The sequence below is a fragment of the Taibaiella chishuiensis genome, from assembly GCF_003014535.1.
Lineage (GTDB): Bacteria > Bacteroidota > Bacteroidia > Chitinophagales > Chitinophagaceae > Taibaiella > Taibaiella chishuiensis.
This window is the reverse complement of the sequence record NZ_PYGD01000004.1, coordinates 173,015-400,323: the sequence shown is the minus strand read 5'-3', so window position 1 is coordinate 400,323 and position 227,309 is coordinate 173,015. Positions and strand designations below refer to the sequence as shown.

Below are 227,309 nucleotides of genomic sequence, written 5' to 3'. Positions count from 1 at the left end.
GTATATATCTCCCTCGAACAGGAACTCAACTACCTTAAAGCCTATATCGACCTCGAACGGCTGAAACAAGCCGAAAGCTTCGACTACGGGATCAGCGTAGATCCGCAGATCGACCCGCAAGCCACCCAGATACCCAATATGGTACTGCAACCCTATATCGAAAACGCCATCAAACACGGTATCAAACAAGCTACCGGCAGGGGCAGGCTGACCATTACCTTTAACCACTACCCCGGCAAAAGGCTGCTGGAATGCATTATAGAAGACAACGGGCCCGGTATAGAATATACCAGGCAGCATCGCGCCGCCACCGCTATGTCGCTGTCGCAAAGCATGAGCATTACCGACAAACGCATCCAGACCCTTAACCAGCTTAGCCCAGGAACAGAACCCATAAGGCTGCAGGTGGTAGACAAAAGCCACGAAAACCGGGAAACCGGCGAAACCGGGACAAAAATCATCATTCACTTCCCGGTATAGGTACAGGAACAGGCTATACCCCGCCGGGCGCAACCGTTACAGGAGTTGCGTTAAATGATGTTCCAGGTGTACGACATAATCCTGTATCAAAAACGCGAGCGTTCGTATGGCGCCATCTTTCATGGTACAGGTCTTTTGCAGGTTACCGGGAGGTATATGCCGGATAATATGGAGCAGGTGCCGGTTATAGGTATACCAGAAATCGATAAGCGTCTCCTTATCGGCAAGGTTGTAGTAGCTGTTGGCTACCCACTGGTCCTGGTCGTACCCAATCACAGGCGCCTCTTCAAACTGGGCCCTTACGAATCGCTGATGATTATGCGTAGCGCTGTCTGCCAGGTGCCCCAGGATTTCCTTCTTGCTCCATTTGCCGGGTGCGGGCCGGGCATCAAAGCTTTGCCCGGTTATCGCTTTTAACCGGGGCGGTACCGTTTCCAATAAATGGCTCAACCGTTCGATCGCCTGTGCTACCATAAGTGTTTTATTTAAACAGGCTACAAAAGTATTGTATATGCGTTATTTGCGTACCGGGCTTACACTGGAACAGACGGAACAGGCGGTCCGGGCTACAGTGCCCAAAATAAAAAAGCAGGGCCGCCCCATGGGCGCAACCCTGCTGCGGTAAGGGATGAAATCTTATCCTATTTTCCCCGCAAATTTCCGGATGGCCTCGGGGTTGGCCGGGGTAAAGAAATTGACCAGGTTGCCGTCCGGATCACGGAACAGGAGCGATTTATTGCCCCAGGGCATCACCGTTGGTGCCTGTACAAGGCCGGCCTGTATTGCGCCGGCGATGCGCTGGTATACGGCATCTACGTCGTCGACGATAAACTCGATAATGACCGACTGGTTGTGTGCAGCTTTCGCGACAGTATCGCCGCCAAAAAATTGTAAGGTCCGGGTACTGCCAATGGCCAGTGTCGCCGATTCCGTTTGCAGTTCTGCAAAATCATCGGTATACTGTATGGCCTCCCGGCCGGTTACCGCTTCATAAAATTTAACCAGCTGCTGTACGTCAGCGGTAATAATGCGGGTGGAAACGAATTGCATGATCTTTGCTTTAGCGCATTTAAAAAAAATTGTCCCTGCAAAGATGACGCCTGCTTATGACAGCGGTATGTCAGGGGTGTTGAAAATTTTTTCGTTTTTCTGCAAGGTATTCCGCCAGCGTCATTTTATGAGGCTCGAAAACGGCCTCCAGCATATTGATCTTCGAAATCCGGTCGAGGCGGAACATCCTGAAATCCTTGCGCAACCGGCAATAGGCAATCAATAGCCAGCTTTCTTCCTGGCTGTAATAAAAAGCAAAAGGTTCTACCTGCCGTACGGTAGACTGCTGCCGTTGTGCAGCCTGGTAAGTAATTTCCAGCACTTGGAAGGAAGTAAGAGCGCTTTGAACCAGGGCCAGGGAATCGCTGGACGAGACCGGGACTATGGCCGGGCTAACGGCTATTCTCTGCGACAACAGTTCCGTTTTTTCTTTGGTGGTATACCGCAAAACAGACCTGATCTTGGCAACCGCCGCCGTATAGGCCTCCCGGAGCGAACTGTCGCTGCCTTTAAGCATCAATTGCTCGGCGGTGACCAGCGCATTGGCCTCCGCTTCCGTAAACATTACCGGCGGCACGCGGTAGTCTTCCATCAGCATATAGCCTTTGCCCTCCTCGGTTAATACGGGCACCCCGGACTGTTCCAGGGCCCGTATATCCCGGTAAATCGTTCTTATGCTTACCTGGAACTTTTCGGCCAGCTGGGCTGCCGTCACCAGCCGCCTGGTTTGCAGTTGCGTGATGATCGCCGTAAGCCTGGAAACTCTTTTGATATCTGTATTGTCCATGGTCTGCAGGCCCCTGTCTTGAAACCGGAAAAAGTAAAGATACCTTACCCGGGACCTGTTGCAATATTAGCAATTGTTTCGATCAGGAAAAACCCTGGGCTATAGTCCCTGCAAAACAAGCTCAAACAGCCTCCCGGCTTGTTTGAGCTTGCAGACCGGATGTATTAAATCCGGCAGGTATACCGTATTGTTACCGGCGTCTTAGCAGGACGGGCTGCCGTATGCACCGCAGGTCTGGCTGGTACCGCCATTGAAATATACCCGTACCCTGATCCTGTTCTTGTCTTTAATGCAATAGTTATCATTAGTACCCGGTACCAGGGTTGTATTACCCCAGCTGGACCATGTACTTAACCAGTTCTTTTTGTATTCACGTACCACGTAGATATTCTGAGGACCGTGATTGAACGTAACAAGACCATTAGCTAAGGTCATGTAATAGACACCGTATTGATAACCATGGTTCGGGTTGATAGGACCTTCTTCCGGTGGCGCATAATTGGTCAAAGCCGCCGGCGCGTCGAAGGAAAAAGAAAAACCGGCCGCGTCTTTGGGCAGGTTGGTCGCCGTTACGATACAGGTAATATTCTTGCTGGCAGTAACGGTTTCAGGTATACCCGTTGCCACAGGCTCTTCCCTGTTGTCGGCAGCCTTTTCGATTTTTGAATATAAAACTTCGATACGCAGGTGCTGCCTGATATTACGGATCTCTTCGTCAAAGACCTTTTTATCATCGCTGCTTACCGACAGGCTCACGGAGTATTTATTTGACGCGTCAAATAAAGTGACATAGGTTTTATACTTGCCTTCGTCGTTCAGCAGGGTGGAATCCTCTTTACAGGACATGGTAAATAATTTGTTGACATCATAACCGCTGTTGTCCTCCTTCTTTACAGCAAGCGGAGCATCCGCCTGTTTGGTACAGGAGGAAATGGCGACGAGTACAACGGGCAATAACAGTAATTTTTTCATAACGAGTAGCAAATGCATTCTTTTTAATATGCGCGGCAAATGTATGCCGTCACCGGTCTATCCTTTTGTCCTACTGAGCAGGCTGGTCATCCGGCTGCGCAGCCGAGCCGGTCAGGAGGTAATTGCACAGCGCTCAGGGCATAAAAAGATGGCCCGTAAATGATTACAGCACTAGGTGCCGCAAACCCGGAAATGCATCACAGCCGTGCCGGTATGCCAGCTAACCCCGGATAACATTTATCCTGCAGGCGGTATCTATTGCTAAACCAATGCAGATAACAGGAAGCAGCCACCTGGGCGGGTGGCTGCTTACTGCTTTTAAAAAGGGCTATACGGCCTGTGCGGTAAGGTATCAGTTTAAGAAGGATAACAGGGCATGGGCCACAGCTCCCGGTTTTTCGGCCAGTAAAAAATGTCCGCTATCCGCGACCAGCTCCATATTGAAACCGGTAGCGAACTGTGTAAGCGAGGCCTGTAACATGTCGTAACCGGCGGCCGAGGCGATACACAATACGGGCGCCGTTACCTTGTTATAGGTTGCTATATCCTGTATATCCCGGGTAAAGGCCTGGTACCAGGCGTTCGAAGCGCGTATGCCTGCTTCGCTGTCGTAAGCACGGCTGTACACAGCCTTATCGAAATCGCTGATGCTGCGGTCATCCTGCAGCAAGGCCTTAAAAACCCAGTCGATAACAAGACGCATCCTGCCGGCCAGCAGCGCTTCCGGCAAGGCCTTTACCTGGTTAAACGCGAGCCACCAGGGGTAGGTATAGTCCAGGCCGGGTACAGGCAGCATGGGGAGCTGGTACATCGAAGCATCGGGATGCGGCGTATCCAGCATCACCAGTTTGGCCGTAGCGTCGGGGTAGTTGGCGGCAAAGCTAAAGGCCACATGGGCGCCTATATCGTGGCCACAGATATGTACCTGCCCGCAATTCAGTTGCCGGGTAAGCTCGTAAATATCTTTCGCCATATTCTTTTTATCATAACCCTCCAGAGGCTTGCCCGAACTACCCATGCCCCGGAGATCGACGGCTATGACCCGGTATGTTGCAGCTAGCAGGGGCATTACCTTATGATAGGCCCACCAGGTTTCCGGCCAGCCCGGAATAAGGACCAGGGGCTGTCCTGAGCCGCCTTCCACATAATGTAAGTTTACCCCGTTCACTTCCGTTTCCTTATTGACGAACCCGGTAAGGTGATGCTGCACTAACTCCTGGTCTGTATACATAACTTTATTATTTATCTTGTTTCATCAAAATTAAATAATAGTTTTGAATGCCTGAACCATACAGTATACTTCATAGTTTACATATATTTTTTCAACATGAAACTAATCAGCCAGCTATCCAAAGAAACCGGCGTCCCCCCTGGCACCATCCGGTTTTATGAAAAATCGGGTCTTATTACCGGGACCAGGAAAGCGGGGGTAACCACTAATGATTACCGCTACTACGGCGACGATGTTATCGATAAGCTCCGCTTTATACAAATGGCCAAGGACGTGGGTTTCACCCTGAACGAGATCAAAGAGGTGATCGATGCCTGGTACCGGAAGAACCTTACCAAAAAAGCGCAGATAGCCGTACTGAACAGGAAGGTGCAGGAGATCGATGAAAAAATGCAGGAGCTGAAAGCCATGAAACGACAGCTGGCCATTTGTATAGAGAACGTCAAAAACCGGTAGTAGTAAGGCAACACAGCCTCAGTTCCTAGAGCCCGTCTTGCCTTTCGGTTATACCCCTGTCCCGATAACCGCTGTAAACCGGTTTATAGTGGTTATCGGGCAATGGAGTAATGTCCATCCTTTAGTCGATCGCTTTATCCGTTTCAGGGCGCTGCCAGAAATAGACCGGGTTATGCGTAATCGTATTGCCTTTAAGATAGGGGTTCTGTTCGTCGTACCCGGTAGGGGTCAGCGCTATATACCTGAGGTCTTTATCTGCTGGCCTGTACCGGCTTTCCGTATTAAAGCGGCTTTGATTGGTACATTGTATCCAATAGAGATTTTTGGCCATATAGTAATCCAGGTACCAGTCCTTTGTCCTTCCGGTTTCTTTATTCAGTTGCAGGGGCTGGTTATTCCTCAGGCGTGTTCTTACCTCTTCGATGCTCAGCATATTGTTATGCTCATCCATTACGTAAATACCGTGTGACGCATCCATCCAAAGCCATTTGTTCAGCGTTTCGGAATATACGCAGTTGATCACATGACAATCCGGATCATTCCGGTCTTTGGGCATACAGGTCACAAAGCGCGATTTGAAGCCCATAGCCAGGTACATTTCATTCAGGGTCATCGCCATGTGCCGGCAATTAATGCCCTTGCCGGTAGTCTTATAATAGTTATAAAAATCGATGGCGTCAAACTCACACAGGGCCCAGTTGCTGCCATCGTATTTAATGCTGCGGGTTACAAAAAGCATAATGTTGACCAGCTTCGATACTTCGTCGCCCTTACCGGCTACAGAATCCAGGTTGAAGTAGGCTTTTACCGCTTTAAGATTGTGATGGCCGGCAACCTGGTAGTTGAACCCGGGCAGGGAATCTTTGTGATCGTCCTGGTAACTGCCCGATTGCTGTAATACCACAAGCATATCGTATTGCTTCAATTGATCCAGCAAAGCGATAAATTTTTTCTCTTTACGGATAGGATCCAGGTCGGTATCTGTTTTGATATGCTGGTATTCGGTATAGCCCCAGTATATGGCCTTTTCGAAACTCGCCAGGGCCGGCTTTTTATGTTGCTGTAAAGATTGTACACAGGAAAGGTTGTAATAGATATTGGCCTTGAGCGTCCTGATCCTGGGGGAAAGTTCCGCCTTTTCTTTTTCCGGCAGGGTCAAATGATCCAGCATACGGACCATATCGTTCAGTACCGCTTCTGCCTGCGGGTACGCTTTAGCCGGGTAATGGGTATTGTACTTCAGTTCCAGGGCTTCCAGCTGTACCAGGAATTGGCTCCAGGTGTGCGAATCCGTTTGCGCGCGTGCAGGGAATGCCAGGAGTAAAATTGCAAAGAAAGAGACCAGTGATTTCATCGTATCATTTTTCCGTTAATCGTAAAAGATAAGATAAAGTTACAGCGCATGTACAAAAAATTATGAGGGCAAACCGGATAGGTGTTGCGTAACCCTGTCCATTTATTGATCCGTACCTTTGGCCGCTGCAGGTATCGCCGCCAATGGCAATAACAGATCAGGTCAATCATCAAAAGAGAAATGCCTGGGGTATAAACGGCAATGGCTGCATGCTCCCGCATGCAGCCATTGCTGTGCTATTTACCTGTTGACGCGGTCTTTTAACCGGGCGCCGTAATTACTGTTTTACAAATTTAGCCGAGGTGCTATTGGCGCCATCGGTATAGTTCAGGAAATAGATGCCGGCAGCCAGGTCGCTTACCGGTACAATAACTTCAGCATCGGTTATAACAAGCGATTTCAACACCTGTCCGTTGACATTGCGGATGATTACTTTGGCATTACCGCCTGCAGTGCCGCTTAATTTTAAAGTAAGCGCATCTTTAACGGGGTTGGGTTGCATCAACATGGTGATATTGCTGCTGCCGTTCCCATTCAGATCGATGGTATTGGACAAGGTAGTTTTGCCGTCAATATCGGTTTGCGCCAGGCGATAATATTGCCTGCCGGTGACTTTTTCCTGGTCAGTATAGGCATACCGGAGCACGGAACTGCTATTGCCCTGGGCGCCGGAGCTGCTTACCCAGCCAATATTTTCGAATGTTTTGCCATCGCGGGAACGCTGCACAGCAAAACCTTTGTTGTTCTTTTCGCTGTAGGTCTGCCATTTGAGGTTGGCCAACCCTGCCGCGGTAATACTTCCGGACAGTTTATCCATCGTTACCGGGAGCGCTGTACCCGCAACCGAAATCGTAAATTCGGCATTGCCGCCATCATAGTCATAAACCCTGATATAATAAGCCTGGCCCGCAGTAGCACCGGTAATGGTATACTCTTCGGTTCCGAAACTGTTATCGATACAATCCAGGGGAGTAGAACCACAGCCACCCGAAAACACTTGCATAACGATATCATAACCGTTAGGATCTGCGGTGATATCGATATCGCCGGCATTATCTGCTGTTACCTTGTACCAGGTGTCCAGCGCGGCATTGTCGGTAGAGGCGCAATCGGGTTCGCTTTCTGTTGCCCCGAGGGAAGTAGTGGTTACCGGGCCTCCCACGATACTCAGTGCAATTGCATTGGCACATTCATCGTTAGTCACGGGTGGCGGCGCGTCAGAGACACAAATGTCGAATGTGCCCACAGTGGTCGTCGAATAAGTCCATACCCTGCAATAGTAGGTAGCGCCTGCGGTGAGATTGGTAAGGTCGATGCGCTCGGGATCATCCGCACAGTCAAGCTCCGTTAAACTGCCACAGGTGCCACTATAAACGGCCAGTACCATATCCTCAGTTATATTACTCAGGGCTACCCGGTGGCTGGTTCCTGTTGCTACGAAACTATACCATACATCATCGTCTAAATTGACAGCGCTGCCACAAGCGGGTGCTACTTCGGGAGAAGCCGTGGCCTGGTCGGTAGTGCCCGATACCGGCGAACTGCAGGCAATACCGGCTACAGGAACGATAGCTATAGCCCCGCTACAGTTATCATTGGCAGGTTGTGCAAAGGCCGCCAGGGAGGTGAGGCCGGAAATACAACTTAAGGCAAACGTTTTTTTAAAAGAAGAGAGTTTACTCATAGGTGGTGTTTTATAAAGGGTGATTAAATACACAGTATCGAGGCTGTGGTAAAGCCTGTATGGAGGGTATAATGTGGTGGCTGCAGGCCACCCGACCCTATCTTGGTTACGTCCACCGGAATAGCATAAAAACTACCGGGAAATAGTGCGAAAAAGCAATATAAAAATTCCTTTTGCTGCATATTTATGCGCGACCAAGCACTAAAATATATAAAAAATAATGATAACTATAGGCCACCCCATTACAATTAACGAAATTTTAAGTCTTCTTCCGATCCCCGGATAGGAACTGTTTTCATTCCCGGCAACATGCATACGCCAATCCAATCCAGGCCCCTGTTGCCAGGTTAGCGCTACAGGCGTATATTTCAAGAACTTTCTTTTTATTTTTGCACCTTCATTCAAGGGACTATCATGTTTTTCTATTTAAAAATTAGCTAACGAATCCTGCCGTCATTTTTCTGACGATTTACATCAAGTAAAACGGAATCCTGTTTTTGGGACTTCCGACGGGGATTTATTATCTAAATTTTTATAAATGAAAAGTCAAAAGAAGTCATTTACCTGGCTCATTATATTTCTTGTAGGTTTCCCGCAAATCAGCGAAACCATTTACACACCTTCCCTCTCGGATCTTGCATTACATTTCAAAGTAAGCGGTAGCCAGATCCAGCATACATTGAGCATTTATTTCTGCGGGTTCGCGATCGGGGTATTCCTGTGGGGCATACTTTCTGACTATACCGGGCGGAAACCCGCTATGCTTACCGGGATTGCGTTGTATAGCATAGGCTCTTTGCTCTGCCTGCGGGCGCCGGGATTTGAGGACCTGTTATGGGCGCGGTTTATACAGGCGCTGGGTGCGGCGGCAGGGTCCAATGTGAGTCAAACCATTTTGCGCGATACATACAACGACCGGGAACGCGTTGCTGTGTTCAGCAAAATATCAGCAGTGCTGGCCTTTTCGCCGGCCATCGGCCCTTTGGCGGGTAGTATTATCGCTTCGGTATGGGATGTTTCCATGGTCTTCGGAGCACTGGTTTTAATGGGCACAGTGGCTTTTACCTGGTCTGTAATAAGATTGCAGGAAACGCGGATCCAGGGGGCAACAACGTACAACCTGAAAGCCATCGGCCGGAACATCGTTACCGATAAATCGTTCTGGATATGGGGCGGGCTCATCGGTATTATCAATGGTATTATATTCAGCTATTACGGGGAGGCGCCGTTTATTTTCATCGACCACCTGCATTTTTCTATGGTTGCGTACGGTTGCATTGGCCTTGTAGTAGCCCTTGCCAGCTTTTGCGGAGCCTGGTGCTGTAAGCAGCTCAGTCAAAGCAGATCAAAACAACAGGTTTTATATTTCGGGAACTTCGCTTTTTTAACCGGGATAGGGATTTACCTCATCGCTGTTCTTTGCCTATCCCCCTTTCACACCTTAATGATTGCCGCGCTTTTGCTGGCAATTTTTGTGGTTATGTTTGGGATTACATGTATGTTGCCCGTTTGCCTGAGCAATGCATTAGTCCGGCACAAAGGATACCTGGGTATTGCCGGGGCTGTTTTGGGTTTGTATTACTATGCCCTTGTAGGTGGCATTACCTGGCTGATGAGTGCTTTTCATAATGCAACGTTGCTGGCATTCCCCTTATTTCTTTTGTTGTGGTTTGTGATCAATACCGGTCTGATCCTTGTAAACAGGGAATAAAACCAATGCCTTCATTCTTCAGACGCCAACCCGGGCCGGGTTGGCGTCTTTTTTTGAGCAGGTTGTTCCGGGGCAAGCAGCGCCGTTGGGCGCCAGGTCAGCAGGCCTGTTATTTCATCTTGTTGTAAAGGCCCACCTATTCGTAGCGAGACGCTACGGGGTGGCTAAAAGGGTGCGAAACGATTGCGCTAAAGACCCGCTGCCGTCGTTCTCCGTAAGCAGTGTGATTTTATAATTGTTACCGGGTATAAAATAGCCGGAGGGGACAATGGCATCGAAAACAGGGCGCAGGTTAATACCGCCGCCTACAAAGCCGGAGAAATAGGACGTAGTATAAGTAGGCGCACTCATGGCCGTGGTATTGACAATCTGCCAGCGGTATTTGCTCTCCGCTACCGAAGCCATACCATCTACAAAAATATTACCGGCGCCGATAGAAAAAGTGGCCGGGGCCGTAAAGGCCGAAACCGTCCATGATTTGGGAAATACATTATCGATATAGGCATAACCGAAATGACCGCTTGCCTGGCAATCGGCCGTAGCGAAGTACAGGGTTACCGGCGCCCCCACCGAAGTAACCAGGGAAGGGAAGGCCGTAAGCAGGTTGATCCGGGTCCATTCGCGGAATACAACATCTCCTCCTGCATGCCTGAAATAGGTACTCCCGTTGGCCGGGACCTGTTGCACCCCCAGCAGGTTACCGGCATCCATACTACTTGCCAGTACATCGCTCCTGCTCACCCAGTAACTGACAAAGGGGTTCTCGGCCGTAGCTGTCGGATGCCCGTTCTGCATCACCATAGCGATCGAAAAACCGTCGAGGGCACTTAATGCACTGATCCGGTAGGATACAATTTCGGCTTGTCTCCCGGTGCCGTTGTTGCCTAAACGGATCGAAAAAGAATCGTGAAATACAGGGTTGGGTGTGTTACCAAATACCTGGTAGGGAAAGGTACGGTCCAGGTAAGGAGATCCGACTACGGGGTCGGGCCCCGGCCGCATAAGGGTATGCCTGCCGGGAACTATACCGGGGACGAAAGTACTGAGGTTGAGCGTACCGGTGGTATTCATACCGGTATAACATTTCCAGTTTGTAAAGTCTTCCAGCTCTACGTTACCGTTTATATAAGCCTGCCCCCAACTGATAGCGGGCAGGAGTGCAAGTAATGTGATCAATATTTTTTTCATAGCTTTTACTATTTTACTCGATGATTAGTTTTTGGAATGAGGGTTTGGACTTACTGCCTTTCAGCATCAGGAGGTAGTGCCCCGGCGCCAGGTTTACCGGTACCGTATACTTATGGTTGCCCGGCTGGATATTTTTCTTCAGCAGCAGCGCTACCGGCTTTTGCTGTATATCCAACACGCGCACTTCATAATCATCGCCTGTATTAATCTGTAAACCCAGCGTAAAAGACCGGCGGACCGGGTTGGGCGCAATGCTGATTACCGGCTCGTTATTGCCAGCCGCATGCAGCAGCACCAGTTTCTGCTCGTTGCCCAGGTTGCCCGTTTTCTTCCTGATATAGATCACCGATGCGATAAGCTTCCCTTCAGGATCTTCATAAAAGAAACTCGTATTGTCATACTGATAGGTTATCCCGGTAGGTTGGTAAACCGCCTGGTACTTGTCTTCTACCTGGTAGCAGGTTAATTGTTCAAAATGCCTGCCGTCTATTTCAAGATTAACATGGACATGGTTTTCCCTGCTGGTTTCATGCTGTATCCCTTGCTCTGCAACGCTTCCGGCATTCCGGTAATAATCGAATGGAAAATAGTCGAAGTGTGCGATCGCAGTTTGCGCGGCATTTTCCTTACCGGTCGTGAGTTGAGTACGGCCGGGGGTAACCGCGCCTTTCAGCCCGGCAACGGTTTGGGCAATTTCCGCTTCATATGGGGTGGCAACTGCCGGAGGCGCTTGCTCCGCCCCGGCGTCCTGCGCCCAGATCTTGCCGAAGGGCAACAGCAGCAGCAATAGTGTTTGTCGGTACATAGTTTGGATGTTTTGGTAATTGTGATTGTTAGGGGTATATCAAATATTATCCGTTAAAGATGACAACCCACAGGGGCTATCGTTCGATGCTAACCCTGGTAAACAGATTGCCTACCAGCGCAGGCCCGTCAGGTTCTGGACATCCATATTCTTGACCCGGGATAGGCCCCAATAGCCGTCGGTAGGATAAGTAGACAGGTCTATGATCGCCTTGAACACAGTTTTCTGTACGCCCCAATGGTTATTCTGCCGGAAGATGCGGTCGCCATAAAACGTGGTATAATCCACATAGGTACCGGTCTTCCCGGTACAGCCTTGCGTAGCGGAAGTGTTATAATTATAGATCTGCATACCAGCCTTTAATTTCGTAATGGCGGGAACCCAAAGCCTGACGGAGAATATCCTGATCCTGGCCTGGGCCTTGCATTCATGGGTATAGGAGGTCTTCAGAAAGTCGTAATAGGTACCCAGTTCCGAAGTATAGCGCGTTTTGTCATCTACGCTCAACCAGGTATAATTGCTTTTATTGGTACGGCAGATATTAGGTTCGTACGGCACGCGATCGTAGTTGGTTATTTCGATATGTTCCCGGAACTGCAACAACTTCGTAAATAAATTGTCGATACCGATAAAGGTGAGGTTATTGCGTATACTATCTATAATATCGAGGTTAGTATCGACTGCCGGGCATTTCAGGGTAATGATATTGCCTGCGCGTTCGCACATAACATACAGGTTGCTGCCTATAATAAAAGCGCCGTCCCTGTTGATGAGGCTTTGCTGTACCGCCCCCACCCCCATACGATGCGGATAGCTGGCAGTATCCAGGGTGTTGCCCTGTGTGCTGAGCCATTGCCGGTAAAGGCTGTCCGATACCTTGCGGTAAGAGGGGAACTGGTATTGCTGTTCGAAATCCAGCAACGGTTCGTTGCCATAGGCCCATACCGTCCAGCCTGCTGTTGCCATAACGGTATCGGGAATGGAATCCGGTTGCGGATACATATTCTGAATTGAAGCGAGCCTGGCCCCGTAAGCATTCGTCAATGCATTATAAGCAGCCTGGAATACCTGTACCGATGCATATTTAGGGATGCCGTGGTAGGTAGAGATCCCGCTGAGATTATACGTGATCGTCTCCGTTTCAAATTTTTGTTGTTCCACTGCAGGGCTTGCTTTTTTACAGGAATACAATGCAGCTATGCCCAGGGATAACAAGAGCAATTGTTTCATGGTATGGAGTTTTAGGTAAGTGTGTAAATCGGATGATACCGGACGCTTTACAGGGAAAGCTTCCAGTAAACGATCCAACTGGATATGGATACATAGAGCTCGGCCATATCGTCATTCATCTGCATTTTCTCGGCCTCTCCCGATGCCACGTAATCGGCAATAGCTGTTTTAATCGCCCGCTCGATTTTCCGGAAAAAACCCATGGAAGTAACCTGGACCGGCCCGTTACAGCAAAGCACATCGTCGTGGTGATAGCGGTTAGCCCAGAACTTCATGGCATAACGGGCCACAGCAGCGCTTCGCAATACCAGCTTCCGTTCCCCGGCCGGCAGCGTGCCATTCGTCAATACCGTATTTTCAATAGCGATAACACTGTTTTTATAGGCCAGGTAAGTTGTGGGCGTATCTATTGCGTAGGCAATGTTTTTGATCTGGCGCAGGTAGTGTTTGGCTCCCTGGGAAAAGGGAAGGCTGTCTACGATATTGTTATAGTCATTTGCGGTATCGGCAAGCAACCTGTTTACACCATTGGCTATCGATGTACGCTGGGCCTGGCTAAGGGTAATACCTGCCTGTGCGGCAAACACATCGATTATGGTATAGACCGAGGACGCGGACCCCAGCTGGGGCGATGCCAGGCTGATCAGCGTGTTGTGATCAAGGCCGAAATGATCGTAGGGATTAGCAGGATTTGCAGGTGTATCGGTAACAATCGGCAAGATGGTTATCGTTTCAACCGATTGCTGTTGCTGCAGGGGCAAAGCGGTATCGCCGGTATTTTTGGTACAGGCATTAAGCCAGAGTACAAAAGCAGGCAACAGGATAAGGCATACGCGGGGCATTGTTTTCATGTACAAAGCGGGAGTTAGGGAGTAAACGATAGCCTGGGCATAATACGCCTTCCATAAAAACTGCCGGTGGGCCTGGGTAGGCTACAGCAGCGCATTACGTTCAGGGAGTACAGGTTTGTTTCTTGCAATTTATACCATAACCCCTATCGTACAGCATCCACTTTTTACTTGGTACACCCGGCCGGATAACCCCGCTGTTTTCGGCAATAACCCTGTAAACTGCCCTGCGATCCGGGCAGCACGAGCGGCAGGTATAAAGTAGCTGTGCCGCTACCGGCCCTGCCCTGTACTTTACAACCTCATCTCCATAGATCGCATAACGCTTCCGCTCCCAACATGAAGAAACATGCCTTTATCAATGACCGATTAGTTTCAGGAATTCATCTTTCCGGGAAATAGAGACGTCGATATGGGTACCTTCATCCAGGACCAGGTAGCCTCCCCTGCCCTTTACATATTTATCGATATGCCCCAGGTTGACGATAAAGGAATGATGGACCCGAAAAAAAACGGGAGCAGCCAGGAGCTGTTCGCACAGCCCTATCCCGGTGCTCACCAGTTCCCGCTGACCGCCGGTAAAGAAAAAATAAGTATAGCTGCCGGCAGCTTTACAGTAGACGATGTCTTTCTGATCGACAAACTTATATCCCTGCAGGGTTGGCAGGGCAATTTTCTCCTGCTGGCTTTTACTCTTTTCATCCAACAGTTTAAGCAGTTGGTTACTGGCCTGCTTGAGGGTTATTTTTTGTTCGGCCTTTTGTAGTGCCGCCTGCAGCTCGGCTATACCGATTGGTTTTAAAAGATAGTCGACGGCCTGTATTTTAAAGGCATCGAGCGCATATTGGCTATACGCCGTAGTAAAAATGATTTCAAAAAACGGCGATCCGAACTTGCGGACGAGCTCAAAGCCGCTTTCATGGATCAGTTCGATATCCAGGAAAACCACATCCGGCCTGTGTTGCAGGATACACTGGTAACCGGTATCCACACCAGTTGCCGAAGCGAGTACGGTTACATCCGGGCAATAGTCTTTCAGCAATACTTCTAAGGTCTTGACATTTGTGCCCTTGTCATCTATAATTACAACTTTTATCATGGCGCCTGTTGTTTTATGCCAGTTTGCTGGCGGTAAAGAAGCGGTATCGTTAATAGGATCTTTGTACCATACGCGTGGGTCGCATCAGCAAAGCCGCTTTGTATACCAAGCGTGATGGAGCCGGTTTCCAAAACCTGGTTCAGGATCTCGATTCGTTCCCGGCTTATCGCAATGCCCCGGGAATGATGCGCTTTGTGGTTACTACCGCCTGTTGCCGGTATACCGGGTCCGTTGTCTGTTATCACACAACACATCGTATGCGCATCGGTGTGCCTGCTGAAAGTAACGGTAATGATGCCCTCGCCTGCCATCCGGGATACGCCATGTTTAATCGCATTCTCTACAAAAGGTTGCACCAGCATATTCGGAATCATTACCGAGCCGGCATCAATACCCGGCTCTACGGTTATCGAATACCGGAAGGCCGGCGCGGCCTGCATCTGCTCCAGGTCAAGGTAAGCGGACAGGTACTCCAATTCGGAAGACAACAGGATATACATGTCTGAAGCATGTTCGAGCGTACTTCGTACCAGGCCGGCAAACCTGACGAGGTAAAAGTTGGCCCCTTTGGCATCATGGGTAACGATAAAATGCTGTATCGAATTCAGGCAATTGAAGATAAAGTGAGGATTCATCTGCGCTCTTAATGCCTTCTGCTCCAGGGTGGCCATTCTTTTTTGCAACTCCTGCTGTTCCTTGTTCTTCTTGCGTAAAGCACGAAATTTCAATTGAAAAAACAAACCGGTAATGCCCATCAGGACGCCGCCGATAAGCAATTGTATCCCTTTCCGTTCCCAAAGTAAAGGCGCGATCGTAAAGCTTTTTTCCAATAAGGCGCTTTCGTCTCCCAATTTATTGATCGCCCGGATTTGGAACGTGTACTTACCGGAGGGCAATGAAGGATAATCGATATACATTTGCCCCGTAGTACGCCACCGGTCGCTTAAGCCCAACAGGCGATAGCGGTACGTGACCGTGCCGGCAGACACGAAGGACAGTCCCGCATACTCAAAACGGATACTGTTGCTATGGTGTTCTATGGGCCGGATAAGACCCGTATCGATATCCACCTGCCTGTTAGCGACCAGGATATCTGTAAACAGTACTTTGCAGCTTCCATGCACAGGCGTCTTATCTTCGTCGAAACAGGTAATGCCCTCCGGCGAACCGATATAGACGATCGAGCCCTCTGTATATATTGCGTTGATGTTATTGGATTGTAAGCCGTCGGTCATATCATACTTTTTGACGACCGCGGGCCTCGCTCCGCCCACATCTACTTTGTTGACCCCATATTCCGTTCCGACCCAGAGATACCTGCCGTCCAGGAAGAGGCTCCGGCAAACATTATTGGACAGGCCGCAGCTCTTTTCGTCCAGCACTTTCACTATTTTTCCGCGTCTCAGCCCGATGACGCCCGATTCGTAGGTACCAATCCAGGTTACATCGTCGCTCCCGGCTTTAATGGTGCTGATCCTTGAACGCAACCGGGGCAATTGATCGCCCATATAATGCAATTGGCCGCCGCTATGAATATAAAGTCCTTCCAGGCTGCCGATATAAATCGTATCCCTCGCTTTTAAGGCACAGGTAGACCGGGAATACAAGAGGGTGTCGACGAGCTTCCAATGCTTTACCGTGTAGAGAAAAACGCCGTTTGCCGCCGCAATGAGCAGGGAATCATGAAAATAAAATGCCGTCTTAACTGTTGGTGCAGGCAGGGGAACCTTTAGGGGCGCCACCACGTAAGGCAACTGTACATCAAAAAAATGAAGGAGCTTGCCTGCTCTCGCTTTCAGCCTGTGCAAACCGGCATTGTCCCGTAAGGGGCGCGAAAAGGACAAGGGTTCATTCGCACGCGACTTATCTAAACGGGCAAAACTCCAGTAGGTGCCCTTTTCCGAAACCGCACAGATCCGGTTATGCTCGGCATAGATCTGGTATACCGAAAAAGGCCGTTCGCGGCTTCCAAAAGTGTAGGCAACAAAGGGCTGCCGGTTCAGCCGGAAAACGCCGGACCCCTTGGTAGAGAACCACAGGTTTTTATCCTTGTCTTCAAACACGGCCTGGACCCTTCGTTCCGGTAAATAGGTACGCGTATATTTCCTGTTTTTAAAATCGTAGAACCGGACACCCTTCTGACTATCGCCGAGTATAAATATGCTATCGTTGTAAAACCGGCGCACAATGGCGTCACGGATAGGAATAGCATGGTGAATGCGTTTGTCGGCAGTAGTGATCCAGATCGTGTCGCGTGTTGCGACCGCGTAATAAACAGCAGGTGTTCCCGTTCGGAATGGGTCTGCAAGCCGGTTGGCTATTTCCGCGTGAGCCCCCATCGCTGCATGCCTCGTGACGGGAGGTAACTCGCCCTCGCCGGGCTTCAGGTTTAAAAAAGGATAACAGGTTTGCTGCAACGGGTCTGCCGCAAAGAAAACGGGCGCTGCATCCGGCGAGCGGGGAAGCAGGTAGATCCCGTTTGAGGCATGTAACAGTATCCGGCCATCGTTCATTTCCGTTATTCCCCTTATATAACCGATCTCCCTTATTCTGCCGAGCTGCGGGTCATTGTCGTGATTGTAAATTTTCCCCTTATAATAGTAACACAGGGCATTCTTAAAAGAAGCGATCCAGATCCGGTTCCTGGAATCGCAATAGGTAAAAAAAACCTCGTTGCTGGGCAGGCCGTCGGCGATGGTAAAATTGCGGAAGGCTTTACCGTCAAACCGGCTTAAACCCGCTTCTGTAGCAAACCACAGGAACCCGTCGTTGTCCTGTGAAATGCCATGTACGGTAGAGCCGGGCAGTCCGTCCTTGGTACCGTACTGGATATACGAATACTCCTGTCCATACAGGGGCAACCTCAATTGGACCATAAGGCATACCAGCAGGACTCCGGAATAGTTGGCTATATGCCTGGTCAGACACTTTGGGCTCAAAAGAACAAGTCAGTTTTTTGTTTAAAAAAAATTCAATATACAGAATATAATTTTTTTTAGCATATCGACTGTTAGATGTGAGGTATTAGATGTGAGGTATTAGATGTTAGATGTTAGATGTTAGATGGTAGATGGTAGATGGTAGATGGTAGATGGTAGATGGTAGATGGAAGCTATGAGCTACGAGATGGGAGATGTCATCCTGAGCGCAGCCAAGGATCTCATCGTTTAGCTGGCTTTAAAACGGGATGCACTGGGTTAACTGTAATCGGGAACGCAGCGAAAATTCTTAACAGAGGAGAACCGGCGCAAAGGCCGTGCCGGTACTTGCAGCCTATGTGCCCGCCCGGCAATGTTCCAGCATAACATATCCCGGCACTGCATTACTTATTCACTAAATAATATTTCATTAATAACTATAAATAATGCAAAAGTGTATCTTTATAAAAAATATTACTAAAAAATAAAGAATGGCCTTCCTGCATTTATATGGGTAAAATCTTATAACGTATGTACTTTTTTTTACAATATGAAAATGCCACAGAAAAGCCCCTGCCATTGATTTATAATTTTACTATTTAAGAAATTTCCTAACACTTCTAAACGCAAATGCCTATGCAAAAACAACCATCATCTGAAAGCTGAAACAACAGGGAAGCGCTGAACACCCTCAGAAAAAAGTAAGCACAACCATTCCATTACCGGTAAAAGCGATTACATACCGGACCAATCACAAACACACTCATGAACACACTCTTTAAAGTACGGCTCCTGATCGTATATTTATGCGGCATCGCCCTCTTCTCTCAACCCGTATTTGCCGGGCAAAATCAACCTTCGACTACCGGCGCAGCGCTCTGGCTTACCAATGGAGACGGTTCCGGCAATGCCTGTTACCCGACTACAGTTCCTCTTTCCGCAGGATTCCAATTTGCCAGCTACAGCGTTTCCGGCGCCTCATTCAGGGTCAGGCTGGAGTACAAGCGCTTTGATCTTCAATTAGTCGGGTTGGGCATGGTCATTCTTAACGAGAGCATCACGCAAACCATCTACACACCGGTAAAAGTGCCGACAGCAGGCGGTACGGCATTGTTCAATACCAGTTATTTTTATGGCGCCAGTTACCCGATGCATTTTGCTTCGGCCACCGGGTATTACCGGGTTACCACAACCCTGCAACAGTTTGCAGGCAGCGCCTGGACGGATATCGAAACACTGACCTCTCCGCACTACTATGTTGCTCCCAATGACAACAACAGGATATTGGCGCCCTATGTTTCCGTAGGTAAGGCAAATACCCTTGCTGTCGATTTCAAAGTGAACAATACTGCAGGCTGGGTAAGCGGTATCGGTCTTCCTCCTGTTCTTTACACCTGCAACCCGCTTTCCGTAATCATGGATCATATTTCCGGCACAACCGAAAGCATGACCATTACGCTGACCAAAGGAAACTGGTCCTCCGGAGGTTTTGCGGCATTGCCCGGAAGTTCCAATACCACATCGCAGTATATTGTTCAGACCCCGGGCGCTATCCCCGACCAGGCCCTGCATAGCATGTTCAGTACATTCCTGACGGGTTATGAAGGCTATCTACAGGTATCATTAACGATCGATCAGAATGGCTGCGACAACATTAACGATATCCCCACGAAGTCGCAGGTATTTAAACTGGGTAACCCGGTTCAATTTAAATTGCATACCAGCGCTACCGGCTGTAATAATGGCCAGGTAGACCGGGTAACCACCCTACCTATTTCCACGGTTAACTTCAGCGGACCGCCTTGCCAAAACGGCTGGGTAGGTGCATTTACCGGCGGCGTGGAAAGCGCCACTTTTGCGGGTGTTGGTACCGTGACCTCCTGTACGCAAACAGTACAGGAAGTTAACCCGAATACCGGCGCTGTAATCGGCGCCAACCTGGGATCTATTTCCAGCTCTTCGGTGCCCAATAGCCTTACCCAATTTGTGAGCATTGTAGGGCTTTATTTTGTAACCAACTTCCCCGGCGTTGCCAGCAACAACCGGACCTTCAAATACACCCTGTCAGTAACGGCAAACGGTTGTTCGGCCTCGAATTTCACCTATTTCAGGATTGCACAGGACGGCTCCGGCGGCGGGCAAACCTGGGATGCCAAAGTTCCGGTAGCCAAGGCAGACGGCGCCCCGCTGGTATACCCTAACCCGGCAAACGACCAGGTAAATATCAAATACGCCGGGTTTGATGAAAAGGCGTACATCACCATTTACGATCAGACCGGGCGTAAAGTCTTAAGCCAGTCCTCACTCCGCAATAACACAGAGATCAATATAAGCAGTCTTTCTAAAGGGATATACTTATATACCATCGTTTCCGGAGCGGAAGCTTTTCATGGAAAGTTTGGCAAAAATTAATAAGATAGCGATGTGAAAGATGGCTTTATGCAAGTCAGGAGGGAAGCTTGAGGAGAGCTGATTCCGTAGACAAAGAAAGGCCATCGGAATATTGTCTGTAATTAAATACCAACAGGCCGGCCCGGACTCCTAACCGGGCCGGCTATTTATATGCCCTTACCATTATGTACAAGTGGCTGCACCGCTGCCGTGTTCTACCAGGCAAAAGCCCGGCTTTAACCGTAATCGTTTTTTGATGAATGAAAGGGATCAAGCGGAGTTCCTGGGGGGATTAAAAATCAAGCCTACAGATGTATTCCTAAATACCAGGTTTTGGCGGGCGAATCCGGTCCCGTTAAAAATCATTTTTGCTCGCTGCGCTGCAGCGAGAATAAAATAGGGACAGATTAAACGAATGCTTTGTCGGGCCCACTATGCTTTTTTGTCCTTTTCGTCTGACCCCAACTTTTACGCTTGATCCGGCACTTCCCGTTTTTTACGTTGATCCGTAATCCGGCCACAGTACCTACGCCGCGCGCAAACGCAGAAAATAAAGCCATAAAAAAAGCCTGCAAATTGAATTTGCAGGCTTTTTACTTTGTACCACGTACGGGAAATTCTTTGAACACCTTTTGCGGTTTTTGAGTATTTTAGACGGCATAAAGGACAATGAAATTGACATTACGCAAATTCCCAGTACCACATCTAAAACCAACAAACGAAGGTTAAAACCCTAGAAAAAACAACTGCGAGAACGAAATGAATTCGCCTCTCTCCTACTCTTGGGACGAACGGAATATCCAATCGAACACTTTAAGTTACTCTTGACATTTAGCAATGATCTTAGTCTTAAGCAACATCTTAATATACGAATGATAAAAACTACACGGATTGTCAAAGCACTCTATTTAGAGAGAATTTCTTTTTTCCAATTGATTCAGTTTTGTGATTAATTTTTGAAATGAATTACCTGGTTGGTTTTTAAATCCAAACATAAAAAAAACTTCGATCTCCAACTCTTTACATTTTTCAATAATCGTTGGACTGGGCATATATCGACTGACCAATATAGATTTTGAAATAAGGCCACCATAGGTTTGCTTAATAACCTTCATTTTATTGATGTCTTCCTGTTTCACATTGCCCGATTTGCATTCCACAAAGATTAATTTGTTGTTCAAATTAATCAAGATATCAATTTCGTTTTTCTTTGTCAGTTGACTATGTTTAAATGGCAATTCAAATTTCACCAATATTTCTTTAGCCTTTGCCCATTTGGATATTGCCTCTGCAACAAGTAGCTCCCACCATCCTGCATAAAAAAAGAGGTCCCGAACATTGGTTGACTTAAAAGATTGTGTTCTTCTCGTTTTAACAAAGATTTCAACCTTAGTAGCATCCCAGATACAACTGACATCATTACTAATATTCTTATTTCCCGATACTGGTATTGCTTGATCTTGATAGTGTTTTCTGAAGTAACTCGTAACAGCCGAATAATTTTTTCCGTTACTCGCATAGCGCTCTATCTCCCTTGCTATTTTCAAGTCTTGCTGGTCGAAGTCCTGTAAGGTTTTCGCCAAGTAATGCGAATGACCAGTAATTTCTAGAAATTCTTTAGTTGTTACGTGGTACGAAACGGCTTTTTTGGTATAGTTAGGTAGTTCCCAAAAGGTATTATCTTGGTTAATATAAAATCCTGGGAGGCTTCTGTCATGGATAATTGATTGAATAGCAAGAACCATAACCTTGGTGCCTCCTGTTAGATTGAAAGATACCTCTTCATTAGGATCGATTTTGTCCAAAATTTTTTCACAGGTGTTTTTTACCGATGTGAAATCGTATGCGTTACAGCTATGTTCTGAAAATGAAATTCCTTTGATGACTGATTTTAGTTGGGGCAAGCCGCCTTTAGATTCATTTGAGACAATGAAATATACTCTGTCAGGATTAAATTCCTTTATACCGATAAATACTGGGAGCAACTGCCCTCCAACAAGTGTAATCTGGTGCTTCATTTTATAAAAAGTTCAGGTTGGTCTTTAAATGGATCATAAACAATATTCAGCACTTCCGACCCAGGAAGTGGTTTTCTCAGGTCTTTGATATATTCCTTGAAATCGACATAAACAATTTTGCACCCATAGTCTTTCCCGAAAATTGCTGCCGAAGCTACCATTGACTTTTTTCCACCAGTAATGTCCAAGGTGACATGTGAGGTAGGATGCAATAGCAATTGTTCTTTAAGGGCCTTGTAAATAATTTCAAACGTATCTTCCTGGAGGTAAATGGTCTCGTAATCAGATCCAAGATATTTTTCCATATAACTGCTACCCTCACTTTTGTTATTCGTCGTGAATATGATATGCACATCCGGTTCAATAGTATTGGCAGTTAATATGATCGGTTCAGGAGAATAACCCAATATTGAGAATAGTACGCCTCCTTTTGGTAACAGGTTCGCATTGGATTCCTTGAAAACATCTATTACAGACGCGAATAGTTTTTCAAAATAGATTTCCTGTGCCTTATCGAACTTGCCTGATCGTGAGAGTTCAAGCCATTCATTTAAATATGGTATTGTAGGTCCCATCAATTGAATTGAATTTTAAGATTAAAATATTTTAGTATGTATTTTTCAATATCATACTTCATTATTTCTTTACTGATCAGGTGAAATGTCCCATCGTGATAATTGCATTTATAAAGGGAAGCTCCAGCCTGCAAGAACTTCTGATCTTTGGTTTGCGCATAAAACACTGGACGTTCTAATAATTCAGCATGATTGACGCTTAGGCCAGACCTCATAGTAATACTAATCTGCTGGGGGAAGACCGGCGCACTAATCCCTTTTGTTTTTTCATAACTGCTATAGGTGTCAAAGAAATGCTGGCGTATTGGATTTGCTGTAAATATATACACACTTGATGATATTAAATATTTATGCAATTCAAACATCATCATGCGCTGTTGCTCGTTAAGTATATATCCTACTTCAAATCCGTTGATCAGGCCGTGATTGCCATCGATGTTTGCCGTAAATATCATTCCTTTGGATTCACTTATGATCCCTTTGGAATGATTATACAAATCCGCATAAATATGACATCCAGCCCTATTCAACCATTCGCATGCTTTCAAGTGATCGTTTCTATAGTTCATACCTCTGCAAAAAACATATATCCTAATGTTACGTGCGATTGCATTAGTGATCGCGTCCTGGAATTCTGGCAAATTTTCAAGACCAACGATACTATAGGTGGACAAATAAATATATTTTTCTGCCAAGCATATCATTCCAACTATTTCCTCATATAAATTATGAGTCAGCTGTTCATAGGTATATCTGATAAGCGCATGCTCAGTATTGGGCAGTTGCTCTTTTGAAATATTAAGATCCGATTGGCCTATAAAATTCTTTTTCTTTGTCGCTGTGATGTATTGCCGGTATCTTGTTCCACGCTGAAAAATAACATCAAACAATTTATCCAGATCCATGGCATCTGTCTGATTTAAATAAACACCAGTTTCAGTATTCAGCACTAGAGAAGGCGTAGTTAGGTTTGCACTGGTTAAAAAACCGATCGACCTATCCGAAACGATAAACTTGGCGTGTGCGGTAGTGGCCGCCCTAACATGTACACCATTATCGTATAAAGTTTTTATACAATACAAATGTGCTTGAACTGTATTTTCTTTTAACTCCTCTTCTGTGAGGTAATTTGATAATTCTGAGGTGTTCTTTAACTTTGAGTCATCCAACTGAGTTAGAATAAAGATGGCTGTCCGGTGTTGTTTGGCTTTATTCAATATTGCATTAAACACCTCCTTGTCAGTTATGATGAAACTACATATCTTTAAAACAAATTGGCTTTCATCAATTAACTTTAAGATCTGTCTCTTTAGTCCCTCGTTATTTTCTTGGGTAAGATAGATCAATGAATTATCCTTAAATGGAACATACCCTTCCTGATTTGGATTTAAAATAAATGCTCCACTGCAAAAGGGATCTTGATGTTGTATGATTTTTTCCATCTAATTTAATTGGCCATGTAGTTTTCTATATCCACCTTTTCTAAGATTTCTAGTTCACCAGCTGCTGCAAGCAACTCTCGATAGTCTCCTGCAAATTCAGGGTGTAGTTTCGTAAACCATTTATAGTTCAAAATCGCAGTTCTCTTCTCTTTTTTTAACAGGGATTTGAATTGTATGACTTTTCGAACAAAATCGTCCTCAGTTTTATAATACAGATAAATGAGAAAAACATTCTTTTCTGCATTAGCGACATAATAATAATCACGCTCACGGATCAAACTTTCAACAAGTCGGTGTCTGTCAGAAGAATTCATAAGCATCTGCTTGTTTAAACTGATCTCTATCGTTGTTTCTTCATTCACGACACTTTCTGGCGCAACATTTTTGATCTCAAAAATCTCTTCGATAACTTTAAGAAGATCCTCACTGCTAAAAGAAAAGCACCTATTCCTTGAATCCCTATAACAATCTAATTCCCCCCAATTTGATGTAATAATAGGTTTAGGCTGTCTTTGGGAATCTTCTCTTAGCCTTGGAATAGTAATTTTAAATTCTAGGTTTTGGATTTTTTCCTTTAGCGTCGACTCAAAAACCTTAATGTGTTTTTTTACTGTTTCATAATAGCTGATGCCCTCGGATAACGAGTGGGCGGCAAAGCCGTCAATGACCTCTTTAACCAACCCAGTTTCAAACGAACTTACCGCAATGAGTAATTGAAATGTTTGTTTAGTAAAGGAAGTATCGTCAATGGTAACCAAGCCCGAAGGAATACCGTATTGCTCCCTCTCTTCAGCTAAAACACCAAAGATCTTTTCGATCAAAGCTGATTTATCAGGCGGGGTATGCACAATATCAGGGCCGAAAGGCTTGCTGGTTCTGGTTTCCCCTGTTGAGGTTGTAAAGAAACGCACGTCATATTCACTGATGAGTTTAGACCGATAAAATGTATAGAATACTTTTGGCAATGGCTGCAGGGTAATACCATCCAAATAAAAATCATAAGATCGGTTGTGTTGCCGCTCCCGGACCTTATCATGGAAAACAGCACGTCCTTCTATCGTAAGTTGATAACCGCCATCAGATTTCTCCAACAAGCCATCTCTTAATAGAACCTGGGTCCTCAACTCTACAAACATTTTTGATGTACCAATCAGGCTCCCGATCTGAAATGTGGTAAAATCGGGCTTTCTGCTGTAAAAATCACAAATTACCCGGTCTATATTATCCAGCGCATCCGGAGTGATATCACTGATAGTAGCATGTATGCAGTATACAGGATATTGAATGCAAAAAATACCCTTAAGCTGTCCGCCAGTTTCCCGGATGTGCTGATAGAATCTTTCAAAATCTAAACTAAATAAGCCCATATCTAAATTTTAAATCCGAGTTGTTCTTTTTCATAATCAATATTTGTGACCGTTGCATCTAACTTATCACGCTCTTTTGGAAACGGTTTACCCCGGAAGTATTTTTTATTCAAAAACCCTCTTAATCCACCGGGAATCTGCAGCTGAAATCCAAAGTCATTAATCCGAGAAACCTCTACCTGTAGGACATCACCTATTTTAATTTTGCCGACTCGATCCCGCCATATTTCCGGATCAACCCTAACAGTAATTTTCTTAAATTTCTCATCGATATCGATGATGGTTACAGTTACAGTTTGACCTTTTTGTAGACTGGATAAATTCCTGTTCAAAGGTTTCTTTAAATGATTGTAAGGTGCAAGACAGCGGTGATTTCCAACTTGGATGTAAAGGCCGTATTCAATTTTCGACAGATTAACAGCTAAACCGCTCACTATTCCACGCACTTTGTCTCCCGGCTTGATGGTACTAATGAAATTTGTAAACGATTTTTTGCCCCGGTAATCTGCAATACTAAAGAAGTTTCCGATATCTTCCTTTTTACTCAGTCTAATCAGCCTAGTAAATAACTGGGTATAATTGAATAATCCATCATAGTGGGATTTTGGGTCAGCGAGTGTGACGGAATTACCGATCAGGATCAGTTTTTTCTTTGCCCGACTAAAAGCTACGTTGAGTCGTCTGGCATCATCTAGAAAGCCAACCTTAATGAATTTCTTACGCCCATTAACCACTGGAGCTTTAGCGTGATTGGCCGATCGGGTAAAACTAAAGATAATTATATCATACTCTTTGCCCTGAAAGGAGTCCAGGGTAGAAACATCAATGTTCTTTAACTTGCAGGCAGAAGAATTTTGAATATATTTACTAATATTAGCAACCTGTGATTTGTAGGGGGCTATGATAGCAATATCTCGATAAGAAACATTATGGTTAAAAAGCACTGGTAGTATGATTTCTGAAATTGATTCAGCTTCCAGGTTGTTCTTTACTGAATTTCCGTCTTTTTGCTCATAAGGGTTTTCAGAATTTGATGTATCAAAAAAGACGATTTCTTTATTGAAGGGTGCTGGCAGGTCTAACCTGTTCAGATGTGTCCGGCTTCCCATCTGAACTCTACCTTCATAGAATGATTCAGAAATAAATTCACCGATATTTGGATGCATCCGATGCTGATAGTTTAGCAGCTCCAGATTTTCTTTAGGGAAATCTCCGGTATGGATTCGGTTAATAATGAATTCAAAAAATGAGGTCTTCAGTGCATGAACAATCTCCGGTTGAAGAAACTCGTGTCCGTATCTCGATTTCGGGAAGCTTTCAGGATCGCTCTCATCTATTAGTGAACTATCCATATAAGGCGGCAATTGCATTTGATCGCCAACGAGGATAACTTTCTTTCCAAGTTCCATTGCGACGAGACTCTCTGCTATATTTGCCTTGCCTGCCTCATCGATAATAACGGTATCAAATTTAAACGAAGTGTCTTTAAAGACCTGATCCGTTTTAATACCTATACAGGTAGCAAATACAATATCCACCGAGTTGTATAACATAGGTTTTAAAAGGATCTCATATTCATTCTGTATAGACGTAATCCAGTCTTCTAATGCTGTAATCGCCTCTTTGATCTCAGTAGGTGTTAAGTCCCTTAATCCATCCCGGAGAATATAATGCCTTTGGCTGTAAACATCTTTTAGCTTTCCATAGGCATCTACTATCTCTTTGACTTGCTTATTGAATTTTACAAATATTAATTCCAGGTCTTCGCCTTGGATCTTCGCATTTAGAAAGGTTTTGGCCAGAATTACTTGGTTATTTAAAAATTGCTTAAAATCAACCTTGTAGTCTTCAACTAAATTATCTATGTTATATTTCACCAAATCTTTGTCTACTCGGTCTGGATTTCCGACTCGCAATAAAGTCAGACTTGGCACTTTTGAGATCTTCTCCAGGACATTATCTACGGCTACGTGATTTTGCCCTGCGACAAGAATCTTTTCTTTTTTAGCCGTTAGTTGTTCAATAATTTCTGCAATAACCGTAGTTTTACCGGTTCCAGGAGGCCCTTGTATTAAAAATATATTTTGGTTTCCGACTGCTTTAATGACGGCCTTAACCTGGTTATTATCGGGTTGCTCTATCTCAGTTCTGGCCAGATCAGGATTTTTAAAAAGCAATTTGGAAATTTGCGGCGTACGAACTTTATCAGGCCTGACTAGTAAGGATTCGATATGGTCAATCTTAATCTTTTTTTCCAGAAAATCCTGTATGATGTCTCGCTGTAGCGTATACTGCTTCTTTGAAACTCTCTTATCTATGTAAAATCCATTCTTTAAAATATCTAGACGAATTTCTTTAAAGAAAGTGATCTTGTAGCCTTGTTCGTAAGCACTAAGCGTACCATCTCCAATTTTGACTAATTCTTCATCACTACTTTTCTTCAACGAAGCCTGTTTTATTCTGATGTTAACAACTGTGTCGCCCTCTAATTCAAGAGTGTCTCCTACCGTGGCTGAAATTTCAATAGTAATTCCACCCGAATCACTCGGTACCTGCCTATAGGTATCCACAAATGCATTGTATTCCTTTTTATCATCAAGCAGGCTAATTTGGTACTCCAGAAATTTGTCAATAATACCCAAGGTTCTTCCTTCGTGTCTTAATATCTCACCAGACTCCTTTTTTATCCTGTTAATGGTATGAAAACACTCTGTTTTCAGAATCATATAATCCAGAACATCCTTCTGGGATGTACCAAAAGGTAAATTTCCCAAGGGAGATAGAACAACTATTGGAGAGGTATATAAAAATGATCCCCATTTTGTGTTGGTTTTCTTTCTTTCGGAAGTATCGGTAAATGCCGTTCCAATACTAAAATTCCGAATTAGAAACCGAACATCCTTACCATTCCTTGAAATATCTATATGACCGTAAAAATTAATCTCCTCATTATAAAGTGAGAAATCGTGTGTGGTTTCTTCCTTATTTCGATCTTTTTTGAACTTGTTTAACCTAAACCAATAGTGTTGTTCGGACAAATTAAGCAAAAGCTTTTGTTCAATATCTTCACTATATGGTTCCTGTCCAAAAAAATAAGGGATTGCTTGCTGTTTAAAAGCAGTTCCATAAGCCGAGCTATTGCGTTCAAACTGGATATAAAGTGGGAAACCTGGAGCTATTTCTTTAGAAAAGATCTTAGGATCTAATTCAAATCCTTTTTTTATCAGTTCATGATCTTCATCGGTCGCATTATTCCCGAATATGGATTTGTTAAATGAATAGTAAGAAGTAAGGTCTTCCTCGATGAAGTTAAATGTTGGCTTGATGTCTATAAGCGTGTCAACAGGTACCTCTTCTGTAGAGGCATCGACAAATGACATCAGGTTGGCGTCATCCATTTTATCATTGACACGCACCCGGACTTCCTGTGCTACTTCATGCTCAGGGTCCCAGGGTAATAATCCATACAAGTCATCAGAGGTTTTGACAAGGCAGCTGCTATTAAGCTTATCAAGTATAAGTGCTGTATACTCATCCCCACGAACGATCCTTGCCCAAGATGTACTATCGGATAATGGAGTGGATAAATGTTTTTGACTTAGTTTAATTTGTTTGTTCTGAAAATCTATAGCTAAAACGACGCACTTAATTTCTTGTCCTACCTCAAATTGTTGAAGTGATCTTTCGCCGTCAGGTAGACACCAGGAAATATCCAATACCGATAACCGTCCAACAAATTCTTTATTAAAGGTGGTTACTACTTGCGAAGGTCTAATAATTGAGCTTATTTGAACCTCAACTACTGTTCCGACGCCATAAGTCTTTAGAAACTGTTTCTGTTCTGGTGATATGTCGATAGAATTGTTCAAAATTAAAAATTTTCAAATATTTACTGTCTAGTATTTTATAGTTGTGTAATTCACGAAATTAAAGGCATTTTTTTCAGGTCAATTAAAATATGATACAATAAAGTTTCCGTGTCTGTTCGTGTGTGCCCTGATTCTATTATTTTTATATCTGAGTAAGGATAATCGTCCTTTTCACAAACATGTGCTAAAGGATATTTGTAAGAATAACTTGAAACAAAAGTTAGATACTTCGAATAGAATGATACAAAATTTGTAGCATCCGAATAGATAAGCAGGAAGTTTGCCCTATTGCCGTTGGCGTCATAATTAAATAGCTTGTCTATATGTAGGGTTAGGTAATCCTGTTTCAAGGAATCGAGATTCAACGCTTCTATAATTGTAAAAGGCGCACCATTTGATTTACAAACCAAAAGGTCGATCTCACCAGCCGATTTTCCTTGTGCAGAAGTACTCCATCTTGCTTGATCTTTGACCAGGTAACCACTTGCTTCCAAGAGATTTGCAATAAAGGTATTACGGTCGTCTTCCGAATACCCATTCCAATATTTGCGATTTCCTTGCATTTTTACGCATGCCGAAACTAAATGATCTTTAAAGCTTTCCAAAGAAGGAGAATTAAGGGAGTCGAAAGCATTCATAATTGCTGTTGGATCACTGTAATCAGTGATCGCGGACAATGCGGCGTCAATATTTGCAGCACTTCGATCCGAGAACAGTTGTGCAAATCTAACTTTGAGACTTTCCTCTTCTACTTTTTTTTTTGCTTCATCGTCATTAAGAATATTCAAAAGCTCTTTTAAAAAATCGGCTTCGTCTCCATCACCAAGTTCCACTATTCTTGATTTAATCCGGCTAACTTCAGCAGAGAAATTCAGCATAAAATAAGGTCGCAATATTTTATGCTGAATCAGGTTTCTATAGCTGTCTGAAAATACACCCTCATTTAGTCTCTTAGAGAGATTTTCATTCTCTATCAATGCATATTGATAGTGCAAATTTCTGAGGCCTTCTCTGAAATCTAACCAATTGCCAGGATGGTTTGTAGTTATACGATTAAGGTGAATGAGGATTCGGTATAGGCCAAGGAAAAGAGAAATGGTGCTATCTCCAAATGAATTTGCCTGCATTTGAAAAACATAGTCTCCAATTTGTCGAGCGGCTAAATCAACACCTCCTGTCCTAGCACTTGTAAGATCAATTAATATTGAGCTTACAAGTGCATAAATCTTTGCATCTACTCTGTTTTCGATTGTTTGATCCGCTTTAATGAACAGCTGGTAGCTTATGCTAAAGTGACTTAATGCATTTTCCTTGTCAACAGAAAGCATTCCTTCCTGAAGTTGTATCATAGCAAGCCTGAGAGTACTTTCCGCCACGATCTCGGCTTCATCGCTTTGTATTTGTTTATTATAAATACCCTGGATAGAAGCAGAATCCAGTTCATGTAAAAGAAATATCGCTTTTAGCCGCTCCAGCTCAAGGAAAAGTTCACTGTCTTCTTTCCAGTCATCAACAAAAAGGCCCAATGCCTGTCTAGGCTTTATCTTATTTAAAAGCACAATATCTAGATAGCTGTTCAGCGCTTTCTTTTTAACATAGTCGTTCTCTTCGTCATCAAGTACGATATTTTTCAAAAAGCGATTTAGTTGAATATCATCTAACTCAAGAAAATTCAGGATGCCGGCATCATCGAAAAAATTAATCTTATGAGGCAAATCTAGTATTGCAAAATCTTCAAGAGCTTCCATCGATTAAAATACAAATTCATGTTGAGGTGTTACAATTTCTTGAGGAACGGCTCCCAGAAGAGACCTTTCTGCAGTACCTATCAAAATCTGTAGCTGGCTACCGAATCTTTGTTCTATAGTTTTTAGTAATAATGATAAACCTGCCATATAATTTGCATCAGCTTCTTCTTTTGCGGGGCTGTCAATAATTAAGAAGCGGGTATGACGACCAAAGTTGAATTCAATGTCCAATTGAATCAAGCTAAGATATAATGCTATCTTCGCTCTTAATTGTTCACCCTCTGCTATGTTTTCAAAGCCGATAAAATCACCGTCCTGTTTATATCTGATATCAAACTTTTCATTGATCTCAATTTCTGAAATCGAAGTGAGCCCCATGTCGTGTATTTCTGCAAGCATCAAGTCTGATAGCCTGTTTAATACTGATAAGCTAATTGCGTAACGCTGCTTATTCAATTCAGCAATCGCAGCGGTAAGCACCTCGATTTTGATATCAGTATCATCAAAATTATTCGCCCCGGATTCAGATGGTTTCTCGTCAAGTTGATATTGAATAACCGCCCTTTCAGATATGAGTTTTTCCAGTGTTGGATCTTCCAGAACCACCTTTCCATTTTCTGTTTCAAAAATTTTACTAATTTCTTCTAGACGGAAACTAATGGCCGACGTATCCGCGCCTTTTATCTTTTGCTGCTCAAGAGATATAATCTTGTTGTATTGTTCATCATATTCAATTTGATCGTCTTTGTGATCTAAACCCTCAAGATCGTGTTGAAAATTACTCAATATCAATTTTAAATTTTCAACTTTTTGTTGGTATTCCTCCTTGTTGACGTCGGTATCTTCCAGCTCTACATGGTCGTTACACAAAGCACAAACCTTTTCGACCGCCGCTTTCTTTTTTTTAATGTCTGTAACTGTATGACTGCAGCTAGGACATTGTTTAATGTCAAGATTAGAAAAGAATATACCTATTTCCAGATATTCTTCCAGATCTCCAATTTGCCGCTGAGTTTTTAGTAGTTCTTTGTTTATGCGCTGGGATTCTGCCATTTTTCTGTTGCGCTTTTCCTTCAACGCCTCTAAAGCAGTTCTTTCAGTAGAAATCTGACTCTCAAAGGTGAGAAGCCGCTGGCTTTCCGCTTGAAGAGTCTTAACCAAACGATCATGTTCCGCATAGAGTGAGTTGAGATTCATGCTTGACTTGGATTGCTCATTGCTGATCCTCAGTAATTCATTAATTTCTTTAAGCCTATTAACTAATCTGTCGACTTGTTCTTTTTTTGCAGTCGCATTTTGAACCGGAATCGATGACCGTTTAGCCTTTTCAAATACTAGTTTATCTTTTTCAACACTGAAATAATTGATAGGGTAAGTCAGTTCCAATCCTAAGAGCATTTGAAATACTTTTTTTCCCTGATCACCATACATAACTGAACTGTCACTAGATTCTAGGAAAATAGATTTGAAATATGTTTTCCAACTGGCACCCACCTCTAAAAGATCTGTACTATCCTTTTGGGGACTTTTCTGAGTCCATTTTAGTGAATAGTAAGCGAACTGTTTAAAGAAAAAATCCTGTATCTGATGTTGATAATCTGTCTCGCTGACAGTGCTAAAAATAATATCCGATTCGTGCTGACCGATATTTTCTTTCTTATCAATAGTCCCATTATATAGTGAAGCTTTCAACCTTGACTTCGTTTCCATATAAATCGTATACTCCCTATCACTAATAGTAAAATTTACCAAAATGTGATGAATCCATTTTTTAATGTTGGGCTTGATAGAGTTGGCTCCCGTGAGAGCATACTTTAATATTTTAAAAATACTTGATTTGCCCTTCAGATTATCTGCAATCCACATATTTATCCCTGTATTGACCGACTGATCATAATCGATAATATCGCCTGCATAACTATTCGTCTCCTCTGTTCTCTTCACTCCACTGAACGCAATTCTTGTTATTATGAGTCGCTTCCCCGTAGATATCGGTGTATCCCTGGTAAATTGATCGCCGATGTCGAGGATCTGCTTTGTCTGATCCAGTGATAGTTTTTCTACGAATTGGTTATGGATATTATTTACAAATTCCTTGAAGTCAAACGTCATAGTGCTTCATTATATAGTTTATTAAAATCGTCTTTTACCATTTGCTCGATAGTACCAATATATTGTCTATAGCTGGTGTCCCGATATTCATCTACTCTATATTGATTGACCTTTAATTGGCTTCCAGACAAATCACCAAAAAATCTGACTATGAGATTACACCTATCTTCATACCATTGAATACCAGGCATTCCAGTAAAGGCCATCTTCAATTTTTCTTCTGCGGCTTTCATAATGAAATATTGCTTGTCAATGGTCTTGAAATCACTGCTTTTTCTACTTGTAAAATCTATAAATTTTATCCCCTTTAAAAAAGCAACTACATCATCAATATCTTCATATGCGCCGAAAAAGAATTTTTCCATTTCAAGACGCTTGAGTGACGGCTCTTTATCGTTAAATATCTTTCTGACTATATTTTTGACTTCACTCCTTTTACTCTCATTGGCTTTTGCCTGTAGCAAAAGTTCATAAGCAAGATAGTCCGGGTTACGGAGTAGAAAATCTATCTTTTGTATCCGGGTTTCAGTACGAAAAATTTTTACCACATCTGGTCTTTCAGGATCGACAAAGGGTTCGCTAAAATAATAGAGAATAAAAAATATCCTTATTCTATCCTTATAAATCCGGACAGCATCAGTATAATCCATTATTAATGGTTTAAGTCTTTAGTTTACACATTAAATGTAAAAAGAATTTACACATAATAGATATTTAAAAGCAAATAAATGAAATTAACCTTAACATAAATTACATAAGGCTGTATATTTCTTCTGTAAGTGCCCCTAAATCGGAGACAGTTAAAATTAGACAAAACGTATATCGCGACCTACCATCTACAACTGGAAGTCGACGTACGGCGGACATCAAATCATCAGACGTAAAGCGGCTCAAAGAGCTGGAGGAAGCTCATAGCCGGCTGAAAAGAATCTATACGGTGCTGAGCATAGATCATAACATCCATAAAGATGTAATTGCAGCCGGCAAAGAGAGCTGACAGAGGAAATAGTAACAACGTATTAAATGTTAAATCAGTGCAATACGTGTTGACTAATAAGCCGCACATCAAAATGATTTTCTCCATTCTCCTATTTTCATATAAATTTCCCGTCTGTATAAACTAATTGTGGATGAAAAAGCTTTCTGACTAGCGAATGTTTATTGGCTAATGTAGCTATTTCAAAAACATCTCGCATTGTATTAGTCCTAAACAGGACTCTTTCCAACTCGAGCCACTTTTGGCTTATGTTTATTGATTCGTGATAGCTATTATCCAACACATGCATATCTTCATTGAGCCTTGCCTTAAGTCTTTCAAATGTGACGCCGTCAATTTGCTTCTCCAATAAAAGCTCATCTAGGTTATTGAGCTTTCGTTCTATGTCCGCTCGTTGTCTCAGCCTGGTCTCAATGATGGACTTCTAATCTTGCAGTGTTTTACTAAGCAAAAATTCTGCTTTAGCGGCGATCGCTTCTTTTTGATTATTGCCCAGCTTAAATGTGTACAACAATTCCTTGAATTCTGCGTGAAGCTTATCTGCTGGGATGTTTATTCCCGTATGTTCTATACAACGGTAATAAGGATAATGCTTCTTTTTCCCTTTTGAATAGCCGGCAGTCATGCTTTTGCCACACCAACACTTCAAAACTCCACGTAAAGGGAATTGCTCTCCTGGCTGTGATTTAGAAGGCTTGAGAGAGGCTCTCTTTTCTTGTACCAGCCAAAAATCAGATTCCCGGATTATAGGTTGATGGATTCCTCTTACATATTTTGCAGGCCCTGATTGGGAAGGTATTTTAATCAGGCCAGCATAAGTACAATTTGATAGTATCCTCTGGATCGTGCTATTCCCCGAATTCTTAAGACCTTTTTGCCTCGCACAGTATTGTATTTCCTTTATTGGCCAGCCTTCTAAAAACCATTTGTAAATAACACGGATTACTTCAGCTTTTTCCTCATCCACAATTAAAACGCCTTTATTGTGCCTATCCCGTCCATTTATATAGCCAAACGGAGCGTTGTTTACGTAACGCCCAGAAAGCTGCGCATAATGAATGCTTTCTTTTACCCTTTTCCTAATCTGCAAAAGTTCCTGATTTGCCATCAAGTAGGAAAAAGCCCGTTGCACAAAAACAAGAGGATCGTGAACATCAATGCTGATATCTTCGTTCGTAGCCAAAACCTTGATCTGGAAATTTTTTTGTAAATCTTCTATCTTCAATAAAGCTTCTGCAAGATTCCTACTAAACCGATCATGACTCATAACAATAAGATACTGCACCTTGCCAGAGTGCTTCTTCATAAAGCGCTCCAAAGCTTTATAATTAGGGCGATCAAAGGTGCCGCTGCTTTCCCCGTTGTCGGTAAAAATAGCTGATAACAGCAATCCATTTTGATTACAGTAGTTCCTGATTGCTTCTTCCTGGTGCGCTAAGGAATACTTAGATTGATCTTTTCGACTAATTCTGCGGTAACCAATAGCAGTGTTGACGAGGTTTTTCATACTTCTTCTTTTGAAGTTTATAATCCTTTGGGATCGGCGCCTCGAATGAAGAATAGAAGATGGATAAAAAAGGATGGGAGTTTATGGAAAATTAATACAGTAAGTACGTTCACCGTTAAATAAACATTTCTTGACCACCACATCATATCCCATTTATAATTTCCATCTTCAAAAAGTACAGTTGAAGATGGAAGAAGAGGTACAGGAAACCAGTAGGAGCGAAGAAGAATTATTGGCATTAATTGCCATCATTTTAGTAGAGTTTATTCTCAAAATAGATTCTAAAGATCAATAAAAATAAACGTAAAAAATAGATCGTAGGGTTCAAACTTAATCCCATACCTGGACCTCGGGAGTCGAACACCTAAAAGCCTAGAATACAATATATTATAAAATAAATAATTCGACAGTAGATTTTAAATTTAAGTAATTTTTAAAACGAAAAAAGCTAACAGTCAGACTGTTAGCTTCTATTTCTTATCATTTAGTACCACGTACGGGAATCGAACCCGTGATTCCTCCGTGAAAGGGAGGCGTCTTAACCCCTTGACCAACGCGGCGTTTCGTTTGGGATTGCAAAGGTAAGATACATTTTCATTTTTCCAAAAAAACTTGAAAAAAATTTCAAAAAATTCATTTTCAGGCCTTGCCGACCGCTCATTAATTGGAAAATCATTCCGATGCAAGTACCTTTGCAGCGATTTTTTTAACACAACAAAAATCCCACCCACAAAAATGAGTAAAGTTAAAGTTGCCATTAATGGTTTTGGGCGTATTGGCCGCCTTGCCTTCCGTCAGATCTACAACATGGAAGGAATTGAAGTAGTAGCGATCAATGATCTTACAGAACCTAAGGTGCTTGCCCATCTTTTAAAGTATGATACTGCACAAGGCCGTTTCGGACAGGAAGTAACTCATTCCGAAAATGCTATCAGCGTTAATGGTCATGAAATCAAAATATATGCTCAGCGGGATCCGGCTCAGATTCCCTGGGGTCAGCATGATGTGGATGTAGTGCTGGAATGTACCGGCTTCTTTACCGATGCTGAAAAAGCAAAAGCACACATCACTGCAGGCGCTAAGCGCGTAGTGATCTCCGCTCCTGCTACCGGTGATCTTAAAACTGTTGTATTCAACGTTAACCATAATATCCTCGACGGTTCTGAAACCATTATCAGCTGCGCTTCCTGCACCACCAACTGCCTGGCGCCTATGGCACAGGTACTGGAAGAAAAATATGGTATCCAGACCGGCCTGATGACTACCGTGCACGCTTATACCAACGACCAGAACACCCTGGATGCACCGCATGCCAAAGGTGACCTGCGCCGTGCCCGCGCTGCTGCCGAAAACATTGTACCGAACTCTACCGGCGCTGCAAAAGCGATCGGCCTGGTGCTGCCTAGCCTGAAAGGTAAACTGGACGGCGGCGCACAACGCGTGCCTACCGTTACCGGTTCCCTTACCGAACTGACCACGGTACTGGGTAAAAAAGTAACTGCAGAAGAGATCAACGCTGCTATGAAAGCTGCCGCCAACGAATCTTTCGGTTACAACGAAGATGAAATCGTTTCCAGCGATATCATCGGCACCACCTTCGGTTCCCTGTTCGATGCCACACAAACTAAAGTAGTTACTGTTGGCGACCACCAGATGGTAAAAACAGTAAGCTGGTACGATAACGAAATGAGCTATGTATCCCAGCTGGTACGTACCGTTAAATATTTCGCCGGTATCATCAAATAATTGATTTTAACCGCCTGCCCGAAAGCCCCCGGTAATTACTCCGGGGGCTTTCGTTGTTATTGCCCCTTTCAACCCAGCCAGCTATACATTGTACAAAATGCATTACAACGTAAATTAATCGTTATTTATGTCCGGGGTATTCCGAAACATGAAAATACAAATTACATTTGCGGCAATAATCCGGTATAAGCTCCGTTAGGAATACATCCATGCAGCTACTCAAGCTATTTCTTCAAAAATTCCTGCTAACTTTGTTAGCGATACAAATACTCAACCTGAGTATTTACAATTCGGTTTTTTATGAAGTGGAGGCATCCTATACGGCTAAAGATTTGCCCAAGGATGCCAATCCTGTGGACTCCTTTGCTGAATTAATTGTAGAAAGTGTGGACGGCTGCCAGGATGCGTTTCCCGAACCCACTAAAAGCAACGAGAAACAAACACCCGAGCTGAAGCACAACGTCGCGTTTAAAATGATTCATTTTAACCGTTTCCCCGGTATCCCGGAGAAAGAACATGTGCAATATGACCAACGCCCCGTTGATCTTGCCGTTTTCCAGAACAATTACAGCTACCTTTTCTGGAAAGAAATTAACCACCCCCCAGCCTAATTATCCTGTCCGTATAACGGACCTTCCCTCTTTTTGTCTCACCGCACGGAAGCGGTGTGCCCCTGTTTCTATTTTATCATTTAACCGAAAGATTATGTTGATCTCATCACATTCCCGGCGGGAATGTACCCTTGCTGTATCGATTACAGCGATCTTCTTCCTATGGTCGGCACTGATGCCCGCTACCCTCCTCGCCCAGCAAACCGAAAAAACAGACACCCTGAAGGTCAGTGTAGCCGAGGCTGAAAAGATCTTCCTCGAGCAAAACCTGCCCGTGCTGGCCGAACGGCTTAACATCGACCAGGGAGAAGCCCGGATCCTGCAGGCAAAGGCCTGGCCCAACCCGACCTTTCACCTGGATGGGGTCCAACTGTACAATACCCCCAATACCGATCCCTCCCCCGGCCTGCTGGGTACGAACTTCTGGCGCAACCGGACCTTCGAAGCCCAGTTGGAGCAAATGGTAAAACTGGCGGGCAAACGTAAAAAAGGCATCGCCTTCGAGACCCGCAGCAAAGAGCTGGCCGAAAGCTCGTTTACCGATTTCCTGCTGAACCTGAAAGCAGAATTCCGCCAGGACCTGGCCGAACTGCAATACCTGCAGTCGGTTGCCGGCGACCTGCTGTACCAGCGCCAGGTGGTAAACGACCTGATCCGCGGACAGTCGGCCCAGTACAAACAGGGCAATATCTCCCAATCGCAGCTGTACCGCATTAAGGCGCTGCAGATCGCGCTGGAGTCGGACCTGAACGACCTGAACGAAAAGATAACCGAGAAGCAGCAGTCGCTGAAAACGGCCATGGCCCTGGCTCCCACTACTTTTATACAGGTTACGGGCACCGACGGTGAGGTTGCGATGAAACAGCTGAAGCAATACACGCTGAGCCGGCTGATCGATATCAGCCTGCAACATAATGCCTCGCTGAAGTCAGCCGACCGGGAAAAGAAAGTAAACGAGGCCGCCCTGGCGGTAGAGAAAGCCAATGCCGTACCCGACCTTACTTTCAACGTGAACTACGACAGGAACGGCAATAACCAGCTGGACTTCGTAGGCGCCGGCGTGGCAATAGACCTCCCCGTGTTTAACCGCAACAAAGGCAATATACGCGTGGCCCGTTACGAACTGCAGAAAAGCGAACTGATGCAGAAAAACAAAACCAATGAAGTGAGCAATGCCGTAGTAAAAACCTGGAGCGACCTGAACAAGGCGATCGACCTGTATGAAGGCATCGATAAAGACTACCTGCAGAAGCTGAACGAAATGACGGCTTCGCTGAGCCTCAATTTCCAGCAGAAGAATGTGAGCCTGCTCGAGTTTCTCGATTTCTTTGAATCATTTAAGGAAAGCCGCCAGCGGTACTACGAAGCCGTTAAGAACATAACCCAGAAAAAAGAAGACCTTAACTACCTGGCCGGCCAGGACCTGTAAACCGCGTACGGCAAGCTATTTCAAAAAATAAAACACTCATTCAATGATAAAGAAATCCCTGCTTTTCCTCCTGCCCAGCATCCTGCTTTTTGCCTGCGGCAGCAAAAAAACCAAACCCGAGCAGCCCCAGAAAGACAATTGCATCATCTCCCCCGAACTGAAAAAACTGATCCGGACAGAAGCTGTGGGCACCTCGCAGGCAGCATTCGAGATCGAGCTGACGGGTAATGTAAGTTATAACCAGGACAACCTGTTCCGCTACCAATCGCTGGCCAGTGGCCTGGTTCAGAAGGTCTACTTCAACCTGGGCGATTATGTGCAGAAAGGCCAGCTGCTGGCCGAACTGCGCACCACGGAACTGAGCGAGCAGAAATCTTCGCTCAGCATCGCCCAATCGGCGCTGAAACTGGCACAGCGCAACCTGAAAGCCACCCAGAGTATGCATACCGACGGCCTGGCATCAGACAAGGAACTGCTGGAAGCACAGAACGAGGTCAATAATGCCCAGGCGGAGATCGGCAAGATCCGGGAATCGGCCAATATACAGGGCGGCAATATCGAACATGGCATACTGGCTATACGTGCGCCGATGAGCGGTTATATCGTTGAAAAGAAAATAACCAACGGCTTCCAGGTCAATGCCGGCGATGCCGACCTCTTCGTGATCTCCGACCTGAAAAAAGTATGGGTAATGGCCAATGTATACGCCGCCCAGCTCAGTAAAGTACAGCCCGGCGAACTGGTCGATATCAGTACCACGGCCTATCCCGACCAGGTGTTTAAAGGCAAGATCACCAGGCTTTCCAACATTTTCGATCCCGAAGAAAAGGTAATGAAAGCGATCGTAGAGATCGACAACAGCGACCTGAAACTGAAGCCCGATATGATGGTAAGTGTAACCGTGCACCAGCCGCTGCAACGCGAAGCGATAGCCCTGCCGGTTAAGAACGTCATCTTCGACAACGACGAATACTTCGTCGTGATCTATCATAACGACTGCGATGTACAAACCAAATCCATCAGGCCTTTTGCGCATGACCGGAAATATTATTACCTGGAAACAGACAACGGTGCTGTCAACAAGGGTGATACGATGATCAGCCAGAACCAGTTACTGATTTTCACCAAACAAAAGGGCCAGTAAGGCTTGCTCCAGGCCTGCCGGAAGCGGTATGCTTTGCCGGCGGCATATCCTTTTTTACGCTAACTAATTTAAAATACAAATGACGAAACTGGTTGAAAGCATAGTCAAATTTTCGCTGAAGAACTCGATCATTGTGATCTTCTTCACCGTATTGCTGGCCATCGCAGGGGTGATAGCGGTTAAAAACACGCTGATCGAAGCCTATCCCGATGTGACCAACTCCAGGGCCCGTATCATTACCCAATGGCCGGGCCGCAGCGCCGAAGAGATCGAAAAATTCGTGACGCTGCCTATTACCAAAGAGATGAATACCATACCCGGTAAAACCGATGTACGCTCGATCTCCCTCTTTGGCTTATCGGTCGTAACCGTCAACTTCCGGGACGACATTACCGACTTTTATGCCCAGCAATATGCCTCCAACAGGATGCGCAACGTAAACCTGCCCAGTGGCGCCGATGCGGAGATCGAACCGCCCTATGGCGCTACCGGCGAGATATTCCGTTATGTATTGCGCGCGCCAAAAGACAAACCCATACGCGAACTGGCGGCCCTGCAGGAGTGGACCATCGAAAGAGAACTGCTCTCGGTAGAAGGCGTGGCCAGTATTGTAAGCTTCGGTGGCGAGGAAAAAAGTTATGAAGTAAGGGTTAATCCCACGGAACTGACCAATTACGGTCTTACCGCACTCGACGTATATACCGCGCTCAGTAAGAGTAATATCAATGTAGGCGGCGATGTGATCGACAAAGGCAGCCAGGCCTATGTAGTACGTGGTGTGGGCCTCCTCGACAAGATATCGGATATTGAAAATATCCTGATCACCAACCTGAAAGGCACGCCGGTACTGATTAAGAACGTAGCCACGGTACAGGTTACCGGTAAACCGCGCCTGGGCCAGGTAGGCCTTAACGGCGACGACGACCTGGTGGAAGGTATCGTGATCATGCTGCGCGGACAAAACCCGGGCGAGGTGATCGGCCGGTTGAAAGATCGCATCGATGATCTCAATAAACGGATCCTGCCCAAGGACGTAAAGATCGAGCCATTCCTCGACCGGACAGAGCTGGTAGACAAAACCATTACCACGGTATCGCACAACCTTGTTGAAGGTATCCTGCTCGTATCGGTGATCGTACTGTTGTTCCTCTTCAACTGGCGCCCCACGCTGATCGTAGCGCTCATTATCCCGCTTGCCTTTTTATTTGCCCTCATTATGCTGCGGCTGCAGGGCCTGTCGGCCAACCTGATCTCGATCGGCGCAGTGGACTTTGGCCTGCTGCTGGAGGGCACGCTGGTTATCGTGGAGCACGTATACGCCGGGCTGGACCGGAAGGCCAGGGAGGTCGGCATGGAGAAATTCAATGCCATGCCCAAGGACGATTTTATCCTGGACAAAGCCAAGTCGGTAGCCAAGTCCATCCTCTTTGCACAGGTAATCCTGATCGTGGCCCTGGTCCCTATTTTCTCCTTCCAGAAAGTAGAAGGCAAAATGTTCTCTCCCCTCGCCTTCACCCTGGGTTACGCCCTGCTGGGTTCGCTGTTGTTAAGTCTCACTTTTGTACCGGTCATGTGTAAATTACTGCTCACGAAAAACATCGTGGAGAAACACAACAAGGTAACCGACTTCCTGATCAATGGCCTGGCGAAGCTGTTCGCATTTTGCGCCAGGCACCGCAAAGGCACGATGATCGGTTTCGGGTTGCTCCTGGTGGGTAGCATCTTCGGTTTCCGTACCCTGGGTACCGAGTTTATCCCGCAGCTGAACGAAGGCGCGATCTATATCCGTGCTACATTGCCCAACAGTGTAAACCTGAAGGAGTCGGTAAGGCTTACCCGCGAAATGAAGGAGAAGCTCCGGGCATTTGAACCGGTAAAATTCGTGCTGACCCAGACCGGGCGGCCCAACGATGGTACCGACCCTACCGGTTTCTTCAATATCGAGTTTCACGTACAGCTTAAAGATGCTAAGGAATGGGATAAAAAGATCAGTCACGAGGAACTGCTGAAAGAGATGGAGGCCTCGCTCAATGTCTACCCGGGTATCGTTTTCGGCTTTAGTCAGCCGATTATGGACAACGTATCGGAATACGTGGCGGGGGTAAAAAGCGCGCTGGTGGCCAAGATCTATGGTAACGACCTGGAAAAGCTGGAGCAAACGGCCGACAGTGTGGCCAACGTGATCAAAGATGTGCCCGGTGTAGAGGACCTGAACGTGTTCCGCAATATCGGTGCACCGGAGCTGCGTATACGCCTTAGCGAGGCCCGTATGGCCCGTTACGGCGTAAGTATGGACGATGCCCAGGCCGTGGTCGAAATGGCGATTGGCGGCAAGGCGGCCTCTACCTTTTACGAAGGCGACCGCATGTTCGATATCCGGTTGCGTTACGACGAGCCCTACCGTAAATCGGACCAGGAGATCCGTAACATCCTGGTACCCGCTGCCGGTGATGCAAAAGTACCTTTAAGCGAAATTGCCGATATCGGCTTCTTCAATGGTCCCGCCTTTATTTACCGCCAGGGCAATACCCGTTATATCGCAGTCGGCTTCTCGGTAAGAGGCCGCGACCTGGGCAGTACCATCGCCGATGCGCAGGACCGGGTCAATAAAAAAGTAAAACTGCCCGATTCGTATAAACTGGAATGGGCGGGTGAGTTTGAAAGCCAGCAAAGGGCTACCAAACAGCTTACGACCATTATCCCGGCGGTATTGTTGCTGATCATGTTCCTGTTGTACCTGAACTTCGGCAACCTGAAAGATACACTGCTGGCGGCCAGTACTATGCCTTATGCCTTTATCGGCGGCTTTATCTCGTTATGGGTTACCCAAACCCTGTTTGGTATATCGGCGGGTATCGGGTTTATCATCCTGCTCGGGGTAAATACGATCGACGGTATTATCCTGATTGCCGTGATGAAGGAAAACCTGCTGAACGGTATGCCGCTTAAAGACGGCATCTCGCAGGCGGTACGCACCCGTATACGGCCGATCCTGATGATCGCCCTGATGGGCTCGCTGGGTCTGCTGCCCGCCGCATTATCGCATGGCATGGGCTCCGAAATCCAGAAACCACTGGCGATTATGATCGTAGGCGGACTTATCGTTTGTATGCTGCTGAACCTGCTGGTATTACCCCAGGTGTTTTATTATGCTTATCGCAGGAAACAACGGTCTTACCCTGTAAAACCAGTTTAAAATTGCTTGTATGCCAACCAGAAGGGGCCGGGGAATTGATTCCCGGCCCCTTCTGGTTTAATGTTGAATTTTGAATGGTAGCAGGAATGTTAGACTGTTAGATTTTAGAGATTAGATATAAGCATTGTTTATGGGAAGACGGCGTATCGCTATGACGTGTTCCTGGGGCTTCCATCTTGCTACCTGATACACCGTAACAGTCCGGCTGGCACAGCAAAAACTCATCCGTTAGCTGGCTTTACTCAGAAGTTTTTACTTACGCCTGTCCCCCCTCTGGTAAGATCCTTCGCTGCGCTCAGGATGACATCTAACATCTAATACCTGTTATCTAATATCTTTCACCCCTTAGAACTTCCGGTTACGGATATACTCCCAGTCCTTAACTGGTTCAAAGAGGCGGTAGCTTTCGGCTACAGAAGGATGTGCCAATACCGATGCCACGCTCACCTCGGGGATAAGCGCATCGCCCAGCCCGTTCTTTACAAAGATGAAATTGGTGCCATAGTAGTTGGCGCCGACCAGGCGGTAGCCCTTATGCCGGGCCAGGTTGACCATAGCTACCGGGGAAGCGCCGTGATACACGAGATGTTTACCCGGGTAAAAATATTCCGGATCATAGGGCACGACAATATCCTCCATGCCGAATTCGTTGTGTGTTTCGATGATCACCACATTGGGACTTACCGCTTCCAGCGCATCCCAGATCCAGTAATCGTTACCATCGATATCGATAGACAACAGCGAGATTTCGCCCTGTAAACCCGCCTGTCCCACAAGCTGGTTAATATTTTCGCGGGTTACTTTACTGCATATAAATTTAGGTGGAAAATCCCAGGGCACCGGGTGGGTACGGTAAAACTTTTCGCCCCGGGCAATGCTTTTAGGATTGCCATCAAGAAAGAGCCCGGAAAACCCGAAATGAAAATACCAGTTAGCGCAATTGCTGTTCACCCCGTCGTCGGCCCCGATCTCGATAAAGGTCTTATTCCCCATACCGATAGCGGCAAAGATCGCCAGGATCTTCCCATCCTCCTCAAACTGCGAAAATACCCGGAAACCGCACTCCTCCAGCGGCGGCATACGGCCTTCAGTTGCGCATTGCCGGTAATGATGCCAGAGCTGGCGCTGGTTCATTTGTGCAGCCGGTGAAAAGCGGTCCCTTATGTATTGATAATAGAGTTTATCCTTGAGTATCTTCTTAAAGTATTTGACAATCATTGCAGGGGAGTAACCTTTTAAAAACCATAACCTTCGGAGCATGGCGTCGGCACGGCGCAAATCTATAACATTAGACGGGAAGTAGCAAGCGGGTGACAACAACCCATTCAAAACTCAAAATTCAAAATTTAAAACTAAAAAAGCTGGCACCATAGGTACCAGCTTCCTGTTTTGAAAAGCAAATATTATTTTCCTTTCTTTTCTTCTGTTTCGGCCTGGCGCAGGGCACGGGTCATTACTACAGAAGCGATAGGCTGACGTGCAGGATTCATGAATTCCATGTTTTCCTGTTTCACATCTTCAACACGGATATTGCCGTTCAGCTGCAGATCGGTGATATCTACTTCGATACCTTCGATCAGGTGCTCAGGCATAGTGCGTACTTTCAGGGTTTTCATTTTGATCACCAAACGACCACCGGCTTTAACACCAACAGACTGACCTACAAAACGCAGGGGCAGGTTAGCAACGACTTGCCTGCCTTCTACCAGTTCCAGGAAATCCACGTGGTTTAGCGCATCGGTAACCACATCAAATTGCTTGTCTTTTAAAATGCAACGGTAAGATTTACCATCCACTTTAATTTCAGCGATCTGGAATTCGGGAGTGTATACCAGGGAACGGAAAGAAAGAACGGGTGCAGTGAAATGCACTTCTTCTTTACCACCATAGATTACACCTAACACTTTTCCTTCTGAACGCAGGTCACGGGCTGCTTTTTTACCCGTACCGGTCCTGAGTTGTCCTTCGATAACAACTGTTTTCATTTTTGTATGCTTTTGTTACTTTTCAAAGCCAAACGGAAATGCCAACGAACATCTGTACTCTGAATTGCTGTTAAATTAATTTTAAAAGAACGAAACGGCTTTTGCCGGTTGGATTTTGATGTATAGACAGGTATTAAAAAACGCTTAATTATTTATTCTTCCGCTGGCTGTGGATGAACAGGGAGTTGATCGATTTATTTTCGAACGTGTTCCTGATGGCAATCGCAAATAATTCAGCCGTGGACAATACTTCAATCTTTTTACTTTCCTGTTTCAGGGGAATGGTATCGCAAACGACCAGGCTCTCCAATACAGAATTGTCAATGTTCTCATAAGCTTTGCCGCTCAATACCGGGTGGGTACAGAAGGCCCTTACGCTTAAGGCTCCCCTTTCTTTCAGGATGGCTGCCGACTTGGACAAAGTACCTGCTGTATCGCAGATATCGTCGATCAGTACCACGTTACGGCCGGCTACATCACCGATCACGGTCATGGAAGCGATCTCGTTGGCACGTTTGCGGTGCTTGTCGCAGATTACCATTTCGGCATTGAAATAGCTGGCTACTTCGCGCACACGGTTGGTGCTGCCTACGTCGGGGGACGCAAAGGTAAGGTTTTCTAAATTCAATTTTTCTATATACGGGATAAAAATTGCCGAACTATCGAGGTGATCCACCGGGATATCGAAGAATCCCTGGATCTGGGGGGCATGCAGGTCCATGGTCATTACACGGTCCGCACCTGCGGTAGTCAGCAGGTTGGCGACCAGTTTGGAGGCGATAGACACACGGGGCTTGTCTTTACGGTCCTGGCGGGCAAATCCGAAATAAGGAATTACCGCGGTGATGTAACCGGCAGATGCGCGTTTGGCGCCATCGATCATCATCAGCAGCTCCAGCAGGTTATCGCTGGGTGCAAAGGTCGACTGTACCAAAAAAACATAATCGCCACGGATAGACTCCTGGAATACGGGCTGAAATTCGCCATCGCTGAATTTCTGAATGGTAATATCGCCCAAGTCCTGGCCGAAAGAATGTGCAATTTTTTCCGCTAAATACGTTGAATTAGTGCCGGAAAATATTTTTACCGATGGTTGCATGAAGGAAATTGAATGAGGCCGCAAAGGTAGCAATAAAATTAAAAATCTGGTAATACTCTTAAAAATATAAATCCGGCCGCGAAGCCTTATCTTGATGCGGCCGCTAAAGCAAAAGCGCCGGGCATATGCCCGGCGCCCCGATTTTCTGTTTATTATTTTAGCTGAAAGCGTCTTTTATCTTTTCGAAAAAGCTACGCTCTTTCTTGGCTTCTTCGCCCGGTTCGAAATTGGACGAAACTTTCATTTTTTCCAGGGCCACACGCTCTTCCTCGCTCAGGTGCTGCGGTGTCCATACTTTTACCTGCACCAGCTGGTCGCCTTTACCGTAACTGTTGATCTCGGGGAAACCTTTGCCTTTAAGGCGGAAGATCTTACCACTCTGGGTACCGGCCGGGATCTTGATCTTGGCCTTGCCATCGATGGTAGGCACCTCCACCTGGGTACCAAATACCACTTCGGGGAACGAAAGCGGCAGGATATACTGCACATCGTTACCATCGCGGGTAAGGTCGGGGTGTTTTTCTTCCTCGATCAGGATCAGCAGGTCGCCCGGCGCACCGCCGCGCTCGCCCACATTGCCCTTACCGCTCATGCTCAGCTGCATGCCTTCCTGTACGCCGGCCGGCACATCGATACTGATAGTCTCTTCGCCGTATACACGGCCTTCGCCTTTACAGGAGGTACATTTGGAGGTAATGCTTACGCCTTCGCCGTTACAGGTAGGACAGGCCGTTACGGTCTGCATCTGTCCCAGGAAGGTGCTGGTTACCCGGCGTACCTGGCCGCTGCCGCCGCAGGTATTACAGGTCTGTACGGAACTGGCGTCTTTAGCGCCGCTGCCGTTACAGGTACTGCAATGGATATATTTTTTTACTTTGATCTTTTTGGTAGCGCCATTAGCGATTTCCGCATAGCTCATTTTCAGCTTTACACGCAGGTTGGAGCCACGCGATCCCCTGCTGCGGCCACCACCACCCTGACGACCGCCGCCAAAGAAGCTGCCGAACATGTCGTCGCCGAACACATCGCCGAAGTTGGAGAAGATATCTTCCATGCGCATACCGCTGCCACCGCCAAAACCGCCACCGCCGGCTGCTCCGCTCATACCCGCATGACCAAAGCGGTCGTACTGCGCTTTCTTATTGGTATCGCTCAGCACCTCGTAAGCCTCGGCTGCTTCCTTGAATTTCTCCTCGGCAGCCTTATCCCCTTCGTTACGGTCGGGGTGGTACTGCATAGCCACTTTACGGTAGGCCTTCTTAATCTCATCGGCACTTGCGCCCTTGCTCAGGCCCAGTATCTCGTAATAATCTCTTTTACTCATCTCGGTTTAATATAAAAATATGCGTCCGATGCGGCTCCGTCAGGCTTACAGCTACGGCATATTTATTAAGTTCAGATTTTATTTACCTACCACTACTTTTGCATGACGGATAATTTTGTCATTCAGGAAGTAGCCTTTTTGTACCTCGTCCAGCACTTTACCCTGCAGGGCCTCGGTCGGGGCCGGGATCTCCGTAATGGCTTCGTGCAGCTCCGGGTTAAACTCCTGCTCTTTGCTCTCCATCGCTTTCAGTCCCCTGCCCTGCAACACGTTTTTCAGTTTGTTAAACACCAGGAACACGCCTTCCTTATTGGTTTTGATATCATCGGACAGTTCCAGCTGCTGTGCAGCACGCTCCGAATCGTCGAGTATATCCAACAGGGATTTGATCACATCTTCACCGGCACTTTTTATCAGTTCGTTGCGCTCTTTTGCATTCCGCTTCCGGTAGTTATCAAATTCGGCAGCAAGACGTAAATATTTATCGTTCGCTTCTTTCAGTTCTTCTGTTAATTTTTGGATGCGATCATCTTCCTCAGAAGCCAATTCGTCATTTAAATGCGTAGTACCTGCCAAACTATCATCCGAATTGAAGTTTATGGCAGCATCGTCTATATTTTGTTGATTTTGCTCTTTATCCGCATGACCGTTGTCCTTCAGTTCGTTTTCCTTATTATTCATAGATCGTTTTTTATTGAATGGATTAAATAGGCTCATTGATTATATTAAGTTCAATTAGTTTGCCAGATTTTATTTTTGCCAAATTGACATTAATTCTGGCGGTTCAGTAAATAAGCCGCCAGGGCCATAAGGGGTTGTTTTTTTGCCGGTTCGATATCGAGTTGCTCCAGGTTACCAAAGGCCTTATCCGAAAATTCGTGGATCATCGAGCGGCTTATGGCATCGACCTCCAGGTCGCGCAACAGCCCTGTAACCTGTTCAACCTTCTCTTCGTCGTCGCGCAGCAACAGCTCGCCCAGCAATTGTGTTGCTGCTGCTCCAGCCAGTTCCCGGCATTTGATCATCAGGAAGGTCTTTTTGTTGGCCCGGATATCGCCGCCGGGTTGCTTACCGGTTTTAGCTTCTTCGCCAAAGGTATCCAGGTAATCGTCCTGCAACTGGAAGGCAATACCCAGGTTCTTGCCGAACTCGTACAAAAGCGCGGCCTGCGCTTCGGTAGCACCGCCCAGTATAGCGCCGATCTGCATGCTTGCAGCCAGCAATACGGAGGTCTTCAGGGTGATCATATGCAGGTATTGTTCGATACTCACGGTTTCCTGCACTTCAAAGTCCATATCCCATTGCTGGCCCTCGCATACTTCCACCGCCGTTTTGTTGTAAACGGACAGCACGCGGGGCAGGAAAACGGGGTTGACCCGGCTCAGGCAGTCGAACGAAAAAATGCTCATGACATCGCCGGAAAGAATACCTGCAGTAAGGCCGTATTTGGCATGAACGGTGGGCTTGCCCCTGCGCAGGGGCGCCTTGTCCATAATATCGTCGTGGATCAGGGTAAAATTGTGGAACAGCTCGATGGCCGCCGCCGCTTTAAAAGCGTCTTCTGTAATCGTGCCAAACAGTTCGTTGGCCATCAGGCAGAGTGCAGGACGTACCCGTTTGCCACCCGCCTCGAGCAGGTACCGGCAGGGATCGTAAAGATTAGCCGGCTGCTCCGGAAAAATACCGGGCTGCTTCAGGTAAGCTTCAAATCGGGTCGATATTTCCTGGAATTGGTGCATAGGAGGTTTTTATTCGGGCGCAAAGCTAAGCTTTAAATAACAAATCACCTATATAAATTATAAAATTATGACATATAACCGGACCGGGCCCCGGCAACCGCAAATACAAGCCCCGCGGCTGTTTGCCGGACTAAGCACCCGGCATGTTCCTATCCGATCACAGGCAGGGGAAATTTCCCCTGCCCGGGGCGCTTGGCTATAAAGAAATTCTATAGGCTTTAGTCTTAACAAAAAATGCATAATTTATAACCTTACAAAAGCCTGAAGATCCGTGTTATGTTAGTATGAACTCCGGCACAAGCGTAATTTATTTAACATTTCTGGCGGTACTTTGCGGTTTAATCGTGTTTTTAAACCTGTTGGCCCTGTTCATTTTTTAGCAAATTGTAAAAAAATAAAGGCCAGGTTTTTATCCCGGCATCAAGTTTTTCTATCCCCGGGATTGCATTTTTTAATTTTAATTTATTAACTTTGAAAGAATGCAATCATGCTATTTTTAAACCTGTCAATAAAAAAAGTTGATAAATATGCAAAAAATCAGAGTGGCTTTGTTGATGATCGGGATGTGTGCATCTTCATTTTTTGTAAAAGCAGTGAAAGCCGAAGAAGGACTGGTGATGAACGTTCGGCAGAAAGTAAACCAGAAAGCAGACGAAGTTTATAACCTTATTAATTTTGGTAAAGAAGAACCGCTTTCCCGCGATGTATTCCGTAAGGCGTACCTGGGATATCTTAATTTAAGGGATGCGGATAAACTGAACAAAGACGAGCAGATCATCAGCATCTGCGACTTCAGTCTTTCTGCAAACGTAAAAAGGCTTTGGGTTATCAACCTGGAATCGCACAAGGTATTGTTCCATACCCTGGTGGCGCATGGACAGGGCACGGGCGACGAGTTTGCCATGAACTTTTCCAACCGCGACAATTCGCACCAGAGCAGCCTTGGGTTTTATGTAACCCAGGAAACCTATAGCGGCGACAACGGGTATTCTTTAAAACTGAACGGCATGGACCGCGGTTATAATGACCGGGCTTATGACAGGGCTATCGTGATGCACGGCGCAGCCTACGTTTGCGACTCCTACATCAGGAGCAACCAGCGCCTGGGCCGCAGCTGGGGTTGCCCCGCAGTACCCGTGGCCCTGGCCGGTCCTATCATCAATACGATAAAAGACGGTACCTGCCTGTATATTTATTACCCCAGCAAAAGTTACCTGAATACTTCGGTATGGCTCAATAAAACGCCACAGGTATCTGCAGAAGACCTGATTAAAGAAGAGTTCCTGAAAAGTAACAAGGTACAGGGCGCTAAACCGGTAGCCGCCGCAGTAGCCGCTCCTGTTACCGCACAGCAGGCCGAGCCTTTAAAACCACAGCAGCCCCTTTACCAGGGTGTGCAACTGGCCCTTCCACAGTAAACGTTATCTTATTAAAACCAGCTATACGCTTTGATCTTAGCCAACAACAATAATAACCTGAATCTGAACCGCAACAATAATATTGTTGCCGGAGGAAGGCCTGTTGTTGTTACCAGCAAGCGTATGTAACCTTACATAAACTTATTGAATCACAAAAGCCTTCCCCAACGGGAGGGCTTTTTTTATGCCTGTATGATGCCACAGATCAAGACTTATTGCCATTTGCAAGCCGTTTTTAATCCCCCCTGGGGGAAGATAAAAACAGAGATGAAACAGCAAAGCGAATCAAATTTATATACAACAACAAACAAAAATCAATCATGCTTGCACCTGCCCATAAAATAGCCGACCTGCAAACGGAAATGCAGATTGGCTTTATCAAACAACAATTTCTCCGGCATCTCAGCGAAGCGCTCCACCTGCACCAGGTATTCGCCCCGCTCTTTGTATCGGCCGACAGTGGCATTAACGATGACCTGAATGGTACCGAACGCCCCGTAAGCTTTAGCAACAGCGGCAAAGACTTTACGGTGGTACACTCCCTCGCTAAATGGAAACGGCTGCGCCTGGCCGAATTGTCCATGCCCTGCCACCAGGGTATCGTGACGCATATGATCGCCCTGCGTCCCGACGAACAGTTGTCGCCCATGCACGCCGTACTCGTAGACCAGTGGGACTGGGAAGTAGTAATCCGGCCCGAAGACCGGCACCCGGCCTTCCTGCAGGCCACCGTACTGAAGATCTATAAAGCCCTGCGGCTTACCTGCGCCGCGCTGCAGGAAGCTTATCCCGGCATGCGCAGCCTGGACCTGCCGGAGCAGCCCGCGTTTATACACAGCGAAGCGTTGCGCGCCCGCTATCCCCAACAGGACGCCAAAGCACGGGAAGACCTGGTTACCCGCGAACATGGCGCAGTATTCCTGCAGGGTATAGGGCACCCGTTGTCGGACGGACAACTACATGACGACCGGGCGCCGGATTATGACGACTGGAGCACCGAAACAACGCCGGGCTACCATGGCCTGAACGGCGACCTGCTGGTATGGCACCCGGTATTGCAACGCAGCGTAGAACTATCGTCGATGGGCATTCGGGTAAATGCCCCTGCCCTGCGCGAACAATTACACCTGCGCGGACTGCAGCAACGGGAACAACTGCCCTTCCACCAGAAGCTGCTGGCGGGTGAGCTGCCCGATACCATAGGCGGCGGCATAGGCCAGTCGCGGCTTGCCCTGCTCTTGCTGCAGCTGCAGGATATTAAAGCCGTACAGTATACCTATAACTAGGCGCAGCTGTTCCGGATACTTTCATTTTAAAGGCGGCCCGGTAAATACCGGGCCGTCCTTACCAGGTAAGGAGCAACAAGTGTGGCCACTCCTGCAAACGGAGCCGCCCTATACCCTTCTTGCAAATGAGGAGACCAAAAAAGGGGGATAAATAGGGGTAAGTATCCGCCATGAGGACAGGCGTATCTTCAATTTAAGTATTTTTGATCTTAACCGGATAAACCTATTCCCGCACTACTCCCATGTCAAAACTGCTATTAGCCGCCTGCCTGCTGATGACAAGCCCCCTGATGGCCCAGGTCAATCACAAAAGCACCACCTTACCCCTTAACCAGGAAACAAGCGACCGGCTGATCCGCCGGGACGAAGAACAGGATTTCCGGGTGAACCTTAGGAAAGACCAGTATTATACCATTATCGCCGAACAGAAAGGCATAGACCTGGTACTGACCCTGAAGGATAAAAACGGGAAAACAATCAAAAAGATAGATAGTCCCAACGGGCGGTTTGGCCCGGAGAAAATGATCTTCTCCCCCGATACTACGGCGCCGTTTTCGCTTACGCTAAAACCCTTGGCCGACAGTTCGAATTCCAACGAAGGCAAGTACAGTATCGTGGTAAAAAGCCTGCCGGCAAAGCTACCCAGGTTCACGACCCAACAACTGTACCAGGATTTCGATATCCTGAAAAATGCGTTTATCGAAACCCGGGTTGGCCTGTGGTATAGCTCCTACGCCTTGTTCGACAGCTTATGTTCGGCACAAAGAAACAAGATACGCAACAATATGAATGCCCTGGAATTCTACCGGATCATGGCGCCCGTAGTGACCTATACCCACGAAGGCCATTGCAATATCAGGCCTTCGGACGAAACCGGTTCTTATATCCGCCAGAACTATGGCTACTTTCCCTTCCTGGTTAAAATACTGCAGGGTAAGATCTATATCCTGAACGACCTGGACGGCCTGAAAACCCGGGGACTGATGATCACGAAAATAAACGGGCAAAGCGCAGACAGCATTATGCAGGTTTTCCGCAACATAGAGCCGGGCGACGGTTACAGTACCACCAGCTTCGACCACTGGATCGGCAGCGCCTTTTCAAGATACTACGCCAGCTTTTTTAACCCGGTAACCACCTTCGACCTGGAACTGGAGCATCCGGGTACCCATCAGAAAACGGTATATAAAAACGTACCCGCCTGCAGCGTTAAAAGATTTGTGCGCCTGTCGGATTCCCTGGCCGCCGCCCTCCCCAATTACCGCAGCAAAGATGGCGCTACATTTGTACTCGACAGCAGTAACAGCACGGGCATACTTACGGTAACCAGCTTTAGCCTGGACGATTACGAAGGCCGCAGGAAAGGGTTCAAGCGCTTCCTTGCCGAAACCTTTAAGACCCTGAAAGAACAACAGGTAAAACACCTGGTTATCGATGTAAGGGACAATGGCGGCGGTGAACAAGGCATGGAAGATCATTTACTTTCCTACCTGATCAGTAAGCCGTACTCCAAGTATAAGTATGTAGAGATCCCTGCCTTTACCTTTTCCTTTCTCCGATATTCGGACCGGAAAAAGAATCCCGCAGGCCTGACCCAGGAATTACAGGAAGAGTTTTACCAGGCCGGCGATGGCCGGTACCTGAACAAGAAAGGCTATTATGAAGGCGACAGTGTCAAAGCCGATCACTTCGATGGCGATCTCTGTATCCTGATCAGCGGGTACACCTTTTCGGGCGGATCGGAGTTTGCAGCAATGGCTAAAAATTATACCCGGGCCCGGTTTATCGGGGAAGAGACCGGCGGCGGTTATTATGGCAATACCAGCGGCACCTTTATCCGGTACATCCTGCCGAATACCCAACTTACCGGCAGGATCCCTTTGTGTAAGTTTGTGCCGGAGACCCTGAACAACAGTATTCCCTTTGGCCATGGCGTTATCCCGGATCACTATATCCAACCCACCATCGACGACTACCTGAACGGCAGGGACGTGGAAATGGCATATGCAAAAGCACTTTTCGCGGGCAAAAGCAAGCCCTGATCCCTTTCTTTAATACGATGACTAGTCCTAAAAAAGCGGCCCGGTAAATACCGGGCCGCTGTCATTACGAAAAAATAAATCAATCGGTGTGTATTACGCTACGCCAAACTCTTTGCGGATCACGTTAAGGCAGCTGCCTGCTTTAAACCACTCGATCTGCTGGTCGTTGTAGGTATGGTTAACGGTGATCTCGTCTTTGCTGCCGTCTTTGTGGTGCGCTACTACAGTCAGCGGCACGCCCGGAGCAAAGGTAGTGAGACCCAGAACGTCGAAGGTATCATCTTCCTGGATTTTATCGTAGTCTTCGTTGTTGGCGAAGGTTACACCCAGCATACCTTGTTTTTTCAGGTTGGTTTCGTGGATACGGGCAAATGATTTTACCAGTACCACACGTACGCCCAGGTGACGGGGCTCCATGGCAGCGTGTTCGCGGCTGGAACCTTCACCGTAGTTTTCGTCTCCGACAACGATCGAACCGATGCCCTGCGCTTTGTAAGCACGCTGTACATCCGGTACGCCTGCATATTCGCCGGTCAGCTGGTTTTTAACGCTATTGGTTTTCTCGTTGAAGAAGTTGGTAGCGCCGATCAGCATGTTGTTAGAGATATTATCGAGGTGGCCACGGAACTTCAGCCATGGGCCAGCCATAGAGATATGGTCGGTCGTACATTTACCTTTTGCCTTGATCAGCAGTTTCAGGCCTTTCAGGTCGGTGCCTTCCCATGCTGGGAATGCCTCGAGCAATTGCAGGCGCTGGGAATCCGGAGATACCACAACTTCTACGCCGCTGCCATCTTCGGCAGGAGACTGGAAGCCTGCATCCTCTACATCGAAACCACGCGGAGGCAGTTCGAAACCGGATGGCGGATCCAGTTTTACCTGTTCGCCGGCTTCGTTCGTCAGGGTGTCGGTCAGCGGGTTGAAGGTAAGGTCGCCGGCAATGGCCAGTGCGGTTACGATTTCCGGAGAACCTACGAAGGCATAAGTATTGGGGTTACCATCCTGGCGTGCAGCAAAGTTCCTGTTGAACGAGTGGATGATAGTATTTTTTTCTTTTTTGTCGGCGCCTTCACGTGCCCACATACCGATACAGGGACCGCAGGCATTGGCGAATACGGTACCGCCGATCTTACCGAAGGTATCGATATAGCCGTCGCGTTCGATGGTATAACGTACCAGTTCGCTACCGGGAGTAATGGTATAGCTGGCTTTTGCTTTCAGGTTTTTAGCTACTGCCTGCTCGGCCAGGTTGGCGGCGCGGCTGATGTCTTCGTAAGAAGAGTTGGTGCAGGAACCGATCAGGCCTACTTCTACATTGGTAGGCCAGCCATTGGCTGCTGCTGCGGCTTTCATTTTAGAGATCGGCGTAGCCAGATCCGGGGTGAAAGGTCCGTTGATATAAGGTTCCAGGGTAGACAGGTCGAGCTCGATCACCTGGTCGAAATAAGCGGAAGGATTAGCATATACTTCAGCATCGCCGGTCAGGTGCTCTTTGATACCGTTGGCCAGGTCTGCGATGGCTTCGCGGCCGGTAGCCCTCAGGTAACGCTCCATAGATTCGTCGTAGCCAAAGGTAGAGGTAGTGGCGCCGATCTCTGCACCCATGTTACCAATGGTACCTTTACCGGTACAGCTGATGTTGGCCGCACCTTCGCCGAAGTATTCCACGATAGCACCGGTACCGCCTTTTACAGTCAGTTTGCCGGCAACCCACAGGATAATATCTTTAGGGGTAGCCCAGCCGTTCAGTTTACCGGTCAGGTGTACACCAATCAGTTTTGGCATTTTAAGCTCCCAGGGCAGACCCGCCATTACGTCGCAGGCATCTGCACCACCTACGCCGATAGCGATCATACCGAGACCACCTGCATTAGGCGTGTGCGAATCAGTGCCGATCATCATACCGCCGGGAAAGGCGTAGTTTTCCAGTACCACCTGGTGGATGATACCGGCGCCTGCCTTCCAGAAACCCAGACCGTAACGGTTGGAAACGGAAGAGAGGAAATCATAAACTTCTTTATTGGAATCGACAGCGATCTGCAGATCCTTACCGGCTTCAACTTTAGCCTGGATCAGGTGATCGCAGTGTACGGTAGAAGGTACCGCTACTTTATCCCTTCCGCAAGTCATAAACTGAAGCAACGCCATCTGCGCCGTCGCATCCTGCATCGCTACCCTGTCCGGACGGAAATCCACATAAGCCTTACCACGTTCGTAAGCGCTTGTAGCAGGTTTGTCGAGGTGGGAGTAAAGGATCTTTTCGGTCAGCGTGAGCGGGCGGCCAAGTAATTGACGGGCAACCTGTATTTTACCCGGCATTTCAGCGTAAACTTTTTGGATGAGATCTAAATCGAAAGCCATTATAAGATTGAAATTTTGAATTACGAATTAAGGAAAATATACCTTTAAATCACTGGATTGCAAATTTACTTCATAAAAAAGACAATAGAAAAAAAAGACAAGGTTATGACAATTGTTTTTTTTGATTTCGGTATTATGCGCATCCGGCATTTTATCATATGTTGATCTATATCAAGAACGAAGGCCGGCTATTGCCGGCCTTCGTGGTATTATTTTGCAGGAGCTGCAGTTGCTTTATTCTCTTTGTAGCGTTTATCGGGGGTACCGTCGCTCTTTACATGTTTGTTTTCCTTATAGCGTTTGTCCGGTGTGCCGTCTTTCTTTAAAGGACCAGCGGCTGTTGCGGGCTTGGCTTCAGGTGCTTTCTCTTTTGGTGCAGCCTGTGTGGTTTTGGCAGGCTTTGCTTTAGCAGCACCGGTGTTTTGTGCAAAGGTTACTCCGGATACTGCCATCATTAAGGCAAGGAGTACGGTTGAAAGCTTTTTCATTGTTATGAAATTTTAAATTTTGCATAAAGGTAATGCGGCTTTCAATTCACCGTATAAGGGTAATTGTTATTTGTTTGTGATTTTGTATTACGTTTTATCCTTCTACCTGCTTGCGGCTCAGCGGTATGGCGGGCGACTCCAGTCCTACCCTTATCGCCTTCAGCTCGATCAGCATTTTTTCTACAAATACCAATTGGTTTTCATTCGGGGTCAGGTTCACAAAACCCTCCTCCGGGAAGGTTTTCAGCGATTCATCGTCGATAAATTCGTTGCCCGACCGTTTTAATAACAAAGCGTTTTCGCGGAACAGGTCATCACATTCGTACAGCAATTGAATGTACTTTTCTTTTTCCTGTATCGGGATCTTTACTTCGGCCAGCTCCGTCTCGCTGTGAAAGTTATTGAGCTCGCGGGTAATGCGCACATTATGCGTAAGCAGGAAGTAATAGTTGGCATAACCTTTCCGGCGGCGTTTTACCCGTTCGGCCATAAACCGGGTAAAGGAATCGAATGCGTTGCTGTTCTTCGACTCTGCGGTACGCTTCAGTTTGGTCCAGGCCACGGGCTCCTCGTTGCGGTAAAAGGTTTTGCGGAAATAATGCAGGTTGGCCGTAATGGCCTCGGCCAGGAAACGCGGCAACATATCCTTATCCCAGGCCGGCAATAAGAGAAAGCCTGCCGTAATAGCCAACGCCGAACCGATCAGGGTGCAGATGATGCGGGTCTTCATAAGATCGGCGTCGAAATGCGGCTCGATAGCCAGCAGCCCCACCAGCATTAAGGTAATAAAGAAAGTAGCTACCGAATACTGCCTGCGGAGAAAATAGATAAGGAATACCGAGCTTACAAACACCAGCACCAGCCTGGCCAGGGTGGCAAAGGGCAGTTGCAGGAATATGGTACCAACCACGATGCCCGCTATGGTTCCGATACTGCGCTCCAGGCCTTTCTTAAAGGTGGCGCCGAAGTAAGGCTGCGAAACGATGATGGCCGTAAAAGGTATCCAGTAACCGTGGTTTTTAAGATGAATGAGGGTAAAGGTATTACCCCCGATCGTCAGCGCCCAGCCATGCTCGCCCGAGAGCAGGTTGCCGATAAGCGCACCGATAAACGCAGCTACGCCGATACGCAGAGCATACCGGGTGGTAATGCTGTCGAAATTCATCAGCTGCCGGATATTGTTGCGAAAATACCTCGGGTGCAGGATGTTGAGGGTTTGGGTAAACGAGTAGGCCCTGAAGATGCGCCGTTCCGAAGGCACGGCCAGCAGTTCCAGCGAACGCTCCACCAGTTTGGCCACACGTTCGGCCAGCAGCAGTATTTTCCCGATATGCGGGGCAATGGCCGGGGTTTGCGCCTCGGGTATTTCCTGGATCATACCGGATATCTTGCGCAGGCGTTCCACGCGGGAAGTAACCAGTACCCGCTCTTCCTGTTTCAGTGTAAGCAGGAAGATCTCCATACGTTCGCCGATCTGCTCCAATGCCCGGAACAGGCTATATACCTGTATCGTAAACTGGCGGTCGCGCGTCAGCTTATACAGCATCTCGGCCGTTTCGCTGATCTGGATAATGTGCAGGCTTACCAGCGAGGCGCAGCGCCGCGACTGGGTAAGCGCGTATTTGTTCTTTTGATTTTTATTGACCTGGTCGGCCGTTTCTTCGAAAAGGTTGAGCGAAGCATCGATGGCTGTACGCACATCTTTTTCTTTAAGATAGATATCGCGGATCGAACTGCGCGTGGAGCGGCCATCCCAGCCTTTACCGGTAACCAGTGCCAGCGAAGCTACCGATTTCCAGATGGCGGCTATAGTGCGCCGGTAAGGTGTGCCCACCCGGATAAACAGGAAGCTGCAAAGCCCTACCAGTACGGTCCACAGGGAGCCCAGGGCTACCCAGCCACAGCGGGCCCATAGGTCGTCGTCCGTATGTACCGGGTACGCGCAGGTAATGATGTAGAAGATATACACACTCAGGGCAAGACCCATACCCCGGTCGCCGAGGTTTTTAAACAACCCGCTCAGGAAACCGACCAGCAACATACCCGGCAGGCTGATCCACATATAATTGCCGGCTACACTGCCTACGATACAGAAGAGGACACTCAATAAGGAGGCGCTTAACAGCAGGCGGATGCGCTGACCGGCATTGCCCTTCAACTCGATAAAGGAAACACACTCACCGGCTATGGCCATCCACTCGGCGCCGTGCGACTCGCCCGTAATCACGCCCCATACCAGGGGGATCGTAACGGATAAAGCAACCCTCAAACCCCAGCCCCAGGCTGGTTCCCGGTACTCGGTCTGCAGGCGCTTGTTTATTATTTTATAGGAAGTTGCGAAATCCATGTATACGATGCAAGTTAATAACATTTGCTACATGGCGTTACTTAAAGGTTAAATAAAAAGCATAAAAGTAACCGCTGCTCTACCCTCTTGTTACAACCTCTTTCCAACATTCGGGCCGCTCGCCGCGAAAGCCTGCCGGCAGGCATTTTACCAGGTTACAACGAACCATGATCCGGCTTAGACTTATGCCGCTACCATAAATAAAAACGCCGGCCGGCCATGGCCGGCCGGCGTTTTTTTATAGAAGTCCAGGTCCTGTATTCCAGGTCCTGTATTATTGTACAGAAAATTTACCGGAGCCGGCAGTTTGCCCGGCCACGCTGAGCCGGTAAAAATACATACCGGGAGCATAGGCATTACGATCGATCAGCACGCTATTGCCGGGCTGACTATAGGACTGTACCCGCAAGCCCTGCGCATTAAAAATATCGATACGGTCCACTTTCGCTTCGCCCCCGATCAACAGGCGGCTGATGCCCGTTACCGGGTTGGGCGCCACAAGCAGACTGGCCTTGCCCACAGATTGCGGATCACGGATAGCAGTGACAGAAGCTACACAGGAGGTACTACTGAATTTAGGGTCATGGTATACCCAGTCGTTCCCCAGTTTAAAGCAGAGGTTATCGATCTGGCAATCGCAGGTAGGCTGCATTGCAAAAGACTGGACCAGGCCCCCGATACCGCCGTTGCCAATACCTTCGATCCAGTTGCCAAAGAAAGGGATGCCGCTGCCGCTACCCTGGATCAGGGTAAAGGAATAGCGCTTACGGTACTGGCCGGCAATCATCACGGAATCTATCTGTGTCACCTTGCCCTGCAGTATACCAGGCCAGGAACTGGTAGCCTTAAAGGTATCGTCTACCTGCAGGTTGAAATCATAAAGTACTATTTCTGTAGTATCTGTATAGAGATAAATACGTTTAGCCTCCTCCCGGATGCCGCCGTAGTACTCCGATTCAGACAGTACGGTATCGACTGACCGATATAATTTATGATAGGTCACCGATTTGATAACCGTATCGGCATTTTTAAGTCCGAAGCAATGATAAATGGGCGGTTTATCCTGGCCTGTACCTACGCGTTCTGTCCACAAGGCATCCGAAACTGGGAAGGGCACATAGGTCTGCGCGCCGGCAGACAGGCTCAGTAATAAAAGCAGGGATAGGTAAATAGCTTTCATAGTGTTATAGTTTTCCAAATAAAAACTAAAACTAATGCTAATTATCAGAAGTTCAAAGCGGCATTTCATAAACGTGGCGATACCGTTATAAGTGTGCGGGATTTGAAAACAAGTGAAAATGGAAGAGATAATATGCCGGATTTGATTAAGCCGGTACGACTGCCTAATTTTACACCCTTAACCCCGCTGTATCGCAGTAATCACCGACATGACCAGAAGATTAGCCGGAACGATATACCTTTTGTTTATCCTGTTGCTGCCCTTTAATACGGGCGCCCAGGTATTTACCGACCCGGACAAGGCATTTGCCGCGGCTGCCGGCAACAATCGCCGGGTATTGCTGGTGTTCCAGGGTTCCGACTGGTGCATACCCTGTATCCGGCTGGAGCGGCAGGTATTATCCAGCCCACGTTTCCTGCAGTTTGTACAGGACAGTCTCGTGGTTCTGAAAGCCGATTTTCCGCAGCGCAGTAAAATAGACCCGGCATTAGCCTCCCGGTATGATAAGCTGGCGGCAAGTTTCAACCCCGAGGGCGCCTTCCCGAAAATACTGCTGCTTAGCGCGCAACAACAAAACCTGGCGACACTGGCACAAACCGGCCTGGCTACCGAACCCTTTATCGCCCAAATAAAAGCCCTGCTCCGTAGCTATGCTGCAAAAATGTAACCTGCGTAAAAGAATGATGGGCTCCGACTTTGAGCTGATCGCCTGCTGCGACAGCGAAGCGGCTGCAGCGCCTTACCTGCAGGCCGGCGTGGCGGAGATCACGCGTTTAGAACGGTTACTGACCGAGTTTGACGAAGATTCGCAAACCAGCCTGATCAACCGCAATGCAGGTATAGCGCCCGTTACCGTAGACGGGGAGGTGTACCGACTAATCCAACGCTGTATCCGTCTTTCGGAGCTTAGCCAGGGCGCTTTTGATATTACTGCCGGCACGTTAAAATCGCTATACCGGTTCAATACCGGCAACCAGGCACTGCCCGGCAAGCACGCCCTCAAAGAGCAACTGCGCATTACCGGCTTCCGCAATATCGAACTGGGTAGCGATAACCAGGTGTTATTACGTAAAAAAGGCATGAGAATCGGTTTCGGCGCGATCGGCAAAGGTTATGCAGCCGACCGGGTTAAAGCGCTGTGGACCGCATCCGGCCTGGCCTCAGGGGTTATCAACGCCAGCGGCGACCTTACCGCATGGGGTTGCCAGCCCGACGGTAGCCCCTGGCGTATCGGTATTGCAGACCCGGGCAAGGAGGATACAATACTACGCTGGATACCGGTAGAAAAGGCCTCAGTAGCCACTTCCGGCAATTATATACAGTATTTTGAACATAAAGGCATACGCTATAGCCACAATATAGACCCCAGGACGGGCCTGCCCGCCCGCCTGCTGAAAAGTGTGACCATCGTGAGTCCCGGCGCCGAACTATCCGACGCCCTGGCTACCGCCGTTACCATTATGGGCGCCGATGCCGGCCTGTACCTGCTTGGCCAGTTACCTGGCGTGCACGGCATTATCGTGGATGAACACAACCATGTATTAACCTCCGAAAAAATAAGTACCCATGCTTCCATCTGAAAAGGGTAAGTGTACCACAGCGATCCTGCTCCTGCTGGCAGTACTGATACTGGGCAGCTGCACTGCTGTAAAGCCCTACCAGCGTGCCTATCTTAATGATGCGGCTATGCAGCCGGGCAAGTTACCGATCGAAAAGTTTGAAGAAAACGCGCAGGCTTACCGCGAAGGCGCCAGTGGCGGCGGTACCGGTAAAAGCAGCGGTGGCTGCGGCTGCAACTGATCGCTTTTACCAGTACAGGACGAACAATACAGGACTAAACGTTACACAGCTCCATTACCAGGATGAAAAAGAAATATCTACTGCTGGGTTTAATGACCGCTGCACTGCATACCACCGCGCAGCAGGCGCCGGCAGATTCGCTATACAAGAAACAACGCGTTGCGGAAACGGACATACAGATCCTGTTTTCCTATTATACACAGGATGGCAACCATTCTGCAGTAACCGGCGGCACAGGCACCGAGGAATTGATGGTTTATGCGCCCGAAGTGAACATTACCCATCGCCGCGATTCGGTACAGACTTTTACCCTCAATGCCGGGGCCGACATTATTACCTCCGCATCGACCGATAATATCGATTATGTCCTCTCCTCGGCATCGCGTGTGGATATGCGCAGCCATATCAACCTGGGTTACAACAGGCGACTGGGTAAAAGCGGCCTGCGGGCCGGCATCCAGGCGGGGCTTTCGGTAGAGTCGGATTATACCTCGTTGCCGGTGGGTATTAACCTGGGCCGTACAGCACGCGACGGGTCGCACGAGTGGACGGCATCGCTGCTCTGTTACTTCGACGATCTGCGCTGGGGGCGCATCGACGACGACTACTGGCGCCCGGTAAGCCTGGTCTACCCTACCGAACTGCGGTACAAGGAATGGTACGATACGTACCGGCGCACCTCCTACAACCTGTCCTTTTCCTGGTTCCAGGTGGTTAACCGCCGGGTACAGGTTGCCATCTTTCCCGAACTCGTATACCAGAAGGGCTTGCTGTCTACGCCCTTTCACCGCGTATATTTTACCGACGGTTCCTTAAAAGTAGAATACCTGCCCGAAGAGCGCTGGAAATTCCCGCTGGGCCTGCAAGCCAATATTTTCGCGGGTTCCAGGCTGGTTATACGCTCGTACTACCGCTTTTACCAGGATAATATCGGCATCCGCAGCCATACCTTCCAACTCGAGCTGCCGGTAAAGCTAAGCCCGCAGTTCAGTATAGCCCCGCATGCCCGGTTCTATACCCAAACGGCCTCCCGGTACTTCAGGCCTTATGCGGAACACCAGGTAACGGAACAGTACTATACCTCGGATTACGACCTCTCGGCATTCAATAGTTTTAAAACGGGGCTGAACCTGCGGTATACTCCACAGGCAAAGCTGATGCGGCATTACACCTTCCGGGAAATAGGTCTGCGTTATGCCTGGTACAAACGCACCGACGGCTTGCATGCCCATATGCTGTCGCTGCTGCTCGACTTTAACCATACCCGGAGATAATATTACAGCACCGGGTATATAAAAAAAGGGGACCGCATATGCAGTCCCCCTTTTATCCATATGATACCCGGATCAGATCGTCATGATCTCTTTATCCTTGTCTTTGCAGTGTTGTTCTACCAGGGCGATATTCTTATCGGTAATACCCTGGATGCGGCCTTCGGCTTCCTTAGCGGCATCTTCGCTCAGGCCGTCTTTTTGTAATTTTTTGATCTGCTCGATCATATCGCGGCGGATATTACGGATCGCGATCTTACCCTGCTCGCCTTCGCCGTTCACACGTTTTACCAGTTCTTTACGACGTTCCTCGGTCAGCGGCGGCATAAACAACCGGATCACCACACCATCATTCTGGGGGGTCACACCCAGGTTTGCCTGCATCAAAGCGCGTTCGATCGGGGCGATCATCGGCTTTTCCCAGGGTTGTAAGGTAATGGTACGCGCATCGGCAACCGTGATATTAGCAACCTGGTTGATGGGTGTAGGAGCGCCATAGTAGTCGACTACCAGGCCTTCCAGCATTTGAGGGTTGGCCTTGCCGGCGCGGATCTTTACCAGTTCCGATTCCAGGTGACCAATCGCCTTTTTCATCAGTTCTACGGTATTGGATACCACCTTGTCAACTTGCTCTGTCATAATATTTCTTTTTTCGAAAGGAAGGCAAATGTAGCAAACCGCTGTACAAATGCCAAATTTTAAACTATACCAATGTGCAACCGAGCATCCTGTCGTTGTCCTGCATGTCTTTGCGCAATACGGTATGCCAGCCGCTATCCTGGTAGTAGCGCGTGGTTTCGGCGGCGAAATCGCGATGCAATTCCAGGAAGAGTTGCCCGCCTGGCACCAGCTTTTTACGGGCCAGTAGCTCGATGGCTTTATAAAACTGCTGGGGATCGTTATTGCTCACAAATAGCGCCAGGTGCGGCTCGTAGTCGAGCACATGCGCCATCATACTGTCTTTTTCGGGCAGGGTAATATAAGGCGGGTTGCTCACGATCACGTCGAACCGGGGCAGGTCTTCCCATTGCGCCGGGTCCAGCACATCGCATTTTTGAAAACCTACCTCCAGCTCCAGGTCCCGGGCGTTCCTGCGGGCCACAGCCAGCGCCTGGTCAGAGATATCGAGCGCATGCACAACCGCCCCCGGCCTGTTTTTTTTGATCGCCAGCGGGATACAGCCGCTGCCGGTACCGATATCGAGCACCGCAGTTCCCGGTTGCTGCCCGATACCTTTCAGGGCCCAGTCGACCAGCTCTTCCGTTTCGGGCCGCGGTATCAGCACTGACTCATCTACCCATAATTTGAGCCCGTAGAAATAGCTTTCGCCGAGCACGTACTGCACCGGGCGGTGTTGCAGCAATTGCGCCGTATAGGTCGCCAATTGTGCGGCCTGGGCCTCCGACAGCAATTGGCCGGCATGCCGTACCCGCTCCGAAAGCCGGTGACCGGTAAGCGCTTCCACTACCCAGTCGGCTATATTGCCCGCCTCAGCCGGATCGTACGATGCGGTAAGTTGTGTTTTTAAAGATTGATAGGCGTCCTGGATATTCATAATTCGATCGTTAAACGGCGATACGGTAACCCGTAAAAGGCCGCAAAGCGGGCTAAGGTAAGGTAATTCACCGAAAGCACAGAGCGTGGTAAAGCCCTCGCGAAGCGAAGCTAAAAAGTAACAGGCGAAGCATCAATAAAAGGTATAAATTTGCCCTTTATCCCCAGAACAGCTATGCTGCAAAAAATATACATACGGAACTACGCCATTATCGATGAACTGAGCATTGCTTTTGACGAACAACTGAACGTGATCACTGGTGAAACCGGGGCAGGTAAGTCCATTATACTCGGCGCCCTGTCGCTTATACTCGGCGAGCGTGCGGATACTTCCGTACTGATCAACCGGGAAGAGAAAAGCGTGGTAGAAGCCTATTTCAAAACCGAACAGAATAAACAATTCAATGCCTTGCTGCAGCGCGAGGAGCTGGATCCGGAGCCGGTTACCATTATCCGGCGCGAGATCAGTCCCTCCGGCAAAAGCCGGGCTTTTGTAAACGATACCCCCGTTACCCTGGGTATCCTCAACGAACTCACCTCTACCCTGGTAGACCTGCACCGCCAGTTCGATAACCGGGCTATAGAGCAGGATCATTTCCTCTACGAGGTGATCGATGCCGTTGCCGAAAACCAGGTACAGCTCCAGGAGTACAGGACAGGATTCAGGCGGTATAAACAATTACAGCACGATTATAAAAAGCTGGCCGACGAACAGGCGCAATGGCAGAAAGAGGCCGACTATAAACAGTTTCTTTTTGATGAGCTGGAACAGGCCTCCTTTAAAGAGAACGAGATCGAAGATGCAGAACTGCTGGTAAAACAATTGAGTCATGCCGAACAGATAAAGACCGTACTGAATACGGTGTATACTGCGCTTGAAGAGGGCGAAACGCCGCTCAACAACGAGTTGAAACGCGTGATGCAGCAACTGCAATCGATAACTGCCGTAAAAGCGGAAGCCGCTACACTGGCCCAACGTATGGACAGTGCCCTGCTCGAGCTCCGCGATATAGCCGCCGAAGCCGACCGGCTGCAAAACTCGGTCGACCTGGATGCAGAACAATTACAAAACCTGCAGGAACGTATCGACCTCGGTTATCGCCTGCAAAAGAAACATGGCTTGTCCGATACGGCGGGCCTGATCGCACTGCACCGTGAGCTGTCCGAAGAGCTGCAACAGCAGGGCAATGCAGACGCCAACCTGCAGCAACTCAGCGAACAGATCGATGTGGCCGAACAGATGCTGGCACAGGCAGCCGACGCCCTCAGCGATAAACGGAAAGCAATAGCACCCGGCTTCGAAGAACAGATCAACGGCCTGCTGAAACTGGTGGGTATGCCCAATGCCCTGCTGAAGATCGAGATACGCGACTCCGGCCAGTTGCTGGAATGGGGGCGCGACGAAATCAGTTTCCTGCTGGATGCCAATAAGAGCGGCAAGTTTACACCGGTGCAAAAGGCAGCCTCGGGTGGTGAGATGAGCAGGATCATGCTTTGTATCAAAGCGCTTACCGCCAAAGCCCTGGCCCTCCCTACCCTGATCTTCGACGAAGTAGACGCCGCTATTTCCGGCGAAGCCGCCCGCCAGGTGGGCATCCTGCTGCGTTCGCTCAGCGACTACCACCAGGTGTTGTGCATTACGCATCAGCCCCAGGTAGCCGGTAAAGGCACACAGCATTTTTATGTGTACAAAACGACCGACCAGGAAAAAGTAAAAACCCGTATCAGGCTGCTGACTACCGACGAAAGGGTAAGGGCCATCGCACAGATGATCGGCGGCGAACAACCCTCCGAGGCCGCTATGAAAAATGCAAGAGAGCTGGTTAGTTAAGCCTGTTGCGCAATAGAGAAACAGTTGCCCGGCTACTCTTTTAAAACCCGGGATAATGATAAAATTACAAATGGCCGCCGGTAGGTACCGGCGGCCATTTTATAATATCGTCCTTCAGATCAGAAAGCCAGTTTGGCAAACGAAAGATTGTTTTTATGCAACACAGGTACGATCAGTTCTGTAGCATCGGTCTGCTTACCCGAGCGCGGCAGCCAGTCGCCATCGTTACCGCTGCCGGCATTCAGCTTCTTCAGCTGTAATTTACCGGAAACGTCCACCGCAGCAAGGCTCAGGTTCGATTTACTATTGGTAAAATCGTTGTACAGGAACACGAGGCTTGCCCCGGAATTGATCATGCCGAAAGAAGAGAAAAGGCCGCCATCGTCCTGTGAGTATTGTTCTTTACGGATAAAATTATGCCACTGGCGATTGCCTGCGCCATCGTAGTTCAGCACCAGGATATCGCCGTATACATATTCCCGTACCGAGGTATTCATACCGGGGTAATTGTAATTATAATAACTGGAGTAAAAACCGCCATAACCCGGTCCGTAGCTGGTACGGGTATTCATGTAGAAATTTTCGGCAACAAGGATAAAGCCGCCGTCATTTTTCACGATAATATTACGCACTTCGAATTCATTGAATGCTTTTTTCTTATTCCGCTCATCCGTTGCATTACGCATTTGTTCGTCGAAGGGAATAGCCTTAAAAATAGTCATTGAATCCTGGGCGGGGCTGTAGAGCCCGTAAAGCACGCCATCGATATTACCCGATTTTTTCAGCGAATAGAAAGCACTCAGGTAGATCTCGTTGGTATTATCGTCGAGCTTGATATACATACCGGAAATATACAGTTCCTTAAGCGGCAGCACGCCGGCCTGGAACACCGTAGCGCCCTGTGCCAGTTTCAGGATGCGGGCCTCTCCGCCATATCCTTTTGCACCACCTTCTGTATAACCCGACAGGTAAAGACTACCGTCATTGCCCAGTATCGCTTGTCCGAGTGTAAAATCAGAGATAGAAGCATCCAGTGCAGGCTGGCTGCGCGCAATTACATTCAGTTGCTTGTCGAGCAGTATCGTGCTTAAACCGCTCGATTTACCGGCCTTACCCAGGCCATAGATCATAATCCGGCCTTTGTCGCTGCTGACTACCGAGGAATAATAACTTTTCGAAGGGCCGAACCAGCCGGTTTTTACCGAATCGAGGGCTACAGGCCGTTGCAGCATACGGGCGCGGCCGTCGAGCCTTACCGCATATTGTACCACGTAGTTGCTTTGCAGTGCCTGGAATAATACGGTGATCTGGTCGTCGTAATTGATAAACTTGGTCTCGTATATCTTTTGCGGGAAAAAGTCGAGCGCAATCGTAGCCATCAGCCGCATGGAATCGTTGTAGGCATCCAGGAAAAAACCTTCCTTGGAGGCACGGTAGGTATACAACCGGTCGCCGCTCCAGCCCACTACTTCAAAGTCGCCGTTCTGAAAACTGAATTTCCTTTCTTTCGAATAATAGATATCCTGGGCATGCAGGTCATCGATAACGCCAAGGAAACAGACGAGGCCAGCCAACAGGAAATAGATTGTTTTTTTCATCATAGACAAAGTTAAGAAGCGAAAGCGCAATAAGCGTAGCTATCCGCAGAAAAAAAAGATAATTTACAAACGCTTAGTAAAGTAGTTCAGTATGTTAGCCGGCACATTTTACGGGAAGTATATAAAATATAAAACACACGAACCGGTTTTGTTCATTACAACAATAATTATTCTTTCTTATAGCGGCCGTACGGTCAACCTTATCGCTCTTTATCTGTATTAATGCGGACCGCAGTGATCAATGCACTAACTTTGTAAATAAATCGTCCATGTCCGCAACAGATAAACGGGTGATCATTCTTGGAGCAGGATTTGCAGGGCTGCAACTTGCCCGCCAGCTCAGCAGATCGGCTTACGACATTACCCTCATCGACCGTTATAACTACCACCAGTTCCAGCCGCTTTTTTACCAGGTTGCTACCGCCCGTCTCGAACCCAGCAGTATTTCGTTCCCACTGCGTAAAATTTTTCAGAAAAAGAAGAATATTCATATCCGCATCGGCGAAGTACAGGAAATCATCAGCGGCGAAAATAAAGTGCGTACCAATATCGGCGACTTCAGTTACGACCACCTCATTATCGCCACGGGCTGTACCACTAATTTTTTCGGCAACAAACAGATCGAAGCGCTGGCCTTCCCGATGAAGAGCACCACCGAAGCCATGGCCCTGCGCAACCGTATCCTGCTCAACTTTGAAGATGCCCTGCGCGCACCGGAATCGGAAATAGAACGCCTGTTGAATATCGTAGTGGTGGGCGGCGGTCCTACAGGCGTGGAACTGTCGGGCGCACTGGCCGAGATGAAAAGGAATGTATTGCCCAAAGACTATCCCGATATGGACTTTAGCAGGCTGAATGTATACCTGCTCGAAGGCGGACCGGTTACACTCGGACCGATGTCGGACGCCTCGCATAAAAAATCACAATTATACCTGGAGCAGATCGGGGTTAAAGTATGGACCAACTCCGTGGTGGAAAACTACGATGGCAAGACCGTACAACTTAAAGACGGCCGCCAGATACCCAGCAGCAACCTGATCTGGGCTGCGGGTGTTACGGGCAATGTGCCCGGGGGCTTCTCCAAAGACATTATCCAGCGTGGCAACCGGCTTAAAGTAGACCGGTATAATAAAGTAGAAGGCTTTAGCAATATCTATGCACTGGGCGATATCGCCTATATGGAAACGCCGAAATATCCTAAAGGCCATCCGCAGGTAGCCAATGTGGCCATCAACCAGGCCAAACTGCTGGGTAAGAATATGTGTGCCGCCCTGCGGGGTGGCAACTGGAAAGAGTTTGAATACAAAGACCCGGGCTCTATGGCTACGGTAGGTAAACGCAAAGCCGTGGTAGACCTGCCTAAATTCAGCTTCCAGGGGCGCCTGGCCTGGTTTACCTGGATGTTCCTGCACCTGATGCTGATCCTGAGCGTACGCAACAAACTCTTTATCTTTATCAACTGGGCATTCAGCTATTTCACCAACGACACAACCCTGCGCCTGATCCTGCTGCCTACCCGCAAACAGATCGAGCTGGCGGAAGCCAACGAAAACAGCCTGAACAACAGGAATGAACCAATAACCTGAAAAACCGTTACTTTATAGAAATTATCCTATAAAAAAAACGCTTATGTTCCTTCATATCCATCCCGACAACCCGCAGCCCCGTAATATCCGGACCGTGGTCGACTGCCTGCGTTCCGGGGGGGTGATCATTTATCCAACCGATACGATCTATGGTATCGGCTGCGATATTTATAACCAGCAGGCGATCGAACGCATTTGCCGCATCAAGAACATACAGGTCAAACAGGCCAATTTCTCCTTTATCTGCCGCGACCTGAGCCACCTCAGCGACTATGCCCGTAATATCGGCACGCCCATCTTCCGCATCCTGAAAACAGCGCTACCCGGTCCTTACACCTTTATCCTGGAAGCCAGCAGGGAAGTGCCCAAAGCTTTAAAGACCAAGAAAGACACCGTGGGTATCCGTATCCCGGACCATATCATTTGCCAGACTATTGTGCAGGAACTGGGCCACCCGATCATGAGCGCATCGCTGCCCATGGGCGACGAAGTGGAATACTATACCGACCCGGAAATGATCTACGAGGTATTCGGTAAACAGGTCGATATCGTGATCGACAGCGGCATCGGCAGTATGATCGCCTCTACAGTGATCGACTGTACCGACGGTACGCCGCAACTGGTGCGCGAAGGAGCCGGCAAGTGGGAAAGTATTATTTAATCTGGTATTGAGTAATGGGTATTGCGTATTGAGAAGGCGGGTGTCATCGGGAGCACAGCGAAGGACCTTATCGGTTAGCCGGCTTTGATGGAGTAATAAGACGCAGCGAAGGATTTCACCGGTTAGCTGGCGTTACGAGAGTTAGCACAACGGCACTCAATGCCCGAAACCGGACAGGTAAGGATCGACAGGTGGTTCCGCTACAATTGCATTGATACGCGGCTGGATATTCCAGATACCGACCGGGAAAAACCATAAAAGAAAAAACTCGATGGAAAATTCACTGAAAGCAAGCTCCCGCTGCTCTTCCACCGTTTTCAACATCTTCGCATTAAAGTAAAGCCCGTAAAACATACAGAACATCGCAAAAAGATGAAGCGGCACGATGATCGCCATAACCAGGAGTGGAGGATCATCCAACCCCTGTTCTGTAAGCTCCAGGCCACCGGCTACGATCCAAGCCGCAAGCGCCGTTGTGTAAACAGCGGCAAACAACACCCGTGCCCGGAACCGCCTGATCGGATATTCCATACCAGCCGGCAGGTAACGGCTTAACACATTACCGGTTTGATAAAACCAGCATAAAAAGGAGAACTGGGAAATGAGCAAAGCAAATACCATCAGCACCAGTGCGCCCGGGAATGCCGCATCTCCCATGGCATACAGCAGGAAGGTGAACACGGGCATAAGCACCGGTCCCAAAAGAAACAACGAAAAAAGCTGCCAATGTTTGAGTCGTAGTATTTGTTCCATAGTTTATAGAGGTTATTGCATCATTAATGAACCACATCCCGTTTAAAGATATCCATTTCCCCGCGCGTATCCAAAACAGGCAATTCAGGTAACAGGCCCCTGCTTGGTTGCCTGCATGTTTTTGTCAGCTTTACGCCGCAACGCCCGGTTTACCGGTTCTGAAAAACAAGTATAAGCCAGTTTACCGAGTAGATAGCAGGCGATAGTTGCCAGTAAGAGCACGAAGGGCAGATAGGTATCCGCTACCCCAAATCGCTGGTACAGCTGCGCCGCAGCGATGACCACGAACATATGACTGAGATAAATCTCGTAACTGTATTGCCCCATATCGGCTAGCCAGCGCAAGCCCGGAAACCCTTGCCCTGTAAGCGTTTCCGGGCGGTTATGCATCCGGAGCAGGATGCCGCATACCCCCAGGGAGAGTATACTCACATCGAGGCCCAATGCAGTAATACCCGATTTAAATAAGAGGTTGCGAAATACGATCACGAAAACGACCAAAGCCCAACCCAGCAGCGGGTACAGGCGCTTCCAGATCTTAACGGTCGCTAATTTGTCCGCGATCAAAGCCGTGATACAACCCAGCGACAGGGCATCGATACAGGCAAGATTGTTACGGTCGCCAAGTTCGTTATCGATAAACAGGTGGGTACGGGCCCAGGGCGCGATCAGCACACCACAGCTCAACAGGAGCAGGAGGGGTAGCCGTCGCCGCAAAAGCAGGCCCAGCAAAGGGAATACGAGGTAGAAGACTTCTTCGATCGATATGGTCCATAATACATCCCAGTTAGCGGGCAGGTAGCCTGCCCGCATCTCCAGCCAGTTGATATGGAAGGTGAGGGCTGCCACCAGGGCTTCGGCGAGGGATGTTTTAGAATTGTCGATCACGAAGCCGGTCACTCCGAAAATATGAAGCAAGGAAAGGATGAGTAACAGGGCCAGTAAGGGTGGTAAAATACGGGCAGCCCGGTAGCGGTAAAACACAGGCAGACGGATCTGCCCGGGCTCCCCCCAGCGCCGCAGTATCGATTGCGTAATCAGGTAACCCGACAGGGTGAAGAAGATGATCACACCGTAGTAGCCGCTCCAGAACAGTACCATAAACACTTTCTTGGGCAGTACCGTTTTCAGGAAGGTATCGGTAAGGTGGAAATGGATATTGAGATGCAGCAGCACGACCGATAAGATACTGAAGCCGCGCAGCATATCGATGCCTCGGTTCCTGGTTGGGGAAACGTTGGGTGCATTCATGGATCGGGTTGATGGGTTTCGGGTAACCGGTCGCAAACGCTTTCCGGACAAGGAAGGTACGGATTTATCGGGAGCGCAGCGCGTCTTCCTCCCAGTCCTCATCCTGAGCCCCCTTCCACTCTCCATCCTGCCCTTCCCTCGTCATCCTGCCCCCTCCCGTCATCCTGAGCGCAGCGAAGGATCTTAATAGCGGGAGCACAAGTGCAAACAAGCCCAGACCTATCCCGCATCCAGGAAACAAATCCCGGGATTGATGGTTTCAATCAGGGCCTTTTTCCTCGCTCTTGTCCAGCCCTTAATTTGTTTCTCCCGCTTTATTGCCTCAGGGATATACCGGTGCTCTTCGAAATAGACCAGGTAACAACAAGCATACCTGCCGGTGAATGTAGCACTGTTACGACTGTTTGCCTGGTAAACATGCTGGCTCATTCTCAAAACAAGATTATTGGTTACACCAGTATATAATACGGTCTTGTTTTTGTTCGTAGTTATGTAAACAAAGTAAGGTGGAGGCATAAGGACTATTTCCTGGCAATATCCGTGATGCCCTCAGCAACAGCCACTTTCAAGTACTTAATATTAGAACAGTAATGCCAATGGTCAGCATAACCTCCTGCCCGGTAAGATGCTTCGCTGCGCTCAGCATGACATTAGGCGGGAGCCATGCACGTAACCTGTCTCGCCTAACGCTACAAACAATAGCGACAAGGGGAAGCACAAGCCATCACTCACTCCTGCCATCCTAAGCCCCCTCCCCCGTCATCCTGAGCGCAGCGAAGGATCCGTCTCCCTCTGTCATCCTGAGCGCAGCGAAGGATCTTAACAGAGGGAGCACAAGTGCAAACAAGCCCAGACCTATCCCGCATCCAGGAAACAAATCCCGGGATTGATGGTTTCAATCAGGGCCTTTTTCCTCGCTCTTGTCCAGCCCTTAATTTGTTTCTCCCGCTTTATTGCCTCAGGGATATACCGGTGCTCTTCGAAATAGACCAGGTAACAACAAGCATACCTGCCGGTGAATGTAGCACTGTTACGACTGTTTGCCTGGTAAACATGCTGGCTCATTCTCAAAACAAGATTATTGGTTACACCAGTATATAATACGGTCTTGTTTTTGTTCGTAGTTATGTAAACAAAGTAAGGTGGAGGCATAAAGGACTATTTCCTGGCAATATCCGTAGATGCCCTCAGCAACAGCCACTTTCAAGTACTTAATATTAGAACAGTAACGCTAACGGTCAGCATGACCTCCTCTCCTGCCCGGTAAGATGCTTCGCTACGCTCAGCATGACATCAGGTGGGAGCCATGCACGTAACCTGTCTCGCCTAACGCTACAAACAATAGCGACAAGGGGAAGCACAAGCCACATCACTCACTCCCGCCATCCTAAGCCCCTCCCCGTCATCCTGAGCGTAGCGAAGGATCTTAACAGAGGGAGCGCAAGTACAAGCAAAGCATAACTATACTCCGCCACACCTTAGCGCACAGGTAATGCTAAGTGTCAGCGTAACCTCCTGCCCGGTAAGATGCTTCGCTACGCTCAGCATGGCATCAGGCGGGAGCCATGCACGTAACCTGTCTCCCCTAACGCTACAAACAATAGCGACAAGGGGAAGCACAAGCCACATCACTCACTCCCGCCATCCTAAGCCCCCTCCCCATCATCCTGAGCAAAGCGAAGGATCTTAATAAAGGGAGCACAAGTGCAAGCAAGCATAACTATACTCCGCCACACCTTAGCGCACAGGTAATGCTAACGGTCAGCATAACCGCCTGCCCGGTAAGATGCTTCGCTGCGCTCAGCATGACATCAGGCGGGAGCCATGCACGTAACCTGTCTCCCCCTAACGCTACAAACAATAGCGACAAGGGGAAGCACAAGCCACATCACTCACTCCTGCCATCCTGAGCCCGCTCCCCGTCATCCTGAGCGCAGTGAGGATTAACAACGGAAGTGCAAGCAAGCAAGCATAACCCCGAACGAACAAATGCGCCCATAAAAACAGCCCCCGCTATTGCGGGGGCCATAATTTATAAGGTAATACTATCGGTCAGCTCTTAAAGTTAAAGCCATTAATCGTGCCGCTCCAGCAGGTCCGGACGGCGCTGTTGCGTGCGCTCCAGGGCCTTGTCCTGCCGCCAGGCATCAACGATCTTAGGATCGCCGCTCAGCAATTCGTCGGGCACTTTCCAACCCCTGAAGTCGGCGGGGCGCGTATACACCGGCGGGGCCAGCAGGTCGTCCTGGAAGGAGTCGAACAGGGCCGAGGTTTCATCGTTAAGCACACCGGGTAATAAACGGCCTACCGCATCCACAACTACCGCCGCTGCCAGTTCGCCACCACTCAGTACATAATCACCGATAGAGATTTCCATGGTTATATAATGTTCGCGGATGCGTTCGTCGATACCTTTGTAATGCCCGCAAATGATCATCAGGTTGCCTTTCATCGACAAACGGTTGGCAATCTTTTGCTCAAACCTCTGCCCGTCGGGCGTCATATAAATAATCTCGTCGTAGGTTCTTTGCTGCTGGAAAGACTCGATACATAAGGCCAGGGGTTCGGGCATCATCACCATACCCGCACCACCGCCAAACTGGTAATCGTCTACCTGGGCATGTTTGTAGGGTGTAAAATCGCGCAGGTTGTGCACATGCACCTCCAGCAAACCTTTATCCTGCGCCCTTTTCATGATCGAATGGGCAAAAGGGCTTTCCAACAGCCCGGGCACTACGGTTATAATATCAATACGCATAATTCAATGTTGTACCGGCATACCGGTTTAAAATTCTTCGCCGCAATGGAAACAATGCCATTTGTCGGAACGGAACAGCAAGGGGAAACCCAGTAAGAGCCAGGACAGGAAAGTTGGTCCTTTTTTAAAATCGACCCTGCGGGTATTCTTACTGCCGCAATGGATACAGAGTTTATTGGAAGGGTCGAGCTGTTCGGTATCTTCATCCCAGAAGCCCGGCGTTTCGCGCTCCAGGCGTACCTCCTCTTCGGTTGTTTCCAGGATGTGCAGCGCCCGGCCCTCGTCCTGCTCCGCCACCTGCAGCTTAATGCCGCCTATGGCCTGCGACCATACCCACTGCATGGATACGGTATGCTCGTCCTGCAATACACATACAATACCTTCCGCTTCGAGCCTGGCTTTTACAATATTGGCAGTAATATAGTTGTCAAAACTTCGTAGGGTTACCAATTCGGCCATGGGCTTGGGTTTATTGCCTCCGGTCGCTTACAGGTCGGTCGGCAGGTTTTCGATCATCCAGTCGTTCAGGCTCCGGATCGCTTCTTTCATTTTCCATTTGCTTTTATCACGCGGCTCCACATAATTGGAGATGCTGCGCACCTGCAAAAAGGGCAGCTTCTTCATCAGGCAGGCATAGTGAAATGCTGCGCCTTCCATACTCTCCACATCACAACCGTATTTTTCTGTTCTTTTATGAATGGTGGCGCTGCTACCGCTTACCGTATTGACCGTCAGGCTGGTTACGAAGGGCAGGTTGAGCTTCAGCGGGAAATCCTGGAAACTGTTCACCAGTTGCCGGCCCGCAAAGGGTTGCCGGCCTTCCTGCATCAACCCGATATCGAACATGTCCTGGTAAGTGCCATGATCTTCCACGCCAAGGTCGCCCAGCAGTTCGGCCCGTACAATAACGAGGCTGCCCAATGCCAGGTCGCGGTTAAAGGCGCCGGCTACACCGGCCTGCAGGGCAAAATGAGGCCTGAACTCCCCGATGGCGGCAGCAAGGGCAAAAGCCGCCTGCATCATACCGATACCGGTTATGCATACATAGACCTCCAGGTTATCCTTACAGTAATGATGTTCTGCTGTTTTTGCAAATTTCTGATCCAGAAAGTGCTGAAAATGCTCCAGTTCAAATGTCGTGGCCGCCGCGATCAGTAAGCGCATACTCCTGTTTTAATCCGGCAAATTTAATTCCTTTATGGCTTTATACTGAATGTTTTTTGAGAAACCTTGCTAACATAGTACCTTTGCGGAAATTATTACGATATTATGGTATATCTGACCAGGGTCGAGCATTTTAATGCGGCCCACAAGTTATATAACCCCGAATGGAGTGATGCGGAAAATGCAGAAGTGTTTGGTAAGTGTTCCAATGCGAACTGGCACGGGCATAACTATGAATTACATGTTACTGTAAAAGGCGATCCCCATCCCGAAACCGGTTTTATCTTCAATGCCAAGACACTGGGCGTGCTGATCAAAGACGCCGTGATCGAAAAAATAGACCACCGCAACCTGAATATGGACGTGGAGTTTATGAAAGGCAAATTTACCAGCGCGGAAAACCTGGCCATCGGTATCTGGAACGAACTAAAGCCCCATATCGAAAAAGAAGGCGCTATCCTGCACGGCATACGCCTCTATGAAACCCCGAAGATCTACGTGGAATATTTCGGCTAAGACGGTTCTGTTTATTGACAACTTACATTATTACGAATGGCATATAAAAAAGAAGATCATTACGACGAGCACATTACCAACCCGCTTACTACGCATTACAAATCGGTGATCGAGCTGCTGGGTGAAGATGCGGATCGCGAAGGCCTGCAAAAAACCCCGGAACGCGTAGCTAAAGCCATGCAGTACCTGACACAGGGTTACCAGATGAATGCGGCGGATATCCTGAATTCTGCCAAGTTTAAAGAGCCCTACAGCGAAATGGTAATCGTAAAGGATATTGAACTGTATTCACTTTGCGAGCATCATATGCTGCCTTTTATCGGCAAAGCGCATATTGCCTATATTCCTAATGGTTATATTACCGGTTTAAGCAAAATCGCCCGCGTGGTGGATTGCTTTGCCCGTCGCCTGCAGGTACAGGAGCGTCTTACCCACCAGATCCTGGATGCCATACAGGAAGCCCTGGCGCCACTGGGCGTTGCGGTGGTGATCGAAGCCAAACATATGTGCATGATGATGCGTGGCGTACAGAAACAGAATAGTGTAACCACCACCTCCGCCTTTAGCGGACAGTTTGAACACAACGAAACACGGTCTGAATTCCTGAGGCTGATTGCCGCAGACCTGGTATAATACGATATACGAAGCGCCCTCCGGGGCGCTTTTTTTTATTCCGGCCTCCTGCCCCATGGAGCTGCTTTGCCATGCCTGTTGCCAGTACCTCAGCATCTCCTGCTGTGCTGCTTTCCTTATCGGTTATAAATGGTTAACGTGCGCCTGCTCCGCGCAATACCTAACTATGTGATGCATGCTACCCGCCAATCCTTCCGGATCTGTAAATACATCCCTGCTACCTGCTTTTATCCTGGTCCTGGGCAACCTGCCCTACCGGTTTCACTCCAGGATCTCAGGAGTAAAAAATACAAAAAACCAGGTATTCCCAGGCTTCCCGGGGCGGTTTACCTTTGTGCTACGGGCAGCAGCCGTGCACAGCTGCAGCCGGATGCTGAACAATCGTCCCGAGGCATTGCCCCGCAAAAGAAAGGGAAGAACCACCTATGCTTACCCACAACATCCATTATGAAAAAAAGTGCTAGCCTGAAGAAACTGGCTTTAAGAAAAGAAACCATTGCAGCCCTCGACCAGCACAACCAACAGCTGGTACAGGGCGGATTCAGCCTTGCATCGGCATGTCACTCCTGTATGTCGCAGTGTTTGTGTAATCCGCAGCCTACCGTTCCCGGCCGGCCCTGTTGCCCGCGCGAGATTCCAACCAGGCAAGAGTAAAGTATCCTCATCCTGCGGCCATTCCTCTTTGGGGAATGGCCGTTTTTCTACCGGAGCGTTATAGCACTTTAAGTTAATTGTAACAATATGCCGGGGGCGAAACCGGGAAAATACCGGAAAACCGGTAGAAGCCTCCTTGACCCGCATCATTATCTTTGTGTTACCTGCAAGGGTAAGCGCGCTACCGTTGCAATATGCTGAACAATCATCCCGAGGCATTGCCCCGGCAGAAGAAAGGGATGACCAAATCACATACACAAAAAGATCGATTATGAAAAAGAGCATAGGCCTTAAGAAACTGGCATTGAAAAAAGAGACCATCGCAGCATTAGACCAATTAAACCAAAGCCAGGTACAGGGCGGAGGATCAGTAGCATCAGCCTGCTACTCCTGTATGTCCCAGTGTTTATGCAATGGCGGCGGACAAACAGCCCCGGGACGGCCTTGTTGCCAACGTCCGGGTATTATGTAATTAAAACCGAAACACAACAGCGGCCGTTCCTCTTCCGGGGAACGGCCGCTTTCATTTATAACTAAATGTACAACAGGAAATGATCTTAATAACGCAGCTGTGTCAGCCGGGCTTCCAGTTCGCGGATATGATCCTGCATGCTTTTGATCTTTTGTAACAGGTTGCGTACCACATCTATTCCCTCCAGGTTCAGTTCCAGGTCGCGGTGCAACCTGCTGTACCATTCCAGTTCTTCCAGTTGGTCGTAAGGTATAAAACGCTCCTCCTCGACAAGGGTCAGGGTTATCAGTCCGTTCTGCTCCAGGGCATCGATAAAGGCCCTGTCGGTATGGTAATGGATACAGTATTCGGAAACCGTGATCAATTCTGCAGGCATAGTCGGTAAAGTTTAAGATTCGGATAATGTTTTGAACAATTCTTTTTGTTTATCAGTGAGGCCGGTAGGTATTTTTATAGAAAAAGTAAGATAGAGATCGCCAAAACTGTTGTCTTTACGGTATACCGGGAAACCTTTGCCCTTCAGCCGCACCTTAGTCCCGTTCTGTGTTTCCGGTTTTATCGTCAGCTTTACTTTACCATCGAGGGTATCGGCCATAATCGAGCCTCCCAGTACTGCGGTGTACAGATCCAGGGCGACCTCAGCATAGAGGTCGTCCTTAACCCGCTTAAACACCGGGTCTTCCGCAATACGGAAGGTAATGTACAGGTCACCGGCAGGACCGCCATTAGCGCCGGGCCCACCGTAGCCTTTCAGTTTTATCTTCTGCCCGTCGGCCACACCGGCATGGATGGTGATCCGTACCTGTTTGCCATTTACGGTAAACATATGCGGATGCGTGGTGTAAGCCTCTTTAAGGGTAAGCGGTAGCTCCGCATTCAGGTCCTGCCCGCGAAACATCGCCTGCCTGCCCCCACCCGACTGGTTGCCGAAAAGGGATTCGAAGAAATCCGAAAACCGGCCGTCGTCGAAACTACCGTTATACCCTTCGAAATCTTCGCCGTTATAGGCCTGTTGCTGCTGTTGCGATTGCCGGTGCTGTTCGTATTGCTCCCCTTCTTTCCAGCGCTCGCCGTATTGCTCGCCATACTTATCGTACTGCTTGCGTTTTTCGGGGTCGGTCAGTACTTCCTGCGCCTCGTTGATCTGCTGAAACTTCTGTTTCGCCTCCTGGTCGTCGGGGTTCAGATCGGGATGGTACTTGCGCGCCAGTTTCCGGTATGCTTTCTTAATATCATCGGTGCTTGCATTCTTGCCGAGGCCGAGCACGGTATAATAGTCTATAAAGGCCATAGTGAAGGGCGGATATCTTTTACCCTATGTTACAATCGAACGGCTTAAAAGTTGTTGGGCCGGCGGTATTTAACGCAGCGCCCCGGTAGCCCGGGCGGCGGTCTCTGCTTCGCTCAGCCTCCAGGGCGGGTTCAGGCGGTTTTCGCCGGCAAAATAAAAGATCAGCTGGTTGCCGTCAGGGTCTTTTAACCGGGCCTCGCGCCATAGCCAGGACTGGTCTTCGGGCCGGGTTTCCCAGGCCATACCCGCAGCTTCGAGCCGGGCTACTTCGGCATCCAGGTCATCACATTCAAAATAGATCCATATCCCATCGCCCTGCGGCAGGCGGTCTACGCGGTGCAGGGAAAAAGTACTGCCATCGGGACAGGCAAAACGGGCATAACCCGGCAGGGCATCTACGATCAGGGTCATGCCGAGGCGGGTATAAAAAGAAACGGAAACTTCAAGATCAAGCGCGGGAACGGTAACCTGGTTAAGTCGCATCAGAAAAGCTTTAAGAGGTCAATAAGGAATGCCAAAGGTAGCATTCCCCATTGCTCCGGGTTTTCACTTCTCTGTATATGCGGATAAAGAGGCACTATAATTTTTTCAGGATAAAATACATACCCAGGGTAACCAGGGCTATGGTAATACCGGTGATCCACCACAGGGTTTCGAAACCATAGGCCGCCGCGATACGGGTGCCCAGGAAGGGTGAGAACACATGTGCAATGGAAAAGCTAAGTGCGTTCAATCCCATATAAGCGCCCTTGGTCTGTTCGGAGGAGCGGCTTACGGCTACCGTAGCCATAAAAGGCATGGCCAGTATCTCCGATATGCTCATCACGAACATGGCGAAATACAACATCCAGTGGGCATCGCACAGGTTAAGCAACACATAGGAGAGCCCGCAGAGCAGGGTCCCGATCACGATGGCCCTGCGGGTACCCAGTTTACGTTCGGCAATATGCACCAGCAGCATCTCGAGCAAGACTACGGCCAGGCCGTTGGAGGCCAGTACCAGCCCGGCTCCCGACTCGCTCAGATGATGCACATCTCGGTAGTACAAGGGCAGCGTACTGAGCAGTTGAAAAAAGCAGATACTGTAAAAACAGCAAAGCAGGGAAAAGACCAGGAACGGACCGTCGCGGTAAGGCGAACGGCTGATTACCTTTTCCACCGGGGCATCCGGGGCTTCAGACTTGGGTGCGGTGACCACACGACCCTTACGGTTGCGGAAATAAAAATAAAAAAGCAAGGCAGCCAGGCCCGCCGATATACCATTGCCATAGAACAATAACTGGAAAGAAATAGCTGCCAGCAAACCACCGATTGCAGGACCGATAGAAAAGCCCAGGTTCAGCGCCATCCGGTTTAAGGAAAAAGCTTTGGTCAGGCTCTCCGGCCGGGAATGGTACATAATGGCTACAGAATTGGCCGGGCGCAGGGTTTCGGTAATCACACTCAATACAAAAATACCGGCGCCCAACAGCTCCGGTGTTTTAAACAGGGGCAATATAAAATACGGGGGCGTACACAGCACCAGGCTGGTGATCTGGGTATTGAAATGCCCCCATTTATCGGAAAGTAAACCACCCAAAAAGGAACCCGTAATAGCACCCAGGCCAAAACAACTCAGCACGACACCGGCCTTTTCCAGGCTCAGGCCCAGTTCCTGCGTCATATAGATACCCAGGAACGGCAATACCATAGCGCCACAACGGTTGATGAACATCACGAGCGCCAGCATCCAGGAAGCATGCGACAGCCCGGTATAAGATTCCAGGTAGGCACGTAAAAATTTTTTCATGAGAATATGCCGGCCGGAGACATGGGTTGGCCGGGATGTTGCAAATGTAGGTTTTTGCCTGGAAACGAACCAGCACCGGTTATCTTTCCTGCATACCGTATGCCCCTCAATGCCCGACCAGCTTATCTTTTGCCGCTGCGATACGGGCTACTTCGGCTTGCAACACCGCAGGCGTGGCGGCAGTAACATTGATCAGCGTAAAGGGTCGGGCGCCTTTCAGGGTTTGCCAGCGCCAGGCCCATTGGCTTACCGTACTGGTCGTACCATTCTCATACCACCAGGCAGTATACAAACGCTCTGTGCCCTTGGCCAGTACGCCGGTAAATAAGCTGATCCCCGACCAGTTGCAGGCTTGTACGCGCTCAAAGCTGTAACCGCTGCCATTCCAGCACAACAAAGGATTATGGTCGGTGTATACCGCGCCCTTCAGGGGTTTGAGGTATATGAGCACGGTATTGTTTTCCATTTTAACCACGTCGCTGTTGTAACGGGAAACAGTATACCCCGCTACTACCGGCAGGGCCTGCTGCCGGTGTACAGGCGGTACCTGCCGTTGCCGGATGTGTGCCAGGATCAAAAAAGACAGGATGAACAAAGGCAACCAGGCCGCGTATTCCGGGAGCGCGTTAGCCGCTGCTGCAGGCGCCTGGACACGACCCGCTTTGCGCAGCAATAAGCGGCATAATCCGGCCCCCGGCAACAATACATAAACCAGGAGGCAGATGATACCGCAAATACCGTGTAGTGGATTACCGGGCAGCAAATGGAAATACACCAGGAGCAGGATACGGCAGAGGTTAGCCACGATGTTCAGTACAACCAGTGCGGCCAGGAATAAAAGGATCCAGCCGGCTGCCAGCCGCCGCCGGTAACGGCGCTGGTAAAAGGCCACCATGATCAGTCCGCACAACAGCGATACCACCAGCATGCTTAAACCCATACAGGCCGGATCTACAGCAAACTCCGTGGCCCCGCTGCCGATAATATTACCGGCAACCGCAACCGGCACACCCGCGCCCTGTAACAAGGCGCCAGCCATGGCCGTAAGCTGCAAACGTACCGGGAAGCTGAATACCTCTGCGAAATAACTGCAAATCGGCGACATCAGGAGCAGGGTCAGCAAGGACAGTACAGAGCAACGGCCTTTATAATACTCATACAGGAACAATAAGGTACAGCAAAGGGTCATATAAACCACGGTCTTCACGGGCAGCAACAAACCCGTCAAGGCAAAAGCAACCGCCAGCCAGCCCATACGGGTACTTTTCCGGCCCGCGGGTTGTGTAAACATCAGCGGCAATGCGCCCAGGCCTACCAGGAAGCCGGCCGATTGCCAAAGCAGGTAATCGCCGAGCAGGATAAAACTGCTGATACTGCAGGCCAGTACCCCAAACAGGCACAACAGGTCATTACGGCTGTAGCAATGCGGCACGCGCCGGTATTTTAAGAAGATTTCCATAACACCTTAAGCTGTTTTTTACGATACAGGAATACTACCAATGCGGCTGCAATAGCGATCAGCGCCCATTCTTCGGGCTCGGGCACCGCGCCTTTCGATTTCATACTGGCGTTTTGCAGGCTGTTCTTACTCTGGCTGATGTCGAAGCGGTTATAGTCTGCAGCGGTTTCAAGTACCACAAGGCTCGACAAAGGACTTACAATACCTGCCTCCTGCGCTTCGGCCACCAGCGCGGTATCTACTTCATGATTGGTATAAAGCCCGGAGCGCAATTGTTGCATCAGGTGGTTATAGGTAAAAAGCCGCATCACATGATCCGGCGCATGCGTATCCGTTGTGCCGGCACCACTGGTTACCTGTATGCCCGCACGTTCCAGCACGATCTTATCCGCACGCTCGGCATCGGTAGCAAAACTGCTGCCTGTTACCAGCTGTTGCAGCAGTTCGGTATCGCCTTGTTCGTATACAAAAGCACGGTGCTCTTTCAGCGTACTCAGGTAAGGGTTAAGTGTGCGGCCCAGGTTAAACAGCCGCAGCTTCTGCCCTTGCTGCAACCAGGCATCCAGGCGCTGTCCGAACTCGGTATCCTTCAGATCGCCGATCGCGGGACCTTCGCTGCCGCCTTTGGTTACCAGCAGCGCCGTAGCCGGCTCGTCGATCTCCTGCAAGGGGAACAGGCTGAAATGATAGTCCTGCATACGCCTGAAGATCTTTTCGCGGTTCTTATCGCTGAGCTGTACCAGGCCATCATCATACACATAAACCGCTTTGCCGCTAAAGGTATGCCAGGCCGCATCAAACTCGCGCCGGGTCCAGCTTCCGTTGAGGTCGAGGTATATCTTATCAAAAAACGCAGCGTCACGTTGCGGTTCAAAAGCAGCCACCGTATAGGTTTTCCCGTTAAAGGCAAAACTCCCGTTGCTTACCGGCGGAGCCGCAACATCCAGTTGCCAGTGCTGTTGGTAATTACCCTCGCGCATAAACCGGCCCGGCGCACCCGGCTCGAAACCTTCGGGCTGTTCCGGCGCGGTTTTGCCCACCCAGTCGAGCCGTACCACTTCGCGGGCCGTAGCCGCATCGGGACCTTCGAAATAAATGTTGTCGTAAAACAGGCGGTCTTTTACCGTTGCAAGCGGTGCAGTTATGCCTATTTTGAACATCCTGCTGCCATCGGCCGGTACCGGGAATACGCGTACGCTCACCGTATTGCCCTCCTGCCAGTGCACGACCGAAGGATCCCTGCTTTCTACACCGACGATCTGCCGGTAGGCCTGTGCTGCCTTGCCTTTGGTGGTCAGTATGCCCGGGGCCTCCCTGCCATCGATCCAAAGCGACAATGCCGTTACCACACCGCCTTCCGGCAGGTGAAAGGTGTAAATTGCCTCCTGGCCGGACCAGCGGTTATCAGTACCTCCATGGCGCCGGCCCACGGTCAGGGTCTTTTCGGTATAGGCCATGCGCAGTTCGGGCCATAAGCGCACATGCGTTACCACATCGGTAGTCTGCAGGTCGTCGCCGCGCCACAGGCGTTCCAGGGTTTTATGTCTTGCACCAAAAGCCGACTCCAGCACCTTCAGCCTCTCCTCTTCATTCAAGGCCTGCCTGTTGTTAAAAAACGTTGCGATCACGATCAGCGGATCGTGCTTGCGGGTTTCTTCAAAATCGACCCGGGGCAGCGACCAGTCCAGCCAGTTATCATCCTGTTTGGCCACGGTATATACAAACCCGGCTTTCAGGTACTCCTCCGTAAGCCAGTTGCCGGACAACCTTTGCGCCACCTTCATCCAGGCGGGCAAATCGGTATTGTCGGCCACAAAACTGCGCTGGTAGCAATGGTGTACCAGGCGGTCGATACGGTTCCACTGTAAACAAAAAAGCAGGATGACCAGGAAGGAAAAGAGCAGGCCTGCGAAGAAACTGGCCGCAACATAACGATATTCCCGGCCTACCTCTACCATCCACTTGATGGTGAAGATCACGAAAAACAAGGGCACGAGCGCATGCAGCGATATGCCCAGGAATACGCTGCCTACCAGTGCAAAAGGGGCCAGCGGCAACAGGAAGATACTCAGGTACAGGAAGAGCAGGAGCCCTGTGCCCGTAACAAAGCCGGCCAGTATACGCTGCCAGGCCCGGAAGCGGTCCATATACCCCAGGCTGGTATAGGCGGCGGCTACCACCACCAGGCAACAACTGAGCCAGGGTACGGATGATTCGAATACGGGGATGAAGTGATTGAGGGCATAGGCGCTGATCAGGGCGAGCACAAGGCAGAGCAGGAAGCAATGCAGCCCTTTAGGGCCGCTGCGCCGTTTTCTCGAAAAAATGATCAGGCAACCATAGAGCAGCGATACGGCATAGTTGATCAAAAATATGCCGAAAAAAGTTTCGGCTTTAAGGCCGGCCAGGCTGGCGATGCCATATACGGCTGCGGAACATAATACCAGCAGCACGCCGATGCGCTGGTAATCTTTCTGGGTTTCAGGGAGGATGGTAGCGGGCATGTTTTAATTTTTTAAAAGCACTTTTAAAAACAAAGTGTTTGCATAAAAAAATAACGGGTTAAAAATAGGGCACTAAAAACAGGGGTTTGGCAGAAATCATAAAGTACTTTGAAATACAAAGTAATCGATAGTTTTTCATCCCGGCAAATTATTTTTTGTAAAAAATGAAACCGGCCGTAGCGGATGTCACGGCCAGTCAGGAGATAATACGGATATGCCAACAGGAAATACATTTCAGAATAGGGCTGCTAAGCCGCTCCTGGAAAGGATTACAGCCTGTGCCTTGCCCTGCCGCAACTGTTTTATTTTTGCAGTATGGCTTTGGCGCCGTCCCAGTGGTATACCTGGCGCTTTTTGCGGACTTTAAATACGGGCTCACCGTTCTTACCCGGTTTGTCCCTGGCCTCCCCTTCTTCGGTCAACCGGATGATCTTGCCGGGTTGACCACCAGGTTCTGAAGGAAACAACAGGGTTTCGACAAAGTAATATATACCGGCATCGCCTACCTCGGTCTTACCGGGCAGGGGCAATAACCCGGCACCGGTCCAGCCGTAGTAGTAGTAATCGGCAGGTATGGCACAGGCCCCGCCCCCAACGCTGATCCGCACTATATTGCGGAGCGGCGGCAGGCCCATATCGCCCAGCAGCTTCCCACTGGTCATCGATGTTTCGGGGCTTGCCGTTTTCCATTCCCGCTCATCGAGCAGCTGGCCGCCGGCATCCAGGGCCTTTAACCGGATCAGCCATTGCTCCGGTTCGTACTGGCCGGGCTTGGGCTCCCGCTTGGCCAGCACTTTTTCCATGCCGTATACAAACCGGGTATCCTGGTCGCGATAGCTACCCAGGGCCAGCAGGCCTTCCCAGATATAACCTTCTTTAAGGATAGCACCCGAATGATACTTTACCTTCATCCAGGGTGCATAGATATTTTTAAGGGCGTATAATTCCTTGCCCTGTTCCTGGATAATAACCGGGGCGCCACAAGGCAGCGAATCGATAACCGCCGCATCGGCGCCGGCCTGGCTGCGCACATTGGCCATGCGGCCATACACATAAAACGTATCGCCCGGGTTGGCCTCCCAGGCATTGTAGTCGCCCTGCCCGGCGCTTTGTGCATGCAACTGCGGCGCATACGACATCACCAACACGGCCAGGAGCGGTAACCAGTTTTTGCATTTCATGGTGTAAAGATAAGCGGGTATCCATAAGAAAAGGCGCACCCTGTTTAGTGTGCGCCTCTTCCCTATATTTTATCCGGTTTGCTTATTTACCGAATTTGAGTTTTTTACCGGGGTAATACGCCAGGCTGCCCAGTTCTTCTTCGATACGGATCAGCTGGTTGTATTTAGCCATACGGTCGCTGCGTGATGCAGAACCGGTTTTGATCTGGCCGCAGTTCAGCGCTACAGCGAGGTCGGCTATGGTTGCATCTTCTGTTTCGCCGCTCCTGTGGCTCATTACAGTGTTGTACTGGTTGATCTGGGCCATGGTTACGGCATCGATCGTTTCGGTAAGGGTACCAATCTGGTTTACTTTAACCAGCAAACCGTTGGCTACACCTTCTTTCAGGCCTTTCTCGATACGGTTTACATTGGTTACGAACAGGTCGTCGCCTACCAGCTGTACTTTTTTGCCCAGTGCATCGGTCAGCATTTTCCAGCCTTTCCAATCGTCTTCGGCCATACCGTCTTCGATACTTACGATGGGGTATTTCTTACACCATTTTACCCAATATTCTACCAGCTCTTCGCTGCTTAATTTTTTGCCGTCGGATTTGTGGAAGACATATTTTTTGCTCTTGGCATCGAACAGTTCGCTGTTTGCAGCGTCCATAGCGATTGCTACGTCGTCGCCGGGTTTGTAACCCGCTTTCTCGATCGCTTTCAGTACGATCTCGATCGCTTCTTCATTGCTCTGGATATTGGGAGCGAAGCCGCCTTCGTCGCCTACGTTAGTGCTGAAACCTTTATCTTTCAACACAGTTTTCAGGGTGTGGAAGATCTCCACGCCCCAGCGCAGCCCTTCGCTGAAGGTTGAAGCGCCGATCGGCATTACCATAAACTCCTGGAAGTCGATCTTATTATCGGCATGAGCGCCACCGTTCAGGATGTTCATCATCGGAACAGGCAGGGTCTTTGCATTGGTACCACCGATATAGCGGTACAGCGGCATACCGGACTCTTCGGCTGCGGCTTTGGCTACGGCCATACTTACGGCCAGCATAGCGTTAGCACCCAGTTTAGACTTGTTCTCGGTGCCGTCCATAGCGATCAGCAGTTTGTCGATACCCGCCTGGTCCAGTACATCGATACCGTACAGTTCTTCTGCAATAACGTCGTTCACATTCTTTACCGCCTTCAGCACGCCTTTACCCAGATATTTTTTCTTATCGCCATCGCGCAGCTCTACTGCCTCGTGTACGCCGGTAGAGGCGCCGGAGGGTACTGCAGCACGCCCGAAAGCGCCGTTATCAGTATAAATATCAACTTCTACAGTTGGGTTGCCGCGGGAGTCCAATACCTGGCGGGCGTGGATGTCGGAGATAAAGCTCATGAATGTTCGTTTTTATAATTTGGGTGCAAATATAACCCAAATGCATGAATAGCGCATTTCGCAGTATAAAAAATCCACCCGGGTCATAAACGGCGAAGGCCCGCTACGGTTGTAGTGGGCCTTTGTATAACCGGCGCCAGGGCGCTTATTTCGCTGTTACGGTACCTTTCAGGGTCAGTACATAACGCTCTTTGGACTTATCGGCCTGTACCGCGTTGGACTGGATGGTTACCTCTTTAATAGACGGACCGGCTTTGCCTTCCGTATTGAAGGTAACTTTGATGGTACCTGTTTTACCGGGCAATACCGGGGTTTTGGTCCACTCCGGTGTGGTGCAGCCGCAGCTGGCTTCTGCTCTCAGGATCTGCAAGGGCTGATCGCCTGCGTTTTTGAACTCGTATACGTGTACCACTTTCGCACCTTCTTTAACGGTTCCGAAATCGTAGGTATCATTTTTATCCTTAAACTCGAATTTGGCTCCTTTCTGTGCATAGGCGCCTGCAGCGGATGCAGCCACCAGCATAATACCTGCCATTATTTTTTTCATAAACGCATTCAATTTTCAGGGTTAAAAAAACTCAACACCATAGATGGAAAAATAAACGCGGGGTTTAATTTCTCTGTAGTGTTGAGTCGGATCCGTTTCCTTGCGGAAAGGCGTATGTCTTAGTTGGTTTTGATCATTGAAGTGTTAGCAGGAGCAGAACCTTCCGGAGCTTTTTCCACTACACCTTTGATATAGATCACGTTTGTACCGGCAGTAGAGGTAACGGTGATGCTCTTGTTGAAAGGAGCAACGCGGCCGGTAGTACCGTAAGAAGCTTTGATGATACCGGTTTTACCAGGAGCAACAGGATCTTTAGACCAGAACGGAGTAGTACAACCGCAAGACGGGTGAACATTCTGGATGATCAGGGGCTCTTTACCGGTGTTGGTAAATACGAATTCTGCTTCAGCAGCATCGCCTTCCTGTAAAGTACCGAAGTCGTGTGTTTCTGTTTTGAACTTAATGGTTGTGGTAGGCGCTGCCGGTGTGGCCTGAGCTGCTGCAGGGGTAGCGGCAGCAGGAGCTACAGTAGTCACCTTAGTTTCTGTCGCTGTTGCTTTTTGTACGGGTTTCAGTTTTTTTGTTTGTGCAAATACCGCAGAACCTGCAAAAGCAACCAGTGTTAAGGCAAGGAAAGTCTTTTTCATAACTGATTATATTTTTATTTTTTCGTTGAGTACAAAGTTATATCCTGCGTATATCTATACCTGTTAATTGCAGGTTAAGGTTCGGCCAAAAACGCGGTTTGTAAAGGGTTTTAACTAACGAATAAGATTAATTTGCATCTCTTTGGTTTTATGCCTCCTGATGCCTAAAATTGCCTAAATTCTACCCTTTTCATGATCCCGCTTATTGAACGCAGCCGCCAATTTACAGATAATATTGCAATTATCGATGACTCGGGCAACTATAATTACGGCAACCTGCTGGAAGCCGCCACGACCCTGGCCCGCAACATCCTGGACCAGGCCGGTAGCGCGCCCGGGCCGGTATTATACCTCATGCCATCGGGTTATCAATACGTGGTAACACAATGGGCGATATGGCTGTCGGGGGGTATAGCCGTGCCGGTACATACAGCACACACGGCCGAAGAGATCCGTTACCTGCTGGCCGATACCGGCGCCCGTTTACTGATCTACGACAGCAATTTTGAAACCCTGGCCCTGGAAAGCAACCGGCAGCAACCGGTAGCGGTAGCATACACGGCACTGGAAACAGCGGCAGCAGCAAGCCCCCTGCCCGATGTGGCTCCCCCGGCCGATGCCCTGATGATCTATACCAGCGGTACAACGGGCAAGCCTAAAGGCGTGGTGATGTCGCACGAACAGATCGCCACCCAGCTGGAGTCGCTGACACAGGCCTGGGGCTGGACCTCGGCCGACCGTATCCTGAATGTACTGCCCATGCACCATGTGCATGGCGTGATCAATATTACCTGCTGCGCCCTGTACAACGGTGCTGCCTGCGAGATGCGAAGCGGCTTTGATGCCGCCTATGTAGCCGGCCGCCTGGGCAGCGGCGCGCTGAGCCTGTTTATGGCCGTTCCGACGGTTTATCATAAACTGATCCAATACTTCGACCAGTTGCCGCAGCAGCAACAGCAATCCTGGCAACAGGGCATGCAGGCCATGCGGCTGATGGTAAGCGGTTCGGCGGCGCTGCCCCTTTCGGTGCTGGAACGCTGGCGGCAGATCAGCGGGCATACCCTCCTGGAACGTTATGGCATGACCGAAACCGGCATGATCCTCTCTAACCCGCTGCAGGGGCTGCGCAAACCGGGTTATGTAGGCCTTCCCCTGCCTTTTGTGCAGATAAGGATCGTAGATGAACAGGAAGCCGAGATACAGGCCCCGGGCATACCGGGCGAATTGCAGGTATGCGGTCCTACGGTGTTTCGCCGGTACTGGCAAAAGGAAGAGGCAACCCGCAAAGCCTTTTCCGGTAAGTGGTTCAGGACGGGCGATATCGTGGAGTTCGATGCAGACGGCGATTACCGCATCCTGGGGCGCAGTTCGAGCGACATTATCAAATCGGGCGGTTATAAGATCTCGGCACTCGAGATCGAGAACGAAATACTGGAATGCAACGGAGTAAAGGAATGCGCGGTAGTGGCCCTGCCCAGCGAAGAATGGGGCGAGGTAATTGCTGCGGCCTTTACCGGCACCGCAACGGTAGATACCGTAAAGGAATGGCTGAGCAACAGGCTTGCAGCCTATAAAACGCCAAGGCGCTGGATCGTAGCCGACAGCCTGCCCCGCAATGCTATGGGTAAGTTATTGAAATCGGAGATCCGCAACCTGTTCTGAGCTGCTCAGGACTGCGGCTTGCCGGAGAAGACATAACGGATAATATTGGCGCCCATCTGCAGCGCCTGTTGCCGTTTTTCGGCCGGGTCGTTATGCACTTCGGCGTCTTCCCAGCCGTCGCCCAGATCGCAATCGTAGGTGTAGAAGCAGACCAGGCGGCCTTTGTAGACCAGGCCATAACCATGCGGCTGTTTGCCGTCGTGTTCATGGATCTTGGGCAGACCATTCGGAAAATTAAACTGCTGGTGGTATACCGGGTGGCTGAACGGCAGTTCAACGAAGTCCAGTTCGGGGAATACTTTTTTCATTTCGGGCCGCACATACGGATCGATGCCATAGTTATCGTCGATATGCAGGAAGCCGCCGCCTTCGAGATAGATGCGCAGGTTTTGCGCTTCGGCATCGCTAAAGGTCATACGGCCATGCCCCGTGGCATGTACAAAAGGATAGTTGAACAGCTCGGCGCTGCCCGCCTCCACCTGGGCTTCCCGGGTATCGAAGCTGGTATGCATCTGCTGGTTGCAGAACTGGGCCAGGTTTTTAAGCGCCGTAGGATTGGCATACCAGTCGCCGCCGCCGCCATAGACAAGCAAGGCCAGCCTGGCCCGCTGTGCATGGGCCTGGCTATAGCAACCTAACAACAAAAGCAATCCGGCTACAACATTACGCATAGTTCAAAGCATTAAAAACAGTACAGGCATACAATCCGGCTGTTTCGGTACGCAGGCGGTTATCGCCGAGGCTTACCGGGACAAAGTCATGGGCCAGGCATAAAGATACTTCATCTGCCGTAAAGTCGCCCTCGGGGCCGATAAGCACCAGGGTATCCCTGCCGGGTTGCAGTTCGCGTACCAGCGACCTCTTCGTATCGCCGTCCATACAATGGGCCACGAACTTCTGCGCTTCGCCCACGCCGGCTACCAGCTTCTTCAGGGCTACCGGTTCGTGCAGTACAGGCAGGAAGGACTGTTGGGACTGGAGCATGGCAGACACCAGGATATTATTGAGCCGCTCGGCATTAAACTTATCTTTTTCCGTACGGGCCGAGATGATCGGGTAAATATGTTCGGCGCCCAGCTCCGTTACCTTTTCGAGCAGCCATTCGTTACGGCTGTTGTTTTTGGTAAAGGCGATACCCAACGAAAAGGCGCTGGGCCTGGGTTGCGCGGTATGCCGCTCTGTAATCCTGACCAGGCATCGCTTACGTTCGGCTACGGCAATCCGGGTAGTACATTTCAGCCCCTTGCCATCGGTAATGATAAGCGGTTCGCCTTCCTGCATACGCAATACCTGGATCACATGTTTGGAGGTAGCCTCGTCGAGCGTAAAGCTGTCGCCTGCGGGCACTGATGGCTGATAAAAAAATGGAAGCATGATCAAACGGGCCCCGGGGCCGGTAAAGGGTTAATATTTGTAACGGTATTCGACAGTACGGTGCCGGGCCGGCGCGCCCGCAGGTGTTTCAAAGTCCTGGATCTGTATTATGCGATCGGGAATATAGTTCAGTTTCTGGCTGTGGGTGTACCCTTCGCCTGTGGCGCGGGTTTCGATATATACCGATTGCACCCTGCGGGAAAACTGGTCGACGGTGATATACATCTTCTGCATGTAAAGCTCCGGCTTTTTGGCATCGAAATTCAGGTTGGAGGTCTGTGTGGCCTCATCGTCGAACATCTCGAAATTATATAAGCCGGCAAACTTTTTATCGCTGATATCGGCCCGGTCGAAAGGCCCGCGCAGTTCCTGCCACAACAAGCTGTCGAGGTCGGCAAATGCGCTGTCGGTCCTGCCATCGTTTTTCTCGACACGCAATAAGGTGTAAGGCATACCTTTACGGGTGGTCCACTGATCGTCGAAGAAGGCCCTGATCGAGAAATACGTCTCGCCCGAGGTCGTGTCCACAACTTGGCCTGTAGTATCGGCTACAGGTTCTTTTTTAGCAGATGTAGAATTTTGCTTTTCTTTGCAGGCGGAAAAAGAAAGCAGCAACGCTAAAACAACGACAAAAGAAATACGCATAACGGGCTGTTGAGCAATTTTAAGCTACAAATGTAATAAACCTGGCCCGCTCTTTTTCTATTATCCTTATCAATACAAATAAAAAACATATGGACGCAGAACGTACGGAAATAGGGACGCTTGGGGAGTTTGGCCTGATCGATCATTTAACCAAGAACAACGATACCCGCCAGGCGGGAACGATTTTAAGCATCGGCGACGATGCCGCAGTAATCGACCAGTTCGGGAAACAGAGTGTGATCTCGAGCGATATGCTGGTAGAAGGCATTCATTTCGACCTGATGTATACGCCGCTCAAGCACCTGGGCTACAAATCGGTGGTGGTGAACCTGAGCGATATCTGCGCCATGAATGCCACGCCAACCCATATCACCCTCAATATCGGCATCAGCAACCGCTTTTCGGTAGAAGCGCTCGAAGAGTTCTACGAAGGCGTATATGCAGCCTGCGAACAGTACAATGTGGACCTCGTGGGCGGCGATACCGTAAGCTCGCAGAAAGGCTTTATCATCAGCGTAACGGCTATAGGCGAGGTAACACCCAATAAATTCGTTACCCGTAAAGGCGCCGGCAAGGGCGACCTGCTCTGTGTGAGCGGCGACCTGGGCGCGGCTTACCTGGGCCTGCAATTGCTGGAACGCGAAAAGAAAATATTCCTCGAAAACTCCGGCATCCAGCCCGACCTGGACAACAGGGCCTATGTAGTGGGCCGCCTGCTGAAACCCGAAGCCCGTGTGGACATTGTAGAATGGCTGGCCGAACAGGATATTATGCCTACTTCGATGATGGATGTGAGCGATGGCCTGAGCTCGGAGATCCTGCACCTGTGCAAACAAAGCAAACTGGGCTGCGTACTCCATGAAGATAAAATACCCTTTCACGACGAAACCCGTGAAGTGGCTTATAAATTCGATATCGATCCTACAGCCTGCGCCCTGAGCGGCGGCGAAGACTACGAATTGCTCTTTACCGTAAAACAGGAGGACTATGATAAACTGCGTATCTCCGAAAAGATCAGCGTGATCGGTTATATGACCGAAGAGTCGGAAGGCGCGCAGCTGATTACCCGCAACGGCAATAAACATAAACTGATTGCGCAGGGCTGGACCGCTTTTGGTCAGTAAGAAGTTTTGTTTAAACTAAACTATATAAAAGCGGCGCCCCTGAAAGAGGCGCTGCTTTGGTATTACATAGAGCGGTAATGCTGTGCAAAACAGGAATTTTGCTATTCCCTGATTTTAGTCACTTTTACTTCCATATCTTTTTTAAGTTGCATAATACCCGTTGCGATTACGGTATCGCCGGGCTGTAAGCCATGCTGGATCTCTACTTCAGCTACCAGGCGCATACCGGTGGTCACCGTCACCAGGTCTACCTTGCCGTTACGCAGCACGGCTACTTTTTTATCTCTTGTAGTCGGGATGATACACTGCGAAGGAATCATAATGGCATTATTATTCCTGCCCAGGGTAATAAACACATTGGCAAAAGCACCGGGTATCAGTTTGCGATCGGCATTGGGTACCAGGGCGCGCATCGTGATAGTGCGGGTAGTGGCGTCGGCTAAGGGCTGCAACGCAGTGATATTGCCTTTCAGCGTATCGCGCAGGGCGGCCACGGTAAAATGTACCGGATCGCCGGTACGGATAGCGCCGTTATATTGTTCGGGAACGGGGAAGTCGAGTTTTAAGGGATTGACCTGTTGAATGGTGGTAATAAGCGTGGTCATAGACACAATGGCCCCCACACTTACATTACGCAGACCGATTACCCCATCGAAGGGGGCCCGTATCTGCAGGCGTCGCAGCTGCGCTTCGCCGGCCGCAATATCGGCATCGATAGCCGCGATTTGCGTAACGGTATTATCGTACTCCTGCCGGCTGATGCCATTGATCTGCAGGAGTTCGTCCTGGCGTCCTTTGGTAATGATCTGCAGTTCGCGTTGGGCATTCAGCTTACGGATCTGGGCCCGGATGTCGCTATCGAAAAGCTGGACCAGCAGATCGCCTTTTTTTATATTGGTGCCTTCTTTAAAATTGATGGCGGTGATCCTGCCGCTTACTTCGGGGTACACGCTGATCTCTTCGTTGGCCAGCAAAGTGCCACTGCTTTGATATACGGAAGAAAGGGGCGCTGCCTTTACCACTACGGCTTCGGCCTGCAATACCTTGGGACCGCCGCCTTTGCCTTCCTTCTCCTTGCCCTTACCCTTACATCCCGCCAGCAAAGCCAGGCAGCAGAGCCCGCCGGAAACCAGCACACGCCTCAACGGATCTGTAATTGCGCGGCGATGCAGCCGTATCGTAAAACCTGGAGATAAATTATAATTCATAAAAGGAACGGATATCTGAAGAAAATTCAGCTCGGGTTAGACCGGGAGAAAGCGCAAAGGTTAAAAACCCTGGTAAAGTATTTTTTGAAACCGGTCAGGGCTTGCGGTTACCGAACAGCAGGCTGCCTACCCGCACGTGGGTACTACCCTCTTCGATCGCCATTTTATAGTCGCCGCTCATACCCATCGAAAGGATATTGAACCTGCTATCGCCCAGGAAATAACTTTTCGCCGCCAGGTGGTGCAGGGCCTTCAGGCTACGGAATTCGGCACGTACCTGCGCCTCGTCTTCCGAAAAAGAAGCCATGCCCATCAGTCCGCGGATGGTTATATGCTGCAGTTTATCCTGCTGTGCCGTATAATACTCCAGGGCTTCCAGCAATTCTTTTTCATCCAGGCCAAACTTCGTCTCTTCGGTAGCAATATGTACCTGTAAGAGGCATTCGATGTTGCGGCCCAGCTTTTCGGCCTGTTTATTGATCTCGGTCAGCAGTTTAAAACTGTCGACGCCGTGAATGAGGGAGACGAAGGGCGCTATGTATTTTACCTTATTGGATTGCAGGTGCCCGATAAAATGCCAGCGGATATCGCCGGGCAACTGCGCCTGTTTTTCGACCAGTTCCTGTACGTAGTTCTCGCCGAAGTCGCGCTGTCCCAGGTCGTACAGGGCCTGGATATCACCCGCGGGTTTCATTTTAGATACGGCGATCAGGGTCGTATGGCTACGGCTCAGCTCTTCGCAAAGCGCGGTATAAGTGGCAGTCTGGATCATAATGTCTGGATATTCGTAGCGGCAAAACTATAGGATCGGGCGGGATTAACCAATACCGGCTATTTTTTACCGGCTTCGATCACGAGTAGGTTTACGGCTATTTTTTCGGAGAGCATCACCGGTTCTTTATTACCGATTGCGACCATAACGCTTTTATCGAAAGGCAGCTGTTCCTTCACCAGTAAGGCAATGCCGATATGCAGGCCAAAGCGCTCGAGATGCTGCAGGAAGGCGGAAGAAGTGTCTTTTACCGCCACCAGTTTTAACTTTTTACCTGGCTCCGACTCGGCCAACGTGGTGTTGGAGGCCGGCATAATTTCGCCCGCCGCATTGGGAATAGGATCGCCATGCGGATCGAAACGGGGAAACCCCAGGAACTCGTCGAGGCGTTCGATCAGTTGTGCCGACCGGATATGCTCCAGCTCTTCGGCCACTACATGCACCTCGTCCCAGGAGAACTTCAGTTTTTCATGCAGGAATACTTCCCAGAGGCGGTGTTTGCGGATGATCTGCAAAGCGCTGCCCGTGCCGGTTTTACTGAGTTTGGTCTTTTTGTATTTTTCGTAATGGATCAGTTTTTTGTCCGAGAGTTTGCGCAGCATGTCCGTTACCGTAGCGGGCCGGGTGCTCATGCGTTCTGCGATCTCATTTACAGACACATCCTGCGTCGCACTTTCCTGTTGCAGGTAGTAGATCGCTTTCAGGTAATTCTCTTCTGTAAAACTTAATTCGGACATGCCGCGAAAGTAAAGAGAATTATAGGTTTATCCAATTGCCCCGTTTTAAAGAGCTGTCTGACAATATTATGAATTCAAAAAATATTGCTAAAATACCGTCTGTCGCCGGCTTTTATTTAGATTTGCAACCGGCCCCCGGCTGGTATTTTCATTTTGTATAAAATAACAACCGTTATTGCTGCGGCAATCCGGCCCGCTTTCCGACCTATGAAAAAATACTACACCATCCTGTTTTTCTGCTTTGCCTGTTCCTGCTTCAGCACTACGCCCGTTCATGCGCAGTTCTGGAAAAAGATCTTTAAAAAAGAAGAAAAAAGCAAACCCAAGAAGAACAACAACAATAAAAAAACAACGAAAAAAGACGAGCCTAAACTGAAGCAGAAGAAGGAGCCGGAATACGACGAGCGCGACCTTAAAGAAGTGTACCGCATCGATGTATTACTACCCCTGCAACTGAACAGCCTGGTACAGAACGGTAAACCCGTATACAGCAAAGTGCCGGAGCACCTGCAGCAATCGCTCAGCTTTTATGAAGGCATCAGTATCGCTGCCGACTCGCTAAAGACCAAACGGTATAAGATAGAGCTGTACGTGCACGATATCAGCAACGCGACCAGCACCATCGCCCAACTGACCACCCGCCGCGTGCTCGACTCTTCTGACCTCATTATCGGATCCCTGCAATCGCCCGATATACCGGCCATTGCCACATTCGCAAAAAAACATAAGATCAATTTCATCTCCGCCTTATCGCCTTCGGATGCCGGGGTAAAAGACAATCCTTATTTCGTCCTGCTGCAACCTACACTGAAGACGCACCTCAGGCAGCTGATCAAATACGCAGACAAGAAATTTAACCGCAGCCCTAAATTTATTTTCCACAGCAGCGCTACAGCGGGTGAGAAAGAAGCCTACAACCAGCTTACCGATGCCCTCGCCGATGAGAAGCACCTGGATGCAGTCGATTGCTCGGCAAAGATTCCCGACTCTGCCGCTATGGCTAAAATGTTCCGTAAAAACGAGGTGAACGTAGTGTTTATCGGCATCCTGGAAACAGCCAAGGCCGAACAGGTGCTGAATGTAATCGCCACCCTGCCCCGCGAATACCGCTTCGAGATCTTCGGAATGCCCTCCTGGAAGTCGATGCGTGGCCTGAGCCAGAGCAGCGCCTACATGGGTATGAGCATTTATTATACCTCGCCATTCTACTTCGATCCCACTACCGGGCCGGGGCGGTATATCAATACGGCTTACAAAAATAATTTCGGGGGCAGCCCGAACGAAATGGTGTACCGGGGCTACGAAACCCTGTACTGGACGGCTTCGCTGCTGGACAAGTACGGTCCCGTGTTCAACAGGCATATCTCCGATGTAAGCGCAGCGCAGTTTACCCGCTATGATATCGAATATTCCTGGTCTAAGGATAACGACTTCCAGTACCTCGAAAATAATAAGTTATACATCATACACTACCAGAACGGCGGCTTCGTAGTAGAAGAATAAAGCAGTAGAAGATTACATAAAAAAAGAGGAGCATTGCGCTCCTCTTTTTTATTCACAGGGACTGCCCGTTGCCGGTTGCGCCTGCGATAACCGCAGGTACTTTTGCTTATTAAAGCAATACATCCCGGACAGACAATTATCCCAACGCTGCTTCCAGGTTATGTTGACGAAGGTATCCAGGTTCCGGAGGCTTCGCGCCGAGAGTACCCAGTTCATCGGTACTTCCTTTACATTCCGCGCCAGTCTTAATGGTATTACCCTGCCCTGGCGCTTATGCACCATGTCTTCCAGTTCCCGTTCTGCCATCCTTACTCTGCCGCCTCTTACGTTATAGATGCCGGCTACAATTTCCGAAAGTTCGTTACCCATATTCAGTTCGCCGCTGTTGGTAGCATCTTCACCAAAGCGGAGCGTAACTACGAAGGGGCGGATATAAATACCATGGGCTGCAAAGGTATCGATGGCCGGCCCGATACAACGCAGGATCTCCGTCATGGTAGCCGAACCCGTATTCTCTACATAACCGCCATCTACATAATGTAACTTATGAGCAGGGCTTTGCGGCAGGCAACCGGCGGGAGACAAGAGCGGGAAACGGGTACTGAAATTGATCATGGTGCTGTAATTGATACCACCCCTGATCTTGTTCCGCAACAGGTCGCGCTCCTGGGCGTAGAACATAGCAGTATCGGGCTTCACATTGGTAAGCCAGCATTGAAGACCCGATTCTACTTCGGTGGTATTGATAAACAAGGCCGGGTAAGCGCCAATGCCACGCTCACGGCCAATCCTGTGCCATAAGGTCAAATAGTCGGTAGAAAAATAATTATCCGGCCCGATCTTGTCGTAGCTGCTTTCCCAATTGCTTTCCAGGGCTATGGCCCGGTCAAACTTTTCGACATGCCAGGGCAGGAGCAATTGCACCACTTCGGAGTAACACATACGGGCAATGACGGCAGCCAGGTAATCGGCCGTAAAAAAATCGCGGCCCTTGGCACGGTAGCTGAAAGCAGCATTATGCCGGCCATCCATATACGCGATGGTGTTGAAAAAAGCCAGGCCAAGACTACCTCCCGATATACCGGAATAAGCATATACCGTGCTTTTAAAGTCAATGCCTTCTTTCACAAGACTGTCCTGTATCGTGCCCAGCATCATACTGGTATACGCCGCAGTGCGCAAGGCGCCGCCTTCTGCGCAAACCAATACTATGGGGTAGAACACACTGTCGCTGGTTTTTGTTTCCAGGTCCCGGAAGCGGGAAGCAGTAAGCTGGTAATGCCGGAACCATTCCCTGAAATGAACGATCATATCCGGCCGGTTATCCATACCAGCCTGCCCGTTCATCCGTACCGGGTGATCGTCGTTAAAGGCGGAACTCAGCAATACGAGGGTCAGCAGGATAGCTCTTAAAGACAGCACGCTGCGCCACCAGTTGCCTTTGCCATACAGGGGTTCTATATACCGCCGCGGGCCTCCTTCCGGCTCTTCAGGCATACCGGGCTGTAAAGGCTTGCCCCTGCGGAACACAGCATAATCCACGTAAAGCACACCGATATAAACGCCGGTCCAGCAAGCGAAAGCAAGGGTAAGCAAACCCGGTGCGCCGATGTTTTCGTAATAGGTTGCCGGGAACAGCAACATCAAAACCAGGAACAACAGGCTAAGCCCGACGATAAGATAGAGCATGCGATGCAGCCGGGCATAAAAGCTACCGGGTACGAAATATACCCAACGGTACCGCCCGTTACAGATGGCTCCCGGCAGCTCCCATTCCTGCTTGCCGCCATTATCGGCGTCTTTGTAATTATAGTCTTCGGTATACTTGATCAGGGAAAAGGCCGCGGGTACTACCGAACACTCCGAAAGGTAGGCGGTGTTCTGCGGGAAACGGTTACGCTCTGCAGGTGACAATTGCGAGAACAACTGTTCAAAATTAAGATAGCGCTCCCTGGCCTCGCCGATAAAGTTGGAAGGCTTGGGCAGTAAAAAGATAAAAGGGTTATAAATACCGGTCAGTTTTCCGCACCATTCCTGTTCTTCTTTAGAAAGCTGTATAAAATCACGCAGTTTATCCATCAGCTTACTTTGTTGCGGCAAGGGCTTAGTGGGTTTATTACTGCCGGGCATATCGGACTGCACTGCCGCTATAGCCGTCTGGTCGCCGGTAACAGCAGCCGTTGCAACTGCGGGGGTATCTTTCTTACGGATAAAATAAACATGCGCCACAGCCGTCATGAGCAGGTAAAGTACTACGACCGGCGCCCATTGGGCCACATACCAGTTGCGGGCGTTGGCGATCACATCGCTTATGGGCCGGTTAAAGACCATACCCAGGATAACGATAAGAAAAGGCAGGATAATAAAGACATCGGAGATAACCACCTGCAGGCTCCTGCGCCAGTTGACCCTTGCTTCAGAAAGACTGACACCCGAATTGTCGGTCACATAGATAGCGTAACGCATACCAAACTCCGAAAACAGGCTCCAGACCAGCGTTCCGAAGGCCAGCCAGAAAAGACTGCCGATCTTACCATCGGTAATATCTTCCGACACGATAAGCAATACATCGCGTCCCTGCGGCAGGAAGAGGAAGACCAGCAGGCCCGTAAGGTTGAAGATCAGCATCATACCCGCACTCAACAGGGTCGCGAGCGTATCTTTCATCAGGTCATTAGCCGGTATACTGCCCCTTGCATGCAGCAGTTCGCTGATCTTTTCAAAAAAATGGGCAAACAGGAAACTGGCGAATTTGCGCACCGGCGTCAATATATCGATTCCTTTCATGGTGGTTGTGTTTTAGTGTTGTGGGGGAGAGACGGGATAACGGGGAGTATAACAGGGCCGGACCGTATTGCCGGTAAGATGGTGTTGTGCAGGTGATGGCGATGCTGGCGGCTACCGGTTTGTATACAAAATTAGCGTGTTGATTAATGCCCCACAATAGGAAATTCACGTAAATTTAATACGTAATAATTTACAAAAAGGCTGCGTGGAACTACGTGATCCGGCCGGGGAAATACGGATTTTAAAAGAGATCAAAACGCTGAATAATAGCACTGTAGCTATTATACAAAAAATAGAAATACTTAGTTAAAATGCGTACTATTGCAAGGTGAATGATGTTGCACTACATTTACTAAAAATCATTTATTCATTCACAAAAACATTTCTTATGAGCAACATCCAAGCACATTCCGTATTGATGGTTTTCGATTGGGAAAACCTTAGTCATATCTTATATGTCTTAGGCGCCCATAAACGGGAGGAAGCTGAATTTCAGAACATGGCCTTACTTCATTTCAGACAATTCAATATCAATGAATATGCCAGAATCCCATTTGACAGAAAAAGCGTCAAGGATATAAAAACGCTTATCAAAAATGGCAAAGGTTATCAAGACTATGCAAAGTATTGTATACAACTTAAAAATACAGGCAGTGACGATGCTCCTAAATTCGACCTCACACTGCAAGAGCGCGCTATCGCGACTCCGGCTAACGATATTGCATTTTATCCGCTGACCCTGTTCATAAGCCTCATGGAGTTTTACACCTGGTCAGCCATTTCAGAAATTGAGTTTTCACTAGGCAAACGGATTAATGTCAACGGATGCATGGATGATGTTGTTATTTTCCGTTTCCTTGCCCAGGACAGAGGTATGCAGTTTTATGACTACAGCTCTGAAGACCCCAGAATTACTGCTGCGCTTGTTCAGGAATTTACCCAAAACCTGATGCCCAAATAATGCTAGTACTGCTGTCAACGCTTGCTCCCTTTTTTCCTTTGATCGCCGGCTTTCGACAGCGATCAAGTATAATCTGGTGGTACTGCCTGTTCAGCCTCACGACAGACCTGCTTACTTATTACCTCAGGCAACAGGAGATACAACTTTCCCTGCCGGGTAATATTTTTGCCGGGATTGAATTTCTATGTTTACTTTTCTTTTATAAGAACAAGGTATTCCTCCGGAGGAATACCTTGTTTTATATCATACTGGCCAGCGGCATCCTGTTTTTTCTGACAACAACCAGTCTGGGCCCGGGCTGGTTCACACTGAACCGCATGGGCATCACCATGTTCCTGTTGCTCTACATTGTACTTGCGCTTACCGGTTTTTATATGCTGCTCCGGGAGCAGAATAGCCGCTCCGCCGAACGTTCGTCTTTTTTCTGGGTCAATACGGCTGTGCTGCTGTTTGCTTCCGGCGCCTTCTTTATGTTCCTTTATACCGCCAATATCAAATCTGCAGCAGATAAAAAAGCGCTGTCTCAACTCTGGTTCACCCTCTTCCAGGTAATCAATATTTTGAAAAATATCTTATTAGGCATAGCTTTAATACAAAAACAGGAACGTTGAACACTACCTCGATCGTGATACTGGGCGTTTCGGCCATGTTACTCATGGCCATGGGCGTGATCGTGTTCGTAGTCCTGTATCAACGCCGGGTAATCCAGACCCAGATCCAGATCGAGCAACTGAACCACAGCAAACAACAGGAACTGTTGCATGCATCGATACAAAGCGAAGAAGAAGAACGCATGCGCATCGCATCTGAACTGCATGACGATGTAGCCCCTACCCTTGCCTCTATACGGCTATACCTGTCCACGGCCGCCGGCCGGCCCGACGACAACAGCCTTATCCTGCAATCGAAAGTATTGCTGGACGAGAGCCTGCAAAAGATCCGCAACATCGCCCATAAACTGCAACCCTCCACGCTTTACTACCTGGGCCTGCAGGTATCGCTGCAGTCGCTGGCCGATATGATCAATAATTCGGAAAGCGTACAGGCCTCCTATACCATAGCACAGGATATACCGCGACTGGAAGAGCAGACCGAACTGTCGGTATACCGCGTGGTACAAGAGCTGACGAATAATATCATCAAACATGCCCATGCCCGTTCGTTGACGATAAGCTCGGCCCTGCAGGAACAACAACTGATTGTATCGATCCATCATAACGGTATCGGCATTACCCAGCAACTGTACGAAGAATTGATCTATAAAAAAGGAGCCATCGGCCTCAAGAATATCATGACCCGGCTAAAGTCCATCCGGGCACAGATCTGCTTCGAGCAGCTGGAGGCTAATGCATTTGCGATCCGCTTAACCGTACCGTTTACGCTACCCTAAAAACATATATCCATGGCCATTATTCAATACATTATCGCCGACGACCACAAGATATTCAGGCAGGGCCTTAAGATGACCCTGGCCGACGATCATAAGATCAAATGCACGGGGGAAGCGGCCAACGGCACGGAGCTGCTTCGCCTGCTGGAACAGGCGCAACCCGAGGTGATACTGCTCGACCTGAAAATGCCGGAGATGGACGGGCTGGAAGTGCTGAAAGAGATACGGACCCGTTACGAGGACCTGAAGGTTATTGTGCTGACCATGTTCGACGACGAGCATTTTATCCTGCACATGATGGAAGCCGGCGCCAACGGTTACCTGCTTAAAAATGCAGAACCGGCCGAGATCAAAAACGCCATACATGCCGCAGTCGAAAACGGCTATTACTTTAACGACCTGGTCAATACCGTGATGCTGCGAAAGATCGTACAGCAGAACAGGCGCGAACCCAGGTTCAGGGAAGAGATAAAACTGAATGAAAAAGAGACCGAGATCCTGAAACTCATCTGCCAGGAACATACCGCCGCCGAGATCGGTAAAATGGTCTTCTTAAGTCCCCGCACCGTGGAAGGTATCCGTTCGGTACTGCTCGAAAAAATCGGTGTGCGCAACACGGCGGGCCTGGTTATGTATGCCGTTAAAAACGGCATCGTCAGCTGATCAGGCCAGGCTGCCGGCTCCTTTGCTCCGGACCAGGAACAACTGAACGGTAAGCGCAATGAGCAGGAACATGGCAACCAATTGGTGCGCTTCGGCCAGGATCTCGAACAGGCCGAAGTGGCCGGGTACGATCTTAGGTGCACTGATCACGGTAAAGATACCCAGCAATACCTGCAGGCATACCAGCACGAGCGGGTAACGCGCCGAACGCAAAAGCGTTGCAGAGCCCGTTTGACGAGCCACACGGCTCACCTTTACAAAGCCGGCAATTACCACCACAAATAAGATATAAGCCAGGCCACGGTGTACAAAGTGGACATTGATCGGGTGGTTGATCCAGCTATTGCTGCCCAGGCCCGCAGGAATCCAGTCGCCGTTAATGGTAGGCCAGGTAGCGGCTGCCATAGCGGCTTTGAGTCCTGCCATAAAAGCGCCGTAGATCAGCTGTACGGTAAGCAGCACGATAGCGCCCAGCAGGAAATTGTGCAGTGGTTTATCGCGCACAATATCGCGTGCAGGTACGAGTAGCTTAAGCGCAAACCAAAGGGTATAACACAGCAATACCAGTGCCGATATAAAATGTATCGACAGCTTGATATGATTTACATACAGGTTGGTATCGTTCAGCCCGCTATCTACCATGATCCAGCCGATAAGGCCCTGTGCACCGCCCAGGATAAAGAGGATCACCAGGGGGATAACCATATCCTTGCTGAAGTACCGTTTAACGATGAAATAGATAAACGGTATGGCGAACACCACGCCCAGGAACCTGGCCCACAACCGGTGAAACCATTCCCAGAAAAAGATAAATTTAAAATCGCCAAGGGTAAAGTGATTGTTGAGATACTTGTACTGGGCAATACCCTGGTACTTCTGAAAGGCAGCCTGCCACTCGCTTTCGCCCATCGGGGGCAATGCGCCCATAATGGGTTTCCATTCGGTAATCGAAAGCCCGGAACCGGTAAGGCGGGTAACGCCACCCAAAAGTACCTGGACGATGATCATAAAAATGCCGGTTAACAACCAGTAAGCGACGATCTTATTCTTGCGATTCGTATCCATTTTATTGCCCTGAATGGTAAATTTTGCGCAAAGGTAAGGGCAAAGCGCCAATAAAGCCGGACCGGAACTCAGATATCTGTAGCGCTCATCTGTAGATAGGACAACAATCTAAGGCAGCTAACACGAGTTGCCTTAGATGCCTTATACCAGGGTTGCACAGCATTTGCTCCGGATGAAGGGGCTGCGGCATGCTTCCCGGAACGCCCAAAAGCAAATCAGCCGCCCCTGACCGGGAAGCCGGGAACCGCCCGGAGATAAAAAAGGATCCCCTGGCAGGGATCCCTGTAATTATAAAGTTGATTCAGAAGATTAGGATGGCTTACCAGCCGTTATAACCACCGGCGCTGCCAAAGAAATAGCCTACCGATATACCGAAGCTCATACTTTTCGTATACGCATCGCTATTACCCTGGGGCAACATATTGGCGAGTCCATAGTTAAAATGACCACGGAAATAGAGCCCGTTGGCCAGTTCATAACCCAGCATGGCACTCGGGCCATAGTCGAGCGGTCGCAATTCATCGGTTTTATCATTCCCTAACTTCATTTTCAGGCTGCTTTTTTTATCTGTGGTTATACCGCCCGCTGTCGTAGCGGTTTCAGATTTCTGCGTACCGGCAATCGTATAGGAGATATAACCACCCAGCCCAACGAAGAAACGGCCGCTACCTTCTTCGCCGGTTTTATAAACGGCATATATGGGTACCTGTACCGCATGCAGGAGTACTGAATTCTTGTTTAAATACGTATAACTTCCCGTAGTACTGGACGACTCGGATTTGGTCCGGTTTAAGGCATAAAACACACCGGGCTGCAGCGAAAAATGATCGGAAAGGGTAAGGTCCAGCACGGCGCCGGCACGAAGCCCGGGCTGCAAGTCCGTAGATTCAGTGGCGGATTGTCCTAATATGGTGGTTTTATTGGAATGACTGTACATCGTAGCGCCGATCTCCGGTGCTATTTTCAATTGCGCCGAAGCAGCCATGCTTATTGTTGCCAAAGTACCTGCAAGCAATAGTTTCTTCATGTGGATTCTGTTAGATTAAGATGAACAAAAAAGGGATTACCCCTATCCGGCAATTTCTTTATTTAACCAGTACTATTACTTCTTGCAAAAATCGTGCCTTACCAGGTATCCCTGCCAAACAGGTACCCTATCGATAAGCCCACTCCCCAGTTGCGGATCGCATGATCACTATCTCCGCCCGGCATCAGGTTAGCCAGCCCGTAGGTGCCATGTGCCCTGAAATATAAGCCTACATTGGATTCGTAACCGATGGTGGCCGTAGCACCATAGTCCAGGGGCCGAAACTCGTCAGTTGCTTTGTCGTCGCCGATCTTAAGCGACCGCGATTGCTGTATTGGTTCTACAACAAACTGGGAGCCCATTGGTTGAAACGTATAACTTCTTTCTTTAAGCCTTCCGGAAAACGCATAACCCAGGTAAGGCCCGGCGCCAATAATAAACCTGCCCGTACCCTCTACCGAGGATTTGTACATGGCATATAAAGGTATCTGCAGGTTATGGATACTGTATTTATTAAACGCCTGGTATTTGACATCCTTATCATAGAAGGCATCCGGTTCGGTACGGCTATTGGTCCAGGCGTAAAACACGCCAGGTTGCAGGTAAAAACGTTTGGTCAGCGCGATATCGGCCAGCAGCCCGGCCCGTACACCGGGCGTGGTAATACGTGATGCCGGCGAAGCATTCGACTCAGAAGCGCTATTTTTGTAGCGCAACATAGTCATGGTAGCGCCGGCCTCGGCACCAACACGGACGCTGACCTGGGCAAAAGTTGCAACACCGCAGAACATTAACAGGAAGGTTAACAAACTTTTCTTCATATAAAAACGTAGTTGAAAGGAATGCTCAGCAGAAAAACGCTTAAAAAATGAGAATTACAGCAATTTTAATGCTTGGAATATTATTATCAAGCTGCGAAGGTAATGCACAAAAACAAAATATTAACAGCCAAATGGACAAACAACAAAAAAATAACCCGTATTACTCGCGTACGGACACCACGCATCTGAAAGTCAGCAACGAAGAATGGAAGAAAGTATTATCGCCTGATCTCTATGCAGTTGCAAGAGAGGCAGCCACAGAAAGAGCTTTTACCGGGCAGTACTGGGATGCCGATACTAAAGGCACCTATTACTGCGCAGCCTGTGGTAACGTGTTGTTCCGCTCGGACGCAAAATTTGCAAGCAGCTGTGGCTGGCCCAGTTTTTTTGAACCGATCCGGTCGAATAGTGTTATCTATAAACCCGACCATAGCTATGGTATGAACCGCACCGAAGTATTGTGTGGCAGGTGTGATGCACACCTGGGGCATATTTTCGACGATGGACCACCTCCTACACACAAACGTTTTTGTATGAATTCCATCTCGCTCGATTTCGAGCCGGACCAGGGCGGAAAATAAAATAACCTGCCGCCGGCCAGACTGGTTACTTTTTTTATAAAATCTAACTTTTTCAGTTTTGGTAAGAACAGGATTAACATGCGCTGCAATATGCATATTTGCCATAAATAATGCATCTGCACAGAAAAAAGAAAAGCCCCTCCCGGTGAAAGCCGGGAGGGATACTGCCTACATCAGGTCTTACGACCAGGAAATTACAGGCCGTATTTACCTTTCCCAGAAATATACCAGTATACAGGTGCCCGGCACCAGCAGTATACCCTCCTTCCGGTACCGGCCCAATACCACCCTGAATCTTGGGGTGGGCGCTACGTACCGCTCTTTTTCCCTTAACCTGGCCTATGGCTTCCCCGGGCTTAACGGCGACGGGAGCGAACGGGGTAAGACCCGCTACCTCGATATGCAGGCGCACCTCTACGGCCGCAAATGGGTAATCGATTTTTACGGGCAGTTCTACAAAGGATATTATCTCTCACCCAGGGACTATATTGCGGGCCAGGATGGCTTTTACATCCGTCCCGATATAAGGGTGCGGCTTATCGGCGCTTCGGCCTATTATGCCTTCAACAACCGGCGCTTCTCCTACAGGGCCGGCCTGATCCAGAACGAGTGGCAGACCCGGTCGGCGGGCACCTTCCTGCTGGGCGGCGATGTACATTACGGCATCATCAACAGCGATAGCCTGATCATACCGGTCGAAATTGCCGCACGGTTTCCACAGGGCAAGGTAAAACGGCTCCGCTTCATCAATATCGGTCCGGGAGGCGGTTATGCCTATACTTTCGTGTATAAGCGCAACTGGTTTGCCACAGGCTCACTTACCGTCAATCTTCCCATCGACTTTGGCCGGGAAAGCACCCACGAAGGCGATGTGGACAAGATCAGTTTTTCGCCCAACTTTACCTATCGTGTGGCCCTGGGATATAACAGCCGCAGGTGGGTTTACACAGCCTCGCTCGTCAACAGTACGGTAACGACAGAAGGCAAGTCGAACGAAGGCGTGTATGCCATACGTACCGGCAATTACCGGCTTACGGTAGCCCGGCGCTTTACCCTTAGCCGTAAGGTAAAAAAGGCTATCAAACCGGTAAGCGATGTATTGCCCGGCCCGAAGACCGAAAAATAACCCCGCCGCTACGCCCATTTTTAGCTACTTTTACGCCCCGATACCGATACCCTTATGCTACTGCCTTACTTTAACAAAGACCTGATCGAAGCCGGCTGCGATGAAGCCGGAAGAGGCTGCCTGGCCGGTCCGGTAGTAGCGGCTGCCGTGGTATTGCCTGCCCACTTCTACCATCCCCTGCTGAACGATAGTAAGCAGCTTACGGAAGAACAACGTACCCTGTTGCGCCCGGTAGTGGAAGAACAGGCCCTGGCCTGGGCCGTAGCCTTTGTGGACAACCACGAGATCGACCGTATCAATATCCTCAAAGCCTCGTTCAAAGCCATGCATATGGCTATAGAACAATTGCACCTGGTACCGGAACTGTTGCTGATCGACGGCAACCGGTTTACGCCCTACTTCGGCATTCCCCATGAATGCATTATTAAAGGCGACGGTAAGTACGCAGCCATAGCGGCAGCCAGCATCCTGGCCAAAACGCATCGCGATGCTTATATGGAAGACCTGCACGAGTCTTATGCCGTATATAACTGGAAACAGAACAAGGGATACCCCACCCCTTTTCATAAAAAGCAGGTGATGGCATTAGGCCATAGCCCTTACCACCGTATTACCTTCAAGATAAAACCCGGCAAGGAAAAGGTGCTGGAAGACTAAGCCGACGGATCAGCACTGAAGGTATGGACTTCGTAAGCATTAAGCTTATCGAGCATAACCTGGGTATAGCGACCCGAGCCCGCTCTTTCGTACATCATAGAAAACCTGGCGCCGTACACCAGTTCTTCGGCAGCGTAAGAGGTACGTTGCTGAACCGTATTGGAAAAATGATCGTCGAAGGCTTTTACCGTTACCATCAATTCTACAGCACCGTTCTTAAAGTCCTGGGCGCCGAAGCCGCTCAGCGGGCTATCTTCGTTAAGGTGGTGCACACAGGTCCAGCTGATGGCCAGCGAATTGATCCGGTTGATCTCCAGGGGCAGCTGGTAAAATTTAGTAGACCGTTTACCTTCCTCCAGGATATGTACCGCTACGGTAACCTGGGCTTCCACATCGGTAAGATGGTTGTTCTTATCGGTCGCCATACGGAACATCAATGCACGCCCCTCCTTGAACGGCGCCACCAGCACATTATCGCTGAAACGGATATAGGCCTTGGGCCGGGAAAAGCGCGCATAGAACATACCGGTAACCAGAGCAAAGGTCATAATACCCAGGAACGATTCGATAGAAGCCAGGGAATTGGCAATAAGGCCCACCGGCGCAATGTGCCCATAACCCACCGTGGTAAGGGTTTGCGAGCTAAAGAAAAAGGCCTGCGAAAAATCGTCGAAGAAAGTACTGCCCCGGGTACTGCCCGATAAACGGTCGATACCGATCAGCATATACAGGCAGGCGAAGAAGAGATTCATAACGGTATAAAACAGGAATACCGCAACGAGGAACTTGCCCCGTTTCATCTTCAGTAAAGTATGGTAGATACTGATCCTGCGGTAAAAAGGAATGCCTGTCTTTTTCAGGTTGGTACTACCATCTTTGTTGATCAGGCGCCAGCCTTCCGCACTGCTGTTATCGCTGAAGCCCGAGTTATCGACCGCCTTCGGGCGCTTTTTATGGGTGTTCATTGTTAGGGGTTAGACGTTAGATGTTAGATGATAGATATTAGACGATAGATGTTAGATGTCATCCTGAGCATCGCGAAGGATCTCATTTTTTTAGTATCAGGTATCAAGTAGCAAGTATCAAGAGGACGATTGTCATCCTGAGCGCAGCGAAGGATCTCATCCCTTAGCTGGCTTTACCAGCGTGCAAAGCATCAAGCACCACGGGGAATGTTGTCATCCTGAGCATCGCGAAGGATCTCACCGGTAAGCTGGCTTTATTAACGTGTAAAGCATGAACACCAAGAGGTCCGTTGTCATCCTGAGCATCGCGAAGGATCTCATCCCTTAGCTGGCTTTACCAGCGTGTAAAGCATGAACACCAAGAGGTCCGTTGTCATCCTGAGCATCGCGAAGGATCTCACCGGTAAGCTGGCTTTATTAACGTGTAAAGCATGAACACCAAGAGGTCCGTTGTCATCCTGAGCACAGCGAAGGATCTCACCAGTAAGCTGGCTTTATTAACGTGTAAAGCATGAACACCAAGAGGTCCGTTGTCATCCTGAGCACAGCGAAGGATCTCATCAATTAGCTGGCTTTACCAGCGTGTAAAGCATCAACTACCAAGAGGACGATTGTCATCCTGAGCGCAGCGAAGGAACTCAGCAGTTAGCTGGCTTTCCCAGCGTGTAAAGCATCAACTACCCCGAGGAAGCCTGTCATCCTGAGCCTAGCGAAGGATCTCATCCCCTAGCCTGCTTTAACAACACATCCAGCAATTCCACAATACCTTCCGTGGCCGGCTTTTCGATCGGGATAATATGATCGTACGACACCTCCGGCACCACTTTATCGATCACGTACTTGGGCGTATCCCGCGGCAGGAACTGCAATAGTCCGGCAGCCGGATATACCAACAGCGACGAACCGATCAGCACAAAAATATCGGCCGATTGCATAACGGGTATCGCATGCTCGATCATGGGTACTTCCTCCTGGAACCAAACGATATTGGGCCTCAGCTGACCACCGTCCGGCGCCAGGTCACCCTTATTGATATCGGTCCTGATCTCGTAGATGATACTTTTGTCGTCAACACTGCGCATCGTCAGTATTTCGCCATGCAAATGCATCACCTGCGTACTGCCGGCCCGTTCGTGCAGGTCGTCTATGTTCTGGGTAATGATGTGCACATCGTATTGCTCTTCCAACTGCGCCAGGCCCAGGTGAGCCGCATTGGGCATAGCCGCGAGTATATCGCGCCGGCGTTCGTTGTAAAAACGCAATACCAGTTCCATATCTTTTTGCCAGGCCCCGGGCGTGGCCACATCCTGTACCCGGTAATTTTCCCAGAGGCCATCACTGTCCCGGAAAGTACGTAACCCGCTTTCGGCGCTGATACCGGCGCCGGTAAGCACTACAATTTTTTTCTTGTCCATAGTTTTATTTTGAAAACAGGATAACGCCTGCTATCCGGATCATAAAGAGTAAGATCGCCAGCACAAAGATGACCAGGCCATGCGTCCGGGCTGTCTTATCAAACACCGGGATACGGCTGCCATCAGGTACAGTCTTTTTACTGAAAGCCAGGGCAAAGCCCGTAGCCAATGCAAAGAGTCCCGGCAGGTAGATCATCATCAGGTTGTCGCGCCCTATGCCCGAACCCAGCAAAGCGGATAGATACCCAAAAATAATCCATACCCAGCTTGCACGTTGCGGTTTCTTCAATTCAGCCAAACGTTCGCCGGCCATCTGCGCTACCCGTTGCTCGGGTATCGCCATGCCCCGCTGTTGCAACAGGGCTTCGGCCAGCTTATAGTTGTAAATACCCCATTCGTCGGGACTTGCAAGTACCTCCAGCAATTCACGATCATTAAAGTCGAGCAGCATATACCCTTTATCCACTTCATCCAGGTCTACCGTCACGGCTTCCATCAGGATGGCGCGGGCAGTGCCAAACTGCTCGCCGGGCACCTTAAGCAGGAAAGGGTTACTGAATTGCTGACCGATAAAATTGGCGTCGAGCGGGCCATGCAGCTCTTCCACTTCTACCGGTATCGACCTGTTTTCCAGCAGGGCTGCATTGCGCATGGCCTGGTCCCGGGTAGGGAAAGTCTGGAATACTAAAAGCGGGGGCATGATCGTAATTTTGAATAAATGTAGCTATTCCCCGTTGCACAGCCAAAAAACGCCCGGATACTTAACCTGCCCTTCTCCATACCAGGGCAGCATTACAGCCACCAAAGCCCGATGCCGTTTTGAGCAGCACCGAGTAGTCCGCCGCCCTTGTCTGGGTGTTTACCTGCAAGGCCTGCGATACACCGTTAGATGCGTAACCAAGCGATGCCAGCTGTATGCCTTGCTGCATCGCGACACATGCCACCACCGATTCTATAATACCGGCAGCACCCAGGGTATGACCGATATAACTTTTCAGGCTATGCACTGCTGCATGGGCTACCCCGGCATGATGCAGGGCTTTGGCTTCCATCTCATCGTTATACAAAGTAGCGGTACCGTGTGCCGATATGGCGCCGACAGCCTGCGGTGTTATACCGGCTTCGCCCAGGGCCGCGGTAATAGCTGCGGCCAGCTCCTCGCCCGTACGCGATGGGCCGGAGAGATGGTTGGCATCGTTGCTGATGCCGCCGCCCGCAAGTACCGCCAGTGGCGCCGTTCCGGCAAGTGCCGGGTCTACCGACAGCACCATGGCCGCGGCAGCTTCGCCCAGGTTAATACCGGCACGGTCTTTATCGAAAGGACGGCAAGGGCCGGGCGCCAGGGCATGAAAGGACTGGAAACCCTTGAACACAAAACCGGAAAAACGGTCGCAGCCTATTACAAGGGCATGTTTATAACGGCCGGTCTCCAGCATTCTTTTGGCTGCGATAAGTGCTACGGAACCGGAAATACAGGCATTGGAAATAACAAGTGGCTTATGGGCAAGCTGCAGGGTTTCCGCTATGAGGCTGGCCGAGCGGTGCAGGCTGATGCGGTCGTCGCTTTGCTGCCCCAACCATTCTATATTGCCTTTAGTGGTCGACAGGATAAGGATGCAATCTTTATCCTGTGCATTGATACCGGTTGGGGTCAGCGCCTCCCCGGCCACGTACAGGCACATCTGCTCGAAAGGACTAAGCCCTTTATGTGGATACCGTGCAGCAATCATCTGCAATTGGGCGGGCGATAGCCTGGCCGCTGCAAAGGGCTCGTCCTGCACGGCCGCATCCTGGTAGTGTTGTATGGCCGTATGTTGCGCCAGCGCTTCTTTTACATTCCCCATCGTATCGCTACCCAAGGGGCTCAGCACCGCATGGCCTATCGCATAAACAGTTTGCACAGATCAGATTTTTATTGGTTTGGAACTGCAATTTATAAATAAACCCCGTAAGCAGGGCTTATGGGGTTTGAAAACCGGGAGGAAAGCAGGACTATCCCTTTTTCCATTTCTTCATATTGCCCGGCAGGGCTTTCAATACTTTATTGATCGATCCGGCCCAATAGTTACGGAATCCAAAGCCGCCGCTGGCGCCGGTTACCGGCTTGGCAAGCAGTACTTCTTTCGTATCCATTTTAATAAAGACTACCCACATGGCGGCTTCCTTCGCCATCTTATCCATACCTTCTACGATAAATACCAGGCCCAGGCCGCTCTTCCCTTTCAGGTTATATTTCTTCACCATTTGTTTTACCCTGGCTTCGTCGAGATGGGTAAAGGCTTTGGCATCGTCGGTAATGAATTTGCCTTTGGCGCTGCTGTTTACGGCTTTTACGGCATCGATATCGTAGTTTACTTCATCGTGCCCCGAAGCTTTGGCAATATCGTATTTCTCCTTTTCGTATACCACCAGGTCGTTCCAGCCCGGGAAGTATTTGTCCTGTAACTCTTGTTCCGTAACGGTTTCGTCCCGCTTAACCAGTTTCAGCTCGGAAAAGTCGAGGCCCAGCCAGGTTACGGGTTGTTTGTAATCGAAAGGGTCCTGTGCCTGCACGGCGTTAAAAGCCAGCATCAATACAGCACATAACAGGGTAAAACGTTTCATGGTTGTTGTATTATGGGGTTAAATAAATAAGCATTAAGCTTCCTGCAAAAATATTTTAAATTCTGCTTCGGCAACAGGGGCGCCGCCGCAGGTAATAACGGCCTGTACGATATGTGCATTCATCACCTGGTGCAATACCGAGATGCGGGTATTCAGGGTATCGCCGATAACAGGCAGGCGATGCAGCTGCCAGTTCTTGATGGCCCCGATAAAGCCGACCCGTACGGGCTCCTGGTTATCTTCCGCTTTTTTACCCATACCTGCTGCGGCTGTCTGCGCCATATTCTCCATCAGGCCGGGTTCTGTAAAATGCCCGTTGTCGACAAACAAATGTCCTTCGCGCACCGTAAAAGCGGTCAGGGTTTCCGTATCGCCGGTACGCAGCAATTCGTCGATCATTACAAAGGGAGGGCCCTGGGGTATATATTTCATAAGGTCCGGTTTTAGACAGATGGGACGGCCGTGGTTTCGGGTTCGGCCCAGAAGTCGAAGTAATTAAACCACTGTTCGGGATACTGCTTTATTTTATCCTCGAGCAAGCCTACATAGTCTTCCAGCATAGCGGCCGCGCCCGTAGTGCCCCTGCCTTCGTATACCTTGGGCGGGAACCCGTAAAAATGGTAACTGTATTTGGATTGTTTTACCGCAAACACAAAACACACCGGGGCGCGCAGCTTACTGGCCAGTACAAAGGGGCCCAGCGGGAAATGTGCTTTGGCGCCCAGGAAATCGTGGGTAATGGTCCGGTTGCCGGCCACATAACGGTCGGCATGGATGCAGATCAGTTCGTTGCGGCGCAGGGCAGCCGACATTTCGTAGATATGCGACAGGTCCTCGCGGATAAAAATAATATTGAAGGTCTTGGGACCGGTCACCTTATTGAGGTATTGCCGGATCTGTTCGGCCTCTCCGTCATACATAACGATATTGATCACAGAATTGAGCCGCTGCAACAGGTGCCCGGCCAGTTCGTAATTGCCCAGGTGCGCGCTTACGAGGATACCTCCCTGGCCGCCTTCGGCCAGTTCGTTGAGGTAATGGCCGCCCGTACGGTCTACCTTAAACCGGTGTTTCAGCCCGCTCATCACCACGATACGGTCGATGATGGTTTGCCCGAAGGTGAGGATATTTTTACGGATCAGCCTGCGGGCGGTACGGGCATCGAGCTGCAGGCGGTTGCGGTAGAGGTCGCGCAGCGGGCCGGTAGCCGCGGGCACAAACCAGATGTAGTAAAGTACTACAAAGCGCAACAGCAGGTAGGCAGGTGTAATACCTCCCCAGCGTAACAAAAAAATAAAGATGGAATAGCCGAGGCGGTTACCTTTGGATTGTCCGTCCCAATTGGACATTTATCAGGCTGTTATATTAGAATGAAGACGGTGATCGACATAGTCGTAAAAATCCTTGATGGTTACCATCGTTTGAAAATCCTCCGGTTTTACTTTAAAGCCAAAATTACTTTCAATGGCTACGATCAGGTCAATATAATCCAGACTGTCCAAGTCCAGGGTTTCCTTCAGGGTGGCTTCCGGAGTAATGGCTGACGGCTCTACTTCAAAATCTTCCGTCAAAAAATCGTTTATACGATCTACTATTTCCTGGTAATTCATGTCGCGTACTGCTTCAGGTTCGATTGGGGTGCGGTTGGGCCAACGCGGCCCTACCCTGCACAAAATAAAACAGGCAAAGATAGTTATTATTTTTTCCAAAATGCAAGTTTTATGTTACCAGCTCATAAAATCGCCCTAAAAATATAGTTGCATGCGGACCGATTTCCCTGCCACACACTTTCACATATAAAGATCCTCGCATGCAATTTTTATCAAAAATTACTCAAAAAAAATCTTGAAAATTCGCTTCATTTTTGTGCCCGAAACTTTGTTTTGAATTTAAAACGCGTACCTTTGCGCAAAATTTCAGTGTCGTGTTAATTAAATGTAAACAGGTTTTTGCTGCTTTATTCTTTGTTTTAGCGGGTTTCAGCGCCTCTGCCTCCGAAGGGCATGAGCACGAATCCGGGGAGAAAAAAGGCTTTAATGCTTCGGAAGTAATTTTTGGCCACATCGGCGACAATCATGATTGGCATTTGTTCGATCTGAACGGGCATCCCGTTTCGATCCCGCTGCCCGTGATTATCTACCATCCCGAAAAAGGATTGTCCGTATTTTCCTCCAAAAACTTCGAGCATGGTCACGCCAGCTACGAAGGTTACCGCCTCAACGAAAAGAACAAAGTAGTATCTGAAGACGGCGCGGCCATCAAAGATCTTTCCATTACCAAGAACGTAGCTTCCATGCTCATTTCAGTAGTGCTTTTGCTGCTGATCATGATCAGTGTAGCCAACAAATACAAGAAAAACGGTGTGATGAAAGCACCGTCAGGCTTCCAGAACGCACTCGAGCCGGTAATCATGTTTGTACGCGACGAAGTAGCCAAGCCCAACCTGGGTCATAAATACATGCGCTACATGCCGCTGCTGCTGACCGTATTCTTCTTTATCTGGATCAACAACCTGCTGGGCCTGTTGCCAGGCGGCGCCAACTTTACCGGCAATATCGCCGTTACCGGCGCCCTGTCGCTGATCTCCTTCATCGTTATTATTTTCAGCGGTAACAAACATTTCTGGGGTCACCTGTTCAATCCTCCCGGCGTTCCCCTGGGTATTAAATTCCTGCTGGTTCCGATCGAGATCATTTCCCTGTTTATCAAACCCATCGCCCTGATGATCCGTCTTTTTGCGAACATCCTGGCTGGTCACATCATTATCCTGAGCGTAGTATCCATGATCTTTATCTTCGGCGCATTAAGTAAATTTGCAGGCTGGGGTTTTGTACCGGTATCCCTTGCGTTCTCGGTATTCATGTTCTTCCTCGAATTGCTGGTAGCTGCGATCCAGGCGTTCATCTTTACCAACCTTACCGCGGTATTTATCGGTCAGGCCGTAGAAGAGGCACACCACCACGATCACGAACACGAAAAGTACCATGCTCATAACCCTGAAACGGGCCAGGAGTACAATGTTTCTGACAATACTATAGTTGCATAATTGATTAGTTTTTAGGTTTTTTAATTTCGTTTTTTCATTTTTTAAATCATATATACAATGTCTTTATTGAACACTGTAATGTTAGCAGCTGAAAGCGCAGGATTAGGCGCTATCGGTGCAGGTATCGCCGCTCTGGCAGCTGGTGTAGGTATTGGTCAAATCGGTAAAGGTGCCGTAGAATCTATTGCCCGTCAACCAGAAGCTGCAGGTGATATCCGTTCCAACATGATCCTGACTGCAGCCTTCGTAGAGGGTGTTGCGCTGTTCGGCGTTATCGCTGGTCTGCTGGCTGTTGTACTGTAATTTATTACTGTACGCAAAAAAACTTAATTGCGCCCAACGCAAAGGGCCGAGGGCGCAATTAATACCTACAAAAATCAATTATTAAAACTTCATAATTACTTTTCCATGGATTTGCTCATACCTGATTTTGGTCTATTCTTCTGGACGCTGCTTGCGTTCCTTCTTGTTCTTTTCATTTTGAAAAAATTTGCCTGGAAGCCTATTGTAAATATGTTACAGGAGCGCGAAACCGGTATCGCTAACAGCATTGCTGCTGCCGAAAAAGTGAAAGAAGAAATGAAACAAATGCAGGCCCAGAACGAAACCCTGCTGATCCAGGCACGCGAAGAGCGTACTGCTATGCTGAAAGAAGCAAAAGAGACAAAAGACAAAATGATTAATGAAGCCAAAGATCAGGCTAAAGTTGAGGCTAACAGGATCATGGACGATACCCGCGCCCAGATCGAACGCCAGAAAAACGCTGCCCTGACCGAGGTGAAAAATGAAATCGGCAAACTGGCTGTAGAAGTTGCAGAAAAAATCCTGCGCAAACAACTGGCAAGCCAGGAAGCCCAGACCGACTACGTGAAAATGCTGGCTGACGAAATCAAACTGAACTAAGCCTGTTGCTGCCCTACCCGGCAGTACTACAAAGAGTACCGGTTACCGAATTAAGAAATAATATCAAATCAAAATAATGCAGAACCCTCGTCTCGCTTCAAGATATGCCAAATCGCTGATTGACCTCGCTAAAGAGCAAAATTCGCTGGATGCGGTGTTGAAGGACATAGAATTAATCAAAGGAGTTTGCCAGAGTAATCCTGATTTTGTGCTGATGCTGAAAAGCCCGGTAGTTAAAGGGGATAAAAAAACCGCACTGATCAAAATCCTGTTCGAAGGCAAGATCAGCGCTGTTACCCTTGGCTTTATCGAGCTGATGATCAAAAAAGGACGCGAGTTCTTCCTCCCTGAAATTGTACAGGCTTATGTAGACCAGGACAACGAAATTAGGAATGTGAAGACCGTACACCTGACCACAGCTACAGCCATCGATACCGAGCTGACCAACCTGATTGAAAGCAAAGTGGCCGCATCGATTAAAGACGGCGGTACCGTTGCCCTCAAAACCAGCGTCGACGCCAGCCTGATCGGCGGATTCATTCTTGAGATCGGAGACAGATTCTTCGATGCAAGCGTTCGCCGTGACCTGAATGACATTAAAAAACAATTTACCAAGAACCTGTACATCGCAGACATCTAAGCTGCAACAGGATACAGACAATAAAATAACAGTTCAAACTTCTTAATATTCCTAAACAATGGTTGAGATTAAACCTGATGAAATATCGGCGATATTACGCCAGCAGCTAAGCAACTTTAACGGTTCTGCCGATCTTGAAGAGGTAGGTACGGTACTGCAAGTGGGTGATGGTATTGCCCGTGTATACGGCCTGGGCGGTGTGCGCCAGGGTGAGTTGGTTGAGTTTGAAGACGGAACCAAAGCAATCGCCCTTAACCTGGAAGAAGATAACGTGGGTGTGGTATTGATGGGTGAAGGCGCTGGTATTAAAGAAGGTGCTAAAGTACGCCGTACCGGTAACATCGCTTCCATTAAAGTAGGTGAAGGCCTGATCGGTCGGGTGGTAAACACACTGGGCGAGCCTATCGACGGTAAAGGTCCGATCGCAGGCGAACTGTACGAAATGCCGATCGAACGTAAAGCTCCGGGCGTACTGTTCCGTGAGCCGGTAAAAGAGCCGCTGCAGACGGGTATCAAATCTATCGATGCCATGATCCCCATCGGCCGTGGCCAGCGTGAGCTGGTAATCGGTGACCGTGGTACCGGTAAAACCGCTATCTGTCTCGATACCATCATCAATCAGAAAGAATTTTATGCTGCGGGCAAACCCGTATATTGTATCTATGTAGCAATCGGTCAGAAAGCATCTACCGTAGCCAACGTAATGAAAGTACTGGAAGAAAATGGTGCGATGGCTTATACCACCATCGTCTGCGCATCGGCCGCTGACCCGGCCCCGCTGCAGTTCTATGCTCCGTTTGCCGGCGCTGCGATCGGCGAGTTCTTCCGCGATACCGGACGTCCTGCACTGGTAGTATACGATGATCTGTCCAAACAGGCCGTAGCTTACCGTGAGGTGTCCCTGCTGCTCCGTCGTCCTCCGGGTCGTGAGGCTTATCCTGGTGACGTATTCTACCTGCATAGCCGTCTGCTCGAGCGTGCTGCGAAAGTGATCAACAACGACGAGATCGTTAAGAACATGAACGATCTGCCGGAAAGCATCCGCCACATGGTTAAAGGCGGTGGTTCCCTGACGGCACTGCCGATCATCGAAACACAGGCTGGTGACGTATCTGCTTATATCCCTACCAACGTAATCTCCATTACCGACGGACAGATCTTCCTGGAAGGTAACCTGTTCAACGCCGGTATCCGTCCTGCGATCAACGTAGGTATCTCGGTAAGCCGTGTAGGTGGTAGCGCTCAGATCAAATCCATGAAAAAAGTATCCGGTACCCTGAAACTGGATCAGGCCCTCTTCCGCGAGATGGAAGCCTTCTCCAAATTCGGTGGTGACCTTGATGCCGCTACTAAAAACGTAATCGATAAAGGCGCCCGTAACGTGGAAATCCTGAAGCAGGCCCAGTTCAACCCTTACCCCGTAGAAAAACAAGTTGCGATTATCTACTTAGGTACCAACAACCTGCTGCGTGAAGTACCGGTTAAAAACATCCGTGCTTTTGAAGATGCGTTCATGCTGGAAATGGAATCTAAAATGCCGGAACTGCTGGTTGAATTCAAAAAAGGCAACCTGCCTGAAGACGGCCTGAACAAAATGGTAAGCCTGGCTCAGGGCCTTATCCCCCAGTTCAAATAATCGTATCCGACACGATAAATTATATAGACAAAGCCCCGCAAATCTTGCGGGGCTTTGCTTTTGCAGCCTGTTTGTTGCAGGACAGCGATACTACCTGAACCATACTATCCCTGCACACTGATCTTCAGGGTCTGCGACTGCCCGGTATCCGTACTGATCTGCAACAGGTACAAACCCGGCGCCAGGCCGCCCAGTTCGAGCGTATGTGTAGCCCTGCCCGCCCCTGCTTTTCCAAAGTCTACGGTCATAAGCAACCGGCCGGTCATATCGGTTACCCGGCCATGGAGCTGTGTAGCCTGCCGGAGTTGCAGGTCGATATACAGCAACTTTCCGGCCGGGTTGGGATATACCAGTATCTCCGGCGCCTGGCCGGCGCCGCCTTTGATACCGGTGGTGCAGCCGGTAATGTACTCCAGTTGCTCGTCCTTCCCTGCCCTGATGCCCGCAATGGTCTGCGGCACTACCTCATCGATGCGGAGCCCGTTACGCTGGCATTGGTACCAGTCGTGGTAGTAATATCCTATAGCCGTAAAATAAAGGGTATGGTTGCCGCCCGGCAGGCTAAACATATTGACATTGCCATCGGCCCCGGCCGTTTGCGTACCCACCACCCTGACGCCGGGCGCCCGCCGCATATACTGTACCATGCATTCAGAGGCACTTTGCGTCTCTTCATTAACAATAAAAAAGATCTTACCGTTGTAAGCCTGGGGATTCGTGAAGTTATAGTTGCCGGCATCGCTTTTTACGCGGTACAAACCCGGCGAAAAACGATCGGGCTCAAAGATATTGGCAGAATGCACCGGCCCGGTCATAAACCGCCTGTACAACTCCAGGAAGGAGAAATTGGGATAGGTCCTGCTGTCGAAAACGATACCGGGCCGGTCTTTCAGCGCATCGTACATACTATCGATATTATCTTCGTTAAGCATACCGATATGCGCATAGCCATACCCGTTGCACAATACGCGCCAGGCTTGCTGCGGCAGGTTCTGCCGCCAGCTGGTCCAGGTATCCAGGTCCATGTTGCGCGTCAGGCTCTTGTTGTAGGCCTGTCCTGCCGCATTGCGCAATTCCAGGTTGACAAGGGTATTGTTCATCCCTTTGAACAGTATACGGCTTACATTACGGTACAGCCCATCGTCGTTGGAATAAGCCATAAGCCGTTTGCCTGCCCCCACGAAGCTATCCACCGGGCTGCCGTTAATATGGGTCAGCACATCGCCGGGCTGTATGCCCCAGGTACTGTCTTTAATCATCATGACCACGTACTTGTTTTCCACCCGTTTTACCGCTATACCCGGGTTATAGGTGCCCCAGTAGCGGTTCAGAAGGTTGGAAAACGAACCGTGCGAGTCGTCCATACGCGCCTGCATACCCGCCAGCGCAAACAGGAACCGTTCTTCGTCCAGGGCATCCTTTACGGGCGTTATGGCATCGAATAAGGCCTTATCCCAACTGTAGTCGGCCAGGCTGCGGTAAGGCGCCAGGTAGTTGACCAGGTTCCAGTAATGAATAGCCGTGGTAAGCCGGAAGGCCGGGTCATTGTAGTTGGCGGGCAACTTTACCGTGTCTTTGGCTATGCCCACGAGGATATTGAAATCGTCGTGCAGACAACCGAGGGCCAGGTTACGCCCTGCCCTGCTTTTAAAGGTATCGAGAAAGGCCCTTACCTGCGGCGAGAATACGGTATCGCTAACCCAGCCCAGGTCCAGGTTGAGGTTGGTGTCGGCTACCGGCGCTACCGTTGCCTGGGCGGCCGGTATCTGCCCGGCATATTCCAGCATCGCCAGCATATGGTCGTTAAAGGCGGCATTGGTCGTCGCACTTTCGACCAGGGGTACCTGGGCATACAGCAGACTATCCCAGTTAAGGGTACATACGCCGGGATGGTAGTAGCGTACATAACCCCAGGTTTTGGCAAGCCGCCAAAGCCGGCCTTCGGTATTATCGGGTACCGGCTGTGCCCTCGTTCCGGTACCGGCGAGCAGGCACAGGCATAGCAGTACCAGCGACCGGTAAAAAGTCGTTCTTCTTTTCATAAGATATGGATTAAATAAAGGTTATATTAAAAAGACGCATCTGAAGGCTACCTGTACCATAACCGGCGCCAACAGGCGCTGCATAACCAGGAAAACGAGGTTTGGGCGCTATAAACGCTGCCTGCAGGTTTACGGCACATCCCAAAAATATACTGCTGATCGTGCTATAAGCTTTTTTAATATAAATACCGATCAAATGATATTATTGATCATATTTTTTCCTTACCTTTGCACTTTATTAATTTTTATTTTTTTAAAATGCAAGAAGGTACAGTAAAATTCTTCAATGTTACCAAAGGATTTGGTTTCATTACACCTAACGATGGTAGCCAGGATGTTTTCGTTCACATTTCTGATCTCGCTGGTGAGATCCGTGAGCACGATAAAGTTTCCTATGAAGTACGCAATGGTAAAAAAGGTCTGAATGCAGTGAACGTAGTCGTTCTCTAATTTCTATTCATATTTTTTTTATTGGGAAAAGCATGCCGTCCGGCATGCTTTTTTCGATTTACGGCAACCAACGCTACTCACAGTGTCCCGCTACGGGCAATACTTCACAAAAAAGGATCAAGCGAAAAAGTTGGGGGACTCCGGTATACTTACCTGATTTGAGTAAAGCATTTCAACGCGGCTGTTGACCAGATGTTACGACCAATATGCACCCGTTCGCTGCGTCGCCGTATCGCTGCGAGAAAAACTCGTATTCCACTGCTGCAAATAGTTTAGCTGCCAGGCCAGGTAAATTCGTAGCGAGGCACTACAAATAGCTAAGGAAATAAATAAGGGTCAGGCAAAATGATGACTCGTTTTAAGAACAAGGCTTTTATCGCCCAGAAAATTTTGCTTGACCTATAAAAAAAGCCCCGCCAACCGGGAGGTTGCGGGGCTGTATATGTTTATTAAAACCGCTTTTAGTCTTTGGCCTTCCGTCCGAATACCGATACATTGATATAACGGGAAGGATGTTGTTTCAGGTCGCCGAGCAGCGTATCGAGCGTGCCCAAAGTACTGCTCAGGTTGTTGTAGAGTTTTTTATCGCTCATCAGCAAACCGAGACTGCCTTCGCTGTTGTTTATTTTGCTCACGATACCCTGTAGCTGATCGGCCGTCTGCTGCAGCTTTTCAAGGGTCTGCCCTACCGGGGCATTACGCAGCGAACCCGAAAACTCTTCGAGGTTGCCCAGGGTATTGGTAATTCTTGCATTGCTGTTGGCCAGGTTACCGGTAATGCTGTTGGCATTGGAAATAACGGCTGCCAGGTTACCGCTCTGGGCATTCAGTTTGGCCGATAAGGCGGAGAGCTGATCCAGACCCGATTCCAGGGAAGCGAAACTGCTGTTGAGGTGGCGCCGTGCATCTTCGTTAATTACGTTGTTGACAGAATTCAGCAGGGTATCGAGCGAGATCACGGTATGTTGCATAACGCCCACCAGCGGCGATACCTGGTCGGACAGGTTGTCGAGAATACCACCTGAAGCCTTGCCCGTAACCTGGCCGCCTGCAGCGATGTACTGCGTGCTGTTGGTCATATTAAGGGAAATGATCTTGGTACCCGAGATCAGGTCGGCGGAAGCCAGCTGGGCAACGGAGCCCACCGGTATTTTCACGTCTTTTTTCAGCAGGAAGGTTACTTTGATCTTATCGCCCTGCAATTTGATTTCAGAAACACGGCCTACGGTAAGTCCTTTAAGCTGCACCACTGCCGACTCCTGCAGGCCCTGTACATTATCATAATAAGTGAAGTATTCTTTGTCGCTCGAAAAGACCCCTCTGCCCCTTAAAAAATTAAACCCAAGAATAAACAAAATAATCGTCACCGCTACCAATATCCCGATCTTCGCCTCATGCTTTAGTTTAAATGCCATATATTTTTTATTTGCTGTAAAAGTAACTAATAAAAGATTACCAAACACGAAGATGCGCTGTCAAAATATCTATAAATAATGAGCACATTCTTTTCGCTTAATAACGCTGAATTCCGCTGTTTATGCGTAATTTTACGTTCTGTTTCACAAAAATATAATACTCATGACAGAGGCAAATGCAGCCGCACAAAATCATACAGAAAATCATACTACCGGTGAAAAAATAACAATGGGCGCCGGCAAAAAACTTAACGTTCCTGCACATCCCATCATCCCTTTTATCGAAGGCGACGGTATCGGTCCGGATATATGGAAAGCATCGGTAAGAGTACTGGATACTGCTGTAGAAAAAGCCTATAACGGTAGCCGCAAAATACACTGGAAAGAAATACTTGCTGGTGAAAAAGCATTTAACCAAACCGGCGAGTGGCTGCCTGCTGAAAGTCTGGATATTGCCAAAGAATACCTGGTATCTATAAAAGGACCGCTGACCACGCCTACAGGCGGCGGTATCCGTTCGCTGAATGTGGCCATGCGCCAGACGCTTGATCTTTATGTATGCCTGCGCCCTGTACGTTGGTTCAACGGCGTACCCTCGCCGGTAAAACACCCGGAATGGGTAGACATGGTGATCTTCCGCGAAAACACGGAAGATATCTATGCCGGTATCGAATATAAAGCCGGCACGCCGGAAGCCGAAAAGTTCTGCAAATTCCTGATCGACGAAATGGGCGTTACCCAGATCCGATTCCCCGAAAGCTCTTCCTTTGGCGTTAAGCCGGTATCCCGCGAGGGCTCCGAGCGCCTGGTACGCTCGGCCATCGAATTTGCCCTGGAACAGAAACGCACTACGCTGACGCTGGTCCACAAAGGCAATATCATGAAATTTACCGAAGGCGGCTTCAAAAACTGGGGTTACGAAGTAGCGAAAAGGGAATTTGGCGACCAAGTGTTTACCTGGGACGAGTGGGAAACCATTAAAAAAGAGAAAGGCGAAGCCGAAGCCAATGCCGCCATCAACGAAGCCAAACAGAAAGGCAAACTGGTGATCAACGATGTGATCGCCGACAACTTCCTGCAGCAGATCCTGCTGGCGCCTAAAGATTATTCTGTAGTCGCTACGCTGAACCTGAACGGCGATTATATTTCCGATGCCCTGGCTGCAGCGGTGGGCGGTATCGGTATCGCACCGGGCGCCAATATCAACTACGATACCGGTTATGCCGTTTTCGAAGCTACGCACGGTACCGCACCGCGCTTTGCCAATACCGACACCATGAACCCCTCCTCCCTGATCCTGAGTGGAGTAATGATGCTCGAATACCTGGGCTGGCACGAAGCCGCACAACTGATCGTGAACGGCCTGAGCGCTACCATTATGCGTAAACGCGTAACCATCGACTTCTACAACCTGATGACCGATGCCACCCTGCTGAAGACCAGCGAATTTGCAACGGAGATCATTAAAAATATGGGCGTTCAGATCGAACCGGTAATGCTGAATAAAGCAGAACAATAAAACACGGTGAACATCAACCCGAAATAAACAATGCCCGGACCTGTTCCGGGCATTGTTGCATATCAACCCGCCATTTGCCGGCTTCCCGACATAGGGCAAAAGCATAGCAAAAGGGACAAATTATTTCTTTTTAAAATAAAAAATAAAATAATTAAACCATCAACTTAAAGGTGGAAATATTTACAACTAATTAAAATACAATAACTTAAAACAAAACAAACCTGACTACGCCGATTTCAATCAGGGATGTGACAGAAATTTGATTTTTTAGAACCGCAGAAGCGCATTATTTTTGTGTCCTGCTTAATGAATTTAAAGGGTTAGTAAGAAGGCCGTCCTGATTTTTCGGGACGGTTTTTTTTATGCCCTTTTTTCGGTCTTAAAAGTTCTCCCCGAAGGATCGGTATGCTGTAATAAATAGCGTGTTTTATCTCTGATCAACCGATGCACAATGCCGGTCCCGTATTTTACCCAGGGGCACCACGCGTCCTCCCGGAGTTGATATCCTATCGGCTATACGCTGTTATGCTGCTCCCTCCTGTTTTATACCTTCCTGTTAGCGCCTTTGGCCTGGCGAACCCAGAAAAACACCGGTAAACGCTTTTTACCCGGACCTGTTTTCTACCAATCGCCCGGCAGATAATAAAACTAATCGGTAAATTGCAGTCTTATCGGGAAGCGATAGTATAAAACAGAATCATTGAAAAATAAAACAGCTTTTTTTTGCCAGCAATGCGGCTACGAAAGTCCCAAATGGGCCGGTAAATGCCCCGCATGCGGCTCCTGGAACTCCTTTGTGGAAGAACGGGTAGAGAAAACGAACGGCAAGCAACAGGTAACGGACCTGTGGCATGAAGAGAACAAACAGGCCGGCAAGGCCAAAAGCATAGAGACCATCGTAGCCGAAGAAGAAACGCGGCAAACCCTGCCCGACAGCGAGCTCAACCGCACCCTGGGTGGTGGCCTGGTACAGGGTTCGGTGGTATTGGTAGCGGGCGAACCCGGTATCGGTAAGTCCACCCTCTTCCTGCAATGCGCCCTGCACTGGCAGGGCATGCGCACCCTCTATGTTTCGGGCGAAGAAAGCGCCCACCAGATCAAGATGCGGGCGGAACGGGTAGGTCAAAAAAACGAAAACCTGTTCCTGCTTACCGCTACCGATACGGCGACTATTTTCCAGGAGATCAAAAAGATAAAACCACAATGGGTCATCATCGATTCGATACAGACCCTGGAATCGCCTTATATCGAAAGCGCGCCGGGCAGCGTATCGCAGGTACGTGAATGCGCCGCCGAACTGCAGCGTTTTGCCAAACAAACCGGTACGCCGGTATGCATCATCGGTCATATTACCAAAGACGGCACCATTGCCGGGCCCAAAATACTCGAGCATATGGTCGATACCGTACTGCAGTTCGAAGGCGACCGCCACTATGCCTACCGCATACTGCGCACGCTGAAAAACCGTTTTGGTTCCACCTCGGAACTCGGTATTTATGAAATGACATCCAATGGTATGCGGGGTATCACCAATCCTTCGGAAGTATTGCTGACCCAGCACGACGAGCCGCTGAGCGGTATCGCCATAGCAGCGGCCATCGAGGGCCTGCGCCCCATGATGATCGAAGTACAGGCGCTGGCCAGCCAGGCTGTATACGGCACCCCGCAGCGCACCACCAACGGCTTCGACCTGCGCAGGCTGCAATTGCTGCTGGCTGTGCTCGAAAAACGCGGCGGTTTTCATTTCGGCTCCAAAGACGTATTCCTCAATATCGCCGGTGGTCTTAAGATCGAAGACCCCTCCATAGACCTGGCGATCGTGTGCGCCCTGCTTTCCTCGTACGAAGACACGGCCCTGCCTTCCAATATATGCCTGGTGGGCGAAGTAGGCCTGAGCGGCGAAATAAGGGCGGTAAACCGCATTGAACAACGCATAGCCGAAGCAGCCAAAATGGGTATGGACGCGATCATTATCCCTAAAGCCAATGCCAAAGGGCTCGACCAGGCCAATTTCGGTATCGCCATACGGCTGGCCACCAAGGTTAGTGATGTGTACCAGTCGCTTTTTTCCTGAACCAACAACACGTTAAATACGCATAGACATGTTACTGAATTTTGATGCGGGTCCGGCCGCACTACCCCGCGAAGTACTGGCACAGGCCTCGGCCGCTATACTGGAATACGATAATAGCGGCCTGTCGCTGCTGGAACTACCCCACCGCGGCAAAATATTCGAAGCCATACTGGAAGAAGCCAACAGCCTTGCCCTGTCGCTGCTGGGCCTTAACGACGATTACCAGATCCTTTGGTTCCAGGGCGGCGGACGACTGCAGTTCGGCATGATCCCGATGAACTTCCTGGGCAGCGAGGCCACTGCGGGATATATCGACAGCGGACACTGGGCAGCAGAGGCCCTGCGCAATGCTCACCTGTACGGCCAAAGCCGTGTGCTGGGCTCTTCCCAAGCCGACCAGTATACCTATATACCCGACTGGGGCGCTATACCGGGCGACCTGGCTTACCTGCACCTGACCACCAACAATACCATATACGGTACCCAGTTCCACAGTTTCCCCGAAACAACAGTACCCCTGGTTGCCGACATGAGCTCGGAAATACTGAGCCGCCGCATCGACTACAGCGCCTTCAGCCTGATCTATGCCGTAGCGCAGAAGAACCTGGGACCTGCGGGCGTTACGATGGTCGCCATCCGCAAATCGATGCTGGATCAGCAACAGCGTGCGCTACCCGAAATTCTCTCCTACCGCGATATGGCGAAAAACAACTCCCTGCTCAACACACCACCGGTATTTGCCATTTACACGAGTATGCTGATGCTGCGCTGGATGCAGGAAAAAGGTATGGAAGCGATCGAAAACGAAAGCATCGCAAAAGCGACTTTGCTTTATGACACGATCGACAACAGCCCGCTGTTGTACGGGGTAGCACAACCGGGCAGCCGGAGCAGGATGAACGTATGTTTCAGGGCACATGACGACAAACATACCCAACAACTGCTCGACTTTGCCGCAGCCAGGGGCATCGTTGGCATTAAAGGGCACCGCAGTGTAGGCGGCTTCCGCGCTTCGCTGTACAATGCCATCAGCCTGGCCGATGTGGAACGCCTGGTCGATACCATCCGCGACTTCGAAAAAACAGTGTAAGTCCACAGGGGCAATACGGAAGGTGTTGGTTTAATAGCTAATAAGCGGAATTATGATCTATCACCCGCTAAGCTTTGCCTAAAGGCATCTGATCTCCTTATAACAAAGCAAGAGGGCCGGTATGTACCGGCCCTCTTGCTTTGTATTATTGTTACGCTATATCTTAACGCAGGTAAAAATAAGCCGCGACCTGTACCACGATGCCGATAATATAACCGGCCCAGATCTCTACGGGGCGGTGTGCCTGCAGCACCATACGTGCCGTACCGATAAGACCGGCCACCAGCAGCACCGCCAGGAAGGGCAGCATCAGGTTGAGATGGCTTACCATCATCAGCACGATAAGGATACCCAGCGCGCCGCCTGCGGCAGAAGTATGCATACTGATCTTCATAAAGATATTGACCATAAATACGGCCACAATACCCCAGAAAGAGCCCAGCAGCAATACGCGCAGCACCAGCGGGGCGTTAATGTTTTTAAAGATAAGATAAGCCCAGAAGTAAAAGATCATGGTACCGATCAGCGGGATGATCCGCTCCTTCATAGTACGCATCTGTATGCTTTCGATAAAACCTACCGCTTTGATCAGTAATACGGTGATCACGGGGAAGAATACGGTATTGAGGGCGATATTGCCAAACCATTGCATACGTTGCTTCTGGTCGATGGCGGCAAAGGCCGAACTGTTCAGGATCGACACGATAATAGCCATGGTAAGCGGCATAAATACCGGGTGAAAAACGTAGGAAATTATTTTGGCCGGCACACGTAATCCTTTATAGTGGCTTACGTCGAAATGTTTTAGAGTCGGTTGCATGGGCGGCAAAGATAAGTGATTTGCAACGATTGGGCGTTGTGTACCTGCTACTGCGCCGCCAGCCCGCGGTAGCAATCCTGTGCATCGAGCTGCATACGGACCTTTGCGGCCCAGGCCGCCTGTTGTTTACGCAGGGTTCCATGGTGGGTTTCGCGGTCATAATCGTACTGCGCCTGTTGCATTTGCGCCATTATTTTTTGATTAAGCGCGCGCAGTTCCTCCTTTACCCTGGAGGGCGTAAAGGGATACCGTTTTACCGCATGTATAAAGAGGCAGGCATACCAGGCCGTAATATCGAAATGAACCTGTTCATGGGCCAATACGACAGGCGTCTGTCCTTCTTTTTTGGTCCAGGATTTCGTTTTATCGAAATAAACCAGCACCTGTACATCCACATGAAGCACACCCTTCTTTTCCTCGCCGTAAAATGCCATCCGCATACCGCTGAACGTAGCGGCAACACCATCGGAACCCGTATCGACGCGTCCTTTAAAATCGCGCAGGACCAGCGGCCGTGCCGGGTCGTAAACGATCAGGCTATCGCCATCATCCATTGTCTGTACCGACACGTTAAGCCGGATCGGTATATTGCGCTCCCGGCCTTGCGCCGCAAGCAGCGCGGGCAGTAATAACAGGCAGCATATCATGCGTCTAACCCCTTTCATGCAACTAAAAATTAAACAACGAAAATAATCAATTGCCGATTTGCTTCGCTTATCTTTGAGCGATAAACCTAAAATACCCGGACCTATGGGATCACTATTGGGCATTGAGTGGCTAAAACTCAGGCACTACCGCACGTTCTGGATCATGACCCTGCTTTTTGCGGTCCCCCTGTTGCTGTTTTACAGCTCCATCAGCCTTAACCTGATCAATATCGGGGCAGGCGGCATTTCGCTGCTGGGCAAGGCCACCAGTTTTCGCCAGGTATGGGACGATCTCTGTTTTTTTGCCAGTTATTTTATCATCGCCCTTTCGATACTGATGGCCATACTGGTCACCAACGAATACCAGTTCCGGACCAACCGGCAACATGTGATCGATGGCTGGAGCCGGATGCAGTTCTACCATGCCAAATGGATGGTCGTGTTAAGCCTCAGCGCTGGCACAACGCTGTTTACCGCCCTGCTCGGTCTTATCACCGGGCTTATTGCCGGCGTAGACCTGGGCACCATTACCGAACACGCCAGCAAATTACTCTATCTCTTCCTGCTCAGCGTCAACTACCTTGGTTTTTCGCTGCTGCTTTCCGTACTCTTCAAAAGAGGCGGCCTTACGATCGGCATCCTGATGTTTTACAGCCTTATCGTAGAGGTCATCATTCACTCGGTACTGACCTACAGGTATAAGGCCCCGGCCGGCAACCTCTTCCTGCCCTTGCAGAGCAGCGATGAGTTGCTGCCTTTCGGCGCTTCGAAGGTATTGGAAATGGCCATGCAGGTGCGTTACGTACCCGAAGCCTGGACCTATGTACTGGCCTCGGTATGCTGGATCGCTGTTTATTACCTGGTCGGCCGCAAAAGACTGGAAAAAAGCGATTGGTAAAATATATACACCGGAACCCAAACACCGGTAACCCTATAGATAATGGAACCTGTAATTTTAATCACGAATGACGACGGGGTAACTGCCCCCGGTATCAGAAACCTGATCGAAGCAGTAAAAGATCTTGGAAAAGTAGTGGTGGTCGCTCCCGACAGCCCGCAATCGGGTATGGGTCATGCCATCACCATCGGTAAACCCCTCCGGCTCGATGCCGTCGACATCTTTGAAGACATAGGCGTAGAAGCCTACCAGTGCAGCGGTACTCCCGTAGACTGCGTAAAACTGGCGCACGATGTTGTATTGCACCGCAAGCCCGACATTTGCCTCAGCGGCATCAACCACGGCTCCAATGCCTCTATCAATGTAATCTACTCCGGTACGATGAGCGCCGCTATGGAAGCGGCGGTAGAGGGTATCCCCTCGGCCGGTTTTTCCTTATGCGACTTTAATTTCGATGCCGACTTCTCGATCGCATCGAAGGTAGCCCGCGAGGTAGCCGAACGCATGCTGCGGGAAGAAATGCCCGAGCATTTCCTGCTGAACGTGAATATTCCCAAGGTAAAAGCCAAAGATTTTAAAGGCATCCGGATCTGCCGCCAGGCAGATGCCAAATGGGCGGAGAACTTCGATAAACGTAAAGATCCCCGCGGCCGCGACTACTACTGGATGACCGGTAAATTTGTAAACCGCGACAAGGGCGAAGACACCGATATAGAAGCCCTTAATTCCGGTTACGCTTCGATCGTACCGGTACGGGTAGACTTTACCGACAGCAATGTCAAAAAATGGCTCGAAAAGAAATACCCTGACTTTAATTAAGTCAGGGTATTTTTTTAAGAAGAAGGCAGCAACCTTTATTGTTTGATGGCATTCACCACTTCGTCGCTCAGCGGTTTGGTGCCCGGCGAAAATACGCCCACCAGCTGGCCCTGCTCGTTCAACAGGTATTTCTGGAAATTCCATTTTACCGAACTGCTCTGGTAGTGGTTCAGATCCTTATTGGTCAACCAGCGGTAAATAGGCGCCATATTCTTACCCTTCACCGATATTTTCGATGCCATAGGAAAGCTTACGCCATAATTTTTCTGGCAGAATTCGGATATCTGTTTGTTATCGCCCGGCTCCTGGCTCAGGAAGTTGTTAGCCGGGAAACCTACGATCACCAGTTTGTCCTTGTACGTTTCATAAAGCTTCTCCAGCTCGGCGTACTGGGGCGTGAAGCCGCACTTCGAAGCCGTGTTTACCACCAGTATCTTTTTGCCTTTAAACTCGGAAAAATCGATCGTACCGCCATCCAGCGATTCGACCTTGAATTCGTAAATAGTTTTGGGGATATCGGCCGTATCGTCGCCTTTGGGCGAACCGCCAAACATCAAAAGCGACATGAGCCATGTAAGCACTGACATAAGAGGTAGATTTTGATGCAAGGTACAACACAAACGCATTGCCAAACATTAATGAATTGGTAAAGCGCAACAAATTTAACCTCATGTCCTTACCCTGCCCGCTCCCGATCTTCCGGCCTGCCCTGCAATAAGCGGCCCGCCTGCTGCGTTACTCCCTGGAGGGATACCCGCATTTATGCCCCCGCTAAAGAACCCATAACCAATGAACCGCTTACTATTAATCCCGGCCCTGCTCTGCGTGGCAGCCTGCAGCGACAGCAACCCCGGTAACGCAGTCCCCGAAGCAGGCAGGGAACAAGGCCTGGTAGAACAACGTTACCGGGAAAGCGAATATGCCGATAGCGTTATACCGCTTGCCCATATCCCTTCTGCGATAACGGACGCGCTGGCTATATTGCGTAAAAAAGAAGACGTACTTTTTCCCGACGACAAAGTGGTATTCCGCAAGATCGACCATAGCCGTTTATTTGGCGGCAAGGGCGACTACCTGCAGGTTATCCGGTCGGGGTACCGGTTCCGGTTCTGGTATAAGTCGGAGCTGATCGCGATAGAATACTGGCTGCTCGACGGGGAAAAGGTGGTTCAATTTGAGAACTGCCCGGATTATAACGACCGGTTTTATGTAGCCGGTTACTTCTGCGATGGCAGCAACAGCACAACCTTCCATTCCTGTTCGCCCGAAGCGGCTGTCGTGATCCGCTACCCGGCTGCCCGCGAGTTCAAGCAGGATGATGACGTGATCCGGTGCTTCCTGCTCGATTGCGGCTGTTATTGAGCCCTCCTTATGGGCCGTTTTTCATCGTTTATACGCGTTGTTGACCTGGATCGGCGGGAGTGTAAAAAATATAAAATAATCAATACACATAAAGTACTATAAGTCAATATCCTGAATTTAAAAAAGCAGGAAACATTTTCATTTATCAACATTCTTTCAACAAGCCAGAATTATATGCCTTTTAACGGGCATAAAAACGGGTTTTACCCCCTAAATTCCGTACATTTGCGTTCCTTTTCTAAACATGCATAATGGACGAAAATAATAACGAAATTTTGCCATCTGAAGATGGAAGTAATGCCCCCGTTAACCGGATCACACCGGTGAATATTGAAGAGCAGATGAAGTCGGCGTATATCGATTACTCGATGTCGGTAATCGTAGGCCGCGCCCTCCCCGATGTGCGCGATGGCCTGAAGCCGGTACACCGCCGTGTACTGTTTGCGATGAACGAACTCGGTATGACCCACAACAAGCCGCATAAGAAATCGGCGCGTGTGGTTGGTGAGGTACTGGGTAAGTATCACCCCCATGGCGACTCCTCCGTGTATGAAGCTATGGTACGTATGGCGCAGCCCTGGAGCATGCGCTATATGATGATCGACGGCCAGGGTAACTTCGGTTCGCAGGACGGCGATATGCAGGCGGCCATGCGTTATACGGAAGCCAGGCTGCAACGTTATGCAGAAAGCATGCTCGAAGACCTGGACAAGGAAACGGTAGACTTTCAGCTCAACTTCGACGATACCCTGAAGGAACCTACCGTATTGCCAACCCGTATCCCCCAGTTGCTGGTAAACGGGTCGAGCGGTATCGCCGTAGGTATGGCCACCAATATGCTGCCCCATAACCTGGGTGAAGTTATTGACGGTTGCCTGGCCTATATCGACAACAACGAAATTACCATAGACGAACTGATGAAGTTCGTAAAGGCGCCCGACTTCCCTACCGGCGGTATCGTATACGGCGTGGAAGGCATTAAAGCCGGTATGCATACCGGCCGCGGCCGCGTAGTGCTGCGGGGTAAGGTGAATGTAGAAACGACCAAAAGCGGCAAAGAACAGATCGTCATTACGGAAGTACCTTACCAGGTAAGCCGCGATGCCCTTACCGAAAAGATCGGCTACCTCGTCAACAACAAGATTATCGAAGGTATTACCCATGTGGGTAACGAATCCAATAAAGAAGGTACACGCGTGGTGGTAGAGCTGCGCCGCGATGCCGTAGCCCAGGTGGTAATCAACCAGCTGTACAAATACAGCGAACTGCAAACCTCCTACGGTATCAATAACGTGGCCCTGGTAAAAGGCAGGCCCAAGACCCTGAACCTGAAAGACCTCATCTCCGAGTTCGTGAGCTTCCGCCACGAGGTGGTGATCCGCCGTACGGAATACGAACTGCGCGAGGCCGAAAAACGCGCCCATATCCTCGAAGGATATATGAAGGTGATCGGTACCCGCGACGATCTCGACCGCGCTATCCGCATCATCCGCGAAAGCAAAACACCGGACGACGCCCGCGAAGGCCTGATCGGGGCTTTCGAATTAAGCGAAATACAAGCCAGGGCAATCCTCGAATTACGTTTAAGGACCCTTACCGGCCTGGAGATCGACAAGATCCGCGCGGAATATGAAGAATTGCTGAAAACCATCAACCATTTGAAAGCGGTACTGAATAGTCCCGAGATGCAATTTGACATCATTAAGGAAGAGCTGGAAGAAGTGAAAAAGAAATTCGGTGACGAGCGCCGCTCCGAGATCCAGTACCTGGCCAACGAGATGCGTATCGAAGACCTGATCGAGGAAGAAGATGTAGTCATCACCATTTCCCACCTGGGTTATATCAAACGTACCTCTGTAGCCGACTACCGTTCGCAGCGCAGGGGCGGTCGTGGCGCCATGGGCGGCAAGACCCGCGAAGAAGATTATATCGAGCACCTCTTTATCGCGTCTACGCACCATACGCTCCTGTTCTTTACCGAAAAAGGACGTTGCTTCTGGCTGAAAGTATACGAGATTCCGGAGACGGATAAAAACGCCAAAGGCCGTGCTATCCAGAACCTGATCCAGATACCGCAGGACGATAAGATCCGTACCGTAGTGGACGTGCCGCGCCTCGACAACGAAGAGTTCGTGAATAACCACTCCATCGTACTGTGTACCAAACAGGGTATTATCAAAAAAACCAAGCTGAAAGACTTTAGCCGTCCGCGCCAGAACGGGGTGAATGCCATTACCATTAACGAAGGCGATGAACTGCTGAACGTATCGCTTACCGACGGGGAAAGTTATATCATGATGGCCGTAAAATCGGGCCGCGCGATCAGCTTCCCAGAATCCAAAGTAAGGGATACCGGCCGTGGCGCCATCGGTGTATACGGTATCGAGCTCGACAACGAGCAGGACGAAGTGATCGGGATGATCTGCCTGCCTAAAGAGGATATCTCCAAACAGATTCTCGTGGTGTCGGAAAGAGGCCTGGGTAAACGTACGCCTTTCCTGGAGCCGCTTGCGGCCGATGCATCGGAAGAAGACAAGTCCAAAGCGCTCAGCATTAAGAACGAAGCGGGCGAAGAAACGCTCTACACCCTCTCTTACCGTATTACCAACCGCGGCGGTAAAGGGGTGAAGACGATCAATATCACCGATAAAACCGGTAGCCTGGTAGGCTTGCTGGCGGTAGATCCGAAGGATGACCTGATGATTACCTGTAAATCCGGCGTAACAATCCGGATGAAGGTAGAGCACATCCGCGAAGCCGGCAGGGCCACCCAGGGTGTAAAACTGATCAACCTCGATGAAGGCGATGCTATCGCAGCTATTGCCCGTATCCAGGAGCAGGAAGAGGACATTGAAGAAGAAGTTGCAGAAGGCGCTGAAAACGGTATGGTGATCGAAAACGGCGCTGATGCCGCAGACGACGCTACCCCAACAACGGATACGGAAGACGGCGAAGCAGAAGCGCCCGATGCCGAACCCGAAGCATAAAGAAGCATAAACAATACGAAAGCATAAAAAGCTCCTGCCTCAGGGCAGGAGCTTTTTTTTAACTGTTAATCAACAGTATGCCTGCTTTATTGCATTAAACAAAAATCATATCTTTTTTCAATATCCCTTTCGACCTGTTAATTCGCGGTGCGGCGCAGAACATTAAGCCGGCAGGTGCTGTTTATCATTCCAGGTTAACTAATCATTATTTTCATGAACCAATAGCTACCCGCCTATGAAATCCCTGGACGAGATAAAAAATGATTTCGCCCGGCTTAAAGGCCACAAAAGCTGGGAACGCTTCTGCTTCCTGGCCAACGACAACATGTTTGCCCAGGCAGTTGACGAAATCGCCAAAGCCTACGCGGAATACCGTACACGACTCCTGGTTAACGGAGCAAGTCTTATAAAACCTCTGCTTACCAGCGACCACCTCGAAGAACATTTCGGATAAGCCGAAACGAAATCCGCGCCCGGAAATTCTGTCCGGGCGCGGATTTTAACGATCGCTATTCGTCTTTTTATAGGATTACTCATTATTTACTTTTGTTGTACAAGCGCTGCCGCAGCGGCTACCGGTGTTATACCTTCCGGTATGGGATAAGGCGGTACAAAATCCTCCCGGGGCTGCCCATTGATATGCTGCAGCTTTACGCAGGGAAACGAAAAGGGGATCTTATACTCCGGCGTGCGGAAGGTAAAGATCTCGCCCAAAAGGCCCGCCATTTTAGTACCCATAATTTTGCCCCGCTGCATGGCGTCAAACCCGATGACGATCCCCTCGCCCATACTGCCCGTCCAGTAGCCGGCCAATACCACCACAGGCCGGCCGTATACCTTACCCCGCGGGGCTACCAGCTCGAGCGTTGCCCGCCGTATACCGGTTTCTTTTTCTTCTGCCGTATACACATGTTTCTGGTAAGCCTGCTCCCGTGTAATAAACCGGCCCATGATAGCCCTTGCCACTGTTGTATTACCGCCACCCGGCGTTTCGCGCAGGTCGAGCACCAGGCCATTCGTATTCAGGAGCGTATCCAGCGCCCGGTCAAAGGCAGCAATCAGGTCGCTGTTGCCCAAGGCATTGTTGATTTTGATATACCCCGTATTGCCGGGCAATATGCGGGCCTCGAGCAGGTCGCGGGCGGGCTGTTCCGTTTTATTGGGCAGGCTGTCGGGTCTGAATTGCTGTATGCGCCCCTTATTGTTTACTTCGATCACACGCGGCTGGTCGTGCGTACCGGCCAGCAGCATATTGGCGGCGTAGGCATACATATCGTCATCCCGCGCAGCCACCGACTGCGGCAGGAAAGGTTGTACCGTAAGATCTATAGGCTGCCCGTTGAATCGGGTGATGACCATTCCCGGCTTCAGGCCACAGACCGCGGCATTAAAGCCTTCGCGCAGCGCTACAATTATATATTGGTTATTGCTTCGCTCTACCTTCATATCGGCGCCTGAGGGAATCATCCGGTTGGATACCGTCGTATTGGTATTGAGAAACACATGCCCGTTATGTAATTCATGGTTGATCCTCTCCAGCAGGCGCACAAAATCCTGGAGATCCCGGGTCGTGTCTACAGCCGGGCCATAGATGTCTTTTACTTTAGACCAGTTGCATTGCTGCCGGTCGAAATAAGCAAAGTTATCGTTGATGGTCTGCCAGTAATACTGGAAGTCGTTGCGGTACTTGCCTTGCGCCCACAGGTGGGAGGCCGTTGGCGCCAGCATACTGATCAGCAGCACCAGGCGCAGGGCAGCGGCTGCAAGGCGTTGCGCTTTACTCGTGCCGGGCATTACGTGCTCCGGGCGCTTATTTTTATGGGCTATCGTTAAATACATAACTTAGTTTTGTATTGCGAAATTAGGAGAACCCACCGGTACGCCTCCCGGTTATTTCAGCAAAGGCGCTATTTTTTTCACGGGTATCATTAAAAGCGAAAGCCCTTTTTTTACCACATTAAAAGGGCCTGATACCTGTACTGAACCATAACATTAACCGGCGTATACCATTTTTATGTGTTGCATATCGGCTTCGGTAAACTGTTGGCCTTCCTGTACAAAACCGTTGCGGGCATAGAGTCCGGCGGCCGCCAGCTGGGAGTGCAGGTAAATGGTGCCTTTACCCCTAAGCCCTGCCAGCATGGCCTTTACCAGGGCATCGCCGACACCCCGGCCCCGACAGGCTTCCAGCACCGCTATACGTTCCAGCTTAAAGCCCTTATCCGTTTGCCGGTAGCGGCCTGCGCCGGCGGGGCGCCCCTCCAGCAAGGCCAGGAAGTGAACTGCGCTTTCATTACCCTCGACTTCCAATGCAGCAGGCGCCCCCTGCCCTTGTACAAATACTTCGTAGCGTACCGCAAAGGCCTGTTCCAGTTCCGCTGCAGCGCTTATTTCTTTTACCGTTATACTTTGTTGTGTCATAGTTGTTACCGCGCGCCTTGCAAGGCATAAGGTTTATTGTATTTATTCCGGTATTCGATCGGGGTAAGCCCGGTTATCTTTTTGAAAATATCGCGGAAGGCTTTGGTATCCGAATACCCCACATCGTACATCACTTCCGTAATGTTCTTCCGGCTCGATTCGAAGCTCCGTTTGGCCGCTTCTACTTTTACCCTTTGTATATAATTGGCCACGGTATTATTGGTCGCTTTTTTAAAGCGGCGTTCAAAACTACGCCTGCCTATGGCAAACATATCGGCCAGCTGGTCTACCGATATTTTGTCCATGTAATTGGCCTCGATAAAATCCTGCGCCTTTTTTATTTCAATATCCTCATGCTCCTTCTGACCCTGGAACATCATAAACGCCGCCTGGCTTTCGCGGTCGATATCGACTGCAAAGTATTTCGATGCGAGGATGGCTGTATCGCGGTCCGTATATTTTTCGACGAGGTACAACAGCAGGTTCCAGTAAGAGTTAGCGCCACCGCTGGAATAAATGCCCTGCTCTTCGGTAATGATACTGCCATCCACCAGGGTAACATCGGGGAACATAGTCCTGAATTCGTTGGCATACAACCAATGGGTAGAGCATTGCTTGCCCTTTAACAGGCCCGTAGCCGCCAGCAGGAAAGCGCCGATACACAGCGAAGCCACTTCCGAACCTTTACGGTGCTGCTCCACGATCCAGGGCACCAGCCCTTTGTTGCGTTCGAGCGCTTGTTCCATATTGCCGCTCAGCGCTGGTATAAAAATGATATCAGTTTGTTTTACTTCATCCACCAGCCTGTCGGTATGTACCGAAAACAGGTTATTGAGCCGCACCTCGCGCGAAAGCCCCAGCAGCTGCACTTCGAAATAGGGCGGCTTACCGGCCGCTTCGAGAAACTGGTTCACGGCTGTGAACAGGTAGCGGGGCGCAGCTATGGCCTCTATTACCGCGGTTTCGGTCACCAGGATGGATACGTGTTTCATGTACACAAAGATAATTAAAGCCCCTGTCGCAAACAACCCTCCGAATTGTCGTTTTACCCCAACGCCGGTTCCGGGTATGGGCTGTAAGTTTGTAGTACCAAATCTTACTCATCCCCAAAAAATCGAAACTATGGACGCCCAGCTTCAATCAGAAACCGAAAAAACCTTTAAGGGCCTATATCATGCACTGGCGCCACTTTCTGAGCAACAGGTCAATACGGTACCCTTCGCCGGCAGTTGGACCGCGGGACAGGTAACCGAACATATCATCAAATCGGCGGGCGGCCTTAACCATGTCTGTGGCGGACCAGGCATCGCGGTAGACCGTGCACAGGATGAAAAGGTAAAAGCGATCCGCGACCTCTTCCTCGATTTTTCGGTAAAATTCCAGGCGCCTGATTTTATAGTTCCCTGCAACGGGCCACATAACAAGGAAGAGCTGCTGACCAGCCTCCGGCAGGTGGAGCAGGAAATCGGCCAACTGGCCGCCACAACCGATCTCAGCCCCGAATGTGCTTTATTCGAACTGCCGGGTTTTGGCAAGCTCACCAAGTTCGAGCTCCTTAGTTTTGTGCTGATCCATGCGCAACGGCATACCCGTCAACTGGAAAATATCAGCCGCCATTTAATGTCTTAAAGAGATGACCCAAATCAGTTCCTACCTCACCTTTAACGGTAACTGCCGCGAAGCCATGACCTTTTACAGGTCCTGCCTGGGCGGCGAACTCCAATTCCGGACCCTGGGCGAATCGCCTCTGTCGGAGGCTATGCCCCTGGCCATGAAAGCCTGTATCCTGCAAGCCACATTAAGCAAAGGGAACTGGGCCCTGATGGCTACCGACCTGGTACAGGACCAGGGCCTTATCCGCGGCAATGCCGTATCGCTGATGCTCTGCTGCAGTACAGAAGAGGAGATCCGGAGCAGTTACGAACGGCTTGCCGCAGGCGGAACCCGGTTGCAGCCCCCGGGTCGTAATTTCTGGGGCGCCTTGTCGGGCCACCTCACCGACCGCTATGGCAACCATTGGTTGCTGCATTACGAACCGGCCCGTATACAGAACAAAAGCGATACATAACCTGCTTCTATGCTATCCGTTGCAGGCTTTTATAAAAAATTACTATCTTGCCTTTAGAAATAGCTTATTCTCCCGGGAGAATATCTGTTCTGTAATTAAACTTGTCCTTAATACCGGTGTTTATATATACCGGTATATGAGACATATTTTTTTATTTAACCGCGGGGATCTATATCCCCGGGATTAAAACAGAGCGATATGAAATTAACGGCTGTGGAAACATTAAATGATCTTATCCTGATCAATAATGACAGAGTTAAAGGTTACGAACGCGCACTTAAAGAAACAAAAGATAAAGACGCAGATCTCCGCGACATCTTCAGGCAGATGATGGCCCAGAGCAGAAGGTTTAACGAAGCCCTGATCTCGCTGGTACGGCAGGCAGGCTCCAGCCCTGAAACGGAATCTTCCTTTTCCGGCAAGCTGCACCGTGCCTGGATGGACCTGAAATCGAGCCTTACCGGCAATACCCGGAGAAGCCTGCTGATCGAATGCGAACGCGGTGAAGATGCCAGTAAAGAAGCCTATAACGAGGCCCTGCACGAGGACAATGCGCTTACGGAAACGCAACAGCAGGTCATAGCCGAACAGGCCGAAGAACAAAAGGCGAGCCATGATACGATCCGCGAACTGCGCGACCAGGCGTTGAAAGCTTAAGCAGTATGCGGCTAGCCGTACACGGCACTAGCTGAAACCATCGGACAACATAACACTGTAATCCCAGGAACAATCGCCGGTAAGGTAGCTGATCAGCACCAGGCCGATACCTGCCACACCTTCGATGAGGCTGTAATCGGCCATCCAGCTGCTGCCTGCTGCATCCCATTTTTTATAACCCGCCACACCATCTGAATGCTGCGCCAGGCGCAGGGTTTCGGCCATCCAGTAGTCGGCCGCCTCACGAAACACAGGGCGTTGCGATAATAACCACAGGCGGTTGTAAAAATGAGCGATACCGGCACTACCATGACAAAAGCCCGCATCGTGCACCAGGGTTTGTGCATTGGTCCTGCGTTGTGTCGTATGCTCCAATACCTCCAGCGCAAAAGCAGTTAACCCCTCATCCGCCAATACCCTGCCCGCTTCATACAGGACAAAAGCGATACCCAGATCGCCGTAACACCAGCCCAGCCTGCTGGTATCCTGTTCTATCGATTTACCCTTTTCCACCACAGAGGGAAAGTAACAGGTGTCTTTGCCCTCCCGCACCTGTGCCCGTATATAGCGGATAAGTTGCAAGGCCAGCGACCGGCTCTCTTCGCGGCAAACATCCTGTGTGTAGCAAAGCAGGCAAAAGCGGATCACCGCCGGCAGGCCGTGGGCAAGTCCGAGGTTAACCATTTCAGGAACGGGCCGTTGCTCCATAAGCTGAAAAGCAGGCAGGGCGCCATTGTTAGCCCTCACCTGTTCCGCAATCAGGGCCAGTACACGGGCCATGTAATCTTTCTTTTGCGCACCGTGCCGGTACAACAGGTAGGCCGCTGCGCCTAGCCCGCCGTACAGGTAATCGTAGTTACCGGCTTCCAATGCAGCAAGGGCAAAGCTTTCCAGGTAATCATCATCAAAACACAGCAGATCGATATCCTCCTGGTCGAGCAATCCGTGCCGGAACATGAGCTGGTAAAACCAGTTCAGGCCTGCCTTTCCCATACCATAACTAAAATCTACGTCCTGCAGGCCGATGCCGCTCAGCTCCTGGACCGCAGCTTCAAAGGGTTCGAAGTCGGTAAGGAGACCGTGCTTATGCGCATACAACAGGTGCAGCATAGCGCCGGCACGCCCATTGGCTAATCCCCAATATACCGGCGCTTCCTGCTGTACGAGGAAGTCTGTTACCGCCTTTACGATCTCGTCGTGTTTATTCCGTATAGCTGCTATCATAAGGTTGGGCCCGGCTTACATACCGGGCAATCGTCTGTACAGTTCAGTTCAAAAGTATCGATGCTCATACCCACGCCATCCAGGAACAGTAAAGTACCCCATGTGGCTACGATCTCGTATTTGCCGGCAAGAAAAAAGAGAATGTCCCTTACGGCAAAGGCACAAAGCATATTGATGCTGAAATTAGCGGAAGGATGATGCAGGTAATCGGAAGGCATACGCCGGATGCTGTAAAAATCGAAACGCCCCTCCACAGTTTCCCGCACATGTTTATTGTAGGATTCGTAACAGGAAGTACTGCCTGGCACTACGAGAGGGCCTACCAGCAACATCTCGTAAGAATAAGCGATAAACAGTACCGGTACGCGGTACTGGTGACAAAGCCGGTTCAGGATCATCTTATGTTCCGGATCCGGATCGATGCCGTTCACCACCAGGTCGTACCTGCCCGAAGACAGGATACGGTTTATATTTCCGGCATCGATCTTGACGTCGAATATGGTGAGTGCGGTACCAAAATTTTCCCCGAGTTCCTGTTGCAGTACCGTCGTCTTTTTCTGACCGATATGTCTTTTACGATAGACCATACTACGCCGGATATCGGTTTCGGATACGGTATCGAAGTCGGCCACGGCCAGTTCTTTTATACCCAGCTGGGCCAGTTGGTATAGCACACCAGCACCGCCGCCGCCCGCGCCCAGCACCAATACCCGCTTAGCTTCCAGCTGCTGTTTATCGATGGGCGTTGCATATTTGTAGGCGATATAGTCGAGATAAAGATCATGGCGTTCGCGGTGGGCGGGCTGGCCTTCTTCTTCCCGGAACAGATCCTGCTCCAGGAAATAATCTTTTAACGGCGACTGCCAGGCGGCCAAGGCAGCGTCATCCAGGCCCTGGTGTGATAGTAAGCGTTGTAATACTTCCCGCTCCGCGGCATCCATCGCGAAAGAGCGGACCTGGCCATCGGTATGCTGTACAACAACAGTATCGCCCGCCGTTCTGAGTGTAAGAAATTCTTTAAGCTTAAAGGTGACCATGTTTGTCTTGTATTTAAAAACCCGGGGCCGGTATCCTTTTGATACCAGGATGTTTTCCGACTGACGGAAGGTTCCGGTGCTGCAAAATAACAAAGAGGCTGCAGAATGATCCCCTGCAGCCTCCCGTTTAATTACCCCAATGCGTTACTAATAATTAAACAGCATCGCAGCAGCCGATAGAATTCGTGTTTGGATTGCAATTACGGCAGGTAATGTAAAAAGGAACAGACTGCCTTGGTGGTTGGATGGTTTTTGTTTTGATGGGGTCGATAACACCGATGGAGTCGTTACCACCCTGCACCATTTGCATTTCGTTCAGGTTCAGGTCTGCGATACGGGATTTGTTGAGCTGCAGTTTAGCAGCATTCATTTTGATCTTTTTCATTGTACGGTTTGTGGTTAAAAAATTGTTTGAAAAAAAACGGCGCCGGCATTGGTTACCAGGACAACCGGGGCCGCTAAGGTACTGTGCAGCGCAAAAAACATATAGCGATTTTACAGGACCTGGCGTATTGTCGGGGCAAACGATCCGATTGTCCACACAAACACTTTCAACCTCCAAACCGGTATGGTACAAAAAGAAGGAAAGAGGCTGCCGGCAGGCAACCTCTTTCCTTTGTTAAAAACGGTTGTATTAAACGCCGTCACAGCAGCTTACAGAGTTGGTCTGCGGATTGCAGTTGCGGCAGGTAACATAATAAGGCACAGAAGGTACAACGGGCCCGCGTGGGTTAACACCGATACCACCGGTTGTATTTCCCGCCGGAGCACCGCCGTTAACCAGTTCCATCTGGGCTTGGTTCAGGTCGGCAATTTTTGTTTTGTTCAGTTGCAGGCGGCCTGCATCCATTTTGATCTTTTTCATGCTTGTTTGTTTTGAGGTTATGTAAACAAGATTTGAGTTAACCGCTCTTTGTGCCGCTGCAGCGGCCTAACGCGCAGTATGGTAGTGTTTCTTTAAGGGTACTGCACAACAATTAAGGTGCAGCAGGTATGTTTTTCCGACGTCTATTTCAAATATACAATTTCACAATAAACATATAAGTAACTTTAATCTTATCGCCTTTATAGCAGGGACGAACCCAGCCGGCTGCAGGATAAACCGGCGGGCCGATCCTCATTTTTCCAGGTAAAATCCCCTCCCCGATCTATAAAAACAATTGTAACTTTGCCTTTCAATTCTGCACGACTCTGTGCACCCTGGTCCGGATATATCCCGGCTGTTTACCCGGCGCCAGTCCTTAGTCATTTACCAGTTCTGCGATACATTGAATATGGATGTTTCCCCGTTCATTGTTTTATAGCAACTGTATGTTTTCCTGCTGTATCGTTACAGGCAGGATCACTGTTGAATTGCCCGTATTTCCTTAAACCTGAAACACTATGAATGCCCCTTTAATTTCCTGCATCTGCGTTACCCGCAACCGGCCGGAACGCTTACAAACCGCACTGCATTGCTTCGACATGCAGACTTATACGCCCAGAGAGCTGGTGCTCGTACTCGAAGAGGGCGACGAGCGCAGTTATACCCTGGTAAAACACTGGAACCGGAACGGCGATAAAGCCCTCAAAATCGTGAGCGTAGCACCCGGCCCGGATAACCGGCTGGGACAGCTCCGCAACCTCGGCATAGCCGCTGCCGAAGGCACTTACTTTTGCCAGTGGGATGACGACGACTGGTACCATCCGGAACGCCTGCAGGTGCAATACGAACAACTAGCTGGAAGCGCCGGCGAGCGCCTGGCCTGCGTGCTGGACCAATGGCTGATCTACGACGCAGTGCATCAACAGGCCTACCGCTCCTGCATCCGCCACTGGGAAGGCAGTATACTCTGCGACCGCAATTTTGCCCTGCAACATCAATACCAAAACCTTGAAAAAGGAGAAGACAGCCCACTGGTCAACCTGTTGTTAAAGACAGGCCAACTACAAACTATAAGCAACCATGCCCACCTATACATCTATACCTTCCATGGCGCCAATACCTGGGACTTCAACCACTTCAACGGCTTTATGCGATACAGCCAGTTACTCCCGCAGGCGCAGCAGGAAGCAGTTATCCAAATACGGGAAACCACAGCGCCACCACAGGCTGCGCTCCTGCAACAACTATCCTGATATGGAACAGATACCTGCAACAATACACCTGGTCCTGAAGGATAAACATGCCGTTACCGGTGTTTATGCGCCTTTATACGAACGGCTGCAGCAGTTACATCCCGGCTGGAACCTGGTGCTGCACGATGATGCAGACGCCCGCAATACCGTACGGGATTATTACCCGCAGTGGCTTGCTGCCTACGATGCCTACCCGCACAACATACAACGCACCGATGTGTTCCGGCTTATTGCCCTGTACCGCTATGGCGGCTTCTACCTGGATACCGATATGCACCTGTATAAACCGCTGCATGACCTGCGTGGGCACCGGGTGGTGCTGGCCGAAGAAAAAACACTGAGCACTGCCAGCTGCCGGCAGCTGGGACACCGCAATGCCCTGCGTATTGCCAATTACATGATCGGCGCAGCACCCGGACAGGCCTTTATCTACGAGGCCATAAGCCGCGCTATAGCCGGCAGCAGTCAGCCTATCGGTAGCGAGCACGATATCCTGGAGAGTACCGGCCCGGGCATGCTTACAGACCTGTACCACGAGCAAAGCCGGCTATACACCGGCATCCATCTTTTAAAAAACAACCAGCATCAATGCCTGAAAAAGTGCAGTACCACGCCTTCCTGTCATTTCGGCGATTATGCGGCACACCTGCACCAGGGCAGCTGGCGCTGGCAATAAAACCCAACCCTGAACACCATGAATATTCCTAAAATAATACACCAGACCTGGAAAGACCATAAGATACCCCAACACCTCGAAACCTTTGCTGCAGGCTGGCGCGCGCAACATCCCGGCTGGGAATACGTGCTGTGGACCGACGAGATGAACCGGCAGTTTATATACGACAACCACCCGCACTTCCTGCCGGTATACGACCGCTATCCCACGGCCATACAAAGGGTAGATGCCGTACGGTACTTTATCCTGCTGAAGATGGGCGGGCTATTTGTTGATCTGGATTTCGAATGCCTTAAAAATGTAAGTCCGCTGCTCTACCAGGCAGAGTTTGTAGCGGGACTGGAACCGCAGTCGCATGCGCTGCACCACAAGAAACACGCCATTATCAGCAATGCCTTTATGGCGGCACAACCCGGATCGGGTTTTGTACAGGCGCTTTGCAGTTACCTGGAACGCAACGATTTCATCCAATTCCGTGGCGAACCCGGCTTTAATTATGTACTGGATTGCGGCGGTCCTTTTATGCTGACCCGGGTATACGAACAATACCCCGATAAGGAGCAGCTTAAGATATGGGGCCCCGAGTTTCTTTACCCGCTGGAAAAAGACCTGGACACCGGGAAGCTGGATACATCGAACCGGGACCAGGTATGCAGCGCTGACAGGGCTTACGCCATACATCACTACTGGGGTTCCTGGTGGCAGAAAGCATAACGCTCCAGGTCGGCCCCCAATATTTGTTGTACCACAGTTACCGGCATGGGCTTCCATTGCCGGTGACTGGTATGCTTGGGACTGGTATTCCTACCATGCAACAGGGATATAAAACCATCGGTATGATCGTGTGCAACAACTGCTACGCCTGCATTCCATACGAACTCATTATCCTCGCCCACCTGCATATCGGGAAAGGGACGACGCTCCCATACCTCCCTGAGATAGGCCATGGTAGCACCCGCCACCCAGGGACGGCTATCGTAATCATAAATATATTGCCAGGACTGCTGTAACGAAGGATTAAAAAAATGCAGGCGGTCGAGGCCGCAGATGCCGGCGCCGGTTTGTTCCAATACCTGTACCTGCCTGCTGATCCAATCGGGCGCATACCAGTCGTCGTCGTCCCAGTGCAGGATAATACTGCCTTTGGCCCGCGAACAGGCATAGTTGCGTTTAATGCCTACCGACCAGGATCGTGGCTCCAGGTGCACATAGGCCAGCTTGGGCGATGCGGGGATAAGATACTCCTGCGATTGCGGGCTATCGTCTATAATGATCAGTTCGGCATCCGGGTAGTCCTGGCGCAGGAAATAATCGATAGCCAGGGGTATGAATTGCTGCCTTGCGGCAGAGGTGGGCATAATACAGGATACGAGTTTCATGGGGAAGCAAAATTTAAAGGAAAGAACACGGCTACCGGTCTACTATAAACCGTAAAGCCAGGACAGCCATCCCGGAAAGGATGGCTGTCTTGTTTGTATTTAATACCTGTACTACCAATAAACGGAAGTATGATAGACCAGATAAAGCTTACCTGTCTTGGTATCCATATGGGGCTTCATTTCAGCGTCCTCCTTCCCGGCCAGGGCGCCGGGAGTAGTTTCCAGGGTCTGCCCTTTCTCCAGGTCTACGACTTCAACTCCCTTGTCGCCTGCCAGGAGCAGTTTCCCTTTCAGGATACCCAGTTCCGTCCTGGTACCGCGCGACTCCTTTTTCCAGGTCACCTTCCCCGTTTTCAGATCGAGTATCTTGAACTGCTCCACCCCGCGGCTTTTTAGCTCCCCGTTACGCTGTTTATCATCTGAGGGAATTTCCGCCGGACCGGCGGAGGAATAGATCACCAGCCGGTCGCCTGCGTTGTAAACAGCAACTATCGGCTGCTCATTCACAAACTGCCAGGCTACGCTACCGTCGGCCCTATGCCAGCTTTCTACCATCCTGTCATGTTTTACGATAAAACGGTCGCCGGCATTGAACAGGTTAAAAGCGCCGGCATAACCATCTTCATAGGTTTCTGGTGGCAGGGCCTTCTCCCAGGCTTGCGTGCCATCGTTCCTGATCGCGTATAAGATGATCCGCTTCTTACCGGAGGCACTATCCGTACTTTCAGTACCCGACAGCAGGTTCAGGCTTGCATCTATCGGATAGGACACGGTACTTTGCAGGGTATTAAAGGCAGGATTGCTGTAGACCTTGCCTGTTGACGCGCTTACATCCACAACAGCAAAACCGTAGACATTGCGTACCATGAACAACTGATTCCCGTTCGCCTCCAGGATACCCGGGCGGTTACCGGTTTTGTCGAACCGGATTTGTTTTTTCTCTGTCGCCCCGGAACGGATGTTCGTATAATATACATCGGCGGGTTGCAGGGCATTACTGATCGCAATAGTACTGTCGTTTACGAAGTCGAAGTCAAGGCCGGTATAGTCAATCGTCGGGTTAGACCCCGAAAAAATAACTTTTCCCTGCCCGATATCAATAATACGCAGTTCGCTCATGGGCGAGCCGGCAGCCAGGTTTTCGGTTCTGCGTACCTGGGCAAGGATTTTCCCGTTGCTGATCTTGTAGGATAACAGCCGGTATTCTTTTCCCAGCAGGTCTTGGAGTTGCAGGCTATTGCTGCTATATTGTTTCAACAAAGTTTCCATGGTCCGGTTTTTTGCCGTTTCGGCACTAGTACAGGCCAGCAGGCCCGTAAGTGCCCATACAGATAGATAGGTTGCGGTTTTCATGATTAGTATTTCATTTTATTCTGGTAATAGTTGGAGATCTGTTTGTTGGACTTTTGGATATCCTTCCATTGTTCCGGCGTCAGCTTAAACTTCGCGCCATGCGTGTAAGGATACAACATCAACAGGGGGATATGGTATCTTCCCAGTGCGCCGAAATTATTGCTCCATTCATTCGCTCCTTTCTGCTTGTTGATGCTTACACCAAACAAACTAAAATCAGGCAGGAAATGCCCGGGACTTTTTGCGGCAACAAAGCCAAGGAATGTTTCCTTGCGGGACAGGCTATTAAACCGGTCGAGCGTACTGGTACCTGCATAACTTTCATAGATCTTAGGCGCGACTACGGTAACCTGCTCCTGCATGATAAACTTTTGATCCCATTCATACCAGCCTTGCTTGGTATCGGCAGGTATCTTGCCCTGGTACAGCACCTCGTTAAATCTTCCTACAGCATAGTTGGCGATGCCCTGGTTCAGATCGTTCAGTAACTTACCCAATTTTGGCATAAACGCGCCCGATTCCACACCGTCCTGGTAAGTATCGGCCAGCTCATCCACAAGATAGGAAGCGCCTTTGGCCCATTGGGTAGAGTAGCCCAATGCGTCCACCTGGTGTTGTATCCAGTTGTAATAATCTCTTACGATATCGAAATTATACTGGTCCTTTTCAAGTACCATAGCACCGTTAAAGTTCTTATCGTAATGCAGCGTGGTCGTATAACCGACAAGCATACCTTTCAGATCATTCTTGGTGATATAACCCATGGCGTTGGACCAGGTTGCATTTTTATCCGTACGATCCGATTTAAGCCATGCGCCATCCGAGCCATCCATTTTACTCAGGGCTTTATTCCCTTTTGCCTGTTTGTACTCTTCGTAACTGTTGTACTCCTCTTCTCCTTCAGGGTCTACCTTGCTCACAGGCTGATTGTTACAATAGCTGTAGGGTGTACGACCCGCATACTTTGTCTCCATAGGGTCGGCTGCGCTCCATCGGCACAACCAGGGTATATAATACCGGGCCCCGTGGTAGTACAGGCCGCTTTCCTCGTCGCGTTCTTTACCGGTATACCGGTAGCGCTTGGCCGCCGCTTTTATCATTGTGCTCCGGGCCTGGAAAGCGGTGGTACCGTAAGGATGGTATTCTTCGTAGCTGATCACTACCCCGCTCTCGTCCAGTTCCAGGTTTGTGCTTTGCAAATGATTGGCATATAAATACCTAACTAAATTAGGCTCGGTATCGCCATCATCAGCCCGCAGGCCTTCTTTCCGGATCTCCAGCATGGCAACACGCCCGCTATCGTCGGATATATGTACCGTATGCCTTTTTACTTTCAAAGAACCATTGTCAAATTTACGATATATCTCAAAATCGCCCAAGTAAATACGCTCTTCCGTAAGGTTCCCGTTCTTCACATATTTACGGATGCGCTGCCCTGCAACATATTGATAAGCGGCTTCCATCGTACCTTTCTGAATGGCGCTCAACTGGTTCTGTGTATTCCAGCGCATGCCGTCCAGGTGGGGCATGGCAGTCATATTGCCCCGCGCATCATAGTCGTAGCTGTAGGTATACGGATTTACCGCCGTTTGCAGCAGCCGGTTATTACCACTGCCATAGGTATAGTTGCGGGTATAACTGCCCGAACCCGCTATGTGCTGCAGTTTCAGGATATTGCCGGCTGCATCGTAAGTATATTTTTGGGTATAGGATTGCACAGCATCGTTACCCAGGTTTACTTTCCAGGCCCCATCCCGCGTATTATCGGCTGCGCCGAAATCGGCGGTACCGATCTGCTCCCTGCCCCTGGCTTCGATCAGCCGGTACAAGGCATCATAAGTATACACCTGGTCGGGACTTACGATGGTATTGGCAAAAAAGAGATCCTGCTGTGCCTTGTCGCTTATCCGGGTTATATTACCCACGGGATCATAATAGTAATTCAGATCACGCAATACGGGCGTGGCGCTGCCTGCCGTGGTTTGCAGCCTGCGTAAGCGCAAGGTGCTTTTGTCGTAAGTATATCGCGTAACGGTGTTGTTACCATAACGGATATACTCGCGCTGCCCCAGAGCATTATAGCGGATATCGCGGATATAGAATTCTTCAACCGCTCCATCGGGGGCCACGTCCAGTGTTTTAAGCGCCCCGGCTTTATCGTAGCGGTACGTAGTGGTATAGCCACCGGCATCCTTCTGGCTTACCGGTCTTCCAAGAGCGTCGCTGATCGCGCTCGCGATATATGCATCGGCTGCCAGGAGCGGCGATCCCGCCCAGTCGACATCCGTCGCCTGCGGGTCTTCCAGCAGGTACTGCCAGGTCTCTAAAGGAAGGCCCTTAAAATCATACCCCAACTGGAATACCTGTTTGCCAGCCCCATTGTACCCGGCAAATATCTGCCCCCTAAGGTTCATCGTTTCGGCATTGGGCACAGTTTCCCCATACTCCGTTTTTTCCAGTACGATATCGATACCTGTGTGCCGTACAACCTGTTCCAGGGGCCTGCGTAAACCATCAAAGGTTGTCGTAAACCTGCGGTCCTCCGCATCCCAGGCATAAATCGGCTGCCCGGCAACATCTACAAGGGCAAGCCCGTTACCGCTATCCTGGCTCAACTGCGCGCAGGGATGCTGCAACATATTGTACTTGTACCGGAGCGGCACGTTACCATTACCATCTGTCACGGCGATCCGGTTGCCCGATATGTCCAGGCTTTCATAACTATGAACCGGAATATTGATACCATCCTGTTCCACGGAATAAAAGGGCCTGGCCAGGCTATCGGTGTATTTTACTACAGGCGTATCGTTGTGCGCTGCGGCCTTCTGGGCCGCTTCCTGCTCATCAACACCCTTAGCGCCGTTGATACGGGCCGCATACCAGTCGCTGCTTTTAACGGTATCGTTATTGTCCCATATGGTTTGCTCCCAGGCAGTCCATGCCGTTTTCGCAAAAGTACCATCGGGATACTTCGTTTCCCGCAGCCTGTTCAGCGGATCGTAAAACATACGCGGGCTTATACCGGCCGCATCAGCCTGTTCTGCGGTATCGCAAAGATGCGTATCGCTGAAGTAGGGTTCAAACTGCATCACCACGGTGCCCTTATTGTTGTAAATCGTACGGCCGTTGCTGATCCAGCGCGGCACATCAGGTTTATCGGCCGAAGGCGCTGCCTGTATCTTATGCATCAGTACCCGGTCCAGGCCATCGCTATAACTAAAACGGATCAGGGGTTGGCTATCCTGTCCGTCGGGGATAACCGCGCCATGTACATGGTGCTGTCTTGCGATCATAGCCACTGCTACCGGTAACGTATCGAAGTCGTAGACGCAGCGCCAGGTGGCATTTTGCAGCAGCTGTGCCGCTACCGGTCCGGGATCCTGCCAAAAGGCATGCTGGTTAGCACGGTCCCCTGTTGATTCGGGATCCAGGCCGGCAAGCTCATCGCCTTCGGTACCATCGTCTTTACCTTTTACCGCCATGGCCACCGGCATACCCAGCGCATCATACAACATCTCTACGATATTGCGGTTCATATCCTGTATACGAACGGGCCGCAAGTTGCGCCAGTTGTATACTTTAACGGCCATTTCATTTTCCAGCGCATCGTTTGTGCGTTCCGGCAACAGCCAATAGTTACCCCACATCTTTACCTTCGTTTCATTGCCCCAGGGATCAAGAAATAATTCGGGGGTATAGAATTGTGTGGCTGGACTGCTGTATACCGCTTTACCCGAAGGCGCCCAGTAATGACCATCGCCATCAAGATCTACATAAGCGGCATTACCGGTACCCAGCATAACCCCATCTACCCGGCCGCCATAGGCATCGGCCAGGATGCCCGGGGTAAAGGCCATCTGGTAACTTTCATCGGTAATGGCAAGACCGGCCAGTGTTCCGAAAGGCAGCGGGCTAAGGGCATCGTCGGCCCGGTAACGCGTACGGCTATGACTGAGCAAACGTTTCTGCCCGTTACCCGCGACAGCTGCGAAGTCGACCGCAACAGCAGCATCCAATGCGGTTTTCAGCTGCGTTATGGTCCATAGTTTACCCGCTTCCACATCGGGATGAGACACTACGGCCTCATAACTTTTGGTTTCAAAAGGTAAACGGATACGATAGCCGGTATGATCCGTATCGTCTATAGCATCGCCGGTCATATGGGTCTGGCTCCATACGATATGCATTTTCGCCTGCTCTTCTTTTACTTTAGCCGGGAGCGACGACGGGATACTTTTCCGTTTATAAGCTACCTCAGCACTTTGCAATACATGCCCGTACCGGTCTGTTTCGAGCGTAAGCTGATGCCGGATGCGCGGATCCTGCAGATCACGCTCACAGTTGAAGGTTACCTGCTGACTTTGCAGGCTGATAAAAGAGGCAAAACGGTTGTTGCCCAATGCCTGCACTTTTTTTACCTCGTAAGCCGTAGCGGCTACGGTATAAGGTACCGGCTCCCGCGCTGTTTTATCGAGAGCGTATACCTCCTGGCGTAAGGCCGAGCCTTTGAGGGCACGGTGCGCTTCGCGATGCTCCTGTGCATTAAGCCCTTCGGGCAGCAAGGCAATCGTGGTAACCGTATCCCAGCCTTCGAACGGAAAATACTCCTGCTGAAAAGCTTCGATCAAAGTCTGTTCGCGTATCCAGGCGCCGGTATGATACCAGGTCTTGGTTTTTACGGGGTATTGATCAAGCGAAGTGCCCGGCGCCTCAGGGCTCTGGTCGATAACAGAATCGATATCGACCGTTTCTACAAAGCCGAAACCACGGAACTCCCGCTCTTCATGATCGTAATAACCATGCCGGTAGCGGTAATCCTGGCTGTAGCGGGTACGGCTTACCACATCAGAGGTTGTTACCTTGCTGATGCAATGCACCGGGAAAGGCAGTTGGGTAGCCCAGGCTATGCCTTGCAGCTTATCCTCCAGGTAGAAACGGGTAGAACTTTTATAGTGCAGGCGCACGCTTTTACCGGTGCCGTTGTAGTAGTGCTCCAGCAGGTGCGGCTTACGGCCGCCCATCAGGTCGATGTACTGAAGCGGGGCATGCGCATGTGCCGGTAACGGCGAGCTCCATACAAGACAGCCCGTACCATTACCCAGGAAATCGACTACGGTTATTTTACTGTACGCATCGGTACCGGGTAAAGGATTAATGTCGTAGGCATCGCTGAAAGCATTACCGGACAAGTTGATCCAGGCTTTACAGGTATTTTCGCCGGTAAAGATAATATCTGCTGCGCCCGTACCACTGATATCTGAAAGTGTTATGTAGAGCGGGTTATACAGATCGGGCGCTGCAAAAAAGGGGGCATTGCCCATGGTTACTTTCGCACCGAAACGGCCGTACCCCATATTGGGCCAGTAGCATACTTCGCCGTTGCTGATGCGCACCAGGTCGGTCATGCCATCGCCATTCATATCGGCCAGGAAAATACTCTGGACGGTATCACGCAGCAACAGGAGCGGCCCTTTTTCCTCATCGCTAAACAAGGAGGCATTACCGCCTTTTTCAAAACCTTCCTTACCGAGGTTTTCATACCATATCCAGGCACGGTCTTCGGTGATCAGCAGGTCGGGCCTGCCGTCGCCGTTCAGGTCCAGCATTTTGGTAAAGGGATTACCGAGGTCGATATTGAGGTTGTGATCAAAGGTTTGAAAAGGCTGCCATTGCTGGTTATCATCCAATTCCCAATAGCCTTTTGCAACCGTCTGCGTCACTACCTGCCGGCGGCCATCGGCATCCAGGTCCTGCCATTGCAGATCCCTGCCCAGACCGGAGAAAGAGGGTTTATCGGCAATGGCTTTAGGCGCTGCGAAATGGCCGTTGCCCAGGTTGTTTTTATAGAACCAGCCGTTGCCCTGCTCGGTAAGTATACCGCTGATCCCTTCGCCTTCGAAATCAGTCCACTGGTAAGGTCCCGTAAGTCCCTGCGGTGCGCCGGTAAAGTCTCCGGCTGCTACTTTAACGATATTGGTATTCCAGCGAAACGGGCTGTATTTAAGCCGCATCGAAGGCAGGGTTGCCGAGGTATAACTGCCATCCGACTTCTGGGTATAACCGCGTTGTGTAGCGGATATGATATAATCTGTTTCTGCGGCTTTGCTTTCGCTCGATTCATTTTTGTAGGCCAGTTCCAGGGCGCTGACCAGGGTGGCCTCACCATTATTGAGTTCCTGGAAACGGTGAAACATCAACATGCGCCGGCAAAGGCGATAGGTACGCACTTCGAAGCCCGCATGAAAATCGGAAAAGGCATCGATACGGGACAACCAGGTTTTGTCGGGTATAATGCTATAGTTGTTTTCGCTGTAATCGCCGTAGTCGAGCACCATTTCAAACAGCCAGTTACCCTGGGGTAAGGCAGGTTGCCATACCGCTTCTTTACCGATGAAATACGGTGTGGTATTACCGTATTGCACCTGTTTAAGATAGGTGTTTGCAAACCGGGCGTTACCATTTGCCCTGTTGCGCTCGTATACTTCATCGGCCACGCCCGACAGGTTCTCTGCAACGTAGGTATACACCTGTGCATTGCCTTTATGATCGACGATGATATCCGGCAACCATTTATAGATACGGCTTTCGGCTACAGGGTCGGCAATACGGCTTTCGGAACGCAGGCCGTAATAGGTCGTTATATTTTCTTTGGTGGTTACACGCCACCAGGCGCCGGGGGCGGCTTTTTTCGTGATGTATTCTATACGGGCAAAGAGACCTTCTATCCTCGGGCGATACCGTTTTATGGTATAGCCCATAGACTCGGAGATCAGGGGTAAGCCGTTTGTATCCAGTTCCGGCACCAGGTCTTCTGCACCGGCCAGCAGGAAGGTATCGCTTTCTGCAGCATCGTTGTACAGGGGCAGACGTTTGTCTGTCTTGCGTTGAATAGCGGGCAGGGACATGCCCCAGCCCAGGCCGAATTCGCTGTTGCCGCCACCGCTGTTATAGGATAAACCCAGGGCCGGCGTAAAGCCGCTGCGGCCGGGTGTAAGTGGTAAGCTTATTTCCAGTCCCGCGGTACCGTTTACCGCATTGACACTGAACTTTTCGTCGATACCCTTTAATGCACCGCCGCCTTTGGGCATGGCGATCGAAGGGGCGGCGCTTTTATAATAAGGGCTCTTATCCTCCTGCTGCCTGGGCTGAACGGCATACTGGTCCAATAACCCGGAGGCATTGGACCTGGGCTCATTTCCACCTGCAGCAGCCGGGGTATTATTCTTTTTTTTGTTTTCCATGATGATATTGCTTTAGTGAAGAACCGGTCTTATCACAGGCCGGTATAATCTGAAGAAATAAGTATGGCGCTCTTCCTTGCGGAAGAGGCCATACTGTGGTTGTTTTCAAAGCGGGCCTTTGCGGCCGGTCGCTTATAACAGGCTTTAAATGAACGTGATCGTCATGCCCTTATTCTGCAGGGACTGCATTGCGGTGCGTCCGGCCGGGGTTGTAGGCTGTTCGCTTCCGAATACGAGCTTACCGCCGGTATCATTCTTAACGCTGTCCAGCTGGATCATGATCTGGTCTACAGCGCCGGGGGGCAACACATTTTCCGGGGCATAACCATGGGTATTACCAAACATACCGAACCGGATATTGGGGATCGCCAGGTTAAGATCGGGGGAGTATTTGTTCCCCATAAAACCGATCGTATGCAGCTTCGGATATTTAGCCGGCAGGTTGGTCGTACCGATCAGGTCTTTGATCAGCACCGGCGTATACAGCCAGGCCTGGTTGTTATGGAACATACCGAAGTCCAGGCAACGCACTTCCGGGAAATCCCAGGTGCCGAAGTCTACAACGCCGGGTATGGTGTTGTTAGCGCCGCTCCTGAGGGCGAAACGCCACAGGTTCGGGATTACATCAGCCCTGTTCTTGATCTTGTTCAGGGTATTGAAGCTGGCGTTTTGCGTGCTGGTAAACTCGAGACACCTCGTATTGACCGGCAGGTAACCCCGCAGGTTAGCCGCCGAGGTGGTCATGGGCCGGTCCTCCATATTATCCATATCCAGGATATAATCGGCATCGAGGTTAAACATTACAGAGACCTTGTACGGCCCTGTACCTTTGTAATCGTGCTTGTAGGCACAGGAATAATTCCGCATCACATAGGTCTGGTCGAACTCGCTGGTTCCGCGTACATAAAACCTGGCCGGGGTATCGGGTGCATTGACGCGATAGATACTCGTGTTCTCAGGCAGTGTGGCATTGTGTTTGGTAAAGATTACCGTGCCATCGCCAAAGTCGATATAACTGTTCTCCGGCGCTGAAATACTGTCCAGTACCTTAGAGCCCGAGAAGTCGAAGCGGAAAGCCGCCATCGCACGCAGGGTAAGGATGGTAGCCTGCGGATCGCCTACCAGCAGGAAGCTGGCATCTGCAGCTGTCGGTGTGATCACTGCAAAACCAAGGTTAGCCGGTGCATTGTTCCACATCGAAGCGTACTGCTCCTTGGTATCTGCCATGCCCACGTAGTTGCCTTTACGGTCGAATACACCGGCAGGGTAACCGCTCACGTTATTGCCGTTAAAGTCCTGCAGGATCACCGTGCGCGAACAGTCGGTAAAAGGCGGCTGCGCTATATCGCTGATCTTATAATGGGCCATCAGGTAAAAGTCTTCGAGCTCTTCAGTATTATGATCACAGGTGAAAGTCCAGCTGAGCGGGAGTTCCACGCCCTGTTCGTGCACCTGGATATAGTTCGGTGCAGTAAGGTTGACCGTAGCCCCTTCCCTGCCCTTCAGCAATATTTCATTGATACCGGCTTCCGGCCCGTTCACAACCAGTCCCAGGTTATTGTCCTTCGGATTGAGCTGCAGGTACCATCCGGTGATCTCAATCTTCTTGCCCTTACAGAACTGCGGGAAGTCTTCAGGCCGCAGCTTCATCCCGAAGGTCGCGCCGGGTTCTTCGTTCTTCTTCGCTTTACTGTAGCGGAACCATTCGTTGCTGAACTCATGGCGCAGGCTGAAGTAACGGTAAAGCACGGTATTGTCCAGTGTTTTGAACAAGTTGCTGATGTTATTGACCGCACCGGTTTTCAGGATATCGCCGCCTTCTTTGGCGGTATATTTAATGTGGAAGATCACATCGCTGATGCTCTCATAGTCGAACTGGCGATACGCTTCCGGCAGGCTGAGTTCCCATTTGCTGATCGCACCGGTGCCTTCGAACGGCAGGTACCGTTCGTCCCTGAAGTTGAGCTCGAAAATGCCGCTGTCGTTCTGCGCCGTGCTGGTAGCAATGGCCGATCCTGTTTCCAGGTAGTTGAAACGGTTGTTATCATAACCGGTTCCTGCATTGTGCCATGGATCCGGGTTTTCGGCATAGCTGCTGACATTCGACAACACCGCCGTCTTACGGTATTTGCTCTTGGTCTGCCGTAGCTCACAACTGATCGTGGTATAAGGTCCGGCGATACAGGGAATCGAAATGCTTACCGATTTGATCCGGCGCATATAATGCCCGGGATAATCCAGGTCAAACAGCACTTCGGGGATCTCCACTTCGCACTTACCCGTACGCCTCAGGTCCAGCAGGGCTTCGGTACCGAACTGCGCCAGCGATACATTTTTGGTCAGTTCAAATTCGCGTTTATTCTCTTCCATATAGGAGGCTTCCATCTTACGCAGGTCAAACTGCAGGCGTTCGCCGCTCATCAAGCCCTTGCGCAGGCTGTCCCAGTAACCGAACTTGATAAACCCGGTGCTTGGCGCATTAGGAATGGCATGCGGCAATTCATAGCGATAGCACCATTCGGCACGTTTCGCCAGGTCATAAGCCAGCTGGTAACTCTGGAAGTAAGTGGTGGCAACCTGTGCCGTCATCCAGTTGTAGAGTTCTACATTAGAGAACTTACCGCGCATATAGGCATCTACAGCACGGGCATTTTCGATCTGCAGTTCCTGGTTGGCCAGTTCTTTCTGTGCAATGTCCACCCTGATCTCGGCGCCGAGTATCTGCTGGTCGAGCTGCTGCAGTTCTTTCGTGGCTGTATTCGCCTGGAACACCCAGTCGTCGCGCCTGCGCTCGTAGCCGCCGGTCGTTACCGCCATCGTCGCTTTCACATTGTCCATACCCACTTTGATACCGAGTGCGGAACTTGCGGCACGCATCACGTTGGCCAGTTGCAAACCACCAAAACTGGCGCCGGAAGCGATCAGCTGCGCATGTATCGTCGGTAAAATAGAAACGATACCTGCCGTGGTTTCGAGCACGCCCTGGGCAATCTGGAAGCCCATGGCACTGTTAAGGCGGCTGAGGTGCTGCTCTTCATTGGCATTCTTAAATGGCCGTGTGGTATAATAGGTCAGTTTGATCTGGGTATTCTCACGCGTCCTGCGCAAGGCTTCCAGCGCGGTCTGCGCTTCGCTCAGCTGCCGTTCTTTTACCAGTTTTATCTTTTCGAGCAACTGGATCTCCTGTCCGGAACGCAACAGGCTTAAAGCTTCTGCATCTTTCTTCTCGATCGCAGCCAGTAAAGCGCCTCCCAGACCTTTGACATCGTTGGTCAGTTCATTGGCCTTTTGCAGCATATAACTGAAGCGGTACAGCGGTACATTCACGCCGTTGACCTCGTCCAGCACGGTGTTGATATTTACGCCCATGGCCGTAGCCCTTACCAGCAGCGCCGGATCGATAGGCGGCTCGTACAAAGGCAACTGGCGGGTAACGCCGTCGATATTCATACAGTTCCGGATCTTGAACAGGCGGTCTGCAATGGTATCCCAGTAAGCCAGGAGCTTATCGTTTTTCGGCAGGCAGAAGTACAGCGTAAATAAAGCCATACCTTCTCTCGTCTTCGGATCAGTGTATTTGATACCACTTCCCGATGGGGCCGCGTTGGGCGCAAAGAAGGATTCGATCGCCACCATGGCATTCGATAAGGCATCGAGCGGACCATTCTGCAACAGTTCCTGGAAGGTATAAATGGCCTTCTTAACCCTCGCCGGTATTTCCTTCGGACGGTCGCCCAGCAGGTTGGCCGCCAGGATATAAAGCTGCGTAGCTTCATTGATCGACTCGATGGTATCCCTGCGGTACAACTGGTCGCCCCAGGCCACCAGGTTATCCAGGTACTTCATCAGTACATTTTTCATATAGGCCAGCAGGCGCATACGCGCTATGATGTGCGGGTTGAACGGGTTCTTCTCCCATTTGCGCACCTGTTGTACGGCAGAGCCCACGTTATTGTGAATGTCGATCAGCAACTGGCTCAGTGTTTGCGCCGGTGTAGCCGACTCCACGTAGAAGGGATAGAACTTCCAGAAACGCTGGTTGGTGGCGATGGTCGCACCATTGATATTTGTATTGCTCGTAGGATTGAAGATGTAGTGGTACCACTTCTGCGCCTCTTCGAACTGCTGGTTATTACTCAATCCCTGGGCGATCAGCATCGGCACATGGAAGAAGATCTCCCAGTTGTAGATACTGTACGGATCCGAGAAATCGAACTGTACATTGTTCTGCGGGTATTTGCTGCTGACCAGGTAAGAAGGCTTATAGTTGTCGCTGAACCTCATGGTATCGGTCTGCGATTGGTTGGCCAGGGTCAACAGTGCCGGTACACCACCATTGTTGAGCGTGCTGATAAACTTAGGCGACTGTGCATGGTAGAAGGTATTGAACTTATAGGTTTCGGTCGTAAAAATATTGGTGACCGGCGCCTTGTAAAGCGTCGCCTTCTGCGCCAGTGGCAAAGCCTCGGGCTTAAGGTTGTAACGCGCTGCGGTAAACGTAAGCGTGTTGGCCAGGCTCGTCTTGGTTGGTACCAGCACACCCTGCAGGGTGGTTGTTTTCAGGATAGCAGTATGCTGCAGGCGTTCTACATAGAAGGTATTGCGCTCATCTTCGAAGAAGAATTTATCATCCAGCGGGTTGAGGCCATGCACCCCTTCGTTGGCGGCACGGGCCGTAATACGGAAACGGTTGAACGGCGTACTGTTCAGGATAACCTGGCTGGACGTGGTGCGCACCGCCCTGGGGAAATTGTTGATATAGGTACCCGCAGAGTAGGAATAGTAACCATCCGTTTTGGATATATAACTATCTTTCATCAGTTTACCATCCTTGGTCGGGTCTTCCTCGAATTTCATTTTGTTGAAACGGGTTCCGATAGGCGCAATGATCTGGTGACCACGATCGTTATCGCGCAATACGTAAGGATCGCGGCTGTTATCGCCTTTCCACAGGAAAGTATGCAGACCGATCGCGTTCTCATCAAGACCCGCGGGGAACAACAGGTTAAAGGTTACACCTTCGCTGTCGTCTTTAGCCTCGTACGGCGTATACAGGTACAAGCGGTTGCGGAACAGCTCATCCAGCGGCACTTCGCCGCGTTTGGTCAGTACCTGCATCACCGATTGTGCATAAGGCACATTGCTGTAGGATTGCCTGGCATCGTTATTGATTCTTACCTTATTGATGTCGATATTCATCACATCCCTGCTCAGGTCTGATTTCTGCCATTTATGATCCAGGTAGGAGCTCCAGTTAAGGGTAATGTCCCATTGGTTGAAGCGGTCATTCTTATCGTCGCTTACGATATTGGTTACACTACCGGCCGCAGCACCGCGCTGGGTCAGCATTTCGCCCCATACATAAGCGCCGTTGCGACCATTGAAGACATTGTCCTTGCGGCTTTTTCCTATTTCCTCTTCCGAAAGGGTACGCTTCTGGAAAGTAAGCCAGAACAGGTACAGGCGGTTGTTCCACATTACAGGCGCTACGTGGTCGCTCTTGATATCGACGTTAAGACGCTCCCAGGCTGACCATTCGTTGTCTTCCAGCTTGCGGTAATAATACCGTTGGGGGTATACATCGGTGCGGGAGAATACGTGTACTACATCTCTTCCCGGCGATACTTCATGATAGGCCGAAACCGGCTCCAGGCGCGCTACTTCGTCAAGGTTCTCGAGATACAGGCGGTAAGCCGCTTCTACCCTCGGGGCCGTGATCTCGTCCTGCAACAACTGGTTTTCCAGGTCCTTGAAAAGATTGGTTTTATTATCCCTCAGTTCCGGTTCGATCCAGTTTTCGGGATAGAGGAATACTTTCCTGTTTGCTTCCCATACGCGGTACCATTTGCGCCAGGTCTGCCATTGTTCGGTCATCTCGGCACTGATGGCGATCAGCGTTGTGCCGCCATTTACCCGTTCAATGTTCAGGATAACACGATCCAGGAACAGTTGCAGTGTGCTGATGCCCTGTTTGATCCGGGAGGTCTTCATACAGGATTCCATCTCTACATCGATCAGCAGGTAAGCAAAGAGCCCGTTTTCGTTCTTCCACTTCATATTGTTACCCGGCACGATATCGGGATGCGCCAGGATATAAGCCACCAGGGCATCGCGCTGTTTTTTACGCAGCTCGTCCTGCAGGGGTTTGGCAACCTTCAGCCAGGCGTCGTTATCATATTTCGCTTTAGCGGCTTTACGCACAGCCTGCGATACAGGCACCGTAATCGAAGGCTGCAGGGCCCTGTAGGTACCGGAAGACACAATACCGGTGCGCAGCGAAGCATCCATAATGGCGATCAGCTGCAACAGTGTGGCGCCTTTGGCAAAGGAGTTGGTGGCGGGTACAGCAGGGGTAAAGCTCAGGTTCAGGATACCGGGCGTGGTATTGTCGCCCGCAAGGAACACCAGCTCCGGACCGGCCCACAGGGTGGCCAGGAACACTTTACCCAGCAGGGTATCTTTATCGGTGGCATTACCGTCCTTATCCTGGCCTGTACTGAGCAGGAGTATTTCGGTAAAGGTATCTTTCTTCATGTTGAGCTTATCTCGTACCTGTACCCAGTCGTTCAGGTTGAACAGTAAGGCGGGCAGGCCGGTGTTCCAGGTATTGATGGTATTAAAATCAGGGACCTGCAATGCGGTATGATGATCCTGGAAGCAGATCAGCTCTTCGGCGGAAAGCCGCAGGCGGTTGCTGAGCGCTACCGTTTTATCGAACTTATAATAAGCGTCATAAAGATCCTGGAAAGCCAGACCGGGTATCGTATTGGCACTGGTAACCGGGTCTGTCGAATCGATAAAGGCTTGTGTGGTCAACACATCCATCAGGGCCACGCCACCAATGGTAAAGACATGATCGAGCAGGTAAGCCGATAATTTATTGTTGATATTGAAGGCCGCGCTGAACTGCTGGGTTACCAGCTTTTCGAGCATGTCCTGCGTCACTGCAGGACTGCTGTTGCTTACCTGGTTCCTCAGTTCGAGACGCATGTTCTCGAAGAAAGGCTGTACGGTCGCAGTTTCCGGCAGAAAGTTACCGTCCAGGTCGGCATTGACCAGTAAATAGGCCAGTTCACGAATGTCGATAGCCATAGCTTTGATCTTATCCAGCTTCTGGAAAACCTGGTCCCAAAGAGCGATGCTCTGGGCCGGTGTACCGGTCGGGAAGATCGGGGCGGCAATCGCCAACGCCATAGCCAGCTCTTTGATCGTATAGTTATAAGCCTTGGCCAGGATACCATAGCGATACACCATGCTCAGCAACTGTATGTTTACAGAAGTAGAACCACCGATAATGAGCGCATAGTCTTCCCCGGTAATATTAAAGGCCGCAGTTACCGTGCCGGCATTGTCTGCCGCACTGCCGGAAATGGCATTCGGATCATCGAAGTTCGGATCCGGCGGGTTAATGACGGTTTTGTTGCGGAAGAAGCCATCATATACAGAAGGCATCAGTTCCTGGGCATCACTGTCGAAATTGATATAGCGCCTGGTACTCATCTTAGCAACCAGGATACACAGGTGTTCCGGGGCAAAACCGAACTTATCGGACCAGAGTTTGATCCGGGCAACACAGGTAAGCATTTCGATATTGATGTCACAACCGGCAGGTAAACCACAGGCATCCAGTGCAGCAAGCACCTGGTCCAGTTGGTAGATGGTCCAGCCCGTAGCGCGGCAGAGGCGTATAAAGCGATGCAGCTTATCGAAGAAGGCGATCCTGGCTGCAGTTCCGTCTTCCGGCGGAGAGGAGGCAGGACGGAATTCGAGCATCAGGTCTTCTACCTGGCAGGTATCTACAGGCTTGCCCGGTTTGGCTACGATGGCAAAAGGACGCTGCCCGTTGATGATCGACTCCTTGTTCAGGAAATCGGTAACCAGCAGTTGCAGCAACTCTTTGTAGGTGATATTGCACCTTTTCAACAGGCCTTCCAGGTCGCTGCACAGGTCGTTGTACCAGGTTCCCGGGGTAGCATAACCATAGAACAGCCAGGTGCTGGTAACGGCAAAGTCGGGGTTCGCTGTTTTTGTGATAATATCGGCTGCATTGCGCGAAAGGCCCAGCGCTTCAGCCATATTGTTGTAGTCGCTCAGTACATCGGGCGCAGTAGTAGTAAGGTAATCGACCGGTTTGTAGCGGTCCATCAGGTCATAACGGCTAAAGCCCAGGTGCTTCAGGTATACCCTGCTCTCTTCCAGGGCCAGGTCGAACGGCAGGTTGTTGGGATAAACGGCTTTTTTAAGACGCTTATCGTAGACCTTGGTATACTCCTTATAGGGTTTGTAAGTACCATCGGTATCCTTGTAAGTATGTTCCGGATAGGCTTCCAGCTCTTTGGCCGTGCCGCTGGTCTGGAACGATTTCGGGATAAACAGGTTGCTCTCGCCCGGTACATTGAGCCTGATATCCCTCAGGATCATCAGTTCCAGCTGCTCGTTCACCAGGTCGATATAAGGCATCGGCATATTGGAGTTTTTACAGCTGAGATCGATATGCACCAGGTCGGGCCGGCGGCGCAGCAACTCATCGTACGCAGCACTGCTGCCTAAGCGGGTCTTGATAAAGTTGAGCACATCGGTATAATAAGCCGCAGGACTGTACATGGAGGTACAATCAGAGCAGGAGCAGAAGTCGAGGCTGCCGAACAGTGTTTCCAGGTCAGGCGAGGTCGGGTTACCCGGTGGTGAAGCCTGTTTGTCTGCAACCCATACATCGCGGGTCCAGTCCTTGGTTACCTTATCGACGTAAGTGCCGGGCATGACCTGCAAGTACGATTGCTTGACGAGCATATCGGTATGTACGGCTTTGAGGTAGACCTGGCGGGCCAGGGTTTCGCTGCGGAAGGCCGTTGCATAACCAGCCACAAATTCCGTTTCCTGCATAGCGGCAATCTGGCCGGAGGAGCGGATATCGGCCTTGATCAGGGCCGCTACGGCTTCGGGTTGTCCACCGGTAAGACGGGAAAGGTTCTGCAGGGGCAGCATGTCTTTTTTCAGTTGCTGGTTACCGCCAAAGCCCTGGTCCCAGGCGTTATCTACCCGGAGATCGTAGTCGGCGTTGTTGTTCAGGAACTGGAGCATGGCTTCGGGATTGCTGAATTTGGCAGCAAAAACGGGGTCATTCCGCAGCATATTTTTGTTGACCGCGGTAGCAAAGAGATCGCTGCTGAGCGCGCGCAATTGCGCGGCATACGCTTGCTTCACCTCTTTGTTGTTGATATCGGTAACATCGCCCCGGATACTTTGCGGGATACATAGTTTACCGTTTTGGGCACAAACGTCGGATATGTAATTGAACCAGGCGCTTTCGCTCATTTCAGCCAATACATCCCCCAATGCACGATCCTTGCCGGTATTCAGTAAGGCCACGGTCATCTGGGGCTGCAGACCCGTAATGGCCAGCAGCTGCAGGCCGCGTTGCAGACGGGTTGTGGTTGCAGGTCCAAATCTTCCGCTCACTTCGCTCCAGAACATGTCCACGGTTTTTTCGTCGCGGTCGAGATTCAGTTGCAGGAATTCTTTTACCTGGTCCCGGTTATTCAATATAGCGTGGAGCATGTAATCCAGCGAATCGCCGTCATCACTCTGGTCCGCGCCGGTAACATTTACTTTCCTGTCGTCGAGCGCACGGTACAAAGCCCCCAGGTCTTCCTGGTTGGTAATGATGTGGGCGCCATAACTATAGGTAATGATCTCGTTTACCGCCTCAGGATCAAGTTGAGCGCATTGTTCGACACTACCTGCCCCCCAACGGACAAGCGCATAAGCCAGCTCAACGGTAATAGCCAGCTGGTTGGCGATATCGCTGGCAGCAATCATATTGCGTACCCGGCCGGCCGGCAGACCGGAAGCGGCGACGAGGGAATTAACTTCGGCTCTCGGGCCTTCGGTAATGATCGTATAAAACTGTGCTACCGGCAGGTTGGTCATCTGTGTGAGCCGGTTTACCAGGTAAGCCTGTTCGGTATAGAACTGCGGGAAATACACATCATCGGTAAGCTGCAGGTCCACCTGGATATGGTTTTCGGTCATGGCAAGGTATTCGGAACCGGCAATAGCCAGGTCGTCGATACAGAGATCGACCATGATATTGGGAATAGCGGTCTGCTTCGTCGGCGGACTGGTTATCACTTCCGGGTAAAGCAGGCGGTACGGCACTTTCAGCTCGTAGTTACCAAAGGCATCGATCGAGGTGCTGCCCAGTTCCACGCTATCGCGGAACAAGGCCTTTTTGGCCTTCACGCTGACTTTATCTTTATTGAGCGGGATCGCCGTAATGTTTTCCGGACCGAGGGTCACATGCCCTTTGATCACGGCATAGTTAATGGTATCGTCGATCCTGGAATCATCCGCGATACGGTAATCGAACTGTTGCTGATCCAGCACGATGGTTAAGGGTTTGCCTTCCTGGTAAGCCGTCTCGCTTTTGAGCAGGAGCTGCGTGCCTTTATAAATACTGTAAGCAATCTTGGCGCCCTGCAGGGGCGCATGTGCCAGTTGTACTTCGAAGAAGCCCTGGGCATCCACCACAGCCGAGCCGATCCAGTTGGACTGGTCCGGTGAGGTAGTAGTCGGGGTAACAAAGTCGATCGTCAATCCCAGCGGGTTCTGCGGCTTTGTCGACAGTGCAACCGATGCCAGGGTAACGGTACCTGTAATTTTAGGTAATGTAGCCATGTTGTTTGTTTTTAGGTTTAATAGGAGATTTTTGTTTCCTGTGACAGGGATATAGCCCGGAGGCCAGGGGTATAGGATACCCCATACAAGCGGCTACCGCCGGTCTTACGGGACCGGGGCGCCGTTTGTTTTCCACGAAGCCGGGAAAGCATCGGGAAAGGGGTTTATTTTGCTGTACCGACCGGTTGGGAACCTGTCGGTTTACCTGATCCGGGCAATAAAGGCTCCTGCGCCCCCGGCCTGAAGAATCAGCCCGGAGGGTCCAGAGCCCGGCATGGGTGCTGCAATGCTGTTACAGGCAGGTCTTGCGCCCGCCGGCAGGGGCAGGGCCTGTTCTTCCCAGCATCAATATAGAGCCTGTATTATCGGGCCTGCCCGTGCAAGAAGCAGGCCCCTGCGGATCGGGATACAGGTACAGCCGTAGATCCAAAGAGTACTACCGTATGGTAGCGGTTACCCGGAAAGGAGTTCCGGGATAAGTGCAGGGTTTGTTTTCTTTTTGTTGTTCATGGTTTCAGGGTTTAGGGCCGGATAGGATCGGGGTATTCCGGGTGCATGCGGGAACATTTGCGCACCTGGTCCATGCAGGGCTGCCATTGCCGTTCTGAGCCTTTCCCGGTGCTTACTGCAGCCCGGAATAGATCCGATTCTTAAAGCAAAATTATAACGGGGGTAAGTCATTAGATGGCCGACAGATCAAAAAAGTTTTTATAAAAAAAAGCTGCCTTCCGGCAGCTTCCATTCAAAGAAAAATTGTATCTACCCTTTCCAGGGATATTTATTAGGTGTGCAATTATTGCGCCTCGGCATATTTTTTAAAGTTGTCGAGGATCGACTGCCAGCCCTGCTGTTGCATCTCTACGGGATTCATTCCTTCGGCTTCAAAATTTTCTACGATATGCGTATAAGCGCCGTCCGCCTTAAAACGGATCGCCACTTTGCGGCCGTCGCCCAGGGTATAGGCAACTTCTTCCAGCGCTTTAACGCGGTCGTAAACGCCACCGAAGTCGAAGCCAAAACTGCCGTCCTTCGCTTCCATACGATAAACGAAAGCGCCGCCTTCGCGGAAGTCATTTTCGGCTTTGGGAGTATGCCAGTCGGGCGATGCATTGTTCCATTTTGTTACATGGTCTGCAGTGTTCCAGAGCTCCCACACTTTTTCTACCGGTGCGTGTATCGTAGCCTTGATCGTTACTACTGTTTTTTCTGTTGTGCTCATAGCTTATGTTTTTAGATTGTGATGTTATATTGAACACTGCAAACCTAGTACAAGTTTTTAAATGGCGGCATGGGAGAAAGCGACAAATTACGGGTGATTTGCGCAGCCACTGCCCTGCACGGATCTTATCGTTTTCTAATCCATCAAAAAGCCACAGCCCCGTATGCCGCGGCCATGGCTTTTTGCAGACTATAACTCGTCGTTGCAAAGGTTTACCGGATCAGGGTTACCTCTCCCTTTCGCGCCAGCTCTTTGCCATTTACAAACCTCACTTTAATGTAATAATAATAAACACCGGTATCGGCCGGTTTGCCGTTATAGGTTCCGTCCCAGCCGGTCGCTGTTTTGTTTACAGCGATGTAAACGACTTGTCCCCAACGGTTAAATATCCTGAACTCGACCACCTGGTAACCGCTTTTATTAAAGAACTGCGCCCCGAAGTTATCGTTAAGCCCGTCGCCGTTAGGACTGAAAGCATTGGGCATAAACAAATCGGGCACGAGGGTATCTACCTTTACCCATACGTCGGCAGTATCGATACAACCCAGGTCGCTTGTCGCGATCACGGTAAAACGTTGGGTATAATCGGGCCTGATCACCTGTTCCAGAACATGCTGGTTGGGAAACCCGGCCTCCGGCAGCCAGGTATTGACCGAGTAACCCGTATTGCCCTGCGTTGCGAGCCGCGTTTCTTCGCCCTTTACAATCTCGGCTGGCTGGGCAGTCAGCTTCAGTTCAAAATGCTCGACATGGATAGCAACGGTACGTACCAGGCTGTCGCAGCCCAGGGTATTCTTATAAGTCGTTACCAGTACGGTATCCCGCTGGTAGGTTTTATGTTCGAAGTCGAGGGAATAACAACCTGCGGTATCGATCCGCAAGGGTATAGGATCGTTGGGATGAATAGTAATATGGGTGACCTTATAGACGCTGTCGCAACCATGTATGCTGAATACGGTATCCGTTACGGTGGTGCTTTGCGTATAGGTATGTCCCTGGAACAGTAAGGAACCGCAACCTGCCGTATCCCGGCTCTGTGTAACCGGGTTTTCCGGGTATACATGCACCGTAATACTCCGGTAAAGGCTATCGCAGCCCAGGGTCGACTTCAGCGTATCCTTAAGCAATTGCGATGCTGTATAGGTATGCCCTTCGAACAATACGGTACCACAGCCCGACACCGCCGAACTCTGTGCTACGGGGCTTTGTACGGTAAGGTTAAGCGTTGTAATGCTATCGCAGCCGGTAACCGGCGACAGCATGGTATACTGCGCCGCTGCAGTGCCGCCCGCGGTTACGTTAATACCATTCCAGGCAAAGGGCAGCTGAGCCGCACAGCGGGTCATCGATACGGTATGGTGCACTGTGGGTTTTACAAACAGGCTGAGCGTAACCACCGAGTCGCAGCCATTGGCCGCGGCCGTAGTATAGGTTGCAGCGGCCGTGCCTCCCGTGGTAACGGTAATCCCGTTCCAGGTAAAGGGCAGCTGCGTCTGGCAAATGGTGTCTTTTACCAGCAGGTTGCTTACGGGTTTTACGAGCAGGTTAAGCGTTACGATACTGTCGCAACCCTGGGCAGAGGTGCCGTTATATACGGCAGCCGAAGTGCCGCCGGCGCTGACGCTGATACCGTTCCATAGGAATGGCATATGATTGGCGCATACGGTATCATACACCGTGCGGGTCTTTACGGGGTTTACGGTCAGGTTGAGCGTTACCACGCTATCACAGCCCGAAGCGGTGGTGGTCGTGAATACGGCGGCCGAAGGATTCGTTACCGTGCCGGCCGGTACCACGATACCATTCCAGGTAAAGGGCAACTGGTTGCTGCATTTGGTCAGCGATACGGTATTGGTCTTAACCGGCGTAACGGTGAGGTTGAGGGTAACATTGGAATCGCAACCCGAGATGCTGGTTGTATGGTATACCGCAACGGCAGTTCCACCGGCCGTAACACTAATACCGTTCCAGGTATAGGGCAACTGGTTGGTACAGATCGTGCGGTTAACGGTTGCCGTCAGTACGGGCGTAACAGTCAGGTTTAAGGTAACATTGGAGTCGCAGCCTGCCGCCGTAGTGGTATGGTATACCGCAGCCGAAGCACCGCCTGCCGTCACATTTATACCGTTCCATGTAAAAGGCAATTGGTTGCTGCATTTGGTCATATTTACGGTTGTATTGTATTGCGGCACCACGGTCAGGTTCAGTGTTGTTACCGAATCGCAACCCTGGGCGGTGGTGTTGTGCACCGTTGCCGCGGGACTGCCCCCGGTGGTTACCGTAACGCCATTCCATACAAAAGGCATCTGGTTGCTGCAGCGGGTCATGGTTATCGTCCGGGCCAGGTACGGTACGGTAAAGCTCAGCTGGTCCGGCAGGGGCAGGGCCGTATTACACAGATCCAGTAAGGTATTGCCATCCGTGCCCTGCTGGGCATGTACCACGTAATTGCCGGGGGCCAACGCAGGCGAAAAGGTCAACTTCACCTTATCGGTATAACCCTGGCTACCGGAACAATTGATCCCCGCTGCGCTGATGATCGTGCCGGAGGGCGTAAGGTAAAAATCACTGCCGTTGGCCGCAATGGAATTGCATTTCACTTCGGAGGTGAGCTTGATGGTGATTTCGCTTTTATAATTGCATACCGGTGTAATGATGCTTTGCAGGTGCGGCGGCGGCGGACTGTTGAACGTAGCGGTAGAACCGGCAAAACTGATGGTAAAACCGGAGGAGGGACCGCCCGTATTATAATTACCAAAGTTATTGATCATGATCAGGTATACCTGCCCGGCAGTGGCATTGATCTGCTGACAGAAAGAACTGCCCGTTGTACCTCCCGGTACAAATTGCTGCGTGGAGGTGGCATTTAGCCCGATCACACCGTTCACATTACTGCCCGGCTGGTTGTTGTTGAAATTACAGCGTACCACGTTGGCAGAAGAAAGATTGCTACAGGTGGTGTTGCTAATATCCAGCACGGCAAAATCATAATCATCCTGTGCCGATATGGGCGAAAGGCTGAACAATAGCGTACCCGGCGTGCTGATAGTAAGTTTTAGCCATACGGAGTTATCTTCCCCCGACCCACAGGGTGTTGTGGCAATATCGTTGGTCGTACCCCTGCCCTGGTAACTGTAGGGCGAGGTAAAAGAGGTGCCGCATAACACCAATGCACCGCAGGCATTTTGTTCGGGCTGGTTGGGGGGTAACAGTTGCGCAGCGGCAGGGAAGGCGGCAAATAATACTCCGGCAAGCAGGAGATAAAGAAAACGAAAAAGGCTTTTCATAAGGTTACATTGGCTCTTCTGTGGATACAGACATGGAAAATTAGCCAAAGGGTTGTTGCAGATGACGACAGTTTAACACTAATTAACCCAGTTCGTAATCTTTAACAAAAACGCCCCCATAAACCGCAAAGTAGTTACAATTCTATCTATATTTTATCCTGTTCATGGGTTACCAGGTGTCGTCACCGGCGGGAATGCCGCGTCCTTTTTACCTGGTAAAATACAGGCCCGGAAAACGGCCCCGACCAGCCACGAATTACCTAATTTTGGGCCGGGACCGCACCACCATAAACCGGCGTTTCCTGTCAAGACTATGAGCTATTGTACCGCGATCGGCAGCATGCAGCCGGCAGAGCGAAAAGCATTACACCAACAGTATCACGACCACTACTACGGCTTCCCGCTGCATGACGATAACGAACTGTTTTGCAGGCTCGTGCTGGAAATCAACCAGGCCGGGCTGAGCTGGGAAACCATACTAAAAAAAGAACAGGGCTTCCGGAAGGCCTATAGCAATTTCGATATTCGTAAAGTGGCCGCTTATACCGAAGCCGACCGCGAACGCCTGTTGAACGATGCGGGTATTATCCGGAATAAATTAAAGGTGAACGCCGCTATCGAAAATGCGAAAACGATCCTGGCATTGCAAAAGGAGTTCGGCTCTTTCGAAAAATGGATCAGCCACCACCATCCCCTCAGTAAAGAAGCCTGGATCAAATTGTTTAAAAAGACCTTCAAATTTACCGGAGGCGAGATCGTGAACGAATTCCTGATGAGCACAGGTTACCTGCCGGGCGCGCATGCCGCTACCTGCCCGGTTTACAAACAGGTATTGCAACAAAAACCAATGTGGACGGTAACGACTAAACGATCTTAGTAAATAAAGGGAATGATCGCCTTGGTGGTTTGCCGGTAGCGCCGGTAAGCCTCACCGAAATGGCCGATCAGCGCCTCCTCCTCTACCCTGATGCGGTAGATAAACGCTATAAGTATGGTGCACACGATCAGCGCCAGCGAAATCCAGTTGTTGAGCGACAGGCCGAAACCCGCAAAGGAAATAAGCGAAGCCGTATACGAAGGATGCCTGAGGTATTTATAAAAGCCATCCTGTTTTAAGGCATGGTCCTGCCGGATAGTGACATCGGCGGTAAAGAAACGGCCCAGGGAGCGTATTACCGCAAGCCGCATAAGGACACCTGCAAGGATGACCAACAGGCCCACGAGCCCTATAGGAAAACCAAGAACAATGGGCGCATTGATATGACCGGAGATATACACCGACAGACCGACGCCTACGGCGATCGCTATCCAGATAAAGCCAAGGGAGGCTTTATCTTTACCATCCGCATCGCGTGCACCGGAGCGCATCATGCGGTTGATCAGGATCTCGGACAGCAGCCAGGCTACGTATACTAAAACGGAAAAGGTGTTCATAGATTTTGTTCCCGGGGTACGGTTTGGGGTTAGTGTTGGTTGTAAAAACAAGTTGAAGATATAAAAAAGCCGGAAAACCGGAAAACAGTGAGGGCAGGTGTATTTTATTACACCTGCCCTAAAATCCCCTTCCTCCCCTCAGGTCCGCGCTTATAACAAGGTAATATAACCATCGGTACCATTCACCCGGATGCGTTGGCCGTCGCGGATCAGGCGCGTGGCCCCGTCTACACCCACTACCGCAGGCAGACCGTATTCGCGGGCAATAACCGCGCCATGAGTCATCAGCCCGCCTACTTCCGTTACCAGTCCTTTTATCGATACGAACAGCGGCGTCCAGCTGGGATCGGTAAAGGCCGTTACCAGGATATCGCCCGGTTCCAGGTCGGCCTGCTGTATATCGGCAATAACACGCGCCCTGCCTTCTACCGTACCGGATGAGACCGCCAGCCCAGGGATAGCGCCATCGGGCAGGTGATCCTGGGTATAACTCCCGTTAAGCATTTCCCCCTCGGAGGTCAGCACCCGGGGCGGCCTTAGCTTTTCGAACCGGCGGTGTGCTTCCTTCCGTTCTGCAATCAGCGCGGGGTCTGCTTTAAGACTGCTTACGGCTTCACAGATCTCGTCGAAGGTCAGGTAGTAGCTGTCTGCTTGCGTAGCCAAAACACCGGCCTGCACCAGTTTATCCACCTCGGCCATCAAGGCCTGCTTATACACGGCATTCCGGCTCACGATATGGTATTTAGGATACTCGCGGTAACCGCTGTAGCCACGTAATAATCCGATCATCTGCCGGGTATCCGTAACCTTCTGTTGGCCACCAGGCAATTTTTCAAGGTCTTGCAGGAGTTGCTTTTCTTTGGCCAAAGCCTGTTGCAGGCCCTGTTCAAATTTCTGCCGGCTGGCGCCGGCTTCAAAGTTGCGCACATTACTGAGCAGCAACGGCAGCAGGGTCGAAGGCTGCTCCTGCCAACGGGGACGCGTGATATCGATCTCGCCCACACAACGCATGCCGTATGTTTCCAGGAAGGCCTCGATCGCGGCCTTAACCTCCGGACCGCCTGTTTGCATAGCCAGGCCTTTAAGAAAATCATCGTCCATCTGCTCCAGGTAAGCGACCAGGCCTGGGTTTGGGCGGATCAGATCGGCAATGTCCAGCAATGCCAGCCCCATCGCCGAGGTTATATTATCCGGCAGGGACTGGGCGAGTATATCGGCCACATTCTTTTCACCCAGCCATTTTTCCAGGTGCTCGTTCAACCAGTACGCCGCATTCATACCGGTCATAATAGCAGCAAAACCTTGCGGGTCGGCACTTTGGCGGCGCCGTACCGCATCTTCCCGGATAAAGTCGAACAGGGCCTTGCCCTGGTACCGGCTTATATCCTGCCGGAGTGTTTCCAGAGCTTCCTCACTCTGTCTCACCAGGCGGGGAACAAGCGTGGGATCATAGGCGATCTGTGCCTTAAAATCTGCCGGGGGCGCCGCTTTGGGGGCAGCAGCATCGCCGTCTGTTATGCCTAAATGCTTACCGGTATCTTCTGCTTCCAGCAAGGTGGTGAGTGCATTTTTTATCAGCGGGTCCGATTTACCCAGCACATTGATCAGCATATCCCTGCCCGCAGCCGAACGGAGTTCGGCGGTAATATCGACAAACAAACGCCCACCCGCAGCTGCCATGGGCCTTGCCGCAACCAGTTGCCAGAAGGATAAGCCAAGGGGCTTCATGGCATCGGTCATCATTTGCTGATGCCCTACAGAAACATAAACATGAAACCGCGTATCCTCTGCTTCCGGCACCGGGTACAGCGTCGTAACCGGCCTGCTCTGCAGGAAGTAAAGATAACCGCCGGCCAGGCACCATTCACTATCCTGCGGGTAACCAAAATGCGCTGCGATCCTCCTGCCCAGGGTATCGAGTTCCAGGATTTGGATATCGGTCAATACCTGCTCCCTTTGCTGCTCCGGCGCTATGGGCAACGTTTGTGTGCCGCCTGTTGCCACCGCATAAATGGCCTGCTCCTTAGCGGGTATGTTTTTGTGGATAATACGCCCCGCGCGTATCTTATAGGTATCGGCATTGACCAGGCCCGATACCAGGGCTTCGCCCAGCCCAAAGCCGGCATCGACCGATACGGTATGCCGGTGCCCGCTTACAGGATCGGCGGTAAACAGGATACCGGCCGCTTCAGGCTCCACCAGTTGCTGCACCACTACCGCCAGGCTCCCCTTGTGGTCGCCAAAACCCTGCTGCAGGCGGTAGCTGACCGCCCGTTCGGTAAAGAGCGAGGCCCAGCATCTACGGATATGTTCCATTACTGCTGTATGGCCCTTAACGTTCAGATAGGTATCCTGCTGCCCGGCAAAGGAGGCTTCCGGCAGGTCTTCAACTGTGGCGCTCGACCGTATAGCCCAGGCGGTAGCCTCATCGAAGGCCGACAGGCTCTGGCGGATAGCCGCTGTAATGTCGGCGGGTATTGCCGCGGCTTCGATCATGGTACGTATCTCTGCGCTCCATGTCGTAATGTGTTCCCGGTCGGTTGCCCGGAGCTGGGCCAGCCGGTCGAGCAGCGGGCCTACTGCAGGTATCTCCCCGATCATCTTTTCGAAGGCCGTGGTCGTGATACAAAAACCACCGGGCACGCTTATGCCTTCGATCTGCATGAGTTCGCCCAGGTTGGCCGCCTTGCCACCGGCCAGCCGGATCTTTGTTTGATCGAGTTGGTTAAGCGGCAGGCAATAAATACTGTCCTTGTTCATGGTCCGGTTTATTTTTGGTTAAGTTGTTCGGTTGTTGCTTCCATCAAGGCTATCGCCTTTAAAAAATAGTGTTCTATTACTTTGCGTTCTTTTGCAGGGAAGGACGCGATTAGCTGTTCGGTACCCGCACGGAAATCACGGTACAGGGGTTCGAGCAGCGCCATGATGTTTTTGGTAAGGGGTTCGATGATCACTTTACGCCGGTCGTCGGGACTTAACCGCCGGCGCACCAGCTTCTTCTTTTCGAACCGGTCGATAAGACCCGTTACGGCGCCGGTGGTAAGACCGGTAAGCGTAGCCAGCTCTCCGGCGGTCATCTGCCCCTTTTCGATCAGGAAACCCAGGTATTTATGATCTGTTCCCGTAAGCCCGGCTTTACGGCCCACGGCTTCGTGCATCTGGATGGAGGTATAGGCGTATTGCTGGCTCAGTTTCCTGAGCGTATGTATGGGATCAGTCTTCATTTTATCTTATTTAATAAATATCTTAGTTGCAAAGATAATTTTAATTTCCCGCAGTATGGATCTTATCCTGGTAAATAAATCCTAAAGGGATGGAAGCAGGCAAAAGCGGTGTTATTAAAAATTTATCAGCGCTTAACAATCAGTTGGGTTTACGGCAACAAGGTTCGCCCTACTTTTGTAGAACGATTACAAGCTCCCTACTGCACATGACCCTGAACAACCGACCCCAAGTCCTGATACGGTGCCTGAAACAGGTTACGGTATTACTGATCTATGTGTCGTTGTTCGTAACCCAGCTTTCCTGTATCCAGTATTGTGCAAAAGAAAGCCGGACGATGACGCTTTCTTTCCAGGCATTGCAGCAGCACCACCCTAAAGCGGGTAAGGCCAAAGTAGCACAGGTACGCATGGATCATAAAACAGGCGGACAGAAGTATATGCTTTCGCCCAACAAACGTTTCCAGCCCGGCAACGGCATCCTCATCAACCACCACTACCCTATTCCCGACGCGGCGATCGTATACATAGAGCCTGCGCGTATAGGGCATCCTACGGCTTACCTGCTTTTTGCAGTCGTCCTGGCGCGGACGATGCGAGGTCCCCCGGCTACGGCCTGATCCCGACCTCTTCCGTTTTAATTCCCCCAAAACCTGACTATGCGCACTTCCCCTGCATTAAGGAAGTGCTGTATTATCGTATGCCTGCTTGCAACAACAGGCCGGGTAACTGCACAGGCTTCCTTAAGCCTGCAGGACCTGGTCAATGCTGCACAGACCAACCGCCCTGCCTTACAGGAAAAGCAGGCTGCGGCAGACCGTGCACAGGCAGCCGTTACCGACGCCCGTCATACAGCGCTTCCTTCGTTTAAAATACAAGACCAGGTTTCCCTGGCCACGGCCAACAGCCTTCCCGGGACTTACTTCCCTACGGGCCTGGTCTCTACCTCCGGCGCCATTCGCCCGGATAATAATTATGAGCCCGCATCGGGCAATACCGCCATGCTGTACAGCGAGTACGAACTGGCCAACTTCGGGCTCAACAAGGCGCGCAACAACGATGCCAGGGCCCGGGTACAACTGGCCAAGGCCGATCTGCGGCGGCAACGTTACCTGGCTGCCTTACAGACGGCCCGGACCTACTTCCGCCTGCTCAAAGCTTACCAGCAGCAAACCATAGAACAGGATAACGTAGCGCGCTACGATACGCTCTTCAGCCTTGTACGCGCACAGGCCCGCGCCGGGCTGAGAGCAGGCGCCGATACCGCGCAAACCCAAACCGAGCTTTCGAAAGCGCGCATGGCCTGCAACACACGTGCCGGTGAGATCGCACAACTGCAACAGGACCTGACTTACCTGACCGGCATACCCCGGCAACAACTCGTAGTCGATACCAGCCTGGCCAAATACGACCAGCGGCTGCAAAGCACCGGCAAGGCCAATATGCTTCCCGATACGGCCGACCACCCACTGCTCGATTATTATGCCCGCGAACGGGCATCCTGGCTGGTTAATGGCCAGTTGATCCGGCGCAGCTACCTGCCTAAACTACTTTTAGTGGGCGGACTTTGGGGCAGGGGCAGCAGTATCGACAGCCACGACCAATACCAGTCGCTGTCTTCGGGACTGGCTTATAACCGGCTGAATTACGGACTGGGCCTCAGCCTCGTCTACAACCTGACCGATATCATCCACCGGCGCGACAAGCTGTCCATTAACCGGCAGCAGGTGCAGCAAAGCGACTATGCCCTGCAGGATCAGCAATTGCAGTTGCAGACGGCAAGAGCCAAAGCCGAGGCCGCCGTAACGGTGATCGACAGGAATATGCTGGAGCTACCGGTACAACTGGAATCGGCCGATGACCTGTACCGGCAAAAGCTGGCCCAGTACCGCGCCGGTGTAAGCAACCTGGTAGACCTTACCAATGCGGCCTACCTGCTACGCCAGGTACAGACCGATAAAATACAGATCCTGACCGATTGGTTCCTGGCCCGGCTCGACCGTGCCGCGGCAGCAGGTAATCTCGATTCATTTATTCAATCTTTAAATTAAGCACATGGTACGTACCGCATTAAAAAGACCGGTTACCGTACTGGTACTTTTCTCGGGCCTGATGCTCTTTGCACTGATGTCCCTGAAGTCGATACCCATCGACATTTTCCCCAGGCTCAACCTGCCTACGATTTATGTGATCGAAGCCTATGGCGGCATGTCGCCCCAACAGATGGAAGGCTTTTTTGCCACGAGGCTGCAGGACCAGTTCCTGTATGTAAACGGCATCAAACATATCGAAAGTAAAAACGTACAGGGGCTTACCCTGATCAAACTTTCTTTTTACGAAAACACCAATATGGCGGAAGCATCGGCCCAGGTGGCCTTACAGGTAAACCGGGCTTCCAAGTTCTTTCCGCCCGGCGCCCTGCCGCCGCAGGTGATCCGCTTCGATGCCTCTTCCCTGCCCGTAGGCCAGCTGGTGTTCAGCAGCAAAAGCCGGTCGCTCAAGGAGATCTATGACCTGGCTGCAACGCGCATACGGCCTTTGTTTTCGACCGTGCAGGGCCTCTCCGCCCCACCGCCCTTCGGCGCCAACTCCCGTTCGGTAGTGGTAAGCGTAGACCCTGCAAAGCTGCGCCAGTTCAATATTTCGCCCGATCAGGTAGTGAGCGCCATATCGGGCAACAATGCCATGACGCCGTCGGGCAATCTCCGTTCCGGCGATATGATGTATGTAACCACCGTCAATTCGCTCGAAGAGCGGGTAAAGGACTTTGAAGACATACCCATAGCGACCAATGGCAATGCCACGGTATTTATCCGCGACGTGGCCACCGTGGCGGATGCCGCCGATGTTACTGTCGATTATGCGCTCATCAACGGTAAACGTTCGGTGTACATTCCTGTAGTAAAAACAGCCGATGCCTCCACCTGGGGCGTGGTACAGGCCCTGAAGGCCAAACTGCCGGAGATGAAAAGCCTGTTGCCGGAAGATGTACAGGTCGACTATGCCTTCGACCAGTCGGTGTTCGTGATCAATGCCGTTAAGAGCCTGATGACCGAAGGCTTGCTGGGCGCGATACTTACCGGGCTTATGGTCCTGCTCTTCCTGAAAGACTGGCGCAGCAGCCTTGTTGTGATCATTACCATACCGGTAGCGATCTTAAGCGCCCTGCTTTTCCTGAACCTGTTCGGGCAAACGATCAATATCATGACTTTAAGCGGCCTGGCCCTGGCTATTGGCGTACTGGTAGACCAGGCTACGGTAACGATCGAGAACATACACCAGCACCTGGAAATGGGCAAGCCCAAAAGGCAGGCCATACTCGATGCCTGTTCGGAAATATCCTTCCCGTTGTTGCTGATCCTGCTGTGTATCCTGGCGGTATTTGCCCCATCCTTCGTGATGAACGGCGTGCCGGGTGCAATGTTCCTGCCGCTTTCGCTCTCGATCGGTTTTGCCATGATCCTGTCTTTTATTGCCGCCCAAACATTGGTGCCGGTTATTTCGAACTGGCTGTTGAAGGAAGATATGTTCCGCCACCATGCCCATGCGGGCCTTGCCCTCGATCATGAAGAAGAACAGGAAATAGAGCAGCACCGGGCCGACGAACAGCAAGCTACCGGTAAAAAGCCCTTCTTAACGCGGCTCAAAGAAGGACTGACAACCGGTATCAGCCTTAAGATGCCGCTACGCAGGCCGATTGTATTGCTTTACCTGGGTGTTATGCTGGGTATAACGGCGCTTTGTTTCTTTATTATCGGTAAAGACTTGTTGCCCAAAAGCAATAGCGGCCAGTTGCAGCTGCGTATCCGGGAACCCGATGGCACCCGGCTCGAAAAGACCGAACGTGTTACCAAGGGCATCCTGTCGCTGATCGACAGTACCGCCGAAGGGCATGTAGCCATCAGCTCTTCCTATGTCGGCATCATACCCAGCAGCTACGGCACCAGCAACCTTTACATCTTCAACAGCGGTACGCATGAAGCCCTGGTGCAGGTCAACCTGGACGAGGATTATAAGGTTAAGCTCGATGCATTCAAGGACCGTTTGCGGCGTAATATAAGACAACGTTATCCCGAAGCCAGGATCTCTTTTGAACCCATAGAACTTACCGAAAAGATTATGGCGCAGGGCGCCTCTACCCCCATCGAGATCCGGGTGGCGGGTAAAAACTTTGCAGACATCTGCAGCTATGCCGGCAAGCTGGCCGACAGCCTGCGCCAGGTACCTTTCCTGCGCGACGTGCAGATAGCCCAACCCCTGCGCTTCCCTACCCTGAAGATACAGGTAGACCGCTTCCGCCTGGCCCAGATGGGGCTTAACCTCAGCGAGGTTGCGCGCAGCATTACCGATGCCACCTCGTCGAGCCGCTTTACCGAGAAGGTGCAATGGCTCGATACCCGGGTAGCTTATACTTACCAGGTACAGGTGCAGGTGCCCGAATACCTGATGAATTCGGTACAGCAACTGCAGGCCATACCGCTGGTTAAGGGCCAGGAGCGGCCGGTATTGTCCGACGTAGCGCAGATCACCACCGATACCCTGCCGGGCGAATATGACCGTGCGGGCCCCAGGCGTTTTCTTACCGTAAGCGCCAATATCAGTCATAAAGACCTGGGCGCCGCTACCAGCGCGGTACAGGGCACCATACAACACCTGGGCACACCACCCAAGGGCCTGGTTACCGAAGTAAAGGGTATGTCGTCGCTGCTCGAAGAAACGCTGGATGCTTTGCAGAAGGGATTACTCGTGGCTATTGTCGTGATCCTCCTGCTGCTTGCTGCCAATTACCAATCCTTCGGGGTGGCCTTCGCCGTACTGGCCACTGTGCCGGCGGTACTTGCCGGCGCTATGTTGTTACTGTTGCTTACCGGAGCGACCCTTAACCTGCAGTCCTATATGGGGATCATTATGGCGGTGGGGGTATCGGTGGCCAATGCAATCCTGATCGTAACCAATGCAGAGTCGTTGCGCCAGGAATATAAAGATCCGTTCAAAGCTGCGGCAGTAGCGGCCGGCATACGGTTGCGCCCCATCCTGATGACGACCCTGGCTATGACTGCCGGTATGATACCGATGGCCAGCGGTATGGGCGAATCGGGCGACCAGAGCGCTCCGCTGGGCCGGGCAGTGATCGGCGGCCTGATCGCATCGACCTTTGCCGCCCTGCTTATTGTACCGCTTGTCTATGGCTGGGTAAGACAGAAAGCTTCTTTTAAACCGGTATCCCTGCTGCCGGAAAACGATAATCATTAATTCTATTTCAGATGAAAACCTACCCGATCCTTTTCCTGGCCCTGTGTGTAGCCTTTGCAGCCTGCTCCGGCCCGCAACAGCAGGGGCATACAGCAGCCAAAACCACAAAGGAACAACCCTTTACCCTGGCAACGGTACGCCGTGGCGGCATTGCCACCCGGCTTAGCCTGCCGGCACAGCTGGCGGCCTACCAGGAGGTCAATATCTTTCCCAAGGTGAACGGTTATGTACAGAAAGTATATGTCGATATCGGGAGCCGCGTAACCGCAGGCACCCTGTTGATGACGCTTGAAGCGCCCGAGCTGCAACAACTATCGGCACAGGCACGCGAACAATATGCCAAAGCCGCCGCCGAACTGGCGATCGATAAGGAACATTACCAGCGCCTGCTCGAAGCATCGGGCACACCGGGCGCTATATCGCCGCTCGACCTCTCTACGCTCAAAGCCAAAATGGATGCCGACAACGCAGTATGTAACGCCGAGAAATCAAGATGGCAGATGCAGCAAACCATGCAGGGCTACCTCGAAGTACGCGCGCCGTTCAGCGGCGTGATCACGGCCCGAAACGTACACCCCGGTGTACTGGTAAGTGCCGCGGATAAAGGCTTGCCGATGCTTGAACTCAAACAAAGCGATATGCTCCGTTTGCGGGTAGAAGTGCCCGAAACACAGGCAGCTACCTTAACTGCCAGAGACTCGGTATCGTTTTTGCTGAGTGCATTCCCGGGTAAAAAAATGACCGGCATTATCAGCAGGAGATCGGATAACGTGGATGCCCGGTACCGGAACGAAAGAATAGAGATCGATGTACCGAATAAGGACGACCGGATGAGCCCGGGGATGTACGCCGATGTGATCCTCGATGCACCAGGCGATACCGAAGCCCTGATCGTACCCCGCAATGCAGTGGTGACTTCGACGGAAGGCCGCTATGTGCTGCGGTGGCAACAAGGCCGCATCAGTAAGGTAAATGTAGCAACAGGCAATGCGGGCGGCGACTCGGTGCAGATATATGGCGCCTTACAGGAAGGCGACCAGGTGATAGCCCCGGCCAATGAAGATATTGCTGCGGGAGAACAGGATACACATTAAGCCTGCAACGGTTACCAGGAGGAACAGCCAGCCAAAGCCGGTCTGTTCCTCCTGCCTGTTCCCGCTGCCGGGTTGAATGCAGGCATAGCAATACCCAAGCGGTATAAGCATAACTGAGCAAAGTGCAGCTCCGCTTACTTGCCATGCACACAACATGGCGCCTGTTGTTTTTCCGGATCAGCACTATCTTTTGTAAACTTGCGCAGCAAGCCGGTAAATATTGTTTTGTCTGTGAACAGGAATTCGCGGTCATCTATAACAAGGAAGTAAATGATGTTCCCATTACGGTCATAGGTCCCGATGCTGCATTTATCATTAACCTGGCATCGTAATTCGCCTTCCAGGTCATCACGCTTAAGAAGTACAAGCACGTCTTTCACCCGCTTGCAGGCGCCTTGCTCTAAAATAAGGAACTTACGCTTTGCGAGCGATCCTCCCGACCGGTAATCGATCCTTAAAATAAACTCCTCCCGTCCGCCGGCGGTATGATTGACTGTCTTTATCCGGCTCAGTTTTACGGGCTCTACAGCACCGGCTTTTAAGGTCCAGGAGTCGCTTCTGTTCTGCTTTTCACTCTTTATTGCGGTCGGCAGTAGCAGCGTTTGACTATCGATCGTTTCGTACGACATGACCGAGTCTCCTTTAGAGAAAGAAGCGGTGGCTTTTTCCTCTTTTTCTTCCTGCGCCGATACCAACGAACTAATACAAATAAGCATAGTGGTGATTATTGCTTTCATAAAAACAGGTTTTAATCGTTGTTGAATTTGTATCCCAAACCAAAAGAGTACCAACTGTTGCCCTGGTAAAACCAATCGTTGCGTTTGCTGATCATGGCGTCAAACCCGATGAACGCGCCGAAATTTACTTTGTTCCAGGTGTATAGTAAACCCGCCTGGTAGTACGTGATAGCAACGCCATCTTCTTTCGGATCATCTTTAGCCCTGAAATATTTAGCGTTGCCAAGGCCAAATCCGTAAGGTATCAATGTAAGATACTTAGGCGTGAATTTGCCACCTCTCCGAAGCCTTATACCAAATGAATAACTGACGGAAAATTCGGGCTGAAGCTCCCAGTCTTGGTCACCCAGGGCTGCCCGTAACTTAAAGGGATGAACGAGCGGTACGCCAACGATCTTTGTACTCAGCAGTGTTTTTCCAAGCGGCGGGAAATTTTCTTTTTTTACGGCCAGGTTATAATAATACCCGTCATCCGTCCGGCAATTGATCTCTTCACCCCTGGCTGCCCGGCGTATCCTGTTTTTAAGACCGTGAGGCGTATTGATGGTCTCGTAAATAACGCGGGGCAATACCCGGATGATGATGTAGCCGTTTTCATCCTCAGAGATAATTTTATAGTCCATAAACCTGCCTTCAACGTCTACGGTTACTTCTTCGTTGTATATATTGCCGTGCTGGTCAGACAGCCGTACCGCATCAAAATTAACTTCGGTACGGTAAACATTAGGATTGAGGACTGCAGCCCTGAAGGATTGCCCGCTTGCAAGGCCACCCGACAAAAACAATACCGACACTAAAAATTGGCTTTTCATATGCTTGAATTTAAATCGTACCGAAGGGAGTAGAAGAGCCGGCAAACCCTGTTGGGCGCCGGAGACCAGCCATGTCATTATTTTTATGTTCCCCGCAACCGTTTGTACATTGGTGCAGATTCAACCCGGGTTTTATCGTCGTGTTCTCCCTGATCTTGTTTAGCTAATCCGGTACAATATTATCAAGTCTGAGCAGTTGATACAAGCGTGCTTCTGCTGCTTTTCACTGCGTATTTATACGCAATTTATTTTCCTGCCGGCATGCAGCAACTGCCGGGGTAACCAAGCGGCAATACACAATCATGTTATCATTACATGCGACTGCGCTCCTGGTATAAAAAAGCAGCACAACCAGTAAAGGGCCCATTGCAGGCCCTGGTTGTGCTGTAATATAATTGAAAAAAAATCAGCCGGGATGCCCGCTGGTAAAGGGGTTCAGCATCGGAAGACTACCGATGCCGCGACAGGATATCGTTTGCTGCTTTCAGGCAGGCTTCATCGGACAGGTCGTTCAGCAGGACCTGCGGTGTAACGCCCTGCCCTACTACGTTATATTCTTTTTTATGCCGGTCTACCGTATTACCGGTCGTCAGCACCAGGAATGCCCCGTCGGCAAGTTTATACTCCTGGTTACCGGAGGTGAGGCCCTGCGTGGTTTGCCCGATGACGGTAACCTGCTTTTGTCCGGCAAAAGCGATCGTGCAGAACTCTCCGGAACTCGCCGTTTTCTTACTCACCAGGATCACGAGCGGCTGGGTTACGGGCCGGGGTTGCTTTTTAACGTGGAAACGATGCGCCGCTTTACCGCCTTCAAACAATTGCCCGTTGCGGTAATCGAAGAAAGCGTATTGCCCGTCGGCATCTACCGTACCGATTACCTGGTGTTGATCCAGCATAGGCGAGATGGCCGCAAGCATAGGATACCACATGCCGCCGTAGTTGCCCCTGAGATCCAGTATCCAGCCTTTGGGTTTATGGCTTTGCAGTTCTGTTATTTTTTCATAGAACGTATTGACCAGCTCATCCCATTCTGCGAAGTGATAACAACCGATAGGCGGGAGTTCGATATGCGCAAGGTTGTTGTCCGTTATCTTTGCTTTAATTACGGGGAATTCCTGGCCGGTAGCCCGGTACCCGAGGGTATACGCTTCAACCTGTTCGGGCGGATAAAAGTTGGAATGGGCATCGTTCAATGCAGTCAGCGCATGTTTAAGCACCGGGTAGGTTTCCTTAATCGTTTTCAGCCCTGCCGCCCGTTTATACGTATCGGTGCAGAGCGAATCCCAGTTGATGCGGTGCCTGTTCACCGACCTGTTCTTCATGATTTCCAGGGCAGCCGATACATAACGTTGCACACTATCGGTTTGGGCATGCGCCTGTAGCTGCACAAGAGCAAGCAAGGCGACAATAAAAACAAAAATACGCTTCATAATAATAGTCCAAGGTCGGGATGCGAAGATAGTGGCTTCCTGCTGCAGTCCGGGAACAAATATAAAAGCGCTGGATACTCGCGACACTTCGCAGAGCAGGGAAGGTTATCTGATTACAGCTCCCGGATAAGCAGTCTGCAACAGCATAACGCCCCGGTTGCCAGGCGTTGTGTAAGGTGTATCCTGTTACAGGTCCAGGGTATAATACCATACATCTTCTGTAGTGCCATCCAGCCAGTTCGCCGTTTCCCGATGACTATAAACGAAGCCCGAACGCTGGTTTGCCGCTTTAGATATAATATTGCTTTCGCGATGGCTTACCTGTAATTGCTTTAACTGCAGCCGGGCAGCCCAGGCCATTCTTACCTGGTAAAGTAATGCAGCCAGGCCCAGTCCGCGGTATGCCTTCCTGATATAGGATTGACCGAGGTAACCCTGTTGTTCGTTTAACAATACGATACTCGTCATGCCGATCGGCGTATCCTGTACGAACAAGCCGAAAACAATCCTGGGCGGTTTGATCCGTTCCCGCCATTCGGAGTCGGTTAGTCCGGCTTCCGCAGGCGTACTGCAACGGAACATGGCCGGCTCTTCGCTAATCGCTTCAAGGCGCAGGGTTTTGTAAAGCAGCGCTTCTGTTTCCAGTAGCCGCCGGATCTTGTAATTACCCTTTTCTATATACAGGTCATTATGGTCCATAATGTAAAGCAAATTTAGACGATCGTTTTGGGAAAACACAATTCAACGCCGGGTAGGAAACGGGACAACCTCCTGTTTATTGTATGCTACGCTCTTGTTATTGTCGTCCCACAACAACCCTAAAGGAACGGATCGTTGCATGCCTCTTTTATACCTCATGCAAAGGTCTTTTTGCAAGCCTCAGCAAACTTATTCCGTCTTGTTTTGCGCAACGGATTACTTCAATTTAGATCAATTAAAAACTAATGTGTTTTAATGCTATAATATGTTGCATATCAATAATAAATGAGACACTAAATGCACAATTTTACTCTTTTCTACGCTACATTTGCCGACCAAAATTTTAATCGTATTATGAAACGTTTTTTTAGTGGCATAGCGATCTATGCTATCTGCTGCACTGCCTCGCCTGTAAGTGTAAACGCACAATCCTGGGCGACTGTAGGCAGTGTCGGTTTTTCATCGGGAGTAGCCAGTAATCCCTGCATCGCGCTTAACAACAGCGGTGTCCCTTATGTAGCTTTTAAGGATGGCAGTAACAACGATAAGGCTACCGTTGCAAAGTTTAACGGCAGCACCTGGGAGCTTGTAGGTATTGCCGGCTTTTCGGCTGGCCTGGCCGATAACATCGCCATCGCGATTGATGCATCGGGCAAACCCTATATCGCCTACAGCGATGGTAACGCCGGCGGTAAGGCTACCGTAATGAAGTTTGAAGGCGGCGCCTGGGTAAACGTTGGTAACACCGGCTTTTCGGCGAATATGGCTAAGCCCAAACTCAAAATCGGCAGCAACGGCATCCCGTACGTATTGTACGATGATGCAGCCTACAACTACAAAGCAACGGTAATGCAATATAATGGTACAAGCTGGGTGGCGCTTGGTACTCCTGGGTTTAGTGCCGGGGCAGCGGAAACTCCCGATATGGCTATAGACAATAGCGGTACACCCTATGTCGTATACGGCGAGGGCGCTATGTCGCAATTAACCGTTAAAAAATATAACGGATCCTCCTGGACTACCGTGGGTGCATCGGGCTTTACAGGAATGGCGGCTTACTTTCCCCAGATAGCTGTTGGCAGCACAGGGACGCCCTATATAGCCTATGTGGACGGGATGATGAATTACAGCGCAACCGTGATGAAATATAACGGAACGAGTTGGGGCAATGTAGGCGCTCCGAATTTTTCCGGATTAAATGCAGACGATATACAGATCGCGGTAGATGGCAACACGACGCCTTATGTTGTCTACAGGGGACCCGCACCAGCCTATACCGGCTCTGTAAAGAAATACAACGGCACAGCCTGGGTATCGGTAGGGCCCGACGACTTTTCCGGTGGCGCTTCGACCGGTGGCAAAATCGCGATCAATAGCAGTGGTGTTCCTTACGTAGTATTTGCAGATCGTAATAACAGCTACAAGGCTACGGTTATGTCTTTCGGCGGCACACCGCTGGCCATTAACCTGGTCGACTTTAATGCCGATGCAACTCCTAACGGCAACAGGCTGCGCTGGACGGCAGCAGTAGAAACAGCCGGCGCACAGTACGGTATAGAACGCAGTGTAAACGGGAGCGATTTCGTTGCGCTGGATACCCGTGCAGCCAGTGGCAAAGGTGGCGCTTATGCTTATGACGACCGCGACATCCGTCACAACCTGGCTTACTACCGTCTTAAAATAACGGAAGCGAACAACAGTTATACGTATAGTAAAACGATAATGGTATCCCGTATCCGCAGCAACGATGCGGTTACCCTTTACCCGGTTCCCGCGGCGCAGTATTGTATCGTAGACAACCATAATACCGCGCTTAACGGTACCACCGCTAAAGTATACAACCTGTCTGGCCAGGAAGTCGCTTCCTTCATGATGAAGGAAGGCAAACAGGAAATAGCCACAGGCCAGTGGATGCCGGGTGTTTATGCGATCAGGCTGGCCGATGGCACCGCGCTTCGTTTGTTGAAAAAATAAGATCTTCAACCTGTAGTTACCTGTTTGTTCAGTAACAGAACAAACAGGCAGTTACAATATAAATGTCCTGGTAAGCTAGCTACTTACCAGGACATTTTCTATCGGGACATCAGTGATGTCCGTACTGTAAACAGCAGTTTTTTTAACGCCTATCTTGGTTCGTAGGGCGCTTCCACCCTGTTTTTTGTTCCCGCTTCTTCAAAGATAAAACGGGAGCCTTCTATCCTGGCCACGAAGTTTTTATAATTGCGGTCGCCGGAGAAAACGACTTCCAGCGGACCATAAACCTGGTTACCGGAAATGATCTCGCCTTGCAGCAGTTCGTGAAATAAAGCGACGTAAAATTTCGGTTTACCCGCAAACTGCGCGTTGTTCCCCGAATATACAGATCGCTTTACCAGGGCAAGGCTCCCGTCCATACCGATACCCAGGTTGGCTAGCTGCGGAGATCGGTTGCTAATGAGCAACTGGCCGGACGTGGTTGCACCGGCTTCCCAGAGTTGCTGCACGTCGTCTTCATACACACAATTCCAGTGCCGGCCCAACTCCGTTCTCATTCTTTGCAGCGCTTTGTAAAAACCCTTGCCACCGGATTGCTTATACTCTGCCAGGCAGGCAACATATTCCATATTCCATTCAATACCCGATTCGCCGTTGCGCGGTACACGGGTTTGTTTCCAGGCCACGCTTTCGAGACCTACCGAACCAGGCAGGAACTGGTATATGCACAGCGTCCATGTATCCGGCGTTTCATTGGCAAAGTTTATACCGTAAGTTGTCATGATTTTTTCTTGGGGTTTGGGTTGTTCCTACTCTGTTCCTGGTTTTTCGGAAATCACCATGTCCACTTTGGGAAGGCGCTTCACCGGAGCAGACCTTATAAAAGTAAGACATAATGCAGATAAATCCGGAGCGGAACAATGCCCCAATATTATTTTAAGCGCTTCCGCCGTGATAACCCGTAGTAATTTATTTTTCCTGCAACGGCCTTCAGGGAGGGCAATATCCGGTACCGACCTAAAACAAAAAAACCTCACAATAATGTGAGGTTTAGGCGGATTAATCAGCCCCCTGACCACTTCCATCCCAATCATTTGAATGCTGAACCAACACAGCTTTTTCCATCTTACCGGGGCATCCTATAGCATTACTTGTAACTACCTGGCTAAATAGCCACCGTCTATATTATAGTAGGCGCCGGTTACGAAGGATGCCTTGTCTGAGCTTAACCACAGCACCAGTTCCGCAACTTCTTCAGGTTCGCCCAGGCGGCCTATCGGGTGCAGGGCCACCAGCGCATCTTTAGACTCCTGGTCCATGGAGCTTTCTACCAGCGGCGTTTTAATAAAGCCGGGACCTACCGCGTTCACACGTACGCCCTGGGCACTGTATTCCACGGCCGCAGTTTCTGTAAGACCGATCACACCGTGTTTAGCGGCAACATAGGCCGCAGAATTTGCAAACCCCACCTTGCCCAATATAGAGGCCATGTTGATAATATTACCGCCACCTGATTTTAAGATAGCCGGCAGTTGGTAACGCATGCCGTAGAACACGCCGGAAAGATTGATCCGGATTACTTTTTCCCAGCCATCCAGGGGATAGGCTCCTGTAGGCTCGATCGGACCGCCAATGCCGGCATTATTACAAGCAATGTGTAAAGCGCCGTATTGTTCAAGGGTTTGCGCCACCAGGCGTTCGTTATCTTCGGCCTTTCCGGTATCGGCTTTAATAAATATAGCTTCGCCGCCGGCAGCTTTAATTTCGGCCACGGTCTCCTTACCGCCTTCTTCAACGATATCGCTTACTACCACTTTTGCGCCTTCGGCAGCGTATTTCAGGGCTACCTGTTTGCCTATGCCCGAACCGGCTCCGGTTACCAGGGCTACTTTATCTTTTAGAATGGACATAATTTAAAAATTTAGGTCAATAACTAAGAACACAAAGTTCCCTCACGCCCGGTAATTGTTTGCGCACTATACGCACATTGATGCGCACAATTTGAACATTTCGCTTATTGAGGCGCCCGGATACCAAAGCCCGATCCGCCTTGATCGCGGAAGCGCTCCGGCGCCATACCGGTATGCTTTTTAAAAAAGCGGGCAAAGTAAGACTGGTCTGAGAATCCCAGTTTGTAGGCTATTTCCTTGATCGCATATTGCTGGTGGGATAACTCCCGCTTGGCTTCAAGCAGCAACAGGCGGTTCAGCAGGCCGTTAATGGTCGTGCCCATTTTTTGCCGGAGTATTTCATTCACCCGTTTAGGAGTAAGACCAATTTGCCGGGCGTAAAACGAGGCAGGCCGGTGCTCCTGGTAGTTGGCCTCGAGTAGTTGAAAGAGGCGCAGCATGCGGTTATCTTCGGTAGCCAATGCAGAAAAATCCGACTTGCTGAACCGGAGCAGGTAGGTGAGCAGGATCGTGGTGTACTTGAGCAACAGGCTACGATCGGCAGTGGTATTGCTTTCCAGCATGATGAGCTCGAACAGGTGTTTCATGGGCAGCAGCATGTCTGCCGGGATATCGGTGCCACGGCTGTGAAAGGGGAAGAATAACTGGCGCAGGTAAGGTTCTTCGATATGATCAAAAAAAGTAGTAGAAAATACAATCGTCCTGGCATGCGGCAGCCGGGTGGCGGGGATGGAATGAATCTGGTTCTTCCCGATCAGGTAAACACTGTTTTTCCGTACCGCGTGTTCTTCGAAATCGATATAATGTTTGCCGCCATCTTTGAGGAACCATACGATGGCATAGAAGTTGATCCGGTGGCTGGGTACATGCGGACCAAATGCCGGGCTTTGGTCGGAGGCTAAAAAGTCAACAAGCGGCAATTGGTGTACCGGGAAATCTTTTTGCATGGGCGCCGTATGTTTGGGTTGATCTCGAATACTACACTATATTCAAAGATAACACCCTGCACGCGGTTCTGTTCTGTAGCAGGATAATGATTTTGTCAGCCTGTATGCGGTAGGAAGTATTATCCGCAATAGTCTTTTACTGTTCTCTCGGCGACGCGGCGCTCGCAGCGAGATAAAATCCGCTTCCCCGCAGCATCTCTTTCAAGGACGCTGCGCGAGGATAATACAGGAATTTGTCAGTACCTGAACTCGAGTACTATCCACCTACACCTGCTCTCATAGTTGTCCACCTACACATTTGCATTATGGCAAAGATTTTACCAGCCTGTATGCGCCAGGAAGTATTATCAGCAATAGTATTTTATTGTTCTCGCTGCGACGCAGCGCTCGCAGCGAGATAAAATCTGCTTCCCCGCAGCGGCTCGTTCAGGGACGCTGCATGAGGATGACTACAGAAGTAGTCCATACACTGTTGGTTTGTATCCGGTAACAGAAAGGGACTATTGCGGATCAAGTAGAAAAAGTTGGGGCCTCCAGTGTACTTACCTTGGTTTTTTATTCTTCTTTGTCTTGATACAAAGAAGCAAAAATCAAGACTATAGAAAAAGTGCTAAAAATGCCTTGTACGCCTAAAAGAAATAAGTCCGGGCAGTAGAAAAAAATGGACGAAGGAATGACGAACGAACTAAGGTACAGGGCCAGACTGTGGGAACTGTATTTCTTTCTATACGGCGTCCTGCAGCATTTTATTAACGCCCTTTTTCTAAAGGTCGGTATGTTCGGTTATTTCCTGGCTTGACGTCCCGACAATGTATGTAACGGGTGTTGAGCTAAGCATGCCTAGGCGGTTGGTGTCCAGATGTTACGACCAATATGCACCCGTTCGCTGCGTCGCCGTATCGCTGCGATAAAAAAAGTATTCCACTGCTGCAAATAGTATCAGCTGCCAGGCCAGGTAAATTCGTAGCGAGGCACTAAGAATAGCTAAGTAAATAGGGATCTGGCAAAATGATGATTCGTTTTAAGAACAAGGCTTTTTATTGCTTCCCCGCAGCGTCTCCCTCAGGGACGCTGCGCGGGGAAGATACAGGAATTTGTCAGTACCTGAACTCGAGTACTATCCACCTACACCTGCTCTCATAGTTGTCCACCTACACATTTGCATTATGGCAAAGATTTTACCAGCCTGTATGCGCCAGGAAGTATTATCAGCAATAGTATTTTATTGTTCTCGCTGCGACGCAGCGCTCGCAGCGAGATAAAATCTGCTTCCCCCCAGCGTCTCTTTCAAGGACACTGCATGAGGATGACTACAGAAGTGGTCCATACACTGTTGGTTTGTATCCCGTAACAGTAAGGGATTATTGCATGATCCCCCGGGCGGGGAGGCTTCAGTAAAAATGCAGTCGCTACGCTCTTGCTTTCCCAGCAGCGTCTCTTTCAAGGACGCTGCGCGAGGATGCCTACAGGACTAGTTCATACACTGTTGGTTCGTCTCCGGTAACAGTAAGGGATTATTGCCTGATCCCCCGGGCGGGAAGGCTTCAGTAAAAATGCAGTCGCTACGCTCCTTCATTTTTTTGTTTCATGACTCTTTTGAATAAATTCAAATCGTCCTGAAACAAAAAATGCTACCCTTCGGGTAGCATTTTTACTGGCGGAAGGAGAGGGATTCGAACCCCCGGACCTGTTACAGTCAACGGTTTTCAAGACCGTCGCAATCGACCACTCTGCCATCCTTCCGGGCGCAAAATAAAGGCAAGCAATTCAATTTTCAAAAAAAATCTGCAAATATTTTTCAAAGCCTTTACTGGCCTGTGTTTCCTAACAATCCATTCACACCCTTATCCCGTATCTTTAAGTATAAAACCACAAATTATGTTCAAAGCCTTTTTAAAAAGCACCTTGCTGTTACTGCCCTTCAGCTTCAGTGCCTGCGCGCAAAAGAAAGATGTTACCCAAAGCCCTACTTTTGCAGAAATGAATAAAAAACAAGCACAGGATATGTCAGATCATAAAAAAGAAGTAGCCACTTTTGCCGCCGGATGCTTCTGGTGCGTAGAAGCCCAATTCCAGCAGCTTAAAGGCGTCGATACGGTAGTGTCCGGCTACACCGACGGCCATGTACCCAACCCCACCTACAAACAGGTATGCACGGGCACTACAGGCCATGCAGAAGCCTGCAATATTACCTACGACCCGAGCATCATCTCCTACGATGAACTGCTGGCCGCATTCTTTACCTCGCACGACCCTACCCAGCTTAACCGCCAGGGCAACGACATCGGTACGCAATACCGTTCGGGTATTTATTATCACAATGCCGAGCAGAAAGAAAAAGCGGAATACTACATCAAAAAACTGAACGAGGAACATGCCTACAACAGTCCCATTGTAACAGAGGTAAAGCCCTACGGCACCTTTTACGGCGCAGAGGATTACCACCAGAACTATTACAACGAGAATGGCAATGAAGGGTATTGCCGCATGGTGATCCAACCTAAACTCGATAAGTTTAAAAAGGTGTTTGCCGGTAAATTAAAACAGTAAAACCCTGTAAAAGCAGGAAAGTCCGCCCCTCCCGGGCGGACTTTCTTTTTATCGGTACATAGGTAAAACCTATGGCTAATGCTTGAGCAGTTTAAAGATATCGTTGCCGTTTACGAGCACCATCAGGCAGAGCAATAATACCAAACCAATGGTGGTAGCCACTTCCATCACTTTCTCATTCACCTTGCGGCCGGTAATCATCTCGATCAGGGTAAATACAACATAACCACCGTCCAGGCCCGGTATCGGCAACAGGTTCATAATCGCCAGCGCAATGGAGATCATTGCGGTAATGCTCCAGAATCGTTGCCAGTCCCATTCTCTGCCATAGATATTGGCCATGGAAATAAAACCGCCCGTTTGCTTGTAGGCCTTGGTTTTGAAGTCGAGGATCAGGCCAAGCTGGCGGGCATAGCCTTTAATATTATCCACACCCAGGGCGAGGCCTGCCGGGAAGGATTCGAAGAAGCCGTACTTGCGGGTTTCAACCTTGATGAGGCCGATCTTGATGAGGTCGTCGATACCCATCTGCATAAAACCGATAGTACCGGTGTCGCTTACCTGTACTTTCGCGGTCATCTCCCTGCCATCGCGCAGGAAGTGCAGGTCGATAACCTGGCCTTTATACACGCCGGCTTCTTTCTTAAAAGAGGCATGAGTAGGCGTTTTCAGCTCGTTGAAGCCAATGATCTGGTCTTTGGCCTGCAGACCGGCGGCAGCGGCACCCGAACCTTGTTGTACGGTACCGATCACCGATGGCACGGCTGTAACGAATAATCCTTTTTTAAGATTGCCCACCCAGTCGACAGGCATGGTCAGTGTTTCTTCCTTACCCTCGCGCTCTACCACTACATTTTTGGCATACAGCATTTCGGCCAGGATCTCATCGTAGTATTTAGGCCTTTGTCCGTCTACGGCTACAATCTTATCGCCATCGCGGAAACCCAGTTTATAAGCCAGCGAATCGGTAACCATAATACCCTGCTTCATTTCAGCAATAGGCAAACGTTGTTTACCCCATACAAAAAGGATCATGGCATAGATGAGGAAAGCCAGCAGTACATTGACGATAATACCGCCCAGCATGATCAGCAGGCGCTGCCAGGCTTTCTTGGAGCGGAACTCCCAGGGCTCGGGCGGTTTGGCCAGCTGTTCTTTATCCATGCTCTCGTCCACCATACCGGCTATTTTTACATAACCACCCAGCGGGAACCAGCCGATACCCCATACGGTTTCACCGATCTTCTTTTTAAACAGGGAAAAAGGTAAGATATTACTAAAAGGAAAAAGGAAATCAAAGAAAAGGTAGAACTTCTCAACCCGTGTTTTAAATAAGCGCGCGAAGAAAAAGTGACCTCCTTCGTGCAGTACAATCAACAGCGACAAGGCCATAATGAATTGTACAACCTGCACCCAAATTCCTGACATAATGTGTTTTTAGTGTTTCAAATATACTTGATCCCGGCAAGTTAAGTTACCGTCCGCAAATTAACTATATAACTGGCTTTTTTTCACCAGGCTTTCGGTAAACTTACGGGTTTCTGCATCGGTTTGTTCCAGATCGGCCATTACAGGCGCTTCTATAAAGCTGATCTTTTGAAGCGCGCTTTCGATAATGTCGTTCATTTCCAGGAAGCCGACCTTGTTTTGCAGGAAGGCATTAACCACTACTTCGTTGGCTGCATTGAGCACGCAGGGCGCATTTCCGCCTTTGTACATCGCATCTTTAGCCAGCGCAAGATTACGGAATGTTTTGTAATCGGGTGCCTCGAAAGTGAAACTGCCGTATTCGCGGAAATCGAAACGTTTAAAATCGTTTGAGAGACGTTGCGGGTAACCCAGTGCATACTGGATAGGCAACTTCATATCGGGCAGGCCCATCTGGGCTTTGAGCGAACCATCGCGGAACTGCACCAGAGAGTGGATAATAGACTGCGGGTGGATAACCACATCGATCTGTTCGTTTTGCAGACCGAACAACCATTTGGCTTCGATCATCTCGAGCCCTTTGTTCATGAGGGTTGCCGAGTCGATCGTTATTTTAGCGCCCATCGCCCAGTTGGGATGTTGCAGGGCATGGTCTTTTTTTACATTAACCAGGAAATTGGTTTTTTTACCGAGGAAAGGCCCGCCGGACGCGGTAAGGATGATCTTTTCGATGGCATCGGCCCGCTCGCCTACCAGGCACTGGAACAGGGCCGAGTGCTCGCTGTCGACCGGCAGGGGCAGGATATTCTTCTCCTGGGCCAGCTTCATTACGATCTCGCCGGCCACAACCAGGGTCTCCTTATTGGCAATAGCCACCTGCTTACCGGCCTGCAATGCCGCTACGGTTGAATGTAAACCGGCAAAACCGACGATGGCAGCCAATACGAGATCTACAGAATCCCATTGCACCACTTCGCAAAGCGACTGGGCGCCGCAGAACACTTTTATATCTGAATTGGCCAGGGCCGATTTTACAGTATCATATTTTGTTTCGTCCGTAACCACTACGGCATTGGGCTTATATTTGGCAGCCTGCTCGATGAGCAGGGCATCATTGCTGTGTGCGCTTAAAATCTCAACGGTAAACAAACCGGGGTGCTGATCCACCACCTCGAGCGCCTGTGTACCTACTGAACCCGTCGAACCTAATATCGCTAATCTTTTTTTCATATAGCCCGCAAAGGTAAAGAATTGGGTGCAGTAAAACGTCGTTGCCCGGCCCCGTACGACCGTTAAAATTTTATCGAAAAATAATACGCCGGCGCCAAAAAAAGACCGGTTGAAAGCAGGGCTTCCAACCGGTCGGTTTGAATAAATACGGTATCAAAAATCAGAAACTGAACTGTGCCCTGCAGGTAAAAATACCATCCTTCTGGTCCTTTTCAAAGCCGGCGAGCTGTGTCTTTTCATTGATCGGGTGCTCATACCACAAAACGATCTTTAAGTATTGATTGATATAGTGTAAGTAGCCACCACCCAAAGTATTATAACGGACATCTGCCGGGGTAAATCCATTGGCTTTGGAAATCTGGTTGCCACTTACTTTGGTATTGGGATCGTACCAATCGAACTTAAGCACCACCTGGTGCTGCCAGCTACCCAGGTGCTGCAGGAAATAGAAATAAGCGCCATTGAACGAACGGGTATACAAAGGCAGGATAGCGCCGGTAGCATCGGTAGCATAAGCGCCGGGTGTAGCAGAGGTACTGGCCGTGGCCGTTTGCTGTCCGCCGATAAACTCGGCGCGGAACTCGGTCTGCCCGCGGTTACTGCCGTTCGGGATCACGATCTGCATATCGGCCCCGAAATAACGACGTTGCCCTACCCGCCCGATATTGCTTTCCAGCGAATCGGAGACCATCATCCACTGACCACCCTGCTGCACGGTAGTAAACAGGCGGGCATTACGGTTTTCGATCCCTCCAAAATAACCACTCACACCGCCGGATATCTTAATGCCGCTCTTACCCAGCTCCTGTCTTTTGGAACTGATGCGGAATACAACATCTTTATGACTGTCGTACTCTGCCGGACCGGTAAGCCCCTGGCCGTTGTAGATACCCAGGTCTATAGCAAACCATCTCCATTTGGAGGTGGACTTGCGTGGATTAAGACTGACCATAAAACCCAGGTCACGTTCGGTATTCATAATCGTTTGCGACATACGGCCCCGTTCGGGCGCTTCGCGGAAAATAGAGGACAGCAGCACTTCGTGCCCGAAAGGACGGGCCATCATACCGGCGGAAAAGTGAAACAACTGCCATTTGTTTTCATAATAACGGCCCCAGAAGTCACGGATATTTACGCCCCGCTCCGTACCGTCGAACTGGAACAGGAAATACACTTCGGGTTTACCATCGGCGGTATAATGGGTAAAGTCGGTACGCAACCGCCCGCGGCGAAGCCGGAACCGGTTATCGACATAAGGCCCCCATTCGCCACCCTGGAAGGTGTTGGGATTGCCCTTCGACTCTGAATACTGGAACTGGGGCTGCAGGTAGCCGCTAAAACCGATCTGGCCGAGCTTGTTGTACAACGAAAGCATATTCTTGCCCATGCGGGTCGAAGTATCGATCATGTCGGTAAGCAGTTTGCCACCGCTGTTGCTGAGCGACTGGATATCGGTTTTCAGATTCTGTGCGGTAGCCCGCACGCCTGTTATCAGCGCCAGCAAAACAAGGAAGGGTAAAACTCGTTTCAAGGTGTATATTTTTTTTCGCGAGCAAAAATATCAGGAAGAAACAAGGTATCATAATCTTCACACAAAGATTAAGATTAGGTAACGTTAAGGTAATAATTATTTAACATTGAAATGTTACCTTATTAACCAGTACTTAAAGACCCAGTGTAGCCGGATCCCAGAACACCGTTTCGAACTGTTGCACCTGGTCGTTTTTCACCTTAATACCCTCCTTCTTTAATAGTTTTTCCATCCTGTCGCCGCCAAAATGATGTTTGCCCGTGAGCAGGCCTTTGCTATTGACCACGCGGTGGGCCGGCACATCGGGATAATTACCGGCCAGGTGCATAGCCCAGCCCACCAACCGGGCAGAAGCCCCGGTACCGATGCACTTCGCAATAGCGCCGTAGGAGGTAACCCGGCCTTTGGGTATATGCCGGGCTATGTCGAAAATGAGGTCGTATATCGATTCTTTTGCCATAACCGGGATTAAGGTTTGGATAAAACCAAGCGGAAATAGAAATGCCCCGCTAAAGTAAGCTACTTCGGCGGAGCATATAGTTTATTTTTTTTCCTGCCGCTTTCTCGCGTCAAGCAGCGCTTTCTTTTTGGGCTCGGGTACATTCACGTAATCGTAAGGACAATGCAGGCAACCATTTCCACAACAATATCCGCGGTTAAGCAGATAATGCGCCGTAAGCACCATTTTACCCTCGTCGTTAAAATAGTAGTCGAGCCCTTCGGTTATTTTCATGTCCTGTCGGCAAATGACCGTAACCGGTATTAACCCGGGATACGCGCCATATATTTTTTCATCTCGTTAAGCTGCTCTACGATCTGTTCGTTTTTCGGTTTAGCAGCCTTAGCTTTGGCGTAGTAGAATTTGGATCCTTTATAGTCGCGGCGCTGCAGGCAAATGGATGCCAGTTGCAGGAAAGCCGTTGCATTACTGTCGGGATCGGGCAAACCAGCCTGCACCGCTTTACGCAGCTGCTCGTAAGCCTCTTTCATATTGCCTTTACGGTAAGCGATAGACCCCAGCTGTAATAATGCCGTGCCCTGGAAATCCTTATCACCCACGCCCGACTCCAGGCCTTTCCTCAGCTCGGCTTCGGCGGCGTCCAGGTCTTCGTTCATAGTCGAAAAGTTGGCTTTCAGCATATAATACGCCGAACGGATAGGCTTATATAACAGGTTGGGATACTTTACTCTTTTGATTAGTTGCTGTGCACCTTCCACATTACCTTCTTCTACATAACGCTGCATGAGGGTAATAGGACCGATCATAAAATGAGCAACCACCATCAGCACAGCAATAAACATCGGCAGCCAGCCCAGCCACCAGGTTACCTTAAACCCGAGCAGAAAGCCTGAAGCCAGCAGAACTACCGCCAGGAGCAGGCGGTTCATAACAATAAAACGACGTAATGCGAACATAATTATATATAATGGAGCGCAAAGGTAAAACAATTAATGCCCCGGAGCAACAGCCCCGCCGCATTTTACCGTAGTATTATTACCCGGCAGACCGGCCCCTTCGCCTATTCCCCTAAAAAACAGATAAAACGGAAGCCGCGCTCCTGCGCGCTGTGCTAAATTATGTACATTTGTCGCACCTACCGCCCGATGGCGCTGAAACCCTATTTTACCCCGGAAACCCTACAATTATACGATCATTATTATGGGATGGCTAGATAAGTTATTCGGAAAAAAAGAGCAGAACCCCACCAATATACCCGGCAGTGCATCGCTCCGTTTCGGACGGTACAGCGACAACAATAAACCCCTGGCCAAAACCCATAAATGGTACGAGGCCGAAGATTTTTTTAAAGCCAAAAACTATCCCGGCGCTATCGCCGCGTTTTTCGATTACCTGCGCGACGATAAAGAGGACAATGTGATCTTCCGGCCACAGGGCGAGCAATTCAGTTTTGAATTATACCAGGGCTCCAAACACATCTACGGCAGCTGCGACGGCAGTCATATCACAGCCGAAGTGCCGGTGGTAAAAATGAACAGCCCCAGCGCGGCCGTCATGCGCCGTATGCTCGAACTAAACTTCGGCCTGTACTATACCCGTACGGCACTGCGCGACGATAATGTACTTTCGATGATCTTCGAAACGCCGCTGGAGGCCGCCAACCCGAATAAACTGTACTACGGATTGAAGGAGCTGGCCACCAAGGCCGACCGCCAGGACGATACCCTCATCGCCGATTTTAAAATGCTGGAAGCCGTCGACACGGGCCATATACAATCCCTGCCCGATGCCGAGCTCGACGTGAAATATACTTATTTCCGTAAATGGATCGAAGAGGCCCTGCAACGCATATCGACGCTGAACCAGGATTCTTTTTCGGGTTCGATCGCCTACCTGCTGCTCAATACCCTGTACCGCATCGACTACCTGATAGCGCCGGAAGCCAAACTGCTGGCCGACCTGGAAAAGATAAACGGCATCTACTGGACCAAAAAAGACGAGGTGCCCATTATCGAACGCAACCAGATGATGCAGGACGAACTGCGTAAGCTGCTCCAGCTGTCGCGCGAAGATTTTGCACTGAACCTGTACCGTGCTAAAGCGACCTTCGCGATTACCAATCCGCCGAAAATGGACAAGACAAAGGAGACCATCGAAAACAGCAACCGCGATTCGTACTGGTATATCGAAAACAAACATCCCGACCTGGCGCTGATCCTGAACGAATACGGCCTGTCGTACAACCAGTACACCTTCAGCATGCCCGATGTACTGGCCGAGTTATACCATTTATATATGACCGTGATGCATGCAGACTATTTTGAAGCGGTAGGCGCCCAGAAAAAGATCTACCAGGCCGCAGCCAACCAGTTTAACAAAAGCTGGATCCAGCAACGGGTACTGCAGATCGTAGGTAAGCACCGGGAAAAGTTTCCCTACCTGGTTTTCGATCCGGCACAATTGCGGTTCGACAGCCTGTATAATTTCGGTATCAGCTTTAGCGAACAACTGGCCAATGCCAACCTTGACCCGAGAAAAAATTAAAAAAACAGGCGCCCGCGCCTGGTATCCTATATTGTATACCTGCCCATGACGACGCAAGAACTGATCGATAACTTCCGGAACGCCGTAGTACAGATCGCCACCAAGACCGGTACCGGTACCGGCTTCTTCCTGAAAGATTTCGGGCTGATCGTAACCAATAACCACGTTGTAAAAGACAACTGGAAGGTAACGATCAAGGGACGCAACTTCGACAAACAACTGTCGCGGGTTGTATTTGCCGACGAAAAATACGACCTGGCATTTATAACCCCGCCCGAAAACACCGAAATGCCCCAGGTACGGCTCGGCGCCTACAGCGCCCTGCACGACGGTGATACGGTAATTGCCATCGGCCACCCCTATGGACTCAACTATACGGCTACCCAGGGCGTGGTTTCGCGCATAGACCGGGTACATTCGGGTCTAAAATATATCCAGATCGATGCGGCCATTAACCCCGGCAACAGTGGAGGCCCGCTCGTAAACAGCCACGGGGAGATTGTGGGGGTAAATACCTTTATTATAAAAGGCGGCGACAACCTGGGCTTTGCCCTGCCGGTCGACGACCTGAAACAAGCCCTGGACCAATATGTGCCCTTGCGCGGGCAAACAGCGGTGCGCTGCCCATCCTGCACCTCGCTGGTAACCGCGCAGAATATCGAAGGCGGCCAGTACTGCTCCAACTGCGGTACCCGGATCAGCCTGCCGGGCCTGGAAGAAGAGAATAAAGAGGCCGTGGTAAGCGGCATTGCCAAAACCATTGAAGATGTGCTCGAAAAACTCGGAAAAAACAAAGAACTGGCCCGTAGCGGGTACAATTTCTGGGAAGTAGAGGAAGGTTCGGCCAAGATCCGGATCAATTACAACCCCGACACCTATTTTATTATCAGCGACGCTTTTCTCTGCAGCATTCCCAAAGAACAGATCGCGGCCACCTACGAATTCCTGCTGAAGGCCAACGCCAGCCTTAAAGGCATGCTGTTTAGCCTCAATGGCCAGAATATCGTACTCAGCAGCCTGATCTACGACCTGGACCTGACCGTGGAAAGCGGGGAAAAAGCCTTCCGCCAGCTGTTCGAAAAAGCAGACTATTACGACGATATCCTGATCAAACAGTACGGCTGTATCCGCATACTGGAAGAACAATAATCCAGGGGGCGGGCTTTGGCCCGCCCTTTTCCTCACTCATATCCCACCGGCATGTCCTACCCTGAACTGCACACCATACTCCAATCGGTTTACCCCTTGCCTCCAGCTGCCGCAGCCACGCTTTCGGCTGCCTGCGAACCGGTGGAACATGCCAAGGGCAGCCTGCTGTTCCGCGCCGGCCGGCTCGAAACAGCGATCTATTTTATCCGGCAAGGCATGGTAAGGGCATTTTGCGACCAGGACGACCACGAAGTTACCTTCTGGTTTGGCAGCGAGGGCGATACGGTACTGTCCTACAATAGTTATATCTATAATAAACCAGGCTACGAGTTCGTGGAGCTGCTGGAAAAGACCAGTCTTTTCCGCCTCTCCGGCGCCACGCTGCAGGCGCTCTTCCTGCGCGATATCCATATCGCCAACTGGGGCCGGAAAATGGCCGAACGCGAGCTGGTCAAAACGGAGGAGCGACTGATATCCCGGCAATTCAGGACCGCCTCCGAGCGTTATGCCGAGCTGCTGGCAGAAAGCCCGGAGCTATTACAAAGGGTACAACTGGGGCATATCGCCTCCTACCTGGGTATCAACCAGGTAACCCTGAGCCGCATCCGGGCCCAGGTAAAATAGGCTTATTTTTTAGCTTTTGCTAAAGGAATTACCGGTTACCCGTCCGAAATTTGCATGCTAAATATTCCTAAAAATGAACTGGATCTTACTTATTATCGCCGGGCTGTTCGAGGTAGGTTTTGCCACCTGCCTGGGTAAAGCACGCGAAACTTCCGGCACGGCATCCACACTTTGGTTTGTCGGTTTTATCATTTCCCTGACCATCAGTATGTACCTTTTGTACAAGGCTACGCAGACCTTACCGATCGGTACGGCCTATGCCGTATGGACCGGGATAGGCGCGGTGGGCAGTGTGCTGATCGGCATCCTGGTGTTTAAAGAGCCCGCCGGCTTCTGGCGTTTGTTCTTTATCAGCACCCTGATCTGCTCCATTATCGGGCTCAAAGCAGTATCCTCGCATTAGAAAACGATACGTGAAAATCATAAAAAAGCGGCCGCAAATACGGCCGCTTTTTTAATTCAACAAACATTTACAATCAATTGATAATCATTAATTTAAATTAAAATACATCAAATAACATTCACAAATCAATGATTATCAATGAATCTTTCCTCTTTATCTCTTAATGGCGACTCGTCGCTTTCATGAAAAGGAGCGTGTAATTTGGCGTCGTCCAGCTCTCCTTCCCAGCGCGCCACCACGCAACTCGCCAGGCAATTCCCAAAAACATTGACCGATGTACGAGCCATATCCATTAATTCGTCGATGCCCAAAATGGCCATGATCGGCCAGAGCGGGAGCTTAAAAGCAGCCGCTGCGCCGATCAAAATGACCAGCGAAGCACGCGGAACACCGGCCACTCCTTTGCTCGTAAGCATAAGTGTAAATACTAATATCAGCTGCTCGCCGAGGGTCATCGGGATGTTGGCAGCCTGGGCTACAAAGATCGCGGCGAGCGATAAATACAGGGTAGTACCGTCCAGGTTGAAGGTATAACCGGTAGGTAAAACGAAGGCTACGATCTTGCGCGGCACCCCGATCCGCTCCATATTTTCCATGGCTTTGGGCAGCGCGCTCTCCGAACTGGTGGTCGCAAAAGCGATCGAAACCGGTTCGCGAACGGCTTTCAAAAAGGTCAAAACTGGGATTTTACAAATGGCCATTACCGATCCCAGCACCACGGTTACGAACACCAGCAGGGCAACATATAAGGTTAATAATAATCTCAAAAGCGCAAAAAGAATGTCCACGCCGAGCTCGGCAGTGGCGTGAGCGATGGCTGCGCCGACCCCGAAAGGGGCAAAATACATGATGATGTTCGTGAACTTGAACATCGTTTCTGCCAGGCTTTCGGAGAACTGCAGCATCGGCCTCCGCTTCTCTTCACTCAGCATGGCCAGCCCGATTCCGAATATAATACTAAAAACTACAATGGGTAAAACCTGTCCTTCGGCCACCGCCTTGGCAATATTTTCTGGGAAAATATCGAGGATATGGTCCTGCCAGGTCTTGGTTACAGTAGCCGGCAAATCGTGATGGTACCCTTCGGGCAGGGTAACACCCACACCGGCCTGGGAGACATTAATTGCAATTACACCGATCGCAAGCGCGAGAGTGGTTACCACTTCAAAGTACAATAAGGACTTCCAGCCCATCCTGCCCAGCTGCTTCAGGTTGGCATGACCGGCTATGCCAACCACCAGGGTGGAGAACAGGATCGGCCCGATCACGGTCTTGATCAGCTTTAAAAAAACCTTGCTGAGCACGCCTAGATTAAGTGCAATTTCTTTAAAGTCGAATCCAACCCGGATACCGATTACCATGGCCACGAGGATCCAGGTGGTGAGTGATTTTTTATATAATGCAAATATAAATATTTCAACAACGAACAACCACCAGAAAATACTGGCCGTAAGTTGCCCGACATGAAATATATTATTTATATGCAAAAATGAAATAATGGATGCAATCGTAAACGTAAGGAAAGATGATACAGCTAAAATTTTTTTCATGCAAAAAAATTACAGTTTAATACGCAGCATTGGTGCCGGCCTGTAAAAATAGAAAATTTAATCTGCCTAAGCGCTAAAAAAGCGGTTTTTATTATTATATATAAAACTAAAAAATAATACCAAAATAATTTTTGAGATCGCTTTGCATTTAATCTATAAAATAGTACAATAAACGTTAATAAAAAACTAAAAATCAAAAATTTAAATGGAAATTTTTATGCAAAAATTGAAAAAGCTGCCACTATGACATAATAGTGTTTAAAATATCAAATTAAGTAGTTCATTATTAATATTTTAATAGATTTTACCTAATCAATATTATACAGCAGTATTAAAGCATAACGGAAATGCGTATGTTTATTTTTTGAGCATATATATATTATTATGTAATTTTAAAATACAGCCCGAAAAAACAGGCGCCCTGCACCTCGCTTACCGGCAAGAAAAAAGGGCCGTAAAACGGCCCCTATCGATACTCGATCAAATTACAAATTTATTATAGTAATTAAATTTAATTATAAATACTGCCCTCCTACCCTTTCCGCTACCATCCCAGGCGTTACCCAGGATAGCGGCCAGCGAATCAAAAAATAAATTCAATAATTATTAATAATAAATTATTAAAATATTAAAATCAAAGCTAAAAATTTAATATACTAAAATATAAGATTCAACAAGACCAGGAAACAGTAAGGCAGAACAAAAAATAATATTATTTATAATATTTATTAATTGAAAAAATTATTTTTAAAAATAATAAATCATTAAATAACGACCAGCTACCGCCATCATAGTTGCGTAAAACAAATACAAAAAATACAACAAGTCTTAAGCGGGGAGTCACCCGCTTCCCCAGGCTGGAATCCGGAGCCAAAAATGAGAGCCGTAAAATGCACTAAATTTAACATGCAAATATTTCAATATAACAAAACGAAAAACATAGAAAGCCAGACAAACAATATTTATACCTGATTAATGAACTAATAAATAATTAAAATAAATACTTTATTATTAAAAGTAATTTATCAGAAAATTGACTGCAGGTGGCAGATCGCCGGAAGTGGGGCGATATTCAGGTAGGGAATTATCAAAACAGATAAATTTCAAATTTGAATTATACCCTACTTATTTATGACAGACCGGAAGGAACGGTAAGAAAACCCGGAGCAGGAAGGTTAACGGGTAAGCAAGAACGTAGCAGCAAAGAAAAAATACCCGGGGTATTAAAATCACATAGGAATACGATCATTTTAAACTAAACATTAAAATGAAAATTTAATACTACATGTGTTGCCGCTAAAGGCGAGCAAACACAAAAGGAAATATGACATGTCGTTTATTTTGAATTAAAAAAACAAGGACTGGATTAGCACGTCATCCCAGGATTAATAATGGGGCTCCTGCCCTACTCCGGGAAAAAGCCACAAACAGTGGGGAAGATGCAGGGCGGGTAGTCGCGAAGAAGTCAAAAGCAGATGATTCGTTCCATATAAAAATCACATTTGTTTAATTATTCCAGTTAAGTATTCCTATTTAAAATCCGGCATCTCCGGAGCGGGTTGCATAAGCAGAACATTTAGGGTAATAAATTATTTATTTTTAAAACAAATGTATAGATAAACAAATGCGAAACATCTCAATCAGAAAATAGGAAAGCGGGGCAGCTCATCTTCAAAAGGTCGTCTTCGCGCAGGTATTTTTGAAGAGATTTTTCAGGAAGAAAAACAAAGAAAAAAACCTGAGGATTTTGAAGGCGTACAAACCGGGCAGAAATCAATATTTCGACTTACCATTTATATATAAAAAATACACTTCGTTATCCACCCACCCCGCTCCGGCGAAAGCGGGGCGCCTTAACACATCAGAACAAAAACAAATGTAAAATTAGCGTACAATAATATCCAGAGAGACTACTTCAGGAAAGCCCCCATAAGATGTATTGTCAAATTAGTAATTTGGGAAAACGGAAACCAGCCTACACTTTTCAGACCGGTTTCCGGGTACCGGGAGGCAACCGGCACTCCGGAGAAAAACAGGCAGGAACGATCCGGCATCCAACCGGTAAATAAAACTTTCGATTTATTACTTATTGATTAAAAATAAACTGCGTCTCTAAATGTGAAGGCATGAAAAAAGGCCATCCTCCCGGGGGAATGGCCTCGATAAAAAAGTATATAATTTTAAGACACTATAATACCGGGTGTAATAACTGGCTGATGAAGTATTGTCCGTGCGAAGGGTCGACCGCCAGCATAAACAACAGGCCGAATACCGAGCCCCAGAGGTGCGCATCGTGGTTAACGATACCTGCTCCTTTACGGGCCATATAAGCGGTGTAACCGAGGTATAATACCGCAAAAAGGATACTGGGCATACCGATGGCAAAAAACAGGTAAATCTTGGCCCAGGGATACATATAAATCGTAGCGAATATAACGGCGGCTACCCCACCCGATGCACCCAGGGAACGGTAGCCCGGGTTATTTCTTTTTTTCAGGTAGGAGGGAATACAGGAAGCCACGATACCGATCAGGTACAAGGCCAGGAAACGTTCGGAACCAATAGTACGCTGCAGGATATCGCCGAAAAAATAAAGCGATATCATATTAAAGGCAAGATGCATATAGTCGGCATGTACAAAACCGGCGGTAAGCAGGCGGTAAGCCTGGGCCGGGTTGTGCATGCGCGCCGGCCAAAGCAGCAGGTCATTCATCAGTTTGTCGTTGTTGAAGGCCATTATGGACACGATGGCCGTGACCACGATAATCATTATGGTGATGCTCATGCCGCGAAGATAGTCATTGATTTGAGACAGGCGGCATAAATGCCTGTATTACCGATTTGTGATATGGCGCTGAAAGGTTATTTTTGTCCCTTCAGCAAACACAGGACATCCAGTTTGAATCTTCCGTTTTTTATTGCGCGCAGGATCGCGTCTAACCGCAAGGCATCTTTTTCGAGGTTTATTACCCGGCTGGCGACAATGGCTACTACCCTGAGTGTGGCCATTATGATCGTAGCGGTAGCTGTCGTGTTCGGTTTTAAAGAAACGATCAAGGATAAGATGTTCGTGTTCTGGGGCCATATCCAGGTAGCGCCCTATAATCCTAACCCCGCCTCGATCATTGCGCCCATACCGATACCCTACGATGCCGCACTGGCCGCACAGATAAAAGCTGTGCCGGGGGTAACCCGGGTATATCCCTTTGCGGTAAAACCCGTAATCCTGAATGCCAATGGGCTGATGGAAGGCCTGAAATTGAAAGGCGTGGACCCAAGCTACAGCTGGCAGGGCAACGAGGCCATCAGTTTTTCCGGTAAGCCGGTTAACTTCAGCGATTCCGCTTATGCCCAGCAGATCGTATTATCGCAGAGCACCCTGGAGAAAATGAACCTGAAGACCGGCGATTCGCTGCTCGCTTATTTCGTAGATCCGGAACAGGAGTTCCCGAGGGTGCGCAAGCTGCAGATCTGCGGCACCTACCATACGGGTATGGAGGAGATCGATCGTAACTTTGCCCTTTGCGATATACAACTGCTGCGCAGGATCAGTAATTGGGAGGGCAATGCCATAAACGGCTACCAGGTTGCGGTACGGGACTACACCACCGCCGGCAGGATTGCCGACGACATTTACCGCAGGTACCTGGAACCACCCATGAGCCGCACCACGATGCAGGAGCTTTACCCCAATATCTTTAACTGGCTGGGCCTGATGAATACCAATGCCTATATCATCCTGGCCATTATGGCTGTGGTGGCCGTAATCAATATGGCTACGGCATTGCTGATCTTCATTATGGAACGGACCAATATGATCGGTACGTTAAAAGCCCTGGGTATGGCATCGGGCGCCATGCAAAAGATATTTGTATACCATGCGCTGCAGGTAGCCCTGCAGGGTATATTGCTGGGCACTTTGCTGGGTGTGGGTATTTGCCTGCTGCAGCAATACACGCATTTTATAAGTCTCGACGAGAGTTCGTATTATATGAGCTATGCCCCGGTAAAGCTGGTCAGCTGGCATGTACTGCTTATCGACCTGGCGGCGCTTATCTTTTTTGCCCTGGTCATGCTCTTACCATCGCTGATGGTACGGGGCATTAATATTGTAAAAGCCCTGCGTTTCAAATAGGTTTTAAACGGCATGGTGCCGTTTAAATTAAATCTGCTGCTTTGCAGGCAAATTTTTATTTTTGCTCCGCTCCTGCGGGGGCCATACTAAAAACGGGTGGACAAGCGTTGGAAAAGCCGGTCCTGAGTACCCTAAAACAACCATAACGAATGAAGAAAGCACCTTCCTATATTTACTCTATTATCGGTATTTCCCTGGTTCTTTTTCTACTGGGCACCATTGGCTGGCTGGCCATCAACGGGCGTTCCCTCTCCCGCTTTTTCAAAGAGCAGATCGAAGTGCAGGTGATCCTGCACGACAATACCCGCGATGAGATGTCGCAGCAACTGGAAACCGTACTGAAGAAACAACCGTTTGTAAGCGATGCCCGCATTATTACCAAAGAGGAGGCGGCCAAACAGTATGTAGAGGAAAAAGGAGAGGACTTCCGCGAGCTGCTCGATTTTAACCCCTTGTATACGTCCATAAGCCTGCGGCTGCATTCAGAGTATGTCAATGCCGACAGCCTGAAAAAGATACAGCAGTTCGTTATGCAGAGCAATATCGTGCGCGAGGTAAGTTATCCCAATACCGTGGTGGACCAGATGAACAGCAATTTCCGCAAGATCGGCATTGTGCTGGGCGCAATAGCGCTGATCCTGTTTATTGCCGTTGTAATCATTATCGACAATACGGTAAGGCTGGCGATGTTCAGCAACAGGCTCCTGATCAAAACCATGCAGATGGTGGGCGCTACCCGTTGGTTTATAGCACGGCCATTTGATAGCCGGGCTATCGTAAGCGGCCTGATCAGTGCGCTGATCGCCGTACTGGGCCTGATCGCCCTTATTTACTTCGCCGGCACACAGCTGCCCGAACTCAATGCCCTCAGGGATTACGTATCGCTGGCGATCCTGATCGCGGGTATCCTGGTACTGGGTATCCTGATCTCGGTGCTGAGCACCCACCGTTCGGTAGTAAAATACCTGAAACTGAAACTCGACGATCTTTATTAACAGGAAGATAGCCAGGTGGATGGCAAATTTTCCCGGTCCTTATTAAAAAATACCTATTTTTGATTTTCTTTAAAAGATAACCATTCATGGCTACACCCAATACAACCAAAAAGACGGCAAACAAACCTGTATTCCTTTTTGACAAGACCAATTACTATATTATGTTCGGTGGTCTGGCGCTTATCCTGCTCGGGTTTGCCCTGATGGCTGGCGGTAAGAGCCCGGATCCCCATGTATTCAATGAAAAAGAAATTTACAGTTTCCGCAGGATCACCCTGGCGCCTATCGTGATTATAGCCGGCTTCGTAGTGGAAGTGTGGGCCATCATGAGAAAACCTAAAGGATAATTACTCCTCCAAATAATTCCCGCTTACAGCCCCCGTTTCCGGGGGCTTTTTTTATGCCCGGGCCTGAAGTAGCCTGGCCGGAGCTTCCGCCCCCTTGCACTCATAACATTTTTTCTTCCTGGTTAAATAATTTCAGCACAAAACATTTCCCATACAAATAAACCACATAAATACAAACTTCACATACGACCCACACGAACATGTGTTAATTAGTGTGAAAATCATAATATTAAATATATTCTAAAAAATATACATTCATCTCCGCACAACCCTGGTTTTTTTGCATATTTTCGACAAATACTTAACAAAGATTTAATTCTTGTTATTGTCTTAGCAACACCAACAGGGTTATCAACCGAAAAATCCCTTGTAGCCTGGCGCAGACCTGTATTGAACGCAGAACAATACCATGCGCATTCACATTACCCCCGCTTCAGCAAAAAGAGTAGGTATTACTTAAATCATTTTTATGAAAAAAAACCTTACCCCAATACGGCAGGTGCGTACTGCCGTGAAGAAAGCTATGCTGGCGCCGGCATTGCTGCTGGGTCTGAGCCCCCTCTTCGCTCAGACCACCCTGATCTCCCCCTCCGGCGACGGTGGTTTTGAAAACGGGGCAGACTTTGCCGCCAATGGCTGGACCGTTCAGAACTTTACCTCTGCCAATACCAATAAATGGTTTGTGGGTTCGGCAGCTACCGCATCTGCCGGCAGCAATAGCGCTTATATTTCGGATAATGCAACGGGAACGACCTATAACTATGCCGGCAGCTCGTCGCGGGTTTTATTCTGGCGTGATGTTACTTTTCCCGCAGGGTTGACCTCGATTACCCTGACTTTTAAAGTCAAGGTCGTGGGCGAAGTTGACTACGACGACCTTTCCGTTTTTATTCAAAACGGCACAACCGTACCGGCTACCGGCACCCAACCAAGCAGCAGCGGCTCCAGTGCGCCCTCGATAAGCAATACCACGCGACTGGGCACCGTATCGGATGTGGGGGCTACCTATGTAACCAGGACCTATACCATCAGCGCCGCCGATGCCGGCAATACCACTGTGGCAACGACGAGAAGACTTATTTTCTATTGGGAAAATGACGCGAGCGGCAACTATATGCCGCCGGTAAGCATCGACGAGATCTCGCTGGTAGCCGCACCGCCACCACCACCACCCGCCAACGACGACGCAGCGGGTGCAATAACCTTATCTATCAATCCCGATCTGACCTGTACGGCTACTACCACAGGCACAACGGTATCGGCAACTGCATCGGCCGATGCAGCGCCCGGCTGCAGCGCATCCGGCACGAACGATGATGTATGGTATAAGTTTGTCGCTACCGGCCCCGGGCACCGTATTAGTTTCAGCAATGTTTCTGCCGGTACTATGGTAGCTGCATTGTACACCGGCACACCGGGCAGCCTTACGCCCGTTGCCACCGCCTGCGGATCAACTACTTTAAATGCAACAGGACTTACCGGAGGGGCTACTTATTATGTACGCGCCTACACCTCAGTAGCTACCGTAACGACCGCAGCCAACTTTACGATCTGTGTCGGCACCCTGCCGCCACCGCCGGCTAACGACGAATGTGCAGGCGCCATTGCCTTCCCCGTTATACCAACCACATCAACCTGTGTAAGCGTTACTGCCAACACCCAGAATGCCACGCAATCGCTGGCAGGCTGCGTCGGTACGGCCGATGAGGATGTATGGTATTCTTTCGTATGCCCTGCCGGTTACACATCGCTGATGTATGCCAACACCACCGTTAGCGGCAGTACCGACCGTGTGATCGAATTCTTCTCCGGCACTTGCGGCAACCTGACATCCATGTTCTGTAACGATGATGAAGAAGGTACGATAACCGGGCTTACCCCGGGCCAGACCTATTATTTCAGGATCTATACCTATGGCAGCGGCAACAATACCGAAGTAAGCGTATGTTTGAAAACGCCGCCGGTAATGACCTATGCATCTTCTACCACCACACAGTCCTCTACTTCCACACTTGTAGCAGGTAGTGTAAACCAGCAGATCATCCGTACCGTTGTGGTAACGAGCGGCAGCTTTTTCCCGCTGAACCTGACACAGCTCGACTATAATACCACAGGCAGCAATAACCCGGCCACCAGCATTACCAACGCCCGGGTATATTATACCGGTACCTCTACTTCGTTCAGCACCACTACCCCTTTTGGCACCGCGGTAGCTAATCCTAACGGCACCTTTAGCGTAACCGGATCGCAGACGCTGGCAGGAGCCAATACCGGCACTACGAGCAACTACTTCTGGCTGGTGTATGACATCAACTGTACCGCTACGGTAAGCGACTCTGTAGATGCACAATGCACCGGCATGGTTGTTGGCGGTACGGCCCAGACGCCGACAGCCACCAACCCGGCAGGCAGCAGGAAGATAACGGCTGCATATGCAACCAGCCGTTCCGATGGCAACAGCACTACGGCAGTAACGGCCGGCGCCACCAATGCGCAGTTCGTTTATGCCAATGTAGCCGGCACCAGCGCCTGTAGCAGTACGGCAACCTCTGTAAGCTTTACCGTTTCCGGCACAGCGCCGGCAGCCGACATTGCACAGGCCAAATGTTACTACACCACCAGCTCCACGTTCAGCAGCGCGGTACCTTTCGGCTCGGCCATCGCCACACCTGCAGCGGGCAATATTACCTTTACCGGCAGCCAGCCCCTGGGTACAGGTTCCAACTACTTCTGGCTGGTGTACGATATATCCTGTACCGCTACCGGCAGCAATACCCTCAACGGGGATGTAACCGGCCTCGTGGTTAATGGTGTAACCGTTACTCCAACAGGCACCGCGCCTTCTGCCAATGCCATCAATGCATTGATCACGACTACGCAGCCTACCGGTACCGTAAACGCCGGAACCGCCAACAACCAGTTGATCCGGGTTAACCTTAATCCCTGCGGCTCCAGCTCGACGCTTACAGCTGCCACGTTCAACATAACCGGCACCACCAATGCCGCCGACATCCTGAATGCAAAGGCTTATTATACCAGTTCAACCACCTTCAGTACCGCTACGCCATTCGGCACTGCTGTAGCCAGTCCCGGCGGCAGCTTTACCATAGCCGGCAACCGGACAATCAGTGGCGCCGGTTACCTGTGGCTGGCCTACGATGTGAATTGTGCGGCCACACCGACCAATGTGCTCGATGCCTCCTGTACAGAGATCATTTTATCGGGCAATGCCTATACGCCTGCTCCTGCCAACCCGAGCGGCACACGTGCCATTGTAGCACCGAACAACAGCACTACCATAACACAGAGCAGCACCTCGGTTATACCACAGGGCAGCTTTAACCAGCATATCGTTTATGCCACTGTAAACGGCTGTATCAATGTGCCGGTTACCAGCATCACCTTTGCTACCACCGGCACTACGGCCAATGCCGATATTGCCGCGGCCAGGGTATTTTATACCACCGCCAATACCTTTGCCAATGCCGTACCCTTCGGCACGGCGATTACCACGCCGGGCTCCAGCATGACCTTTACCGGCAACCAGCCCTTAGCTACCGGCACCGGTTACTTCTGGCTGGTATACGATATCGCTCCCAGCGCAACACTGGCCAATGTCGTGGACGCTTCGCTAACCAACGCGGTGGTAAACGGTAATACCTTAACACCATCTGCCAGTGCTGCATCAGGCACCCGTACCATCGTTACACCGGTTGTAAACGACAATGCATCCGGCGCTATTACCCTGGGTCTCGGCGCGGGTTGTACCACACCGACCTATACCAATGTAAACGCCAGCCAGAATGCCAACGAAGCGGTGGGCAGCTGTACGGATGCCGTGAATGCATACGCGACGGTATGGTATAAATTTGTGGCGCCACCCAGCGGCGCGGTTCGGATCAGTACCGACCTGGGCGCTACCAGCAATACCCTTTCCGATAGCCGCGTGGCCTTGTTCTCCGCTTCCAATCCCAACGACTACAGTACCTTCAGCCTGATCGGCTGTGATGAGGATGGCGGCAGTGTTTTAGGCGACGGTTATATGGCGGTGCTGTATGCCACAGGCCTGAACTCAGGCACCACCTACTATGTACAGGTGGGCAACTACGGCAGCAGTACCACATCCGGTACATTCTGTATTGCGGTAGATGAACTGAGCTCCTCGATGCTGGCCACGGCCAATACCTGCAGCAGCAGCTACCAGACCCCAGTAGGTACCAATACGGGCTATACCGGCTGGACGCCCCTGCTCGATGGCAGCAGCAGGCTGATCGCCCTGGTACGCAATACCGCCGGCGTATCGCCGGGTAGCTATACCGTGGCTCAAAACATTAATACCGGCGCAGTGCGCAGCGATGTTAACGGTATCAGATACCTCGACCGTAACTACAGGATCGTGAACAGCAATACCGGTAACTACGACGTGCAGTTGTTTATGCTCAGCTCCGAACAGGCGGCCTTACAGGCCGCAGACCCTGCTGCTACGCTTAATGCACTCAACATTACCCGCGTAACCGGCGAAAGCGGTTGCAGCGCCAACGCTACCGGCGCCGGCACTACTTCGCTGATTACCCAAAGCGGCAGCAGCAGCGCCGGTGGTGTAAGCTGGGTAAGCTTTACCACGCCAGGCTTCTCTAATTTTTACATCAACAGGGGTACAGTGCCTTTACCGATCGTGCTTAAAGACTTTAGCGGTAAAAATGCGGGCGCCGTAAACAACTTGTACTGGGAAACCTCAGCAGAGCATAACTTCAGCTATTTCGAACTGCAACGCTCCGCCGACGGTATCCATTTCAACAGTATTGCGCAGGTTAACTCCGACCGGAACAGCAACGGCAGCAAATACGCCTATACCGATGCTGCACCGTTTACCGGTATGAACCGGTACCGTTTGAAAATCGTAGATCTCGATGGCAAAAACAGCCTGTCGCAGGTAGTGAGCCTGGAGGTAAAAGCCAGCAAATTTACCGGTGTAACCGCTTACCCCAACCCGGTTCAGCAAACCCTGCATATCCGTATCTCGGGGCAGGCAGAAGGCGCTGCTATGGTACAGTTAATGGATATGACGGGTAAAGTGATCCGCAGCCTGCAAGTACAGGGCAATACAGCCACTATGGATATGAACCGTATACCTGCCGGCATGTACCTGCTGAAGTACACCGACAACAGTCATACTTCCGTTCTGAAAATTACCAAAGATTAAGTAGTTTATAATTAAAACTGATAATTATAAAGCCTCCCGATACAAACCATCGGGAGGCTTTTGTTTTATCAAAATTTCAATTTTCGTTAACCGGCAATTAACGCAACTAATGTGAATTTTTATAAAGCAACGTTAAAAAAAATACCCTAAATTTGGGCTTATTTTGTCACTGTCTCAACTAAAAATTCCCTAACGGCCTGAGGCCGTTTTGTCTATCCAACCTTCACTAACACAAAAAATAACTTTTTTAATATATCAGGTTCGTTAAAGGAAAATCATGCGCATGCCTAAACCGCATTTTTTCTTATTGTAAAATTTTTCGCTAATTAAATTCTATGAAGAAAATCAACACTGATCAATCTGGCAATAACCGGCCCGTATTGCTGTCGCGAAGAACCCGGCATATGCTGGCAACAGGCCTGCTGTTTACGGGCAGTCTGTTTGCCTCGAAAGCATACGCACAGGTTACGGTAACCTCAAGTGCAGGTACGACCGCGCCAACACCGTATACGACATTGAATGCCGCCTTTACGGCAATCAATGCGGGTACCCACCAGGGCGTTGTTAATATCGCTATTACGGGCAATACCACCGAACCGGCTACACCGGTACCCCTGCTGGCCAGTGCCGGTACCTCCAGCTATACGGCTATAACCATCAAGCCCAGTGGCGGCAGCTTTACCATCAACTCCAATGCCGCCCCCGCTGCCAACCGTGGTATTATAGAGTTGGCGGGCGCCGATAATGTAACCATCGACGGCGATGATCCGGCTACACCGGGCAGCCAGAACCTGAGTATCGTAGCAGCAACAGTATCCACTTCGGGTGTTGCCTGTATCCGTTTATCCTCTAACTCCGCTACCGGAGCCGATGGTGCGGATAACAATATCATCCGCAACTGTAACATTACCGGCTCCAGGAGTTCTGCTACAAGTACGACCACCAACTATGGTATCCAGTTTTCCAATGGTGTGACTACCAGCAGTTCTTCGACCGGCGCTTATTCCAGTCTCAATACGCTGATCGACAACAATAATATCATCAGGTGTTATTACGGTATCCATGCGATCGGCAACTCTGCCACGTACCTGAATACCGGTACCATCATCCGGAATAATACGATCGGTAGCTCGATACCCGCCAGCTATGTAGCGCACAGGGGTATTGTGATCTCCTACTCTTCCTCCTCTGCTACCTCGACCAGCGCTGCGCTGATCGAAGGCAACGATGTAAGATCCGGGCATAATGCAGGACAGGCAAGCCTTTCGGCTATCGAGGTAGCCGCTGCCAATGCCGGTATCAAAATTAACCGTAACTATATCCATGACTGTATTAACCCCACATCCGATATATGGGGTATGTATGGTATCGGGGTAACTTCGAGTACCAGCAATGCCGGCATCAACATTACCAACAATATCATCCGCGACATTACAGGTTATGCCATAAGCAGCTTTGCCAGCCAGTATGGCGGCGCCGGTATCTATGTAAGCGCCGGGGCCACCGACATGGTCATCCTGCACAATACCATTGCACAGCTAACACCTTCTGCACTGGGTATCTGTGTTTTCATCAACTCCTCTTCGGCCACTGTTGCCAAGTTCCAGAACAATAACCTGGTCAACAACATCGCCAGTCCTTATGCAGTTTGTATCTATGCTACCGCTACTGGCAATATTTCCGGCGGCACCGTTAACAACAACAACTATTTCGTTACCCCCCAGGGTAAACTGGGTTATTATTCCACAACCAGGGCTACCCTGGCAGATTGGAAAACGGCAACCTCCAAGGATGCACAATCCCTGGGTGAATTCCCGCCCTTTGTTTCTCCGACTGATCTGCACCTGATCGCAGGCGCTTATACCTTCCTCGAATCGGGCGGCGCTCCTGTAGCCAGTACCGGTATCACTACCGACTTTGACAACCAGACCCGTCCCGGGGCATCGACTTACGGGTTCGGTACGGCACCCGATATAGGCGCCGACGAATTTGACGGCAGGGCTTTAGCTTGTGGCACACCGGTTCCCGGTAATGCGCTGGCATCCGTATCCACACCGATCTGTTTCGGTACGCTGGTTACCTTCTCCCTGTCGACACCACCGGTAGGACCGGGCTTCTCGTTCCAATGGCAGTCTTCCATGGACAACACAACATTTGCCGATGTTTCCGGCGCAATCAGCGCGACTTACACGACAACGCCTACCGCCAAATACTACCGTTGCGTGGTAACCTGCTCGGTGGGTAACGTTACCGCTAACTCTACCTCTGTACAGGTACAATACCAGAACAATATCGTAACGACCACTCCAGGCGTACGTTGCGGTATAGGTCCCGTATCGCTTGCAGCAACCAGCAGTACAGGCTCTACGGCAAGGTGGTATGCAGCGGCAACAGGCGGCACCCCCCTGGGCAGCGGCACCTCATTTACTACACCGTCCATCAGCAGCACCACAAACTTTTACGTGGCAGCTGAAACCTATGTGCCGGGTAGTGTAAGGGTTGGTGATGGCACCAGTGAAAAAGGTTCGACTTCCTACCCTAACCCCTTAAGCGCCTACTATGGCGGCGCCAAGCACCAGCTGCTTTTCCTGGCCAGCGAACTGGCCGCCCAGGGCCTGGCTCCGGGTAATATTACCTCTATTGCATTTGATGTAGCCGCGATCAACACTTCCGGTGTGTGTAACGACTTTACCATCAGGCTCGGCGCCACGAACGCAACCGCATTGACCGGTTTCGTCACAGGTACGACTACTGCTTACAATGCAACCTTTACGCCTTCAGCAACCGGTGTTGTCGTATTTAACCTTACTACGCCCTATAGCTGGGATGGCACCAGCAACCTGATCGTGGAAACCGTACACAACGCCGGTAATACCGGTAACGGATCCGGTACCACTACACGGTATACCACTACATCGTTTAACAGTGTATACGTACGTTATGCCGATAACCGTACTCCTGCCGGCGCCGCCAGCTTTGATACCGCGACCATCGGTACTACCGCTGCCTACTCCGACCGTCCGAACGTAATCTTCGGCGGACAGACCGTTTGCGCCAGCCCGCGCAGCACCGTATCTGCAACCGTAAATACACCACCTGTATTTACCGTAAACGATACCCTTACCGCATGTAATAATGCTGTAACTACCCTGAACGTAACCTCTCCCCTGGCCAATTTCAATACCTATACCTGGTCGCCTGCCACTAACCTGTACACCAATGCCGCTGCCACTACGCCTTATGTAGCCGGCGCCAGCGCCAGTACGGTATACCTTAAATCCGGCACAGCAGGTCCTGTATCCTATATCGCTACGGCCAATAACGCGACTACACTCTGTGCTGCGGCCGATACCAGCAATATCGTGGTATTACCTGCAGCCGGAGCGATCGCTGCTATTGCAAACCCCGGCACACTTTGCGTTTCGGGCACCAGCACCCTGACCCTTAGCCCTGCAGCCAACTACGGCGGCGGCTCCCTGGTATGGCAGTCTTCTACCAATAACACTGCCTTTGCCGATATCGTCCCTGCGGCTACCGGTATTACCTACACTACCCCTTCGATCACCAGCACGACCTATTACAGGGCCCAGATCAAGATCGGCAGCACCGTATGTACCAACACCGTATCTGATACCGTAATCGTTAATAACCCACAGATTGCAACCTCTACACCCGGCAGCCGTTGCGGCCCCGGTACTGTAGGCCTGTCGGCAACCGCAAGCCAGGGCGCTATAAAATGGTATACCGCAGCAACCGGCGGCTCCAGCATCGCAACCGGCAATACGTTTACCACGCCTTCGATCAATGCAACCACTACTTATTGGGCTGAAGCTTCAGTAGGCAGCGAAAACCATGTAGGTCCTGCCGACCGCGTGGCTACGCTGAGCTACTTTATTACCACGAACTGGGGTATTACCTTTAACTGTACGCAGCCTACCGTTATCCAGTCTGTAGCAGTTTACCCGGGCAATGCCGGTACAATGACCATCGCTGTACAGAATTCCATGACCAGTCCTACGGTATTCGGTACCTATACGGCAACGTTTACTGCGGCCCAGGTGGGTACCAAAGTAATATTGCCGATCAATATCACCGTACCGACTCCCGGAACCGGTTATAAAATGATCGTACAATCCTATACAGGCTTATCCAGCGGCCTGCATCGCGAATCTCCGCCTGCACCAGGCTTTACCTATACCAGCCCGGGATCTCCCGTTACGATCACCTCCAGCGAATGGGGCGGTACCACCACCGGTACTTACTACTTCTTCTACGATTGGGTAGTAGGCCAGGCATGTGCTTCTCCAAGAACCGCAGTTCAGGCTACAGTCAATGCAATTCCTGATGCTACCATTGCACCGGCCACCGGTCCCGTACAGGTTTGCCAGGGCAGCACCACTACCCTGACCGCATCAGGCGGCGGCAATTACCAATGGCTTAATGCCGCCGGTAATATCCCCGGAGCGCAATCCAATACCTTTACTACCGGTACCGCCGGCACTTACCGCGTAGTGGTTACCACACCGGCAACAGGTTGCCGCGATACGGCCGATGCGGTTGCCATCAATGTAAACCCATCGCCTTCCGTGTCTATCGGTAACGATACAGCGATCTGCTCGAACAATACCCTGACATTAAACGCAGGCAACCAGGGCAGCACTTATCTCTGGGATAATGGTACAACCAACCAGACCCGCCAGGTAAATGCCTCCGGTACTTATTTCGTTAAAGTGACGAATACCAGCAACTGTTCTAAAACAGATACCATTAATGTGCTGGTTAACCCGATACCTGTAGTCAATCTCGGCAACGACACCGCTTTCTGCCAGGGCAATACACTGGTGCTGGATGCCGGTAACCCGGGCGCCCATTACCTCTGGAACAACGGTACTACCGCCCAGACCTTAGCTGCAAGCACTACCGGTAACTACAGCGTGGTCGTTACGGATAATAATTCCTGCAAAGGCACCGACAACATCAATATCATCGTAAAATCTGCGCCATCCGGCACGATCAATGCGGTATACGGCGATACATCCACCTATACCTTCAACGTACTCAACCCGCAGTTTGTACAGCAATATACCTGGAACTTCGGCGACGGTTCGCCTACGAAAACAGGCGCTGTAGTACAACATCGCTATGCACACAACGGCATCTACCTGGTAACACTTAACCTGGGTGGCGAATGCGGCGAGAATGTCGGCAGATCTGTTAGCGTTGACGTATTCGACGCGGGTGGCGGTACCGGTATCGTAAAAATCGATAACCCGAACGACCTGGCGCTCTACCCTAACCCGGCTAAAGACCAGATAACCATCGAAAATAAAAACGGGCTAAAACTGTTGCACATCACCGCATACAACCTGCTGGGCCAAATGGTATACAGCCGCGATGCAGAAAGCAACGACAAGCACCGTATGGTAATGACCGGTATTGCACCGGGTATGTATACCCTCAAGATAGAAACCGATAAGGGCACTGCTATCAGGAAATTCGAAATCCTGAAATAAGGCAGCCGCCAACCATTAATCCGCATAAAAAAAACCGGCCTTATGGCCGGTTTTTTCTTTTAGGTATCATCAGTTATTCCTTCCTGAAACTGAATACAGCAATAGATCCTAGGGTATAATTGCAAACCCAGGCTTCCAGCTTATCGTCGTTTTCAAAAATATCCACGCCTACCGGGCTGCCTTTACATGGCAGAGAATAGAGCTTCGTAAAGCTATCGTCGTTGATCCTGAAAACGTCGACAGCATCACCTTTATAACAGGTCACGAACAGGAATTTCTTGTTTTTCGACAACATGATGGTACGGGGCTTCTCACCGGTTTCAGCCGTAAACAAGGTTTTGCCGCTTACCGGGTCGATACAGGCTACTTTGGATAATTTGTTATAGGAAATAAACAGGCGGCCGTCATCATCCATTACGATATGCCTGGGATTAGACGCTACATTAACCGGGGTATCTGCCTGCCAGGTTTGGTTGTCGATCACGTTCAGCCGGGCGCCGCCCATAATCGCCACATACGATTTGTTTCTTTTATCGTCTACAATCACACCCCTGGGAATAGCGCCCATAGGCAGGTTGCGGATCACCTTGCCATAAGGATAAACCTGCTTGTCCAGTTCCAATACGCTTACGGTATAGGAATGCCAGTTGCTGACCAGCAGATGCCGGCTATCGGCTGTTACGGCAATTACCTTTGGTGTTTTGCCGGTATGGATCAGGGGCACTGCCGCCGAGTCGCGGGCGCCGGTAGCGGGATGATAGATCACCATTTTCTTATCGGCGGCATCGCCCTTGCCGAACTGTTCTTTCATGCGTGCTTCATCGTTCACGAATACGGGTACGATACCCTCCGCATTGTGCAGCGACACCCAGAGGATATCGCCGTCATGGCTGAAGCCGGCTTCAACCGGCTTCTCCTGGTAAGAGGGGATCGGCTTGTCGGTATCATAGTCCCAACCCGTGCCCCGCGTTGGTTTGAATTTAAACTCGCGCAATACCTTACGGCTTACCTGGTCGAACTCGTATACACTCATCCCCTCCAGGTTAAGGGCATATAAACGTGTGCCTGCAGCATTAAACAATACGGATTTGGTACCGGGCGCAGATTTCAGCACTTCTGTACCGGTAGCAACAAGGTTGTGATAAGGTTTTAAGGCGGGCCGTACCGGCGTCGCTTTGGCAACGCTATCCTGCACGGCCGGCGCAGCGGCGACAGCTGTCTCCTGCTTGGGTTGCGCATAAGCACAGGAGGAAAAGAGGCAGCATAGCGCCAGGTTGAGCCAGGGATTGTTTTGTTTCATAAATTAAGATTAGGGACTGTAAAAGTAGATAAATTTAAAAATAGCGTGTTTTGTGGCCCCGGGCCAATACCGCTGTTCCAGGCTTCGACTATATCTTTTAACCAAAAATCAGCACTTCGCCGGTCCCGGGATAATTAATTTACGTTTACCTTTATTGCCGTTTACAGCTCTACGATGATCAAGTATTATAACGAAGCGATAGAAACCCTGGACAGGGAGCGGCTGCGACTGCTGCAACAGGAACGCCTGGTAAAGCAGGTGCATATACTTTATGAAAAAGTCTCCTTTTACAGGAATATGTTCGACCAGGCAGGCATCAGTCCTGCGATGATACGAACGGTGGAGGACCTGCAGCTGATTCCATTTACGAAAAAAGATGCCCTCCGGGACAACTATCCCTTCGGCCTGTTTACGCTGCCGCGCAGCGCGGTATCCCGGTTGCATTGCAGTAGCGGCACCACCGGCAAACCGATCGTGGTGGGATATACGCAGAACGACCTGGATATTTTCTCCGAAGTTATTGCCCGTTCGCTGGTAGCAGCCGGCTGCCAACCCGGTATGCTCATGCAGAATGCTTATGGCTACGGGTTATTTACCGGCGGCCTGGGCCTGCATTACGGCGCCGAAAAAATGGGGATGACCGTATTGCCCATATCGGGCGGCGGTACCGAAAAACAGTTGATGCTGATGCAGGACTTCCAGAGCGATGCCATATGTTGTACGCCTTCCTATGCCTTAACCCTTGCTGAGGAGATCCGGAAAAGAGGCATCGATAAAAGCAAACTTAACCTCCGGTATGCCGTGCTGGGTGCAGAACCCTGGACCGACAGTATCCGCACCCAGGTGGAAGAAGGACTGGGTGTAACGGCAACGAATATCTACGGGCTGAGCGAGATCATTGGTCCCGGGGTATCGCAGGAAGACTACGAAGAAAAAGGAAGCGGCAGTTATATCTGGGAAGATCATTTTTACCCGGAAATAGTAGACAAGGATACCGGCGAAGTATTGCCCCACGGCCAACAGGGCGTATTGGTATTTACCACGCTCAGCAAGGAGGCCATGCCCCTGCTCCGCTACTGGACCAACGATATTACCAGTATTTATTACGATAAAAGCGCCAAGCGCAGCCATATCAAAATGGCCCCGATCTCGGGCCGTGCCGATGATATGCTGATCATCCGCGGCGTAAACCTCTTTGCTACACAGGTAGAAGCAGTGCTGGAGCACATTTCCGAGCTGAGCGCCAATTACCAGCTGGTCGTTACCAATAGCGGGCTGATGGATGAAGTGATGGTGCGGGTAGAAACCGAACAGGTTTTATACGAAGCGCTTGGACGCGAATGCGGCGATGCGCTTGGCCACGACAAGATTAAGACTGCAAAACAGGTACTGCAGAAAAAGATAAAAGACAGTATCGGCCTTTCGATGCAGATCGAAATAACCGCACCGGGCCTGATTCCCAGGAGCGAGGGTGGCAAACTTAACCGCCTGTCGGATCTGCGTAACAAAAAATAAAACAGCACCCATGTTTGGTTTATTCAAGAAAAAAGATCCCGGCATACGGGTTGCGGATAGGGTATGGATCTCGGAACAGGCGCGCCGCGAGGCCTGTTACCGCGCCTGGCAGAAGCAGCCGGAGACGCGGTTCCTGGCCTGGTTTGAAACGAGCCGCAACCTACTGGAACAATATTTCCAGGCGCAGGGCGCCTCCGGGTTTTCCATAAGCCTGGCGGGCTTCTCCGGTACCGGCACACAGGGCGCGCCGGTTATTTTCATCGAACATTTTCCTTTACGCAGCGAAGAGCAGGCACAGTTTGCCGCTATGGGACTACAGGAAGCAAAGGTATACAGTTGCCTCGAAGAGCCGCTGTTCCGCTTGTTTGGCGGCGACCGGCTTATCACCATGGTAGAAAGATTAGGCTACAGGGCCGACGAACCGATCGAACATAACCTCGTTACCACATCGATTCAAAGAGCCCAGGATAAGGTTGCAGAAAAAATGATCGTTTCCGGTAATGCCCGGTCGCAGGAAGACTGGTTCGGCAATGCCGGGTTTACGCTATAGAACGGCTGTAGGACAGCCCACAAACTTTAAAGAATGGAACAACAGATCAGTCCCCAGGAAGTACTGGATATCATGATTGCCCGTGACCGCTTCAGCCAATGGCTGGGCCTGGAAGTAAAAGAAGTAGGGCCCGGCTATTGCCGGCTCGAATATACCGTTAAGGAAGATATGCTCAACGGCTTTGAACGTGTGCATGGCGGTGCACTCTTTTCCGCCTCCGACTCGGCCTTTGCTTTTGCCTGCAATTCGCACGGGATTATTACCGTAGCATTGGATGTATCCATCACCTTTACGCGCCCGGCCAGGGCCGGCGACCGCTTGTATGTAACGGCGCAGGAAGTACACCTCGGCAATAAAACAGGACTTTACGATATCCGTACGACCAACGAAGAAGGCGCCCTGGTATGCCTGTTTAAAGGCACGGCCTACCGCACCTCGCAACCGGTAAAACAGGAACCGCAAGCCGGAGCTTAATAAATATTCATGTCCAATTTTATTCTTATTGCCCTTTGCATTGCTGCCGGCATTTTTTTCAGACGCTCCGGCTCCCTGCCCAAGGATGCACATAAGGGCATCAATGCCTGGATCATCAATATCGCATTGCCGGCCGTCTCTTTTAAGTACCTGCCCTATATCGAATGGAACCGCGAACTGCTGCTGCCCGCGCTGGCGCCGGTATTGGTATGGTTATGTGCCTGGCTGTATATTACCTTGTATACCCGCTTAAGACCGGGCATATCGAAAGCCACGCAGGGCGGGCTTAAACTGGTTACCGGCCTCAGCAATACCTCTTTCGTAGGCTTCCCGCTTATTACCGCATACTTTGGCGAACAACAGCTGGGCATCGCTATTATTTCCGACCAGGTCACCTTTATGTTGCTGTCGACTATAGGTATCGTCGTGGCTATACGCTCCTCGCAAAAGGAACAACTGAACCTGCGCAATGTAGCCCGTAAACTGTTTCGCTTTCCGCCGCTGATCTGCTGTGTGCTGGCCCTGGTACTGCCCCGCTACGTGGATCTGCAGCCGCTGCAACCGCTGTTCGAAAAACTGGCGGCCACGGTTGGCCCGCTGGCCCTGTTCTCCATAGGACTGCAGCTAAAGTTTGCCGGCTGGCAAAGCGAGATCCGGCATATCCGGGTTGCGCTGTTGTATAAGCTCATCCTTGCACCTGCCCTGGTATTGGGCTTGATCAGCCTCTTCCGGGTAACCGGTATCATAGGCCAGATCAGCGTTTTCGAGATGGCCATGCCTACCCTGCTTACCTCGGGTATTATTGCCGACCAGTATAATCTTAATCCTAAATTATCCAACCTCGTAATCGGTATTGGTATCGTATGTTCCTTTATCTCTACAGGGTTGTGGTGGCTGCTGCTGCACTACCTGTTCCCATAACTGATGCAGCCGACTCGTACCACACTGCCCTGTGTTTCTTAGCCACAGCGGCTTCCGG

The 227,309-nt window shown here is 49.9% G+C and carries 180 protein-coding genes and 2 tRNA genes; 73 read left to right on the top strand and 109 right to left on the bottom strand.

Annotated elements, in window-relative coordinates; genetic code table 11:
- On the top strand, positions 1-480 hold a 480-nt coding region (locus tag B0I18_RS25105), incomplete at its 5' end, for an ATP-binding protein (RefSeq protein ID WP_342749505.1).
- A 36-nt stretch (positions 481-516) separates the two neighbouring features.
- On the opposite strand, the gene B0I18_RS13825 is transcribed toward B0I18_RS25105, so the two are convergent.
- From B0I18_RS13825 to B0I18_RS13805, 5 genes are all read right to left on the bottom strand, one after another.
- Positions 517-954: a DinB family protein gene (locus B0I18_RS13825; RefSeq protein WP_106523304.1), complete on the bottom strand. Its 438-nt coding sequence runs from the start codon at positions 952-954 to the stop codon at positions 517-519.
- A gap of 162 nt (positions 955-1,116) precedes the next feature.
- A complete protein-coding gene (locus B0I18_RS13820) occupies positions 1,117-1,530 on the bottom strand; it encodes a VOC family protein (RefSeq protein WP_106523303.1) in 414 nt (137 codons plus the stop codon).
- Between the two features lie 70 nt (positions 1,531-1,600).
- Positions 1,601-2,317 (bottom strand): helix-turn-helix transcriptional regulator, encoded by a 717-nt coding sequence (locus tag B0I18_RS13815; RefSeq protein WP_106523302.1) that lies wholly within the window; start codon positions 2,315-2,317, stop codon positions 1,601-1,603.
- A 201-nt stretch (positions 2,318-2,518) separates the two neighbouring features.
- Positions 2,519-3,289 carry a hypothetical protein gene (locus B0I18_RS13810; RefSeq protein WP_106523301.1) on the bottom strand — a complete coding sequence of 257 codons (771 nt, stop codon included), beginning with the start codon at positions 3,287-3,289 and terminating at the stop codon, positions 2,519-2,521.
- Positions 3,290-3,641: 352 nt separating this feature from the next.
- A complete protein-coding gene (locus B0I18_RS13805; protein ID WP_106523300.1) occupies positions 3,642-4,520 on the bottom strand; it encodes an alpha/beta fold hydrolase in 879 nt (292 codons plus the stop codon).
- 96 nt (positions 4,521-4,616) lie between these two features.
- Between B0I18_RS13805 and B0I18_RS13800 the strand changes: the two genes are divergently transcribed.
- A complete protein-coding gene (locus B0I18_RS13800; protein ID WP_106523299.1) occupies positions 4,617-4,976 on the top strand; it encodes a MerR family transcriptional regulator in 360 nt (119 codons plus the stop codon).
- 121 nt (positions 4,977-5,097) lie between these two features.
- Here B0I18_RS13800 and B0I18_RS13795 read toward each other — a convergent pair whose 3' ends face one another.
- Complete coding sequence (locus tag B0I18_RS13795) at positions 5,098-6,330, bottom strand: transglutaminase-like domain-containing protein (RefSeq protein WP_106523298.1); 1,233 nt, start codon at positions 6,328-6,330, stop codon at positions 5,098-5,100.
- 277 nt (positions 6,331-6,607) lie between these two features.
- Positions 6,608-8,014 carry a T9SS type A sorting domain-containing protein gene (locus B0I18_RS13790; protein WP_106523297.1) on the bottom strand — a complete coding sequence of 469 codons (1,407 nt, stop codon included), beginning with the start codon at positions 8,012-8,014 and terminating at the stop codon, positions 6,608-6,610.
- 538 nt (positions 8,015-8,552) lie between these two features.
- Between B0I18_RS13790 and B0I18_RS13780 the strand changes: the two genes are divergently transcribed.
- On the top strand, positions 8,553-9,725 hold the full coding sequence (locus B0I18_RS13780) for a multidrug effflux MFS transporter (protein WP_106523295.1): 1,173 nt from the start codon (positions 8,553-8,555) through the stop codon (positions 9,723-9,725).
- A gap of 153 nt (positions 9,726-9,878) precedes the next feature.
- On the opposite strand, the gene B0I18_RS13775 is transcribed toward B0I18_RS13780, so the two are convergent.
- The 6 genes from B0I18_RS13775 to B0I18_RS13750 all read right to left on the bottom strand — a co-directional run bounded on the left by B0I18_RS13775 (position 9,879) and on the right by B0I18_RS13750 (position 17,834).
- On the bottom strand, positions 9,879-10,913 hold the full coding sequence (locus tag B0I18_RS13775) for a hypothetical protein (RefSeq protein WP_106523294.1): 1,035 nt from the start codon (positions 10,911-10,913) through the stop codon (positions 9,879-9,881).
- 13 nt (positions 10,914-10,926) lie between these two features.
- On the bottom strand, positions 10,927-11,718 hold the full coding sequence (locus B0I18_RS13770; protein ID WP_146146745.1) for a T9SS type A sorting domain-containing protein: 792 nt from the start codon (positions 11,716-11,718) through the stop codon (positions 10,927-10,929).
- A gap of 111 nt (positions 11,719-11,829) precedes the next feature.
- Complete coding sequence (locus B0I18_RS13765; protein ID WP_106523292.1) at positions 11,830-12,948, bottom strand: hypothetical protein; 1,119 nt, start codon at positions 12,946-12,948, stop codon at positions 11,830-11,832.
- A gap of 47 nt (positions 12,949-12,995) precedes the next feature.
- On the bottom strand, positions 12,996-13,799 hold the full coding sequence (locus tag B0I18_RS13760; RefSeq protein ID WP_146146744.1) for a hypothetical protein: 804 nt from the start codon (positions 13,797-13,799) through the stop codon (positions 12,996-12,998).
- A gap of 355 nt (positions 13,800-14,154) precedes the next feature.
- Positions 14,155-14,895 (bottom strand): LytR/AlgR family response regulator transcription factor, encoded by a 741-nt coding sequence (locus B0I18_RS13755; RefSeq protein WP_106523290.1) that lies wholly within the window; start codon positions 14,893-14,895, stop codon positions 14,155-14,157.
- Positions 14,892-17,834 (bottom strand): sensor histidine kinase, encoded by a 2,943-nt coding sequence (locus B0I18_RS13750; RefSeq protein WP_106523289.1) that lies wholly within the window; start codon positions 17,832-17,834, stop codon positions 14,892-14,894. Before B0I18_RS13750 ends, B0I18_RS13755 begins: the two co-directional genes overlap by 4 nt.
- Positions 17,835-18,578: 744 nt before the next feature.
- On the opposite strand from B0I18_RS13750, the gene B0I18_RS13745 reads away from it, so the two are divergent.
- Entirely contained in the window at positions 18,579-20,225 is a 1,647-nt protein-coding gene (locus B0I18_RS13745) for a T9SS type A sorting domain-containing protein (protein ID WP_106523288.1), read from the top strand.
- A gap of 887 nt (positions 20,226-21,112) precedes the next feature.
- Here B0I18_RS13745 and B0I18_RS13740 read toward each other — a convergent pair.
- The 10 genes from B0I18_RS13740 to B0I18_RS13685 form a co-directional block, all read right to left on the bottom strand.
- On the bottom strand, positions 21,113-22,222 hold the full coding sequence (locus B0I18_RS13740) for a Card1-like endonuclease domain-containing protein (RefSeq protein WP_106523287.1): 1,110 nt from the start codon (positions 22,220-22,222) through the stop codon (positions 21,113-21,115).
- Positions 22,219-22,797: a hypothetical protein gene (locus tag B0I18_RS13735; protein WP_106523286.1), complete on the bottom strand. Its 579-nt coding sequence runs from the start codon at positions 22,795-22,797 to the stop codon at positions 22,219-22,221. The genes B0I18_RS13740 and B0I18_RS13735 overlap by 4 nt, the downstream gene beginning before the upstream one ends.
- Entirely contained in the window at positions 22,797-24,239 is a 1,443-nt protein-coding gene (locus tag B0I18_RS13730; protein ID WP_106523285.1) for a phospholipase D-like domain-containing protein, read from the bottom strand. Before B0I18_RS13730 ends, B0I18_RS13735 begins: the two co-directional genes overlap by 1 nt.
- 5 nt (positions 24,240-24,244) lie before the next feature.
- Positions 24,245-25,606 carry a hypothetical protein gene (locus B0I18_RS13725; protein ID WP_106523284.1) on the bottom strand — a complete coding sequence of 454 codons (1,362 nt, stop codon included), beginning with the start codon at positions 25,604-25,606 and terminating at the stop codon, positions 24,245-24,247.
- Positions 25,607-25,608: 2 nt separating this feature from the next.
- Complete coding sequence (locus tag B0I18_RS13720; protein WP_106523283.1) at positions 25,609-29,475, bottom strand: AAA domain-containing protein; 3,867 nt, start codon at positions 29,473-29,475, stop codon at positions 25,609-25,611.
- Positions 29,476-29,525: 50 nt separating this feature from the next.
- Positions 29,526-31,223, bottom strand: coding sequence for a hypothetical protein (locus B0I18_RS13715; RefSeq protein WP_106523282.1), 1,698 nt, complete (start codon positions 31,221-31,223; stop codon positions 29,526-29,528).
- 3 nt (positions 31,224-31,226) lie between these two features.
- Positions 31,227-33,335, bottom strand: coding sequence for a hypothetical protein (locus B0I18_RS13710; RefSeq protein ID WP_106523281.1), 2,109 nt, complete (start codon positions 33,333-33,335; stop codon positions 31,227-31,229).
- Entirely contained in the window at positions 33,332-33,985 is a 654-nt protein-coding gene (locus B0I18_RS13705; protein WP_106523280.1) for a hypothetical protein, read from the bottom strand. The genes B0I18_RS13710 and B0I18_RS13705 overlap by 4 nt, the downstream gene beginning before the upstream one ends.
- A 771-nt stretch (positions 33,986-34,756) precedes the next feature.
- Complete coding sequence (locus B0I18_RS13690) at positions 34,757-35,839, bottom strand: recombinase family protein (protein WP_106523277.1); 1,083 nt, start codon at positions 35,837-35,839, stop codon at positions 34,757-34,759.
- Between the two features lie 488 nt (positions 35,840-36,327).
- Positions 36,328-36,399 (bottom strand) — tRNA-Glu (locus tag B0I18_RS13685).
- 175 nt (positions 36,400-36,574) lie between these two features.
- Here B0I18_RS13685 and gap point away from each other — a divergent pair.
- From gap to B0I18_RS13665, 5 genes are all read left to right on the top strand, one after another.
- Positions 36,575-37,585, top strand: coding sequence for a type I glyceraldehyde-3-phosphate dehydrogenase (gene gap / locus B0I18_RS13680; RefSeq protein WP_106523276.1), 1,011 nt, complete (start codon positions 36,575-36,577; stop codon positions 37,583-37,585).
- A 209-nt stretch (positions 37,586-37,794) separates the two neighbouring features.
- A complete protein-coding gene (locus tag B0I18_RS24950) occupies positions 37,795-38,196 on the top strand; it encodes a hypothetical protein (RefSeq protein ID WP_146146743.1) in 402 nt (133 codons plus the stop codon).
- 94 nt (positions 38,197-38,290) lie between these two features.
- A complete protein-coding gene (locus B0I18_RS13675; RefSeq protein ID WP_181358470.1) occupies positions 38,291-39,625 on the top strand; it encodes a TolC family protein in 1,335 nt (444 codons plus the stop codon).
- A gap of 43 nt (positions 39,626-39,668) precedes the next feature.
- Entirely contained in the window at positions 39,669-40,769 is a 1,101-nt protein-coding gene (locus tag B0I18_RS13670; RefSeq protein WP_106523274.1) for an efflux RND transporter periplasmic adaptor subunit, read from the top strand.
- A 79-nt stretch (positions 40,770-40,848) separates the two neighbouring features.
- Complete coding sequence (locus tag B0I18_RS13665; RefSeq protein WP_106523273.1) at positions 40,849-43,965, top strand: efflux RND transporter permease subunit; 3,117 nt, start codon at positions 40,849-40,851, stop codon at positions 43,963-43,965.
- Positions 43,966-44,310: 345 nt separating this feature from the next.
- On the opposite strand, the gene B0I18_RS13660 is transcribed toward B0I18_RS13665, so the two are convergent.
- The 6 genes from B0I18_RS13660 to B0I18_RS13635 form a co-directional block, all read right to left on the bottom strand.
- Positions 44,311-45,183 (bottom strand): hypothetical protein, encoded by an 873-nt coding sequence (locus tag B0I18_RS13660; protein ID WP_106523272.1) that lies wholly within the window; start codon positions 45,181-45,183, stop codon positions 44,311-44,313.
- Between the two features lie 185 nt (positions 45,184-45,368).
- Positions 45,369-45,950 carry a 50S ribosomal protein L25 gene (locus tag B0I18_RS13655; protein WP_106523271.1) on the bottom strand — a complete coding sequence of 194 codons (582 nt, stop codon included), beginning with the start codon at positions 45,948-45,950 and terminating at the stop codon, positions 45,369-45,371.
- Positions 45,951-46,098: 148 nt separating this feature from the next.
- Complete coding sequence (locus B0I18_RS13650; RefSeq protein ID WP_181358469.1) at positions 46,099-47,049, bottom strand: ribose-phosphate pyrophosphokinase; 951 nt, start codon at positions 47,047-47,049, stop codon at positions 46,099-46,101.
- Between the two features lie 157 nt (positions 47,050-47,206).
- On the bottom strand, positions 47,207-48,373 hold the full coding sequence (gene dnaJ, locus B0I18_RS13645) for a molecular chaperone DnaJ (RefSeq protein WP_106523270.1): 1,167 nt from the start codon (positions 48,371-48,373) through the stop codon (positions 47,207-47,209).
- Between the two features lie 78 nt (positions 48,374-48,451).
- Positions 48,452-49,054, bottom strand: a complete 603-nt coding sequence (locus B0I18_RS13640) for a nucleotide exchange factor GrpE (protein WP_181358468.1) — start codon at positions 49,052-49,054, stop codon at positions 48,452-48,454.
- A gap of 89 nt (positions 49,055-49,143) precedes the next feature.
- Entirely contained in the window at positions 49,144-50,112 is a 969-nt protein-coding gene (locus tag B0I18_RS13635) for a polyprenyl synthetase family protein (protein WP_106523268.1), read from the bottom strand.
- A 527-nt stretch (positions 50,113-50,639) separates the two neighbouring features.
- Here B0I18_RS13635 and B0I18_RS13630 point away from each other — a divergent pair.
- The 3 genes from B0I18_RS13630 (at position 50,640) to B0I18_RS13620 (ending at position 54,858) form a co-directional block, all read left to right on the top strand.
- Entirely contained in the window at positions 50,640-51,530 is an 891-nt protein-coding gene (locus tag B0I18_RS13630; protein ID WP_106523267.1) for a murein L,D-transpeptidase catalytic domain family protein, read from the top strand.
- A 320-nt stretch (positions 51,531-51,850) separates the two neighbouring features.
- The gene (gene asnA / locus B0I18_RS13625) at positions 51,851-52,816 is read left to right on the top strand and encodes an aspartate--ammonia ligase (protein WP_106523266.1); all 966 of its coding nucleotides are present in this window, start codon (positions 51,851-51,853) and stop codon (positions 52,814-52,816) included.
- A gap of 242 nt (positions 52,817-53,058) precedes the next feature.
- The gene (locus B0I18_RS13620) at positions 53,059-54,858 is read left to right on the top strand and encodes a S41 family peptidase (protein ID WP_106523265.1); all 1,800 of its coding nucleotides are present in this window, start codon (positions 53,059-53,061) and stop codon (positions 54,856-54,858) included.
- A 93-nt stretch (positions 54,859-54,951) separates the two neighbouring features.
- Here B0I18_RS13620 and B0I18_RS13615 read toward each other — a convergent pair whose 3' ends face one another.
- From B0I18_RS13615 to B0I18_RS13600, 4 genes are all read right to left on the bottom strand, one after another.
- Complete coding sequence (locus B0I18_RS13615) at positions 54,952-57,219, bottom strand: aconitate hydratase (RefSeq protein WP_106523264.1); 2,268 nt, start codon at positions 57,217-57,219, stop codon at positions 54,952-54,954.
- Positions 57,220-57,428: 209 nt separating this feature from the next.
- Positions 57,429-57,707: a hypothetical protein gene (locus tag B0I18_RS13610; RefSeq protein WP_106523263.1), complete on the bottom strand. Its 279-nt coding sequence runs from the start codon at positions 57,705-57,707 to the stop codon at positions 57,429-57,431.
- A gap of 94 nt (positions 57,708-57,801) precedes the next feature.
- Positions 57,802-60,054 (bottom strand): FUSC family protein, encoded by a 2,253-nt coding sequence (locus B0I18_RS13605; protein ID WP_181358467.1) that lies wholly within the window; start codon positions 60,052-60,054, stop codon positions 57,802-57,804.
- Positions 60,055-60,328: 274 nt separating this feature from the next.
- Complete coding sequence (locus tag B0I18_RS13600; protein WP_181358466.1) at positions 60,329-61,234, bottom strand: T9SS type A sorting domain-containing protein; 906 nt, start codon at positions 61,232-61,234, stop codon at positions 60,329-60,331.
- Between the two features lie 208 nt (positions 61,235-61,442).
- Here B0I18_RS13600 and B0I18_RS13595 point away from each other — a divergent pair, with 208 nt between their 5' ends.
- From B0I18_RS13595 to B0I18_RS13580, 4 genes are all read left to right on the top strand, one after another.
- Positions 61,443-61,901: a thioredoxin family protein gene (locus B0I18_RS13595; RefSeq protein ID WP_106523260.1), complete on the top strand. Its 459-nt coding sequence runs from the start codon at positions 61,443-61,445 to the stop codon at positions 61,899-61,901.
- A complete protein-coding gene (locus B0I18_RS13590; RefSeq protein WP_106523259.1) occupies positions 61,885-62,814 on the top strand; it encodes an FAD:protein FMN transferase in 930 nt (309 codons plus the stop codon). Before B0I18_RS13595 ends, B0I18_RS13590 begins: the two co-directional genes overlap by 17 nt.
- Positions 62,801-63,034, top strand: coding sequence for a DUF4266 domain-containing protein (locus B0I18_RS13585; protein WP_106523258.1), 234 nt, complete (start codon positions 62,801-62,803; stop codon positions 63,032-63,034). Before B0I18_RS13590 ends, B0I18_RS13585 begins: the two co-directional genes overlap by 14 nt.
- A gap of 62 nt (positions 63,035-63,096) precedes the next feature.
- Entirely contained in the window at positions 63,097-64,308 is a 1,212-nt protein-coding gene (locus tag B0I18_RS13580; protein ID WP_106523257.1) for a DUF3570 domain-containing protein, read from the top strand.
- Between the two features lie 72 nt (positions 64,309-64,380).
- On the opposite strand, the gene frr is transcribed toward B0I18_RS13580, so the two are convergent.
- Positions 64,381-64,944: a ribosome recycling factor gene (gene frr, locus B0I18_RS13575; protein WP_106523256.1), complete on the bottom strand. Its 564-nt coding sequence runs from the start codon at positions 64,942-64,944 to the stop codon at positions 64,381-64,383.
- Between the two features lie 64 nt (positions 64,945-65,008).
- Positions 65,009-65,860 (bottom strand): peptide chain release factor N(5)-glutamine methyltransferase, encoded by an 852-nt coding sequence (gene prmC, locus B0I18_RS13570; protein WP_106523255.1) that lies wholly within the window; start codon positions 65,858-65,860, stop codon positions 65,009-65,011.
- Between the two features lie 174 nt (positions 65,861-66,034).
- Here prmC and recN point away from each other — a divergent pair, with 174 nt between their 5' ends.
- Positions 66,035-67,690 (top strand): DNA repair protein RecN, encoded by a 1,656-nt coding sequence (gene recN / locus B0I18_RS13565; RefSeq protein ID WP_106523254.1) that lies wholly within the window; start codon positions 66,035-66,037, stop codon positions 67,688-67,690.
- Positions 67,691-67,809: 119 nt separating this feature from the next.
- On the opposite strand, the gene B0I18_RS13560 is transcribed toward recN, so the two are convergent.
- Positions 67,810-69,291, bottom strand: coding sequence for a hypothetical protein (locus tag B0I18_RS13560; RefSeq protein WP_146146742.1), 1,482 nt, complete (start codon positions 69,289-69,291; stop codon positions 67,810-67,812).
- A 266-nt stretch (positions 69,292-69,557) separates the two neighbouring features.
- Between B0I18_RS13560 and B0I18_RS13555 the strand changes: the two genes are divergently transcribed.
- Positions 69,558-70,874, top strand: a complete 1,317-nt coding sequence (locus B0I18_RS13555; protein ID WP_106523252.1) for an NAD(P)/FAD-dependent oxidoreductase — start codon at positions 69,558-69,560, stop codon at positions 70,872-70,874.
- Positions 70,875-70,917: 43 nt separating this feature from the next.
- Positions 70,918-71,535, top strand: coding sequence for an L-threonylcarbamoyladenylate synthase (locus tag B0I18_RS13550; protein ID WP_106523251.1), 618 nt, complete (start codon positions 70,918-70,920; stop codon positions 71,533-71,535).
- A gap of 156 nt (positions 71,536-71,691) precedes the next feature.
- On the opposite strand, the gene B0I18_RS13545 is transcribed toward B0I18_RS13550, so the two are convergent.
- From B0I18_RS13545 to mqnB, 7 genes are all read right to left on the bottom strand, one after another.
- The gene (locus tag B0I18_RS13545) at positions 71,692-72,288 is read right to left on the bottom strand and encodes a hypothetical protein (RefSeq protein ID WP_146146741.1); all 597 of its coding nucleotides are present in this window, start codon (positions 72,286-72,288) and stop codon (positions 71,692-71,694) included.
- A gap of 84 nt (positions 72,289-72,372) precedes the next feature.
- Entirely contained in the window at positions 72,373-73,539 is a 1,167-nt protein-coding gene (locus B0I18_RS13540; protein WP_181358465.1) for an acyltransferase family protein, read from the bottom strand.
- 219 nt (positions 73,540-73,758) lie between these two features.
- Positions 73,759-74,055 carry a GIY-YIG nuclease family protein gene (locus B0I18_RS13535; RefSeq protein ID WP_106523248.1) on the bottom strand — a complete coding sequence of 99 codons (297 nt, stop codon included), beginning with the start codon at positions 74,053-74,055 and terminating at the stop codon, positions 73,759-73,761.
- A gap of 339 nt (positions 74,056-74,394) precedes the next feature.
- On the bottom strand, positions 74,395-74,691 hold the full coding sequence (locus B0I18_RS13530) for a GIY-YIG nuclease family protein (protein WP_106523248.1): 297 nt from the start codon (positions 74,689-74,691) through the stop codon (positions 74,395-74,397).
- A gap of 922 nt (positions 74,692-75,613) precedes the next feature.
- Positions 75,614-76,297 carry a tRNA (guanosine(37)-N1)-methyltransferase TrmD gene (gene trmD, locus B0I18_RS13525; RefSeq protein WP_106523247.1) on the bottom strand — a complete coding sequence of 228 codons (684 nt, stop codon included), beginning with the start codon at positions 76,295-76,297 and terminating at the stop codon, positions 75,614-75,616.
- 27 nt (positions 76,298-76,324) lie between these two features.
- Positions 76,325-76,756, bottom strand: coding sequence for a putative signal transducing protein (locus tag B0I18_RS13520; RefSeq protein ID WP_106523246.1), 432 nt, complete (start codon positions 76,754-76,756; stop codon positions 76,325-76,327).
- 27 nt (positions 76,757-76,783) lie between these two features.
- Positions 76,784-77,461 carry a futalosine hydrolase gene (mqnB, locus tag B0I18_RS13515; protein ID WP_106523245.1) on the bottom strand — a complete coding sequence of 226 codons (678 nt, stop codon included), beginning with the start codon at positions 77,459-77,461 and terminating at the stop codon, positions 76,784-76,786.
- Between the two features lie 105 nt (positions 77,462-77,566).
- Here mqnB and B0I18_RS13510 point away from each other — a divergent pair, with 105 nt between their 5' ends.
- From B0I18_RS13510 to B0I18_RS25100, 4 genes are all read left to right on the top strand, one after another.
- On the top strand, positions 77,567-77,977 hold the full coding sequence (locus B0I18_RS13510; protein WP_106523244.1) for a 6-pyruvoyl trahydropterin synthase family protein: 411 nt from the start codon (positions 77,567-77,569) through the stop codon (positions 77,975-77,977).
- Positions 77,978-78,013: 36 nt separating this feature from the next.
- Positions 78,014-78,610 carry a GTP cyclohydrolase I FolE gene (gene folE / locus B0I18_RS13505; RefSeq protein WP_106523243.1) on the top strand — a complete coding sequence of 199 codons (597 nt, stop codon included), beginning with the start codon at positions 78,014-78,016 and terminating at the stop codon, positions 78,608-78,610.
- Positions 78,611-79,057: 447 nt separating this feature from the next.
- A complete protein-coding gene (locus tag B0I18_RS13495; protein WP_106523241.1) occupies positions 79,058-79,264 on the top strand; it encodes a class I lanthipeptide in 207 nt (68 codons plus the stop codon).
- Between the two features lie 271 nt (positions 79,265-79,535).
- On the top strand, positions 79,536-79,736 hold the full coding sequence (locus B0I18_RS25100; protein WP_181358464.1) for a class I lanthipeptide: 201 nt from the start codon (positions 79,536-79,538) through the stop codon (positions 79,734-79,736).
- An 85-nt stretch (positions 79,737-79,821) separates the two neighbouring features.
- Here B0I18_RS25100 and B0I18_RS13490 read toward each other — a convergent pair whose 3' ends face one another.
- The 10 genes from B0I18_RS13490 to B0I18_RS13445 form a co-directional block, all read right to left on the bottom strand.
- Positions 79,822-80,112 (bottom strand): chaperone modulator CbpM, encoded by a 291-nt coding sequence (locus tag B0I18_RS13490; RefSeq protein ID WP_106523240.1) that lies wholly within the window; start codon positions 80,110-80,112, stop codon positions 79,822-79,824.
- Positions 80,113-80,124: 12 nt separating this feature from the next.
- Positions 80,125-81,027, bottom strand: coding sequence for a J domain-containing protein (locus B0I18_RS13485; RefSeq protein ID WP_106523239.1), 903 nt, complete (start codon positions 81,025-81,027; stop codon positions 80,125-80,127).
- Between the two features lie 69 nt (positions 81,028-81,096).
- Complete coding sequence (locus B0I18_RS13480) at positions 81,097-81,510, bottom strand: VOC family protein (protein WP_106523238.1); 414 nt, start codon at positions 81,508-81,510, stop codon at positions 81,097-81,099.
- A 94-nt stretch (positions 81,511-81,604) separates the two neighbouring features.
- Complete coding sequence (locus tag B0I18_RS13475) at positions 81,605-82,816, bottom strand: MFS transporter (RefSeq protein ID WP_106523237.1); 1,212 nt, start codon at positions 82,814-82,816, stop codon at positions 81,605-81,607.
- Between the two features lie 106 nt (positions 82,817-82,922).
- Positions 82,923-84,275 carry an exosortase N gene (xrtN, locus tag B0I18_RS13470; protein WP_106523236.1) on the bottom strand — a complete coding sequence of 451 codons (1,353 nt, stop codon included), beginning with the start codon at positions 84,273-84,275 and terminating at the stop codon, positions 82,923-82,925.
- Positions 84,260-86,779: an XrtN system VIT domain-containing protein gene (locus tag B0I18_RS13465; RefSeq protein ID WP_106523235.1), complete on the bottom strand. Its 2,520-nt coding sequence runs from the start codon at positions 86,777-86,779 to the stop codon at positions 84,260-84,262. Before B0I18_RS13465 ends, xrtN begins: the two co-directional genes overlap by 16 nt.
- 302 nt (positions 86,780-87,081) lie before the next feature.
- Positions 87,082-87,960: an SH3 domain-containing protein gene (locus B0I18_RS13460; RefSeq protein WP_106523234.1), complete on the bottom strand. Its 879-nt coding sequence runs from the start codon at positions 87,958-87,960 to the stop codon at positions 87,082-87,084.
- 82 nt (positions 87,961-88,042) lie between these two features.
- Positions 88,043-89,332, bottom strand: coding sequence for a phosphopyruvate hydratase (gene eno / locus B0I18_RS13455; protein ID WP_106523233.1), 1,290 nt, complete (start codon positions 89,330-89,332; stop codon positions 88,043-88,045).
- 145 nt (positions 89,333-89,477) lie between these two features.
- On the bottom strand, positions 89,478-89,879 hold the full coding sequence (locus B0I18_RS13450; RefSeq protein ID WP_106523232.1) for a DUF1573 domain-containing protein: 402 nt from the start codon (positions 89,877-89,879) through the stop codon (positions 89,478-89,480).
- 119 nt (positions 89,880-89,998) lie between these two features.
- Complete coding sequence (locus B0I18_RS13445; RefSeq protein WP_106523231.1) at positions 89,999-90,526, bottom strand: DUF1573 domain-containing protein; 528 nt, start codon at positions 90,524-90,526, stop codon at positions 89,999-90,001.
- 192 nt (positions 90,527-90,718) lie between these two features.
- Here B0I18_RS13445 and B0I18_RS13440 point away from each other — a divergent pair, with 192 nt between their 5' ends.
- On the top strand, positions 90,719-92,188 hold the full coding sequence (locus B0I18_RS13440; protein WP_106523230.1) for an acyl-CoA synthetase: 1,470 nt from the start codon (positions 90,719-90,721) through the stop codon (positions 92,186-92,188).
- Positions 92,189-92,193: 5 nt separating this feature from the next.
- On the opposite strand, the gene B0I18_RS13435 is transcribed toward B0I18_RS13440, so the two are convergent.
- Genes B0I18_RS13435 through B0I18_RS13425 form a run of 3 tightly spaced genes read right to left on the bottom strand, consistent with a single transcriptional unit; the run spans position 92,194 to position 94,207 of the window.
- On the bottom strand, positions 92,194-92,859 hold the full coding sequence (locus B0I18_RS13435; RefSeq protein WP_106523229.1) for a DUF4159 domain-containing protein: 666 nt from the start codon (positions 92,857-92,859) through the stop codon (positions 92,194-92,196).
- Positions 92,852-93,562 (bottom strand): RsmE family RNA methyltransferase, encoded by a 711-nt coding sequence (locus B0I18_RS13430; protein ID WP_106523228.1) that lies wholly within the window; start codon positions 93,560-93,562, stop codon positions 92,852-92,854. Before B0I18_RS13430 ends, B0I18_RS13435 begins: the two co-directional genes overlap by 8 nt.
- 30 nt (positions 93,563-93,592) lie before the next feature.
- Positions 93,593-94,207 carry a hypothetical protein gene (locus tag B0I18_RS13425; protein WP_106523227.1) on the bottom strand — a complete coding sequence of 205 codons (615 nt, stop codon included), beginning with the start codon at positions 94,205-94,207 and terminating at the stop codon, positions 93,593-93,595.
- Between the two features lie 89 nt (positions 94,208-94,296).
- Here B0I18_RS13425 and thiL point away from each other — a divergent pair, with 89 nt between their 5' ends.
- On the top strand, positions 94,297-95,331 hold the full coding sequence (gene thiL, locus B0I18_RS13420; protein WP_106523226.1) for a thiamine-phosphate kinase: 1,035 nt from the start codon (positions 94,297-94,299) through the stop codon (positions 95,329-95,331).
- A gap of 101 nt (positions 95,332-95,432) precedes the next feature.
- Here thiL and B0I18_RS13415 read toward each other — a convergent pair whose 3' ends face one another.
- From B0I18_RS13415 to B0I18_RS13405, 3 genes are all read right to left on the bottom strand, one after another.
- On the bottom strand, positions 95,433-96,539 hold the full coding sequence (locus B0I18_RS13415; RefSeq protein ID WP_106523225.1) for an efflux RND transporter periplasmic adaptor subunit: 1,107 nt from the start codon (positions 96,537-96,539) through the stop codon (positions 95,433-95,435).
- A 94-nt stretch (positions 96,540-96,633) separates the two neighbouring features.
- A complete protein-coding gene (locus B0I18_RS13410) occupies positions 96,634-97,311 on the bottom strand; it encodes a YggS family pyridoxal phosphate-dependent enzyme (protein ID WP_106523224.1) in 678 nt (225 codons plus the stop codon).
- Between the two features lie 59 nt (positions 97,312-97,370).
- Positions 97,371-98,048 carry a metal-dependent transcriptional regulator gene (locus B0I18_RS13405; protein WP_106523223.1) on the bottom strand — a complete coding sequence of 226 codons (678 nt, stop codon included), beginning with the start codon at positions 98,046-98,048 and terminating at the stop codon, positions 97,371-97,373.
- 207 nt (positions 98,049-98,255) lie between these two features.
- On the opposite strand from B0I18_RS13405, the gene B0I18_RS13400 reads away from it, so the two are divergent.
- Positions 98,256-99,551: an ABC transporter substrate-binding protein gene (locus tag B0I18_RS13400; RefSeq protein WP_106523222.1), complete on the top strand. Its 1,296-nt coding sequence runs from the start codon at positions 98,256-98,258 to the stop codon at positions 99,549-99,551.
- Positions 99,552-99,599: 48 nt separating this feature from the next.
- Here B0I18_RS13400 and B0I18_RS13395 read toward each other — a convergent pair whose 3' ends face one another.
- Positions 99,600-102,338, bottom strand: coding sequence for a hypothetical protein (locus B0I18_RS13395; RefSeq protein ID WP_106523221.1), 2,739 nt, complete (start codon positions 102,336-102,338; stop codon positions 99,600-99,602).
- A gap of 388 nt (positions 102,339-102,726) precedes the next feature.
- On the opposite strand from B0I18_RS13395, the gene B0I18_RS13390 reads away from it, so the two are divergent.
- Genes B0I18_RS13390 through B0I18_RS13375 form a run of 4 tightly spaced genes read left to right on the top strand, consistent with a single transcriptional unit; the run spans position 102,727 to position 105,352 of the window.
- On the top strand, positions 102,727-103,299 hold the full coding sequence (locus B0I18_RS13390) for a hypothetical protein (protein WP_106523220.1): 573 nt from the start codon (positions 102,727-102,729) through the stop codon (positions 103,297-103,299).
- A complete protein-coding gene (locus tag B0I18_RS13385; protein WP_106523219.1) occupies positions 103,299-103,910 on the top strand; it encodes a hypothetical protein in 612 nt (203 codons plus the stop codon). The genes B0I18_RS13390 and B0I18_RS13385 overlap by 1 nt, the downstream gene beginning before the upstream one ends.
- On the top strand, positions 103,907-104,689 hold the full coding sequence (locus tag B0I18_RS13380) for a sensor histidine kinase (protein ID WP_106523218.1): 783 nt from the start codon (positions 103,907-103,909) through the stop codon (positions 104,687-104,689). Before B0I18_RS13385 ends, B0I18_RS13380 begins: the two co-directional genes overlap by 4 nt.
- A gap of 12 nt (positions 104,690-104,701) precedes the next feature.
- A complete protein-coding gene (locus B0I18_RS13375) occupies positions 104,702-105,352 on the top strand; it encodes a response regulator transcription factor (protein ID WP_106523217.1) in 651 nt (216 codons plus the stop codon).
- Here B0I18_RS13375 and B0I18_RS13370 read toward each other — a convergent pair whose 3' ends face one another.
- From B0I18_RS13370 to B0I18_RS13360, 3 genes are all read right to left on the bottom strand, one after another.
- Positions 105,353-106,417, bottom strand: coding sequence for a COX15/CtaA family protein (locus B0I18_RS13370; protein WP_106523216.1), 1,065 nt, complete (start codon positions 106,415-106,417; stop codon positions 105,353-105,355).
- A 319-nt stretch (positions 106,418-106,736) separates the two neighbouring features.
- Positions 106,737-107,444, bottom strand: a complete 708-nt coding sequence (locus B0I18_RS13365) for a porin family protein (RefSeq protein ID WP_106523215.1) — start codon at positions 107,442-107,444, stop codon at positions 106,737-106,739.
- Between the two features lie 98 nt (positions 107,445-107,542).
- A complete protein-coding gene (locus tag B0I18_RS13360) occupies positions 107,543-108,265 on the bottom strand; it encodes a porin family protein (RefSeq protein WP_106523214.1) in 723 nt (240 codons plus the stop codon).
- 131 nt (positions 108,266-108,396) lie between these two features.
- Between B0I18_RS13360 and msrB the strand changes: the two genes are divergently transcribed.
- From msrB to B0I18_RS13345, 3 genes are all read left to right on the top strand, one after another.
- Positions 108,397-108,846, top strand: a complete 450-nt coding sequence (gene msrB / locus B0I18_RS13355) for a peptide-methionine (R)-S-oxide reductase MsrB (protein ID WP_245882095.1) — start codon at positions 108,397-108,399, stop codon at positions 108,844-108,846.
- A gap of 145 nt (positions 108,847-108,991) precedes the next feature.
- Positions 108,992-109,972, top strand: coding sequence for a DUF4421 domain-containing protein (locus tag B0I18_RS13350; RefSeq protein ID WP_181358463.1), 981 nt, complete (start codon positions 108,992-108,994; stop codon positions 109,970-109,972).
- Between the two features lie 54 nt (positions 109,973-110,026).
- Positions 110,027-110,629: a ribonuclease HII gene (locus B0I18_RS13345; protein WP_106523211.1), complete on the top strand. Its 603-nt coding sequence runs from the start codon at positions 110,027-110,029 to the stop codon at positions 110,627-110,629.
- On the opposite strand, the gene B0I18_RS13340 is transcribed toward B0I18_RS13345, so the two are convergent.
- The 8 genes from B0I18_RS13340 to B0I18_RS13305 form a co-directional block, all read right to left on the bottom strand.
- Positions 110,626-111,594, bottom strand: a complete 969-nt coding sequence (locus B0I18_RS13340) for an ion channel (protein WP_106523210.1) — start codon at positions 111,592-111,594, stop codon at positions 110,626-110,628. The genes B0I18_RS13345 and B0I18_RS13340 overlap by 4 nt on opposite strands.
- Before the next feature lie 719 nt (positions 111,595-112,313).
- Positions 112,314-113,009 carry a Sir2 family NAD-dependent protein deacetylase gene (locus tag B0I18_RS13335; protein ID WP_106523209.1) on the bottom strand — a complete coding sequence of 232 codons (696 nt, stop codon included), beginning with the start codon at positions 113,007-113,009 and terminating at the stop codon, positions 112,314-112,316.
- A gap of 4 nt (positions 113,010-113,013) precedes the next feature.
- Positions 113,014-113,709, bottom strand: coding sequence for a hypothetical protein (locus B0I18_RS13330; protein ID WP_106523208.1), 696 nt, complete (start codon positions 113,707-113,709; stop codon positions 113,014-113,016).
- A gap of 61 nt (positions 113,710-113,770) precedes the next feature.
- Positions 113,771-114,910, bottom strand: a complete 1,140-nt coding sequence (locus tag B0I18_RS13325; RefSeq protein WP_106523207.1) for a beta-ketoacyl-[acyl-carrier-protein] synthase family protein — start codon at positions 114,908-114,910, stop codon at positions 113,771-113,773.
- Between the two features lie 91 nt (positions 114,911-115,001).
- The gene (locus B0I18_RS13320) at positions 115,002-115,613 is read right to left on the bottom strand and encodes a hypothetical protein (RefSeq protein ID WP_106523206.1); all 612 of its coding nucleotides are present in this window, start codon (positions 115,611-115,613) and stop codon (positions 115,002-115,004) included.
- A gap of 33 nt (positions 115,614-115,646) precedes the next feature.
- Positions 115,647-116,045: a hotdog family protein gene (locus B0I18_RS13315; protein ID WP_106523205.1), complete on the bottom strand. Its 399-nt coding sequence runs from the start codon at positions 116,043-116,045 to the stop codon at positions 115,647-115,649.
- An 11-nt stretch (positions 116,046-116,056) separates the two neighbouring features.
- A complete protein-coding gene (locus tag B0I18_RS13310) occupies positions 116,057-116,962 on the bottom strand; it encodes a lysophospholipid acyltransferase family protein (RefSeq protein WP_106523204.1) in 906 nt (301 codons plus the stop codon).
- Between the two features lie 3 nt (positions 116,963-116,965).
- On the bottom strand, positions 116,966-117,322 hold the full coding sequence (locus B0I18_RS13305) for an acyl carrier protein (protein ID WP_245882094.1): 357 nt from the start codon (positions 117,320-117,322) through the stop codon (positions 116,966-116,968).
- A gap of 215 nt (positions 117,323-117,537) precedes the next feature.
- Here B0I18_RS13305 and atpB point away from each other — a divergent pair, with 215 nt between their 5' ends.
- From atpB to atpA, 5 genes are all read left to right on the top strand, one after another.
- Complete coding sequence (gene atpB / locus B0I18_RS13300) at positions 117,538-118,659, top strand: F0F1 ATP synthase subunit A (RefSeq protein ID WP_106523319.1); 1,122 nt, start codon at positions 117,538-117,540, stop codon at positions 118,657-118,659.
- A 57-nt stretch (positions 118,660-118,716) separates the two neighbouring features.
- Positions 118,717-118,962, top strand: coding sequence for an ATP synthase F0 subunit C (gene atpE, locus B0I18_RS13295; protein ID WP_106523203.1), 246 nt, complete (start codon positions 118,717-118,719; stop codon positions 118,960-118,962).
- A gap of 27 nt (positions 118,963-118,989) precedes the next feature.
- Positions 118,990-119,562, top strand: a complete 573-nt coding sequence (atpF, locus tag B0I18_RS13290) for a F0F1 ATP synthase subunit B (protein ID WP_245882093.1) — start codon at positions 118,990-118,992, stop codon at positions 119,560-119,562.
- Between the two features lie 76 nt (positions 119,563-119,638).
- Positions 119,639-120,202, top strand: a complete 564-nt coding sequence (atpH, locus tag B0I18_RS13285; RefSeq protein ID WP_106523201.1) for an ATP synthase F1 subunit delta — start codon at positions 119,639-119,641, stop codon at positions 120,200-120,202.
- Positions 120,203-120,260: 58 nt separating this feature from the next.
- The gene (gene atpA, locus B0I18_RS13280; protein WP_106523200.1) at positions 120,261-121,838 is read left to right on the top strand and encodes a F0F1 ATP synthase subunit alpha; all 1,578 of its coding nucleotides are present in this window, start codon (positions 120,261-120,263) and stop codon (positions 121,836-121,838) included.
- Positions 121,839-121,942: 104 nt separating this feature from the next.
- Here atpA and B0I18_RS13275 read toward each other — a convergent pair whose 3' ends face one another.
- Positions 121,943-123,880: a T9SS type A sorting domain-containing protein gene (locus B0I18_RS13275; protein ID WP_106523199.1), complete on the bottom strand. Its 1,938-nt coding sequence runs from the start codon at positions 123,878-123,880 to the stop codon at positions 121,943-121,945.
- 258 nt (positions 123,881-124,138) lie between these two features.
- On the opposite strand from B0I18_RS13275, the gene B0I18_RS13265 reads away from it, so the two are divergent.
- A complete protein-coding gene (locus B0I18_RS13265) occupies positions 124,139-124,330 on the top strand; it encodes a cold-shock protein (RefSeq protein WP_106523197.1) in 192 nt (63 codons plus the stop codon).
- A 461-nt stretch (positions 124,331-124,791) separates the two neighbouring features.
- Here the strand turns inward: B0I18_RS13265 and B0I18_RS13260 are convergent, their stop codons facing one another.
- A complete protein-coding gene (locus B0I18_RS13260) occupies positions 124,792-125,745 on the bottom strand; it encodes an MlaD family protein (protein WP_106523196.1) in 954 nt (317 codons plus the stop codon).
- A 163-nt stretch (positions 125,746-125,908) separates the two neighbouring features.
- Here B0I18_RS13260 and icd point away from each other — a divergent pair, with 163 nt between their 5' ends.
- From icd to serC, 3 genes are all read left to right on the top strand, one after another.
- Positions 125,909-127,264, top strand: a complete 1,356-nt coding sequence (gene icd / locus B0I18_RS13255; protein ID WP_106523195.1) for an NADP-dependent isocitrate dehydrogenase — start codon at positions 125,909-125,911, stop codon at positions 127,262-127,264.
- A gap of 700 nt (positions 127,265-127,964) precedes the next feature.
- A complete protein-coding gene (gene radA, locus B0I18_RS13250) occupies positions 127,965-129,338 on the top strand; it encodes a DNA repair protein RadA (protein ID WP_106523194.1) in 1,374 nt (457 codons plus the stop codon).
- Between the two features lie 28 nt (positions 129,339-129,366).
- The gene (gene serC / locus B0I18_RS13245) at positions 129,367-130,428 is read left to right on the top strand and encodes a 3-phosphoserine/phosphohydroxythreonine transaminase (protein ID WP_106523193.1); all 1,062 of its coding nucleotides are present in this window, start codon (positions 129,367-129,369) and stop codon (positions 130,426-130,428) included.
- A gap of 163 nt (positions 130,429-130,591) precedes the next feature.
- Here the strand turns inward: serC and B0I18_RS13240 are convergent, their stop codons facing one another.
- Complete coding sequence (locus tag B0I18_RS13240; protein ID WP_146146740.1) at positions 130,592-131,248, bottom strand: phosphatase PAP2 family protein; 657 nt, start codon at positions 131,246-131,248, stop codon at positions 130,592-130,594.
- Between the two features lie 47 nt (positions 131,249-131,295).
- Entirely contained in the window at positions 131,296-131,913 is a 618-nt protein-coding gene (locus tag B0I18_RS13235; RefSeq protein WP_181358462.1) for a DUF922 domain-containing protein, read from the bottom strand.
- A gap of 85 nt (positions 131,914-131,998) precedes the next feature.
- Between B0I18_RS13235 and B0I18_RS13230 the strand changes: the two genes are divergently transcribed.
- Together B0I18_RS13230 and surE are read left to right on the top strand one after the other, a co-directional pair.
- Complete coding sequence (locus tag B0I18_RS13230) at positions 131,999-132,793, top strand: ABC transporter permease (protein ID WP_106523190.1); 795 nt, start codon at positions 131,999-132,001, stop codon at positions 132,791-132,793.
- Positions 132,794-132,835: 42 nt separating this feature from the next.
- Complete coding sequence (gene surE / locus B0I18_RS13225) at positions 132,836-133,612, top strand: 5'/3'-nucleotidase SurE (protein ID WP_106523189.1); 777 nt, start codon at positions 132,836-132,838, stop codon at positions 133,610-133,612.
- 35 nt (positions 133,613-133,647) lie between these two features.
- Here surE and B0I18_RS13220 read toward each other — a convergent pair whose 3' ends face one another.
- Positions 133,648-134,199, bottom strand: a complete 552-nt coding sequence (locus B0I18_RS13220; protein WP_106523188.1) for a glutathione peroxidase — start codon at positions 134,197-134,199, stop codon at positions 133,648-133,650.
- Positions 134,200-134,401: 202 nt separating this feature from the next.
- Here B0I18_RS13220 and B0I18_RS13215 point away from each other — a divergent pair, with 202 nt between their 5' ends.
- The 3 genes from B0I18_RS13215 (at position 134,402) to B0I18_RS13205 (ending at position 138,415) form a co-directional block, all read left to right on the top strand.
- The gene (locus tag B0I18_RS13215; protein WP_106523187.1) at positions 134,402-134,974 is read left to right on the top strand and encodes a hypothetical protein; all 573 of its coding nucleotides are present in this window, start codon (positions 134,402-134,404) and stop codon (positions 134,972-134,974) included.
- Positions 134,975-135,225: 251 nt separating this feature from the next.
- The gene (gene gyrA, locus B0I18_RS13210) at positions 135,226-137,961 is read left to right on the top strand and encodes a DNA gyrase subunit A (protein ID WP_106523186.1); all 2,736 of its coding nucleotides are present in this window, start codon (positions 135,226-135,228) and stop codon (positions 137,959-137,961) included.
- 235 nt (positions 137,962-138,196) lie between these two features.
- Entirely contained in the window at positions 138,197-138,415 is a 219-nt protein-coding gene (locus tag B0I18_RS13205) for a hypothetical protein (RefSeq protein ID WP_106523185.1), read from the top strand.
- An 86-nt stretch (positions 138,416-138,501) separates the two neighbouring features.
- On the opposite strand, the gene B0I18_RS13200 is transcribed toward B0I18_RS13205, so the two are convergent.
- From B0I18_RS13200 to B0I18_RS13190, 3 genes are all read right to left on the bottom strand, one after another.
- Positions 138,502-139,800 carry a S41 family peptidase gene (locus B0I18_RS13200; RefSeq protein WP_219905974.1) on the bottom strand — a complete coding sequence of 433 codons (1,299 nt, stop codon included), beginning with the start codon at positions 139,798-139,800 and terminating at the stop codon, positions 138,502-138,504.
- A 153-nt stretch (positions 139,801-139,953) separates the two neighbouring features.
- Entirely contained in the window at positions 139,954-140,382 is a 429-nt protein-coding gene (locus tag B0I18_RS13195) for a GNAT family N-acetyltransferase (protein WP_106523184.1), read from the bottom strand.
- Between the two features lie 5 nt (positions 140,383-140,387).
- Positions 140,388-141,374: a GlxA family transcriptional regulator gene (locus tag B0I18_RS13190; protein ID WP_106523317.1), complete on the bottom strand. Its 987-nt coding sequence runs from the start codon at positions 141,372-141,374 to the stop codon at positions 140,388-140,390.
- Between the two features lie 130 nt (positions 141,375-141,504).
- On the opposite strand from B0I18_RS13190, the gene B0I18_RS13185 reads away from it, so the two are divergent.
- From B0I18_RS13185 to B0I18_RS13175, 3 genes are all read left to right on the top strand, one after another.
- A complete protein-coding gene (locus tag B0I18_RS13185; RefSeq protein WP_181358461.1) occupies positions 141,505-142,011 on the top strand; it encodes a DinB family protein in 507 nt (168 codons plus the stop codon).
- Between the two features lie 4 nt (positions 142,012-142,015).
- Positions 142,016-142,450, top strand: coding sequence for a VOC family protein (locus B0I18_RS13180; protein ID WP_106523183.1), 435 nt, complete (start codon positions 142,016-142,018; stop codon positions 142,448-142,450).
- 198 nt (positions 142,451-142,648) lie between these two features.
- Positions 142,649-143,107 (top strand): ferritin-like domain-containing protein, encoded by a 459-nt coding sequence (locus tag B0I18_RS13175; protein WP_106523182.1) that lies wholly within the window; start codon positions 142,649-142,651, stop codon positions 143,105-143,107.
- Between the two features lie 27 nt (positions 143,108-143,134).
- Here B0I18_RS13175 and B0I18_RS13170 read toward each other — a convergent pair whose 3' ends face one another.
- The 4 genes from B0I18_RS13170 to B0I18_RS13155 form a co-directional block, all read right to left on the bottom strand.
- Positions 143,135-144,331 carry a lanthionine synthetase LanC family protein gene (locus B0I18_RS13170; protein ID WP_106523181.1) on the bottom strand — a complete coding sequence of 399 codons (1,197 nt, stop codon included), beginning with the start codon at positions 144,329-144,331 and terminating at the stop codon, positions 143,135-143,137.
- On the bottom strand, positions 144,328-145,368 hold the full coding sequence (locus B0I18_RS13165) for a HesA/MoeB/ThiF family protein (protein ID WP_146146739.1): 1,041 nt from the start codon (positions 145,366-145,368) through the stop codon (positions 144,328-144,330). The genes B0I18_RS13170 and B0I18_RS13165 overlap by 4 nt, the downstream gene beginning before the upstream one ends.
- 154 nt (positions 145,369-145,522) lie before the next feature.
- Entirely contained in the window at positions 145,523-145,753 is a 231-nt protein-coding gene (locus B0I18_RS13160) for a class I lanthipeptide (protein WP_106523179.1), read from the bottom strand.
- Positions 145,754-146,002: 249 nt separating this feature from the next.
- Positions 146,003-146,233 (bottom strand): class I lanthipeptide, encoded by a 231-nt coding sequence (locus tag B0I18_RS13155; protein ID WP_106523178.1) that lies wholly within the window; start codon positions 146,231-146,233, stop codon positions 146,003-146,005.
- Positions 146,234-146,751: 518 nt separating this feature from the next.
- Between B0I18_RS13155 and B0I18_RS13150 the strand changes: the two genes are divergently transcribed.
- The 3 genes from B0I18_RS13150 to B0I18_RS13140 are packed head-to-tail and all read left to right on the top strand — an operon-like array spanning position 146,752 to position 148,876.
- Positions 146,752-147,486, top strand: coding sequence for a glycosyltransferase family 2 protein (locus B0I18_RS13150; protein ID WP_106523177.1), 735 nt, complete (start codon positions 146,752-146,754; stop codon positions 147,484-147,486).
- A 1-nt stretch (position 147,487) separates the two neighbouring features.
- Positions 147,488-148,162: a glycosyltransferase family 32 protein gene (locus tag B0I18_RS13145; RefSeq protein WP_181358460.1), complete on the top strand. Its 675-nt coding sequence runs from the start codon at positions 147,488-147,490 to the stop codon at positions 148,160-148,162.
- An 18-nt stretch (positions 148,163-148,180) separates the two neighbouring features.
- Complete coding sequence (locus B0I18_RS13140; RefSeq protein ID WP_106523175.1) at positions 148,181-148,876, top strand: glycosyltransferase family 32 protein; 696 nt, start codon at positions 148,181-148,183, stop codon at positions 148,874-148,876.
- Here the strand turns inward: B0I18_RS13140 and B0I18_RS13135 are convergent.
- From B0I18_RS13135 to B0I18_RS13110, 6 genes are all read right to left on the bottom strand, one after another.
- The gene (locus tag B0I18_RS13135) at positions 148,846-149,541 is read right to left on the bottom strand and encodes a glycosyltransferase family 2 protein (protein ID WP_106523174.1); all 696 of its coding nucleotides are present in this window, start codon (positions 149,539-149,541) and stop codon (positions 148,846-148,848) included. The two genes, B0I18_RS13140 and B0I18_RS13135, sit on opposite strands and share 31 nt — an antisense overlap.
- A 111-nt stretch (positions 149,542-149,652) precedes the next feature.
- On the bottom strand, positions 149,653-150,894 hold the full coding sequence (locus B0I18_RS13130; RefSeq protein WP_106523173.1) for a PQQ-binding-like beta-propeller repeat protein: 1,242 nt from the start codon (positions 150,892-150,894) through the stop codon (positions 149,653-149,655).
- 2 nt (positions 150,895-150,896) lie between these two features.
- Positions 150,897-158,135 (bottom strand): SpvB/TcaC N-terminal domain-containing protein, encoded by a 7,239-nt coding sequence (locus tag B0I18_RS13125; protein WP_106523172.1) that lies wholly within the window; start codon positions 158,133-158,135, stop codon positions 150,897-150,899.
- A gap of 144 nt (positions 158,136-158,279) precedes the next feature.
- Positions 158,280-168,812: a Tc toxin subunit A-related protein gene (locus B0I18_RS13120; RefSeq protein ID WP_106523171.1), complete on the bottom strand. Its 10,533-nt coding sequence runs from the start codon at positions 168,810-168,812 to the stop codon at positions 158,280-158,282.
- Between the two features lie 793 nt (positions 168,813-169,605).
- Positions 169,606-170,031: an SRPBCC family protein gene (locus B0I18_RS13115; protein ID WP_106523170.1), complete on the bottom strand. Its 426-nt coding sequence runs from the start codon at positions 170,029-170,031 to the stop codon at positions 169,606-169,608.
- Positions 170,032-170,243: 212 nt separating this feature from the next.
- The gene (locus B0I18_RS13110) at positions 170,244-173,318 is read right to left on the bottom strand and encodes a T9SS type B sorting domain-containing protein (protein WP_106523169.1); all 3,075 of its coding nucleotides are present in this window, start codon (positions 173,316-173,318) and stop codon (positions 170,244-170,246) included.
- A gap of 313 nt (positions 173,319-173,631) precedes the next feature.
- Between B0I18_RS13110 and B0I18_RS13105 the strand changes: the two genes are divergently transcribed.
- A complete protein-coding gene (locus B0I18_RS13105; RefSeq protein WP_106523168.1) occupies positions 173,632-174,195 on the top strand; it encodes a DNA-3-methyladenine glycosylase I in 564 nt (187 codons plus the stop codon).
- Here B0I18_RS13105 and B0I18_RS13100 read toward each other — a convergent pair.
- The 3 genes from B0I18_RS13100 to B0I18_RS13090 form a co-directional block, all read right to left on the bottom strand.
- Complete coding sequence (locus B0I18_RS13100; RefSeq protein ID WP_219905973.1) at positions 174,192-174,752, bottom strand: methyltransferase family protein; 561 nt, start codon at positions 174,750-174,752, stop codon at positions 174,192-174,194. The two genes, B0I18_RS13105 and B0I18_RS13100, sit on opposite strands and share 4 nt — an antisense overlap.
- A gap of 150 nt (positions 174,753-174,902) precedes the next feature.
- On the bottom strand, positions 174,903-177,512 hold the full coding sequence (gene rph, locus B0I18_RS13095) for a rifamycin-inactivating phosphotransferase (RefSeq protein WP_106523167.1): 2,610 nt from the start codon (positions 177,510-177,512) through the stop codon (positions 174,903-174,905).
- An 8-nt stretch (positions 177,513-177,520) separates the two neighbouring features.
- Positions 177,521-177,976: a MarR family winged helix-turn-helix transcriptional regulator gene (locus B0I18_RS13090; RefSeq protein ID WP_106523166.1), complete on the bottom strand. Its 456-nt coding sequence runs from the start codon at positions 177,974-177,976 to the stop codon at positions 177,521-177,523.
- A 206-nt stretch (positions 177,977-178,182) separates the two neighbouring features.
- On the opposite strand from B0I18_RS13090, the gene B0I18_RS13085 reads away from it, so the two are divergent.
- From B0I18_RS13085 to B0I18_RS13070, 4 genes are read left to right on the top strand one after another with little or no spacing between them, the layout of a single operon-like run.
- The gene (locus B0I18_RS13085; protein ID WP_146146738.1) at positions 178,183-178,593 is read left to right on the top strand and encodes a hypothetical protein; all 411 of its coding nucleotides are present in this window, start codon (positions 178,183-178,185) and stop codon (positions 178,591-178,593) included.
- 39 nt (positions 178,594-178,632) lie between these two features.
- Entirely contained in the window at positions 178,633-180,024 is a 1,392-nt protein-coding gene (locus B0I18_RS13080; protein WP_106523164.1) for a TolC family protein, read from the top strand.
- 4 nt (positions 180,025-180,028) lie between these two features.
- Positions 180,029-183,226: an efflux RND transporter permease subunit gene (locus tag B0I18_RS13075; protein ID WP_106523163.1), complete on the top strand. Its 3,198-nt coding sequence runs from the start codon at positions 180,029-180,031 to the stop codon at positions 183,224-183,226.
- 11 nt (positions 183,227-183,237) lie between these two features.
- Positions 183,238-184,320, top strand: a complete 1,083-nt coding sequence (locus tag B0I18_RS13070; protein WP_106523162.1) for an efflux RND transporter periplasmic adaptor subunit — start codon at positions 183,238-183,240, stop codon at positions 184,318-184,320.
- 134 nt (positions 184,321-184,454) lie between these two features.
- Here the strand turns inward: B0I18_RS13070 and B0I18_RS13065 are convergent, their stop codons facing one another.
- The 4 genes from B0I18_RS13065 to B0I18_RS13050 all read right to left on the bottom strand — a co-directional run bounded on the left by B0I18_RS13065 (position 184,455) and on the right by B0I18_RS13050 (position 187,998).
- Positions 184,455-185,057: a hypothetical protein gene (locus B0I18_RS13065; protein ID WP_106523161.1), complete on the bottom strand. Its 603-nt coding sequence runs from the start codon at positions 185,055-185,057 to the stop codon at positions 184,455-184,457.
- An 11-nt stretch (positions 185,058-185,068) separates the two neighbouring features.
- Complete coding sequence (locus tag B0I18_RS13060; protein WP_106523160.1) at positions 185,069-185,869, bottom strand: hypothetical protein; 801 nt, start codon at positions 185,867-185,869, stop codon at positions 185,069-185,071.
- Positions 185,870-186,318: 449 nt separating this feature from the next.
- A complete protein-coding gene (locus B0I18_RS13055; RefSeq protein WP_106523159.1) occupies positions 186,319-187,299 on the bottom strand; it encodes a S41 family peptidase in 981 nt (326 codons plus the stop codon).
- A gap of 186 nt (positions 187,300-187,485) precedes the next feature.
- Positions 187,486-187,998, bottom strand: coding sequence for a GNAT family N-acetyltransferase (locus tag B0I18_RS13050; protein ID WP_106523158.1), 513 nt, complete (start codon positions 187,996-187,998; stop codon positions 187,486-187,488).
- A gap of 354 nt (positions 187,999-188,352) precedes the next feature.
- Between B0I18_RS13050 and B0I18_RS13045 the strand changes: the two genes are divergently transcribed.
- Positions 188,353-189,972: a T9SS type A sorting domain-containing protein gene (locus tag B0I18_RS13045; RefSeq protein WP_181358459.1), complete on the top strand. Its 1,620-nt coding sequence runs from the start codon at positions 188,353-188,355 to the stop codon at positions 189,970-189,972.
- Positions 189,973-190,121: 149 nt separating this feature from the next.
- On the opposite strand, the gene B0I18_RS13040 is transcribed toward B0I18_RS13045, so the two are convergent.
- The 4 genes from B0I18_RS13040 to B0I18_RS13020 form a co-directional block, all read right to left on the bottom strand.
- On the bottom strand, positions 190,122-190,754 hold the full coding sequence (locus B0I18_RS13040; protein ID WP_106523156.1) for a hypothetical protein: 633 nt from the start codon (positions 190,752-190,754) through the stop codon (positions 190,122-190,124).
- Between the two features lie 375 nt (positions 190,755-191,129).
- Positions 191,130-191,882 carry an SDR family NAD(P)-dependent oxidoreductase gene (locus tag B0I18_RS13030; RefSeq protein WP_181358458.1) on the bottom strand — a complete coding sequence of 251 codons (753 nt, stop codon included), beginning with the start codon at positions 191,880-191,882 and terminating at the stop codon, positions 191,130-191,132.
- A 104-nt stretch (positions 191,883-191,986) separates the two neighbouring features.
- Positions 191,987-192,829: a helix-turn-helix domain-containing protein gene (locus B0I18_RS13025; RefSeq protein ID WP_106523154.1), complete on the bottom strand. Its 843-nt coding sequence runs from the start codon at positions 192,827-192,829 to the stop codon at positions 191,987-191,989.
- 1,655 nt (positions 192,830-194,484) lie between these two features.
- Positions 194,485-194,572 (bottom strand) — tRNA-Ser (locus tag B0I18_RS13020).
- Positions 194,573-194,707: 135 nt separating this feature from the next.
- Between B0I18_RS13020 and msrA the strand changes: the two genes are divergently transcribed.
- Positions 194,708-195,379, top strand: a complete 672-nt coding sequence (gene msrA, locus B0I18_RS13015; protein ID WP_106523153.1) for a peptide-methionine (S)-S-oxide reductase MsrA — start codon at positions 194,708-194,710, stop codon at positions 195,377-195,379.
- A gap of 75 nt (positions 195,380-195,454) precedes the next feature.
- Here msrA and rseP read toward each other — a convergent pair whose 3' ends face one another.
- The 6 genes from rseP to B0I18_RS12985 form a co-directional block, all read right to left on the bottom strand.
- On the bottom strand, positions 195,455-196,807 hold the full coding sequence (gene rseP, locus B0I18_RS13010) for an RIP metalloprotease RseP (RefSeq protein WP_106523152.1): 1,353 nt from the start codon (positions 196,805-196,807) through the stop codon (positions 195,455-195,457).
- 60 nt (positions 196,808-196,867) lie between these two features.
- Positions 196,868-198,037: a 1-deoxy-D-xylulose-5-phosphate reductoisomerase gene (locus B0I18_RS13005; RefSeq protein ID WP_106523151.1), complete on the bottom strand. Its 1,170-nt coding sequence runs from the start codon at positions 198,035-198,037 to the stop codon at positions 196,868-196,870.
- A gap of 160 nt (positions 198,038-198,197) precedes the next feature.
- A complete protein-coding gene (locus tag B0I18_RS13000) occupies positions 198,198-199,568 on the bottom strand; it encodes a porin (protein ID WP_245882092.1) in 1,371 nt (456 codons plus the stop codon).
- Between the two features lie 133 nt (positions 199,569-199,701).
- The gene (locus B0I18_RS12995; protein WP_106523150.1) at positions 199,702-200,028 is read right to left on the bottom strand and encodes an MGMT family protein; all 327 of its coding nucleotides are present in this window, start codon (positions 200,026-200,028) and stop codon (positions 199,702-199,704) included.
- Between the two features lie 81 nt (positions 200,029-200,109).
- Complete coding sequence (locus tag B0I18_RS12990; protein WP_106523149.1) at positions 200,110-200,301, bottom strand: C1orf53 family protein; 192 nt, start codon at positions 200,299-200,301, stop codon at positions 200,110-200,112.
- Positions 200,302-200,330: 29 nt separating this feature from the next.
- On the bottom strand, positions 200,331-200,984 hold the full coding sequence (locus tag B0I18_RS12985) for a tetratricopeptide repeat protein (protein ID WP_146146737.1): 654 nt from the start codon (positions 200,982-200,984) through the stop codon (positions 200,331-200,333).
- Between the two features lie 244 nt (positions 200,985-201,228).
- On the opposite strand from B0I18_RS12985, the gene B0I18_RS12980 reads away from it, so the two are divergent.
- The 4 genes from B0I18_RS12980 to B0I18_RS12965 all read left to right on the top strand — a co-directional run bounded on the left by B0I18_RS12980 (position 201,229) and on the right by B0I18_RS12965 (position 204,748).
- Entirely contained in the window at positions 201,229-202,572 is a 1,344-nt protein-coding gene (locus B0I18_RS12980) for a type III secretion system chaperone family protein (protein WP_106523147.1), read from the top strand.
- Between the two features lie 45 nt (positions 202,573-202,617).
- Positions 202,618-203,721: a trypsin-like peptidase domain-containing protein gene (locus B0I18_RS12975; protein WP_106523146.1), complete on the top strand. Its 1,104-nt coding sequence runs from the start codon at positions 202,618-202,620 to the stop codon at positions 203,719-203,721.
- 51 nt (positions 203,722-203,772) lie between these two features.
- Positions 203,773-204,345, top strand: coding sequence for a Crp/Fnr family transcriptional regulator (locus tag B0I18_RS12970; protein ID WP_106523145.1), 573 nt, complete (start codon positions 203,773-203,775; stop codon positions 204,343-204,345).
- Between the two features lie 73 nt (positions 204,346-204,418).
- A complete protein-coding gene (locus B0I18_RS12965; RefSeq protein ID WP_106523144.1) occupies positions 204,419-204,748 on the top strand; it encodes a DMT family transporter in 330 nt (109 codons plus the stop codon).
- Between the two features lie 125 nt (positions 204,749-204,873).
- Here B0I18_RS12965 and B0I18_RS12960 read toward each other — a convergent pair whose 3' ends face one another.
- Together B0I18_RS12960 and B0I18_RS12950 are read right to left on the bottom strand one after the other, a co-directional pair.
- Positions 204,874-206,298: a dicarboxylate/amino acid:cation symporter gene (locus tag B0I18_RS12960; protein ID WP_106523143.1), complete on the bottom strand. Its 1,425-nt coding sequence runs from the start codon at positions 206,296-206,298 to the stop codon at positions 204,874-204,876.
- A 2,188-nt stretch (positions 206,299-208,486) separates the two neighbouring features.
- On the bottom strand, positions 208,487-209,083 hold the full coding sequence (locus B0I18_RS12950) for a rhomboid family intramembrane serine protease (RefSeq protein WP_106523141.1): 597 nt from the start codon (positions 209,081-209,083) through the stop codon (positions 208,487-208,489).
- Between the two features lie 114 nt (positions 209,084-209,197).
- Between B0I18_RS12950 and B0I18_RS12945 the strand changes: the two genes are divergently transcribed.
- From B0I18_RS12945 to B0I18_RS12925, 5 genes are all read left to right on the top strand, one after another.
- On the top strand, positions 209,198-210,433 hold the full coding sequence (locus tag B0I18_RS12945) for an ABC transporter permease (protein WP_181358457.1): 1,236 nt from the start codon (positions 209,198-209,200) through the stop codon (positions 210,431-210,433).
- A 149-nt stretch (positions 210,434-210,582) separates the two neighbouring features.
- A complete protein-coding gene (locus tag B0I18_RS12940) occupies positions 210,583-211,428 on the top strand; it encodes a cell division protein FtsX (RefSeq protein WP_106523139.1) in 846 nt (281 codons plus the stop codon).
- An 86-nt stretch (positions 211,429-211,514) separates the two neighbouring features.
- Positions 211,515-211,775: a DUF3098 domain-containing protein gene (locus tag B0I18_RS12935; protein WP_106523138.1), complete on the top strand. Its 261-nt coding sequence runs from the start codon at positions 211,515-211,517 to the stop codon at positions 211,773-211,775.
- 469 nt (positions 211,776-212,244) lie between these two features.
- Entirely contained in the window at positions 212,245-216,978 is a 4,734-nt protein-coding gene (locus B0I18_RS12930) for a T9SS type A sorting domain-containing protein (protein ID WP_106523137.1), read from the top strand.
- A 335-nt stretch (positions 216,979-217,313) separates the two neighbouring features.
- Positions 217,314-222,491 carry a T9SS type A sorting domain-containing protein gene (locus B0I18_RS12925; protein ID WP_106523136.1) on the top strand — a complete coding sequence of 1,726 codons (5,178 nt, stop codon included), beginning with the start codon at positions 217,314-217,316 and terminating at the stop codon, positions 222,489-222,491.
- A gap of 73 nt (positions 222,492-222,564) precedes the next feature.
- Here the strand turns inward: B0I18_RS12925 and B0I18_RS12920 are convergent, their stop codons facing one another.
- Positions 222,565-223,791, bottom strand: a complete 1,227-nt coding sequence (locus tag B0I18_RS12920; protein WP_106523135.1) for a YncE family protein — start codon at positions 223,789-223,791, stop codon at positions 222,565-222,567.
- Between the two features lie 174 nt (positions 223,792-223,965).
- Between B0I18_RS12920 and B0I18_RS12915 the strand changes: the two genes are divergently transcribed.
- Genes B0I18_RS12915 through B0I18_RS12900 form a run of 4 tightly spaced genes read left to right on the top strand, consistent with a single transcriptional unit; the run spans position 223,966 to position 227,251 of the window.
- Positions 223,966-225,306: a phenylacetate--CoA ligase family protein gene (locus tag B0I18_RS12915; protein ID WP_106523134.1), complete on the top strand. Its 1,341-nt coding sequence runs from the start codon at positions 223,966-223,968 to the stop codon at positions 225,304-225,306.
- 10 nt (positions 225,307-225,316) lie between these two features.
- Complete coding sequence (locus B0I18_RS12910; protein ID WP_106523133.1) at positions 225,317-225,856, top strand: hypothetical protein; 540 nt, start codon at positions 225,317-225,319, stop codon at positions 225,854-225,856.
- 33 nt (positions 225,857-225,889) lie between these two features.
- Positions 225,890-226,330, top strand: coding sequence for a hydroxyphenylacetyl-CoA thioesterase PaaI (gene paaI, locus B0I18_RS12905; RefSeq protein WP_106523132.1), 441 nt, complete (start codon positions 225,890-225,892; stop codon positions 226,328-226,330).
- Positions 226,331-226,339: 9 nt separating this feature from the next.
- Complete coding sequence (locus B0I18_RS12900; RefSeq protein ID WP_106523131.1) at positions 226,340-227,251, top strand: AEC family transporter; 912 nt, start codon at positions 226,340-226,342, stop codon at positions 227,249-227,251.
- Positions 227,252-227,309: the final 58 nt, after the last annotated feature.

Excerpts from the sequence above, each read along its gene's own strand:
- B0I18_RS13825 (WP_106523304.1), bottom strand. The coding sequence starts at position 954 with ATGGTAGCACAGGCGATCGAACGGTTGAGCCATTTATTGGAAACGGTA.
- B0I18_RS13820 (WP_106523303.1), bottom strand. The coding sequence starts at position 1,530 with ATGCAATTCGTTTCCACCCGCATTATTACCGCTGACGTACAGCAGCTG.
- B0I18_RS13815 (WP_106523302.1), bottom strand. The coding sequence starts at position 2,317 with ATGGACAATACAGATATCAAAAGAGTTTCCAGGCTTACGGCGATCATC.
- B0I18_RS13810 (WP_106523301.1), bottom strand. The coding sequence starts at position 3,289 with ATGAAAAAATTACTGTTATTGCCCGTTGTACTCGTCGCCATTTCCTCC.
- B0I18_RS13805 (WP_106523300.1), bottom strand. The coding sequence starts at position 4,520 with ATGTATACAGACCAGGAGTTAGTGCAGCATCACCTTACCGGGTTCGTC.
- B0I18_RS13800 (WP_106523299.1), top strand. The coding sequence starts at position 4,617 with ATGAAACTAATCAGCCAGCTATCCAAAGAAACCGGCGTCCCCCCTGGC.
- B0I18_RS13795 (WP_106523298.1), bottom strand. The coding sequence starts at position 6,330 with ATGAAATCACTGGTCTCTTTCTTTGCAATTTTACTCCTGGCATTCCCT.
- B0I18_RS13790 (WP_106523297.1), bottom strand. The coding sequence starts at position 8,014 with ATGAGTAAACTCTCTTCTTTTAAAAAAACGTTTGCCTTAAGTTGTATT.
- B0I18_RS13780 (WP_106523295.1), top strand. The coding sequence starts at position 8,553 with ATGAAAAGTCAAAAGAAGTCATTTACCTGGCTCATTATATTTCTTGTA.
- B0I18_RS13775 (WP_106523294.1), bottom strand. The coding sequence starts at position 10,913 with ATGAAAAAAATATTGATCACATTACTTGCACTCCTGCCCGCTATCAGT.
- B0I18_RS13770 (WP_146146745.1), bottom strand. The coding sequence starts at position 11,718 with ATGTACCGACAAACACTATTGCTGCTGCTGTTGCCCTTCGGCAAGATC.
- B0I18_RS13765 (WP_106523292.1), bottom strand. The coding sequence starts at position 12,948 with ATGAAACAATTGCTCTTGTTATCCCTGGGCATAGCTGCATTGTATTCC.
- B0I18_RS13760 (WP_146146744.1), bottom strand. The coding sequence starts at position 13,799 with ATGAAAACAATGCCCCGCGTATGCCTTATCCTGTTGCCTGCTTTTGTA.
- B0I18_RS13755 (WP_106523290.1), bottom strand. The coding sequence starts at position 14,895 with ATGATAAAAGTTGTAATTATAGATGACAAGGGCACAAATGTCAAGACC.
- B0I18_RS13745 (WP_106523288.1), top strand. The coding sequence starts at position 18,579 with ATGAACACACTCTTTAAAGTACGGCTCCTGATCGTATATTTATGCGGC.
- B0I18_RS13740 (WP_106523287.1), bottom strand. The coding sequence starts at position 22,222 with ATGAAGCACCAGATTACACTTGTTGGAGGGCAGTTGCTCCCAGTATTT.
- B0I18_RS13735 (WP_106523286.1), bottom strand. The coding sequence starts at position 22,797 with ATGGGACCTACAATACCATATTTAAATGAATGGCTTGAACTCTCACGA.
- B0I18_RS13730 (WP_106523285.1), bottom strand. The coding sequence starts at position 24,239 with ATGGAAAAAATCATACAACATCAAGATCCCTTTTGCAGTGGAGCATTT.
- B0I18_RS13725 (WP_106523284.1), bottom strand. The coding sequence starts at position 25,606 with ATGGGCTTATTTAGTTTAGATTTTGAAAGATTCTATCAGCACATCCGG.
- B0I18_RS13715 (WP_106523282.1), bottom strand. The coding sequence starts at position 31,223 with ATGGAAGCTCTTGAAGATTTTGCAATACTAGATTTGCCTCATAAGATT.
- B0I18_RS13710 (WP_106523281.1), bottom strand. The coding sequence starts at position 33,335 with ATGACGTTTGACTTCAAGGAATTTGTAAATAATATCCATAACCAATTC.
- B0I18_RS13705 (WP_106523280.1), bottom strand. The coding sequence starts at position 33,985 with ATGGATTATACTGATGCTGTCCGGATTTATAAGGATAGAATAAGGATA.
- B0I18_RS13690 (WP_106523277.1), bottom strand. The coding sequence starts at position 35,839 with ATGAAAAACCTCGTCAACACTGCTATTGGTTACCGCAGAATTAGTCGA.
- gap (WP_106523276.1), top strand. The coding sequence starts at position 36,575 with ATGAGTAAAGTTAAAGTTGCCATTAATGGTTTTGGGCGTATTGGCCGC.
- B0I18_RS24950 (WP_146146743.1), top strand. The coding sequence starts at position 37,795 with ATGCAGCTACTCAAGCTATTTCTTCAAAAATTCCTGCTAACTTTGTTA.
- B0I18_RS13675 (WP_181358470.1), top strand. The coding sequence starts at position 38,291 with ATGTTGATCTCATCACATTCCCGGCGGGAATGTACCCTTGCTGTATCG.
- B0I18_RS13670 (WP_106523274.1), top strand. The coding sequence starts at position 39,669 with ATGATAAAGAAATCCCTGCTTTTCCTCCTGCCCAGCATCCTGCTTTTT.
- B0I18_RS13665 (WP_106523273.1), top strand. The coding sequence starts at position 40,849 with ATGACGAAACTGGTTGAAAGCATAGTCAAATTTTCGCTGAAGAACTCG.
- B0I18_RS13660 (WP_106523272.1), bottom strand. The coding sequence starts at position 45,183 with ATGATTGTCAAATACTTTAAGAAGATACTCAAGGATAAACTCTATTAT.
- B0I18_RS13655 (WP_106523271.1), bottom strand. The coding sequence starts at position 45,950 with ATGAAAACAGTTGTTATCGAAGGACAACTCAGGACCGGTACGGGTAAA.
- B0I18_RS13650 (WP_181358469.1), bottom strand. The coding sequence starts at position 47,049 with ATGCAACCATCGGTAAAAATATTTTCCGGCACTAATTCAACGTATTTA.
- dnaJ (WP_106523270.1), bottom strand. The coding sequence starts at position 48,373 with ATGAGTAAAAGAGATTATTACGAGATACTGGGCCTGAGCAAGGGCGCA.
- B0I18_RS13640 (WP_181358468.1), bottom strand. The coding sequence starts at position 49,054 with ATGAATAATAAGGAAAACGAACTGAAGGACAACGGTCATGCGGATAAA.
- B0I18_RS13635 (WP_106523268.1), bottom strand. The coding sequence starts at position 50,112 with ATGCACCAATTCCAGGAAATATCGACCCGATTTGAAGCTTACCTGAAG.
- B0I18_RS13630 (WP_106523267.1), top strand. The coding sequence starts at position 50,640 with ATGCAAAAAATCAGAGTGGCTTTGTTGATGATCGGGATGTGTGCATCT.
- asnA (WP_106523266.1), top strand. The coding sequence starts at position 51,851 with ATGCTTGCACCTGCCCATAAAATAGCCGACCTGCAAACGGAAATGCAG.
- B0I18_RS13620 (WP_106523265.1), top strand. The coding sequence starts at position 53,059 with ATGTCAAAACTGCTATTAGCCGCCTGCCTGCTGATGACAAGCCCCCTG.
- B0I18_RS13615 (WP_106523264.1), bottom strand. The coding sequence starts at position 57,219 with ATGGCTTTCGATTTAGATCTCATCCAAAAAGTTTACGCTGAAATGCCG.
- B0I18_RS13610 (WP_106523263.1), bottom strand. The coding sequence starts at position 57,707 with ATGAAAAAGCTTTCAACCGTACTCCTTGCCTTAATGATGGCAGTATCC.
- B0I18_RS13605 (WP_181358467.1), bottom strand. The coding sequence starts at position 60,054 with ATGGATTTCGCAACTTCCTATAAAATAATAAACAAGCGCCTGCAGACC.
- B0I18_RS13600 (WP_181358466.1), bottom strand. The coding sequence starts at position 61,234 with ATGAAAGCTATTTACCTATCCCTGCTTTTATTACTGAGCCTGTCTGCC.
- B0I18_RS13595 (WP_106523260.1), top strand. The coding sequence starts at position 61,443 with ATGACCAGAAGATTAGCCGGAACGATATACCTTTTGTTTATCCTGTTG.
- B0I18_RS13590 (WP_106523259.1), top strand. The coding sequence starts at position 61,885 with ATGCTGCAAAAATGTAACCTGCGTAAAAGAATGATGGGCTCCGACTTT.
- B0I18_RS13585 (WP_106523258.1), top strand. The coding sequence starts at position 62,801 with ATGCTTCCATCTGAAAAGGGTAAGTGTACCACAGCGATCCTGCTCCTG.
- B0I18_RS13580 (WP_106523257.1), top strand. The coding sequence starts at position 63,097 with ATGAAAAAGAAATATCTACTGCTGGGTTTAATGACCGCTGCACTGCAT.
- frr (WP_106523256.1), bottom strand. The coding sequence starts at position 64,944 with ATGACAGAGCAAGTTGACAAGGTGGTATCCAATACCGTAGAACTGATG.
- prmC (WP_106523255.1), bottom strand. The coding sequence starts at position 65,860 with ATGAATATCCAGGACGCCTATCAATCTTTAAAAACACAACTTACCGCA.
- recN (WP_106523254.1), top strand. The coding sequence starts at position 66,035 with ATGCTGCAAAAAATATACATACGGAACTACGCCATTATCGATGAACTG.
- B0I18_RS13560 (WP_146146742.1), bottom strand. The coding sequence starts at position 69,291 with ATGATGAAAAAAACAATCTATTTCCTGTTGGCTGGCCTCGTCTGTTTC.
- B0I18_RS13555 (WP_106523252.1), top strand. The coding sequence starts at position 69,558 with ATGTCCGCAACAGATAAACGGGTGATCATTCTTGGAGCAGGATTTGCA.
- B0I18_RS13550 (WP_106523251.1), top strand. The coding sequence starts at position 70,918 with ATGTTCCTTCATATCCATCCCGACAACCCGCAGCCCCGTAATATCCGG.
- B0I18_RS13545 (WP_146146741.1), bottom strand. The coding sequence starts at position 72,288 with ATGGAACAAATACTACGACTCAAACATTGGCAGCTTTTTTCGTTGTTT.
- B0I18_RS13540 (WP_181358465.1), bottom strand. The coding sequence starts at position 73,539 with ATGAATGCACCCAACGTTTCCCCAACCAGGAACCGAGGCATCGATATG.
- B0I18_RS13535 (WP_106523248.1), bottom strand. The coding sequence starts at position 74,055 with ATGCCTCCACCTTACTTTGTTTACATAACTACGAACAAAAACAAGACC.
- B0I18_RS13530 (WP_106523248.1), bottom strand. The coding sequence starts at position 74,691 with ATGCCTCCACCTTACTTTGTTTACATAACTACGAACAAAAACAAGACC.
- trmD (WP_106523247.1), bottom strand. The coding sequence starts at position 76,297 with ATGCGTATTGATATTATAACCGTAGTGCCCGGGCTGTTGGAAAGCCCT.
- B0I18_RS13520 (WP_106523246.1), bottom strand. The coding sequence starts at position 76,756 with ATGGCCGAATTGGTAACCCTACGAAGTTTTGACAACTATATTACTGCC.
- mqnB (WP_106523245.1), bottom strand. The coding sequence starts at position 77,461 with ATGCGCTTACTGATCGCGGCGGCCACGACATTTGAACTGGAGCATTTT.
- B0I18_RS13510 (WP_106523244.1), top strand. The coding sequence starts at position 77,567 with ATGGTATATCTGACCAGGGTCGAGCATTTTAATGCGGCCCACAAGTTA.
- folE (WP_106523243.1), top strand. The coding sequence starts at position 78,014 with ATGGCATATAAAAAAGAAGATCATTACGACGAGCACATTACCAACCCG.
- B0I18_RS13495 (WP_106523241.1), top strand. The coding sequence starts at position 79,058 with ATGAAAAAAAGTGCTAGCCTGAAGAAACTGGCTTTAAGAAAAGAAACC.
- B0I18_RS25100 (WP_181358464.1), top strand. The coding sequence starts at position 79,536 with ATGAAAAAGAGCATAGGCCTTAAGAAACTGGCATTGAAAAAAGAGACC.
- B0I18_RS13490 (WP_106523240.1), bottom strand. The coding sequence starts at position 80,112 with ATGCCTGCAGAATTGATCACGGTTTCCGAATACTGTATCCATTACCAT.
- B0I18_RS13485 (WP_106523239.1), bottom strand. The coding sequence starts at position 81,027 with ATGGCCTTTATAGACTATTATACCGTGCTCGGCCTCGGCAAGAATGCA.
- B0I18_RS13480 (WP_106523238.1), bottom strand. The coding sequence starts at position 81,510 with ATGCGACTTAACCAGGTTACCGTTCCCGCGCTTGATCTTGAAGTTTCC.
- B0I18_RS13475 (WP_106523237.1), bottom strand. The coding sequence starts at position 82,816 with ATGAAAAAATTTTTACGTGCCTACCTGGAATCTTATACCGGGCTGTCG.
- xrtN (WP_106523236.1), bottom strand. The coding sequence starts at position 84,275 with ATGGAAATCTTCTTAAAATACCGGCGCGTGCCGCATTGCTACAGCCGT.
- B0I18_RS13465 (WP_106523235.1), bottom strand. The coding sequence starts at position 86,779 with ATGCCCGCTACCATCCTCCCTGAAACCCAGAAAGATTACCAGCGCATC.
- B0I18_RS13460 (WP_106523234.1), bottom strand. The coding sequence starts at position 87,960 with ATGAAATGCAAAAACTGGTTACCGCTCCTGGCCGTGTTGGTGATGTCG.
- eno (WP_106523233.1), bottom strand. The coding sequence starts at position 89,332 with ATGAGCTTTATCTCCGACATCCACGCCCGCCAGGTATTGGACTCCCGC.
- B0I18_RS13450 (WP_106523232.1), bottom strand. The coding sequence starts at position 89,879 with ATGAAAAAAATAATGGCAGGTATTATGCTGGTGGCTGCATCCGCTGCA.
- B0I18_RS13445 (WP_106523231.1), bottom strand. The coding sequence starts at position 90,526 with ATGAAAAAGACTTTCCTTGCCTTAACACTGGTTGCTTTTGCAGGTTCT.
- B0I18_RS13440 (WP_106523230.1), top strand. The coding sequence starts at position 90,719 with ATGATCCCGCTTATTGAACGCAGCCGCCAATTTACAGATAATATTGCA.
- B0I18_RS13435 (WP_106523229.1), bottom strand. The coding sequence starts at position 92,859 with ATGCGTAATGTTGTAGCCGGATTGCTTTTGTTGTTAGGTTGCTATAGC.
- B0I18_RS13430 (WP_106523228.1), bottom strand. The coding sequence starts at position 93,562 with ATGCTTCCATTTTTTTATCAGCCATCAGTGCCCGCAGGCGACAGCTTT.
- B0I18_RS13425 (WP_106523227.1), bottom strand. The coding sequence starts at position 94,207 with ATGCGTATTTCTTTTGTCGTTGTTTTAGCGTTGCTGCTTTCTTTTTCC.
- thiL (WP_106523226.1), top strand. The coding sequence starts at position 94,297 with ATGGACGCAGAACGTACGGAAATAGGGACGCTTGGGGAGTTTGGCCTG.
- B0I18_RS13415 (WP_106523225.1), bottom strand. The coding sequence starts at position 96,539 with ATGAATTATAATTTATCTCCAGGTTTTACGATACGGCTGCATCGCCGC.
- B0I18_RS13410 (WP_106523224.1), bottom strand. The coding sequence starts at position 97,311 with ATGATCCAGACTGCCACTTATACCGCGCTTTGCGAAGAGCTGAGCCGT.
- B0I18_RS13405 (WP_106523223.1), bottom strand. The coding sequence starts at position 98,048 with ATGTCCGAATTAAGTTTTACAGAAGAGAATTACCTGAAAGCGATCTAC.
- B0I18_RS13400 (WP_106523222.1), top strand. The coding sequence starts at position 98,256 with ATGAAAAAATACTACACCATCCTGTTTTTCTGCTTTGCCTGTTCCTGC.
- B0I18_RS13395 (WP_106523221.1), bottom strand. The coding sequence starts at position 102,338 with ATGAAAGGAATCGATATATTGACGCCGGTGCGCAAATTCGCCAGTTTC.
- B0I18_RS13390 (WP_106523220.1), top strand. The coding sequence starts at position 102,727 with ATGAGCAACATCCAAGCACATTCCGTATTGATGGTTTTCGATTGGGAA.
- B0I18_RS13385 (WP_106523219.1), top strand. The coding sequence starts at position 103,299 with ATGCTAGTACTGCTGTCAACGCTTGCTCCCTTTTTTCCTTTGATCGCC.
- B0I18_RS13375 (WP_106523217.1), top strand. The coding sequence starts at position 104,702 with ATGGCCATTATTCAATACATTATCGCCGACGACCACAAGATATTCAGG.
- B0I18_RS13370 (WP_106523216.1), bottom strand. The coding sequence starts at position 106,417 with ATGGATACGAATCGCAAGAATAAGATCGTCGCTTACTGGTTGTTAACC.
- B0I18_RS13365 (WP_106523215.1), bottom strand. The coding sequence starts at position 107,444 with ATGAAGAAACTATTGCTTGCAGGTACTTTGGCAACAATAAGCATGGCT.
- B0I18_RS13360 (WP_106523214.1), bottom strand. The coding sequence starts at position 108,265 with ATGAAGAAAAGTTTGTTAACCTTCCTGTTAATGTTCTGCGGTGTTGCA.
- msrB (WP_245882095.1), top strand. The coding sequence starts at position 108,397 with ATGGACAAACAACAAAAAAATAACCCGTATTACTCGCGTACGGACACC.
- B0I18_RS13345 (WP_106523211.1), top strand. The coding sequence starts at position 110,027 with ATGCTACTGCCTTACTTTAACAAAGACCTGATCGAAGCCGGCTGCGAT.
- B0I18_RS13340 (WP_106523210.1), bottom strand. The coding sequence starts at position 111,594 with ATGAACACCCATAAAAAGCGCCCGAAGGCGGTCGATAACTCGGGCTTC.
- B0I18_RS13335 (WP_106523209.1), bottom strand. The coding sequence starts at position 113,009 with ATGGACAAGAAAAAAATTGTAGTGCTTACCGGCGCCGGTATCAGCGCC.
- B0I18_RS13330 (WP_106523208.1), bottom strand. The coding sequence starts at position 113,709 with ATGCCCCCGCTTTTAGTATTCCAGACTTTCCCTACCCGGGACCAGGCC.
- B0I18_RS13320 (WP_106523206.1), bottom strand. The coding sequence starts at position 115,613 with ATGAAACGTTTTACCCTGTTATGTGCTGTATTGATGCTGGCTTTTAAC.
- B0I18_RS13315 (WP_106523205.1), bottom strand. The coding sequence starts at position 116,045 with ATGAAATATATACCCCAGGGCCCTCCCTTTGTAATGATCGACGAATTG.
- B0I18_RS13310 (WP_106523204.1), bottom strand. The coding sequence starts at position 116,962 with ATGTCCAATTGGGACGGACAATCCAAAGGTAACCGCCTCGGCTATTCC.
- atpE (WP_106523203.1), top strand. The coding sequence starts at position 118,717 with ATGTCTTTATTGAACACTGTAATGTTAGCAGCTGAAAGCGCAGGATTA.
- atpH (WP_106523201.1), top strand. The coding sequence starts at position 119,639 with ATGCAGAACCCTCGTCTCGCTTCAAGATATGCCAAATCGCTGATTGAC.
- atpA (WP_106523200.1), top strand. The coding sequence starts at position 120,261 with ATGGTTGAGATTAAACCTGATGAAATATCGGCGATATTACGCCAGCAG.
- B0I18_RS13275 (WP_106523199.1), bottom strand. The coding sequence starts at position 123,880 with ATGAAAAGAAGAACGACTTTTTACCGGTCGCTGGTACTGCTATGCCTG.
- B0I18_RS13265 (WP_106523197.1), top strand. The coding sequence starts at position 124,139 with ATGCAAGAAGGTACAGTAAAATTCTTCAATGTTACCAAAGGATTTGGT.
- B0I18_RS13260 (WP_106523196.1), bottom strand. The coding sequence starts at position 125,745 with ATGGCATTTAAACTAAAGCATGAGGCGAAGATCGGGATATTGGTAGCG.
- icd (WP_106523195.1), top strand. The coding sequence starts at position 125,909 with ATGACAGAGGCAAATGCAGCCGCACAAAATCATACAGAAAATCATACT.
- serC (WP_106523193.1), top strand. The coding sequence starts at position 129,367 with ATGTTACTGAATTTTGATGCGGGTCCGGCCGCACTACCCCGCGAAGTA.
- B0I18_RS13240 (WP_146146740.1), bottom strand. The coding sequence starts at position 131,248 with ATGCAACCGACTCTAAAACATTTCGACGTAAGCCACTATAAAGGATTA.
- B0I18_RS13235 (WP_181358462.1), bottom strand. The coding sequence starts at position 131,913 with ATGAAAGGGGTTAGACGCATGATATGCTGCCTGTTATTACTGCCCGCG.
- B0I18_RS13230 (WP_106523190.1), top strand. The coding sequence starts at position 131,999 with ATGGGATCACTATTGGGCATTGAGTGGCTAAAACTCAGGCACTACCGC.
- surE (WP_106523189.1), top strand. The coding sequence starts at position 132,836 with ATGGAACCTGTAATTTTAATCACGAATGACGACGGGGTAACTGCCCCC.
- B0I18_RS13220 (WP_106523188.1), bottom strand. The coding sequence starts at position 134,199 with ATGTCAGTGCTTACATGGCTCATGTCGCTTTTGATGTTTGGCGGTTCG.
- B0I18_RS13215 (WP_106523187.1), top strand. The coding sequence starts at position 134,402 with ATGAACCGCTTACTATTAATCCCGGCCCTGCTCTGCGTGGCAGCCTGC.
- gyrA (WP_106523186.1), top strand. The coding sequence starts at position 135,226 with ATGGACGAAAATAATAACGAAATTTTGCCATCTGAAGATGGAAGTAAT.
- B0I18_RS13205 (WP_106523185.1), top strand. The coding sequence starts at position 138,197 with ATGAAATCCCTGGACGAGATAAAAAATGATTTCGCCCGGCTTAAAGGC.
- B0I18_RS13200 (WP_219905974.1), bottom strand. The coding sequence starts at position 139,800 with ATGTATTTAACGATAGCCCATAAAAATAAGCGCCCGGAGCACGTAATG.
- B0I18_RS13195 (WP_106523184.1), bottom strand. The coding sequence starts at position 140,382 with ATGACACAACAAAGTATAACGGTAAAAGAAATAAGCGCTGCAGCGGAA.
- B0I18_RS13190 (WP_106523317.1), bottom strand. The coding sequence starts at position 141,374 with ATGAAACACGTATCCATCCTGGTGACCGAAACCGCGGTAATAGAGGCC.
- B0I18_RS13185 (WP_181358461.1), top strand. The coding sequence starts at position 141,505 with ATGGACGCCCAGCTTCAATCAGAAACCGAAAAAACCTTTAAGGGCCTA.
- B0I18_RS13180 (WP_106523183.1), top strand. The coding sequence starts at position 142,016 with ATGACCCAAATCAGTTCCTACCTCACCTTTAACGGTAACTGCCGCGAA.
- B0I18_RS13175 (WP_106523182.1), top strand. The coding sequence starts at position 142,649 with ATGAAATTAACGGCTGTGGAAACATTAAATGATCTTATCCTGATCAAT.
- B0I18_RS13170 (WP_106523181.1), bottom strand. The coding sequence starts at position 144,331 with ATGATAGCAGCTATACGGAATAAACACGACGAGATCGTAAAGGCGGTA.
- B0I18_RS13165 (WP_146146739.1), bottom strand. The coding sequence starts at position 145,368 with ATGGTCACCTTTAAGCTTAAAGAATTTCTTACACTCAGAACGGCGGGC.
- B0I18_RS13160 (WP_106523179.1), bottom strand. The coding sequence starts at position 145,753 with ATGAAAAAGATCAAAATGAATGCTGCTAAACTGCAGCTCAACAAATCC.
- B0I18_RS13155 (WP_106523178.1), bottom strand. The coding sequence starts at position 146,233 with ATGAAAAAGATCAAAATGGATGCAGGCCGCCTGCAACTGAACAAAACA.
- B0I18_RS13150 (WP_106523177.1), top strand. The coding sequence starts at position 146,752 with ATGAATGCCCCTTTAATTTCCTGCATCTGCGTTACCCGCAACCGGCCG.
- B0I18_RS13145 (WP_181358460.1), top strand. The coding sequence starts at position 147,488 with ATGGAACAGATACCTGCAACAATACACCTGGTCCTGAAGGATAAACAT.
- B0I18_RS13140 (WP_106523175.1), top strand. The coding sequence starts at position 148,181 with ATGAATATTCCTAAAATAATACACCAGACCTGGAAAGACCATAAGATA.
- B0I18_RS13135 (WP_106523174.1), bottom strand. The coding sequence starts at position 149,541 with ATGAAACTCGTATCCTGTATTATGCCCACCTCTGCCGCAAGGCAGCAA.
- B0I18_RS13130 (WP_106523173.1), bottom strand. The coding sequence starts at position 150,894 with ATGAAAACCGCAACCTATCTATCTGTATGGGCACTTACGGGCCTGCTG.
- B0I18_RS13125 (WP_106523172.1), bottom strand. The coding sequence starts at position 158,135 with ATGGAAAACAAAAAAAAGAATAATACCCCGGCTGCTGCAGGTGGAAAT.
- B0I18_RS13120 (WP_106523171.1), bottom strand. The coding sequence starts at position 168,812 with ATGGCTACATTACCTAAAATTACAGGTACCGTTACCCTGGCATCGGTT.
- B0I18_RS13115 (WP_106523170.1), bottom strand. The coding sequence starts at position 170,031 with ATGAGCACAACAGAAAAAACAGTAGTAACGATCAAGGCTACGATACAC.
- B0I18_RS13110 (WP_106523169.1), bottom strand. The coding sequence starts at position 173,318 with ATGAAAAGCCTTTTTCGTTTTCTTTATCTCCTGCTTGCCGGAGTATTA.
- B0I18_RS13105 (WP_106523168.1), top strand. The coding sequence starts at position 173,632 with ATGAGCTATTGTACCGCGATCGGCAGCATGCAGCCGGCAGAGCGAAAA.
- B0I18_RS13100 (WP_219905973.1), bottom strand. The coding sequence starts at position 174,752 with ATGAACACCTTTTCCGTTTTAGTATACGTAGCCTGGCTGCTGTCCGAG.
- rph (WP_106523167.1), bottom strand. The coding sequence starts at position 177,512 with ATGAACAAGGACAGTATTTATTGCCTGCCGCTTAACCAACTCGATCAA.
- B0I18_RS13090 (WP_106523166.1), bottom strand. The coding sequence starts at position 177,976 with ATGAAGACTGATCCCATACATACGCTCAGGAAACTGAGCCAGCAATAC.
- B0I18_RS13085 (WP_146146738.1), top strand. The coding sequence starts at position 178,183 with ATGACCCTGAACAACCGACCCCAAGTCCTGATACGGTGCCTGAAACAG.
- B0I18_RS13080 (WP_106523164.1), top strand. The coding sequence starts at position 178,633 with ATGCGCACTTCCCCTGCATTAAGGAAGTGCTGTATTATCGTATGCCTG.
- B0I18_RS13075 (WP_106523163.1), top strand. The coding sequence starts at position 180,029 with ATGGTACGTACCGCATTAAAAAGACCGGTTACCGTACTGGTACTTTTC.
- B0I18_RS13070 (WP_106523162.1), top strand. The coding sequence starts at position 183,238 with ATGAAAACCTACCCGATCCTTTTCCTGGCCCTGTGTGTAGCCTTTGCA.
- B0I18_RS13065 (WP_106523161.1), bottom strand. The coding sequence starts at position 185,057 with ATGAAAGCAATAATCACCACTATGCTTATTTGTATTAGTTCGTTGGTA.
- B0I18_RS13060 (WP_106523160.1), bottom strand. The coding sequence starts at position 185,869 with ATGAAAAGCCAATTTTTAGTGTCGGTATTGTTTTTGTCGGGTGGCCTT.
- B0I18_RS13055 (WP_106523159.1), bottom strand. The coding sequence starts at position 187,299 with ATGAAGCGTATTTTTGTTTTTATTGTCGCCTTGCTTGCTCTTGTGCAG.
- B0I18_RS13050 (WP_106523158.1), bottom strand. The coding sequence starts at position 187,998 with ATGGACCATAATGACCTGTATATAGAAAAGGGTAATTACAAGATCCGG.
- B0I18_RS13045 (WP_181358459.1), top strand. The coding sequence starts at position 188,353 with ATGAAACGTTTTTTTAGTGGCATAGCGATCTATGCTATCTGCTGCACT.
- B0I18_RS13040 (WP_106523156.1), bottom strand. The coding sequence starts at position 190,754 with ATGACAACTTACGGTATAAACTTTGCCAATGAAACGCCGGATACATGG.
- B0I18_RS13030 (WP_181358458.1), bottom strand. The coding sequence starts at position 191,882 with ATGTCCATTCTAAAAGATAAAGTAGCCCTGGTAACCGGAGCCGGTTCG.
- B0I18_RS13025 (WP_106523154.1), bottom strand. The coding sequence starts at position 192,829 with ATGCAAAAAGATTTCCCGGTACACCAATTGCCGCTTGTTGACTTTTTA.
- msrA (WP_106523153.1), top strand. The coding sequence starts at position 194,708 with ATGTTCAAAGCCTTTTTAAAAAGCACCTTGCTGTTACTGCCCTTCAGC.
- rseP (WP_106523152.1), bottom strand. The coding sequence starts at position 196,807 with ATGTCAGGAATTTGGGTGCAGGTTGTACAATTCATTATGGCCTTGTCG.
- B0I18_RS13005 (WP_106523151.1), bottom strand. The coding sequence starts at position 198,037 with ATGAAAAAAAGATTAGCGATATTAGGTTCGACGGGTTCAGTAGGTACA.
- B0I18_RS12995 (WP_106523150.1), bottom strand. The coding sequence starts at position 200,028 with ATGGCAAAAGAATCGATATACGACCTCATTTTCGACATAGCCCGGCAT.
- B0I18_RS12990 (WP_106523149.1), bottom strand. The coding sequence starts at position 200,301 with ATGAAAATAACCGAAGGGCTCGACTACTATTTTAACGACGAGGGTAAA.
- B0I18_RS12985 (WP_146146737.1), bottom strand. The coding sequence starts at position 200,984 with ATGTTCGCATTACGTCGTTTTATTGTTATGAACCGCCTGCTCCTGGCG.
- B0I18_RS12980 (WP_106523147.1), top strand. The coding sequence starts at position 201,229 with ATGGGATGGCTAGATAAGTTATTCGGAAAAAAAGAGCAGAACCCCACC.
- B0I18_RS12975 (WP_106523146.1), top strand. The coding sequence starts at position 202,618 with ATGACGACGCAAGAACTGATCGATAACTTCCGGAACGCCGTAGTACAG.
- B0I18_RS12970 (WP_106523145.1), top strand. The coding sequence starts at position 203,773 with ATGTCCTACCCTGAACTGCACACCATACTCCAATCGGTTTACCCCTTG.
- B0I18_RS12965 (WP_106523144.1), top strand. The coding sequence starts at position 204,419 with ATGAACTGGATCTTACTTATTATCGCCGGGCTGTTCGAGGTAGGTTTT.
- B0I18_RS12960 (WP_106523143.1), bottom strand. The coding sequence starts at position 206,298 with ATGAAAAAAATTTTAGCTGTATCATCTTTCCTTACGTTTACGATTGCA.
- B0I18_RS12950 (WP_106523141.1), bottom strand. The coding sequence starts at position 209,083 with ATGAGCATCACCATAATGATTATCGTGGTCACGGCCATCGTGTCCATA.
- B0I18_RS12940 (WP_106523139.1), top strand. The coding sequence starts at position 210,583 with ATGAAGAAAGCACCTTCCTATATTTACTCTATTATCGGTATTTCCCTG.
- B0I18_RS12935 (WP_106523138.1), top strand. The coding sequence starts at position 211,515 with ATGGCTACACCCAATACAACCAAAAAGACGGCAAACAAACCTGTATTC.
- B0I18_RS12930 (WP_106523137.1), top strand. The coding sequence starts at position 212,245 with ATGAAAAAAAACCTTACCCCAATACGGCAGGTGCGTACTGCCGTGAAG.
- B0I18_RS12925 (WP_106523136.1), top strand. The coding sequence starts at position 217,314 with ATGAAGAAAATCAACACTGATCAATCTGGCAATAACCGGCCCGTATTG.
- B0I18_RS12920 (WP_106523135.1), bottom strand. The coding sequence starts at position 223,791 with ATGAAACAAAACAATCCCTGGCTCAACCTGGCGCTATGCTGCCTCTTT.
- B0I18_RS12915 (WP_106523134.1), top strand. The coding sequence starts at position 223,966 with ATGATCAAGTATTATAACGAAGCGATAGAAACCCTGGACAGGGAGCGG.
- B0I18_RS12910 (WP_106523133.1), top strand. The coding sequence starts at position 225,317 with ATGTTTGGTTTATTCAAGAAAAAAGATCCCGGCATACGGGTTGCGGAT.
- paaI (WP_106523132.1), top strand. The coding sequence starts at position 225,890 with ATGGAACAACAGATCAGTCCCCAGGAAGTACTGGATATCATGATTGCC.
- B0I18_RS12900 (WP_106523131.1), top strand. The coding sequence starts at position 226,340 with ATGTCCAATTTTATTCTTATTGCCCTTTGCATTGCTGCCGGCATTTTT.